The sequence below is a fragment of the Brevibacillus sp. AG genome (assembly GCF_028369215.1).
GTDB classification, from domain to species: domain Bacteria; phylum Bacillota; class Bacilli; order Brevibacillales; family Brevibacillaceae; genus Brevibacillus; species Brevibacillus porteri.
Map to the genome: position 1 here is coordinate 288,358 of NZ_JAQMYO010000001.1, position 230,686 is coordinate 519,043.

187 protein-coding genes, 3 pseudogenes, 1 riboswitch and 1 other annotated feature (2 of these 192 running past the window's edge) are annotated in these 230,686 nt (G+C 45.5%); of the genes and pseudogenes, 56 read left to right on the forward strand and 134 right to left on the reverse strand.

The genetic code is table 11. From position 1 onward, the window contains the following. The 11 genes from POF51_RS01225 to POF51_RS01275 all read left to right on the forward strand — a co-directional run. Window positions 1-272, forward strand: the 3' portion of a protein-coding gene (locus POF51_RS01225) for a TetR/AcrR family transcriptional regulator (RefSeq protein ID WP_069844903.1). It extends 304 nt beyond the left edge of the window; the window shows 272 of its 576 coding nt (coding positions 305-576); its start codon lies beyond the left edge, outside the window; the stop codon is at window positions 270-272. 77 nt (window positions 273-349) lie between these two features. Continuing rightward, entirely contained in the window at window positions 350-2,464 is a 2,115-nt protein-coding gene (locus POF51_RS01230; protein WP_069844904.1) for an RCC1 domain-containing protein, read from the forward strand. A gap of 166 nt (window positions 2,465-2,630) precedes the next feature. Continuing rightward, window positions 2,631-3,014: a BlaI/MecI/CopY family transcriptional regulator gene (locus tag POF51_RS01235; RefSeq protein ID WP_069844905.1), complete on the forward strand. Its 384-nt coding sequence runs from the start codon at window positions 2,631-2,633 to the stop codon at window positions 3,012-3,014. Window positions 3,015-3,028: 14 nt separating this feature from the next. Then, entirely contained in the window at window positions 3,029-4,123 is a 1,095-nt protein-coding gene (locus POF51_RS01240; RefSeq protein WP_271753377.1) for a M56 family metallopeptidase, read from the forward strand. Window positions 4,124-4,272: 149 nt separating this feature from the next. Then, a complete protein-coding gene (locus POF51_RS01245) occupies window positions 4,273-5,430 on the forward strand; it encodes a diguanylate cyclase domain-containing protein (RefSeq protein WP_139135901.1) in 1,158 nt (385 codons plus the stop codon). Between the two features lie 221 nt (window positions 5,431-5,651). Continuing rightward, window positions 5,652-6,110, forward strand: coding sequence for a GreA/GreB family elongation factor (locus POF51_RS01250; RefSeq protein WP_069844907.1), 459 nt, complete (start codon window positions 5,652-5,654; stop codon window positions 6,108-6,110). A 116-nt stretch (window positions 6,111-6,226) separates the two neighbouring features. Further along, entirely contained in the window at window positions 6,227-6,493 is a 267-nt protein-coding gene (locus POF51_RS01255; RefSeq protein WP_069844908.1) for a hypothetical protein, read from the forward strand. Between the two features lie 154 nt (window positions 6,494-6,647). Continuing rightward, window positions 6,648-7,118, forward strand: coding sequence for a hypothetical protein (locus POF51_RS01260; protein WP_017248905.1), 471 nt, complete (start codon window positions 6,648-6,650; stop codon window positions 7,116-7,118). 7 nt (window positions 7,119-7,125) lie between these two features. Next, window positions 7,126-8,520, forward strand: coding sequence for a DNA primase (locus tag POF51_RS01265; protein WP_271753383.1), 1,395 nt, complete (start codon window positions 7,126-7,128; stop codon window positions 8,518-8,520). Between the two features lie 64 nt (window positions 8,521-8,584). Beyond that, a complete protein-coding gene (locus POF51_RS01270) occupies window positions 8,585-8,773 on the forward strand; it encodes an alpha/beta-type small acid-soluble spore protein (protein WP_007729278.1) in 189 nt (62 codons plus the stop codon). A 15-nt stretch (window positions 8,774-8,788) separates the two neighbouring features. After that, window positions 8,789-8,962, forward strand: coding sequence for an NAD(P)H-dependent oxidoreductase (locus POF51_RS01275; RefSeq protein ID WP_106833149.1), 174 nt, complete (start codon window positions 8,789-8,791; stop codon window positions 8,960-8,962). A gap of 28 nt (window positions 8,963-8,990) precedes the next feature. Here POF51_RS01275 and POF51_RS01280 read toward each other — a convergent pair whose 3' ends face one another. Then, complete coding sequence (locus POF51_RS01280; protein ID WP_271753385.1) at window positions 8,991-9,713, reverse strand: EAL domain-containing protein; 723 nt, start codon at window positions 9,711-9,713, stop codon at window positions 8,991-8,993. Between the two features lie 224 nt (window positions 9,714-9,937). On the opposite strand from POF51_RS01280, the gene POF51_RS01285 reads away from it, so the two are divergent. From POF51_RS01285 to POF51_RS01325, 9 genes are all read left to right on the forward strand, one after another. Continuing rightward, window positions 9,938-10,552: a superoxide dismutase gene (locus POF51_RS01285; RefSeq protein WP_069844911.1), complete on the forward strand. Its 615-nt coding sequence runs from the start codon at window positions 9,938-9,940 to the stop codon at window positions 10,550-10,552. 13 nt (window positions 10,553-10,565) lie between these two features. Continuing rightward, window positions 10,566-11,225 (forward strand): helix-turn-helix transcriptional regulator, encoded by a 660-nt coding sequence (locus POF51_RS01290; RefSeq protein ID WP_069844912.1) that lies wholly within the window; start codon window positions 10,566-10,568, stop codon window positions 11,223-11,225. Beyond that, window positions 11,212-11,499 (forward strand): Ger(x)C family spore germination C-terminal domain-containing protein, encoded by a 288-nt coding sequence (locus tag POF51_RS01295; protein ID WP_069844913.1) that lies wholly within the window; start codon window positions 11,212-11,214, stop codon window positions 11,497-11,499. Before POF51_RS01290 ends, POF51_RS01295 begins: the two co-directional genes overlap by 14 nt. Before the next feature lie 135 nt (window positions 11,500-11,634). Then, the gene (locus POF51_RS01300; protein WP_069844914.1) at window positions 11,635-12,510 is read left to right on the forward strand and encodes a hypothetical protein; all 876 of its coding nucleotides are present in this window, start codon (window positions 11,635-11,637) and stop codon (window positions 12,508-12,510) included. A gap of 98 nt (window positions 12,511-12,608) precedes the next feature. After that, complete coding sequence (locus POF51_RS01305; RefSeq protein WP_069844915.1) at window positions 12,609-13,370, forward strand: CsxC family protein; 762 nt, start codon at window positions 12,609-12,611, stop codon at window positions 13,368-13,370. 559 nt (window positions 13,371-13,929) lie between these two features. After that, window positions 13,930-14,676, forward strand: a complete 747-nt coding sequence (locus POF51_RS01310; RefSeq protein WP_271753390.1) for a hypothetical protein — start codon at window positions 13,930-13,932, stop codon at window positions 14,674-14,676. Between the two features lie 404 nt (window positions 14,677-15,080). Further along, on the forward strand, window positions 15,081-16,334 hold the full coding sequence (locus tag POF51_RS01315) for a hypothetical protein (RefSeq protein WP_271753392.1): 1,254 nt from the start codon (window positions 15,081-15,083) through the stop codon (window positions 16,332-16,334). A gap of 254 nt (window positions 16,335-16,588) precedes the next feature. After that, window positions 16,589-17,788, forward strand: coding sequence for an MFS transporter (locus POF51_RS01320; RefSeq protein ID WP_069844918.1), 1,200 nt, complete (start codon window positions 16,589-16,591; stop codon window positions 17,786-17,788). A gap of 76 nt (window positions 17,789-17,864) precedes the next feature. Continuing rightward, complete coding sequence (locus tag POF51_RS01325; RefSeq protein WP_069844919.1) at window positions 17,865-18,230, forward strand: MerR family transcriptional regulator; 366 nt, start codon at window positions 17,865-17,867, stop codon at window positions 18,228-18,230. Window positions 18,231-18,277: 47 nt separating this feature from the next. Here the strand turns inward: POF51_RS01325 and POF51_RS01330 are convergent, their stop codons facing one another. Then, a complete protein-coding gene (locus POF51_RS01330; RefSeq protein WP_069844920.1) occupies window positions 18,278-19,036 on the reverse strand; it encodes an SDR family oxidoreductase in 759 nt (252 codons plus the stop codon). A 150-nt stretch (window positions 19,037-19,186) separates the two neighbouring features. On the opposite strand from POF51_RS01330, the gene POF51_RS01335 reads away from it, so the two are divergent. The 5 genes from POF51_RS01335 to POF51_RS01355 are packed head-to-tail and all read left to right on the forward strand — an operon-like array spanning window position 19,187 to window position 22,182. Continuing rightward, entirely contained in the window at window positions 19,187-19,618 is a 432-nt protein-coding gene (locus POF51_RS01335) for a hypothetical protein (protein ID WP_069844921.1), read from the forward strand. 16 nt (window positions 19,619-19,634) lie between these two features. Further along, complete coding sequence (locus POF51_RS01340; protein ID WP_069844922.1) at window positions 19,635-20,093, forward strand: DUF2628 domain-containing protein; 459 nt, start codon at window positions 19,635-19,637, stop codon at window positions 20,091-20,093. Between the two features lie 32 nt (window positions 20,094-20,125). Then, window positions 20,126-20,527, forward strand: a complete 402-nt coding sequence (locus POF51_RS01345) for a hypothetical protein (protein WP_069844923.1) — start codon at window positions 20,126-20,128, stop codon at window positions 20,525-20,527. 32 nt (window positions 20,528-20,559) lie between these two features. After that, window positions 20,560-21,201, forward strand: coding sequence for a hypothetical protein (locus tag POF51_RS01350; RefSeq protein ID WP_069844924.1), 642 nt, complete (start codon window positions 20,560-20,562; stop codon window positions 21,199-21,201). A gap of 45 nt (window positions 21,202-21,246) precedes the next feature. Then, on the forward strand, window positions 21,247-22,182 hold the full coding sequence (locus POF51_RS01355) for a DUF4261 domain-containing protein (protein WP_271753400.1): 936 nt from the start codon (window positions 21,247-21,249) through the stop codon (window positions 22,180-22,182). 100 nt (window positions 22,183-22,282) lie between these two features. Here POF51_RS01355 and POF51_RS01360 read toward each other — a convergent pair whose 3' ends face one another. After that, window positions 22,283-23,515, reverse strand: coding sequence for a hypothetical protein (locus tag POF51_RS01360; protein ID WP_271753403.1), 1,233 nt, complete (start codon window positions 23,513-23,515; stop codon window positions 22,283-22,285). A gap of 120 nt (window positions 23,516-23,635) precedes the next feature. On the opposite strand from POF51_RS01360, the gene POF51_RS01365 reads away from it, so the two are divergent. Further along, complete coding sequence (locus POF51_RS01365; RefSeq protein WP_069844926.1) at window positions 23,636-25,582, forward strand: hypothetical protein; 1,947 nt, start codon at window positions 23,636-23,638, stop codon at window positions 25,580-25,582. Window positions 25,583-25,760: 178 nt separating this feature from the next. Here POF51_RS01365 and POF51_RS01370 read toward each other — a convergent pair whose 3' ends face one another. Next, the gene (locus POF51_RS01370; RefSeq protein ID WP_069844927.1) at window positions 25,761-26,792 is read right to left on the reverse strand and encodes a YkvI family membrane protein; all 1,032 of its coding nucleotides are present in this window, start codon (window positions 26,790-26,792) and stop codon (window positions 25,761-25,763) included. Between the two features lie 155 nt (window positions 26,793-26,947). Then, on the reverse strand, window positions 26,948-28,342 hold the full coding sequence (locus POF51_RS01375; RefSeq protein ID WP_069844928.1) for a hypothetical protein: 1,395 nt from the start codon (window positions 28,340-28,342) through the stop codon (window positions 26,948-26,950). A 236-nt stretch (window positions 28,343-28,578) separates the two neighbouring features. On the opposite strand from POF51_RS01375, the gene POF51_RS01380 reads away from it, so the two are divergent. From POF51_RS01380 to POF51_RS01390, 3 genes are all read left to right on the forward strand, one after another. Next, on the forward strand, window positions 28,579-29,880 hold the full coding sequence (locus POF51_RS01380; protein ID WP_069845468.1) for an AAA family ATPase: 1,302 nt from the start codon (window positions 28,579-28,581) through the stop codon (window positions 29,878-29,880). A gap of 12 nt (window positions 29,881-29,892) precedes the next feature. Beyond that, window positions 29,893-31,611, forward strand: coding sequence for a hypothetical protein (locus POF51_RS01385; RefSeq protein ID WP_069844929.1), 1,719 nt, complete (start codon window positions 29,893-29,895; stop codon window positions 31,609-31,611). A 157-nt stretch (window positions 31,612-31,768) separates the two neighbouring features. Next, complete coding sequence (locus tag POF51_RS01390; protein ID WP_069844930.1) at window positions 31,769-32,068, forward strand: MarR family transcriptional regulator; 300 nt, start codon at window positions 31,769-31,771, stop codon at window positions 32,066-32,068. 61 nt (window positions 32,069-32,129) lie between these two features. Here POF51_RS01390 and POF51_RS01395 read toward each other — a convergent pair whose 3' ends face one another. Next, on the reverse strand, window positions 32,130-33,008 hold the full coding sequence (locus POF51_RS01395) for a 5'-3' exonuclease (RefSeq protein ID WP_069844931.1): 879 nt from the start codon (window positions 33,006-33,008) through the stop codon (window positions 32,130-32,132). A 248-nt stretch (window positions 33,009-33,256) separates the two neighbouring features. On the opposite strand from POF51_RS01395, the gene POF51_RS01400 reads away from it, so the two are divergent. The 9 genes from POF51_RS01400 (at window position 33,257) to POF51_RS01440 (ending at window position 40,446) form a co-directional block, all read left to right on the forward strand. Next, complete coding sequence (locus tag POF51_RS01400; RefSeq protein ID WP_007729231.1) at window positions 33,257-33,463, forward strand: alpha/beta-type small acid-soluble spore protein; 207 nt, start codon at window positions 33,257-33,259, stop codon at window positions 33,461-33,463. Window positions 33,464-33,649: 186 nt separating this feature from the next. After that, window positions 33,650-33,907 carry a hypothetical protein gene (locus POF51_RS01405; RefSeq protein ID WP_069844932.1) on the forward strand — a complete coding sequence of 86 codons (258 nt, stop codon included), beginning with the start codon at window positions 33,650-33,652 and terminating at the stop codon, window positions 33,905-33,907. A gap of 104 nt (window positions 33,908-34,011) precedes the next feature. Then, window positions 34,012-34,887, forward strand: coding sequence for a M23 family metallopeptidase (locus tag POF51_RS01410; RefSeq protein ID WP_069844933.1), 876 nt, complete (start codon window positions 34,012-34,014; stop codon window positions 34,885-34,887). A 14-nt stretch (window positions 34,888-34,901) separates the two neighbouring features. Then, on the forward strand, window positions 34,902-35,717 hold the full coding sequence (locus POF51_RS01415) for a GTP pyrophosphokinase (RefSeq protein ID WP_017248607.1): 816 nt from the start codon (window positions 34,902-34,904) through the stop codon (window positions 35,715-35,717). A gap of 71 nt (window positions 35,718-35,788) precedes the next feature. After that, on the forward strand, window positions 35,789-37,009 hold the full coding sequence (locus tag POF51_RS01420; RefSeq protein WP_069844934.1) for a D-alanyl-D-alanine carboxypeptidase family protein: 1,221 nt from the start codon (window positions 35,789-35,791) through the stop codon (window positions 37,007-37,009). A 187-nt stretch (window positions 37,010-37,196) separates the two neighbouring features. Beyond that, window positions 37,197-38,072: a glycosyltransferase gene (locus tag POF51_RS01425; RefSeq protein ID WP_069844935.1), complete on the forward strand. Its 876-nt coding sequence runs from the start codon at window positions 37,197-37,199 to the stop codon at window positions 38,070-38,072. Further along, entirely contained in the window at window positions 38,032-38,784 is a 753-nt protein-coding gene (locus tag POF51_RS01430) for a glycosyltransferase family A protein (protein ID WP_069844936.1), read from the forward strand. The genes POF51_RS01425 and POF51_RS01430 overlap by 41 nt, the downstream gene beginning before the upstream one ends. A 184-nt stretch (window positions 38,785-38,968) precedes the next feature. Then, window positions 38,969-39,676, forward strand: a complete 708-nt coding sequence (gene deoD, locus POF51_RS01435) for a purine-nucleoside phosphorylase (protein ID WP_069844937.1) — start codon at window positions 38,969-38,971, stop codon at window positions 39,674-39,676. 80 nt (window positions 39,677-39,756) lie between these two features. Then, window positions 39,757-40,446, forward strand: coding sequence for a DUF4241 domain-containing protein (locus POF51_RS01440; protein ID WP_173621894.1), 690 nt, complete (start codon window positions 39,757-39,759; stop codon window positions 40,444-40,446). Window positions 40,447-41,573: 1,127 nt separating this feature from the next. Here the strand turns inward: POF51_RS01440 and POF51_RS01445 are convergent. Continuing rightward, window positions 41,574-41,903: a hypothetical protein gene (locus tag POF51_RS01445; RefSeq protein WP_069844939.1), complete on the reverse strand. Its 330-nt coding sequence runs from the start codon at window positions 41,901-41,903 to the stop codon at window positions 41,574-41,576. A gap of 139 nt (window positions 41,904-42,042) precedes the next feature. Between POF51_RS01445 and POF51_RS01450 the strand changes: the two genes are divergently transcribed. Continuing rightward, entirely contained in the window at window positions 42,043-42,699 is a 657-nt protein-coding gene (locus POF51_RS01450) for a hypothetical protein (protein WP_106833094.1), read from the forward strand. A 26-nt stretch (window positions 42,700-42,725) separates the two neighbouring features. Continuing rightward, on the forward strand, window positions 42,726-43,832 hold the full coding sequence (locus POF51_RS01455; RefSeq protein ID WP_069844941.1) for a toxic anion resistance protein: 1,107 nt from the start codon (window positions 42,726-42,728) through the stop codon (window positions 43,830-43,832). A gap of 424 nt (window positions 43,833-44,256) precedes the next feature. Here the strand turns inward: POF51_RS01455 and POF51_RS01460 are convergent, their stop codons facing one another. The 3 genes from POF51_RS01460 to POF51_RS01470 all read right to left on the reverse strand — a co-directional run bounded on the left by POF51_RS01460 (window position 44,257) and on the right by POF51_RS01470 (window position 46,884). Beyond that, complete coding sequence (locus tag POF51_RS01460; RefSeq protein ID WP_069844942.1) at window positions 44,257-45,126, reverse strand: PhzF family phenazine biosynthesis protein; 870 nt, start codon at window positions 45,124-45,126, stop codon at window positions 44,257-44,259. A gap of 294 nt (window positions 45,127-45,420) precedes the next feature. Further along, window positions 45,421-46,287 carry a sigma-70 family RNA polymerase sigma factor gene (locus tag POF51_RS01465; RefSeq protein WP_069844943.1) on the reverse strand — a complete coding sequence of 289 codons (867 nt, stop codon included), beginning with the start codon at window positions 46,285-46,287 and terminating at the stop codon, window positions 45,421-45,423. Window positions 46,288-46,434: 147 nt separating this feature from the next. After that, complete coding sequence (locus tag POF51_RS01470; protein WP_069844944.1) at window positions 46,435-46,884, reverse strand: VOC family protein; 450 nt, start codon at window positions 46,882-46,884, stop codon at window positions 46,435-46,437. 108 nt (window positions 46,885-46,992) lie between these two features. On the opposite strand from POF51_RS01470, the gene POF51_RS01475 reads away from it, so the two are divergent. Further along, window positions 46,993-47,931, forward strand: coding sequence for a helix-turn-helix transcriptional regulator (locus POF51_RS01475; RefSeq protein ID WP_069844945.1), 939 nt, complete (start codon window positions 46,993-46,995; stop codon window positions 47,929-47,931). Between the two features lie 212 nt (window positions 47,932-48,143). On the opposite strand, the gene POF51_RS01480 is transcribed toward POF51_RS01475, so the two are convergent. From POF51_RS01480 to POF51_RS01550, 15 genes are all read right to left on the reverse strand, one after another. Continuing rightward, window positions 48,144-48,791: an NAD(P)H-dependent oxidoreductase gene (locus tag POF51_RS01480; RefSeq protein WP_069844946.1), complete on the reverse strand. Its 648-nt coding sequence runs from the start codon at window positions 48,789-48,791 to the stop codon at window positions 48,144-48,146. Window positions 48,792-48,833: 42 nt separating this feature from the next. Next, a complete protein-coding gene (locus POF51_RS01485; RefSeq protein WP_271753431.1) occupies window positions 48,834-49,307 on the reverse strand; it encodes a carboxymuconolactone decarboxylase family protein in 474 nt (157 codons plus the stop codon). A 559-nt stretch (window positions 49,308-49,866) separates the two neighbouring features. Continuing rightward, complete coding sequence (locus POF51_RS01490; RefSeq protein WP_170831549.1) at window positions 49,867-50,373, reverse strand: NUDIX hydrolase; 507 nt, start codon at window positions 50,371-50,373, stop codon at window positions 49,867-49,869. A gap of 62 nt (window positions 50,374-50,435) precedes the next feature. After that, window positions 50,436-51,104: a YqeB family protein gene (locus POF51_RS01495; RefSeq protein WP_069844947.1), complete on the reverse strand. Its 669-nt coding sequence runs from the start codon at window positions 51,102-51,104 to the stop codon at window positions 50,436-50,438. Next, entirely contained in the window at window positions 51,101-51,712 is a 612-nt protein-coding gene (locus POF51_RS01500) for a TetR/AcrR family transcriptional regulator (RefSeq protein ID WP_069844948.1), read from the reverse strand. The genes POF51_RS01495 and POF51_RS01500 overlap by 4 nt, the downstream gene beginning before the upstream one ends. 181 nt (window positions 51,713-51,893) lie before the next feature. Next, window positions 51,894-52,688, reverse strand: a complete 795-nt coding sequence (locus tag POF51_RS01505; RefSeq protein WP_069844949.1) for a 2-keto-4-pentenoate hydratase — start codon at window positions 52,686-52,688, stop codon at window positions 51,894-51,896. 12 nt (window positions 52,689-52,700) lie between these two features. Continuing rightward, a complete protein-coding gene (dmpG, locus tag POF51_RS01510) occupies window positions 52,701-53,723 on the reverse strand; it encodes a 4-hydroxy-2-oxovalerate aldolase (RefSeq protein ID WP_069844950.1) in 1,023 nt (340 codons plus the stop codon). Window positions 53,724-53,748: 25 nt separating this feature from the next. Then, on the reverse strand, window positions 53,749-54,636 hold the full coding sequence (locus POF51_RS01515) for an acetaldehyde dehydrogenase (acetylating) (protein WP_271753437.1): 888 nt from the start codon (window positions 54,634-54,636) through the stop codon (window positions 53,749-53,751). Window positions 54,637-54,657: 21 nt separating this feature from the next. Further along, a complete protein-coding gene (locus POF51_RS01520) occupies window positions 54,658-55,443 on the reverse strand; it encodes a 2-keto-4-pentenoate hydratase (RefSeq protein WP_069844952.1) in 786 nt (261 codons plus the stop codon). 38 nt (window positions 55,444-55,481) lie between these two features. After that, window positions 55,482-56,948 (reverse strand): aldehyde dehydrogenase, encoded by a 1,467-nt coding sequence (locus tag POF51_RS01525; RefSeq protein WP_106833086.1) that lies wholly within the window; start codon window positions 56,946-56,948, stop codon window positions 55,482-55,484. Window positions 56,949-56,958: 10 nt separating this feature from the next. Beyond that, on the reverse strand, window positions 56,959-57,420 hold the full coding sequence (locus tag POF51_RS01530) for a RidA family protein (protein ID WP_271753440.1): 462 nt from the start codon (window positions 57,418-57,420) through the stop codon (window positions 56,959-56,961). Then, entirely contained in the window at window positions 57,417-58,421 is a 1,005-nt protein-coding gene (locus tag POF51_RS01535; RefSeq protein WP_106833312.1) for an amidohydrolase family protein, read from the reverse strand. Before POF51_RS01535 ends, POF51_RS01530 begins: the two co-directional genes overlap by 4 nt. Continuing rightward, a complete protein-coding gene (locus POF51_RS01540; RefSeq protein ID WP_069844955.1) occupies window positions 58,412-58,948 on the reverse strand; it encodes a 3-hydroxyanthranilate 3,4-dioxygenase in 537 nt (178 codons plus the stop codon). The genes POF51_RS01535 and POF51_RS01540 overlap by 10 nt, the downstream gene beginning before the upstream one ends. A gap of 30 nt (window positions 58,949-58,978) precedes the next feature. Further along, window positions 58,979-59,542 carry an NADPH-dependent FMN reductase gene (locus tag POF51_RS01545; RefSeq protein ID WP_069844956.1) on the reverse strand — a complete coding sequence of 188 codons (564 nt, stop codon included), beginning with the start codon at window positions 59,540-59,542 and terminating at the stop codon, window positions 58,979-58,981. Window positions 59,543-59,572: 30 nt separating this feature from the next. Beyond that, window positions 59,573-61,060 (reverse strand): 4-hydroxyphenylacetate 3-hydroxylase family protein, encoded by a 1,488-nt coding sequence (locus POF51_RS01550; protein ID WP_069844957.1) that lies wholly within the window; start codon window positions 61,058-61,060, stop codon window positions 59,573-59,575. Window positions 61,061-61,395: 335 nt separating this feature from the next. Between POF51_RS01550 and POF51_RS01555 the strand changes: the two genes are divergently transcribed. Further along, entirely contained in the window at window positions 61,396-62,064 is a 669-nt protein-coding gene (locus tag POF51_RS01555) for a Crp/Fnr family transcriptional regulator (protein ID WP_069845470.1), read from the forward strand. 18 nt (window positions 62,065-62,082) lie between these two features. Next, window positions 62,083-62,715: a Crp/Fnr family transcriptional regulator gene (locus POF51_RS01560; protein ID WP_017248573.1), complete on the forward strand. Its 633-nt coding sequence runs from the start codon at window positions 62,083-62,085 to the stop codon at window positions 62,713-62,715. Between the two features lie 78 nt (window positions 62,716-62,793). Here POF51_RS01560 and POF51_RS01565 read toward each other — a convergent pair whose 3' ends face one another. From POF51_RS01565 to POF51_RS01665, 21 genes and pseudogenes are all read right to left on the reverse strand, one after another. Beyond that, entirely contained in the window at window positions 62,794-64,749 is a 1,956-nt protein-coding gene (locus POF51_RS01565) for a GTP-binding protein (RefSeq protein ID WP_271753446.1), read from the reverse strand. Between the two features lie 612 nt (window positions 64,750-65,361). Next, window positions 65,362-65,835 carry a DUF4358 domain-containing protein gene (locus POF51_RS01570; protein ID WP_069844959.1) on the reverse strand — a complete coding sequence of 158 codons (474 nt, stop codon included), beginning with the start codon at window positions 65,833-65,835 and terminating at the stop codon, window positions 65,362-65,364. 5 nt (window positions 65,836-65,840) lie between these two features. Continuing rightward, window positions 65,841-66,980: a DHHW family protein gene (locus tag POF51_RS01575; RefSeq protein WP_069844960.1), complete on the reverse strand. Its 1,140-nt coding sequence runs from the start codon at window positions 66,978-66,980 to the stop codon at window positions 65,841-65,843. 14 nt (window positions 66,981-66,994) lie between these two features. Next, window positions 66,995-68,401 (reverse strand): MBOAT family O-acyltransferase, encoded by a 1,407-nt coding sequence (locus tag POF51_RS01580; RefSeq protein ID WP_069844961.1) that lies wholly within the window; start codon window positions 68,399-68,401, stop codon window positions 66,995-66,997. A 21-nt stretch (window positions 68,402-68,422) separates the two neighbouring features. Next, on the reverse strand, window positions 68,423-69,109 hold the full coding sequence (locus POF51_RS01585) for a GDSL-type esterase/lipase family protein (protein ID WP_069844962.1): 687 nt from the start codon (window positions 69,107-69,109) through the stop codon (window positions 68,423-68,425). Between the two features lie 114 nt (window positions 69,110-69,223). Beyond that, the gene (locus POF51_RS01590) at window positions 69,224-71,044 is read right to left on the reverse strand and encodes a HAMP domain-containing sensor histidine kinase (RefSeq protein WP_271753452.1); all 1,821 of its coding nucleotides are present in this window, start codon (window positions 71,042-71,044) and stop codon (window positions 69,224-69,226) included. Continuing rightward, a complete protein-coding gene (locus POF51_RS01595; RefSeq protein WP_069844964.1) occupies window positions 71,041-71,715 on the reverse strand; it encodes a response regulator transcription factor in 675 nt (224 codons plus the stop codon). The genes POF51_RS01590 and POF51_RS01595 overlap by 4 nt, the downstream gene beginning before the upstream one ends. 451 nt (window positions 71,716-72,166) lie before the next feature. Continuing rightward, entirely contained in the window at window positions 72,167-72,808 is a 642-nt protein-coding gene (locus POF51_RS01600) for a hypothetical protein (protein ID WP_069844965.1), read from the reverse strand. A gap of 261 nt (window positions 72,809-73,069) precedes the next feature. Next, a complete protein-coding gene (locus tag POF51_RS01605) occupies window positions 73,070-73,294 on the reverse strand; it encodes a hypothetical protein (RefSeq protein WP_017248564.1) in 225 nt (74 codons plus the stop codon). A gap of 3 nt (window positions 73,295-73,297) precedes the next feature. Beyond that, a complete protein-coding gene (locus tag POF51_RS01610) occupies window positions 73,298-73,612 on the reverse strand; it encodes a heavy metal-binding domain-containing protein (protein WP_069844966.1) in 315 nt (104 codons plus the stop codon). Between the two features lie 519 nt (window positions 73,613-74,131). Next, complete coding sequence (locus POF51_RS01615; RefSeq protein ID WP_017248562.1) at window positions 74,132-74,602, reverse strand: hypothetical protein; 471 nt, start codon at window positions 74,600-74,602, stop codon at window positions 74,132-74,134. 264 nt (window positions 74,603-74,866) lie between these two features. Next, window positions 74,867-75,478, reverse strand: coding sequence for a DUF4304 domain-containing protein (locus POF51_RS01620; RefSeq protein WP_271753456.1), 612 nt, complete (start codon window positions 75,476-75,478; stop codon window positions 74,867-74,869). Between the two features lie 84 nt (window positions 75,479-75,562). Next, window positions 75,563-76,021, reverse strand: coding sequence for a ribosomal maturation YjgA family protein (locus POF51_RS01625; RefSeq protein ID WP_271753458.1), 459 nt, complete (start codon window positions 76,019-76,021; stop codon window positions 75,563-75,565). A gap of 237 nt (window positions 76,022-76,258) precedes the next feature. Next, window positions 76,259-76,468 (reverse strand): annotated as a pseudogene (locus tag POF51_RS01630) (DUF1801 domain-containing protein); the annotation flags it as partial. A 209-nt stretch (window positions 76,469-76,677) separates the two neighbouring features. After that, entirely contained in the window at window positions 76,678-78,111 is a 1,434-nt protein-coding gene (locus POF51_RS01635; protein ID WP_271753460.1) for a sensor histidine kinase, read from the reverse strand. Then, window positions 78,112-78,765, reverse strand: coding sequence for a response regulator transcription factor (locus POF51_RS01640; protein WP_271753462.1), 654 nt, complete (start codon window positions 78,763-78,765; stop codon window positions 78,112-78,114). Between the two features lie 88 nt (window positions 78,766-78,853). Beyond that, window positions 78,854-79,639 carry a hypothetical protein gene (locus POF51_RS01645; protein WP_069844971.1) on the reverse strand — a complete coding sequence of 262 codons (786 nt, stop codon included), beginning with the start codon at window positions 79,637-79,639 and terminating at the stop codon, window positions 78,854-78,856. A 92-nt stretch (window positions 79,640-79,731) separates the two neighbouring features. Beyond that, complete coding sequence (locus POF51_RS01650) at window positions 79,732-80,517, reverse strand: hypothetical protein (RefSeq protein WP_069844972.1); 786 nt, start codon at window positions 80,515-80,517, stop codon at window positions 79,732-79,734. A 329-nt stretch (window positions 80,518-80,846) separates the two neighbouring features. Next, on the reverse strand, window positions 80,847-83,036 hold the full coding sequence (gene katG, locus POF51_RS01655; protein ID WP_271753466.1) for a catalase/peroxidase HPI: 2,190 nt from the start codon (window positions 83,034-83,036) through the stop codon (window positions 80,847-80,849). Window positions 83,037-83,458: 422 nt separating this feature from the next. Beyond that, window positions 83,459-84,211: a GNAT family N-acetyltransferase gene (locus POF51_RS01660; RefSeq protein WP_069844974.1), complete on the reverse strand. Its 753-nt coding sequence runs from the start codon at window positions 84,209-84,211 to the stop codon at window positions 83,459-83,461. Between the two features lie 134 nt (window positions 84,212-84,345). After that, complete coding sequence (locus tag POF51_RS01665) at window positions 84,346-84,942, reverse strand: class I SAM-dependent methyltransferase (RefSeq protein WP_271753468.1); 597 nt, start codon at window positions 84,940-84,942, stop codon at window positions 84,346-84,348. A 198-nt stretch (window positions 84,943-85,140) separates the two neighbouring features. Here POF51_RS01665 and POF51_RS01670 point away from each other — a divergent pair, with 198 nt between their 5' ends. Continuing rightward, entirely contained in the window at window positions 85,141-85,932 is a 792-nt protein-coding gene (locus POF51_RS01670) for a MerR family transcriptional regulator (RefSeq protein WP_069844976.1), read from the forward strand. Continuing rightward, on the forward strand, window positions 85,929-86,549 hold the full coding sequence (locus POF51_RS01675) for a GNAT family N-acetyltransferase (protein ID WP_106834584.1): 621 nt from the start codon (window positions 85,929-85,931) through the stop codon (window positions 86,547-86,549). Before POF51_RS01670 ends, POF51_RS01675 begins: the two co-directional genes overlap by 4 nt. 65 nt (window positions 86,550-86,614) lie before the next feature. Here POF51_RS01675 and POF51_RS01680 read toward each other — a convergent pair whose 3' ends face one another. The 25 genes and pseudogenes from POF51_RS01680 to POF51_RS01800 all read right to left on the reverse strand — a co-directional run bounded on the left by POF51_RS01680 (window position 86,615) and on the right by POF51_RS01800 (window position 115,680). Further along, the gene (locus POF51_RS01680; protein WP_271753472.1) at window positions 86,615-87,673 is read right to left on the reverse strand and encodes an NAD(P)/FAD-dependent oxidoreductase; all 1,059 of its coding nucleotides are present in this window, start codon (window positions 87,671-87,673) and stop codon (window positions 86,615-86,617) included. Between the two features lie 101 nt (window positions 87,674-87,774). Then, window positions 87,775-89,007, reverse strand: coding sequence for a peptidase T (gene pepT, locus POF51_RS01685; RefSeq protein WP_271753474.1), 1,233 nt, complete (start codon window positions 89,005-89,007; stop codon window positions 87,775-87,777). A gap of 311 nt (window positions 89,008-89,318) precedes the next feature. Beyond that, window positions 89,319-89,873 (reverse strand): dihydrofolate reductase family protein, encoded by a 555-nt coding sequence (locus tag POF51_RS01690; protein WP_271753480.1) that lies wholly within the window; start codon window positions 89,871-89,873, stop codon window positions 89,319-89,321. A 104-nt stretch (window positions 89,874-89,977) separates the two neighbouring features. Continuing rightward, window positions 89,978-90,820 (reverse strand): diaminopimelate epimerase, encoded by an 843-nt coding sequence (gene dapF / locus POF51_RS01695; protein ID WP_271753482.1) that lies wholly within the window; start codon window positions 90,818-90,820, stop codon window positions 89,978-89,980. A 70-nt stretch (window positions 90,821-90,890) separates the two neighbouring features. Continuing rightward, on the reverse strand, window positions 90,891-91,874 hold the full coding sequence (locus POF51_RS01700) for an ABC transporter ATP-binding protein (protein ID WP_069844982.1): 984 nt from the start codon (window positions 91,872-91,874) through the stop codon (window positions 90,891-90,893). Next, complete coding sequence (locus POF51_RS01705; RefSeq protein WP_069844983.1) at window positions 91,871-92,866, reverse strand: ABC transporter ATP-binding protein; 996 nt, start codon at window positions 92,864-92,866, stop codon at window positions 91,871-91,873. Before POF51_RS01705 ends, POF51_RS01700 begins: the two co-directional genes overlap by 4 nt. Before the next feature lie 37 nt (window positions 92,867-92,903). Beyond that, window positions 92,904-93,797 carry an ABC transporter permease gene (locus POF51_RS01710; protein WP_106834591.1) on the reverse strand — a complete coding sequence of 298 codons (894 nt, stop codon included), beginning with the start codon at window positions 93,795-93,797 and terminating at the stop codon, window positions 92,904-92,906. Between the two features lies 1 nt (window position 93,798). Further along, window positions 93,799-94,737, reverse strand: coding sequence for a nickel ABC transporter permease (gene nikB / locus POF51_RS01715; protein ID WP_271753486.1), 939 nt, complete (start codon window positions 94,735-94,737; stop codon window positions 93,799-93,801). Window positions 94,738-94,784: 47 nt separating this feature from the next. Then, window positions 94,785-96,086: a serine hydrolase domain-containing protein gene (locus tag POF51_RS01720; protein ID WP_271753488.1), complete on the reverse strand. Its 1,302-nt coding sequence runs from the start codon at window positions 96,084-96,086 to the stop codon at window positions 94,785-94,787. 31 nt (window positions 96,087-96,117) lie between these two features. Next, entirely contained in the window at window positions 96,118-97,761 is a 1,644-nt protein-coding gene (locus POF51_RS01725) for an ABC transporter substrate-binding protein (protein ID WP_069844987.1), read from the reverse strand. Between the two features lie 42 nt (window positions 97,762-97,803). Next, window positions 97,804-98,883, reverse strand: a complete 1,080-nt coding sequence (locus POF51_RS01730) for a M42 family metallopeptidase (protein ID WP_069844988.1) — start codon at window positions 98,881-98,883, stop codon at window positions 97,804-97,806. A gap of 28 nt (window positions 98,884-98,911) precedes the next feature. Continuing rightward, window positions 98,912-100,483, reverse strand: a complete 1,572-nt coding sequence (locus tag POF51_RS01735; RefSeq protein ID WP_069844989.1) for an AMP-binding protein — start codon at window positions 100,481-100,483, stop codon at window positions 98,912-98,914. 20 nt (window positions 100,484-100,503) lie between these two features. Beyond that, window positions 100,504-101,274: an enoyl-CoA hydratase/isomerase family protein gene (locus POF51_RS01740; RefSeq protein ID WP_069844990.1), complete on the reverse strand. Its 771-nt coding sequence runs from the start codon at window positions 101,272-101,274 to the stop codon at window positions 100,504-100,506. After that, the gene (locus POF51_RS01745; protein ID WP_069844991.1) at window positions 101,261-102,145 is read right to left on the reverse strand and encodes an amidohydrolase family protein; all 885 of its coding nucleotides are present in this window, start codon (window positions 102,143-102,145) and stop codon (window positions 101,261-101,263) included. The genes POF51_RS01740 and POF51_RS01745 overlap by 14 nt, the downstream gene beginning before the upstream one ends. Next, window positions 102,132-102,794: a TetR/AcrR family transcriptional regulator gene (locus POF51_RS01750; RefSeq protein WP_069844992.1), complete on the reverse strand. Its 663-nt coding sequence runs from the start codon at window positions 102,792-102,794 to the stop codon at window positions 102,132-102,134. Before POF51_RS01750 ends, POF51_RS01745 begins: the two co-directional genes overlap by 14 nt. A 243-nt stretch (window positions 102,795-103,037) precedes the next feature. Next, window positions 103,038-105,290, reverse strand: a complete 2,253-nt coding sequence (locus tag POF51_RS01755; RefSeq protein WP_069844993.1) for an ATP-binding cassette domain-containing protein — start codon at window positions 105,288-105,290, stop codon at window positions 103,038-103,040. A gap of 165 nt (window positions 105,291-105,455) precedes the next feature. Continuing rightward, complete coding sequence (locus tag POF51_RS01760) at window positions 105,456-106,718, reverse strand: molybdopterin molybdotransferase MoeA (protein ID WP_334312657.1); 1,263 nt, start codon at window positions 106,716-106,718, stop codon at window positions 105,456-105,458. Between the two features lie 10 nt (window positions 106,719-106,728). Further along, window positions 106,729-107,736 carry a GTP 3',8-cyclase MoaA gene (moaA, locus tag POF51_RS01765; RefSeq protein ID WP_069844995.1) on the reverse strand — a complete coding sequence of 336 codons (1,008 nt, stop codon included), beginning with the start codon at window positions 107,734-107,736 and terminating at the stop codon, window positions 106,729-106,731. After that, window positions 107,723-107,875: pseudogene (locus POF51_RS01770) on the reverse strand (formate dehydrogenase accessory sulfurtransferase FdhD); the annotation flags it as partial. The pseudogene POF51_RS01770 and the gene moaA, both read right to left, overlap by 14 nt. A 124-nt stretch (window positions 107,876-107,999) precedes the next feature. After that, window positions 108,000-108,350, reverse strand: coding sequence for a DUF2294 domain-containing protein (locus tag POF51_RS01775; protein ID WP_069844996.1), 351 nt, complete (start codon window positions 108,348-108,350; stop codon window positions 108,000-108,002). Between the two features lie 14 nt (window positions 108,351-108,364). Then, window positions 108,365-108,760, reverse strand: coding sequence for a phosphate-starvation-inducible PsiE family protein (locus POF51_RS01780; protein WP_069844997.1), 396 nt, complete (start codon window positions 108,758-108,760; stop codon window positions 108,365-108,367). Beyond that, window positions 108,757-109,236, reverse strand: a complete 480-nt coding sequence (locus POF51_RS01785) for a DUF1641 domain-containing protein (RefSeq protein ID WP_069844998.1) — start codon at window positions 109,234-109,236, stop codon at window positions 108,757-108,759. Before POF51_RS01785 ends, POF51_RS01780 begins: the two co-directional genes overlap by 4 nt. Beyond that, the gene (gene fdhF, locus POF51_RS01790; protein WP_069844999.1) at window positions 109,236-112,187 is read right to left on the reverse strand and encodes a formate dehydrogenase subunit alpha; all 2,952 of its coding nucleotides are present in this window, start codon (window positions 112,185-112,187) and stop codon (window positions 109,236-109,238) included. The genes POF51_RS01785 and fdhF overlap by 1 nt, the downstream gene beginning before the upstream one ends. 333 nt (window positions 112,188-112,520) lie before the next feature. Beyond that, entirely contained in the window at window positions 112,521-115,184 is a 2,664-nt protein-coding gene (locus POF51_RS01795) for an IPT/TIG domain-containing protein (RefSeq protein WP_069845000.1), read from the reverse strand. Window positions 115,185-115,254: 70 nt separating this feature from the next. Beyond that, window positions 115,255-115,680: a VOC family protein gene (locus POF51_RS01800; protein WP_069845001.1), complete on the reverse strand. Its 426-nt coding sequence runs from the start codon at window positions 115,678-115,680 to the stop codon at window positions 115,255-115,257. Between the two features lie 188 nt (window positions 115,681-115,868). On the opposite strand from POF51_RS01800, the gene POF51_RS01805 reads away from it, so the two are divergent. Further along, window positions 115,869-117,926 (forward strand): LuxR C-terminal-related transcriptional regulator, encoded by a 2,058-nt coding sequence (locus tag POF51_RS01805; RefSeq protein ID WP_271753506.1) that lies wholly within the window; start codon window positions 115,869-115,871, stop codon window positions 117,924-117,926. 46 nt (window positions 117,927-117,972) lie between these two features. Here POF51_RS01805 and POF51_RS01810 read toward each other — a convergent pair whose 3' ends face one another. The 5 genes from POF51_RS01810 to POF51_RS01830 form a co-directional block, all read right to left on the reverse strand. Further along, window positions 117,973-119,058, reverse strand: a complete 1,086-nt coding sequence (locus POF51_RS01810) for a serine hydrolase domain-containing protein (protein ID WP_069845003.1) — start codon at window positions 119,056-119,058, stop codon at window positions 117,973-117,975. Further along, entirely contained in the window at window positions 119,055-120,491 is a 1,437-nt protein-coding gene (locus tag POF51_RS01815) for a serine hydrolase domain-containing protein (RefSeq protein ID WP_069845004.1), read from the reverse strand. The genes POF51_RS01810 and POF51_RS01815 overlap by 4 nt, the downstream gene beginning before the upstream one ends. Before the next feature lie 27 nt (window positions 120,492-120,518). After that, complete coding sequence (locus POF51_RS01820; RefSeq protein ID WP_069845005.1) at window positions 120,519-122,138, reverse strand: ABC transporter substrate-binding protein; 1,620 nt, start codon at window positions 122,136-122,138, stop codon at window positions 120,519-120,521. 97 nt (window positions 122,139-122,235) lie between these two features. Then, on the reverse strand, window positions 122,236-123,258 hold the full coding sequence (locus POF51_RS01825) for a MerR family transcriptional regulator (protein ID WP_069845006.1): 1,023 nt from the start codon (window positions 123,256-123,258) through the stop codon (window positions 122,236-122,238). 165 nt (window positions 123,259-123,423) lie between these two features. Next, on the reverse strand, window positions 123,424-124,380 hold the full coding sequence (locus tag POF51_RS01830; protein ID WP_069845007.1) for a PLP-dependent cysteine synthase family protein: 957 nt from the start codon (window positions 124,378-124,380) through the stop codon (window positions 123,424-123,426). 127 nt (window positions 124,381-124,507) lie between these two features. Here POF51_RS01830 and POF51_RS01835 point away from each other — a divergent pair, with 127 nt between their 5' ends. Continuing rightward, the gene (locus POF51_RS01835; RefSeq protein ID WP_271753512.1) at window positions 124,508-125,065 is read left to right on the forward strand and encodes a helix-turn-helix domain-containing protein; all 558 of its coding nucleotides are present in this window, start codon (window positions 124,508-124,510) and stop codon (window positions 125,063-125,065) included. A gap of 61 nt (window positions 125,066-125,126) precedes the next feature. On the opposite strand, the gene POF51_RS01840 is transcribed toward POF51_RS01835, so the two are convergent. From POF51_RS01840 to POF51_RS01915, 16 genes are all read right to left on the reverse strand, one after another. Continuing rightward, a complete protein-coding gene (locus POF51_RS01840; RefSeq protein ID WP_069845009.1) occupies window positions 125,127-126,059 on the reverse strand; it encodes a D-alanine--D-alanine ligase in 933 nt (310 codons plus the stop codon). A 44-nt stretch (window positions 126,060-126,103) separates the two neighbouring features. Then, window positions 126,104-127,594, reverse strand: a complete 1,491-nt coding sequence (locus tag POF51_RS01845) for an aminotransferase-like domain-containing protein (protein ID WP_069845010.1) — start codon at window positions 127,592-127,594, stop codon at window positions 126,104-126,106. Window positions 127,595-127,792: 198 nt separating this feature from the next. Then, complete coding sequence (locus POF51_RS01850) at window positions 127,793-128,071, reverse strand: aspartyl-phosphate phosphatase Spo0E family protein (RefSeq protein WP_035291073.1); 279 nt, start codon at window positions 128,069-128,071, stop codon at window positions 127,793-127,795. Between the two features lie 310 nt (window positions 128,072-128,381). Beyond that, the gene (locus POF51_RS01855) at window positions 128,382-129,770 is read right to left on the reverse strand and encodes a helix-turn-helix domain-containing protein (RefSeq protein WP_069845011.1); all 1,389 of its coding nucleotides are present in this window, start codon (window positions 129,768-129,770) and stop codon (window positions 128,382-128,384) included. Window positions 129,771-130,043: 273 nt separating this feature from the next. Then, the gene (locus POF51_RS01860) at window positions 130,044-131,306 is read right to left on the reverse strand and encodes an aminopeptidase P family protein (protein ID WP_271753518.1); all 1,263 of its coding nucleotides are present in this window, start codon (window positions 131,304-131,306) and stop codon (window positions 130,044-130,046) included. 212 nt (window positions 131,307-131,518) lie between these two features. Further along, window positions 131,519-133,150: a peptide ABC transporter substrate-binding protein gene (locus POF51_RS01865; RefSeq protein ID WP_069845012.1), complete on the reverse strand. Its 1,632-nt coding sequence runs from the start codon at window positions 133,148-133,150 to the stop codon at window positions 131,519-131,521. Window positions 133,151-133,177: 27 nt separating this feature from the next. Further along, a complete protein-coding gene (locus tag POF51_RS01870; RefSeq protein ID WP_069845013.1) occupies window positions 133,178-134,134 on the reverse strand; it encodes an ABC transporter ATP-binding protein in 957 nt (318 codons plus the stop codon). After that, complete coding sequence (locus tag POF51_RS01875) at window positions 134,127-135,149, reverse strand: ABC transporter ATP-binding protein (RefSeq protein WP_069845014.1); 1,023 nt, start codon at window positions 135,147-135,149, stop codon at window positions 134,127-134,129. Before POF51_RS01875 ends, POF51_RS01870 begins: the two co-directional genes overlap by 8 nt. Before the next feature lie 13 nt (window positions 135,150-135,162). After that, window positions 135,163-136,110, reverse strand: coding sequence for an ABC transporter permease (locus POF51_RS01880; RefSeq protein ID WP_069845015.1), 948 nt, complete (start codon window positions 136,108-136,110; stop codon window positions 135,163-135,165). A 4-nt stretch (window positions 136,111-136,114) separates the two neighbouring features. Continuing rightward, window positions 136,115-137,047: an ABC transporter permease gene (locus POF51_RS01885; protein ID WP_083261520.1), complete on the reverse strand. Its 933-nt coding sequence runs from the start codon at window positions 137,045-137,047 to the stop codon at window positions 136,115-136,117. 109 nt (window positions 137,048-137,156) lie between these two features. Further along, a riboswitch (SAM riboswitch) is annotated at window positions 137,157-137,261 on the reverse strand. Between the two features lie 120 nt (window positions 137,262-137,381). Then, entirely contained in the window at window positions 137,382-138,173 is a 792-nt protein-coding gene (locus POF51_RS01890; protein ID WP_069845016.1) for a sulfite exporter TauE/SafE family protein, read from the reverse strand. A gap of 31 nt (window positions 138,174-138,204) precedes the next feature. Further along, window positions 138,205-139,623 carry an MBL fold metallo-hydrolase gene (locus POF51_RS01895; RefSeq protein ID WP_069845017.1) on the reverse strand — a complete coding sequence of 473 codons (1,419 nt, stop codon included), beginning with the start codon at window positions 139,621-139,623 and terminating at the stop codon, window positions 138,205-138,207. A 26-nt stretch (window positions 139,624-139,649) separates the two neighbouring features. Continuing rightward, the gene (locus POF51_RS01900; protein ID WP_069845018.1) at window positions 139,650-140,225 is read right to left on the reverse strand and encodes a DUF1641 domain-containing protein; all 576 of its coding nucleotides are present in this window, start codon (window positions 140,223-140,225) and stop codon (window positions 139,650-139,652) included. 34 nt (window positions 140,226-140,259) lie between these two features. Further along, window positions 140,260-141,459, reverse strand: coding sequence for an FAD/NAD(P)-binding oxidoreductase (locus tag POF51_RS01905; protein WP_069845472.1), 1,200 nt, complete (start codon window positions 141,457-141,459; stop codon window positions 140,260-140,262). A gap of 132 nt (window positions 141,460-141,591) precedes the next feature. Continuing rightward, window positions 141,592-142,236: a response regulator gene (locus POF51_RS01910; protein WP_069845019.1), complete on the reverse strand. Its 645-nt coding sequence runs from the start codon at window positions 142,234-142,236 to the stop codon at window positions 141,592-141,594. Next, the gene (locus POF51_RS01915) at window positions 142,214-143,305 is read right to left on the reverse strand and encodes a PAS domain-containing sensor histidine kinase (protein WP_083261521.1); all 1,092 of its coding nucleotides are present in this window, start codon (window positions 143,303-143,305) and stop codon (window positions 142,214-142,216) included. The genes POF51_RS01910 and POF51_RS01915 overlap by 23 nt, the downstream gene beginning before the upstream one ends. Before the next feature lie 291 nt (window positions 143,306-143,596). On the opposite strand from POF51_RS01915, the gene POF51_RS01920 reads away from it, so the two are divergent. Further along, the gene (locus tag POF51_RS01920; protein WP_069845021.1) at window positions 143,597-144,814 is read left to right on the forward strand and encodes an MFS transporter; all 1,218 of its coding nucleotides are present in this window, start codon (window positions 143,597-143,599) and stop codon (window positions 144,812-144,814) included. Between the two features lie 24 nt (window positions 144,815-144,838). On the opposite strand, the gene POF51_RS01925 is transcribed toward POF51_RS01920, so the two are convergent. The 4 genes from POF51_RS01925 to POF51_RS01940 all read right to left on the reverse strand — a co-directional run bounded on the left by POF51_RS01925 (window position 144,839) and on the right by POF51_RS01940 (window position 148,643). Further along, complete coding sequence (locus POF51_RS01925) at window positions 144,839-145,471, reverse strand: YczE/YyaS/YitT family protein (protein WP_020477522.1); 633 nt, start codon at window positions 145,469-145,471, stop codon at window positions 144,839-144,841. 107 nt (window positions 145,472-145,578) lie between these two features. After that, window positions 145,579-147,399 (reverse strand): PAS domain S-box protein, encoded by a 1,821-nt coding sequence (locus POF51_RS01930; RefSeq protein ID WP_069845022.1) that lies wholly within the window; start codon window positions 147,397-147,399, stop codon window positions 145,579-145,581. 233 nt (window positions 147,400-147,632) lie between these two features. Beyond that, window positions 147,633-148,205 carry a cupin domain-containing protein gene (locus tag POF51_RS01935; RefSeq protein WP_069845023.1) on the reverse strand — a complete coding sequence of 191 codons (573 nt, stop codon included), beginning with the start codon at window positions 148,203-148,205 and terminating at the stop codon, window positions 147,633-147,635. Between the two features lie 126 nt (window positions 148,206-148,331). Then, window positions 148,332-148,643 (reverse strand): winged helix-turn-helix transcriptional regulator, encoded by a 312-nt coding sequence (locus POF51_RS01940; RefSeq protein ID WP_069845024.1) that lies wholly within the window; start codon window positions 148,641-148,643, stop codon window positions 148,332-148,334. Window positions 148,644-148,758: 115 nt separating this feature from the next. Between POF51_RS01940 and POF51_RS01945 the strand changes: the two genes are divergently transcribed. Then, entirely contained in the window at window positions 148,759-149,376 is a 618-nt protein-coding gene (locus POF51_RS01945; protein ID WP_244521673.1) for a flavin reductase family protein, read from the forward strand. On the opposite strand, the gene POF51_RS01950 is transcribed toward POF51_RS01945, so the two are convergent. From POF51_RS01950 to POF51_RS01960, 3 genes and pseudogenes are all read right to left on the reverse strand, one after another. Further along, window positions 149,373-149,792, reverse strand: coding sequence for a ribosomal maturation YjgA family protein (locus POF51_RS01950; RefSeq protein WP_069845474.1), 420 nt, complete (start codon window positions 149,790-149,792; stop codon window positions 149,373-149,375). The two genes, POF51_RS01945 and POF51_RS01950, sit on opposite strands and share 4 nt — an antisense overlap. A 139-nt stretch (window positions 149,793-149,931) precedes the next feature. After that, a pseudogene (locus tag POF51_RS01955) lies at window positions 149,932-150,111 on the reverse strand (molybdopterin cofactor-binding domain-containing protein); the annotation flags it as partial. Window positions 150,112-150,147: 36 nt separating this feature from the next. Next, window positions 150,148-150,831 carry an MOSC domain-containing protein gene (locus tag POF51_RS01960; protein ID WP_069845025.1) on the reverse strand — a complete coding sequence of 228 codons (684 nt, stop codon included), beginning with the start codon at window positions 150,829-150,831 and terminating at the stop codon, window positions 150,148-150,150. Window positions 150,832-150,934: 103 nt separating this feature from the next. On the opposite strand from POF51_RS01960, the gene POF51_RS01965 reads away from it, so the two are divergent. After that, window positions 150,935-151,831, forward strand: a complete 897-nt coding sequence (locus POF51_RS01965) for a LysR family transcriptional regulator (protein ID WP_069845026.1) — start codon at window positions 150,935-150,937, stop codon at window positions 151,829-151,831. Between the two features lie 89 nt (window positions 151,832-151,920). Here the strand turns inward: POF51_RS01965 and POF51_RS01970 are convergent, their stop codons facing one another. The 4 genes from POF51_RS01970 to POF51_RS01985 form a co-directional block, all read right to left on the reverse strand. Beyond that, on the reverse strand, window positions 151,921-152,535 hold the full coding sequence (locus POF51_RS01970; protein WP_069845027.1) for a MarR family winged helix-turn-helix transcriptional regulator: 615 nt from the start codon (window positions 152,533-152,535) through the stop codon (window positions 151,921-151,923). Window positions 152,536-152,644: 109 nt separating this feature from the next. Further along, on the reverse strand, window positions 152,645-152,884 hold the full coding sequence (locus POF51_RS01975) for a glutaredoxin family protein (protein WP_017248494.1): 240 nt from the start codon (window positions 152,882-152,884) through the stop codon (window positions 152,645-152,647). 199 nt (window positions 152,885-153,083) lie between these two features. After that, the gene (locus POF51_RS01980; RefSeq protein WP_271753534.1) at window positions 153,084-154,448 is read right to left on the reverse strand and encodes a sensor histidine kinase; all 1,365 of its coding nucleotides are present in this window, start codon (window positions 154,446-154,448) and stop codon (window positions 153,084-153,086) included. Between the two features lie 12 nt (window positions 154,449-154,460). Then, on the reverse strand, window positions 154,461-155,147 hold the full coding sequence (locus tag POF51_RS01985) for a response regulator transcription factor (protein ID WP_026043091.1): 687 nt from the start codon (window positions 155,145-155,147) through the stop codon (window positions 154,461-154,463). A gap of 147 nt (window positions 155,148-155,294) precedes the next feature. On the opposite strand from POF51_RS01985, the gene POF51_RS01990 reads away from it, so the two are divergent. Further along, window positions 155,295-155,969, forward strand: coding sequence for a C40 family peptidase (locus tag POF51_RS01990; protein WP_069845029.1), 675 nt, complete (start codon window positions 155,295-155,297; stop codon window positions 155,967-155,969). A gap of 81 nt (window positions 155,970-156,050) precedes the next feature. Here POF51_RS01990 and POF51_RS01995 read toward each other — a convergent pair whose 3' ends face one another. From POF51_RS01995 to POF51_RS02010, 4 genes are all read right to left on the reverse strand, one after another. Next, window positions 156,051-156,899 carry a M15 family metallopeptidase gene (locus tag POF51_RS01995; protein WP_069845030.1) on the reverse strand — a complete coding sequence of 283 codons (849 nt, stop codon included), beginning with the start codon at window positions 156,897-156,899 and terminating at the stop codon, window positions 156,051-156,053. A 188-nt stretch (window positions 156,900-157,087) separates the two neighbouring features. Continuing rightward, on the reverse strand, window positions 157,088-157,663 hold the full coding sequence (locus tag POF51_RS02000) for a nitroreductase family protein (protein WP_083261525.1): 576 nt from the start codon (window positions 157,661-157,663) through the stop codon (window positions 157,088-157,090). Between the two features lie 22 nt (window positions 157,664-157,685). Beyond that, the gene (locus POF51_RS02005) at window positions 157,686-158,672 is read right to left on the reverse strand and encodes an ABC transporter substrate-binding protein (protein ID WP_069845031.1); all 987 of its coding nucleotides are present in this window, start codon (window positions 158,670-158,672) and stop codon (window positions 157,686-157,688) included. Between the two features lie 94 nt (window positions 158,673-158,766). Then, on the reverse strand, window positions 158,767-160,482 hold the full coding sequence (locus tag POF51_RS02010; protein WP_069845032.1) for a helix-turn-helix domain-containing protein: 1,716 nt from the start codon (window positions 160,480-160,482) through the stop codon (window positions 158,767-158,769). A 148-nt stretch (window positions 160,483-160,630) separates the two neighbouring features. Between POF51_RS02010 and POF51_RS02015 the strand changes: the two genes are divergently transcribed. After that, window positions 160,631-161,293 (forward strand): S-layer homology domain-containing protein, encoded by a 663-nt coding sequence (locus POF51_RS02015; RefSeq protein ID WP_069845033.1) that lies wholly within the window; start codon window positions 160,631-160,633, stop codon window positions 161,291-161,293. Window positions 161,294-161,345: 52 nt separating this feature from the next. Here the strand turns inward: POF51_RS02015 and POF51_RS02020 are convergent, their stop codons facing one another. From POF51_RS02020 to POF51_RS02060, 9 genes are all read right to left on the reverse strand, one after another. Further along, the gene (locus tag POF51_RS02020; RefSeq protein ID WP_017248488.1) at window positions 161,346-162,182 is read right to left on the reverse strand and encodes a M55 family metallopeptidase; all 837 of its coding nucleotides are present in this window, start codon (window positions 162,180-162,182) and stop codon (window positions 161,346-161,348) included. A gap of 24 nt (window positions 162,183-162,206) precedes the next feature. Further along, window positions 162,207-163,628, reverse strand: a complete 1,422-nt coding sequence (locus tag POF51_RS02025) for a serine hydrolase domain-containing protein (RefSeq protein WP_271753544.1) — start codon at window positions 163,626-163,628, stop codon at window positions 162,207-162,209. A gap of 267 nt (window positions 163,629-163,895) precedes the next feature. Beyond that, a complete protein-coding gene (locus tag POF51_RS02030; protein WP_069845034.1) occupies window positions 163,896-165,044 on the reverse strand; it encodes an acyl-CoA dehydrogenase family protein in 1,149 nt (382 codons plus the stop codon). A 36-nt stretch (window positions 165,045-165,080) separates the two neighbouring features. Further along, the gene (locus POF51_RS02035; RefSeq protein WP_069845035.1) at window positions 165,081-165,872 is read right to left on the reverse strand and encodes a citryl-CoA lyase; all 792 of its coding nucleotides are present in this window, start codon (window positions 165,870-165,872) and stop codon (window positions 165,081-165,083) included. 139 nt (window positions 165,873-166,011) lie between these two features. Then, window positions 166,012-167,886, reverse strand: a complete 1,875-nt coding sequence (locus POF51_RS02040; protein ID WP_069845036.1) for an ABC transporter ATP-binding protein — start codon at window positions 167,884-167,886, stop codon at window positions 166,012-166,014. Then, a complete protein-coding gene (locus tag POF51_RS02045; protein WP_069845037.1) occupies window positions 167,883-169,622 on the reverse strand; it encodes an ABC transporter ATP-binding protein in 1,740 nt (579 codons plus the stop codon). The genes POF51_RS02040 and POF51_RS02045 overlap by 4 nt, the downstream gene beginning before the upstream one ends. Before the next feature lie 241 nt (window positions 169,623-169,863). After that, the gene (locus POF51_RS02050; protein ID WP_271753549.1) at window positions 169,864-170,685 is read right to left on the reverse strand and encodes a helix-turn-helix domain-containing protein; all 822 of its coding nucleotides are present in this window, start codon (window positions 170,683-170,685) and stop codon (window positions 169,864-169,866) included. A 191-nt stretch (window positions 170,686-170,876) separates the two neighbouring features. Next, window positions 170,877-171,245, reverse strand: coding sequence for a nuclear transport factor 2 family protein (locus POF51_RS02055; RefSeq protein WP_069845039.1), 369 nt, complete (start codon window positions 171,243-171,245; stop codon window positions 170,877-170,879). Window positions 171,246-171,468: 223 nt separating this feature from the next. Next, window positions 171,469-172,581 (reverse strand): NADH:flavin oxidoreductase, encoded by a 1,113-nt coding sequence (locus POF51_RS02060; RefSeq protein ID WP_017248480.1) that lies wholly within the window; start codon window positions 172,579-172,581, stop codon window positions 171,469-171,471. A 440-nt stretch (window positions 172,582-173,021) separates the two neighbouring features. On the opposite strand from POF51_RS02060, the gene POF51_RS02065 reads away from it, so the two are divergent. Continuing rightward, entirely contained in the window at window positions 173,022-173,699 is a 678-nt protein-coding gene (locus POF51_RS02065) for a GNAT family N-acetyltransferase (protein ID WP_069845040.1), read from the forward strand. A 214-nt stretch (window positions 173,700-173,913) separates the two neighbouring features. Here the strand turns inward: POF51_RS02065 and POF51_RS02070 are convergent, their stop codons facing one another. From POF51_RS02070 to POF51_RS02125, 12 genes are all read right to left on the reverse strand, one after another. Continuing rightward, window positions 173,914-174,342, reverse strand: a complete 429-nt coding sequence (locus POF51_RS02070; protein ID WP_271753553.1) for a MarR family winged helix-turn-helix transcriptional regulator — start codon at window positions 174,340-174,342, stop codon at window positions 173,914-173,916. Window positions 174,343-174,569: 227 nt separating this feature from the next. Continuing rightward, window positions 174,570-176,150 carry a proprotein convertase P-domain-containing protein gene (locus POF51_RS02075; protein WP_271753555.1) on the reverse strand — a complete coding sequence of 527 codons (1,581 nt, stop codon included), beginning with the start codon at window positions 176,148-176,150 and terminating at the stop codon, window positions 174,570-174,572. A 51-nt stretch (window positions 176,151-176,201) separates the two neighbouring features. Then, window positions 176,202-176,930, reverse strand: a complete 729-nt coding sequence (locus POF51_RS02080; protein WP_069845043.1) for a thioesterase II family protein — start codon at window positions 176,928-176,930, stop codon at window positions 176,202-176,204. 30 nt (window positions 176,931-176,960) lie between these two features. Next, window positions 176,961-177,668: a 4'-phosphopantetheinyl transferase family protein gene (locus POF51_RS02085; RefSeq protein ID WP_069845044.1), complete on the reverse strand. Its 708-nt coding sequence runs from the start codon at window positions 177,666-177,668 to the stop codon at window positions 176,961-176,963. Continuing rightward, entirely contained in the window at window positions 177,665-179,464 is a 1,800-nt protein-coding gene (locus POF51_RS02090) for an ABC transporter ATP-binding protein (protein WP_271753564.1), read from the reverse strand. The genes POF51_RS02085 and POF51_RS02090 overlap by 4 nt, the downstream gene beginning before the upstream one ends. Window positions 179,465-179,466: 2 nt before the next feature. Continuing rightward, window positions 179,467-181,248 carry an ABC transporter ATP-binding protein gene (locus POF51_RS02095; RefSeq protein ID WP_069845046.1) on the reverse strand — a complete coding sequence of 594 codons (1,782 nt, stop codon included), beginning with the start codon at window positions 181,246-181,248 and terminating at the stop codon, window positions 179,467-179,469. 83 nt (window positions 181,249-181,331) lie between these two features. Continuing rightward, window positions 181,332-200,795, reverse strand: a complete 19,464-nt coding sequence (tycC, locus tag POF51_RS02100) for a tyrocidine non-ribosomal peptide synthetase TycC (RefSeq protein WP_069845047.1) — start codon at window positions 200,793-200,795, stop codon at window positions 181,332-181,334. A 105-nt stretch (window positions 200,796-200,900) separates the two neighbouring features. Beyond that, complete coding sequence (gene tycB, locus POF51_RS02105; protein WP_271753571.1) at window positions 200,901-211,670, reverse strand: tyrocidine non-ribosomal peptide synthetase TycB; 10,770 nt, start codon at window positions 211,668-211,670, stop codon at window positions 200,901-200,903. A 94-nt stretch (window positions 211,671-211,764) separates the two neighbouring features. Further along, window positions 211,765-215,043, reverse strand: a complete 3,279-nt coding sequence (gene tycA / locus POF51_RS02110) for a tyrocidine non-ribosomal peptide synthetase TycA (RefSeq protein WP_069845049.1) — start codon at window positions 215,041-215,043, stop codon at window positions 211,765-211,767. Window positions 215,044-215,751: 708 nt separating this feature from the next. Then, window positions 215,752-216,900 carry an AI-2E family transporter gene (locus POF51_RS02115; protein ID WP_271753573.1) on the reverse strand — a complete coding sequence of 383 codons (1,149 nt, stop codon included), beginning with the start codon at window positions 216,898-216,900 and terminating at the stop codon, window positions 215,752-215,754. 259 nt (window positions 216,901-217,159) lie between these two features. Next, on the reverse strand, window positions 217,160-218,350 hold the full coding sequence (locus POF51_RS02120; protein ID WP_069845050.1) for an MFS transporter: 1,191 nt from the start codon (window positions 218,348-218,350) through the stop codon (window positions 217,160-217,162). A gap of 3 nt (window positions 218,351-218,353) precedes the next feature. Next, window positions 218,354-218,770 carry a MarR family winged helix-turn-helix transcriptional regulator gene (locus POF51_RS02125; protein ID WP_069845051.1) on the reverse strand — a complete coding sequence of 139 codons (417 nt, stop codon included), beginning with the start codon at window positions 218,768-218,770 and terminating at the stop codon, window positions 218,354-218,356. Window positions 218,771-218,844: 74 nt separating this feature from the next. Here POF51_RS02125 and POF51_RS02130 point away from each other — a divergent pair, with 74 nt between their 5' ends. From POF51_RS02130 to POF51_RS02140, 3 genes are all read left to right on the forward strand, one after another. Further along, window positions 218,845-220,587: a hypothetical protein gene (locus POF51_RS02130; protein WP_244521675.1), complete on the forward strand. Its 1,743-nt coding sequence runs from the start codon at window positions 218,845-218,847 to the stop codon at window positions 220,585-220,587. Between the two features lie 139 nt (window positions 220,588-220,726). Continuing rightward, window positions 220,727-221,542: a MerR family transcriptional regulator gene (locus POF51_RS02135; RefSeq protein WP_069845052.1), complete on the forward strand. Its 816-nt coding sequence runs from the start codon at window positions 220,727-220,729 to the stop codon at window positions 221,540-221,542. A gap of 31 nt (window positions 221,543-221,573) precedes the next feature. Continuing rightward, on the forward strand, window positions 221,574-222,794 hold the full coding sequence (locus tag POF51_RS02140) for an MFS transporter (RefSeq protein ID WP_069845053.1): 1,221 nt from the start codon (window positions 221,574-221,576) through the stop codon (window positions 222,792-222,794). A gap of 49 nt (window positions 222,795-222,843) precedes the next feature. Here POF51_RS02140 and tyrS read toward each other — a convergent pair whose 3' ends face one another. From tyrS to POF51_RS02170, 6 genes are all read right to left on the reverse strand, one after another. Then, on the reverse strand, window positions 222,844-224,112 hold the full coding sequence (gene tyrS / locus POF51_RS02145; RefSeq protein ID WP_442869499.1) for a tyrosine--tRNA ligase: 1,269 nt from the start codon (window positions 224,110-224,112) through the stop codon (window positions 222,844-222,846). 57 nt (window positions 224,113-224,169) lie between these two features. Continuing rightward, window positions 224,170-224,399: a binding site (T-box leader), on the reverse strand. Between the two features lie 75 nt (window positions 224,400-224,474). Beyond that, on the reverse strand, window positions 224,475-225,974 hold the full coding sequence (locus POF51_RS02150; RefSeq protein WP_069845054.1) for an ATP-binding cassette domain-containing protein: 1,500 nt from the start codon (window positions 225,972-225,974) through the stop codon (window positions 224,475-224,477). Window positions 225,975-226,288: 314 nt separating this feature from the next. After that, window positions 226,289-227,953 (reverse strand): DUF6138 family protein, encoded by a 1,665-nt coding sequence (locus POF51_RS02155; protein ID WP_069845055.1) that lies wholly within the window; start codon window positions 227,951-227,953, stop codon window positions 226,289-226,291. A gap of 37 nt (window positions 227,954-227,990) precedes the next feature. Continuing rightward, the gene (locus POF51_RS02160) at window positions 227,991-229,052 is read right to left on the reverse strand and encodes a suppressor of fused domain protein (protein ID WP_069845480.1); all 1,062 of its coding nucleotides are present in this window, start codon (window positions 229,050-229,052) and stop codon (window positions 227,991-227,993) included. A gap of 136 nt (window positions 229,053-229,188) precedes the next feature. Continuing rightward, window positions 229,189-229,827 (reverse strand): RNA ligase family protein, encoded by a 639-nt coding sequence (locus tag POF51_RS02165; RefSeq protein ID WP_069845056.1) that lies wholly within the window; start codon window positions 229,825-229,827, stop codon window positions 229,189-229,191. A gap of 14 nt (window positions 229,828-229,841) precedes the next feature. Beyond that, window positions 229,842-230,686: the 3' portion of an AAA family ATPase gene (locus POF51_RS02170; protein WP_017248460.1), read on the reverse strand. The gene runs 118 nt beyond the window's last position; the window shows 845 of its 963 coding nt (coding positions 119-963); its start codon lies off the right edge, out of view — the gene reads right to left on this strand; it ends in the stop codon at window positions 229,842-229,844.

The following is a 230,686-nucleotide window of genomic DNA, read 5'->3' on the forward strand; positions in this document are numbered from 1 at the left end:
TTTTACGTGTCTTCAATCAATTTCTGCTGTCTGTCAGTCAAAAAGAGAAGTACCGTGACAAGCTACGTATGATGCAAGAAGATTTTTTGCAGGGCTTTACCTCCTTATTAGAGCGAGGGATAGAGTTAGGTGTCGTCACGCCTGATCGTGTCGTAGCAAAAGCTCATATTCTAGCACTCGTCGTTGATAATATTAGTAATTACATGCTGATGGGAATTGAGCTAGATCAGAGGGATATCTGGACTGAAACAGTGAGAAGCGTGCTAAAGTAATCGAAAAAACAGTGACGCAATTCGAGTTGCCAGCGTCTTACAAATGTTTACATTAGACGATGGCGAGGAGATTCATAATGATACGAAGAGAGAAATGGGTAGCACTGTTGAGCTATACCGCGGTACTCTCCTTATTGACGACGGGTGGGGTCGTTGCTGCATCCCCTGCGAAGGCAGGTTCCACTAAAGTAGAAACATCGGCTGGCACGATAGGCAATACCGAGGTGAAGCTACAGGCTTGCAGTCAAGATGACACGAAAGCGGATGTTTCGGACATAACTGCGAAGTCTTGGAAATCATTGGAGAATAAGCCGGTGCTGGAAGGGATTACTGCCATTGCAACAGGCGTCATTTTTGATGAAGCAGGCTATGGGTGGAGGCCAGGTATTTCGTATGCCTTCACCGAGGATGGGCAAGTGTGGAAATGGGGCTATCAATCTGACAAGAAGTATGAACCGCACAAGCTAGCAGGGATCAAAGATGCCAAGCAAGTCACGACGGATTATGTCCTGACGGGTGCCGGTGATGTATGGCAGATCGATGAAAAGAAAGCACCAGAAAAACTGGCCGGTCTGGATAAAATCAAAAATATTCAGCAGCTCGATCTTCATGAAGGCGTACTCTTTTTACTGAAAGAAGACGGTACCGTACTGAAATGGGAAAAAGGAGCGAAAGCAGCAGAAAAGGTGACGAAGCTTTCGAATATCCGTGACATGTATAGCTCAGCCTTTTCCTTGTTTGCCATAGATGACCAAGGGAAGCTTCTTTATCTCGATGGCAAATCCGGAGAGCTGAACACAGAAAACCTGCAGGTAATGGATATCCCAGGGAAAGTCAAACAAATAGCCGTCGATTACACGGATCGCGCCTTAATCCAAACAGAAAAAGGCGAAATGTATAGCTATAATACAAAAGAAAATGAAAAAGTAGTGCGTGCCGCTCATGCAGATGGTGCCACACGGATGGCAGTTGGCGGAGAAGGATTGTACTTGATCGTAAAAGCGGACGGAACTGTCTGGGGCTGGGGAGATAATACACTTGGAATGCTCGGTGCGAATCTGGAAAATGAGCTCGAGGAGCCTGTCAAAATAGCGGGTCTTTCTGATATGACAGACGTACAAGCAGGAACCGACCATGTGATTGCTCTCGATAAAAAAGGAAACGTCTATTCATTTGGCAGCAATATGACAGGACAGCTGGGACGAATCCCTGTTACGTTTGACAAATGGACAGAATTGGGCGAATTACGTGATGTAAAACAAGTAGTAACTGAGCTGAATCGACCGTACTTCGTTCGTAAGGATGGTTCTGTATGGAGTTTTGGCGCGGATCGAGTACCATATGAAGTGAAAGGACCTAAGAAAGTAAAAACATTGGATAGCATCATGGATTCTCCGGTTACCTTAAATGAGAACGGACAAATCCAGTTGTGGAGCAGTGAATTTAGCAGCTGTGAAACATTGGCACTGCCTTCTCGGATCAAGGATTTCGTTGGTGGAGAGGAGCATCTCTTGTTGCGTACGGAAGATGACCAATTCCTGACGGTGGAATTCAGTTTTGATTCCGCTGAACGCGGAGGGGTATATGTCATCACGAACTTGCGCCCACAAAAAGTGGAAACCCTCAAGATCGATTCAAAATTGGCAGCGGATGTGACCAAGCTTTATACCAATCTTTATACGTTTTTTGCTGTGACGAAAAATGGTCAGGTATTGTACGCAGAACGGAAGAATGATGAACCGTTCACTTCATTTGCACAGATAGCTGGTTTGGAAGGAATTCGTGAGCTTGCACCTGAGTATTTTGTCCGTTATACAAAGGATATCGCATCAGTTTGGGCGATCAACGAAGCAGGTAAGGTTCAGGAATTGCAGGTTTACCCTGAGAGCGAAGGAAATGACGCAGGAGCTATCAAAGTGAAGTTGGAACCCAAAACGGAAGAAGACATTGCCATGATGAGCGGACGTTTGCGGATTACGAAGGATGGGCAAATCTTTGAACACGAATGGGAACCGCTTAAAAAACAAAAAGTGGCTGCGCCTGTTAGACTGATTTCCTCTTCGTACGACTATGCGATCGAAGGACCAGGCTCGCATTATCATGTGCTGGTCACAGAAGATGATAAGATCGTATTGATTGGCGACAATCCATACGGAAAAGGTGAGCTTCAACCAGATATGGTCAGACAATAACAGACGGGAAGAAGCGGCACAGTGGGAGTATTCATTTTCCACTGTGCTTTTTTATTTTGCCGTTTTTAGAATATATGGAAAAATATGGTTGGCAGTTTAAATTTACAGTTGTAATATTTTAACAGAAGTTAAATTTACGCTTGTAAATCTAAGAGGTGATGACGTGATGAGCAACATTCCGAAAATATCGGAGGCCGAGTGGGAAATCATGAAGGTGATCTGGAGAGATCATCCAGCAACAGCAGAGCAAATCATTGAGCGTTTACCAGCCGATATCGAATGGACAGAGCAGACGGTGCGCACGTTTTTGAACAGGTTGCTCAAAAAGAAAGCAATCAGCTATGAAAAATCTGGCCGCAGCTACCGATATTTCCCACTCGTCCAAGAAGCTGAATGCAAACGGGCTGAAAGCGAATCCTTTTTGAAACGTGTTTTTAATGGGGCTGTAGGCACGATGATGACCAATTTTCTCGAAGATGTGCAGTTATCCAACGAAGAAATCGACAAGCTGCAAAAAATATTGACGGAAAAACAAAAGAAAAAGCAATGATGAGGGACCTGTAAATGGATATTCTAGGGAGTATTTTTTTGTGGATGTGCTACGCCTCATTGGGGGCAAGCCTGGTAGCTATTTTGTTGGTAGCCATAAAAAAAGGAGTTAGCCAAGCGATTAGCTGGCGCATGCATCATTTGTTATGGTTCATCGTTTTGGCACGCCTAATGATCCCCGTGCTACCGGAGAGTTCATTCAGCCTCTTTACCTGGGTTTTCTGGGCAAGTAACAGCATGTCGGCTGCCCAGCCGCTTTCTTTCTCCGCAGAACCTCAACTAATGCCAAACACACAACTTCCTGTCGTCATCTCAGAAGTCTCCCACGGATTAAAAGACAACGAGAAAAATCAGATACAAACCGAAGCAGCTAAGGATGAAGGGATGAATGCAGTTTCCTCGCATCCAGTCTATATCCAAGTTCTCACAGCAGTGTGGCTTGTCGGAGTAGTCTTTTTGTTGGCGAGGCTCTTCGCCTATCTGTACAAGATGCACAACAAAGTACGCTTTTTAATGCGAGTGACGGATGAGAGAGTGTTTTCCATCATGGATGATTGCAGAAAGAAGTTTGGGGTAAAAAGGAAAATACACGTCTATACAGGGACACTGGCGAAGGGCCCGTTAATCTCTGGTCTGTTTTCACCTTGGGTTTATTGTCCGCGGGACGTATATCAATCGTTGTCAGACGCCGAGTTGTACCACGTCTTCTCGCATGAGCTCGCTCATCTGGATAAACACAAGCGCACCATTCATCTCACGTTTGAAAATCCTGAAAAACCAAAAACGATCGTGTTGTTTGCCCAAATCAAGGACAAATCCATTGTGGAAAACATGAGAAAAACAAAAAAGGTCCCTTTTGAGAGAATAGACGGTGCAAAATTTGAAGTTCCTGTCACTTCTTTGAACATCAGTGGCCAAGAAGTATTCCGCACAGCGCCGTATAAAGTCGATGATACACTTAGTAGCCCAAAGGATAAGGACAACCACACTTATTTTTGGTTAAAAGAAGATGTCTGCTTGAAAGTGACGTTCAAAGAAGTAGAAGCGGACGTGCAAAAGCAATTGGTAGCAGCTCTGGTAAAGGAAAAGGCGATTGATCTGAAAAAGTAGCGGGAACATGTAGAGTCTGTACATAAATCTTGCAGACTCTTTCCTTTTCCCCGATGAGAGGACAATGTAGAATTATGTCGAATGAATATTTATGAATAAGCATGAGCCTATAAGTACGTTGGTTCTATGGAAAGGGAGAATCTATGTAAATGCAGAAGTCATCAAATGCGTCCAAGGAAAACAGCGCTGCATGCTGCCAACCGTCGATTTCGCCGGCAGACGATTCTGCACGGATATTAATAGAAGGAAACACCGAAGTTATCGCACAAATGAACATGATTAACTTGACGGAAGAGGATTTGCAATTAATCGCAGCGTTTCGTCCTGTCATTGAGACTGAAATTGAGCAGATTACTTCTTCTTTTTATGAATCGATTCTCCATGTGGACTCTTTGAAACAAATCGTGATGGAGCACACAACCGCTGAACGTTTACGTCAAACCTTAATGAATCATTTAATCGAGATGTTTGACGGCCGGATCGATCCTGCCTTCATTGAAAAACGATTGAAGATTGCGATGGTTCATCAAAAAATCGGGCTTCCTCCCAAGTGGTACATGGGTTCTTTTCAAAACCTGTTAGGCACACTCATGCGAATGATAGATGATCGGAAAGACGATTATCCTGACTCGAAAAAACTGGCTCAAGCCATTACGAAGCTGCTCAGCTTTGAGCAGCAATTGGTCCTGGAGGCGTACGAAGACCAGATACGTATGCTGGAGCATCGCGCGAAATCGATGATGGAATATCAGGCGTTTCACGATGATTTAACCGGCTTGCCGAACAGAAGGAAGCTCCATCAAGCCTTGCAGGAGGCGATTGTTAACAATAGCGACCAGGATACGCGATTTGCTGTGCTGGTATTGGACATCGATTGTTTTAAAATGATCAATGATTCTCTGGGCCATATGTATGGGGATCATTTTTTGCAAGAAGTGAGTGATCGGATCAAAAAAAGCGCGGAAGGATTCGATGTGATGATTGCTCGTATGGGTGGTGATGAATTCGCACTGATCTGCCAAAATGTTGAAGATGATCACGAGTTTTCGACGTTGGCTGATCGAGTGGTCAAGGAAATCGAGATCCCCTATCGCTTGCAAGGAAAAGATTATTACGTCTCGGCGAGTATTGGAGTAGCCGTGTATCCCGATCACGGATGTAGTGAAGAGCAATTGCTCAAAAATGCTGATGCTGCCATGTACGGAGTGAAGAAAAACGGCAAAAACGGATTTCAGCTTTTTACCAATGAGCTCGATGACCAAGTGTTGATGCGTATCGAACTGGAGAGGGATTTGAGAAAGCGGTAAAGAATGACGAGCTGGTTTTGTACTACCAGCCACAGATTCAAACGCCCATTACCCGCATCGGAAGTAGAGATTTCTAAACAGTCGATGGAATCATTTTGAAATTATTGATACAATGATGAGAGTCCCTTCGGGGGCTATTTTTTTAAGGAGGGTTTTTCCGATGAAGAACATTACGTTCATCAAACATGTCTATGAAACGCAACTGGGGGGTGAAATCTACTATGAACCCTAGTATTTTGAATGGCACCAGAAATCATCTGATCAACCAGCTTGTCTTTTTTGACGAGCAGTATTCACTCTTTTACGATCAATATGTACGGAACTACGGAAAAGAAAAGCAATCCATCGATGAGATTGTCGAGCGTTACAAGCAAACACTCGAAAGCCTTTTGGCAAAAGAAGACAGTGCACTCTTTCAATCGCTTAAAGCAGTTACTTTATTAGGCAGCAGCGTAAAAGTGCTATTTGAAGAAGATCATTTTGAGGAGTCATTTACTGTGGTGTATCCCACAGACATTGACCCGGATAACAACAGAATTTCATTCTTATCGCCCATAGGCAGGCAGCTGCTGCTTGCGGCTCCACACGATTCTGTTGTGCTGGAAAGTCCGGTTGGCAGGCAACAGGTGCAGGTACGGGAGATAAGCTTTACATATATGGGGGGATTCTCGTCACCTTAGAAATCTACCCATCGCATCGATCATGTAAAAAGACACTAACACGATGTTAGTGTCTTTTCTTGTCAATTTTAGTAAAATGCAAGAAAAGCAAGCTGTGCGTACAGGAGGAAAAGACGATGAAAACAATTGCCTGTCCAACATGTGATCAGGACGTGCAATGGGATATGAATCACCTGCAGAAGCTGAAGGCGCGGTGGGTGATAGTTTGCGAAAAATGTGGTGACTCGTTATTCAGCGTGTCAGAAGAAGAAAAGGAAATGATTCTGGCAGGCATCCGCTTGACGGAAGAGTATGTACCGGATATCATCCATGCTTATCACAATGAGGATGTAAAGAATCTCCCTTCTAGGGTTTGGTTTGGAGAAATCATAAAAAGCAAGTGAGAGTAGGACTGATTGCAAGCTTTCATTATACTTCGAGAAACATGGAAAAATGGGTCCCTAGACGCTAGCAATTTGTTAGTGTCTTTTTATATTTATTCAGGTAAAATTTAGTCGAACGATATTTCGGAAAAATAGAGTGAAAAGAAGGGATTTCATGATTGTTCTTGGGATGATGATTTTCATTTGGTTGTTATCTCTCTGGCTACAGCCGATCCTACAACCTTATGTGGAAGCCTTTCTGCTCTCATTATATGGGGACAGATATGAAACGTACATTCCTTATAAAATGACAGCCTTACATTATGGGGTATATGCCATGGCACTTGGTTTCATCCTGGGACTGCCACTTGAAATTAAATACAAAAGGGCAAAGTCAAAATGTCTCAAGAAGCTCAAGTTTTTTGACAGCCTCGAGTCCGAGAATATCCTGTTTATTCTTTCTCTTGCGCGTGATCAGCAGGGCTATGTGACGCCAATGGATATCGCGTCCCAATCTACTCTTACGATAGAAAAAGCCCAAAATATTTTAAGTAAGCTTCAAAAAGACGGTTTCGCTGAGCTAAGTGTAACTGAAAAGGGTGACATTCTCTATTATTTCGCGGGCTTTACTGAAGGTGAGGAATGAGCGGCGAATGATTAAATTTTTTGGTAGGTTAGTGATTCTTTTTTATGTTGTTGGCTTTTTTCTCATCCTTGCTTTGCTTCCTGGTATTTTTGTCATTGATGGAATCTACCGAGTCTTAGACAACACAATCTTCTTAGCAATCTTTATGAGTCTCATTTCCATTGGTTACGCGTTGTTTTGCATGGAAGGAAAAAGGCTGGAAAAAAAGCAAATGCAACGAACACAGCAAGCCGTTGCAATGACTGTCGCCAATCGTAATCATGGAGTCGTCTCTGTTGCATCGTTTGCTCTGGAATCGGAGTTGCCGCTATCGCAGTGTGAGGAAATTCTAAAAGAGATGGAACACCGAAAGGTTCTGAGGACTTCCTCCTTACTTGGCAAGATGGCCGTCTATCAGTTGGATGATCACGTATATGGACAAATGCCTTATGAAAGTGACGACAACGAGGAGGCAGATGATGAGGACTCAGAGTATGATGATGAGGACTCAGAGTATGATGATGAGGACTCAGAATATGATGATGAGGACACAGAATATGATGATGAGGAAACACAAGAGCTGGAACAATCGCAGCGCATACGCAAAAAAAGAATCGTTCGTGCTGTATTAATTACAGTTATCGGCACATTGATTGTGATCTCCGAAGAACAGATCTTACTAAACGTGAGCGAGTATCTCTATGCTGCAATTACTGCACTTATCTTTCTCGTTTTTATCGGACGTTACCTATTGTCCTCCCATCGAAAAGCGGATCAACGCCATTCGGAACACGATGTTTTGAGGTATGTCATGGATAAGGAAGGGGAACTCAATCCGAAAGAGATTCCTTATTATACACATGAAAGCTATCAATCGATGGAGCCCATGATCGATAAATGGCACAAAAGAAACTACTGCTCGATTACGCATCAAGAAGACGGGGGAATCATTTATCTCTTTCCGAATTATACGGATGAGTCGGAAGTGTGCGAATATGACGAAGAGTATGATCCGATCCCTGAATGGATCGATAAAAGGTCGAGATTTCTACTATTTTGCTGTTTAGCATTTGTCTTCAGCTATGTAGGCGGCTATGTCCTTGTACATTGGAACAGCCTTATCTTCATTCTCGCTTGTACCATCATAGGAGGGATCTACGGTCATTTTGCCTTCACACAAAAACCGGAGCTAGAGAGAATGGAGCGAATCGCACTGCAAGTAGCTACGAAGAAGGGCGGTGCTTTAGCTGTTTACGAGTTGGCTTACAATGCCAGAATCACCATGGATGAAGCGGCGAAGGTATTAGAAAAATGGGAGCAAACGAACATTGCGAGAAAAGTGTATCCGGAGGAAGGCGTGCCAGTTTACATGGTGAGTGGCGTGGTTTCTAAAGAACAAAGACTAAGCTCGGAGCATGTTTGAATACACTCCCATAATCTGCACATACTACCATCACTCCATCAATCACAACCAGAGGTGAACAGCAATGGCACGTTCGAATTCCTTGGTGTATGGACAAGCCCGTGCAGCACTTGATCAATTAAAGTACGAGATCGCTGCTGAATTTGGAGTCGAATTGGGAGCAGACACGTCGGCACGCCAAAACGGCTCTGTCGGCGGAGAAATGACAAAGCGTTTAGTACAATACGCGGAACAGCAGATGTTTCGTCTGTAATCCCACTACTATTCCATCAGCGAGCTGATCAAACCTCTGCAAGCGGTGGCGAATATAACGGGAATGAAATACTTGAAACCATTCTTGTTCCAAGGGGTATTGGGGGCTTCGGATGAACAAATTCAGCACAGTGCAGAAGAATATGTGGCTCATGCACTAAACGCTACCATGGAGCCGATAGGAAAATAATCAGACACGAGAGACGATGAGAAAGTATTCATCGTCTTTTTTGTATGGCTTGAAGAGGTTCTGGGTGCCCCAGCAAAAACCCTTGACCAACAGGTACGCCAAGTGTCAAAGCGACAGATAAGTCTTCCGGCTCCTCGATTCCTTCCAGTACCAGCTGTATTTGATCTTGGCAGTAATGGACGAAAAGTGAGACGAGCTTTTGCTTATTCGGCACGGAGGACAATTGCTTGCCGAAGTACCTGTCGAGCTTAACGATATCTGGTTCATACTCCACAATCTTTTTTAATGACGCGGCACCCGAGCCGATATCATCTAATGCGATCAGGAATCCATGCTGACGCAGCTCACGTATTTTTTGTCCCAACAATCTTATCTCCCACATCTTGTCTTCTTCATTGGCCTCGTTAATCTCCAAGACAATTCGACTGTTCCACGACCCAAACAAGCCCTCGGTAATAAACGATAGGAAAGCAGGATTCAACAACGTAGAAGGAAACACATTGATGAACAAGAGCGGGACATGATCGTGAATAGTCACACTCGTAAAGTAGGATTCAATTGCTGTTTTCATCGACAACGTATCCAATTCATACAAGTGTCCTTCTGCACGAGCCTTTCGAAAAAGGAATGCTGGTGAGTGGCGTGTAGAGGATCGAAGAAGTGCTTCGTACCCGAAAAATTGTCCTGTCGTCAGATGCACCAGGGGCTGAAAAACAGGATATGGCGGTTCCTTTGCCAATACAACGTTCATGGAATCATATTCCTTCCTGCACCAAATATTTGACTTTAGGAAAAATTGTTTCCTTAAGGAAAGATAAGTTGTCGATATTTTACAACATAGCGGTGTTGTTTGCAATGAAAGCTTCATGCGCAATTAAGTTTTGCATCAAGGAAACAAAATTGCATGTGTACAAAATATTTTTCATCTTGTAAACTAGGCTTGTAACCGACAATCAAGATTGGAGGAAATAGGAAATGGAAGCCTTTATGTTACCGGAACTGCCATATCGCTATGATGAGCTGGAACCTTACCTCGATGCGAGAACGATGGAAATTCATCACGGAAAGCATCATGCAACGTATGTGGCCAACTTAAACAAGGCGCTAGAAAACTACTCGCAGTTCAGGAATGCTTCGGTTGAAGAACTAATCAGTAACTTGGAGGATATCCCGGAAGACATTCGCATGGCAGTTCGAAATCATGGGGGCGGGCATTATGGACACAGCTTGTATTGGTCGATCATGAGTCCGACTGGCGGAGGGAAACCAACAGGGGATATTGCGAAAGGAATCGACAAGTATTTCGGAAGTTTTGAGGAAATGAAGGATGAATTGACAAAAGCAGCTGTCAGTCGTTTCGGTTCAGGATGGGGATGGCTCGTTGTCAACGGAGACAAGTTGGAAGTGACGAGCACGCCCAATCAGGATACTCCTTTTATGGAGAAGAAAACGCCGATATTGGTCGTAGATGTGTGGGAGCATGCTTATTACTTGCAGTATCAAAATAAACGCCCTGATTTTGTCTCGTCGTGGTGGAATGTGGTCAACTGGGAGGAAGTCAATCGTTTGTATAACGAAGCAATCCGCTAAGGCAGGTCCAGCCATGAACAGACACGCGGTCTATTTTCAAGAACAGGAAAAACGTCGAGAAATTTTGGTGTTGCTTAAGAAGCGCCGTTCGGTTAGTGTACAGGAACTGTCAAAGCATCTCGGCATAACTAAAGTCGCGGTGCGTAAGCATTTAGATGTTTTGCATAGGGAACGGTATATCGAATCTCGAATCGTTCGCCAACGAACAGGCAGACCAGCCTATGTGTATCATCTAACGAATACTGCTGAACAATTATTTCCGCGTCACTACAGCGATTTAGCTACAGAGATGGTGGCGGGTATTCAGGATTTGTATGGGGAAACTTTCGTCGATCAATTATTTGAGAAGCGAAAGGCGCGTATGCTGCAAACCTATCGAGAGATAATGAGAGGTCAAGGGTTTGACCAGCGAGTGAAAACGTTGGCGAGCATACAAAAGGAAGAAGGATACATGCCTCACTTGGAAAAAATCAGAGATGGTTTGTATACGCTCGAAGAAGCAAATTGTCCTCTCCTACAAGTAGCCATTGTCTATCGCCAAGCATGTCAATGCGAGCTCTCCTTGTTTGAGTCGCTAGTAGACGCGCATGTAGAACGCACTTCGTGTATGGCGGAAGGACAAGTGAAATGTCGTTACCTGATAAAAGATAAGCTCAGCCATGAAGAATCGTAGTGAGCAAGACATCCGTTACATGGGCGGATGTCTTTTTGTTGTAAGCAAGGGGGGAGCGCGCGATAGCTGCGGTGATGAAACAAAAAATGGAAGGCGTCATTACCAAGCTCCAGAAAAACAAGTCGATCCGATTGGGTTGGGCAAATATGCTCGTGCCTATGCCTATGACGAATGGAAGAAAGTGGAGGATGAATGGGGAAGGGCATTTTCCAAAGCAAAGGTAACGATTCATCCTGAGGTCAAGATTATAAGTGTCGGCGCGTTAAAAAAGTAGAGAGCAACGTCTTTCTCGGGTTTTAGGAAGAGGGTTGTTCTTTTTTGTCATGGGAAGACGAATTGTTTACCGAAAGGGCAAGTGTCTATACAACCTGACGGGCGATCACGTATGGATAAAGGGAGGAGTATTTGGATGGAAAGGAGTGAGGACATGCCGATTGACAAGAAAAATCCTAAGAATAGAAAGCCAATTCTTAACCATCGAGGCACCTTGAAAAAGTCGAGTGCATCACTCCCGCTCCTCTTTGTCGCACCGAAGGAACAGATGCAGCGTCAGGTAGGTGCCATAGATAAGCAGAAATTGTATCGCTCCAAGAAACCTAAGGGAAAACGAAACCACGCGCCTCGGACTCCGGTCAATCAGACAGCTACTGAACAAGTCACACCACAGTCCACTTCTCCCACCTCCATGGATGCCAAGGATCTTACGCAAGAAAACAACAGACCTCAGCAAGAACTGATTCAAGCAAAGGTAGTCTACGTGGAAAAGGCGGGTCAATCGTTCATGCAGGTTGCTTTCCTAGAAGAAATTTGGGAAGTAGAGTGGGTCCATTCCTTACGCGTGCCCTGGAAGCTTGATTGGAAAGAGGTGGAATGTCAAAGTAAGATCGATGTTCAACACGTTCGCCACGATGATAGCAAAAAGATTGTCTGGCTGTCAGGTGAGGTGGAAATCAAGGGTTTGGGGTTCACTGTCCATTCGCAAAAAGTAGAGCATGAAACGATTCGCATTCCCTTTACCTCCACAGTATTACGACCTTCCTTGCCCAAAGCAAATGTAGGAACAAGTGCCATTCTCCTTACAGCACCAGTTTGTCCGACCAATAGGTGGGTAGAAACGGGGGACTGGCAAATCAACATCACGGCAGATCCGCTCACCCATTCGCAATCAGGATGGAAGGGGTTCAGCGGCTTGGCAACCATTAGCGGTCGTGTATGGTGGTATCGGAAGCAGCTGGTTCCCGTTCCGCCCCCATACATAACGAAGAAGGTAAACAGTCTGGTCTAGAAAAAAGGGCAGATAACGCTTGGCATTAGCCAAATCCATGTTGAATCTAGTCCATATAATATAAAGAGAGTAGGTGGCTGATAAAGGAGTGAGTAAAAATGGGTATACATGGTGATGGCTGCAAATGTGGCCAAACTGAAGTTACGCAAAATAGCTGTAGGGTGGAAAACGCCCGTATGTTTGGAATGGCTTCAACCGAAACCACTTTTCCTAAAACGATTAAAGTACCTGTAACGTTGGCAGAAACGGCTGCTGTCGTATGTGTGGAGGCTAATGTCCATTTGGAGAAGCCTGCACTGGAGATCGTTCGGGTATTAAAGAGTGTCATTCTAGAGCAATGTGAGCTAGTTCCCACATTCAGCCCGTTGTCTGCAAAGTTGTTTGTCAGTGGTTTTATTCGCAAACATATCGAGTACACCACAGTCGATCAAGCAACGGGAACTGCTGTATGCGGTGATGTACGGCATACAACGGCGCTGATACCATTCGATTTCTGTACGGATCTGACCTTTCCGGCTACAGGACCGACTTTGCAACTGGCACCAGATTTCGAGTCACACGGCGAATATTTGAATAAATCGGGTCATGCGGCAAAGATTAACGTAGGTTTGTTCGGCAATCGAAAAGTTTACAACGAGAGACCGTTTTGTGAGCTGTTATTCACGGAATTCACTGAATTAGACATCGGTTTGGAAAGTAAGCGTTGCAAAGACACAACCAGAACATTCTCGACCGTTCGTGAAAAAATCGTCCTGCGTATTGGTCTGAAGGTTTTGCAAGATCAACAAGTTCCTATTCCAACAACACCACCACCAAAACCGACATTTCCGCCACCTTGTCCTCCTAAGAAAAAATGGTAGTACAAACAACATAGAACCTATGAGACTATCCAGAAGCGATAATGGCACTGGGCAGTCTCTTTTTTTATGGAAAGGAAGGGCGACCCAATGAACAAAGCACTTCAGTACGTCAGAATGCAAGCGGAACAATGGTATTGGAAGGTACGCTTCTGATTCCGAATGCTTCAGGTAAACATCCTGCAATTGTGTTGGTACACGGGTCCGACTTTTCTGAACGGGAAAAGTATCGCCAAGAAGCCGAAACGGGGCATGGGTAGCCTCATTAGCGGCATCACAATCACAGAATGAAGTAGGCTACCTGATTATAGTTGGTGCAGTTGGTGTCAAGTCTGTCCAGCAGCAGTCATAGTTGCTTGAAAATAGGCTGAATGATCAAGGCGTAACATCGAAAGCAATGGTCCGCTCCAGCACGCAGCATGGGTTGAAGTTTGCCGTCTCAGCAGGGAAGTTTCTTTGTTTAAAGAGTGATTATTCTAAAAATTAACAATTTTATACCCCTCACCTTACACATTTAATTATATAATTACATGAAAACCAAATATTACCAGGTAGAGGCTTTATGAAAAAAATCTCATTTTTTCTTCTTATTATCTTATTTTTCACTTCTATCTTTATAACTCCAGATCGTACCTATGCCAAACAATTGCCTATATCTCAAAACAATATAACAAAATTGGTTATTCATTCTTCAATCAACAAACTTACGCTTCGAGGTACTCCTAATGCTAGTTCTATAGATGCTAATTTAACAACTATAAATAATCTTGATAATATTGACTTTAACTTAACGCAAGACAAGGAGATAGCATATTTATCGATAAATTCAAAGGTTGGAAAAAAAGAAATAATAGATTTATTAATTACTTTGCCACCCAACTTAAAAATCGAAATTATTGATAAAAAAAGCATCCTTGAATTATATGATCTTTCTGGAGAAATATCTATTATTGATAATGAAGAAGACATTTATATTGAAAATACAAGTAATTTATCAATAAAAGACAAATCAGGGAATATAAAAGTCAATAATAGTAACCTTTTGGATGCTCCAAGCTCAAATCAAACATTAGATATAGAGGATGGCTCTGGTAGTATTGACTTAAGAAATATGAATTGTTCCATAAAAATAGTAGATAGATCCGGTGATATAAATGTTGAAAGAGTTGGGGACTTAATTCTTAAAGAAACTGGCTCTGGAAACATAACCTATGATAAAGAACTCCCTATCCCTTCCCGCTCCCTTAAACTTAGTTCAATGAGTAATAGGTATGAGGGCATTTATATACAAAAAATGGTGGTGAAGTAACTCCATTTCATTCACCAACACCAATTGATATAGAACCAAATTCAAACATAGTCATTTCTATTTCAAACTATAAAAATTCAACATTTGATAATTTTCATTTTGATACAGACTCAAGTTCACTTATCCCTAGTTTAATTAGAAATATAGGGGAAGGCGCCTCAGTTACGATAAATATTGATAATAGCGCCAATGTAGAACTTTTCAATACTCTTATTGTAGGAGAAAAAAACTATGATGAAAATGATAATCTTCTTGAAGATACAGCTTCTATAGAGCCAGCATTCATTAAAGATTTAATAATTGGGACGATTGCATCTAAAAGTAGTGTAAACGTAAATATCAATAATTCAGCAAATGTTACTTTAGCTAATAATGACTCTACATTACATATTGGGGGTGGAAGTTTGATTGAAAGTGTTATAAACGTACTTTCTGATTCAGGTTCCACAACTATTAACTCTGAAGATATTAATGTGAATATTAACAATAGCGCTAACATTAAATCAAAACCAGGGGCAAATATGGGAATACTTAGAATATATAAAGGGCAATTAATTAATGAAATTGTAGATGGTAGAGTCATCTCGAATAGCAAAATAAATCTAAATATTGAAAATCCTAGCAACGTATCATCAAAATCAATTACCATTGTTGATGGTGAATTAATCGATGAATTAATTGACTCTGAAGACATTAATTCTAGTGAAATTGAAGTAAAATTTGTTGATACTGGAAACGTTAATGCACTGACCAAGGTAGAAGTAAAAGATGGTGAACTTATTGATGAAATGCTTGATATGGAAAATATTTATACTTCAACTGTACATGTAAATTTATTAAGGACTTCAAATGTTACTAGTCCCATATTATCTGTTTATGAAGGTGAGTTAATTGATGAAACCTTAGACGGTGAGGGATATTATACTTCGAATATTCACATAAATTTTAATGATTCTTCAAATTTTTATGGAAAACAGTTGTTTATTGAAGAAGGTGAATTAGTTGACGAGGTAATCGATAGTGAAATTTCTAATGCGTCTACCATAAAAATAAATCTGAACAATACTAGTAATATAGATTGTGAAGAAGTAAAAATTATCGAAGGTGAACTTATTGATGAAACTGTGGATATTGAGGATGATTTTACCAATACGGTTATGGATCTTACCATGACCTCATCGGCTAAAGTTTCTGGAAATAAACTTGAAATTATTGGTGGTGAATTAGTTGATGAGATAGTAGATGCAGCTAATGGTATACGAAGTAGCGTTAATGTTTCTATAAATGATACAGGAAATTTCGACAAAACGGGGTCTCAACTAAGCGAGGTTCTCATGACAGACGGTGAATTAATGGACGAAATTTTAGATGTAAGTGAATCTATTTCTATGTCAAGTGGAAATGTAAATATTGAATCAACAGGAAATGTCACTTCTGATAAAGTTATCCTTACAGACAGCCAATTAATGGATGAAATAGTTGATGGAACTTATGTCGGGGTAAGTGCACTTCATATAAATGCTACCAATTCAGCTAACGCAAAAACTCCTTCGTTAACCCTTCTAGGTGATAGTATTTTACTCCCGCCTATTGATATTGACTCTATAGAACGATCAAATATTATTTATCATGTAAAAAATTCTGGAGTTCACATATAAACTTTTTCTTCTAGCTTATGTTTTCTGGAGAAGAGCACCATTTATAAGATAGTCCTACACCTTGCAAAAGCAAGTTAGGTGAAGGCTATCTTTTTTTTCAGAACTTCGTGATGGATTTTTATTATTTCCCAAGACTAACCACAAACAAAATCCGTTTCGGGGCATAAACTCTCCGTTCTTAGGTAGTAGCGGTCACGCATTTCTTTTACGATTTTTATTAAAAAGCGTGCGCTTTGGAAGGAGAAGGATGTGCGATGTTTCGAATCCGTATTAGTATATTTTTGAGTGTATTTGTGGCGATGGTGGGGTTGATGATTATTGCCCCTGTAATGCCGCCGCTTATACGTGAATTAGGCCTCAGTGAAATTCACTCTGGCCTCATTATTTCACTCGGTTCTATTGCAATGGCGGTGATGGCACCTGTCTGGGGGCGGTTAAGCGATCTCAAAGGAAGGAAAGCGGTCATTGTCATTGGTTTCCTCGGAATGTTTGTGAGTTATGTCTTGTTCACAGCGACCATGTACGCAGGATTATCGCAGGTAATAAGTGGCGGGCTACTCGTTGTATTGCTCATTGTGGCACGCGGATTGATCGGTATGTTTATCCCAGCGGTTCCATCTGCAGCGCAGGCGTATATAGCGGATGTCACGAGCGAAAATGGTCGAGCGGCAGGAATGGCCTTAATCGGTGCAGCCAATGGGATGGGTCTCGTTCTTGGTCCAGCGATTGCTGCCGCCTTTGCGCTAATCGGTCTAATATGGCCGTTATACATTGGTGCAGTGTTGCCGATTGTCGCATTAGGCATCGTGTGCTTCTTGATTCCAGCTCAAAAACCCATTATTCACGAAAAACCTCCCAAGGTGAAACCTTTTCAGAAAGGTCTCCCCTTATATTTGTTTGCCGGTTTGGCAACGATGCTCAGCATTATCACCTTACAAGTCGTTGGAGGATTTTATTTTCAGGATCAGTTGTCTTTGACAACAAAGGAAACCGCCAGAATGTTATCAGTAGGCCTTATGATTTCTGGTATAGCGATGATTGTCACACAAGGACTGCAAATGAAAAATCCAAAATGGCAACCAAGATCGCTCATTCTTTTTGGGGCAGTGCTCTTACTAATCAGCTTGGCTCTCTTTCTTTTCTTTATCAATGTGATCGTCTATTACGTAGCATTTTTCTTGTTTGGTGTTGGAGCTGGGCTTATGATGCCAGGGTTTATGGCAGGGGCTTCCCTTGCCGTTGCTCGTGAACAGCAAGGAGGCGTAGCGGGACTTGTGGCATCGGTCCAAGGAATTTCCGCTGTCATCGCACCGATTCTCAGCACAAGCCTGTACCAGTTGAATAAGTACCTGCCTTTTGCCGTAGTAGCATTAGTTGTGATGCTGATGGGAGCGACATTGCTTTTCGTCAAAAGCAGGTCAAAAATCAACGAAAATACAATGATAGATTCGTAATCAAAAACGATATGGATACCTGACATTCTGGCATATAATGGGGATAGCATACTCATACGAGGAGGTCCTTTGCTCCGTGAAAATAAGCGAGTTATCCCAATTAACCAATGTCAGTACCCGGTCGATCCGTCATTATGAAGAAAAGGGCTTGCTACAGGCAGAACGACTGGAAAATGATTACCGCCATTTCAATGAATCGGCAGTCAAGCGTGTCAAGATGATTCAACTGTACTTGAAGCTGGGGTTAACGGCGGATGAAATCAGAACGTTGTTCAGAGGGGAAGCAGCATCTCCCGATGATTACGAATATTGCGAGGAAATGCTGGCGATTTACGAACAAAAGCTCAGCAAAGTGAACGAACAGATTGAGGCACTCCAGGAGTGGAAGAAAACGCTCGAGAGGCAAATATCCATTACCCGTGGAAAAAAGGTTACGAGCTAGTTCATAGTCACGGCCCCGAAGCGATCAGCTGCTTCGGGGCCGTCTTATTACAACGAATGTAAGTTTTGCCCGATACCACCATCCACAGTTAACCTCGCACCAGTCGTAAAGGTAGCGTCAAAGGCGAGGAAAAGCACGGCTTTCGCCACTTCTTCTGATGAACCATGACGTTTCATTGGTGTAACCTTATCGCCAAGCTCCTGGAAGGTAGCGCGTTCTGCATCCGTGAAACCAGCAACTCCCATGGAAGGCGTATCAATGAAACCGGGACTCACGACATTGACGCGAATACTTTTGTCTAGCAGCTCCACCGCAAACCCGGAGGCCAAGGAACGCAATGCCGCTTTGGATGCACTGTATACGCTCATGCCGGGGTAGCCGCCTTCATCTGCTACAGAAGATGTAAAAACGATCGAACCTCCTTCATGAATAAGCGGCGCCAAGCGTTGGACGGTAAAAAATGCCCCTTTCGTATTTACCTCAAAAATCCGATCGTAGGTCTCCTCAGTGACTTCCAAAAACGGTTCCAGAATGGAAGTGCCTGCATTCACATGGAGAAAATCGATCTTGCCAAAATGCTTTTCCACATCGTCTCCGAATGCTTGCACATCCTTCATGTTCGATACATCAGACACCACAACATGTGCCCGTTCGCCCAGCTCACGTTTTGCTTCTTCGGCATTTTTCGGATTGCGACCAGAGACGATGACCTCGGCGCCGCCTGCCAGCAATGCTTTTGCCACGGCCAATCCCATGCCATGTGTACCTCCAGTTACGACTGCTTTTTTCCCTGTATAGTTGTTCATTTTTGTTCCTCCTTGAGTGAATGAGTTATCTTTCTGCATGTAGTCTAAACGTTCACGCTAATGTGAAGGTCAAGTGAGATTTGGCATCAGTATTTAGAAGGTAGACATAAAAAGACACTAGGCTCGTCCAACGAGTGTCTATTTGCGTAGATGGAAAAGGCTTATCACGATCCCATCAACAATCGGGTTGCAGTCGAATGGCTTGGTTATTTTTGGTATAATGAGTGGGCGTTGCGGCTTGGATTCAAATTTGAAATGGAAGTGGCTGTCGTGTTCATGATCAACCTGGAGGATTTTCCTCACAACAAAGAGAGTCTTCTTCGACTACTTGAAAAATCAAGAACAAGTAAAGTAACCCATGAAGAAATGGCAAAATGGTGTTGGCTGTTTTGGTCTAGATGGCGCTCAGATGAAGAAGATTTATTTACGAAAACAGACGAGGAGACAATCGATACAGCAATTGAGATCGGAGAATGTTGGGTGGACAGACCTCCGAACGGAAGCCAAATCATCATTTTCGATGAGGAACAAATAGAAAAATGGATAAGTCAATTAAAAGAGGATCGAGATAAAAATAAATAGTTTTGGAGGAGAAAGCTTGGACACTCATCTTACCTTGAATTTCTTATCCGCCTATGTCCACCATCATAAATACTATCTGGAGGCTTGGCGGGCGAAAGGACTCTCATGGAATTGGGGAGCAGCACTTTTTGGCGTAGCATGGTTTGCCTATCGGAAAATGTATGGATGGGCGACCGTTATTTATTTGGTGAACCTCTTTGTGGGTTTTGCCTTGGGTGCAATGGCACTCGATGATGCTACCTTTAATGAAGTGTACATACTCTTTGCATTATTTCAACGAGCGCTATTTGGACTAACCGGCAATTTTTTATACTATGTGTCGGCTGTTCGGAAAATAAAAAAAGCGCACAGTAAAAACGCCATGCTTGATATAGAAGATACACGAAAGCTTGGTGGCGTTAGTGTTCGCGGTGTAGTTGTGGTTGTGTTGGTCAATATTGGCTTTAGTCTGCTAGATGTACTACTCACATCGTGAAGAGAATTTTCTCACATGGGGAGGGAGATAGCATGGGCGTAGCTTATAAGCTGCATTGTGAACGTTGCTCATACAACCAAAATGTGTACATGGGCGTTGGATTCAGATATGGTTATTTGAGCGAAATCGAAGAATGGTTCGAGGATCCAGCTGGCAAGGAGCGAATCCGAGAATTTATGAAGGACGATCGTACAAAGTATAATTGCTTCCATGGTCTATATGTTTGCGAAAAATGCAAATACCTGCTAAATGCCCACTATTTGCACTTGCAGTCGGACACTGATTCGTATTTACAAAGCTATGATTGTCCACGGTGTTCAGAGAAAATGCCATCTATACCGATTGACAAGGAGCTGGATCACGGGTATTCGCCGACTTGTCCCGAATGCGGGGAGGAAAAGTTGTCCGTGGAAGGTTTTTTGGATTGGGATTAGGGGGAGTATCTAAATCGTAAAGGTGGATGCAAATGAAAAGTTGGCCAAATACTTTCCTTCAACCTGAAGTATTAAAACAGCGCATGCTCGTCCTGAGTGCTCTGGATATTCTAATGTGTCAAGAGGAATGGCTACGCAGATATCAGTTCGATCCACAATGGGATGAAAACACAACATTCGCGAGCATTAACAACGGAGCAGGCGACGATCTTTACATCCTGTTCACCCCCGAGGGCGTTATTGTAAAAGGATTTGATCATGAATCGGAAATGAGTCCTCATGCCAGGGAAGAATACGAGGTTTGGCCTGGCATCTATGAGCAAGTCCCTCCCGCTTTGCTTCATCGACTCGATGACGAAGCGCTTACCAAAGAGGATGTTACGTTTTGCTTATGGCGAGAATCTACTGATCACGTGTGGAAAACGGGAGACGTACATAATCCGCAAGGGCTGGATGACGGATCAGATTTTTTACTTGGGATGATATATGATATTCCAGAAGACTATGTAGAGTGGGCAGAGGCTTACTACGAGGTGAAGGTTCCGTTTGATGTAGTTGGTTACACGTTTTCAAATACTGCCATTACCGAAGAAATGATTACGGAGCTGAATCCGGAAGTTGATCTGGAACTCGCGATCAAGGAACTTCAAGCGATTGGATTTACAGTTACGTAAAGTACGCCATGACTCATAAAAATACAATGGAAAGAAGATGACGATATGCCAAAAGGTATGTATTCTCAAGGGGTTGCCGTCCTGCTGTCAACGGCGGTTCCGATTCACAAAATAGCAGACATGCTCAAGGATCAATTCGAAATTGCCGACATCATGGAAACGTTCGATCAATGGGTGTTCAGCGGTCCTAGCTTGCTTATTCCGTATCATCCAGAAGTAAACGGATATATTCAGGTCGACGTCGTCGATAAGCCTTGGCCGGATAGTATGGGAGACCCGGCAGAAGATACGATGCTGTTTGGCGCTTGGTCAATGGGCTTTTTCGGACCGTTTACGTTCTCGAATAGCCTGGAGCGGGCAGCTCAGCAGTCGTGGGGATATCCTGAAGGGCGGCAAGCTGCATCCGAGCACAAAGCGTTTCTCCGTATTCGTTCTTCTTTTGTGTTGGGAGAGTCGAACGATCAGGCTCCTGTATTGCCTGAGGATTATGAAGCGCTCCCGGAGTTGATGACTGTCACTGCCATTGCTGAGTCGCTGTTGAAAATGCCAGAAGCCCTTTGCTTTTTTAATCCGAATGGGGAGTGCCTCGCGTCTGCCGAGCTGATGCAAGAGCTGAATCTACGCTATGAGCAAATACAGCTTCTTCCGCTGGAGTTGTGGTCCAATGTACGGTTGTTCAATCTTCCGGAAGGATGGCTCTTGATGGATACCGTCGGCATGCAGCAGTTGGATGTGATCGATCATGAGGCGGTATTTAATGGGGATGCCTACGAGCCGAATGAGGTCGCGAGTTTCCTGCGGAATATATCGAACTATGTATATGAGAATGGTCCTGTTATCAATGACGGAGATACAACCGATGGGCCAGGTGAAGAAATTTGGAAGTGTGTCTTGCTGGAGGAAGGGTTGGCAAGCCCACCGCGTGATGTGCTTCGCTGGTATCCGTTGGATGGAAGGGAAAAGCCTGCGGGATTGGAATAATTGCGTTATCGCTTGGGAGACCAAGGCAACTTGATAAAAAAAGCACGACCATTTCCCTTGTTTAGTAGGGCATTGTCGTGCTTTTATTTGTTTGACCTACTTATTTGATAATCTCCTCGTAGATCAGCATGCCGTCATGTGTATACACGCCTATCTTCTTGATCCCCGAGATGGTGTATTCGATGGCAACGGTCTCATTCGTAGGTGTGATCAGCAATTGATGTGGAAAGTTGAAGCTTTTATTGTTAGCTGTGTTCGCAATGATCTGGGAATCAGTATGAAACAATTGTCCCGTCTGCTTGAGCTCTTTCATTTGTTCTGGCTTATTTAGCACATATTGTTGAGGGGAGACGACTTTATCTGCTGCATTTATTTTGGCAAAGGTATATTGCTTGTTGGTTTTCGTCACAGCGAGAAAGTGACCATCGGATGTTGGGTGGATAAACGCATATTTTTTCGAAACAATGAGCCCTTTTTTGTTCATGAGCACATAAAATTCTTCGTTACCTAGCTTACCTGAGACAATAAATGCTCCACTGTGCATATTCGATTCGACTTTATAGTTACGGGAAGGCTTCAGCATAATTTTGCCTTCATTGCTGATAAAATGAGTCTGGCCATTTATTTTCACACGATGCCAGCCTTCACCATATCCGAAATATTCATCAAAAAATGGCTTACTCAGTATTTTTCCATGAATATTTCTCATGCCCATCTTGTAATATTCGTACCCTTTTGCGTCTTTTACCATTTCACCATAGGGCAAGTAATACGGATCAAACGTTTTCGTAGTCGGTTCGGCTAAGTAGAATGGATGATCCGCGTCCGGAAACTTCTTGGTAATTTTCCCTGTTTTGGCATTGTACAGATACGGCAGGTTTCCCGGATAGTCCGTGCCCGTAAACCATTCCCCATGTATCTGCCTGAAAGCAACATCGCAACAGGTACCCATCGGTGAAACTTTGCCCTGCTTATCGTAGACCAAATATTCCGTATGCTTAAAAAAGCTGCCATTATAAAAATAACCGTACCCATTTCGGAGCGGGTACACTTCACTTTTATAAGCGAGGTATTTGCTTTTTATTACTTTTCCAGACGGTGAAACCAATGACATGGTGTAAAGCTTTGGAGGTGAATCATGCTTATAAAGAGGTTGCTTCGTGAAAAGAAAGAATGGCTCTGTCAAATGAGACGGGATTTGCAGGTTTTGATACATAACTGGTAATTGCGGTGGATTTAATGGGTCTTCCTGCTCTTCAGCCTTGATTGGCGAAGTAGAGAAGAAGGTGAGGAACAGAACGAGCATGGTTTTTAATAGGGTAGAAAATTTCATGATAGGAATTCCTTTCTAGTAGGTTGATGAGTTGGGCCGTAATCTATGACGTTTCAACTGTGACAAATGTTACCATTCGTGTAAAAATGAAATCCAAAAGCTCGAAAGGAGGCTACGAATATGCTTGGCGGTGACAAATTGTCAGAAACAGCGAAGGCTTTTATTCGGCAATGTACAAGAAGGGAAACCATTACAGACAGAGAGCAAGTAAGAAAAATCCTACAACAGAAGGGTATTCCAGCTTTTGATGCTTTGTTGGATGTGCAGGAAACGTATGGTGGTTTGAGCTATTCATTTGGGGGAGAGACCGACAATCGTTTTTGTATCGATTTATGGGGGAGCCTTGCTCATCGAGATGGTGAGGAACGGAGAATACCCGAGGTTTTGAATTATGAAGAACAAACGCTGGTAGAGTGTTTTCATGTGATGGATGATGGGTTGAGTAAGGCTGGTTATATAGATGAGAACGGCAAGCTGTATACGCTACACTATACTACGTTTCAAGTATATGCTGAAAATATTGAAGAACTGCTAGAGAGTGAAAGTGTCAAATACAGCCTGCTACGAGAGAAAAAACAATGGATAGTAAAATGGATAGAACAGTCAGACGTTGCGCATTGGCTCTCAAGTATAGAACAGAAACCTATTCTTATTGAGCAGGCGAGTCAGGGATCTCAAACGTGGTGGAAGAGTCACGATGGCAGGTTATATGTTCATGTTCGAAATGGAAGTGGAATATATGGGGTGGCTTATGCGATGGAAGTCGCTGATCTTACGCAGCTCGGTCTTAGCAGTTATTCCATTCTGCGTGGGTTTCCGTTTGATTGCTCCTACCAATATGATCGTGAATGTGCCGAAGTCAAGAATACGATGGAAATGTTTCATTTTCAATCTCGTTTATACAGAACCTGTGATTATTCCAGGATCACCGTTCCCCAGGTAAAGGAAGCGAAGGACATCTATTTGTATGTCACGGGGCAGAAAACCTACGAAAGAGAGCGACCAATCGAAGACTTTTTATTGAAATTTCCTGGGCTTGTACTACCTATCGAAGATTTTGATCAAAGTCTGCTGGAGTTTGCTTTGTGCAATGGAGATGAACGGATTCTAAAGCTGATCACGTATATAGCCAGCTTGGCAAATCACCATAATCATAGAAGTACTTCAGCTGAGAACAATGTGGATCATTTACTGTTCCATGAATATTTGCGAAGGATCCACGTATTCATCGAAACTCATCCAATGACCGTGCATCCATTGTACTTTCATCCCTATCGTGCAGCAGGTGTACCGGCTGAGCTTGATATCGATGAGAAAAATACAGTCGTGACAAGAATGAGGGGTAACCATGCACAAACCGTTAGTAAGTTAACGCTGTACTATATGACTTGTGCCAAAGAAGGGAATGAGATCGCTGCTCACATCTATCGAATCTATGAACCTATGCTTTTACTATATGCACTCGAAGGAAGTATACGTGTAGATCATGGACTTATTGAGGTTGGTGGTAGCGCCTTTCATCCCTCAAGTTGGCAGGCGAGGGCTGGTAAAGATCCATTCGATGTGTATCACAGAACAGTTGAAGCCTGGAAAAATCGGAATGTAGAGTATGCCATTGATCAAATCAAACGCGTGAAATGGGATAAGAAAACCGGGAATACGGTGGAGCGAGGCTTTGGTATGGCAAAAAGAAATGACGAAACGTTGAAAGCTGCATTCACTCATTTAGAGAGCCGTCTAGGAAAAGATTTTTCTGAATCACCTTTGGCTTCTGATCATACAGAACTCATCCTGGCAAAGCTATCCCATGACTACCCGCTCCTACAGACTGATGAAGGCGCCATCGCATACTTGATTTGCCAGCGATATCTAGGGTGGGCTCATTTAGCGGACCGAAAACATCCTGTCGCAACCAAAAGCCCGTGTTTGTACGAACCATTCATTGAAATGCTTTATGAAGAGGAGCAAATCGAGAAATGGGAAAGGAAGACGATGAATTTGATTCGGCTCATGGAACAGGAATCCATCGAAAAGTATGCGGAAGTACTGCGAAAGGAAAAAGGTTGAGATAAGAAAATGCGAACTTTATATTGATTATATAAATTTTCGTTCGGTTTTTAATGAGGCTCTTTGTTTGTTGTTAAAAAAATTACGGGGGTAATACTTTTGTACATACCTTTCGATCACCTTAAATCCGAACGATATTGAAATGAATCCGGTATCGGGAATGTTCATCGTTTTCCAATCAAAACCGCTTTCTGAGTACATTCCCTGGAACCGAAATCCGACAAAGCGTAGACAACCCCAAATACCCAAACAACGGATACAAAAACATGAGCAACTGACTGTACCCAATTAGGCACAATACGAAAGAAGTAGAGAATAAATACAAGTAAAGCCGCGATTCCGGAACGTCCAATAATTCACGCAACTGCTGACCAATCCCGAACACGTTCGAAATCAGTGTGGTAAAAATCTCGGAATAGAGCACGAAAACAAAGAACAGCTGGAGCCACTCGTTCCATTGGTCCGTTACAAAAAGAATGGGGATATTCATGAGACGGACATCGTCCCAGTTGGCCAACATAGCCGTATGGACGACGAGGAGCATGAATCCAAGCACGACCCCGCCAATGACGGCTGCCCGAAACAAAACGACCCTGTCGCGGATCGCATAGCCGATCGGGATGAGAACGGATTGGGCCATGGCCAAATTAAAGGACACGTATAAGACTGTTTTCCATAAGAAGGAGTAATCGGATGGGGTTGAAAGAGGCATGGGAGATTCTGCGGTGCCATCCAGCAAAATGAGCAGAGCGAACAATAACATGGACGGAACAACAATCGCATTCACGACGAGTAGTTGCTCCAACCCTTTTCGCAGAAGCAACAAAGCGAACAAAACAGTGGCTGTGGTCCCGATCAAATACGGAATGTCAAACTGCTCCTCTAAGACCGATCCCGCTCCTGCCAACATGACAGTCGTTACGCCAAAAAGGGTGAGAAAGACCAAAATATTCATCGCACGACCGATCATCGGTCCAAACAGTTTTTGATTAAAGGATTCATAGGAGGGTGTGCGCAATTGATGAGCGATTAGCATCATCTTGTAGCCCAGCCAAACAAAAAGAGATGTGGCGAGCAGGATGCCGATTGTTCCGGCATGGCCGTAGGCGGTGAAAAACGCGAGAATTTCTTGACCGCTCGCAAACCCGGCGCCTACGACGGTTCCAATGTACGTTGCTGCGACCTGGATACTTTTTCCCCACAACTTCATACTGGTTTTTTCCTTTCCCATCCAAATAGATGCTAGTACAAGTGTATGAGTTTCGGAGAAAAACAGAATGAGAAAACTTGTCTATCTCACACCCAACCAAGGAAAAAAAGCGAATGGCACGTGACCATTCGCTTTTTCGTATAGAAACCGACATTTTACAGAAGAAACATGGCCACGATTGTCGTCACCAAAAGTCCAATCGCCACGGGATACAGATTTCGTCTCGCCAGCTCAAAAGGGTCTACGCCACAAATCGCCGCAGCCGGAATCAATGCCCACGGAATGATCGTTCCACCGCCGACCCAGATGGCGGCAATTTGTCCTAGCGCTGTTAACGTAGCCGCACCGGCACCCAAAGCAGTTGCGAACAGCTGAGCCAAAGAGCCAGCTAGTGTAATCCCGGAGAAGCCTGAGCCATCCAGCCCTGTAATGACACCTACTGCGGATACAGTAAGAGCAGCTACTTCCTTGTTAATCGGAATCGTATGTGCAAGCGCCACGCCAAGGTCATTCACGATTCCATGTGAACCCTGCGGCAGGACCTCCCCAAACACCTTGATAAACCCACTGTCGCCCATATAAAAGAAAGCAGCAATCGGGATGACCGGACCAAATACTTTAAAGCCGAACTGAAAGCCTTGAATGAGATGTGTGGTTACCTGCTCGAGACCACTTTGCTTGTGCGCGAGCATCGTTGCGATGATGAGAATGAGCAAGGCGGTTCCGCCTACAAGCGCCGTTGCATCGCCTCCGCGTAAATCAAAAGCAAACATGGCCACGACATCGAGGATAAATAATACCGGCACAAGTCCAGCCAACGTACGACGCACGCCATCTGACAAAGGGACTCGTACGGAAGTAAAAACATCATCGGATACGACTGTCTCTTTGGGAGACGCAAGCACGCCGAGCTTCATATCCTTTTTCAAATACCAGAATGCGATGGCAGTTGTCACAACACCCATAATGAAAACGAGAGGTACACTGGCCGTAATCACGTCCGAGACTGGAATTCCTGCGGCTTTGGACGTTAAAGTAGGAGCCCCTTGAATAATAAAATCGCCGGATAGTGCAATCCCGTGTCCAAACAAGTTCATCGAAACGGCGACACCCATCGCAGGCAAGCCAGCTCGCAATGCCACGGGCAACATGACAGCACCGATCAGTGCGACAGCTGGAGAAGGCCAGAAAAACCAGGAAATGACCATCATGACGATCCCGATCACCCAATAAGCCAATGTAGGATTTCGAACCAAATGGGTCATCGGTCGAATCATCGTTTCATTTACGCCCGTATCGGTCAAAACGTGACTCATGGCAACGATGATACAGATAACTAAAATCGTCGGCAATAACTCGGTAATCGCATAGATGAAGCTGCCGAATATTCCACCGACGGCTGTTGTCACAGACCCTGTCGCGACGAAACCGAGGATCGCTATGCCCACGATACTAATCAGACTCGTATCTTTTCGCAAAACCATGACGAGAATAATGCCGATCACAAACAAGACGTACACACCATGTATCCACAAAAGCTCGATTCCCATGTCGCACCCTCCTTTTTTCGTTACTCCGATGGAAAGTACCTTGATGTCACAATATATGCGAAAAATAGGCCATGGGTGAACGCACATCCTAGAGCGGACAAGTGTATCAACTGAGAAACTGGCATTTTTGTCCATGATATGCCACTATTAATGAATGACGAATATTTGGGTTCCAAGCAAGAGAGGGGGATCGGCACATCGACGTCCTTAACCAGTTCGTCGTGCAGCCAACTACGATGAATTCGACTACACCCATCCAACGTAAAATGGACCAAGCAATTGAGCTTTTGGAGCGCCGTTTCCTGGAAAGAAGTGAATTGATTCGCCTTTTAATGCTCGGCATCATGAGCGGGGAAAATGCTTTGTTAATCGGTCCGCCGGGAACTGCGAAGTCTCAACTAGCACGGTCTGTCTCTCAGCTTTTTGGATCGGAACATTGGTTTGAGTATTTGCTTACCCGTTTTACGACGCCCGATGAGATATTCGGTCCAGTCTCTCTTCAACAATTGAAACTGGATCAATACGTACGAAAAACAGCAGGCTATTTGCCTAACGCTCAGTTTGCGTTTTTGGACGAAATTTTCAAAGCGAACAGCGCGATTTTGAATGCGCTGCTTTCTATATTGAACGAACGAATTTATTTCAACGGCAGAGAAAAAGAGGAGGTTCCGTTGCAGTTCTTAATCGCTGCCTCGAATGAACTTCCCGATGACGATGATCAATTGACCGCTCTGTATGACCGCTTCCTGTTCCGCTATGAGGTTCACTATTTGAAGCATGCTGCAAGCTATGAGCGCATGTTTTCATTGCCAACGACGCCTCTTCCTGTTGTGTTCTCTCTGTATGACGTGAAGGATATTCAAGCGACAGCGAAGCAAGTGGTCATTCCAGAAACCATCATTTATTTCTTGTACCGTCTAAAACAAGACCTGGAAGCAAAAGAGTATGTGCTCTCCGACCGTCGCTGGAGCAAAATCGCGCATGTATGGCGTACTTCTGCCGCTTTGCATGGACGTGAGCAGGTGACAATCTGGGACACCGTTTTCACTCCGCACATGCTGTGGAATGTTCCTGAGGACTTGACGGTCATGCAAGAAGCGTTTGAACAACAATTTACGGAAATGCTGAAGAATGATATGGAGAACGAATTGCCACTCCAACGCTTCGGACAAATTGCAGATAAATGGAAGGAAAAAGAATCGGAGCTGCATGCGTTCCAGTTTAAAAAGGAAGTGGGCGCAAAGCTGGGCAAGGAAGCGATGGAGCACAATGTCCGGTTGTTGGAGGAGAGTCGCGATGAGGTGGAAGAGACGGCGCGAGATTTGCGCAATCGTCTCATTCAGTGGGAGAAGCGGGAACACGATTTGCATGCCTATGTTCTGGAAAAAAACCGCTTGATTCCGCATGTAGAAAAATACGCGGTCAAATATTCGTACCTGCGAATTGAAGGCGAACGGATTTTGCAGCAGCTACAGCGCACGTATCGGACGATTTTTGATAAGGAAATCCCCGGGGCGGATTATGATTTTACGTTGTAGGGGGTAGTTCGTATGATCATTCGCGCTAGTGGTGTTGATCGCTATGTATTTGAAACGTACCTCGCCTCTTCGCGCACGGCTCAGGAATGGGTTCATGAGGCGCGGGCACGAGCAGCATGGTTTGATTTGGAGCTCTTGGCCGATTTTTTCCTCGTCTTTTATTTGGAAAAGCCGGAAATCGATCTGACGCAAGAATCCACTCCTTTTCATCATTGGATGATTCGTACGCTCATGAAGCAGTATTTTACACGCATGATTCATCATCGTACAGTCGGGCAGGAAAGTGCGTCGTTCAAAACCGCAATCAAGGCCTTGTTGTGGCTGACAGAGACGTTTTCCGAGGAAGTGAAGCAGCGGGAGAAGGATCAGCGGCCCTCTCCGCTCTTGACTGGCTTAAAAGACCAGCAAGGTCAGGAAGGAAGTCAACAAGCACAGCTTTCCGAGCTACTGACAGAAAAACAAAAGACCAAGCTCGAGTTAGTTGGTTATACGCTTCAACAGGGGAAGCGGGTCGTGGAAGACAAGCAAGAGGCCATGGACACCAAGCCGTTAGTGCGGGCAGAGGTATTGTCCTTGCAAAATCGCATTACTGAGCTGCAAGAAGAAATGAAAGTCCAGTTCACGAAACGGACCAAGCTTCTGCAAAAGGTGAAAAAACTAGAAAGTGACCTCGCTCAGAGGGAAAAGCAGCTGGATCGACTCCAAAAGCAAGAGAAGGAAGCGATTGCCGCTTTTGAAAAAGAGCTGGGACAATGGCTGGAGCAATCGTTAAAGGCGACGCTATCCGCTGAAGAACTCGATACGCTTTTTGTTGAAGAGGTATTTACGGCCAGTCAGCGTTTTGCCAACCGAAGCTGGGGTTATGAGCTAGGCAAGCTGCGCAGGCAAAGCTTTGAGCAGTATTTGAAATGGATTGAGAAATTGAAGAGACATCCTGACCTGGTTGCTTTTCTGAACGAGGTAGGAAGGCAAGTTCATCGCTTTCGTGTGAAGCGCAAAGAAATTCGCTCCAGACATTTTCCTGAGGAATACTATGATTTGCGGCAATCGGGCGATATTGCACACATGCTGCCTGGTGAAGCAGTGCTTCTTGCTGATCCGGACTTCGAGAATTACTTCATGCTCAAATGGCTGGAGCAAAAGCTCATGACCTACGATACCTCGGGATGGGTGGAAGAACCGCCAAAAGGTCCGGTAATCTGTATGCTAGACACATCCCATTCGATGCGAGGAAGTAAGCTGCGGCTTGCGCAAATCTTCCTCATGACGTTTGCCGCCCTCGCGATGCTGGAAAAGCGTGATTTTATCCTCCTCTTGTTCGGGGCAAAAGGCGAGATCAAAGAGCAACCGCTTTATCACAAAAAACCTGATTGGCCTGCCTTCTACGGCTTGGCGCAAATGGCGTTTGGCGGTGGAACTCACTTTGACGCCCCGATGAAGCGAGCCATCGAGCTGGTTGAAAAGGAACAGGCGTGGCGTGGAGCAGATTTTGTCATGGTAACAGATGGAATTGGAGGCATTTCTCCTTATGTCCAAGAAAAGCTCATCTCTTTAGGCCAGCAGAAACAAGTTCGCTTGCACAGCTTGATTGTGGGTTCTGCGAGGCAGCATCTCGTACAAGCGTATGATTTGCTGGGCGTTTCTCACCGTGTCAAATTTGCGACGAGCTGGGAAGCGGATGGGGAAGAGAATACAGGACTGCTCCTGGATGTATTTCAAACAGCCAAATAAGTGATTCGACGTCACTTCCAAATCTCGTCTCCTCTCATGGGACGGGATTTTTTTAGGGAAGCTTAAGAAAAATTTTAACTCTTACCTCCTTTTTTCTTTAATAATTTCGCCTATGCTGAGCGTAGCTAACAATAGGAAAGGGTAAAAGGAGGGCACTATGAAGGAACTGATCAAGCTGGCCAAGCTTATACGGGGAGCCAATGTCTTGTTTTCAAATATTGCACAAAAAGAGCTAGAGACAAATGAAATCAACTGGCAACAAGTATTGATTCTCGAAATTCTTGGAAATGGGCCAAAAACGATGGGGGACATTAGCAAGGCTGTTGATTTGTCAAACAGCACAACTTCAGGCTTAATTAGTAGGCTGGAGGAGGAAAATTTGGTACGAAGATTCCGAGACCAAACGGATCGCCGAATCGTGTGGGTTTCACTGACGGAGCGATTATGCAGTGCATAAAGGAATCGGCTGAAAAAAAGTGGATAGACCGCTTCTTCTCAGCCGATGATCATGACCCCAATTAGCTGACTCTCGCTGCCATCGTACGTCCGAATTCAAGCTCGTCGAATTTGCTCTGAACGACTTGACGATCGTATTCCCACACGGCATCCTCCAGCGCATACTCCACCGGAACATCCCGAATAATCGTAGCCAGCTTTCTACTCAAGTACACCTGATCGCGATTCTCTTCCAGCTTGCTGCGCATTTTAGGCGTACAATTTGCCAGATTTACATATAGGTTGTCCAGATCACCATGCTCGGTAATCAACTTTGTCGCTGTTTTCTCGCCGATACCTGGGCAGCCTGGAATACAGTCAGATGCATCTCCCATTAAAGCTTTGACATCCACGACCTGTTCAGGTGAAATGCCACGCAATGCCAAGAGGCTCGCTGGATTATAATGCTCGTGTTTGCCACCATTTTTCAGGATTTTTACACTAACTCGCTCAGATATGAGCTGCAAGCTATCGTAATCACCCGTCGCAATGATGACCTCGTGTCCTTCTTCGGAAAGACGTGTGGAGAGCGTACCCAATACATCATCGCCTTCATAGCCTGGGCAACCCAAGTTCGGAACCGAGAACGCATCCGTTACTTCTTTTACCAAATCGAATTGAGGAATGAGCTCATCCGGTGCCGCTTGGCGATTTGATTTATAGCCGTCATACCATTGACTGCGCACCAATGACTCGCGCGAAGCGACATCCCAGCCCACTACAAGATGAGTAGGGCGCGTCAACTCTGCGTAATCGAGCATCATTTTTGTAAATCCATAAACCGCATTTGTGTACACACCTGTTGAAGTCTGGCGATAGGCTCCACCCCAAGCAGAACCATAAAAGGCGCGAAATAAAAAGCTCATGCCATCGATGAGCAGTACTTTTCCTGAATCACTCACAAAACCTTGCCCCTCTCACTACCAAACTATACGCACCATTATAGCATAAAGGAGCGGGACAACCTTGTCAGATTTTACAACTGAAATATCGTGAGAAAACGTGCATGTACTTTTATTACGGTGGGATGATAGTACCACAAGAGGTCAACACCACCTCTTGAAATTAACTTCCGGTCTCAAGGCGAGAAGCAAAACGCTGACGGTTCAACCCCGTCCCGGGAGAAAAAACGCGTCGGGAGGAATCAATCATGGCTAACAACCAAGGTGGAACCAACAATCTGGTAGTTCCTCAAGCGAACCAAGCTTTGGATCAACTGAAGTATGAGATTGCATCTGAATTCGGTGTAAATCTCGGACCAGACACTACTTCTCGTCAAAACGGTTCTGTTGGTGGCGAAATTACCAAGCGTCTGGTGAGCTTCGCTGAGCAACAAATGGCAGGTCGCCAAGTTTAACGTACTGACAAGTAAATAGCTGGATGAAGAGAGGTCCCTTTTTAGGGGCCTTTCTATGTTTACCATGAAAAGCCCTTTTCTTTCCTGGGTGGTGCAAACACACAAGCACAATCGCGGACTAGTCATATGGTGTAACGAACAGTTAACTATCCTCGTTTGTCCAGTGGAAAGGAGCGACTTCCGGCTATGAAGAAAAAAGAAGTAAAGCAGCTTTTAAAAAAGCATCCCGAATTTGAAGCGTGGGTTCTCGAAGATTCCATGCGGATTAGAGCGGTCAAAAGCAATCCCGATATGGCGGAAGAATTGTTTAAAAGATGGAACGACCGAAAAAAAGGGATACTTGATTTTGAAGGCATCTCGCAAAAAACCAAACGTGCAAGCGAAATGCTAACAGGCGTGCAATCCATCATGGAAATGATGTCGGATTATTCGAAGAAACAATAAGATTACATTTGGAATGATTGGAGAAGGCTAGCTCATTAGCCTTCTTTTTCTTTTTCCTTTCAGGGTGTGTTTTGTTATACTAGAAAATGGGAGGGAGCATGTCTATGTTCAAATCAATGGTTAGTCTTATGTTGGTCACAGCATTGACACTCGTCTCTGGGACAAGCATATTCAGCCAGACAGTAGAAGGGGTTTACGCCCAAACAACGAAACAACAACCAGCGATCAGCGTAACACCAGCCAAAACATATCCTGGAGACGTTATTTTTGTACGCAGTAAAGAGCCACAAACCGTAACGGTATTCTCTCAGAACTATCGTTTGCAAAAGACACAGGATGAGTATGCCCGGTTTATCCCGATTCCTTTTAACACGAAAGCAGGCACCTATAAAGTTACATCTGCTGACAAAAAGCTTTCCGTATCTGTGACAATCGCACCGAAAAAATTTGAAGTAGACAAGCTTACGGTAAGTAAACAGCTCAACAAAATGCGACAGGATACGAATCGAATCAATGCTGATCAAAAAAAGATCAATGCAGCCAGATCAAACTCGAGAGCGATTCCGTATTTCTCGGAGCCGTTTAAACAGCCAGCAGTCGGAAAATTAACGACTCCATTCGGCTACCAACGCGTAGTAAATGGTGTACCAGCCAATCGGCACTCGGCGATCGACATCGCGAACAAAACAGGAACGCCAATTTGGGCGAGCAACCATGGGAAAGTGGTTCTGGCCGACTCTTTATACTTAACAGGTAATACCATCATCATCGATCACGGGTTAAATATTTTTTCCATATATGCTCACTTGTCCAAGTTAGATGTCAAGACAGGGCAAGAAGTAAAACAGGGACAGGTGATTGGACAAATGGGTAGCACCGGTTTTTCTACAGGTCCTCACCTTCATTACGGCATGTTAGTGGGTAATACGTATGTAAATCCGCAGCCGTTTTTTGATGCATCACCTTTCCTCTGGAAGTAATTGGAGGTGTCTTCATGAGAGTCACAAATGTGCCAAGCAAGGTGCTCAACAACATGGTTCATTTCTTGGCGCCGTATGAACAGGCAGTTGAAGAGCTAAAGTTAAAACTAAAAGGAATAAAATACGGCTTTCTAAAAAGCGGCCGTTATTCTCCTATTGAATTTGTTGTCGGACGAGTAAAAAAAGTCGACAGTTTAGTAAAGAAGGCGAACGAAAAAGGAATCGACTTTTTGGGAGATCATTGGCAAAGTGACGTCGCCAAGGAAGTCCAGGATATCGCGGGCCTTCGAGTCGTATGTCGCTATGTAGACGACGTGCGCGAGGTGCTTCAGTTGTTGCAGGAGCGGGAGGATATCGTCATTCACGATGTCAAAGACTACATCGCAGCTCCAAAGGATTCCGGCTACAGAAGTATTCACATGATTGTTTCTTATACGGTCTACCACGGCAGCGAAAAGAAAACACTCTTTTGTGAGATCCAAATCCGTACATTGGGCATGAACTTCTGGGCGACGAATGAACACGAACTGCGCTACAAGTATGCGGGCAACATTCCGACAGATGTCTTGGAGCAGCTTCATGAAGCGTCCGTGATCACACATCAGCTCGACGTGTTGATGAACAATTTGCGTCAAGAAATTCTCACGCCGGCAGAAGTTGATACGACATTGGAAGAAAAATTGGAAGAAATATTTTCCTTGTATGTCAAGCAGGATTTGGATTCTGCCGCCGCTTTGTACAGAGAACATGTCAGTGGCTTCGAAGAGGCTTTTGCGGACAATCCTAAGTTTAAAATGATTCACGATTTGTTGGGGATCCGGTTGAAATAACGTCTTTTGTTGTCTACAGACCAAATGTAACCTGAAAAAACGCGACAAAGTAGGAAAGGATATAGACTAACATGCGCTTTTTGCTAACGAACCTACTCGTTGTGGTGATGGTTTTGTTCAACCTTGGCATGTCTTCCGCTTTTGCCGAGGAGTCATCAAGCCTGGAGCCTAACACTCTCACTGGACAATCAGCCATTCTGATTGATGCTACAACGGGACAAGTCTTGTTTGAAAAGAACCCTCATGAGAAGCTGTACCCTGCTAGTATTACAAAAATCGCAACAGGTATTTACGCGATAGAAAAAGGGAAACTGGATGACACTGTCACTGTCTCAAAAAAAGCACGCCGTGAAGAAGGTACACGCGTCTATTTGGAAGAGGGAGAACAGATTTCCCTACGCAATTTATTGTACGGACTGCTCATGAATTCAGGTAACGACGCTGGTACAGCGATTGCTGAGCATATGAGCCAGACCACAGAGCTTTTTGCAGTGGATTTGAACGCCTATTTGAAAGAAAAAGTAGGTGTCACCGAAACGAATTTTACCAATCCACACGGACTGCATGATCCGAATCATTACACGACTGTTGCTGACATGGCCAAAATTTCGCAGTACGCGATGAAAAACCCCGTTTTCAGGGAAATTGTCGGTACGAAGCGGCTGCCTTGGCATGGACAAACGTGGGAAACGGTATTGGTGAATCACAACAAGCTCCTGCGCGATTATGAAGGTGCAACGGGAATCAAGAACGGTTTTACTGATCAAGCGATGCATACCCTGGTAGGCTCCGCCAAGCGTGGAGAAATGGAGCTCATCGCTGTCACGATGAAGGCCTCTACAAGTGCAAATGCATACAAAGATGTGAAAAAACTACTGGACTTTGGTTTTCAAGGATTTGAGACCAAACCAATCGCCAAAAAAGGGGATTCTTTTTCAGAAGTAGCTGTTCCTGGCAACAACTCGGTCGTGACTTTTACAGCCAAGGAGGACTTGTATGCGACGGTTCCCAAAGGTGTGGAGCCATTGGTAGAGCTAAAAGCAGATGGGAACCTGTCTGTTAAGGCTGGCAAGCTAGCCGTCTCTTATCCGTTGCTTCGTCATGATCCGCCTGCTCCAGCTCCTACTACTGTGTTTGGGGATTTAGAAAGTAGCGACACACATCCACTGGCCCGCTATAGCGTATTGATCGTCTGGTTAGGAATGAACCTTTTCTTAATCGTGTTTACGTTTTCCCGTGCACAGAGGAATAAACGAATCCGCGAGCGCAGTCTTCAACGGCGGTTCTATTAATGCGAAAATGAGAATCAAAACAGGACGTAGCAATATGCACGTCCTGTTTTTTTGCGAAATGACGGTGAAACTGAGTGTTTTATGTAGGTCATCACTTGTTGAGTTGTGAGGGATAGATGCCGTGTCCAATCGTGGAAAACGAACGTACATTAGAGTAATAACTTTTCATCTGGTGAGGGGGAGTGAGATGGACAACCGAATCTATGATCACCCTGCCGTGTCCGTCATCATCCCAATAAGTGACAGCGCCAGGAGTGCGAAAAAGCTGCTCTCTGCTGTCAAAAGAATAGATCCACACACGGAAATAATCGTCGTATGCAACGGAGTGAGCTCCCATGAAGATACCCTATCCAATGCATGGGGAGCACAAGTCATTTCAACCGGTTTGGAAGTAGACAGCCATGAGGCAAGAGCGATTGGGTCTGCTCACGCGAGGGGAGATGTTGTCCTCTTTATCGACGAACGCCTCGCCATGCCTCTTTTATACTTGAAGAAATATGTCATGCTAGTCAAAAAGGGATCAGATGTCATTATCACGACATGCTCGGACCGCTCGGTATCAAGAAGAGGAAAACGTTCGCCAAGAAGTGCCTATTGCTTGTTGAACCATCTTCTTGGTCAAAAAAGAATGGGCTCCGCTTCCTTTGAAAACATTCCATTTGCCTTGAGCCGGAGTGCTCTAGAGGCGATTGGTTCCGAGAGTTTATGCAATCCGGCAGTTGCTTTGGTTCAAGCATCAGCCTTGGGGCTCAAAATGACGACAATCGCCCCGTTTTCTCCCGAAAAACAACCAACCGGCACTCGTGATATCGTACGAAAAGACATCCGTACGATTTACCGGGAGCATGCGAAGGCAATCCAGTTATTAACGGATGGAACGAAGCTCCGACACGCAGATCAGGATGGACAACGACACCGCGACTTGGTGCATTCAACAGACGTTCTGCATTTGCGCTCGGTCTTTCATCTGGAATCGCGCGTAAAGGAGGGCGGTGGATGGGGTGGCAAACGCAAAGCGAAATATGCGAGATCCCACAAAAAAACGCAGAGAAGAGCACATTAATGGCAAAGAAAAATGCCAGAATTTACATCGGTTAAGTGTCATCCTCTCTGTTCACCACGAGCGGACGATTAAAAAAGTACTCAACCAAATTGAGAAGCTCCGGCCCATGGAAATCGTACTTGTTGTGGATGGCTGCCTGGATCAATCGGTGAAAAAGATACTCACGTATTCTTCTTGTCCACTCACAGCGTTTGTGTACCCATTTCCATTAGGGGATGATGTATGGAGAGCAATTGGTGCCAAGGAGGCCACAGGAGATGTGTGGTTGTTTCTCGATGCGGATCACGTTGTAGCTGCAAATGACATGCAGTCCTTTGTCAGAACGTGTTACCGGGGAGCAGACATCGCTTTGAGAAAGCCCATAACACCACTTCGACAACCATCAATAGAACCGGATACCGTTTTGCTAGCGAAGACATTTCTCAATACCTTAGTTTCACGACATGAACTAGGAACTTCCTCGATGTACGATTTACCTTTTGCCATGACGCGACAAGCTGCCTCTATCATCGGCGTTCAACATTTGGTCGTACCTGCCGTTGCGCACGCCATTGCTCTGCACAATCAATTGCGAGTCGAGCCATCTCCTTACATTGCATCAGCAAAGCTTACGAGAAAAAGAGCGACACAAAGAAAGAATAAACCGAGCGTTAACCAGACGATCCTGGGAGATCACTTGGAAGCAATGGATTACGTGATGTCCCTTAAATGAAATGAAACCGTTGTCGAGGCGATGCCATCTGTCGGTATCGCTTATTCGTTATTTTCAAAAGTCTCGTGCAAACATGCAATCTTAAGTCACTGGAATCATTTGATCTCTTGACTTTGCATTGTTCGGTTTTTGTAGTACGATAGGCAAGTAGGTCATTTTTTCTTGATAAAGGAGCAAACAGATTATGAGTATCCATATTGGAGCACAGCAAGGTCAAATTGCTGAAACCATCCTGCTGCCGGGCGATCCGCTACGGGCCAAATACATTGCTGAAACTTTCCTCGAAGGAGCAGAGTGCTACAACAACGTGCGTGGCATGCTCGGCTTCACAGGTACATACAAAGGTAAGCGCGTTTCTGTACAAGGAACGGGCATGGGAGTTCCTTCTATCTCGATCTACGTCAATGAACTCATGCAATCTTATGGTGTTCAAAACTTGATCCGCGTAGGCACATGCGGCGCGATCCAGGAAGACATCAAAGTACGTGATGTGATTATTGGTATGGCTGCATCCTCCGATTCTCAAACGAATCGTCTCCTGCTCAATCAGGTTGATTTTGCTCCGACTGCTAACTTTGATTTGCTGTACAAAGCGTATCAAGCAGCGACAGAGCGCAATCTGTCTGTGAAAGTGGGCAATATCTTTACGAGCGACAGCTTCTATCGCGAGAACCTAGATTTGTACAAAAAATTGGCATCCTATCAAGTGCTTGCTGTTGAAATGGAATCTTCCGCGCTGTACACTTTGGCTGCAAAATACAAGCGCAACGCATTGTCTATTCTCACCGTAAGTGATCACATCCTGACGGGTGAAGAAACATCCGCTGACGAGCGCCAAACAACCTTCAATGAAATGATTGAAGTGGCGCTGGACGCAGCTCTGATCAAGTAAATTAGCATGCAGACGACATCCCACTGGCAAACTATCGTCAGTGGGATTTTATGTAGAGGATAGAAAAAGGGGATGGAATCATGAAACATAATTACCCTGCCTTTTTTGAAACGGCATTTGACGAAGGGTATACGATAGAGCAGGATGGCTATTTATATCGGTTGTTCCGCCAAGATATGGGCAAGCTTCAAGTGAAAACAGGAAAAATCGTGGCGAACGATCCGTTTGTCATGTTTGAGACTGAACCGTTTGAGGAGGTTTTCCCAAAGGGGAGCTTCTCCGTACAGCTCGCTATCGCGCAAGTTCAATCCCTGTCAAAGGAAGAGCAAACAGATGATTCTCTGGAGCCAGATGAACGGGTAGCATTGGCACGGATTGCCTTCTCAGACAAACCTGTCGTGTCTTGGAAAATGGCTGTTTGGGCGGAGTCAGATGTGTCACAGCTTGGCGAAGGAGAGTTTTTTGGCTACGGTGTGGATGCGGGTACAGGCTCGTTCATGGATGCAGAAGCTTGCGCGCTTTTGGAACGAGAAATGGAGAAGGACGAGATGTTTTATGAGACGTTGACGAAGAAAATGGACCAAACGTATAAACACACGCGTAGTTGGGGTCTGATCGATATAGGGGAAGGCTGTAATGTCGCTATGTTTTCAACAGGATGGGGAGACGGCAGCTACGCGAGCTATATCGGTTACGATGCCGAGGGACAAATCGCACGATTGGTAACAGATTTTTACTTGTTAAATTGGATGGGAACGGCTGAAGAATAGAAGTTGGGGTAAACGGGGAAGGAAGAGAGAAGAAAAGCATATAAACGCCAAAGTAGAGTGCCTCCAGTGGCACTCTTTTTATTGGTTATTTTTTCTTATTTCGTTCAAGGTACTGCGCCAGGTTATTCAAGGTATTTTCGTACGATCTTTTTTTCGGTGTAGAGGTGATCGTTTTGGATTTTGGGATTACTTTGGTCATTTGGGGACCTCCGGGCGTTTTTAGTTATAGTGATCTTAATTATAATATAAATGAATTTACAATAAATGTAAATGATGTTTTTTATTTAAAATGAATTTTTTTATTATAATGAAATTTAAGTGGTGTTATGCCGTTTATGTAGATGGATGATTAATGTCTTAGTGTTTTGTGAAGCTGATAAACATACTGAAAAAGCTCTTATTACTAATTAGGTTTATATGAGAGCAAGTTTCGGTAATGCATGTATGTCAGAGCACTGATAGATGGGAAAAGCTATTTATTTTGCGTTATCTTTCAATTAGATCCATCTAAGAATGAGTTTGTGACACCTAGCTTATAAAAACAGGTGAGTACCCCTTTCAGAAATTATGCATTTCATTTTGAGTCCGATAATATATATTATGTAAACTTATAAAAAGAGCAGAAATCGGCTAGGTGTAAATGTAATGGGATTTCTGTTTGTCTGGCGACACAAACATACTGCTATAACATGCGTGATAATTGCGTATAAATTTCATAGAAGGTTTTAAAGTCCACATAGATAAACAAATGTCAAGGCACATTAAAGTACTTAGCATTCTTTATAAGGTAATTATTCGAGAATAGACTCTCTATGTACTTGTTCCTCTACTAGTGAATGATCCGTTTTCATTTCAGTTCATGAAATGTCGATTTTATGAACTGAAAGTCATTATAACGAAATAAATAAATTTTACTGTGACTCAATTTTCAATTTGTGATGAAAAAATTGATTTTTTCATTCAACCTCTGTTTCCTTTTCTCATCAATCCTCCTCTCCATGACTACTTAATTGAACTAGTTATTCAGTCATGATCCTCCACCCTTTAGATGGTGCGGTCAGTAACCTTTTCAACAAGGCAACTATGCCTGTGTGGCCGCGTCCATTCCAACTTAGTGTCCTATTAGACTATCCGTGGCAGCTCATCAATAAAGAATATTTTTTAACGATACGTTTCATTACCCCCGCGTAATTTGTAAAACCCTCAAGTTGATATTTCCTGACAATGTGATTATTTACGTAGTTGAAGAAATCCCTTTCAGAGAGTTCTCCTCCTTCGTAATCATTTTTGCCAAACAGAAAGATGTCAATCGAGCGATTATCATCAAACTTCACACCAAGCGCAAACTGCTCGATAGAAAGCTGTGATTCGACCATACAAAGCGTGCCATAAAATGCTAAAATCAAGAATATATAGGGAACCCAACTAGGATGGGTCAAATCGCATACCCAACTCATTGTTCCTCCCTTATTGATGGCTCTCTTATTTGAGAATTTCTTGTCGAAAGACGAAATAGACATCTTTACATATTTTTTTGTCATGTTATATATGGTTTACAAGGTTTCCGATAAACAAGTAAGAAAGAGAGGATAAAAGATGAAAAAAAGAATTAGATACAGAAAAAGATATGCATTCCTTGGTGCTGTAGCGGGATATTTCATAGCTTTACTTGCATCCACGATACTTCCGACTTTTATTATGTTAGCCATACCTTTGCTAACAGCAGCCATAGGGTTTGTCTTTGCTGAAAAGAAAGAGCAGCAATTAAGTAGATTCACGGTACCAGAACCGGACCAGAGAATTACTTCTACTGAAGCGGAGAGTGAACAAACTAAAAGGGAACCGGAATCTACCTACTCATCAGAAATACGAGAGTATCTACAAATTATTAAGGAAATTGTGGTTAACGAAAATGACAAGCGCAACCTCGATGATGAAATTTCCGAAAAGACAACAAACCTTTGCTCTAAGATCGATACTCTCCTCCCCTACATAGAAACGCTCGGTAGTGCGCAAACGAAGCATGATATTAAAATGCTCGTTATGAAAGACTTGAATAGTGTCATCAACCCCTTCTTGAGGCTGAGTGTTGAAAACAAGTTGAATAATAGGCGTAAATTATTAGACGGTCTCCGTGACATCAACCTAAAGCTGAAAGTGATCTCTACATCCATTGAACAACACGACATCTATGAGTTGGAGAGAAAGCTTAATCTTATTACCGAAAAATATAATGCCAAAGAAATTTACTAATTACTGTTAAGGAGCGTGTTATAGCAATGACGACACAGGCTATCCAATTAGTTAAACAAGAAGACATCATCAAGATCCAATCTGAAGCAGAAAATGTGGTGCGCCAGCTGCAAACTGATAATCAAAGCCAGATGGATTCAATTTTTGAGCAGCTGGGTAATTTGGGTGAAAGCACCCAACGAAATGCCGCTGAATCTCTCGAAATTCTAAAACGACCTGTGAAAGATCTGATGGATGGGAAAAACAATGATATTCCCAATACACTCTTAAAGCTTCGTTCTTGCACAGAAGAATTGAATCCTAATAAAATCTTTCAAAGCGGTGGGATCAGCAATCTTTTCAACAGAATCTTAGGGAAAAACCCAATTTCCACATATATTCGAAAATATGAATCCGTTAGAACACAAATTGATAACATCATTTCCTCCTTGCTTAATGGCAGTGACAAGTTAAAAGAAGATGTAATTAACTTGAAATACATTAAGAAAAAATCCGGTGAAAATATTTATGAATTAGAGAAACGGATTTACTTCGGTAACAGGTTGCTTGAGATGCTTGAAGTTGAAAGCAATAAGCCTGAAAATCAACTTCGCAAACCCGAATTTGAAAAAGCAATGGTCAAAGTCGTAACAAGAGTAAAAAATATGAGTCAAATGATCAACATTTTACAACAATCCATCGCTTCTGTTGATGTTATTGCGGACAATAATGAAAAGTTGGATGAAGCTGTCTTTAACGCGATTACAATGACGCAAAACGTTGTCACAGTGTCCGCTGCGATTCAGTTGGCCTTGAATAATCAGAAGAAGGTAATCGAAGCCGTACAAAATACCAATCAAGCCATTGAGGATATGCTGGTAGCCAATGCTCAAAGCTTAAAACAGAATACACAAGAAATCACCTCGATGCTGGAGCAACCAAGTATCGCAATTAATAAACTACAGCAGGCATTTAATGATGTGTATAGTGCAATCCAAATTACCGAAGATTCAAATCGGAGAATTATCAATTCTAGTAAAAACTTCATCCAAGAGATGGATAAGCTCAATGCAGAAATGAGAGTAAAACTCGGTATGGCAGATCCAAATCAACTTTCTGCACCAGCCAATCAGCCAACCTCACTTCTGCAGTAAATAAATAAAAGAGGAAACCAAGTGATCTTTACGTGGTTTCCTCTTTTGTTTACCTCTTTTTGTTCGTTGAAATATTGTATCAGACAGAATGTAATTCTTGCATCTTTTGAGGTGCAGCAACATTGGGAAGGGATTTTGGATGATAGCCACACACAAACTTGCTATTACCCCGTTTACTTCTTCTTCCTTCTACGAATATTTGGCAGGTATTGATCGGTCTTTGAGATAGGTATCTTGTCATTTAAACCAAGCAATCCTCCTCCCAACCAGGGCCGTAATAGTATTATTACTAACGATATAAGTTTTTTTCTGACATTCTTCTAAAAGTCCTTCCTCTCCTCCTCAGTCACTGGGACTGTTTATCTGGCGTAATCTTGAAGGACAAGAATACATCAGCTACTTAGTAATATGTAAATCACTTTACTTAAATATCAATCCATTTTTCTTGGAATGTAGAAGCAGAACCTCCCACCTGAACATATATAATATCACCTAAGTGAACAGATACATTTACAGTAATTTCTGAGGAGCTGTTCATTGTATACCCTTGTTCAAAATCAAAGGTTCTTTCTATGCTTTTTTTCTTGTCATTATATTTTACTAAGTAACAAGCTAAAGCAGCATTTGATGTACCAGTAGCACTTTCTTCAGGAATGTCGTATAAAGGTGCAAAGTTCCTACAATGAGCTGTGGAATCATGTAGGGTTTCTAGTGTAAATAAATGATACCCGGTTACATCATACTTTTTACTTATTTTAGTGATGCCTTCCATATCAGGGTCTATTTCTAATAAGTCTTTTAGACTTTTTACAGGTACAATGATGTCACGTAAGCCTGTAGAAATAATTTGGATAGGCATATTAGGCATTAATTGGTCCTCATTTATACGTAATGATCCTATTATCTCTTTAGAAGGAAGTATTTCTAAAAAACTCGGGAGGTTTTGCTGTAAGAAAATCATCTGATTTTCATAAATTTGTACATGTAGTACCCCCGCTTTTGTTTCCGTGGTATAAATTCCTGGATGTACGATTCTGCTTTGAGCTAGTAAGGAAAAAGTTGCAACCGTGGCATGCCCACATACATCTACTTCTTCATTCGGTGTAAAATACCTAATTTTATAATCTGAATTTATAGAAGGGAATATAAAAGCAGTCTCTGAAAAACCTAATGTACTTGCGATAACTTGCATATCTTTCTCTGTGAGATCTTTTGTATCTAGAACTACTCCCGCAGGGTTTCCCCCTTCTCCGTTTTTAGTGAAAGCAGATAAAACGTATACTTTAGTTCTCAATGCATTTTCCTTCTTTCGTAATTTTTACATTGACAAGAACTTGATCCTATAAAGCACAAACGCCGCGATTTACGCGGCTATTAGTGAGATGATGTTCTGGTCACCCGACAATTCTTGATGCCTTATATTGATTATTTCCTATGTTACAAAGTTTGGATAGCATTTCGTCAGAAATATTATTAATAATATGAACACTTTACTTATTTAGCGTCTGAAAAAGGTTTACTAATTCATCAAGTAATCATATCTTTCTTTACCTCCAAAATGAGAATAACCCTCCAAGTTTTGTTTACTTCAATCACTCAACACTGACAGGTCAAGCTGGCTTATTCGCTCTGGATCGGAGATCAGGTCGACTTCGGTAATCTTTCCGTGACTCATCATAAATTTGAGTACATAGAGCAATCTTCCTTGAGGAGCCACAATGATTCCTACTGTTCCGTTCACCAAGGCCAGTTGGGCTGCTTTCTGTGCACGTCCAGATACTTGGTTTGCCAGTGCGACCGGTCCTTGCGTTACTCGAGAAGATCCCGTTTGACGATCGTCACGAAGGATAACGTCCGGATCGAGCGCTGATACAAGAGCATCGAAATCGCCTGCGTGAGCTGCAGCAAGAAAAGCTTGAACAACGTCGCGTTGATGGGTAATGTCGACTTCCGTTGCTTTTCCCCCACGAACCCGGTGACGTGCCCTGCTTGCAAGTTGCCTTGTCGCGGCTTCCGACTTTCCTACAATCGGAGCAATTTCATTAAAAGGCATGGCGAAAATATCGTGCAACACGAACGTGATGCGTTCCGCAGGTTTCAAATTACCGAGCACGACTAATAGTGCAACACCGATAGATTCAGCTAATAAGGCCTCTTGTTCGGGGTCGATTATATTCTCTTGGCTGTTGAAAGAATCTGGCAAGTGAGCTTCTATTGATTCTTCGCGCCTAGATTTACGCGATCGTAACATATCGAGACATATCCTTGAAACAACGGTGGTCAACCATCCCCCTATGTTCTCAATGCCTCTTGCATCCGCACGACAAAGACGGAACCAAGACTCCTGTACCGCGTCCTCCGCCTCGCTCAATGATCCTAGCATTCGATAAGCTACTGCCTGAAGGTTCGACCGTTGCGCTTCGAATCTATTTGCCAACCAATCCTGTTCGTTCATCATTCAAACTCCCTCGTACAAAAATAATAACCCCCTATAAGTACTGACGAAAGAAATTTGAACAATGTGACATGATATTCTTCAAGAAACAATGTCACACGCCTAAGACGGCAACTGCTTTTTATTGCGATCATCGTTCTTGTTTTCTCAGTGCAACCGATCATCATACATAAGCTGGATTTGAATACCGAACGGGTCTTCAATAATTCCATATGCTTTGCTAAACACATTGCTGGATAAAGGTACAATGACCCTTACTCTATCATCCGTAATCAAGCTCTTGTAAAAATGCTCGATTTCCTCTAAGTCCGCACTTTGAATACACAAGGAGAAGTTATTTCCAGCTGCATATTTTTCGTTGACATCCATTGTATTTTCCGCCAGCATTACTTTGGTTTTTCCGATGGATAAAACGGAGTGGGAAATATAATGCTTATTTTCGTCCGTAAGTTGCACAGAGCTGTCGCGCTTTGCCATGTCTTCGTAGGTAACAAGCAGCAATTCCTCTGCGTTAAAATGCTTTTTGTAAAAATCAACAGCCTCTTTCGCTCTTCCATTCATGGATAAGAAAATCGCTACTTCCAGTGTTGTACTCATGGGATTCGTCTCCTTTTAGGTCATTTTGTCAGGCAACTTGATATCTACCTTGAGTTTATTTTACTATATAAAGGTATCAATTAATGACACCTTTATGAGGACGTTACGATGAACAAATCAGAACGATTAAATGACATGATCCGGTACTTAAACGGTCGGGAATTTTTTAATTTGAATGACCTAATGGAGAAATATAAGATTTCAAAAAGTACTGCTCTGCGGGACATTGATTCATTAGAACAATTGGGTATGCCTATTTTTGCGGAACATGGCAGACATGGGCGGTACGGGATCTTAAAAAATCGGTTGTTATCCCCTATTACGTTTACGATGGATGAAGTGTACGCACTGTACTTTGCCATGTTGACGTTAGAATCGTATCAATCCACACCATTTCATTTAAGTGTGAATCGACTCAATGAAAAGTTTGAAAGCTGTCTTTCTCAAAAGCAAATCGAGCAAATTCGCAAAATGAAAAAAGTACTGCAATTTGAAATGTACACCCATCGTCATACCAGCCGATTTTTGGATCTAATCTTAAAAAGCATTCTGAACGAGAGCAGCTGCACGATTCAGTATTCCAAAAATAATGAGAAACAAAAACACCGTGTTCAATTTTTCAGAATTTCCGCCAAGTTTGGCCAATGGTATGCTGCCGGGATGGACCTCCATGCGAATCAATACAGAGTCTTCAGATGCGATCGAATAACCGCTATAGCTGAAGAAAACATGAAATCCCCATTTTCTGTCGATGAACTCATTAGCCGTGCATTAGAAATTTATCGTTCCAAGACTAGTATTGACTTTGAAGTAGAAATTTTAGAACAAGCGAAGGATATTTTTTATAAAGAAAACTATCCTTCGATGAAAATCGAAAATGGTAATCGAACCGTCATTTCAGGATTTTATAATCTCGGAGAAGAGGCGTTCATAGCTGACTATTTTATGAGGTATGGCAATCACGTTATATCAGTGAAGCCGGAATCGTTAAAACAACTGATCCAGGAAAGAGTAGAACAGCTCTTACATCACTATCGAACGTTATAAAACGAGGAGGTACGCATGAATAAACGCTTAGGAAAGATTGAGGTTTACCATCTACTCGAATGGAACTTAAAAATTTTAATAAAATTTTGATAGGCTGAGACGTTTATTCCTTCTTAGTCCCATGATCACTTGTCTCATTTTATGGCAGATGAAGGTACCCGAGCTAAGGGAAGCCGATCGAACAGCTTCCCTCGTCTCATGGATGTCTTCCATTAGAAAAATTCCGCTACTTGACGCGCTTCTCGGAGCGCCTTTTCCTTGAACTCCGCTGCTCGATTAAGGAATTCTTGCATCCCTTCAACAAAGATGCCTTGAAAACTCGTTATACCTACAAAGTCCATAATGGCTTTCATGTGACGGTGCCCCATTTCAAAATCTGCGTAGTTCCCCCCTGAGCCAGGCGACATTATACTTCCAGATGCTTGAATATGAACTGCTTTTTTATCGCCAAGCAAACCGGTTCTACTGCCGTCAGAATTATATCTAACCGTCTTACCTGGAAGGACGATCGCGTCAAGATAGTTCTTCATAACTGTCGGATAGGAAAAATTCCAGATCGGCGAGACAAAAATATATTTGTCTGCAGCTATGAATTGTTCAAGAACTTGGAAAATACGTCCGAGTTTACTTTGCTCCACAGGCGTTAATTGATCGAAAGACACTCCCTGTCTAAGCTTGTCCCGTGCATCCAATACATCACCATCGTGTTGAGGGAGATCCAGCTTAAACAAATCGAGATGCACGACTTCGTCTTGCGGATGGGTGGAACGGTAAACTTGTAAAAATTCTTTCCCTACTGTCATGGAATAGGAACGCACATCATCACGCGGGTTAGCTGTAATATAAAGTACGGTTGCCATAAAAAGAAAAACCTCCGTTTTCAATGGGCGGCGACTGCCGATTTATTTTTTGACCAAAACGTCTGCGACTTGACGAGTAGAGACGTTAATCCGGTTATAAAGGTTGGCTGTAGCGATTCCAGCAATAAGCGTAGCCATCGCCGCTTCATGATAGTGACGGGCTGCTTCTTCGTATACTTCGTCCGGCACAGGCTGGGATTGTTCGTTAAGTCGAGTCATCGACTCACTCAGTGCTAGCGCAGCACGTTCCGCATCGGTGAAATTCGACGTATCGCGCCATGCGGATACAGCTAGAATTCGCTCTATGGATTCGCCTGCATTTTTCGCGTTGTTGGAATGAAGAGCGACGCAGACGCTATCTCCGTTGATTTGGCTAATACGCAGGTAGGCAAGGAAGAGCGTGCGGGTCGGCACACCGTTTTTCTCGGCTGACGTAAATAAGGCTTTGCCCAACGCCTGCAAGGATTGGTCCACTTCGGGCAAAATGATAACAGGGTTTTTCATTCTGGATTGCATAGGAAACACTCCTTTGATTATATGAGAGAAGCCCTTCATTCGGCCTCTCATAATAATGACGTAACGAATGGAGAGAGTGTGACCGAATCGCATAGGGTCCCATAAGAAAGCCGCCGTGGACGCCAAAAACCAAGGAGCCAAGCGAGAATAGATCGCTTGGCTCCTGGCCTTACGGGTTTTGCAAGCATTCGGAGTTTCAAGCGCTTTTCCGGCAGGTCTTACAATCATTCGCTCCGTTTCCCGAATGATAGAAGCCGATGAAAGCAAAAGTTCGGCTTCATCTCTCGGGTTAATTTCCATCGCGACGAACGTAATGGCCGCATTTGGGCGGTCTGCTTGTTACTTATGCGGGGTGGCATTCCATCTTCTGGATCAACATACCGGTTGCTCTGTTTTCAGCGGCTCAGTGACGACTACAGGTTTGCACATCATAGCCATCGTGACGGCACTTATTAGCGTCGGGCTGCTGGTTGTCGGCAGTTCCCGGAAGCGTACAAACTTTATTACCCTAAATTGGAAAAAGGCAGCCTTTAAAGCTGCCTCAGATAAAAGTAAAAACTCACTTAATTATTGGTGGCTGTATTCCATGTAACCAGTCTAAAATAAATGGGGCTTGATGAGGGTTTAGGTTACTTGGCATATCCTTTTTATGTATGAATTGAAGTCGTGTACTTTCCTCATTTCCTTGAACTGTACCTTCGTATTTCGTCACGTGAAAAATGATCTGTACACTAAAAACTTTGTCTCCATTTGCATATTGAGCAAAGCCATTCTTTCCGGAATATATTCCAAACAACTTTATTTGACTGATTTGAAGATTCGTTTCCTCTAAAACTTCCCTTCTAACAGTCTCTTCGAATGTTTCCCCAATTTCCAGAAGGCCACCAGGAAGACCCCAAATATCTCTTTTTTGTTGTAGTAGAATTCGTCCAGAGTCGTCTTCGATTATTGCCCCACAGCCAACGGTTAAAAGAGTTTCATGACCAATGTATTTTCTCATTGTTCCTATATAGTCATTCAAAACAACTTTACCTCCCAAGTACTTTTTCCAAGATGAATTCGTCATACTAAGCTGAACTCCTTGTTAGAATAACCTTGATCATGTTACTCGTTAATACTTGTTGATTTTTATCGATAATATTGCCTTTTGTCCTTTTCTTTTACTGATACTCTTAGTTTCCAAAGTTCTTGAGCCAATTGAAAAGCTTCTTTATCATTTCCTTTTTCAATTGCTATTCCCCTTGCTTTTAATAGAGCATTCGCAGCAGGAGATAGGTCAGGAGAATCCACAACCCATATTTTAAAATCATGTTGAAATGGATCGGTATCGCTCCAAACATAATCATGTTTTCTAAATGCAGCACCTACTGTGCTTTTAGTAAGCTCTTGCTTAGAACGAAATAGTTCTTTTTCATCATTACCTAAAAACACCAATTGCTTTTTATCCATAAATACAAGGGAGATATCTTTCTTTTTGAAAAGAATTTCATCATCTCTAAGTTTACAGGTAACTTTATCATCGTATACAGACGTTTCTAAGCTTTCATGAAAAGAGAGTAGAGTCAAGGCAATGCCCGCAATCAAGCCAAGGATCATTGTAACAATGCCTACCCATGCTCCACTATAGGATGCAATGAGTTTTAAGGGCCCCTGGAAAGGTATCCAAGGCAAAGAACTGCCCCATTTAGCAATACTCGGAAGAAACCAGCCGAACACTAAGCCGATAAGAGGGAAACCAAGCCACAAGATAACCTTGTCCGTTTTTGAAAAATTTAATAATGTATGATTCTCACTCATTTAAAGTCTCCTTTTTTAGATAATACACTTGTAATGGTTTCTCTCCATACAGCTGAAACATCAAGTTGAATGCCAATCATCGGATAATTTGATAAGTTATCAAGTGTTAACGCTAATACACATGCTTTTTCACGTAAGCCTTTTGAATCAGTGTGACCAAATTCTTCACCTTTTTGTAGTAGTCTTAAAAAACCGTCAATAAAGCCTTCCTGTACGGCTTTAATTATTAATCTGTACTCTTTATTATGGGAAGATTCTCGGTTTCCATATAAAAGAAACTCATTTAATACCTGTACAACAAGCATTTGTGTATCTGTAGTCTCTTCACCCAACAATTGCAAGCCGTCACTAATCATCTTCTCTACAAAATTATTTTTCGTATACTCATTAATCTGAAAATATTTTTCAAAACTATATCCTTCTAAAATCCAAGCGAATACAGCATCTACTAGTTGTTCTTTCGAAGAGTAATAATAATAGATGGATGGCTTCTGTATGCCTACAGAATTAGCAATCATGGAAAGTGAAGCTTTTTCAATTCCATACTGTCCGATCAACCATGTGGTCGTTTCAAGAATTTTTTGTCGTGTTGCTTCGCTTTTATTCATTTCCTCACCATTTTCTACCTAACGTTAGTTAGATAATATCGTCTACTTTCGCTGATTGTCAAGATGATTCATTAGGGAATTGGCTTATCCCCTATGCGTGGGTTGTTTTATTCGCTTCCCAACATAAAAAGGAGCCGAGAGAATACGGGATAACTCCCTGCATTCTTCTCGGCTTTTCGCCTTACTGCCTATCCGTTTTCACCACAAACTCAATGCTTCCGAGGCCACCCCATTTGGCGCTTACGACATCTCCTTCCCGAAGTTGGTGGGAACCGGTAATGCCCCCGGACAAAATCAAATCTCCCTTGTGCAGCTTCCGTCCTTCGCGAGCAAGCATGTTCGCCAGCATCGCGACCGAGTGGGCTGGATGACCGAGAACTGCCGCACCAGCCCCCAAGTCTTTGAGCTCGCCATTGATCGAAAGAGTAACACCTACCAAATCGAGTTCAAGTTCTTCAGGCTTTCTCCACGTCGATCCGATAAACACGCGGGAAGACGAAGCATTGTCGGCAATGACATCAGGCAAGGTAAACTGGAACTGCGCATACCTGCTGTCGATAATCTCCAGTGCGGGAACCACATAGTCAGTGGATGTCAGGACATGAGCCTCATTGATGCCGGGACCTTCCAAATCCTCACTCAAAACAAAGGCGATTTCCGCTTCCACCTTGGGATGAATCAATTCATTGATCGGCAGAATGCCGTCCTCGATATTCATATAGTCAAAAATGTAGCCCCGAATCGGTTCGTGCACATTCATCTGCTTCATTTTTGCCTGACTGGTCAAACCCATTTTAGAGGCAAAGATTCGATGTCCCTGCTCAAGCTTGAGGGAGACCAGTTCATTTTGAATACGATATCCATCTTCCACTGTCAGCTCGGGGTATTCAGCCGTTAGTTTTACGACCTCCTCCCTATTCAACTCCGCATCCACCAGCTTCTGAGCCAACCTTTTGTACAATAGTTCCGATTGCACGCTGATCACCCCCTATCTGATTTTGGTAGAGCTATTCAATTGGGCGATTTCCGCTGCGACATCCACGATCATGTCTTCTTGTCCCCCCACGGCCTTTCGTCTTCCCAGCTCGATCAAAATGTCCCGGGAGTCGATGCCGAACTTCCTGGCTGCACGCTCGGCATGAAGCCGGAAGCTGGAATAGACACCCGCGTATCCGAGAACGAGAGCGTCTCTGGTAATTTCCTGTGGTACTTGAAGAATCGGCGATACGATTTCCTCTGCCAGGTCCATCATTTTGTACAGATCGACGCCCGTCTGAATGCCCATTCGATCCAGTACAGCAAGGAGAACCTCGGTTTGTGTATTGCCCGCACCTGCACCCAAGCACCGAACACTGCCGTCAATCCAGGTGGCACCCTCTTGAATGGCGACGAGTGTATTGGCCATGGCTAAAGACAAATTGTTGTGTGCATGGAAGCCGATGGGAATATTCAGACATTGCTTCAATGCCCGGACTCGTTCCCCTGCTTGATCAGGTAACAGAGCGCCAGCAGAATCGACGATGTACACGACATCGGCTCCATAGCTTTGCATGAGTCCTGCTTGCTCCGCCAGTTTTTCCGGAGCAGCCATATGCGACATCATCAAAAAGCCAACTGTTGTCAAGCCAAGCTCTTTCGACCGATAAATATGCTGAGCGGAGACGTCCGCTTCGGTCGCATGTGTGGCGATTCGTGCCATGCCTACGCCTAGCCCTGCTGCCGTATTCAAATCTTTGATCGTGCCGATTCCCGGCAGCAAGAGCACGCCCACTTTCGCTTGTTTACAAACGGAAACGGCAGCCTCAATCAGCTCCAGTTCATGGGTCCTGGACAGCCCATACTGCAGGGACGATCCGGCCAATCCATCTCCATGGGAGACTTCGATATGCGGTACGTTCGCTTCATCTAATCCTCGCGCCACCTCGACTACTTGCTCCACAGTAAACTGGTGATTGATCGCATGGCTCCCATCTCGAAGCGCTACCTCGGTGAGGACAATATCACGACTCATATGCGGTTCCTCCTTTCATTCCTGGCTATATACCCGTGCCGGTGCCGACAGCATGCTTGGCATATTCCTCTGCTACTTTCACCGCTGTCGCCGTCATGATATCCAGATTGCCTGAATACGTAGGGAGGTAGTCACCCGCGCCTTCCACTTCCAAAAAAACGGTGATTTTGTTTTCATCAAAGATCGGTTCTGAGCGCAGGCGGTAACCAGGAACGAAAGATTGAATATAGGCAACGGTCTGGTGAATAGCCTTCACGATCTCCTGGCGGTCCGCCTCTTCCTCCACTATTGCATAGATCGTATCTCTCATCAGGATCGGCGGCTCCGCCGGATTCAGGATGATGATCGCCTTGCCTTTCTTCGCTCCGCCGATCGCTTCGATACCATGTGCGGTCGTCTCCGTAAATTCGTCGATGTTGGAACGTGTGCCAGGACCCGCGCTTTTGCTGGAAATAGTGGCCACGATCTCTGCGTAGCTGACCGGACTCACACTCCCTATCGCATGAACGATCGGAATAGTAGCCTGGCCGCCGCATGTAATCAGGTTGATGTTCTTTTCATTCAAATGCGTACCGAGATTCACAGATGGTACTACATAGGGCCCTACAGCAGCAGGCGTCAGATCGATGGCGAGCTTTCCTGCCTCCCTGAGCGCCTTGGCATGCACAATATGTGCTTTGGCAGAAGTAGCGTCAAAGACGATATCCGCAAGATCCGCATCGCTTTCCAAAAACGGTTTCAATCCGTCGTCAAATACATAGTATCCAGCTGCCTTTGCTCTATGCAGACCATCCGAATCAGGATCGATTCCAATCATGGACGTCAGTTCAAGAACTGGCGACCTTCCTAGCTTGATCATCAGGTCTGTCCCGATGTTCCCCGAGCCCAGTATTGCTACTTTTACTTTCTTCATGCATGCACTCCTTTCCTATTTTTATCTGCCAAACCTGACTCCTACTGAACCAAGTCCAGCAATCCGTGTGTGAAATACATCGCCAGGCTTAGCTTCAACCGCTGCGGATAACGCACCAGACAAGATGATTTCTCCTGCTTTGAGTGTAATCCCTAATTCGTACAGCTTGTTCGCCAACCACGCCACACAAGATGCGGGATTGCCCAATGCGGCGGCACCCACACCGGTATTGACCAGCTCCTGATTTTTATAAAACGCCATTCCTACTAGGGGAAGATCCAGATCTTGCGGTTTCACGGGATGCCCACCTAGCACATAGAAGCCCGAGGAGGCATTGTCCGCAACTGTGTCTTCTAGTTTGATTTGCCAGTTGGCTATCCGGCTGTCCACGATTTCTAAAGCAGGCACTACATATTCCGTTGCCATCATGACGTCATAGATGGTTACATGTGGCCCTTCCAGATCGCGCTTCAGCAGGAAGGCAATTTCTGCTTCTACCTTTGGCGAAAGGACATACTCGAAAGGCAGTTCTCCGTTGTTTTCCACGACCATGTCGTCCAATAGATGTCCATAGTCTGGCTGATCCACGCCAAGTAGTGTCTGCATAGCACGAGAGGTCAGGCCGATTTTCTTTCCTGTAATCTTCGCGCCTTCTTTCACTTTTCGCTCAATCGTCTTCAATTGAACGTGATATGCCTCTATCTCGCTGAATTGCGGATCCAGTAAAGTGAGTGGCGCTACTCCCACCCCTTCACGACTCGCCGCCGCTAAATGATCGGCGAATCGCGTGATCTTTTCTTTGTCCACACGGTTCCCTCCCTGATTTGCTGTCCTTGTCCTTCTCGCTATAATTTCATGGTGACTGTCTTGACCTCGGAGTAGAATTCGAAGCTGTGACGCCCGCCTTCGCGGCCAATCCCGCTGTCCTTGGCACCGCCAAACGGAGTTCGCAAGTCACGGACATACCAGCAATTGATCCATAAAAGACCTGACTTCACTCGATCAGCCACGCGATGCGCGCGCCGCAGGTCGTTGGTCCAAACCACTCCTGCCAAGCCGTAAGCCGAATCATTGGCGATCCGAATAGCGTCTTCTTCTGTACGGAATGGAATGATCACGATGACAGGACCGAAAATTTCTTCCTGGGCCACCCTCATTTTGTTGTCTACATCATAGAGCACGGTTGGCTCTAGGAAATTGCCGTCACCCAGCCCGCTGATCCGTTTTCCGCCGTAACCGAGCTTGGCTCCTTCTTCCAGTCCGAGCTGAATGTAGTGCTCCACCGACTCCATGTGACTGCGGGACACCAATGCTCCCATATCCGTGTCTGGTTCCAGAGGATTTCCCACCTTGATCTTTTGAACAGCCGCCACAAATTTGTCCAGAAACTGATCATATACGCTTTCTTGTACCAATAAACGCGATCCCGCCAGACAAATCTCACCCTGGTTGCGGAATATTGCCTCGATCGACCCTATTACCGCTTCATCAAGATCGGCATCTTCAAATACGATATTGGCTGATTTTCCTCCCAATTCGAGCGATACCGGAATCAATTGCGAAGCGGCATTTTGCATGACAGTCTTGCCGGTGTTAGATTCTCCCACAAAAGATATCCGGCGCACATGGGGATGCGTCGTCATCGCAGCCCCGACAGTCCCGCCCGGACCAGTGATGATGTTGAGCACGCCAGGAGGAAGACCTGCTTCATTGGCAATCTCTCCGAGCATCACCGCAGAGAGAGGCGTGTACGAGGCTGGCTTTACAACGACGGTATTTCCTGCCGCTAAAGCCGCCGATGCTTTCCAGGTCATCTGCATGAAGGGCAGATTCCATGGAATGATCAGACTTGTCACACCTGCCGGAGCATATTTGGCGTAGGACATAAAATGACGCATTTCATAATGCTCATGAACCATGTACTTGGCCATTTCGGCAAAGAATCGCAAATTGGCCGCCGCTCTCGGAATATCAAAGCCCCGGCTTTCTTTGATCGGCTTGCCGACATCGAGCGTCTCCACCAAAGCCAGTTCGTCCACACGTTCCATCACCAGGTCAGCCATTTTGCAGAGAATCTTGGCGCGCTCATCTACAGACATCGCACTCCAAACGCCTGACTCAAACGTACGCTGCGCCACGTCGATCGCCCTTTTTACATCCTGTTCATTTGCATTAGCTACAGAAGCCAGCTTGAGATTTGTCGCTGGGTTGATCGTATCAAAGGTTTCACCGGAAACAGCGTCCACGTAATCTCCGTCTATGAATAGCTTGGCGTCTTTTCGTACCCGGTTTTCCTTGGCAGTCTGACTCATGGGAATCCTCCTAATTCTCGATTTCCAAGATCATCTCTACTTCTACGGCGTTATTTAGCGGGAGCTGGGCCATCCCTACAGCGGACCGCCCATGCCTACCCTTCTCGCCGAATAGTTCCACCAACAAATCGGATGCCCCATTCATGACTGTAGGCTGATCTATGAAAGCTGGATCGCTGTTAACGAATCCGAGTATTTTGACTACTCGTTTGACTCTCCCCAGTTCCCCTAGCTCATGTTTGGCAACAGCTAGCAGATTGAGCATGCACTGCCTGGCAGCTATGTAGCCTTCCTCTATCGTGACATCCTGTCCCAGCTTCCCGCGATATTCGTTTGTCCCTTGGCCTGCCAGAAAGAGGAGATTGCCCGCTTGGACACAACCGACATAATTACCGGCCGGCTGTCTCGGTTTTGGCAGGTCAAGGCCCATTGCCTGTAGACGTTGTTCCGGCGTTTCAGTCTGATGCTTCACTGTCCGTTCATCTCCTTTATGTTCAGGAAGCGTAGCGCGTTTTCACCCAGCAACGCCCGCTTCTGTCCGTCCGTCAGCTCCAAAGTATGATCGATGACATCCCCGGGAGGTGTTTCACGAAGCAGGAAGGGATAATCCGAGCCCATCATGATTCTATCTTCGCCAAAGCGCTTCATCATGTATGGGATGTTCAATGGGTCGTACGTCAAGGAATCAAAGTAGAATTGTTTCGCGTACACACTAGGTGGTTGATCGGTCAGACGCAGATGCGGCCATACCTTCCAGCCTTGGTCCAGTCTGGGAAGGATATAAGGAAAAGAGCCGCCGCCATGGGCAAAGCAGATTTTCAGGCGCGGAAACTTCTCGATCACGCCTCCCAAGATAAGACTTGCTGCGGCAAGCGCTGTCTCGCTTGGCATCCCGACGGTGTACATCAGGTTGTGCCGCGGCATCCGTTCTCTGCCCAGCGTCTCCCATGGATGTACGAAGAGTGGCACATCCCATGTCTGACACATTTCAAAAAAAGGAATCAGTCCCGGATCGTCCAGATTGTTGCCATTTACGTTGGTACCGATTTCGATTCCTCTCAGGCCGAGCTCGTGCATGCAGCGATCCATTTCCCGAATGGCTACCTCCGTGTCTTGCAATGGAACGGTACCCAATCCGATGAAATGATTCGGATGTTGGTTAACCGTCTCTGCGATAAAATCATTTTGAATCCGCGCCATCACTTCCGCTTCGGCTGCCGGGGCCCAGTAGGAAAACGTAACCGGAATGGGTGACAGCACCTGCATATCTACGCCTTCTCGCTGCATGTCATGAATCCGTTTTTGGGGATCCCACACCTGATCCGTTACTTCGCGAAATACTTTTCCCCCGACCATGATATTTGCCCCGCATGTGCAAGTGCGGTGCAGAACTGGCCAGCGCTCCCCATGAAATCGCTCAGCCAGGTTGGGAACATCCTCTGGAATAATGTGGGTATGGAAGTCTACTCGCATTTCCACTCACTCGCTTCCGGAGACATGACGTGCCCGCATTTTTGGCATGTCCGCAGCTCCAGATTGCTGTTGAATCCTTCGATCGCCTCTTTTACCTGCACCTCTATGTTGGTCAGTTGAATCCGTACACGATGCATTTCTTGGTCGCAGTTTTCGCAGAACCAAGCAAAGTCCTCCAGTTCTCCCTCAGATCTGTTGCGCTCAATCACGAGTCCGATCGTATCCGCGATCCGGTGTGGGGAATGCGGAACATTCGCAGGAAGAAGAAACATTTCGCCTTCTCTGACCGTAATGATCTCACGCTTCCCATCCTGGTTCATGATCTCAACAAAGCAATCACCCTTGAGCTGGTAAAAGACTTCCTCGGATGGATCAATGTGAAAATCCCGCCGTTTATTCGGCCCTCCCACTACCATGACCATTAGTTCTGCATCTTTCCAAATCACCTTGTTATTCACCGGTGGCTTGAGCTGATCGATGTGATCCTCGATAAACTTCCACAAATGGATAGGTGGCAATGTATGCATGTTGTATTCCCTCCTTTGTTTTTTTAACTCCTAGCGATTATGTGAGATCGTTTCTCCTGCTGGTTTCAATGCCTTTTGCATATGAACCAGCTCTCGTGCCAATTCGTTGATTCTGCGCAAAACATCTTCGTCTGAAATTTCGTTTTGTGAGTTGAAATGATCGGCGTGTACATACACTGATCCTGGTGCTACGTAAGCGCGAAAGAAGCCCGCAATTGGTTTCAGCTGGTTTTCGATCACGAGGTAATGCTGATACGTCCCACCATTTGCCACGAAGCCCATTACTTTATGTCGAAGAACCTGAGGCTGAATATGATCAAACAAATTTTTCAGCGCCCCTGTCATCGAGCCTTGGAAAATAGGCGTACCAATCAGATAAAAGTCAGCGGAGGATACCTTGTCGATCACCTTTTTCGTATCATCCGTGTATGTCGCCGGATCTCGTCCATCACACAGAGACATCCGGTGCTCGCGCAGGTCGAGTAGCTCCACTTCGATTTCCGGTGCCGTTTTTTTCACTTCATCCAGTACGCTTTGCACGACGATGCTTGTTTTCGCCCCAATTACTGTGCCTGCTATGCCCAGTAGTTTCATGGTTTTCCCTTCCTCTTCGTCTGGACTTGTTTAAAGAACCTGTTCCCTCTGTGATGCCGATTTGGCAGCAAAAACACTGAGCGCGTCATCCACCATCGTACATGCATGAGACTTCTTATAATTGTTGTAAAAAATCGCTAATTTGCGCACCGGATCACCGGTATAGTATCGCTCGTATTGCAGCAAACGTTGTCCGAAGGCTTCCCCGCACAGGTCCCAAGCGAGCTTAAACAGGCGAACCCGATCTGTACCGGAAATACCGTCACGTCCCGCATAATACTTTTCCATGTCCGCTGCAAGCTCGGAATGCTCCATGTCACTGTCTGTCGGGGACATGAGCAAACCGCCTGCTCCAATAATTTGGATGACTTCAATCGCCCGTGGGTACAGCTTCGGAAGCAGTCCGCGAATGGTTTCGAGCTGTACGTAACCCGGCATGAGCTCGCCCGACGGCAAGGTCTCGTATTCCAGTTCAGCTGTCCTCAGGAGCGCTCTGACCGATTCCAGCGATTGCGCTAGCTCCCCGAGAATGTTTTGGACATTCGGATAGACGTCTACCCCGATGGAATCTGCCAGCCGCATGGCAACTTCCGTGGCAAATTGGAGCTTCAACAGTCCTCTCACCCCTGTCTGGTGCGCCGGCTGCTGTCCGATGCCTGTCTTTGGATAGAGCAGGTTGGCTGCTTCTACATTGTTGTACAGGAATAATCGCTCCCAAGGCACGAGTACATCATTGAAGACGAGAACAGCATCCATTTCCTCGAAGCGCGATGCCAAAGGATGGTCATAGACCGAACGATTTCCATCTTGCATGGGCTCCCTGCAAATGATGCGCAAGCCAGGCGTGTCAATTGGAATGGCAAATGCCAGGGCATAACGCTCATCGCCAGGCTTGAAACCCGGGAACGAATAAATGATGACTTCGTCCGTGATCGGTGCCAGTGTCGCGAGCATTTTCGCTCCTCTGACAATCAGTCCTTCCGGCGTCTCCTCTACTGCCCCCAAATGGGTGTACACATCGTTTTGTTCGTGCGAGGACTTGCTGCGGTCATTTTGCGGATTGATAATCGCATGCGTTAAAAATAGGTCTTGGTCGCGAACATACTTGTAATAATTCTTCACGTTTTCCGCCCAATGCGGATTGTACTTCTCCAAGAAAGACGCATTGCTGTATAGCGACGTCAAGACGATATTGAGAAAATCCGGCGTTCTTCCCATCAAACCAAAAGTGGCTTCCGCATAAGCTTCGTATATGGCTCGTTTCGCCTGCAATTCCTCAGGGGTCTTTGCAACGAGAAAGGCGTTGTTCACACGCTCACCAGTCTCCTGACAAATATGGGTAATCTTCGCTTGATACTTCTCGTCATGCTGCATGTCATACAGTTTCGCTATTTCATGAATCGGCTGTCGAAAAACAGCTTCCTCACATACCTTTATCACCTTTCTTCCTTGCAGCCAAATCTCCGGTTGCCGTGATTTCAAGCCCCGAATGTATTGGTCACCTGTACGGATCCCCACCGCAATTCCTCCCTGTTGGTTTTGGTTGGTTGAGTCGATTTTGTTCTTAAACCGCATTATAGTGTCTGGCTTTTCTGAAAAATGTAACCCACTTAACATCACGGCTGAAAAATATAAAAGGCCGCTCACCTGATTCGTGGGCAACGGAGGATATGTAAACGAATTAACATCAATTCTGTTTTTCTTTCGAATGCTCGTCATTTTCACGTTGAAATATTGGTAAAGAGCTTTTTATTTTCATATAATCAAAAGTGATGAGTTCAGAAAATTAAGACTTAATCTTGGGTGGATGATTGGAAGAGGCAATATCATTGATGAGGAAAGGAGCGGTGATGATGGTATCTCCTTTTGAAACGGATTTGAAATGGGAAACCCTTTTAGCATACGGCACCCGTCAATTTGTGAAAGGAAAAACAGCTATTTATAAGCAAGAGACGATGGGAGAAGGTTTTTATTATCTACATAAGGGATTAGCCAAGATTGTGACCTCTACCTTCAAGGGGAACGATCGCCTGGTGAACATCGTAGTCCCTGGTCAAATCATGGGACTTCAAACCATGGATCAACAACCTCATTTCACCACGGCTATTGCTGTAAAGAATGCAGTCGTCTACCATTTCTCCTGTTCGCAATTCCTCGAAATGCTGAAGGTACGCCCTGAACTCTTGTCTCTTTTCACCCAAACCATCAATCAAAAAATGCGGATTCTTCTAACTGCCATCAACATGAAGGCACTGACTTCAGAAGAGCAAATCGCTCGTCTCCTGCTCAACATTTGCGAAGACTTTAAAAACCACGAGGTTCCCCTCACTCAACAAGAGCTAGCTGAATGTGCTGGCCTCACCCGTATCACTGTCTACAAGATCCTGAAGGCATGGAAGGAACAAGGCATCATTGAAATCAATAACCGATCCTTTGTCGTCAAACGCCCAGATATGCTGAAGCCTCCACAACTCACAGCAACTCCCTTCCCTTCTATCGAGAAGCGCCGTAACATCCATTAAGTGTGAAAGGTGGTCACAATGGCCTGTCTCCGCTATCAGTGGACCCCGTACCTCATGTATGGCAAGAAGATCGAAATGGGAAAACATACAACGATCTACCATCAAGGCGATGTGGGAACTGGATTTTATTATCTAGACAAAGGGAGCGTAAAGATCACTCTCTTATCTGAGAACGGGCATGAGCGGACTATCGATTACATTCCCACAGGTGGGTTGTTCGGGGAGCACGGCGCCTATAACGGCTCATACCTGACATCAGCCATAACTACTTCTCCTTCCGTCATTTACTTTTTCTCCGACGAGGTCTTATCTCGCATATGCCAAGACTACCCACAGTCGGCAGTGATCTTCACCAATTCACAAATCTATAAGCTCCGTCTCCTAGCTGAAATCATCGCATTCACTGACAGTCCAATTGAGCTACAGATGGCTAATTATCTGCTCAAACTGATAGCTGTGCACGGAACTAATCATATCCCTATTGATCAGACGTCTTTTGCACGCTATATTGATACGTCTCGTATTACGGTGAACAAGACTTTGCAGAAATGGCGACAGCAAGGCTTGATTGAGCTATCTGAGCGGAGTGCCATTCGAGTTGTGGATGTAGAGGGATTGCGTGGGATTTATTCTCGCATCCAATGTAAATAGGGCGAAGCCTAATCAGGCTCGCCCCTCCGTATTGAAAATAACCGTTGAAAATCTTGATACAGCCCTGTTCAGTTCTGCTTAGAGCAGATGCATCTTGGCTTCTGCCTCGTCCCACGGTACCGAGTAGCCTGCCCCCTTGGCACAAAAGATCGAGGAGGATGTATAAACCGGATCTGCATCCTTTTCATAGCTTTTCCTTTCCATCACTTCCTCAGCGTTATGGCAGTGATCGTATCCGCCAAATACACAGCGGATGCTGCCTCGTCCATGGGTGAAAGAAGCGAATTCGGTACTGTAATTCATGAATGTTGCTACGGGCACCCTTCCCGTAATCACCGCATGCGTATCCGACATCTGCGGTGGCTCGAACGAACCTGAGGCACGCTGAATATCCGAAAGTACCCTCCCCATCTCGTTCATTCCCACCTTTATTTTGAAGTCATAATAGGGTTCTAACAGCATATTCTCCGCTTTCTCCAAGCCCTGCCGCAGCGCGCGGAAGGTGGCCTCACGAAAATCGCCCCCATGCGTATGTTCGTTATGCGCACGGCCTCTTAGGAGCGTAATTTTCATGTCGGTGACTGGCATGCCTGTCAATAGCCCATGATGCTCCCGTTCGTAGAGATGAGACCGAACCAGATTCTGGTAGTTAATACTCAGTTCATCAGGATGACATACACTAGTGACGTGGATTCCGCTGCCTCGCTCTCCCGGTTCAAGCAGGATGTGCACCTCCGCGTAATGCCTGAGCGGCTCGAAGTGTCCATATCCCGTCACAGCAGACTGTATCGTTTCTTTATACAAGATTTCTGGTTGTCCGAAAGAGACCACGAAACCGAAGCGTTCCTTCACAACCTGCTCCAGCACTTCTAATTGGATCAAACCCATGACGCGAATGTGAATCTCTTGCAAACTCTCTTCCCAAACCACATTCAGAGACGGGTCCTCCGCATTCAGAATGCGAAACGCACCGAGCACTTGCTGCACGTGAAGCGAACCGTCAAACTGTACTTTCGACTGTAGTGTCGGCTCAGTCTCATAAGCAAACTTGTCTGAGTAGAGCCCCACCCCTTGTCCAGCTTCGGCCTCGGACAAGCCGACGACCGCAAACAAATCGCCGGCAGCTACTTGTTCAACCGAGTGTGATTTCCTACCATTAAACATGAAGATTTGTGTGATCTTCTCTTCGTATCGCAGTCCACCGCTCTCATAGCTAAGCAGCTCCCGTACCTTCAGCTTGCCGCTCAGCGCTTTGACGAACGTTAACCTCAACCCGTTTGCAACGTGTTGAATTTTATAAATGCGCCCCCCGAACGGAGCCGTCTCGTTATAAGACGCAGTCGTCAACAAGGACAGTTGATTCAGGAACTCTACAACGCCATCATCCTGCAGTGCCGAGCCGCAGGTGCAGGGGAAAAGACTCCCATCTTGTATCATCTCCTGCAAGGCACCCAGCCAAAAAGCTTGATCGTCCCTTTCCTCTATGAACGCTTCTAGCAATGACTCGTTCCGCTCCGTCATCATCTCCCGTAGCCCCTCACCGACGAAACCGTTGGCGAAGTTGTCCTTGACGGAACAGACATCCCTTGTCAACTGACTGCGTATCTCCTCTTCCGTCCTGCTGGCATCCGCGCCTATGCGATCTGTTTTATTGATGAAGAAAAATGTCGGTATCCGATGTTTGCGCAACAACTGCCAGACTGTCTCGGTATGACCCTGGACACCTTCTACCGCACTGACAATCACGATAGCGTAATCCATTACCCCAATCGCCCGCTCCATCTCGGAAGAAAAATCGACGTGTCCTGGCGTGTCGATCAAATAATAAACGTCGCCCTTATGGTGCATAACCGCCTGATCGGCGAACACGGTAATGCCTCTTTTCCTCTCGATATCGTGGCTGTCCAAAAAGGCATCTTGATGATCCACCCGGCCCCGTGACCGGATGCTGTTCGTATGATATAGCAACTGTTCGGCGAAAGTAGTCTTGCCCGCATCCACATGGGCAAACAAGCCGATCGTTAGACGCTTCATGTTATCCCTCTTCCATAGCTACTCGACTGCCATTTCTTTTCTCATTAAAACATAAGAATGGAGAAGAAGAATAGTTGACTAACACTTTCTTGTAAATTGCCGTATCGATTCGCACATTTTCATTTAGTATAGGCTCGTATCAGTTGCCAAGCTTCCCCCATTTGCATGCTCTATATCATGCAGAGAGAAGCGAGGTGATTAATATGACTGACGTGGTAGTGATACTATTTAGACGTATCAGAGTGAATGGCGTACGAAGGCGAATTATTCGCGACGTTAGCATCATTGGAAGTGCCGCACCATGTAACCGATTTTTAATGATTGGTAGACGTGTGGGTCCTGCTTCACGTTGTCTTTTGAATAACGGGTTCCAACGTGTGTTATCAAGAGATAATGTTTTGGTGTTTATCCGAGTAAGATAAATGGGTCTGTATGAAAACGGTAGCTAATAGGGTTACCGTTTTCTTTTGTTACAAAATACTACGCATGAGGGCGGTTTGTCAGAAAAAGGACCCACCCTGTCAGAATCAGGAGAGGTCCCTTTATAGTTAAGAGTCTCTGTGTAGCTACACTCATTTACATCCTATGCCAAAAGGATTTGTCATCGTGACTTTACCTCAGAGCTTCGTCAAACACAGATTCTATTTGATCAACCTCTTTCGACACCGCGAATAAAACAAACGGCCCTTTCGTCTTCAAAACATGTTTTTCGATGAGAAAATACTCCTCTGGGCGATAGTCTTTCCATTTGATTGTTTGTGCCTCGATCCGTTGTTGTATTTTTTCTTTTATATACTCGGTGTCGCTCGCATCGTTGACTTTGATCACAGCCAGTTCATCCGCTTTCACATTGGATGAAGCCGTGTACAGGATGAAATCCTCTACTTTTCCTGTCTCGATCTGATACAACTTTTGCAGTTTCTCCAGATCCCCTTGCTTCATATCCTGAAAACTTACTGTTTGTTGAATTCTTTCTCCCACTTCTGAGGCCGAAAGTTCTTCGGCAGTCCCCCCGCCACTGGAGCATCCGGCCAATATGCCCATTCCGATAGCAAACATAAGCAGTACAGACAAAAATCGCTTCATTCCATTCACTCCATAATGTTCAGAATAGAGGTGTCTTCAAAAAACGTTTTGACGTTGTAAAGGAATAGCATGTCATGAAACTGCCGATCTTGTATGAGCTTTGTTACGGATTCCTCATAATAGCGAAGGTCAACGACATCGATCTCTGTGAAGTGTTCGGCCAAAAAGGGAATCAGACTATTGGCGTACGAATCTTTCACGATCAGCAGCTTCTTCCCGTCCGGATGATCCGTTGTGATTCGGACCAGTGCATGGTTGCCGTTCAGGAATAGCGCATACTTATCCTTTTTGGACAGATTGTCCATTTGGTACAAGGAATCCGCGGTAAGGCCTTCGTCCACGTACTCCACCTTCTTTTTGCTTTCCTCTTTCGGCAGATAAAGATCAATTCGATCAGGCTGTAGATGACGGAATCCGCTCTTTGAATAGAGCGATCCGTAGAACGCATCCGTCACCTGTCGGATGTTGAACGCAGCTTCGTCTTTTGGAACAATCCCCATCTGCTTGCACAACACCCGATAAGCATAATAAGCGCCTTTGCTTGTCCAATGATGATCCGTTTTATAAAAAATGGCTTCTTCGCGTCCGGCATACAGCGCGGGATAGACATCAACGAAGCGAATATCAGGTTGAAGCGATTGCCGAACTCGATTCAGAGCAGCATGTTCGTCACCAATTGGTGCGTAGGCGGGCAGTTCATCCCGAAGCAACGCGGCGGCGGTCGGTACCAGCATGATGTACTTGCGAAGGTCGGGCGCTGTCTGGTGAATAGAATGAATGGCTTTCATTCTGTCATTCACCTCGGCGTCCAGCGGCGATGAGAAATGTTGAATCAGGTACCCATCCTTACCCAGATAAACACCGTTGCTATCCTTTTTGCCCATAACACGATCCGCATCCGTTTTTAGCCCGATCCAAACGTCTCGGAAAGCAAATTGATCGGTGATATAGGTCTCGTAATCTGATGTGAACTTCCCCGCCAGTAGTGATCGCAGTGAAAAAGGCGGCCTGCTCTCGAGCACCCTGTTTTCCGATTCCGAAAATGCCTGATCAGGGGTCAGTATGTTCAAAACAGCCACCATGAGGATAAGCAGCAAGAACAACAAGCCCGTCACGGCTCGCGTGCGTTTGTCATATCTGGTCAAACTGCTCCCTCCCCTCAAAACCGAAAATATAAGAATGGATTGTAATCCTCAAAGACCAAATAAGCTGACGACAAAACCAAACTGATGATAGAAAGTGCCAAAGCAGCGATCATGCCTACCGAATTCCATCGGGCTTTCATCTGCTCCAATCCTTTCCGGGGCAGCGGTGTCGCGCACAAGGCCAACATAACGAGCAATCCGCCATACGTCGTCAGGTCGTAGAGCGCCTGGCGATCCACCCATTCGTGACCCCCGAAACCAAACATCGCACGGATGAACATCCACGCGGAAGGCAAAAGTTCGAATTCAAAAAGGACCCACCCAACAACGACAATCATCAGCGTGTAGAGATGTCCTGCCCAGTTCGGCCAACGCTTCAGCCACTTCAGCAAAAACAGCTTCTCAAACGCAACAAAACAGCCAAAATACAAGCCCCATACGATAAAGTTCCAGCTCGCTCCATGCCACAGACCGGTTAAGAACCATACGATCAAGAGGTTACGGAACTGCTTTCCCAAGCCCATCCGGTTGCCGCCGAGCGGAATATAGACATACTCCCGGAACCAGGAACCGAGGGAAATATGCCATCTGCGCCAAAATTCTGTAACGCTTCGTGAAATATACGGATGCTTGAAGTTTTCTGGGAATTCGAAACCGAACATTTTGCCGAGCCCGCGCGCCATATCTGAATACCCGCTGAAATCGAAATAAATTTGAAACGTAAACGCCAGGATGCCGAGCCACGCGGAGAGGACAGTCAAGTCCTCCATCGGCGTCGACTTCACGTTGGTCCATAGCAGTCCGATATTGTTGGCTAGCAGCACTTTTTTGGCCAATCCCCGGATGAACCATTCCGCCCCTTCTCCGAACTGTTCCAGCGTCACTTTACGAAAGACCAGTTGCTCCGCGATATCCCCATATTTGACGATCGGACCTGCGACCAGTTGGGGAAACATCGTGACGTAAGTGCCGAAAGCAACGATATTTCGTTGTGCCGGCACTTTACCGTGGTATACATCGACTACATAGGACATCGTTTGGAACGTATAGAAGGAAATACCGACGGGCAGTGGCAGATCAGCCACTTGTATATGCAGACCGAATAGATCATTCACATTCGAAACGACAAACCCGGCATATTTGAAGAAACTGAGAATCGCCAGACTTCCGCAAATAGAGCCGAGCAACACTGCTCTGGCAATCGGCTTGCGGTGACTGTACTTGTTGATCACGAGCCCGTTGATATAATCAAATACGGTTGTAAAAATCATGATGATGATATAAACTGGTTCGCCCCATGCATAAAAGATGAGGCTCGCTGCGAACAGAACAACATTTCTCAGCTTCTTGGGCGACACATAATAAACGAGCAGCACGGCGGGCAGAAATTGAAATAGGAATATCAGACTGCTGAATACCAACGTTCGCTTCCTCCCGCGCCGCTATTTTGCGCTCTTCTGACGACCCAGCTCATCTTTTACGTAATCGAGCAGGATCGGGTAAAACTCGGCTTGGAAATGAATGCCGTCCGCATCGTACATGTCAGGATGAGCGGACACGATTGACGACACATCGATGAATCCGACTTGTACCTTGCTTGCCAGCTCCTTCAGTCCCTTATTGTAGTCGCCGATATTTCGATAACGGGGCTCCGCTTTTTCTGCCTCTGCCGTAACCGGGGTAACGGATAATATCGTGATGGACGCCTCTGGAAGCTTTACTTTGATGAGATCGATCAATTGGCCGTAATACGACAACGAATATTCCTTGGGATTGTCGGTCGGCCATAAAATGTCATCCGAACCTAGCTGGATAAAAATATGATCGGGCTTTCGCTTGACCAATTCGTCTATATCTTGTAGCGCGAATTCAGCCGTTTTCCCTGCACCTGCCAGCACGTTCTCGTCTTTCAGCACATCATGGTACGACAATCCCTCCGTAATCGAATCTCCGAGAAAAACGCTTGTTTGATACTGTGATGCATATGAGGTTTGCTCCGGAGTGGAGATGTCTACGGCCTGCCTAGTCATCTCGGAAGCAGGTGGTTGTCCATTGGTGCCGCATGCCGCAACCGATAAGGCTACCATTGCGATCAGTGTAATACCCATCATTTTCTTTTGCACTTTCATCTTTCCCCTTTCTTCTTGAACAAGGTAAAGAGTAATCGTCGGAGATCAAGATCAGATGCAGATCGTATGCAGATTGGGTAGAAATGCAATAAAAGAAAGTGCAGAACCAAGGTTCTACACTTTCTTTTTCTTTAATTCAAAATAGAACAAGACGCCTTCCTCCGTATTCGTTGCCCCATAGAACGACCCATGCAGTTCTAATATCTGCTTGGAGATCGCCAGGCCCAATCCGGTTCCTCCGGTCGCACGGTTGCGGGAGTGCTCGCCGCGGTAGAAACGATCCCATATCTTCTCCAATTGCTCGGCCGGAATATGGACGCCTTTATTTTCGATGCAAATCTTGACGGTATCCTCCCCTTCAACTGCCGAAATGACAATGTCCTCTTGCTCCGGCGTGTAGCGTATGGCGTTTGTCAGGAAATTCACGATCACCTGCTCGATTCGATGCTGATTGGCGATGACTTCGACTGGGGCGAAACGGTTGTGCAACTGCAACTGCTTGCCGGAGAGGTCCGGTGCCAACTTTACGCAGATTTGCTCCAGTACCACATCAATTCGGAACGAATCCATCTGCATTCTATACGTACCGGATTCATATTTTGCCAATTCCAGCATATCCGCAACTAGAAGGTTCATCTTCTTCACTTCATCTTCCATCGCAGCAAAATAGTAGTCCCGCTTTGGGCTTTCCGCCTTATCTTTCAAAATGTAAAGGCAGCTTTCCATGACGCTGAGCGGAGTTTTCAGCTCATGCGACACATCAGATATAAATTCTTTACGCGTTTGCTCCAGCCGCTTTTCTTTCTCGATATCCTGCTCCAACCGAACAATATGGGCATGCAGCATATCCGAAAGCCGATTAATATTCCGTGACAGGCTGCCGATCTCATCCTCTGTCTTGATCGGAATTTTTTCAGAGAAGTCCAGTTTGGCCATTTTTTGGGTCATGTCGTCCATGCGGAGCAAAGGAGCTGCTATTCTGCGGGAATAATAGAAGGAGGCGAGCAGAACGAGCAGCAAGGTACCTGCAAGGATGTAGCCGTAATAATTTCTCATGACCTCTGTAGCTTCGTTTACAGGCTGCAATGATGTCATGGCGAATAGATAGGCGGGATTCCCTGTTGGATCGGTCACGCGCTCTACGAATATTTTGTAGTCCATATCGTTCTCATTGTAGTTCGTTATGGTGCTTGTTTGCTCCACATAATCCCCGTATAGCAGATCTGCTTGAAAAGCTTTCACCCGTTCAAGAAATAAGCGGTTCGTATAACGGGATACATCCGCGCCTTGCGGTGTCCGGACCTGTGTGATGGTTCCGTGCACCAGTACGCTGGGATAACGCTCATGGTATTCGGTAGGACTCTTGAATCTCGGGACGACCTCATACTCTTTTTTGACGAGTTGCTGATTCTCTAGTCGATTTTCCTCTCTGAGATTGGAGACACTCCTCCCGATCCGCTGCGGAAACCATTGATTATCGATCATGATCCCTTCCATGGCAATCTGTTGACCCACTTTCACAAAGGTATCGATGAAGGGGTTATCAGCGCTTACATCCTCCACATCCATGACCGTGTACAGCGGAACGACAATCGACTTGCCAGAAAGAGCAGGGGTGGCGTCCGAGTGCTCTAGCCGGACCTCCATCTCGAAATCGTCGGTGTATTTCAAATGACCTCTATCATCCAATCGAGCAAACCAGGCATTCGTCTTTTGATAAAACTCCTGTTCCTTCCTGACTTCATCCTGGGAATCCCCGGCATGAGTCAACTCGTTTTGCCGATAGAATTGAAGGGCTTCCTTCACCTTCTCTACCTTTTGATGCACATAAAACTGCTCGAAAAATACGGTTTGTCCGATAAAAATACTCGCGATCACAAACAGGCATAATCCCGTTGTGAGGAGAAACAGCTTGAGTACAATGCTTGTTCTCATGGCCGATCCTCGAATTTATAACCGGAACGAACAACAGTGACGATATGCTTCGCATGCTCTCCCAGCTTGGAACGCAAATTGCGAATATGGCTGCTGAGCGTACGATCCTCGCCGTCAAAGTCGTAACCCCAGATTTTTGTAAGGAGCTGTTCTCTGGTGAGGATGATGCCTTTGTTTTTCATCAAGTAGGCCAAAATTTCGAATTCCGTGTGCGTCAGGCTATAGTTCTTTCCCTCAATCGAAACGGTTCGGGACGGCAATTGAATCGTAATCCCGCCGCCGGACAACATATCCCCCGGTTCGTGCATTTGCCGATTTTCCAGCAACCGTTTGGCGCGTGCCAGCAGGATGGGAGGACTGCACGGTTTCACCACATAATCGTCCGCTCCGAGCTCGAATCCAAGCAACGTGTCATCCTCATCCGCACGAGCTGTTAACATCAGAATGGGGACGTTGGAAACTTTGCGAATGCGTCTGCATACTGACCACCCGTCCAATTCCGGCAGCATAATGTCCAGAATGATCAAATGTACTTCATGCTCTTGAAATAACGTCAGCGCCTGACTCCCGTCCCCCGCTTCCAGCACTTCGTATCCTTCGTCCATCAAGTATTCCTTCATAATCTCTCGCAAAACCTGCTGGTCTTCCACTATCAGTATCGTTTTCGTCATGCTAATGACCTCTCGTCCTCTATCTCTCCAAAAGATATTTTTTAGAATGTTATCATGAGTTTGGGGTCGTCACAATATGGCAGTACTGTAAAAGGTCGTTATGGACGCTTGGCAAATGGTCTAGCGAATGGGACTTTTCATTATTCATAAAAATTTTCCTCGATCAGCTCCTCGAATGAATCCGCTACTAACTTGATCTCACCGGTATCGTGATATCAGATGAAAACCTTTCCTGCCGGATTGATGATAATCGGATTTTGATAACCTAGATAGGATACTCGAACAACAAAACCTAAAGGGTGTAACACAAAAAGTGACCAAATGAATGGTCACTTTTTCCTATTGGATGGTTCTATTTATTATCTCGTAGGCTAACGATGGATGTACCTGTTGTTTTATTAGTTGACAATGAAGAAAAATGGAGTGCAAAGACATGAAGAACTTTCATTTATTAGCGCTTTGTGATTAATATGCTTGATGTAATGTCGTTAAATCCGTGGGGAACCAAATCAGGAATCGTGGTGCCCTCTAGATAAGCATTACCACTAAAACTCAAACTTCTTCCAGTAAAGTTTGCATGTTCGAATATCGTTATATCATATGGTCCGACGATACGAATGGACGAAATCTTGTCATTAAGTGGGATAGTGCTCGCGCTTGAGGTAACCTTGATCCAATCGCCGCTCATTCCGTAGTTATCGTACAAGTAAACTCCATTTAGCTCTTCTTGATGTCCAGAAACATAAAGAGAAGAAGCTTCATCGTTCCCAATCTTTTCGTCACTCATGTCACGATCACTGAACAAATAAGTAGTGCTACGTCCAGTCCAATTTAAGTGTTCGAAAACAGTTACGTTGTATCGATTATCTAAAATCTTGATCGAGGAAGCTTTGTCATTGAAGAATTTTTCATCAAGTGTATTAATTCTAGTGCCCGCGTATAGACCTAAGCAGTAACCTTGATAGTCTGCATCTTCGCACAAATATGCTACTGGTGAACCTGTCCCATTCGCTGATACTGGACCTGACCCTAATGCAATGAATGCCAACACGAACGTTGTTAAAGCACTTATTAACTTGATTACACCTTTCATTTTAAATCCCTCCTATTAGGTAATGTTTCATACAGCTATATGCTATTATATTTTCCAAAATATGGCAATTAAATAATTTGTAAATATTTTGTCAATGGTTCAACAAACCCCGTTCGGGACTTACACCCTAGAGCTATCGTCCTTGCTGGGCGCACAATAAAAGCCAAATCTTGTCAGCTAACAAGATTTGGCTCATTTCTACTTAATTCTACTATCTCCATATTTTCCTGCCCCCATGAGCTGGACAGTCATCCTCATCGCTTATTTTTCAATTTTGTAATAGCGATCCCCGGTCTTCGGATTGAAGTATACACGACGCTTTTCCTGCGTTACCGGATCGATCGTCACTTCATTCGTGGGCTCAAATCCGGGCGGGACGACTTCTCCGTGGTCTTGGTGCAGTCGCTTGTCCTTTATTTTGGAAATGATTAGCAAGGTGATGAAAAGCAAGATCTGAAACACAATGTAATAAACAACATAAATCATTCATTACACCTTTTCAACGACAACTGCTGTACCGTACGCGACAACTTCCCCCATATTTCCCATATTTCCAGAGTCGTAACGACACATTACCACAGCGTTAGCTCCCATGGCAGTTGCGTTTTTAATCATGCGGTCAAGCGCTTGTTTGCGCGCGTCCTCCAGGAGCAACGTGTATTCCTTGATTTCTCCACCAACTAATGAACGAAGACCTGCCATGATGTCTCCGCCAATTCCGCGTGCTCGAACGATTAAACCGAATGTGGTTCCTTTTACTTCAACGACACGATATCCTGGAATGTTTTCTGTAGTTACAACTATGACTTGCTTCTCCTACTTTCTATGTTTTATTTTTCAAGATCACATGTAGCACGATGTCAGCGCTAATATGACTAATGATCGCAGCTTCTACACCATATCGCCAATATAGGAAGCCAAACAAGATGCCCAAAACAGTCATAACCCAGACGCATGAGCACTTCTTAGCAAACCCCTCCGTAAAAAGACGACAGAAAGCCATAGAACACCCAGTGATCTTTGGCTCGACTGATGGGCTTGACGATAAGGAAGACAGCCATATGTTGTTTCAACGCCCAAGATAACGCTGATGAAAGTTGATGGAAACCACACGTAACGCATTTTGGCATGTAATTCGTCAAGAAATCGAACATAAATAAGCACTTGAGTTCCCATAACGTTTCTGTACTTTCTTATTTGGTTTGTCTAAATATTTTATTACATAGCACTTTCCGAAGTATGTATCATGTCGAGTGACATAAGCATTTTCTGGCAACACACAGTCAGTATTCTTGGTTACATCACTCGACAACAACTTGTCAATTACGATTCGAAACGTGAATATCTAAATGTATGCCAAATTTCATTATCATCCTTAATGGTTAGATAGATTTGCCCCGCACCATAATCCGCCATGGCTGCGTATACTTTTCCAGGGGTATATTCGCCTACATATTTACCATAATAATCGCTATCAAATGTTAATCTTCTTTCCGATATCTCAAAGGTTACCGATGTCCCTGTCGCTGCTATACATTTGACATTTACTTTATCGACTGCTGGCTGTTGATAGGTTTGATCATTTTGAGTTTGCACTGGGCTTTGCAGTCTAACAACTTCTAAATCCTTTTTTAATCCGTCATTCTTTTTCATACATGCTGACAAGGCTTCTTGTACTTCTGCCAAACGTCGCTCTAATCTGGCGATGTGTCTCAGTAATTCGTAATCGTTGTAGCGTCTGCCTTCTCCCGCCGAAATTGGATAATAACCCTCTTGTGGATACCACCCGTACATAATTTCCCTCCTCCATTGGCTTTGATACACTTTACGTTATGGTTTTTCCGCCTATTCGTTCGCCTATTTTACCAGAAACTGGTTTTAGACTAACTCCACAAAATGAAACAGCGGCCAGCTAAGACCTGAAAATAAAGTCTTATACTGGCCGCTGTTCTTATTGAACGAACGTTTACATTAGGTTCATGTCATAACGGGGTAAGGCATCATCAAGATTTTTCCACCGCCACCAAATCGTTTCTCACTTGCGATCACAATGCTGACTTATCGCTTATCAAATTCCACACCGTATTTATGGAAGATGGCCGTGTATTTATTCTCGAATATGGTCCATCGCTTTTCTGTTCCGTACTTTTCCTGCAACGTCTTCCAATAATGTTTAGCCGCTACTACATCATTAGATTGTAAGAGCAAATGAAAGCTTTCTTCGCTCAGATGTAAAAATGGACCTGAAGTGTAATAATCAACAATGGATCTGGCACTGGTCATCGTATCATAGAAATGAATAACCTTTTCTAATCCACTTAGCAGCGTTTTTCTTACATCATCCATATTCGTATCAGGAGTGATTGAAAATCGATCCGGAGCAGACTCAACCATTTCTCCAATTCTTGCTCTGAAATGACACTCCGCTTCTTGAGGTGCTGTTAGAATCTCTCGCGACTGTATTTGTGCCAACTCCGCTGCATAAATGCCGCAGTTCACATAAAACATGACATTGTCCGCTGCATTGCCAGCAGATTTTTGGAAGTTGAACATGTAGATGAGGTTTTCTGTACTCTTATGGAAATTCAAACTCTTCTTTGCGAAGCCATGCTTGGAAAGGAAGGGCTTTACGTCCTGTTTAATCATATCGTTAAAGAGCTGCTGCAACATGATCCCTCCTAGGAGTTTATTATAGATTTTTTGTTTCAAATATGTATTTGTAAAAGCATTCTGCTGGCGTTGTTCCGCCAAAAATCACGAGTGCTTACGCCGAGGCCAAGCAAGGTCGAGCAGAGAAGCGACGGCAACTCCCGCAGTGTACCGCACAAGGTCCGCCGTCAAAAAGCCTTTTCCTAATACCAACGCCCCCATAGTTGTCTCTCGGAGGTAATTGATCCAATCGGCCTGATACAATTGGCTGCCCTCGATCGCAAAGCAAAACGCGAGGCTCCACCACAGCGCGAAAGAAATCTTTTTATGAGCATAAAATGTGCGAAAGCCGAAGTAGATCATGCACGCCCATAATGCATCGCCAAAATGCTCAGCTACAAAGACAGGCAACACATCAGCGAATGCTCTGGACCCTAAGCCCAAAGCCATGACAACAAAAACGGCCACGATATAGGCGACCCTCTCTCTCCATCGACACGCGGAGCGCTCGTTACTTATGTTCATAGGTATCGTCCGGTAGTACTTCCATTCGGCTTTGTGCATACACCATCAATCTTCCTCTTTTATGTATCTATTTTTTTCACAGTCTAACATTTTATTTTTAAGTCTAAAACATTATTTTCAGTGAACAACAAGATTAAGCTACGTTATCGCCACCACGTATTTTCGTTTACTTACTACTTTGCAAATTTTTCACTTTGCATTGCGATCTTTTTGGTATAAAAACAGATCACTTACTGGTATCTATACCCATCAAGTGATCTGTTTTATGATGTTGAGCTATTTCCGCCAAAAAGTTGAACAGTCTGCCTTATCCAAGATATTAAATTCGATCATTTTCTCAAGTAATGAGAAATCAACCGGACGATCCCACCGGATACGTACCAACTCTTTGGTGTGATCATAACCAGCCTGCACAATTTCATCAGAAAAATGAATAATCCCTGCCCTTTCTGGAGAAACAGCCAAATGATGTTTGGCAACGCTAAAGCTACTTCAGCGCTGGATTCAGGGAATCAGGTTTTTTTAGGATCATCCAACGTTTCATTAATCATGAATCTCTTCATCCTGAAACCAGACTTTAACATTTTCAGATTGTACTCCCTGTCTAGCAAGTTAACAAAGAAGGTGCTCGTGAGTGTACCTACACAATCCGTGATCAGCGATTGGCTCAAGTACGGTAAAGCTTTCTTCATCTACTAGTTAAAAACCAATTGGATAAGTGTACCTTCTCCGAGCTTACTTTCTATTCTTATTTCAGCGTCATGAATGTTAGCGATCTCCTTACATAATGAAAGCCCGAGCCCGAGGCCTCCTCCATTTGCTCTCGATCTCGATTTGTCGGACATAAAGAAGGGCTCAAAAACTTTTGTTATGTCGTCATCAGGAATACCGATCCCTGTATCTTTCACTTCCAGAATAATTTTCGACTCAGTATCTCTGTAAGAACGCAGAAGTATTTTATCGTTGTTCTTCGATGCTTTAATCGCATTGTCTACCAAGTTTGCAAGTAAAATTTTCATCAAATCCTTATCCATTAAAACACTCAGATGCTCCGTCGATATTTCCAGATCCATATTCTTTATGCTCAGCTTTGGAATAAAGGAATGTTTGATTTCCACAAAAAGTTCGTCAAGTTTTCCCTTTTTTAACTCAAAATCTTCTTTTCGCAAAACAATGAGCTCCATAAGCTTAAATGTCAGTTTCTCTAGCCGCTTTCCTTCTTCATAGATAAAGCTTAATGAGTTGATATAAGTCTCTTCATCATATTTATTCGTTCGTAAATAATCCGCATAGCCTATGATCGAAGTTAAAGGAGTCCGAAGTTCATGTACCAGGTTATCGATAAACCTTTGTTTGTCTTCTGAAGATCTTTTAAGCTGGTTTACTTTATCTTCTACATCAACGGCCATCAAATTGAAATTTTCCGCTAACAACCCGATTTCATCTTTCGATTTGACCATGACTCTTTCGCTGAAATTCCCGCCTGCAATTATTCTTGTTGACTTGATAAGTTTATTAATCGGTTTTACTATAAACTTGCTCATTGTTATGGTAACGATGACCAAAATTGCTGAGATAAGAGCATTTAACTTGATTAAAAGGCTTAATAAGTCTTTTCTATTTTCATAAACACTCGAAATATCTTTCACGTAAGAAAGCTTATAGTGATTATTTTCCAAATAAATATTCTTAGCTATAAATAAGTACGTCTTTTCCCCTAGATCCCGTATGATGTAATTTACTTTATCGGTTGGGATGTTTAATTCTTCACGATGAGTAAGAGTTATCTTGTTATTTTTAAAATGACTAAAAATAACTTTGTTTTTTTCATCTATTACATCCAGATATACATCCTGTTCTCCAAGGTTGTCCAAGTAGGTACGAATCATTGAATCGATGCTTGGTTTGCCAACTCCTTCAGCATCCGGGTTTGAAGATTTTTGAACTTTAAGCAGATATAGATTTGATTCTAAAGAGTTAGCAAATCGATCCTGTTCACTTATCCCGGAACGGATCTCCATATTGAGATTGAGTTCAAAGCTGCTATTAATCAGGTATATGGATGCTGGTACAAAAAAGATTTCAAATATGATTAATGTACATAAAAATATCCTCTGCCAAAATTTCATTTATTCCTCCAGCCTATATCCCAACTTAAATACTGTTTTAATTTCATCTTTCCATTCCAGCTTTTTTCTTAGCTTTTGTATATGGTTGTCTATCGTCCGAGTCTCGCCAACGTAGTCATATCCCCAAATTTTTTCTATGATTTTCTCCCTCGTTAATACGATGTTTTTATTTTGTACTAAAAACACCAATAACTCGAACTCTTTCAAGGTAAGCTCAATCATTTCACCGTTCTTTTTCACCTTCATTTCTTGCAAGTATACTTCTGTGTCTTTAAAATTTATGATGTTGCTTTTTTTATTGTAATGTCTTAATACATTTTCAATCCTGGCCAGCAATTCAATTCCTTCAAAGGGTTTCGTCATATAGTCATCTACTCCCGCTTTTAATCCATACACCTTATCTGTGACCGAACTTTTCGCAGTTAAAAAAATGACAGGTATCCCTAAAGGTTTAATTTTTTCGAATAAAGTAAATCCATCAACTTTCGGAAGCATCACATCCAAAAGTATGAGATCAAAACGATCTCTTTCAATAATATTTAGGGCTTCCTCTCCATCAAAAACGATTGTACTTTCATAATTTGCCGTATTTAAATTCAATTTTATTAAATTTGCTACTGCGATATCATCTTCAACCACTAAAATTTTTATCATTCAGTTTTTACCTCGTTCCTTTTGTAACGGTTAGATGGAGTAAGTACCAATTTGGGCACTTACTCCATCTAATCAGTCCTACAATTTTTTAATTCACTTTCAGTCCTCTGAAATTCTCACGGTAGTCTTTTGCTACGGAAGGTAGAGTGATTAGTCTATCATAATTAATCTCATAACTGGATACTGAATAATTCTTCAGACTAATTGTCATTTTTACATCCCTTCCATCTCCCAGAGCGCAAAGAACACGTATGGTTCCGGAACTAGCACTCTTACTTACCTTCATCGTATTTTCCTTAACCTTTTTCTGTTGTTTACCAAAAAAGTTGATAACCGCAGATTTAACTTTCGCATCATTGATTGTTGTCTCTGAGCTTCGATCTTCATCAGTGAAAGCAGTTAAAGAAACAATTTCACCTGTTTTTTCATTTATGACAATGTTATTAGAAGCGCCCATTGGCTGGTTTAAGTCTTCAGCACGAACAAACTGTACCACGATAACATTTGCCGTATCTTTTTTGGCGTTTTCTTTTAATACAGCTGCATCTTCTTTTGAAACTAAACCCATAAAGAACTTAAAGTCTTCTTGCGCGTTCGTTCGCTTTACATGCGCCTCACCAAAAGATTTCGCGTCAAGACCCCTATAGTCTTTTAGAGCTTTGGTTGCCATTTTTATCGCTTCTTCATCACTAATCTTTCCATTTGCTACTTTGGCTACAGTGGTTTGATTTGTGCTATTTCCTGCTTTACTTGTCATTGTTACGACGTTGTTTTTAGTAGAATGAACCGCGTTTTCGCTTGCAAATACAGCTGCTGTAGAACCGCCTACAATTGTTAGTGCCATTGACAAAACGAGAATATTTTTTTTGTTCATGGTAATGCCTCCTGGGATATTTGGGTTAGATAGAGTAAGTATCATTTCGGGCACTTACTCTATCTTATCCGTCCTACAATATCTTCATTTACTTACATTTCTCTGAAATTCTCACGGTAATCTTTTTCTTCGGAAGGTAGAGGAATTAGTCTGTCATAATTAATCTCATAACTAGATACTGAATAATTCTTCAGACTAATTGTCATCTCTACATCTCTTCCATCTTCCAGAGCGCAAAGAACACGTACGGTTCCGGAACTAGCACTCTTACTAACCTTCATCGTATTTTCCTTAACCTTTTTCTGTTGTTGATCAAAAAAGCTGATAACCGCAGATTTAACTTTCGCATCATTGATTGTTGTCTCTGAGCTTCGATTTTCATCAGTGAAAGCAGTTAGAGAAACAATTTCCCCTGTTTTTTCATTCATGACAATGCGATTAGAAGCGGTCATTGGCTGGTTTAAGTCTTCAGCCCGAACAAACTGTACAACGATAACATCTGCCGTATCTTTTTTGGCGTTTTCTTTTAATACAGCTGCATCTTCTTTTGAATATAGATCCATAAAGAACTTAAAGTCTTCTTGGTTGTTCGTTCGATTTACATGCGCCTCACCAAAAGATTTCGCGTCAAGCCCCATATAGTCTTTTAGAGCTTTTGTTGCCATTTTTACCGCTTCTTCATCACTAATCTTGCCATTTGCTACTTTGACTACATCATTCGTAGTGGTTTGATTTGTGTCATTTCCTTCTTTGCTTGCCAACGTTACGACTTTGTTTTTAGTAGAATTAATCGCGTTATCGCTTGCAAATACGGCTGCTGTAGCACCGCCTACAATTGTTAGTGCCATTGACAAAACGAGAATATTTTTTTTATTCATGGTAATGCCTCCTGAAATTTTTTGTTTTTGGTTTGGGCACGAAACCCTTGTTACAGTTAATAGAATATAGCGTTCATATGTTAAAAGTATCTTTCAGTTGTCTCCAAGTTGTAAATTCTATAAAAACTATTTCGTTCGTTGTTACAGAGAAGATTGAAAACCACCTGGAGGCTTACTTCAGATGGTTTTCAAGAGCAGTTTTCACATTCCTACCAATGAATGAGAGTAGAACATCGTAACCGAATCAATTTCTACTATTACTTATAGAAAATATAAAGCAAAGAACAGTATCCAACAACAAATACTGTTCTTTGCTTTATATTTTCAAATTATGCTTCTTTAAGATCAAAACGATCTGCATTCATTACCTTCACCCATGCCGCTATAAAGTCACGCACAAACTTTTCTTTGTTATCGTCTTGCGCATAAACTTCTGCAATGGCACGCAGAACAGAGTTTGAACCGAATACGAGGTCAACTGCAGTCGCTGTACGCACGACTTCACCTGTTTGGCCATCACGTCCTTCAAATACGCCTCCGTCTACAGGTTTCCACTGTACGCCCATGTCTAGCAAGTGAACAAAGAAGTCGTTTGTGAGTGTACCTACACGATCCGTGAATACACCGTGTTGTGTGCCATCGTGGTTTGTACCAATAACACGCATACCTCCAACGAGTGCAGTCATTTCTGGTGCCGAAAGATTTAGTAGCTGTGCCTTGTCTACCAGGAGCTCTGCAGGGCTTACACGGTACTGCTTCTTCTGATAGTTTCGGAAACCATCAGCGATTGGCTCGAGCACGGCAAAGCTTTCTGCATCTGTCTGCTCTTGGGTTGCATCGCCACGTCCAGGAGCAAAAGGAACCGTTACATCAAAGCCAGCATCTTGTGCAGCTTTTTCGACTGCGGCGCTACCGCCGAGTACAATCAAATCGGCCAAGCTGACTTTCTTGCCGAAGTCCTCTTGAATGACTCCCAGGATCGTAAGTACTTTTTCAAGTTTTTTAGGCTCATTTACTTCCCACTCCTTCTGTGGAGCAAGACGGATGCGAGCACCATTTGCGCCGCCACGCATATCCGAGCCGCGGAAGGTACAAGCGGAAGCCCAAGCCGTTGTTACCAGCTCGCTGACGGTAAGGCCCGAGTCTAATATCTGTGTCTTCAGCTCAGCTACATCTGCATCGGTTAACTCATACTCAGCAGCAGGTACAGGATCTTGCCAAATAAAATCTTCTGCTGGAACTTCTGGACCTAAATATCTTGTACGAGGCCCCATGTCACGGTGTGTGAGTTTGAACCATGCACTTGCAAATGCATCTGCAAACTCCTCTGGATTCTCATAGTAACGACGAGAAATCTTTTCGTATGCTGGATCCATACGCAAGGCCATATCCGCAGTGGTCATCATGGTAGGAACACGAACGGATGCGTCTTCTGCATCTGGTGCAAGATGCTCAGCAGCAGGATTTACTGCAACCCACTGGTGTGCACCTGCAGGGCTCTTGGTCAGCTCCCATTCATAGCCGAACAGTAGTTCAAAGAAACCATTATCCCATTGAGTTGGATTCGCAGTCCAGGCACCTTCAATACCGCTACTGATGGTGTCGCGACCTTTACCGGAACCGTGTGTGCTCTGCCATCCTAAGCCCATTGCTTCCACAGGAGCAGCTTCCGGTTCTGGTCCAACAAGAGCAGCATCTCCTGCGCCGTGAGCCTTACCGAACGTATGGCCACCTGCCACGAGTGCAACGGTTTCTTCATCGTTCATTCCCATGCGTTTGAAGGTTTCGCGAATGTCGCGAGCGCTTGCAAGCGGATCTGGATTCCCATTCGGACCTTCCGGGTTCACATAAATAAGACCCATCTGAACAGCAGCAAGCGGATTCTCGAGATCACGATCGCCGGAGTAACGCTTATCGCCTAGCCATTCCTTTTCAGCGCCCCAGTAAATATTTTCTTCTGGATGCCAAACGTCCGCGCGTCCGCCTCCAAAACCGCTTGTCTTCCCACCCATGGATTCAATAGCAGCATTACCTGCTAGAATGTACAAGTCGGCCCAAGAGATCTTGTTGCCATATTTTTGCTTGATCGGCCATAGCAGTCGACGAGCTTTATCAAGGTTGGCATTGTCTGGCCAGCTGTTAAGTGGAGCAAAACGCTGTGTGCCAGTTCCAGCACCTCCACGTCCGTCACCTGTACGATATGTACCAGCGGAGTGCCAAGCCATACGGATAAATAATGGCCCGTAATGTCCGTAGTCGGCAGGCCACCACTCTTGGCTGTTTGTCATTAGATCATAAAGATCCTGCTTTAGAGCCTGGTAGTCCAACTTTTTGAACTCTTCTGCATAATTGAAGTCTTCGCCCATAGGGTTAGATTTTCTGTCATGCTGATGCAAGATGTTCAAGTTCAACTGGTTGGGCCACCAGTGTTTATTCGACGTAGCACTTGGGTTGTGATTCGTAGTGCTACCGTGCGAAAACGGGCACTTTCCAGTGTTAGCAGTTGCCATAGAGTCCATTTGTCCCTCTCCCGTCATTTAAATTAAGTATTAAATAATAATACTTCTAATTAATTTATATAGCAGTTAACAATAGAAATCAACATCTTTTTGCTTTTTTCTTCTTAAGGATTTATGGACAGTAGTAATTGGCATCGTATTGCAGGCAGAGAGGGAATCGTAAGAACACGATAAAATATATGAACTCTTTCATTTCCGAATGGCTGATTCTAACGTATGCAGGGACCGGCTAGATTATGATCTTGTCACCAGCTCGATAGCCTCTCTTCCATCACAAAAAGCCCACTATTCTCCTCTTCACAGAATGTGTGGGCTTTTTGTGCGTAATCGTTTCAACTTCGCATCCTTGTTTATGTTGATCATGTCTTCCTACCATGTGATCAAAAAGAATGGTTCGAGCACTATGACATGACATGGGATTCTCAGTCAGTAGAATCCGGAGAAATCACTTCCCATTTTCCAAACAGTGTGAAACCCGCTGCCTTCGCCAAGGCAGTAGACGCATGGTTATCGAGTTGGCATCGGTACTGTGGTTCGTATCCCTGACCATAGGCGTATTTACAGATGGAACGCACCACTTGGCGGGCGTGGCCTTTTCCTCTAAAGGACGTCAGCGTCAGTACGCCGAGATCCGCAATTTGCAGATCCACTTCCCATGGATACATACTGGCAGCGCTAGCCAGGCAATTTTGCTCAAAAGAGCCGAACACCGCCCAGTGATCCAATTCTACATAAGCGTCGTCCAAGTCTTGTTCCGATGCGGAAGATGTGAACTCGGAGAAAACAGCCTCATCTTGCTCGGTAAGCCGGCGCAAGTTACCTTCCAGATTTTCATGCAGCAATACGTTCTTATCCGCTTTTGAAAAATAAAAAAGATAATCTGCGCCATGCAGTGTGATGCCCGCTTCATTCAATTTCTGGCGAAAGGTCGACTCAGACAAGGATTGTTGTTGAAAGAGACCTATCTTATCAGCCAGCGCAGGTGTCAAGACCGCCATAACACGCCCGTCGGAGGTTTCCAGCATCATGACCCGACTTACTTCGTCAAGTGTAGGATTTATGGCAACAGTAAAGGATTCATCGCTATAGAGGACGTCACCGTTCAAAAATTGCTCCCGCCAAAAGTCAGTGATCGTTTGTGAAAATACAGGTACACTACTTACTTGACCTGTCATTATGTACACTTCCTTTCATAAGGTCGATGGGATTTATTGCGTATTATAGTAAAGGTTATTTACATCTCTGATTCTTTTGAAAATATGGTGATCATGAAATTGATCGCGATTCGGAAGCCCCAGTAGCTTCCTCATCATTTTCGTAATACAAGCTGAATAACATGGGCTAATCCATTGTGGGCCTTACCTGCCACACGCTCTTGTTCACCATAGAAGAAATGGATCACTTCATGACCTTCACACCAAGCAAGGATATCTTTGGGATCATATAGCATTTCAAGTTCTGGAGGGCCGCCCGTACCATACTTTACTTGTTCCTTGGAGAAGACCTCAAGCATGAGAATTCCTTTGGGCTTTATCGCCTTTTTCATTTTATTAAGAACGGAGATCTGCGCATCTTTATGAAAATGGCCATATACCATAATCGCGACATCATATTCTTCGCTCGGCACATCCTCTTCCAAAAGGTCAATTTTTTGGGTACGTACGTCAACCGAATGCTTCTGAGCCAGTATTTTCGTTTTTTGCAATCCGCTCTCCGCATAGTCAATGGCTGTCACTTCAAGATTTCTTTTTGCTAAAAAAACTGCATTCCGGCCTTCACCCTCTGCAAACGCGATCACTTTTTGTCCTTGTTCTATCCGATAAGCCTGTTGTTGAATAAAAACGTTAGGTTCTTCCCCATAATAATATTCTTCCGAATGAAAGCGCTCATTCCAAATATTCGCCATACTCACCGGCCTCCTGTCATGAAAATCCATTATAGATTTATTATATCTACAATATCTCCAAATGCATGGATGTGTCAATATCGCGTGGTATCGAGAGCATCTACAAAAGAGCCTTTCTTTGAACGTACATCTTGACCTTAGGTCTGACCTAAGGTGTATGGTTGAGATATTCCACAACATCCATAGGGAGTAACGGTTATGAAGAGTGAAATTACCATTAGCGAATTAGCTAGGCTTATGAATGTGTCTGTTCATCAGATTCGTTATTTTGAAGAGAAAGGGGTTCTTCTACCTGCTTACCTAGATAACAATCAGTACAGGATGTACAGCATGGATCAAGTTTACCAGCTATCCCATATTCTGTTGCTGCGCAAATTGGGGGTGCCTGTCCAGTCGATTAAAGAATGCATGACATCCTATTCTACTGATCAATACGGGCAGCTACTCAATCATTCTTTGAAAGAAATAAATGCAGAGATACTTCGCCTTCAAGAACTTCAGCATTTCATAAACAGGGTATTGCATGAACAAAAGAATTTTATTTCGCACTCCAATGACTACCAAATAAAGTGGCGTGAAACCACCTATTTGGCACGTTGGATAGAAATGGATTCACAAATAACGCTAAACGCCAAACTGTTGACTGAACAGGCCAAGTCTGTCCCGAACTTGTTCGAATCGGACCTTCATTTTATCGAGGATAATTCCAGAACCATTACGTTATACACGGAAACAGAAGCGCCTGGCGATTTTTCATTGCCCAGCGGCAACTATCTGTCTACCCAGAGGCTGATCCATGAAGAGGATGAGCTTGAACAAGTGATTGAACAGTTTTACTCCTATGCCGCAGCACAGTCTCATGTTATACAGGGACCCTTGATCCTCATTGAAAGATCTTACTTATCCCTATTTAGTCAAAAACAACTGCACTATGAACTACAAGCTTTGATCGAACCGACTACCCATTCCGAAAGGGGAAACCGATCATGACTGGATCACCAATTACAATAGAACCGATGCATTCCACGTACAATCAACAGATTGGTCAACTTCTTGTTCACGGGTTTCGTGGGAAATTCCAAACTCTTACGAAGCTCAATGATGGCGAGCTCGCCCTCTTTTTCGAAAAATTATTTGATCATGTTCCTACAGATCGTGCGAGTCAACGAATGGTCGCGCTACAAGAGGGAGAAGTTATCGGGACGATATCCATCAAGTGGAAAACTGAATTTGATAGTAGGCAAATATTTCCTGCATGGAAGAACTTCTACCGTTTTGGCAGATGGAATCTCCTGAAAATGTTCATCGGGTTATCTTTCCTAGACCATAAACCACAGGCTGGAGAATGTTATATTACAGATGTTGTTGTCCATCCGAATCATCAAGGCAAAGGAGTTGGAAACCTGCTATTGCATTGGGCGCACAATTTCGCACAAGCGCAGCCAAGCCTAGACAAGTTAAGCTTGTACGTCGCAGGTAAAAACCCCCGGGCTGAGCAGCTTTACCAGCGATTATCGTTCCATACGCATTTGCGAGAAAGCAGCTTCCTATCACATCTTTTATTTAAAGAGAAAAAATGGAGTTACATGGTGAAGAGATTGAAATGAATCATGACAAAGGGCGAATCGTCTCTACTAGACATCCGCCCTTTCGAAAGTATCGCCTTTTCCCCCTAATCTACTTCACATAAAAATCTGATTAGTCGGCAGCTCTCTAATTCTTTCATTTGTACGTTGTTTATTATCTCATTCGCAGCTAAACGGCTGATAATAGGAGCTAGTGTAACAGCTGAATGCATAACGGTCAGATAAAGACCCTTTATTTCGTCATGAAATCCAACAATAGGGTAACCGTCTTCAGGCATGGGTCTCAAGCCTACCTGGATGCTTTCCAGCTCCAATTTCTCTCCGCCTTTTAGATTGTGCCGTAGAATTTCAAACGCCCGCTTTCCAACTGCCTCGGGTCCATTTTGTTCAGACTCATCGATATAATCTTCCGCTGCTAGTAACAGATCATCGGTTAGTTGTCTCACTTCAAACTTAGAATTTGAAACTAAGGTGCGGATCAACTTTTCTTTGGATTTCATTCGGATCAGTATAGAAGGTGAAGAAGAGACAGGAACATCAAAGCCTAATGGCTTACAGAGTTCGGGTATAGCTGCGCCAGTGGCTACTACAATAACATCTGCTTCTAGAAAACCATTGGAGGTGTTTACCCCAACAACCTTAAAACCCTCTGTGATTATTTGCATCGCCTTTGTATCAAACAGTACGCTCGCTCCATTTTCTTCTGCTCTTTTCACCAAAAGTTTTGCAGTCAAAATTGGATCTAGTGCGCCTTCTTCGTACGCATAATAAGCTTCCTCGGGGTATTCCTTTAGATTCGGTTCTAATTCTATGATTTGCTGCCGATTTAATGGTTGTTTACGAGACTCCTCATAATCTATAGGGACTTCCCAAGTCAGTGCTCCATCCCATTTTATTTCTAGATCAGGTATCTCTTTTTTTAATTCATGATATTCGCCTATCGATGCATCATACAAATGTCGAAAATTTTCTGATACCTGATACGATGAATGAATCCAACCGAAAGACTTATTAGTGGCTTCACATGCAGCAGTTGAATTCGTCTCTATTAAAGTGACATTCTGATTCTGCTTTGATAAGTAGTAGGCCATGGATGTACCAACAATACCTGCACCAACCACTACAATTTTTTGATTCTTCTTCATGAGCGCTCCCTCCTGACAACATCCCCTAAGCAAATTCTACCCCTAGGAATATCTCAAGTCTTTTTGATAGGAAGATGAGTTTTATTAAGGATACCCCGTGATCAGGTTCTTTGCTCATACAGCTTAACGATTTCGATGATGGTGTTTACAGCGTGCATCATGTTGTCAACGGAAACATACTCGAACCGCCCGTGGTAGTTTTCCCCGCCTGTAAAAATATTCGGTGTTGGCAAACCCATGTAGGATAGCTGGGAGCCATCTGTACCACCGCGTATCGGCTGAATAATCGGCACGATTCCGAGGTTTTCTAGTGCTTGTGTAGCGATGTCCACTACTTCCATTACAGGCTCAATCTTTTCCCGCATATTGAAGTATTCGTCTTTGATTTCGAGCTCAATTCGCTTCTCTCCGTATTTTTTTTGTAGTTCTTCTACGATACGAGCTAGTTGGGACTTTCTCGCCTGAAACCGATTACGATCGTGGTCCCGGATCAAATACCGCAGCTGAGTTTGCTCGACGTCACCTTGTATGGAAGACAGATGATAGAAGCCTTCGTAGCCTTCCGTCTCCTCAGGAGTTTCATTAATCGGCAGTCTTCCATGCAGCTCCATGGCTATTTTAGCAGCGTTAACCATTTTACCTTTGGCCGAGCCAGGGTGAACGTTCTTTCCTTTGCAAGTAATGATAGCTGATGCAGCGTTAAAGCTCTCGTACTCGATCCCGCCAAGAGGACCGCCATCCATCGTATAGGCATATACTGCGTCGAAGGCGGACACATCAAACTTGTCTGGGCCTCTGCCGATTTCCTCGTCCGGAGTGAAAGCTACTCTCACTTTCCCGTGTTTTAGTTCTGGATGTCGAATCAGATAAGCCATAGCGGTCATGATTTCGGCAATACCGGCTTTATCGTCAGCGCCAAGTAATGTGGTACCGTCTGTCGTTATTAACGTGTGCCCTTTGTAGCCAGTCAGCTCTGAAAAATCGCGCGGCGAAAGGACAATAGTAAGTGCTTCATTCAAGACTATGTCTTGTCCATTATAATTTTCGATGACTTGCGGCTTCACGCCAGCGCCGGTAAAATCGGTGGCTGTATCCATATGAGCAAGAAAACCGATTGTTGGAATCTCTTTGTCTGTATTGGATGGTAGGGTTGCCATTACATAGCCGTTCGAATCCATCGTCACTTCCTGCATACCTATGGCTTGCAGCTCGTCCACGAGCATTTGGGCCAACACTAGCTGCCCTGGTGTTGAGGGGCAAGTTTCGCTGTTCTCATCGGATTGTGTATCAACTTGTGCGTAAGAGATGAATCTATTTATGATCTCCGTTTTCATGGTTTATCTCAGCTCCAATACAATTCGTCAAACCTATTCAAGAAAGAGGCCATCTCGTTACAAATTCTACCACGATCCTCATCGATTCTTCAATCCGTACGCCATATTGACGTGCTGCCACCTGGTTATATAACTGTAAAGTGATGAAACCAACGAAGTAATCTCCATTTTCATAAAAATTGATTTTGGACTGACTTTGAATAATAAAACAGCGGCGACCCATGACCTGAAAATACAGTCTTTGGCTCACCGCTGTGATGATTGAAATAGCTAACCTCGTTCGTTGAAGAAGTGACATACGATCCTGAATATTACTTCCCATTCAAATGATAGATGAGTTGCACAACGCCAGAGGAGAAAGTTTTTGTATTCACCAAACTCAAATTCACCCTCTGCTTTATATCCATAAACAGCGGTTTTCCTTCTCCCAAAATAACAGGGTGAACAGATAATCGAAATTCATCTACAAGCTCTAAATGGATAAAAGTTGTAATAAGACTAGCTCCACCATATAGCCAGATGTCTTTACCAGGCTTATTCTTTAATTGATTGACTACTTCAAGAATATGATCGTTGATGAATATTGCTTTATGATCAGTCCCTTTTTGTGTCTTGGAAAACACATATTTTTCTTTACTATGAACCAATCCCCAAATCTCTTTTTCCGTATCCGTATGTTCCATTTCTGGCGAAAATTGTCCCCATAAATCATAACTTTTTCTTCCATATAGAATCGTGTCAATTTGATGTAAGAAATGAACAAACCCCATTTCAGCGTCCATTATGCACCAATCAACTTCCCCATTTTTCCCTTCAATAAAACCATCTAAGGTAACGGCTAGATCTAAAATGATTCTTCGTTTCATAAATAGTTACTCCTTTCGTTGATCATCTACTTCCATTTTAGACCTTTAAATATGTCACCTTGTGTCTTATTTGTAACAGAAGGGTTTATCACTATGGGGCGTTCTCATGTCCATGCATCGGGCAACAAATGTCCTTCTGCTACCAGCTTTGAGTTGCCTTCCAAGTAAACGGATTCGGCAGCATAATCTGTGAGATGGTAAGAAATTTTAAGTGGTCCCCCTCGAGTAAGCACGTTCACAGAGGTGTCTACATGTCCTAAAATACCGGCAATGATTGCTGCAGCAGTCGATCCGGAACCGCACGCGTAGGTCTCTGCCTCTACTCCGCGCTCATAGGTTCTGATGCTAAGCGTTTGCCTATCAATCAGTTCCACAAAATTTACATTAGTACCATTGGGAAACTGCTGCTGATCATTTCTGACCATTCGTCCCCATTCTCTGAGCTGGTCGTCCGCTATCGCGATAACATTTTCGACAAACCATACCGTGTGGGGAACTCCGACAACACCGTAGTGGTAGACGCCGCTCGGTCCGTCCCACTTATATGGTTGATTCAGCTTCAGCGCTTGCAATTGAACGTCGGGGAACTTGACATTTACGCCGTTCTGATTGAGATCTGCCTGATAGATGCCGGCCATCGTTTCGAAACTCATCTTCGTCTTGGCTGCCCCGATGTGGTACGCAAAGCGCGACATGCACCTTGCACCGTTACCGCACATTTCTCCTTCACTGCCATCAGCGTTAAAATACCTCATCTTAAAATCGGCGATGTTGGAGTTCTCCAGCAGCATGAACCCATCCGCACCGATTGAAGTGCCTCGCCTGCATACATTTTGGACAAAGGCTGAAAGCGCAACCTCGTTCAACAGGCCATCGCGATTGTCTACTACAATAAAGTCGTTGCCACAGCCATTCATTTTTTTAAACGGGATCCCAAGATCAAACATTTCTCTCCTCCTTTTATCCGATGTACCGTGCAAACTAAAGGTTCCAGAATTATGGAGCAGTCACCTTGCTTTAAGAAGGATCGATTGCGGGAAATGATTGATAGAGATGACAAGCGACCGATTGCCCTTCTATTTCACTCAGCTTTGGCAACTCGACTTTGCATATTTCCATGCTGGACCGGCAGCGCGGATGGAATTTACATCCCTTCGGCGGATTAGACGGAGACGGGAGATCTCCGGACAACACAATTTGCTCTCGCGTATCATCAGGATCGGTAATGGGTTTGGCTGAAAGCAATGCTTGTGTATAGGGATGCAGCGGTCGTCCAAACAGCTTCTCTTTCTCAGCATACTCGATGATTTCACCTAAATACATGACCGCCACTTTATCGGCAATGTGCTCAACTACGCTCAAATCATGTGAAATGAAGACATAGGTCAAAGAAAATTGTTCTTGCAAATCCTGCAGCAAATTAAGAATTTGCGATTGAATCGACACATCAAGTGCGGAGACAGGCTCATCTGCGATAATCAGCTTTGGCCGAAGAATCAGGGCGCGGGCGATGCCAATTCGTTGTCTTTGCCCTCCGGAAAATTCGTGAGGATAGCGAGATAGATGCTGCTTGCTCATGCCGACAATCTCAATCGTTTCTTCCAGTAGCGCTTGTCTCTGCTCTCGAGGAATACCGTGCGAAATCAGCGGCTCTGTCAAGATGTGCCCGATCGTTAGTTTCGGGTTCAATGTTTCAAATGGATTTTGAAAAACCATTTGCATATTTCGCCTTACTGCACGCATTTCGTTTTTGTTCATTTTTCCTATTTCTTTACCTTGGAAACGAATTTCGCCTTGGACCGGCTCCAGCAAACGCAGAATACATTTTCCCAATGTAGACTTTCCGCAGCCTGACTCCCCGACAATCCCCAGCGTTTCTCCTTCATAGACGCTCACATCAATCCCGTTTAAAGCATGAACATCATGCGGTTGTTGAAACCACCCTTTTTTCATGCGAAACAGCTTGCGCAGCCCTTTCACTTCCAGGATTGGAGTCGTCATCCACCTACCACCGAGCTTTCCTGTTCATGATCCTTGTCTTGGGTAAATAACCAGCATCGACAAGAAGAATGCTGATCCACTGGAAGGAGCACAGGATTTCGCTCCCAACATATCGCCATCGCTCTATCGCATCGCGGGGCAAACCGGCACCCATTTGGTTTGTTTTCCGGTGACGGCACACTGCCTTTTATGCTGTGAAGCCTCTTTGTGCGTTGCCTTGGTGTCGATTGGAGCAAACCTACGGTGTATGGGTGCTTCGGATTGCGCAGCAACGACCGTACGTCGGCTGTTTCAATCGCTTGTCCCGCATACATCACTATGACGCGGTCGCACACTTCAGCTACCACCCCTAAATCATGCGTAATCATGATCACTGACATGCCGATGTCCCTTCTGATTTTTTTGATCAGATTCAAGATTTGCGCTTGAATTGTCACATCCAATGCGGTCGTCGGTTCATCAGCGATCAGTAATGACGGATTACATGCGATCGCCATGGCAATCATCACCCGCTGCCTCATTCCTCCTGACAAACGGTGCGGGTAATCCCTGTAAATCTCTTCCGCTCGGGAGATGCCCACCACGGTAAGCAAATCCAGTACCCGTTGCTTTACCGCCGCTTTGCTTTCATCCTCATGCTCGTGCAGTACTTCACTGATTTGTCGGCCGATCGTCAACACCGGATTTAACGAATGCATCGGTTCCTGAAAAATCATCGCCATTTCCTTGCCTCTGAGACTTCGCATCTCCGCTTCACTCAGCGCAAGCACTTCTTTCCCGTTGAATCGGATGCTACCAGTCAAAGTGGCATTATCGTCCAACAGTCGCATGAGCGAGAGCGAAGTGACGCTCTTGCCGCACCCCGACTCTCCGACAATTCCCAGCGTCTCCCCTTTTTTCACATATAAATCAAGCTGATCAACAACCGTAACCGTACCCGACTCTTTCGAGAACCGGGTTGTCAGCCCTGTCACTTCCAATACATTGTCCATAAATGGAGTCCCCCTCTCCAATCCGCTTATTGCCCATTTACTTTTGCGTACGAGGATCAAAAATATCACGCAAGGCATCTCCCAGCCGGTTTACTGCCAACACGACAATGGTGATGGCCAATCCTGGGTATGTCGCAAGCCACCAGGCATCGGACAAATAATCTTTTCCTTCATTCAACATGGTCCCCCATTCGGGAGTCGGCGGCTGCGCGCCCAAGCCGATAAAGCCCAATGCAGCCGTATCGAGAATCGCTCCCCCGACGAACAGTGTCATGTAAACGAACAATACATTCGTAATATTGGGGAGAACCTGGAAAAGAATGATCCACCAGCTCGGCGTCCCGATCGATCTGCTGGCTTCCACATATCCAGACGACATGATGACGAGCGTCGCTGCCCTGATCAGACGCGCAAAGCTGGGAATCGAAGAAATGCCGATTGCGATCATCGCATTGGTTTGACTCGGTCCAAGCGCCGCGACAATGGCCAAGGCCAAAATGATCCCCGGCAAGGCGAGCAAAATATCCATAATCCGCATGAGCAGGTGATCAATAAATCCTCCCATATACGCACTGATGACACCAATCATCGTTCCTGCCGATACGGTGATGCCGACCGCCATGACAGCAACCACAAGCGTTACGCGCGTTCCGTATAAAATACGGGAAAACAAATCGCGGCCGATCGCATCCGTTCCGAGAACATGCTTGGCAGACGGGCCTTGCAAAAAGGCTTCGTAATTACTTTCAGTAGGGTCATAAGGAGCGATCCAAGGCCCGACGATGCCGATCGCAGAAATGAGTAAAAGCACCACCAAGCTTAGTTTTGCTGCTCGCTGTTTCTTGATTTTTTCCCAAAAGGCAAGCTTGGGGAAAATCGGGGAATTGGCATGCGTCGCCCCATGTGCGACAGTTTTGCTCACCTCATTCAAGTTACCGCCCCTCCTTTTCCGTAATGAGGTCGACACGCGGATCAATCAAACCATAGAGGAGGTCGACCATCATATTTACCACGACATAGACGAAGCCCATAAGCAGCACAATGCCCTGAATCATCGGAAAATCACGGGCTGAAATCGCACGGATAGCCAATGTGCCGATACCAGGCCAGTTGAACACTTGTTCGATGATAACCGCCCCACCCAGCAGAGTCGCGATTTGCAAGCCTACCACCGTAACAACAGGAATCATGACATTGCACAAGGCGTGTCGAAATAGGATTATCGACTCCCTCAATCCCTTGGCCCGTGCCGTTCGAATGTAATCATGGGAAAGCACTTCGACCATACCTGAACGCGTCAGTCGGCTGATCATCGCGGAAGACAAAACGCCCAAGGTACAAGCAGGCAAAACAAGATCCTTCCATCCCGTACCGCCCGCGATGGGAAACCAGCCTAATTGAACGGAAAATAACATGATTACGATTAACCCCAGCCAGAAGCTCGGCAGCGATAATCCGATCGAAGCTGCTGCCATCAGCATAAAGTCCAAGAGCGTATTTTTGTATTTCGCAGCGATTATTCCCATCGTTAAGCCAATCACGACCGCGATGCCAATCCCAGCGAAGGCTAGCTTGGCCGTTGCCGGAAACCGTTCCATTATTTCCACGATGACAGGTCTTTCTGTTTGTAAGGAAGTCCCGAAATCCCCTTGGATGACTTTTTCCATGTAGGTCAGGTACTGATGAGGAAGGGGCTGATTTAGCCCCATTTGCTCACGTAACTGTTCCACTTGTGCTTTTGTAGCCTTTTCCCCTAACATGATCCGTACCGGATCTCCAGGAATAAAATGAACGAGCGCAAACGAAAAGATGGAAATGCCGAGGAGGACAATCACTCCTGATAGCATCCGATTCAACAAATACTGTTTCATGATTCGTTCACTCCTCTCTTCCAAGAATGCGTATTCATTGCTTACGGCTAAACTCGCTTGGGAATTTGGCGATAGGAGCCCATCATGCGAATTACCGTTTGACTTCCGTCTCGTATAAAGCGTACGGTTTGATCCGAACCTTCAACGTTCGCGAGAAAAACGTCTTCGTCGATAGCTTTTAAAGAGAATGAATCCGAATGATCGACCGTTACGATCAGAGTACCTGCATCCACGCTTACCTGAAGATGAATTCCTTCCATAGATCCGTACTCGCCCGCATATTCAAGCAGACGATCTGTCGGGAGGTCATATTCCTTATACGTGACATGCGTTGATTTCGCAGGACGATTCTCGATGCAGTGATACGTGCCATGTGCCAATGCGGCAGCCGGCGAACCGCTGAGATTGGTGAGCGCCACGGCAGCCAACCCGTTCTCGGGGATGATGCTCATGTAGGCTTGGATCCCTTTCTCTCTGCCGCTATGACCCAGCATCACAGCTCCGTAGAAATTGGGTGTAATCGCTACACCATACCCGTAATATTGGTGTTGTTCGCATCGGAAATAAGGGGTGGTCATCTGCTGCACACTTTCCGTGCGAAGAATTCGTTCCTTGCCAATCAAACCTTTCGTGCGAAACAGCTCGGTGTATCTCATCATGTCGGTGAGCGTTGATTTTAATCCGCCGGATGATTGAAACGGCGGTGTCTCAAATAGCGGTGTCCTATCCTCGTACCCGTGCAACTCTTCCAAAGAAAAGCAACTATGCTGCATTCCCGCTGGTTGGAGAATATGCTCCTTCACATACGTCGAATATGGCTTGCCGCTTGCCCGCTCAACAATTGCTCCCAGTAGCGTATAGCAATCATTGGAATAACTGAACTCCGTTCCTGGTGCGCCCAATAAAGTAAATTCCAATTGTGCCATATAGGTCATTAATTCCTCATAGGTGTTCATCCCACGTTTGAGTGCTTCATCGACGCAAGATAATGGCGGCAAACCGGAGGAATGGGTTAGAAAGTTGTGAATGGTGATTGCTTCCGTTCCACTTCCCGTTTTTACATGAAACTCTGGCAAAAAACGGGAAACAGGATCGGCAACCGTTAGTTTTCCGGCTTCCTGTAGCTGCATGATCGCAATAGCGGTGAACGATTTCGTAATCGAAGCGATTCCGAACAAAGTATCAACTGTCGCTACCTGGTCTTGCTCGGTATCACGATAGCCGAAGCCTTTGGCATAAACGAGCTGTCCGTTTTTGGCCACTCCAATTGCAGCTCCAGGCACCTTGCTTCCCATCATTGTTTCCCGGACAAACTCCTCATAACTCACGATCCATTCCTGATTGTTCATGACCTGTTCTCCTTGTTTTTTGTTTCCTCGTTTACTTAACCCACACGTCCTGATACAATTTCAGTCCGGATGGATCAAGCTTCAGTCCCTGAACACGGTTGTTTACTACGACAAACCGTTTTTCCGTGTAAATGGGAATCCAAAACGCCTCCTCCACAGCGCGCTTCTGAAGATCTTCATAAATTTTCGCTCTATCGTCGCTCTTCATCGTCACCTGTCCCTTTTCCAGCAAGGAATCGATCGTTTTGTCATGGATGGCTGAACGATTCATCCCACCGATCTGAGTTGAATGCATGAACGGAAACAAGATATCAGGGTCATCAGCGACGTATCCATCCAGCGCCAAGTCAAATGTGCCGGCAGCAGTTAACTGGTCGACTGCGCTGCCTTCCAGAGTAATGATTTTCACGTCTACCCCAATCGCTTTGAACATTCCTTGCATCAACTGGGCAGGTTGAGACCATACTTCCATACTCAACAATTCGAGATGAAGCGGTTTTCCTGCTTTCTCCCTTATCCCTTGTGCATTCAGTTTCCATCCGGCTTCTTCCAGGAGCTTCACCGCTTCCTCGGGGTTGTATTTGTATGCATATTGGCCAATGGATTGATCGTATCCGAACAAATTTGCTGGTAGCGGACCATCTGCAACAATTCCTTCGCCTTGCAGATGCGACTGCACGATAGCCTCTTTCTTTACTGCCATTTGCAACGCTTTGCGTACATTTTTATCTTGTAAAATCTCGTTATTCAAGTTCAGCTCGACAAACAGCCCCAAGCCGCGCTTTGTCTGCTCAAGTACCGTAAAACGATTGTTGTTCTTGAATTTCTTCGCGTCTTTCGCAGGCAGATCAGCGATATCGATGGTTCCACTCTCCAAAGCAGCGACAGCCGTTTGCGGATTTCGAATCAATTTCAGAACTAATTTGTCTGGCCTTGGTGGTCCTTGATTTTTAAAGAAGGGCGTTGCCCAGCGATACGCATCATTTTGAATCAGCGTGATAGAGTCTCCTGATTTCCAGCTATCTATCTTCCATGGACCGACACCGACCGGATTCCTTCCGTATTGATCCCCAAACTTTTGCACCGCGTCCACCGAGAGCGGCTGCATCCAGCTCGCGGAAGTGAAATAGGTGAGGAGCGTGGCAGATGGTTCATTCAACTCCAAAATAAGGGTCTGATCATCTGGTGTTTTGATCGATTTGATGATGCCAAGAACCATCCCTACGCCTTTCGGAGCGATTTCCGGAGACATGGCCCGCTCAAACGTTCGCTTGTACGCCTGTGCAGTAAGCAGTGTCCCATCATGAAAGGTCACGCCTTGGCGAATGCGAAATGTCCATGTCTTCCCATCTTCCGAAATGGAGTACGATTCGGCCAGATGGGGCTTGACCTCATTTGTTTGGGGATCTCTGTAAAGGAGAGCCCCCCCTAGATTGAGCGCGACCCCCTCCGTGCTTAACGCTGTCGATTTGTGGACATCCAGTGTATCTGGTTCACTGCCGATCGCAACGGTGATCGTACCGCCCTTTTTCTCGGATATATTGGCATCTTTTTTTCCTTCATCCGTATCTGGTTTCGTGGCAAGCGTCCCGCAGCCGACCACGCTTGCCAACAATACGAAACAGGAAAGGACAATGCTCACAAACGTGGTGGTTTCCCGCTTTCTTATCCCCATGAATGACACCACTCTCCCTTGTTTGGGACATATCCTTGCCTCCTACGATCTGAGCCAATCAACCGTTTTTTGATCCAGCTTTTTGACGAGAGCGGTCAGCAATTTCACCGTATTTTCCACATCATCATGATGAAGAATGGAAGCGTGACTGTGAATGTAGCGCGCAGGGATTGCAATAACAACTGATGGTGCCCCTTTGCCAACCATATGTGCAGCTCCTGCGTCCGTACCCGCACCTGCAATAGCACCATATTGATACGGGATGCCTTCCTCTTCAGCCGTATCAAATAACAGTTCCCGCAATTTCCGATTGGGCACGAGCGAGCCGTCGAATAGACCAATTGTAGGCCCGCCACCGCACTTGATATCAGGCAAATTAGGAGAGTCGGCGCTTCCTGGCGTGTCAAACGTTATCCCCGTCTCCAATGCAATGAATATATCTGGCTGCACCATATACGTGCTCGTGAATGCACCACGGCATCCCACTTCTTCTTGTGCAGTAGCGCCGCTAAATACGATGTTGAGGTGATCCGTTTCTTGTAACTGTTTCATTACTTCAATGGCTGTCAGGCAACCGCCGCGATTATCGAGCGCTTTTGCCATATACATCTTGTCATTCGCCATCACCGTGAAAGGGCAGATCGGCACAATCGGATCACCTGGGCGAATTCCCAGCTCCTTTGCCTGTTCTGCACTGGATGCTCCGATATCGATGAACATCCGCTCGATTTCAACCACTTTCTTTCGTTCTTCCGAAGACAGCAGATGCGGCGGTTTTGACCCGATTACGCCGACAATATCCCCTTTGCATGTTTTAATGTTCACGCGCTGTGCTAGCATCACCTGCGACCACCAGCCACCAAGCGGCTGGAAGGCAATGAATCCATCCTTCATGACACGCGTTACCATGAACCCCACTTCATCCATATGTCCCATCATCATGATTTTGGGTCCATTGGCCAGGCCTGTTTTCCGCCCGATTATGCTTCCCAGATTATCTGTGAACACTTCTTCTGTAAGCGGTTCCAAGTACGTGTGCATTAATTCTCGCACTTCCTGTTCTTGTCCGGGAACTCCGGAAGCCTCTGTCAGCTGTTTCAGTACCTTTACCCAACTATTCATCCCTATTATCTTCCTCTCCATTTGCATGTTATCTCCAGCTATCATCCATGCGATCATAGGAACCGATGCGAAGATCTGCTTTTTCGTTCGCCAGTACATGCTTGGCTATACGCTCAGATGGGGTACGAGGCAATTCACTTCGGTATTCCCAATATCGTGGAACCTTGTAGTAAGCAAGATGCTCGGCGCAATAAGAGATCAACTCATGAGGAGGCACTGTTTGGCCCGCTTTCACTACCACGTATGCCTTGATTTCTTCCCCACGTATTTCATCTTTCACTGGAAGACAGGCAGCATATTGCACGGCCGGATGCATTTTCATGACTTCCTCAACCTCAGCAGCCGAAATATTTTCCCCGCTCCGGCGAATCATCTCCTTTTTTCTACCGACATAATAGATGTATCCGCCTTCGTCCATTCGGACCAAATCTCCGGTGTGGAACCAGCCGCCCTGAAAGGCAGCGCAAGTCGCATCAGGATCTTTATAGTAGCCATCCATCATCCCCAAGCCCCGTAGGAGGAGCTCGCCAACCTCGCCTCTCGAAACGGGTCGGTTGTGAATATCAACGATGCGGACGGTCCGGTCTTTATCCGGTTTTCCGATGCAGCCTGTTCCGAGCAATCGGTCATGATCGTGTGGTTTTACCGAAATATCTCCACCTGTCTCTGTCATGCCAAAAACCTCATACCATGGCGCGCCCCATCGCTCTTCCAATTCGCGGTGCAGATGCGGGGGAATGGCCGAGCAAAAGATGGTGCGAACGTTATTTTCCCTGTCTAAGGGCGAGCGTGGTGTTTTGACCATTAGCGTGGGCATGATCCCCAGGCAGTAGAAAAAGGTAACGCCATATTGCCGTACTTTCTTCCAAAATGTAGAAGGATGAAATCGATCGAGAACCACAAGCTTTGCCCCCACAGCGATCGCACCCAGCAAATTCCATTGCGGGTCCATATAGTAAAAGGGCTGCGCCGTTAACAGTACATCTGAAGTGGTCAAATTGGGATGCTGCTCGATCATCTTTTTTGCTATGGTGAGCCAATATTCATGGGAAAGCATACACCCCTTGGGGAAGCCTGTCGTGCCGGATGTATATTGGATGTTGACTAAAGTTTCAGGAAAAACGGTAAGCGCTGTTGGTGTCGTGGGCGCTGTTTCACACATCGTTCTGAAATCGACAGCGTTGGGATCGTCTGATTGGTCTACTGAGAGGATTGTTTTGAGGGTTTCTAAGGAAGGTCTGATCTTCTGTAGCAGGGATAAAAACTCCCGTGAAGTTACGATAACGATTGCTTCGGAGTGGTGGAGGATATACTGTGCATCGTACTCTTTGTAATTTACATTTATCGGCACGATAGTCGCGCCCAGTTTTGCCAACGCCAGCCAAGTAAGCGGGAATTCCGGCTGGTTCCTCAGCATGACGGCTACCCGATCCCCATAGCCTACGCCCAGCACTTGGAGCATGTTGGCGATCTGGTTGGAACGGTCTTCTATCTCCTTAAATGATAGTTGTTCATTCCATTCATCAAAGACAAGCCCGATTTTTTCTCCCCATCGTTTGGCCGCCCGCGCCGTCAAAGACTTGATTTCTTGCAAGTCCAAAAGGTTTCAGCCCTCCTTCTTTATACCGATCCTTTTTTTCGGAACCCTTCAGCCGCCTGCTTGGATTCGATCGTTTGCACGGTTGCCAGCGCATGCTCGATCTCCAATTCAAAAGCTGCCTCCAGATCGCATTGTGCCCCGCGATTTAGCGCAAATTTGGCTTTTGCAAGCGCTACTTGCGGGAGCTCAGCTAATCGTTTCGCCCACTTGTCAGCTTCTTCAGCTAACACTTTATGATCCACTACCTTGTTGATGAGTCCTAGATGCAGTGCTTGCGATGCACCAAACCTTTCGCCCGAAAACAGCAATTCTTTCGCCCGGACCAGTCCGATCGCGATGGGAAGGATATGCGAGATTCCTCCAGTAACACTAAGTCCGACACTCACTTCCGGAAAGCCGAATTCGGCATCTTGAGCGGCGATGATCAAATCGCATCCGAGTGCAAACTCACACCCTGCTCCTAATGCATAACCATGGACCGCAGCGATCACCGGAAAAGGAACGCGCTGAATCTTTCGTGTTATATCCTGAATTTTCTGTAGATTAAGGCGTATCTCAGCCTCATTTGCAGGCTTTTCTTCATGACGCAAATCATGTCCTGCACAAAAAGCATTCCCGCGGCCAGCCAGTATTGCTGCCCTTACTCCTTCCCGTTCCAACTTATCGAGCGATCCATACAGCTCCTCTACCAATTGTGGAATCACCGCATTTAACCGCTCGGGGCGATTCAGGTGAATCCAGCCTATCTCTTGATGGATCTCACACTCTACCACCGCCTTACGTGTTGTCATTCTTTTTTACCTCCGCCTTTATTTTGGAAAACAATGCTCTTGCATTCGAACCGAGTACCTTCTCTAGCACCTCGGGCTTTATGCTTAATTCCTTCCATTCTGCAATCGCGCGTTTCAGAGGAAATACAGGCCAGTCTGTTGCAAAGAGGATTTGATCTTGCAAGAGGTTGTTTACTAACCTGTACATCATCTCCCACCCTGCTCCTTGCACCCCCAAATACCTTGGAGAAAGCCCGCCCAAATCCATCAGAACATTGGGGTGCTTGCGCGCTACGGCAACCATTTCAGGCACCCAGGGCCACCCCCCATGACACGCGATCAATGTTAATTCTGGGAAATCACAGGCGACTTGATCTAGCAACAGCGGGTGTTCATTCCGGATTGGATGAATCATCGAATAATTAATTCCCGTATGAATGGCAACTGCCAAGCCTAACTCGGCAGCCTTTGCGTATACGGGATATAATTTGCGATCATCGATCGGCATCTCAAAAAATGCAGGCTGGATGTTTACTCCCAGAAAGCCCAGCTCTCTGATGCGGCTCACTTGTTGGACAGCGCGCATCGGTCTCAAATGCTCCATTGAAATCGTACCGAATCCTGAGAAGAGTTCAGGGTGAGCGGATATGACTTTTGCCAATGCTTCATTCAGCGCATCCCCATCCTCGCCGAATTCGTATTCTGCATGCATAATGGCATGATGTACTCCTGATTCTTTCATTTCTTGAATCAAATCGTCGAGCGTTTTCGCGATAGTCGATCTTACTTGTAACACCGCATCATATTGAGCGACGTACTCATTTCGCATTTCACCGATGCGTGCCTCACGGAACTGCTGTGGCAAGCGGACACGGGCATCAAGAATGTTCATGCGCAGCAGCCCCCAGCCATGGTTTCATAAAAAAACGAGCAGGTTCAGGCAGATCCAAATCAGAGACAGTCAGTTGCTGACCGTTTCGCTTTGCCTGAACGAGTGCAAGCGCCATATCGGAAAAATTCAAGCTGATTTCTTCCAATGAATTTGGGCCATTGGGTGAGTACCAATGGGCGACACCCGTGCACATTTGAAGCAAAGCCAGGACGGCAAGCTTTGTATTTTCTATCGTAAATACGCCCCCCTCTAATCCGCCCGTTAAAATACGCTGCCATAGCAGCTCATATTCACTGCGCAACCTGACAATTTCTACGCGCGTATTTCCTGTCAGCGCACGGAACTCGGTATCTACTACTAACGCTGTTAGCTTGTCAATGGCATGGCTGGTAACATGAAGCTGTACAAACGCTGCCAATTGTTGTTCAGGCGCTTCAAGCTCAGCGAGCACTTCCTTTGCATTTCCAAGTAGGGTCTGTAACCCTTCTTGCATGATGGCAACGAGCAGATCCTCTTTTGTTTTCATGTAATGATAGAGGGTGGAAGAGGTTACCTCTGCTTCTAGAGCGATATCACGTATGCTGGTTGCTTCAAATCCTTTTCTTGCGAATAGTCGTAATGCTGCTTGAAATATTTTTTCTTTCGTCAAAAAAGCGCGCTCCTTTCTACTGATGATTGCAGAAAACTCGAGTCGATCGATCGATCGATAGGTTGCTTGTAATCACCACTTTACTAACCACCTGGTTTAATGTCAAGATTATTTGTTATTTTCTGATATTTTCTTTGACATAACAAAAATCTCCTCCGGTTTCCCATGAGGAGATCTGAATTCGTTATGCCATAGCAGCTTTTTCATTGGGCTCCCATACATTACGAAAGTAGATTAGATGCATTACTTTAAATATCTTCCCGTGATCGACTGTTCCGCATGGATGATCTGCGGAGGCGTGCCCTCGAAGACCACCTGACCGCCGTTGCTGCCTCCGTCCGGTCCCATATCGATAATCCAATCCGCTTGGCTGATCACATCGAGGTTGTGCTCGATGACGATTACCGTATTGCCTGTATCCACGAGGCGGTTCATGATCTCCAGAAGGTGACCGATATCTGACATATGTAGGCCAGTTGTCGGCTCGTCCATCACGTAGATGCTGCCCTTCTTGTGCAGCTCGCTTGCTAGTTTGATGCGCTGGCATTCCCCGCCGGAGAGCGTGCTAAGTGGCTGGCCGAGTGTAATATAGTTTAGCCCCACATCACTCATCGCCTGGAGCTTGCGCACAACTTCTTTTAGCTCAAAAAATTCCAATGCCTGCTCCACCGTCATCTCCAGCACTTCTGCAATTGACTTGCCGTTCAGCTTGTATGCGAGCACCTCTTCCTTGAACCGTCTTCCTCCGCAGACTTCGCACGGCAGCTTGACGCTTTCGAGGAATGCAAGGTCTGTATACACAACACCTAGACCTTGGCAGTTCTCGCAAGCCCCCTTGGAGTTGAAGCTGAACAAGCCTTGGTTGACCTTGTTCGCGGAAGCAAAGGCCTTGCGCACATCATCCATGATCCCTGTGTAGGTCGCGGGATTCGAGCGTGTTGACACGCCTACCGCCGATTGGTCGATGACGATCGCATCCGAATGGTTGCTGAGGAATACTTCGTTTATCAGCGTACTCTTACCTGAGCCGGCGACACCCGTAACTACGGTCAGCACTCCGGTTGGAATATCAACACTCACGTTCCGCAGGTTGTGCAGTGTAGCATCCACAATGGATAACTTGCCGGACGGCTTCCTGGAATCTTGCTTCAGTTGGATCGGCCGCTTCATATGGGTACCTGTCAGTGTCCCTGACTCCAGCAGTCCTCCAAAGCTGCCTTCATACACGATGGTACCGCCGTGACTACCGGCGTGAGGCCCGACGTCGACGATATGATCTGCCACCTTGATCACATCAGGATCATGCTCGACGACAATGACGGTATTGCCCTTGTCGCGCAGCTTCTGAAGCAATTCATTTAACCGGTGTACATCACGGGGATGTAAACCAACGCTGGGCTCATCAAAAATGTAAGTAACATCCACCAGACTGCCGCTCAGATGCTTCACCATCTTGACACGCTGCGACTCGCCGCCGGACAAGGTATCCGTCTCACGATCCAGCGTCAAGTAGTCTAGTCCGATATCCACTAGATGCTGCAACCGTTCCGTCAACGACTTGACCATCGGTGCGGCGACCGAATCGTCAATCTCCTGAATGACGCGGATGAGCCGACCGACCTCCATGGAAGACATCTCTGCAATGTTGAGGCCATTGATTTTGCAGTTAAGTGCGGCCTGATTGAGTCTCGCACCATGACAGCTGGAGCAAGAACCTTCGGAGATGAACGGCGCAACCGCTTTTTGTGTACGCTCAGATTTCGTCTTTAGATCCTGCTTGATGTATTTGTTGGTGAACTTCTCCATGACGCCTTCTACTGTAATATTCACGGCTTTCCCGGCGAATTGCATCTCCACTTTCCTCGCCTTGGCGTACAACAGCTGCTCTAGCTCCTCATCCGAATAATCGCTCAGCTTCTTGTCAGGATCGAAGCCCGTCTGCACGAGCATATTCCATTCCATGCCGTCTACCTTATAGTCCGGCAGCATGATTGCCCCTTCATTCAACGACTTTGACATGTCCAGCGCCTTGCTCATGTCAACGCTCAGACTGCGACCGATCCCGTTGCATTCGGGACACATGCCTTGGGGGTCATTAAAGGAGAACATATGCGCTTGTCCAACATTGGGCTGACCTATTCGGGAGAAGAGCAGGCGAAGAATGGGAGAAATATCGGTAATTGTGCCCATCGTGGAATGGGAGCCGCCCCCCAGTCGCTTCTGGTCCACGATAACCGCCATACTCAGGTTCTCGATCGCGTCCGTATCCGGCTGCGGATAGCGGGGCAAGAAATTGCGCACGAACATGCTGAAGTTCTCATTCAGCAATCGCGTGGATTCTGCGGCGATCGTATCGAAGACGATCGATGACTTGCCGGAGCCAGATACACCGGTGAAGATCGTAATCTTCCGCTTGGGAATGCGTAAGGATACGTTCTTGAGATTGTTTTCCCTCGCACCGGAGATTACGATATACTCCTGATTAGATTCGCTCATGCCAAACATCCTTCCGATAGTATTCATTTCTACTTATATTTACATTGTACCATTCAGAAGGATATCTTCGCTTCTGGCAGTTCTCGCTTACAACCAAGCACTCCGCCTACCTATTATTTCCAATGGACAGCCGTTACTTTCACCAAAGCGCCCGCAAGGTAAGTATTATCCTCTAAGCATCAAGGCACAGACAAGTTCACCTTGTAGCATTCCCTTTCCTCCAGGTGGAATCTTGATCAAGCAATCGGAATCTTTAATGGATACCGTAACGCTTGATTGATCCATCCCAACAGGTTTTACGAACACCTTGCCATCGATTACATAAGACTTTCCGCGAACATACCGAGGATACGCATTTACCTTTGTAAAGTCTTCGCCTAGAAAAGCAGTAAAGTCTCTCATGTATCTATTTTGAATACCCTGCATACCCAAAATCACAGGACGAACGAAGAGCTCAAAACCAACAAAGCATGCTCCCGGATTGCCTGACAAAGCAAACAAAAATTGATCATTCCAAACCCCTGCGGATGTAGGACTTCCAGGTCGCATCGCTACTTTGTTAAACAGGACCTTCCCTTTCCATTTTTCAAAAATATCTACGAGAATGTCGTAGTCGCCTACCGATACTCCACCTGTTGTGATCACGAAATCTGCAACGGAAAATGCTTCAAGAATACGAGTTTGTGCCTGATCCGCTTCGTCTGGGATGGAACCCATCAGTAATGGAATCCCTCCTGCCCCCCGAATAAGTGCCGCCAGCATGTAAGAGTTACTGTTTCGAATTTTACCTGCGCAAAGTGGCGCATCTACAGGTAAAAGCTCTGAACCTGTTGCAAAAATTGCGATGGTTGGGCGCTTATATACTTTGACGCGGGAGAAACCGAATGTAGCCAACAATGCGGTCTCACCAGCGAGGATTTCTGTACCTTTTTGCAGAACACAATGGCCCATTGTGATTTCGTGGCCAATCGGAGTCAGGTTCTGCCCAGGATGGACTTCTTTTTTAATGGAAATGTATGTTTTGCCCTGCTCCTCAAGGTCGTCTGTCATTTCCAGCATGATGACTGCGTCTGCATTTTCAGGTACCATGGCTCCCGTCATGACTCGGGAGGCCGTTCTTTGCGATAATTCTTTTGTAGGTAGAGCTCCACACGGAATATTGTCGATCACTTCCAAAAGGACAGGAGATTCAGATGATGTCCCTCGAGTAGAACTGGACATGATCGCAAAACCATCCATCCCGGAACGCCGGAAATGAGGCATATTGTCTGGCGCAATGATATCCTCCGCCAACGTACGACTGTAGGCATTTTCCAATGAGACTTCTTCCACATCCAGACGGTTCAGATGTTGCTCAATTCTGCGCTGTGCTTCCACAACTTGAACCGCATTTCGATGAAATCGATTCACGCAATCTACTCTATCCATGTCGTTTACACTACCCTCCAATTTGAGACATGCGCCTACCTGTTGGTACATGCGACTGACTCTCATCAACTAAAGCTTTGGCCATTTCGTGATTCAGTGGTTTGATATGCAATGCTCGAAAAAAGAGGTCGCGTACCGCTTCATCATCTCCAATGCACTTACGAACATTAAACTCATCCGACCAATATAGGCATGGCTTTATATTTCCATCCGCTGTCAAACGAAGCCGATTACAAGTTTCGCAGAAATGATCGCTCACGGGATGAATAAGCCCAAAACTCCCCTTGGCGCCTTCTATCCGAAACGTTTGTGCAGGTCCGTTGCCTCGCACTTCATGACTCTCAGCCACTTTCCAGCCCAAATGATGACAGCGTTCCAATACGGTGGACAATGGCAGATAGGATTGCTTCCATCTCATGTCGTTGTGGCCGATGGGCATGTACTCTATAAATCGAACTTGTAAATGACTATCGATCGTAAGCTGAAGAAAATCTTCTATTTCATCATCGTTGATCCCCTTCATAAGGACGACGTTCAACTTAATTGGATCTATCCCTACTTGTTGGCATGCAGCTATGCTATCCAGAACTCGATGGACATCTCCACCGCGGGTAATCAACGAGAAACGATCCGCTTTCAATGTATCCAGACTGATATTCACACGGTTCAAGCCGGCTTCTTTTAATTGTTGGGCCTTTCTCGCCAAGAAAATCCCATTGGTAGTCAAAGCGATATCTTCGATTCCTGGAATTCCCGCTATCGCGGATACCAAATGTTCAATGCCTTTGCGGACCAATGGTTCTCCACCTGTCAGCCTTACTTTTTTGACCCCCATTTCGGCCAAAACCCTCACAACCTCGGTTATTTCGTTCAAAGACAAGATATTTTCATCAGGTTCAAATTCCATCCCATCAGCAGGCATGCAGTAAACACACCGCAAGTTGCAACGATCCGTTACCGATATGCGTAGATAGTCATGGACACGACCAAAAGCGTCCACCAATTCACTTGGAATCACTGGACTTCCCCCTTTCAACCTCTGCAATTCGTTCGGGCCACGTGTACACATTAAACTTCTGATTTCGAATAAAACCAACCGTGGAAATGCCAAGATCCTGCTCCAGACGAAGAGCCAATTCAGTAGGAGCTGACTTCGAGCGGTGATTCTGTCACGATGGAATCTTCCACTTCCTTCAAAGTACCATATTCATCATGCAGGACATGTGATAAAACGCACACCGGTTGAATCACGAGAGTTTTTCTCCTTCCCTCCCATCCTGATCAAGAAATTGATCTATCTAAAACATAGACGGTCATGGCAATATCCTCTTCAATGCTAATATCTGAAAAAATCCGCAAGACCTTTGCGTGGATGATATCTTCGAGTTTTGATACTACCTCAGGGTCGTTATAAATGTTCTTCACGAGCTTCGTGCGTGCATCGTGTACCATTCGTTTGCCTTCATCAGACAGAATCATAAATTTTTCAACATTTGTCAGGTTCCCTTTCATCTCACAGATCACCCATGGACCACAAAAACGTGTAACGATTTCTTTCGGACCGTTACCGACGTATTCTTTTCGTATCTCACGAACTAGCATGCTGAATTGATGTTCGAGGTTTTTCGTCATTCGATGCTCTCCTTTCATTCCCCTTGTTTGTTCTTACGAGGAGCCAACAATAGGTAACAAATGACCAGGATAAGTATCACTAGCGATAGGATCAGATTATTCATAGCGTCATCACGATTGACGATGATAAAACGTATCGTGCCGGTAATGCCGATATAGATGAGGTAACGCAGCGGAAAGTGATACTCTTCCTTGAAATATTTGACGATCATAGAAACAAAAACAAAGTACAGGAAAAAGGCTAAGACTTCCTCCAAAATATCATGAACGTTAGTATTTCCAAGAATTGCAGCTGTCACAATGAAATACAGTTCGCGTACAAGATAAAAGCTCAAGACAAGTCCCAGAATGATGAGTGAAGTATTTAACATCCGTTGATAGAAGTGCACGATTGATGTCTCTTTCATCATTCTTTTAAGCCCTCTCCTAATCCTTTCAGCAGGTTTATACCAAAACCCATCGCCCGATTGATGTCTGGATCACGCAGAGCTTTCATCAAATCGAAGACACCAACCTTTTTTCCAGAGCGAAGAGCATCATCGGCCCTTTGTAGACCCTTTGTAACACCGCCCATCAGCTTTTTTGTCATATCAGGATCTAGCTCTGTTAACCCACCTGCGGCAACCATCGCATTGTTGATCAGTGTAGTGACAGGAGGACGTACCATTTGCCCTACGACAATTTTGGCAATATCCTCCTTCGCCTCTACGGCGGCGTTGAGTGCTCCAAGAATTCCACTTTCATGGAGTTCCTGGAGCAGCTTGATCGTTGCCTGGATCCCTTCCGGATTTTTGGCGAGCGCTTGTATGACACTTTCTACCGATTGATCTTGTTTTTCTCTTTCAGTAAGAACAGGTTCTGCCACTTTTGAAATCGGTCTTGCCATTATTTTTTACCTCCCACCATGTTTACATCTGCAATCGGTTCGTAATCGTCTCTCGCCCATTTGCGCTCTACCTGGACACCCATCTGAGGGTTTCGCTTCGCATAGCGGGGATTGTACATGGGCAGTGGAGTCATTCCTTTTTCTTTGAGAAACTCCATACGTACCTTTGCTTGCTTGTAGGCAGGGGTTTGCGTGCGAACGTCCCCGACGCTGCCGGTTAAAAGGTTAATGGCATTTTCATGGCTAACAGAGTGCATAGGTACATACAATTCTTTACCGCTGACTCGATCTGTCACGAGAACACGAAGCTTAATGGCTCCGTATGGAGAGACGAGCCGAACCAACGAACCGTCTTTTAGCCCCCGCTCGCGGGCAAGCTCAGGGGAAACCTCCACAAATACTTCCGGTAGCTTATATTGGATGCCTTTTGATTTATTCGTCATATTTCCTTCATGGAAATGCTCCAGTAGTCGTCCATTATTTAAAGTAAGATCAAATTCCGATGGATACTCCATAGGCGGAACATATTCAACGAGCGAAAGTCTTGCTTTTCCGTCTGGGAAGTTGAATTGATCTTTGTACAGAAGCGGCTCGTGGGTACCATCTTGTTGCACTGGCCAAAGCAAGCTGCTCCATCCTTCCAAACGATCGTAAGAGACTCCAGCATAAATCGGTGCCAGGCTCGCAATTTCGTCCATGATCTCTCCTGGGTGTTGGTAACTCCAGTTTGCGCCCATTCGTTGTGCGATTAGTTGGATGATCGACCAGTCAGGTTTTGATTCTCCCAGTGGTTCCATTACTTGATACAACCGTTGGATACGTCTTTCCGTATTCACAAAGGTACCCTCTTTTTCCAGGGATGGAGACGCAGGTAAAACGACATCGGCAAATTGAGCCGTCTTGGTCAGGAATATGTCTTGTACGACAAAGAAATCAAGCTTGCTGAGCGTATCATGCACATGGTTGGCGTTGGAATCGACCCAAGCCATGTCTTCCCCCATCAGGTACATGGCTTTCAGTTCGCCTTTCTCCACCGCTTCCAGCATTTCAATATTGGTTAAGCCTGATTTGTTCGAGATCGTTACGCCATACGCCTTTTCAAATTTGGCCCTCGCCTGATCATCCGTAATTGGCTGATACCCTGGCAGCCAGGTAGGGAGTGTCCCCATGTCGCAAGCGCCTTGTACGTTGTTGTGTCCACGCAATGGATAGGCTCCTGCACCTGGTCGACCGTAGTTTCCTGTTACCAGCAAGAGATTAGAGATAGCGGCTGACGTATGCGAACCCGCGATATTCTGCGTCACACCCATTCCCCACAAAATGCAAGTACCATCTGCTTCGCGAATCATTGTGGCTGTTTCAATCAACTGTTCTTTTGTCAGCCCGGCTACTTCCACAGCATACTCCAGCGTGTATTTTTCAAGCATTTTCCGATAAGAATCAAAATCGTTTACCCGGTTTTGGAGAAAGGCTTCGTCATGCCAGCCTTGATCGATGATGTACTTCGCAACTGCCGTCAGCCAGACAAAATCGGTCCCTTGTTTTGGATGCAGGTACAGATCGGAACGTTCGGCCATTTCATGCTTGCGCAGATCTGAGACAATCAGTTTTTGACCGTATAATTTCTGTGCCCGTTTCACGCGGGTTGCCAAGACGGGATGACCCTCTGTTGGATTCGCACCGACGATGATGACTAATCCGGCACTTGCGATATCTTGAATGGTACCCGAGTCACCACCGTATCCTACCGTTGCAAGCAACCCATCGGTGGCAGGTGACTGGCAGTACCTGGAGCAGTTGTCAATATTGTTTGATTCAAATACCTGCCGCGCCAGTTTTTGCATGAGGTAGGCATCTTCATTGGTCGTTTTGGATGAGCTTACAAATCCAAGCGCGTTGCCTCCGTAGTTTTGCTTGATGGAACCCATTCGCTCGGCGATCAGTGCAAGCGCCTCATCCCACGTAGCTGGCACAAATGCGTCTCCCTTTCGAATCAAAGGTGTAGTCAAACGTTGATCACTGTTAACAAAATCCCAACCGAACTTCCCTTTTACACAAGTAGAGACACTGTTGACCGGAGAATCTTCCGTTGGTTCTACTTTTAGAATGTGGCGGCCTTTAGTCCATACCTCAAATGAACAACCTACCCCACAGAACGTACATACGGTTTTCGTTTTCTTGGTCCTTGTTTCCCGCATCGCCGCCTCTACTTCAGAGATAGCAAAAATGCTGCTGTAGCCAGGCTCGACTTCTTTAATGAGATCGACCATCGGATTCAACAGGTCTTTTTTCATCCCTGATAGAAAGCCAGCTTCGCCGAGCATGGATTTCTCCATCAGTGCATTGCACGGACAAACTGTCACACACTGACCACATGACACACAAGATGATTCATTAATCGATTTATTATCATCCCAGATCACTCTAGGAATCTCTCGTTCCCAATCGATGGTGAGCGTTTCATTTACCTGTAAATCCTGACAAACCTCCGTGCAACGGCCACAGAGAATGCATTGATCGGGATCATAGCGATAAAAGGGATGCGACATATCCACTTCTTCCTTTTTTTCTCGGAACGGGCGTGTTTGGTGCTCAATTTCGAGCAGCTCTGCCGTATTGTGAACCCGACAATTTCCGTTGTTGTTGTCGCAGACGGTACAATACAGCATGTGGTTTTCCAATATCCGGTCCATTGCTTCTGTCTGTGCACCTTTTGCCCGTTCGGAGGATGTAAGGATATGCATCCCTTCCTCGATAGGAGTCGAGCATGCCCGCATCATTTTCCCGTCAATTTCACACATGCATGTATCACAAGTTTGAATGGGCCCTAATATGGGTGAGTAGCAAATGTGAGGATGCTCTATTTCCTTTTGCAGTAAATAATCTAGGATACGGGTTCCTTCCTCCGCTTCATGCTTCACTCCATTTAGTTCAAAGCTAATTTTTTGCATCTTCTCTAAAACCTCCAAGAAAATAATAAAAGCCCACCATCAAACAACCTGAGCATGAACACATGGCCATGCGCAAATCGTTTGATGGTGGGCTAATTCCGAAGCATCCAATGATACTCGTTATCCGTCCCAACATATCTATGGGTGAGATCAGGATGATTGAGCAATTCGTCATTACTCACCATCTATGATCAGCTACGGCAACATTATATCACCGGATCTACATGGAAATCCAACTTTTTTTATGGAAGGATTGAGCACATGAAAAAGCTGTCAGGGAACATCAGTTCCTCCGACAGCGTATCTGTGTCAATCATCTTATGATTCTACTGCTTACAGAAGAGGCAAGATTGCGTTTGCGTACGCTTGGGCTCCCTTTTGATTGGGATGACCGATCGAGGCACGCTTGCAAATCTCGAAATCCAAGCCTGTGCACCCTGCTTCTGTGCAGGAGACGAGGCGCTCGGCTGCGATCAGGTCTTGAGGAGTCAGGTCCAAATTGATGCCGAATACATAGGGATCATCCGTCAGCGCCGCATGCTCCGGACCAAAATTCGGATCGGCGAAAAAGATACGCGGTTTATCGAGCTCCGCATTTCTCTCATCGATGGCTTTCCGCAAGTAGACCTTTGATTCTGCTTCAAGCTGGGCACAGCGTTTGTATACCTTTTCCAACTCAGCTGCACCCAGAATTCCTCCGGCTGCACCGCCGCCGACACCTCCGACAATGGCCCCTACGCCAATCAATAGTGCTTCTACCACAGCCATATCGCTCTTTTCAGACACAGGTGGATAATAACCGGTAACGATGACCTTGGCTTGTGTAAATTTATTCGTCACCTCGACCAGCAATTTCTTCATGCTCACAAAGAAATAGTCATAATGTAATTTCCCCAAATCGGCTGGATGGAAAGGATTCAGAACTGTCCGAACATCGACATCGTTCATACCTCCATCCAAAAGAATCAAATCCACCAAGTCAGCCTCGCCTTTGAAGAACGCACATTGCTGTAGGATCGTTGGGAACGATTTAGGTACCTCGCCGTCTACGGGGGCCACTACATCATCCTTACCCTCTCCAATAATGGCTCCGGAATGAGCGAGTACTTGTGTATATTGCTTGATATTTCCTTCTCTGGCCTGAACGGCTGCACCCACGATGGAATAAAACTTCTCATGCTCCTGCAAGCCTTGCCCCCAGCTCACGGAATCGCCCATCACGAGCATATGGAAAGTTTCTAGGGTCAGTGGAATTTCATTCGAAGGTGTGCCATCGGAAAGCCGCACTTTCAGGGTCACCTGTTCACCCGCTGGATTGCTCTCAACATCGGCCGGTCGAATCAAGGTAAATTCCATTTGCGTCGAGCTTAACATCCGTACATCGGGCATTTCTTGGTTGTTTACCAAGACAAGTGTCCCTTCGGAAAAGCCGCTTCCGTTCACGATCACTTTTTGTCCGGGCCTCACCCGTGTTTTCACTTGATTTTCCTGTTGGGCGGAAATGACTCGTGGATTCACGAAGACGGATGCCTTGTTGGAAAGAGTCATATCTGATTGTCGTACTTGAAGCGTGCGGGAACCCCCTGTCACGAAAGGCAAGACAAAATGGAGCATGGTATCACTTACTACCTGGGTTTTCGTTTCCGTGCCATCGATCAGCACGACATCGGTTTTGGTATAACGACTTCCTTCCAGCGTCACTGTATCACCTGCGAATGCATAGAGCGGAGATACATGGCTAATCGATGGCTCCAAGAGCTTACGTCTGAATTCATCTGCGTCGATGGCTCGAAAGCTGACAGGTTCAGACAATCGGCCTCCCGCATATCCGACACGACCAGCATCGGCAAATGAACCCTGTTCTCCCGGTTGACCTGCTGTTCTTGGCCCTGGACCGCATGCCGTACCGAATTTTCCATTCTTTGTGTCACCCACCGCACCACCCGGTCCGCCTGCTCCAGGATTACCAGGAATTCCTCCTGCCCCCGGGCTGCCTCCCTCAATCGTAATCGCAAAGCCTTGCGAATAATTTTGGATGATCGTTTGTGGCGCGTACAGGGTCAACCGACCACCAGCGCCTCCATTGCCTCCCGGACCTCCGTATCCTGCTGCACCGCCGCGCCCTCCATTTCCACCGGCTCCCGCTCCGGCTTTGCAGAAACCTGCCCAATCCAATTCAGCTGGCTTGCCTTTTCCTCCTCTGCCACCATCTCCACCGTCTTGCCCAGGCCCACCTTGTGTGCCATCTTGCCCTTTCAAGTCAAAATGTGGACGTCCCGCCAGATTGAGGACCCATAATTCGAGTTCAGGAGCAGCAGCGCCGTCGAATCCACGGTCTCCGGGCAATCCATGTGTTCCAGGTGTCCCCGGAATGCCGGAGAGCGTCGAGGACATCGGTGCATCAGGTGGTGTTATTGGTTTTTGGCGTTTGGCCGGAACATAGCGGTAAGGGCGCTCCCATGTAAACGTAACATTTTGTCCGACTGTCAACTTTTCGGCGATGATGATCAAGTAGCGCTGCGGATATTTCAAAATAACATTGGTTCCATCCTCGATATAAATTTCCGATGCGGCCCAATAGGCAGTGTCCACCGATATATTCAAGGCCGAAACAGGAGATGGTACAGCTAATGTAGCCGTCATTTTTTTAGGAAACGGAATGGTTTGCAACAGTTCTGCTTTTCCACTCAACATTTGCAACGTTGGTGAAGATTTAGCTGAGTCGATTCGGTACGCAGACTGAATCATGGTATTCCCACTGACGAGAGTTGGGCTTGGTTTCGTTAATCCCGACTGAGGTACTACCGTCCCACGGATCTTAAGCGACCCCAGACTAGACAGGGATGTAATTCCGAATGACTCCAGCACCGCTTTGTGATACGTCATTCGATCCTGAACCATTTGGGGGGCTGCTTGGAAGGTTGTCGGATTCACAGCCATGGTCGTAATCCCGAGCGTATTTCCCCCTGCATTGAAAGTGTTTGTAGAAGTTGACATTCTTTTTTCCTCTCCCTTATCACAATGAATGAAATAGTTTGTGCGAGCCAGTCTCCATTGCACGGACGAATCATTCTTGGCTTACGCCGAATTCCTCTAACTCCCGAAAGCTGATTTTTCTTCTTTGTGGATGTGGTGTTTCTCCTCGATGCGCCCATATGATCTCCACATGATTGCCTTCCGGATCAAGAAAAGAAAAACGTGCATATTCGCTCTCCACATATGGACCATGTGCCAAAATTCCGTGATCCGTCAGCCTCCTCCACACTTCCTTGAAGTGATCCAACGTATCTACCCAAAATGCCAGATGCACATGATGCGGATTGTTCAGGATGAGCAAATCGTGCCTGCCCGATTGCGGATCAATCGCCAAGCATGCCGTTTCGTCGCTATGGTTCACCACTGCAAGATCAAGTGCGGTTTCATAAAAAGAGGCCAATCTGCGAACATCATGCGCGTATAAGGAAATGTGACCCATGCGGCTTAGCATTGACATGTTCCCTCCATCCTTTCGTATTGACTCGCCTGTTTCATCCTAACACCGACTATACGGGGCTCGATATTACTCGAAAGGATACATCCAAAAGGATACCCGTGCGATAAATATGAGTACCCAGTATAAAAGAAGCGTAGTAAAATCGTAGGAAGAAAAAGGAAAAACCTTGTGATGGAGCAGGTGATGCTATGAATTATCAGGATAGCCTTGAAGAGCTGGAAAGTCGTCTGTTGGTAGGAAGAACCGAGGAAGTCCTTCATTTTTTGAAGTTGCTTGCGGATGAGCGGCGCTCCAAAAAAATCATGAATCTCTTCGGAACCGCAGGCGTAGGAAAAAGCTATTTGCTCGACGAGCTCAGGCGGCAAGCTCATCTGCGGCAAGCAGCTACTCTCTCTTTGGACAGCGAGCAATTTTGGCACACGCCCTCTGATTTTTGCCTGCATATTTTGCAGGCATTGCATGTCTATCATAAGGGAGAAGAGCAGCATCCATCCCAATTGTTGGAGGAATGCGTTTCGAAGCTGAATGAAAAAGCGGCCGATCAAAGACTCGTCCTCTTTCTCGACATTTACGAGAACTTGGACGGCTTGGACCATTGGTTGCGCGAATATTTTTTCAAACGATTAAGCGCGAATATCCTGATCGTGATCGCAGGGAGGCATCCGCTGTCTGAAGCTTGGCTTCTTTCGCCCGGTTGGCGGCACTTCATCAGTAGGGTCCCTTTATCCCATCTTCCTTACGATGCTGTCGAGCGGTATGCGCATTACTGTCACATTTTTGAACCGACTATCATCCAAGAAATGTGGCGGCGCTCCAAAGGGCATCCCCTTACCCTGTCATTGCTGTCCTTTACCTTGCAGCCGAAAGATCAGGAAGGAAACGGGGCTTTTCATGAGGAAATGGACACGCTGCCGTTTGTCGTAAGCCAATGGCTGCGCGAAGTTCCTGGCGAGCATTTGCGTCCTCTCGTGGAAGCAGCAGCCGTATTGCGACACTTTAATCAGGATAATCTGTCTTTTTTATTAAAAAGGGAAATCACCGCGTCCGAGTTTTTCCAATTGATCCGATTTTCGTTTGTACGGAAAGTGGACAGCGGCTGGACGATTCATTCCTTGATGAGAGAATCTATTGCCCAGGATATGCGGGCACGGACTCCGCTTCATTTTGCAGATTTGCAAAAGCGGGCCGTTCACTACTATTATGAGAAGTTCACCAAGTCAGCTCATTCGGTCCGTACACCAGAAGCTTTAGAGCTTACCTTCTTTTTAGGTGACGCACTCATCCGAGCCTTTTTAAATTGGTTCGACCCATTACCCAAACCGTTCGAATCAATCCACACTGGTCATCTGGAAGAACTACTGGAGTATATCCGCAATCAGCGGCACTGTCCCTCCCCTAAAACGATCAAGCTATTTGATCCGCACACGAACCTACATTTTGATTTTCACCTGACAGCGGAGCAAACCTTGTACCCATTGAATTGGCTTGATCATGACCGTCTATTCTCGCTGGGATACGACGTGCTTCGCGTTTTGCGCAATGATAACGGAGCGATCTCGGCACTTGCTGCAGTTGTTCCCATCAACGAAAAAACCCTTCCTTACTTGATGGAACATTCCGGTTCTCGTTCCTATTTCACTGCTCTATCCAAACAAGAGCTAGAACGGTTTCGCGTGCCGGAACACACACGGGCTGGCTGGTTCATCCACACCATTCATCAAGATGATTACGAGGATGTTTCCCAACATACAGCTATTGGCCATATGTTGCACGGTTTGATGTTCTCCGGAGAGTTTTTGTTGTGTTCACCTTCACCATTTCCTTTTTTCAAAGCTGCCCACGAAAGTTTGGGGTTTGATATAGCCGATTTCGCCACCCACACCAACTATGACGGAGTAACACCCACCCTCGTATTTTTCCGTGATACGCAAGGCGAGCATCTTCCCGCTTATTTGCAAAAACTGCTTAAACGATCCGGATTGGATGCGGATTTTCGCTTGGAAGAAGAAGCGACTCCAGCTGCTGCTCCACCGACATCACCTGGCATAGTCACAACGATAGAAATGAGTACGCTGACGGCACGAGAACAGGAAGTAGCCAGCCTTGTGCTGGAGGGATTGACGAATGCGGAAATCGCTGCCCGCTTGTATTTGAGCGAAGTCACAGTGAAAAAACATTTGAAATCGATCTTTGACAAGATGGATGTCAGCAACCGGACACAGTTGGTGAAAAAAATGCTTGTGTAGGACGAAAAAAGAGGAACCGTCGATGGCGGCTCCTCTTATTAAATGGCTACGGAATGTCATATGGTCGTTCAAATAAAATATTCTCGATTGCCTCTACAGCCTTTTCTGTCAAATCACGTTCCTGATCCACGTTTGTAAGATAAATAATCGTTTTATCTGTTTGAATATATCGTATCAAGTAGCTTCGATACCCCGGCCAGCCTCCACTGTGATGCACGACTTTTCCTGTCACCTGATTATCACGCAGCCGCCAGCCATAACCATAATTTGATAAATTGTTGTCAGTAAGCTGAACGGGGGAAAACGCTCTCTCTAGCGTTTCTTTTTTTACCAGCTTTTCTGTGTAAAGAGCTCTGTCCCACTTACGCAAGTCATCCAGTGTTGAACTGACCGCGCCGTCTCCCTGAATGCCATCCAGATAAATGACAAAATCGTGCTCACTTGAATCATCCGGTAACACAAATGCTTCAGATTGAGCAGAATACACGTATCCATACGCGTAATGCTGGATCAACTCAGGCGAATATCTTCGGTTGTACACTTTCGTATGCTGCATACCTAGTGGTTGAAATATCTGTTGCTGCAAGAAATCGGCAAATTGTGTATCAGCTACGTGTTCTACGATAGATGCTAATAAAGCATAGCCGGTATTACTGTACGCATACTTTTCATTGGGTTGAAACAAGACGTTGGGTCGATGCTTGATTAGCTGATCGAGTATGTCTTGATTCGTAGCCACTTGCGTTTTATCCCAATATTGCGAAAACAACTCCATGTAATCAGGCAACCCGGATGTGTGTACGAGTAGATTCTCTACAGTCATATCGGCATAAGGAAAATCTGGAAGAAGGTCGTCAACTTTATCTGAATAGTCGAGCTTCCCTTGCTCTTGCAAGATCATGATTGCCATTGCTGTAAACGCCTTGGAAACCGATGCGAGTTCAAATACCGAATCTGGTGACAATCTTTCAGCCGTTTCCAGATTGGCCAATCCTATGGAATTTTGATAATAAGGTTTCCCTTCTTCCAAAATCAAGATGTTACCGCTCCAATTGTTTTGTTCGGCAAGCGTAGAAAAAAGCTCATCAAGCTGGCGGCATCTCGCATCGCTTACATTGGCTTGTTGGGTCATTTTTCGTTTCCCCCACTCGTTTTATAAAATTGTCTTCCCGCAAAAGACACTCGAACAATCTCATGATTTCTCAATCTGATAAACCGTGCCGAGAAATCTGTTCCAAACGCCTGTACTACAAAGAGATCTTCAGCAAATGGTCTCATTACGTAATTTTCTCCCAAAAAGGAGAGCATCAGTTGACCATTTTCTAATCTGATCGGCAATGTCCCCAACTCACTCGATTGATAATCCCCCACGAATTGATTCATAGCTTCCTCGGTTAGAAAATCAATCTTGCTAACCAGATGAGAGGTTTCAGGAGGGCGGTTTTCCAGACTATTTAGCGCACCCAACATTACCGCCAAAACCGGCGACAATTCTAGATTGGACAGTGCCACTCCGGCCAGTCCTGTTTCGGGAAAGAAGCACATTTGAGCCGTAACCCCTTTAATACCACCACTATGTTCAACTAACTTTTTCCCGTAGTAGTCAGAAGTTATGAGCAAGCCGTACCCGTAAAATTGACCAGGTACCAAGTCAGTCGGAAAGTAAGGGGTAATCATGAGTTGTACACTCTCAGGTGTCAGGATACGATTTTCTCCTGCTGTAAGCCCACCTTTGCAGAACATGTCCGTATATCGCAACATATCCCGCACCGTTGATTTTATAAATCCTGCCGCCCGAGAAGTGGGAGTATCCCACCAATTCGGAGATGGGACCACTTCCTTGTGATCGCCTCTGTCTCGCATGATATAAAGATTAGTAATATTCTCATAGCCATTCAGCTCTTCCAGAAAAAAGCTCGTGTGCTCCATCCCGATTGGATCTATGATATGCTCCTTGACATAAGTCTCATACGACTTCCCGCTGACGCGTTCAATGATCGCTCCCAGCAAGGCAAAACAATCATTGGAATAACTGAACTCTGTACCCGGTGGCCCTAAAAGCTCTAAATCTAATGTAGCGATAACACTCATCAGGTCTTCGTACGTATCGATTGGTACCGTAACATCTGTCTCGTTTTGCAGAAATGGATAGTCTTCTGCCTCATTCTCTTCCAAACTTCGCATCACACTTGCAAAAAACGTTGGCAAGGGAGGAATCCCACTCGTATTCGTCATAAAATGATGAATCGTAATTTGTCCCACATCATTATTTTTCAGTCGAAACTCCGGCAAGTATTTGACAACAGGGTCATGTACGGATAACTTACCAGCTTCTTGTAATTGCATGACCGCCACACAAGTAAAGGATTTTGTGATGGATCCAATTCCAAATACCGTATCGACTGTAACTCCTAACTGCCGTTCCACATCACGGAAGCCAAATCCGTTACTATAGAAGATTTGACCATCTTTTGCTATTCCCATAGAAACACCAGGAACCTGACCTTTTGTTATCCATTTTTGAGCGTATTTTTCAAAAGACTCAATCCATCCGTTATTTGGCATGCGCTTCTCTCCTTTGTTGACATGTAGTTAGTTCTCGATCCAGCTGTCATTATATGTTGGCATGACAGATGTCCACTTGACTCCTTTTACTCGAGAATTGATGACAGTAAAGGCCTTATCGTAATAGATAGGGACAACATACGCTTGCTCAATCAGATGCTTCTGTACATCCATATACACTTGCTTTCTGGCATCAGTCTGCATGGTAGTACGCCCTTTCAAAAGGAGGGCATCCAGCTTGTCATCTTGTACACCAGACAGGTTGTAGGCACCGCTGGAATGAAAATAAAAGTATAAAATATCAGGGTCATCATAGGCGCCCGATATCAACGTTACATCAAAATTTCCTTTGACGACTTCCTGCATGTACCCTGCTATTTCTAGATTCTGAATCTTCATGTTGATACCCGCTTCTCCCAGCATGGCTTGAAGCAATTGGGCTTCTTTGTCTAGATCTGCGGTACTCAGAAAATTCAGACTAAATGTTTTTCCGTCCTTTTCTCTCACACCACTTCCGTTTACTTTCCAACCAGCCTCGTCCAACAGCTTCTTTGCTTCGTTCACATTATACTGGTACCCGTACTTCTCTAAGGATTTGTCATACCCTAGCGTAGATGGAGATAACGGCGTATGGGCTACTTCGCCTTCTCCCTGCGTAACAGCTTGGACAATGGCTTCTTTATTGACGAGCATATTAATTGCTTTACGTACCTGAATATCCTGGAACTCCGGTCTTGTCAGATTCATTTCCAACATTAAACCCACTCCAGGACGTAAGTATTCCAACACTTGATATTTCGGATTATTCCGATAACGATTCGCGTCTTTCACAGGTACTTCCGTTGCTACATCGATAGCACCACTCTCTAGCGCTGACATTCTGAGCTGGCTGTCAGCAATTGCTTTTATGATAAGTTTGTTGGCTCTAGGAGGACCTAGGTTTTCATAATATGGCTCTCCCCACTGAAAGGCTTCATTTCTAACATAGGTGACACCTTCGCCTGTTTTCCAGCTCTCAAGCTTCCAAGGCCCTACTCCCACAGGATTCCGGCCATAGCTCTCTCCAGCCTTTTCAATCGCTTTCAACGATAACGGCTGCGTTAAATAATTCCCTAGCGCATCGCGAAAGGCAGCATAGGGTTCTTGTAGTTCCAAAACGAGAGTCTGATCGTCTGGCGCTTTCACACTTTTTATTGGAGCCATTAATTCAGCAGCTGTTTTTGCTTTTGTCTGCGGATTGAGAGCACGATCGAAGGTTTCCTTAAAACTTTTTGCAGTAAGAGGTGTCCCATCGTGAAAGGTAATCCCGGAACGAATCGTGAAGGTCCACGTTTTGCCATCCTCAGAAATTTTATAGTCACTAGCAAGAGAGGGCTTGTATTCGTTTGTGGCAGGATCCTTATATAGCAGTGATCCACCGAACAACCAGGTATAGACCCCAGCAGATGCAACAGACATGTGAGCATCTAACGTATCCGGTTCAAAGGGGTACGCTACAGTAATCGTTCCGCCTGTTTTGGGTTCAGCACCCTCCTGCTGCTCGGCTGGCACAGTTGTTTGCGTGCTGCAACCAACCACCAAGAACATACATAGAATGACAAATCCCCGCCAAAAGACACTGTACGTTTTTCGCTTGTTTTTCTTCATATGTCAGCATGCCACCTCCTTCCTTTTTCTTTTTGAAAGAGCTTCCGATGATGACAGATGATTTCACCTCCTTCGCAAGCTGTAACAAAGAGTACCTTTACTCTTTATCCATTTGTTGAAGTTTCCACTGTAATGCTTGGTAGAATAATTCATTTGTTTTCATATACGATTGCAGACTAGGATACAGGATTGAGCAAATTCTTCTGAAACGTTCGAGATTTTCTGATTGGCTTGAAAGCATCTTTTCAGCAAACCGACGGAAAAATGACTGCGAGACAGGGAGTTCGTCAACATCGGCAAACATCAAGACATACTCTTGAACATTCGCCTGTACGACAGGACTGTCTGGAGTTGCATGTTGCTCAGCTGCTTTTAACAACTGTTTAAGGTTTTTAAGCATTCTGGCGCTCCACATCTCCACACTGATCTTAGGCAGGTGAACTATTTCTAGGAAGGACATGACATCTTGCTTCATCTCCCGGACAATCTCTGGATCATTAAACATTTCCTCCACCTCATCTAATGCAGCCGTTTGTGCTGCCGAAAGCTTTCCTTCCAGCAACGAGGAGACGTTAACCCCTAATAAAAATATCTCTCGCCATTCAACCGGGAATTGTTCAGGAAAAACGGACGAAATCATTTTTTCCAAAACAAACTTTTCTCGTTCCAATGCATCTGTAGAAATTGATTCAATTAAATCGTGCATATAGCTCAAAGAATCACTGTTACCCTTACTCTGCTTTGTTTGTTCCAAAATGGATTTCATGCTGGCAAGAGTACGCATTTGGATGTCCAAAGCTTCGATTTGCCATTCTATCGCCATATCAACAGGTATATCCCCAGCTAACATTCTCTTAATCTCATCAATACCAAAGTTTAAATAGCGAAGGGTTAGGATCAGTTTTAACCGCCAGATTTCCTCTGCCGTATACATGCGATGACCTCCAGAAGTTATCTCAGCAGGTGAAAGCAGGCCGATCTCGTCATAATAACGAACAGTGGGTACAGAAGAACCTGTCATTTTCGCCACTTGTCCGATGAAGAACTTCACGTCCTTCATTGTTCGATCAGTTTGTTGATTTTGTGTGGTGTCTAATCTGTTCCTCGCCTTTCCGTGCACGTGACAACACCCCCTAGCCAATTATAAAACCTCTAGTAACTTGAGATTCAAGAGGCAATATGCCAACTGATGATCATGCGTTCACCGTCGTGTAATTTGAACATGAAAAAGCCAGGTGGTTGTTGACACTTGGCTTCATAAACTCGCATGATTGGACGGTTGAAGTTATTCATAGAGATCTGTGCTTAAATATTTGAGACCTGAATCATTAATCGTTAGCACAATATTGGCCCCTTTTTCTTTCCCTTTCAAAAGCTGTAAGGCAGCCGCAACATTTGCTCCCGAAGAAAATCCTGCGAATATTCCTTCTTTTCTTGCCAGTTCTCTAGCAACTTGTGTCGCTTCTTCATCTGTAACATGGATGTAGTCTGTAACGAAGTTCTTATCCAGAAGAGGTAAATCCATGGAATATCCCCCACCTTGGATCTTGTGATTGAGGTTAGTAGCAGCTTTACCAGAGTAGAACGGTGCGGTGTAAGGTTCAACTAAATAACAACGAATGTTGGGATTATACTTTTTTAACGTTTTTGCACAACCAGTAAAAGTGCCACCAGAACCAGCAAAATCAAGGAAAACGTCTACTTTTCCATTCGTTTGTTTCCAAATTTCTTCCCCCGTGTGAAATTCATGAGCATGAAGATTGCCAATGTGATGAAATTGGTCAGCACGAAACGCATTTCTTTCTTTTGTGATTTGCTGAGCTACTTCTTCCACTTTAGCAAGGTCTTCACCAGAAACTTGCCCTACAGGGGAACCAGGCGCTTGGTCTACTAAAACAACTTCTGCTCCGAGCGCTTGCATCATCCTCGCTCTTTCCTTTGAATTTCCTTTTGACATAACAGCAACGAATTTATACCCTTTGACTCCGCAAACAATCGCAAGCCCAGTCCCTGTATTGCCACTCGTTAATTCCACAACGGTGTCATTCGGTTCTAGTATTCCAGCCTCCTCAGCCTCTTCAATAATCTGCAAAGCGATTCTATCCTTCTTGCTAAAGCCTGGATTTACATATTCCAATTTGGCGAAAATATTTCCAGTGAGATTTTCCGTTAGCCTAGAAAGATGAACCATGGGAGTGTTACCAATCGCTTGATGAACGCCTGATAAAATCGTGTTCTCCATAGACATAGCGCCTCTTTTCGTATATTTTGGACTATATAGTGTCTGCTTCAAACTATATATAGCTCGATTGTAAAGTATAACGTACATACGTGCAATATAACGTCCAAACTCTATGGAGGGCATTTTGATGGAAGAATTTAACGCGAATATCGGAGAGAACATAAAGCGTATTCGGAAGGAAAGAAACTTGAGCTTGGATAAAACTTCTGAATTAACAGGAGTTAGCAAAACGATGTTAGGACAAATTGAAAGAGGCAAGTCTGCTCCAACAATCACAACCCTTTGGAAAATAGCTAGTGGGTTGCGCTTATCCTTTTCTTCACTCGTTAGTCAATACAAGCCGAATGTTACGATCGTAAAAAAGAAGGAAGTAAATCCGATTATTGAAAATAACGGACAGTATCGTGTATATCCGCTGGTACCGTACAATCCAGAACAACAGTTTGAGATCTTCTCGGTAACCCTTGAACCAGGATGCGAGCATATAGCAGAACCACATTCAACAGGGGTTGAGGAATTCATTCTCGTAAATGAAGGCACGCTAGAGGTTGTTGTCAATGAACAAGTTTATATAGTTGAGCCTGAGGATACTCTTATTTTTAAAGCAGACAGGCCTCACATTTATCGAAACAACGGAGATCGGATCGTAAAGTGTTCCGTAGTCATTCACTACTCCAGTCAATGAAAACAAAGAGAAACCCCACTACATGTAGGGTTTCTCTTCCGTTAGATCACTAGCATATTTGCTATCCGTTAGCATTGTTCCCCCATTCCTGTTTCCTCTCATGGAGCGAGCTCGCAATAATACGGTCAAGCAGTTGTGTAAAAGTCATACCTGCTGCAGCTGCACTCTTTGGAAACAGGCTGTTGGCAGTCATCCCCGGTAAGGTGTTCACTTCTAGCACGTAAGGCATATCCTCACACAAAATCATATCGACCCTTGCATAGACCTTGCACTGCAGTAGTCGGTAGCTCGCGAGCGCCGCCTCGCGCACACGCTGCTGAGTAACAGGAGGAAGCTCGATTATCTTTTCCTCCGCACCGCCGTCTTCATATTTCGCTCGGTAGTCGAACCACTCTGAATGCGCGGAGCGAATGCCGATAATCGGTAGTACCTCGCCATCCAGAATCGCGCAGGTAAGCTCCGTCCCTTTCAAATAGGTCTCAATTAAGATTCCCTGATCCAAATGGCTGGCTTCCTGAACTGCTGACAGCAGCTCCTTCTCATTATGCACGAGCTGGACACCAATACTGGATCCTCCCATGTTCGGCTTCACAATCACCGGGTAACTCAATTGCTCTACCGCCTGAGGATCATAAACATCCTTCCAGTAAAGTCCTGCAGGCGTTTGAATGCCTGCCTCTTTCAGCAGCATTTTGGACAGTTGCTTATTCATACATAGGCTGCTTGCCAGGACACCGCTTCCTGTATATGGAATACCCAGTGTCTCCAACGCTCCCTGTACCGTGCCATCCTCGCCATATTGGCCATGTAGCGCCAATAGCGCGAAATCGATGCCTGCCTGCTGAACCTGTGTGATTAAATCCGCTCTCTGCGTAACGACAATGGGAACTGCCTCATAGCGACTGCGATCCAAATGATTGATCATCTCTTGGCCAGTCTTCAGAGAAACCTCACGCTCAGAAGAAATACCACCCATAATAACGCCTATCTTCATGATGACACCTCATTTTTTTCAAATGGTTGTGCGGTTTGTAATCGTTATGTCTCAAGAAAGTGACGCGCCTGTTTGCCGATGATCTGAATCCCCCGCTCGATATTTTCATCCGTTACTCGTGAAAAACCAAGTCGCAACGTATTCGTCCCTGTTCCTTCTTGAATAAAAAATTTGTCCCCCGGTGTAAAAATGACACCGTGCTCTGTACAAGCTTCTAGCAGTTGGCGTGTATTTACCGCTATCGGAAAGGTAAGAAACAAATGCAAGCCCCCGTCGCCAGACAGTTGCGCCTCGGGGAGATGTGCTTCACAGCATGCCTTCGTCAGCTCATATTTGCGCTTATATTCCATGCGGGCTTTTTTTACATATTTATCAAAGTTTCCGTTCAGCAAATATTGATATAAGATCGATTGATCGATGGTAGATGTATGAATGGTGCGTGCACGCTTAATGCTTTCGAGGTTGTCGATCAGCGCCCTGTCTCCAAGCACCCAGCCCACTCGTAATCCAGGGAACAGTACCTTGGAGAAGCTACCAATATAGATGACTCCGTTCCCTTTTCCTGCTGTGGCGATTAATGGCGCAACATGCGCTCCCGAGTAGCGCAGCTCTTCATTGAATCCATCCTCGATCACCGGAATCTGATAGCGCATCAGTAATTTCATTACGGCACTGCGCTTCGCTGGCGACATGACAATGCCTGTCGGATTGTGATAGGAAGGAGTCAAATAGGCCAGATCGAAGCTGTTTGTCTGTTTCCGCAATACAGCCTCGAGCTGCTCCACATCTATACCATCACTCTCCATCGGAATGCCAGTAATCTCAAATCCTTGCAGCTTCAAATTCTTGATCGCAGTATGATGGGTCGGATTTTCACAGATGGCTGCCCCACGGCGAACAGAAGGGCGCAGTGCCGACAACACTATGTCAAAACCTTCTGTAAACCCGCTTGTAATCAGCATATCCTTGCCGCTTACATCGACGCCCTTATTCTCCATATAACGCATCAAGTAATCAATTAATGGCTTGTAACCCTTGGCATAGCCGTAGTTGAGCAGCACCTGTCCTTCGATTGCCATTCGATCCATAAAGGCTCTCTTTACATCCCCCAGATCAAACAACTGTTCATCCGGCGCGATGCTTGTAAAAGAAATGATTCCTTTTTTGGCGCGAATGCCCTGCTTCATCATGTCCAGCTCTGCAGCGGATACAGCATATTCGTTCATTCGTGCCTTCCAGTCAATCTGCCAAGAGGCGGAACTGTCAGCTCCTCCTTTATCCACAGCCAAAAGGCCCTCCATAGCGGTAACATAGCTGCCTTTGCCGGGAATCGCATACGCAAATCCGTCATCCTCTAGGCCTTCATAGGCTGCAATCACCGAATTGCGACTCACCTTTAGCAGACTGCTCATTTCCCGTGTGGAGGGCAGCTTTTGATCCGCCTGAAGCGCGCCTTTGATTATTAAACGTTTGACGTATTCTTTCACTTGTATCGCGACTGGACGGTCACCAACAAGCTTGAAATCCTGGAACATCCTTCATCGCCCCCGTCTATAATGATGGCATGGGAGACGAGAGAAAAAAAGAACCACCGCACTGGATTTTTCATCCTTCGGTGGTTCTTCGGTAGCAATCAGCATCCACCCAGCGGTAAAAATGAATGTAAAAAAGAACCCATTTATCTTAAGGGTTCCTCTTTTGTAGTCATTTTTAGTAGGCCGATAGTGAATCCTTCACCAGATGCTATCCGCTTTATGGTTGTTTTGCGCCATTACAATATATTTGTCCAATTGCTGGCTTACACCCAAAACTACGTCACTTGAAAGTCCATGTTTTCCTGCCAATTCAATCATTTGCTGTCGTAGTTGTTCGATGCTTGTTTCTAGATCTAAGTGGTGGCGACTTGCTTCTATTCCCGCGCCCCAGATCTTACTCTTGCTTTTCGGGGATGTTCCTGGGTGCACAAGAACGTCCCTTTCTAATGAACTTGCGGTAGCCTTTATGTTAAGCACCTCCTATGATTTACAAAATATGACAATAATAACTATAAATGAATATGCAAGAATTCACCGACTAAGAAAAAATTGAATAGAAAAAAACATCCTATCGAAAGGATGTTTTTTGTTTGTCTTATCAACTCTTTCTAAAAATCTGCACCATGCTGATAATTAACAACGTGTGGTGTGCCAGACTTTTGGGGTTCGTAAACGATGCCACTGCTAAGCCCAAACGTTAGAAGAACTGCTAGGAATACATATTTCATTCTTTTTCATCCTCTCTACTTATCATCTTTTTAGTGATTGTTGATACATCATCCTACAACTAGTTTATAAATGTAGCTTCGGCCTTCTTCTCTCCAATTACAATGGCTTGATATTGGAGAATGTGTGATGGCGAGGCAAGATGGCGATATTTTTCAAATAACTGCACACATTGCAGAGCATCATAATGGCGATTCATCAAATCCGATTGAACTAAACAGTGTAGGGTTTCATTGAGTCCACTTTCAATGCGTCCCTTTGTAAAATCATATTTTGCTTTTTGATATCGATATTGGAGGTGCTGAACCATATTAACCAACAATGTTCGTTCATGAAATCTAGCAATATCTTTAGAGAGACGTAATAAAACTTCATCCACGCAAAAATGATATTTATTAGCAGCTTCCATAATCGTAACGAGGCCCGGAAGTATTTCAGCAGGCTGTTCCGCTAGATAGTCGGTATATTCCTTAATGATTTCTTCATTCCCCATTAATACTTCCAGTGTGTAACAATTCGCCTTCGCAAAGACTGCAAACCGCTCAACGATTCTTCTCCCTTCCTCGTCAAGAAGTTCAAACCAATGTAAATCGGCGTATGTTTGTACATATTCTTTGGATTGGGAATAACCGCCTTGCATCTGTAGGACCAAGCCTTTATATAAATAACCCATTCCATAGTAGTAGACGAGCGGACGTTCTGTTTTTATCAACTCTGCCTCTCGATTTTTTCTACGTTTTTGCAGCTCCTCTTGATAGATAATTTTGGAAAGCACTCTTAGCTCATCTGCGTAAGTTTCCGCTTCACTCCATTTTTGCAAAGTGAAACAAACCTTAGCCAAATTAAGTAAAGCGTCTAATTGATCCGTTTCTGGTAATCGCTTTCGATATGGGGAAAAGCGAATAACAGCCTTCTCATTTTCATCAGCATTTGTCCCGAGTATTGCCTGAAATAACCGGTAGTGACTTATCACAAACTGGGTAGAGTAGCTATCTTTCTCGTTCTCAATTACGTACTCATAGAATGGCACCGCCTTTCCCAGTTTCCCATCCTCGTATAATTGCTCTGCCACAGTAAAAAGGATGGAGATATTTTTGGGATTCTCCAGCAATTGGGAGGCAACTGCTTCAATGCAATCCTTTCGTCCATTCTCGGCGCTTCGAATTAAGTAAGGTATCAATCGGGGGCGCGAGATTTTCCCTTCATATAAACATTCATCGGGGTATAATTCATACAACCAGCCAGGCTCGTAGTCAAACACGGCAGCGAGTGCGTCTAATTGACCAATGGTGATAGCCCGAGGCGGGTTTCCATTTAGAATCTCGCTCAATGTTCCCGGATTAATTCCAGTTAGATCCCCTAGTTTGCTCAAAGTATAACCGCGCGCTCGCCGATGTTGTTCGATTTCTGACCGCAGCGACTGGTGCATTGTCCCTAGCAGTCCCCCCATAATGGATCACCCTCTTATTTTTCCTTTATTTTACAATCAAATCATTTATTATGGAAGGTGCACGAAATATTTCTTTATCATTTTAATCGTTTTTGTAAGAGGATGTTCACATGCAAATAACCATAATAGAGATTGCTATGGTTATTTGCATGTGAGCGTGTGCGGCTGCACAGATTCTTGGGATTGTGGGGAGTACCTTAAATTGGAAACTATGAGAGTTTGGAATTGAAGCTAGTGACCGTAATGGATGAACTCATTTGCTCCAAGCGTTCCCTATTCCTTTTTCCCGATCAACAATTCCACTTCTTCGATTTCCTTCGGGATCTGCGATGAGAGCACCTCGCAGCCGTCTTCTGTTACTAACACATTATCTTCAATCCGAATGCCAATCGCTTCTTCCTCTATGTACAGACCTGGTTCAATCGTGATCACCATACCAGGTTGCAAAGCAACATTGTAATCCGGGATATCGTGCGTATCCAGGCCAAGGTGATGAGACACGGGATGATAATAGTATTTGGACAGCTCACTGCTCTCTTGGATGAGACCGAGACGTAGCAGGCCATCTGTCAAGACATGTTTCGTGACATCATTTAGTTGTGGAAGTGTGACACCAGGCTTCACTGCTTCGATGGTCTTGATTTCTGCTTCGAGCACGAGTTGATAGATCGCTTTCTGACGCTCTGTAAAGCGACCGTTCACGGGAAACGTTCGCGAAATATCAGCCGCATAGTAGTTCGATGTTGCACCGAGGTCGAGGAGGACCAAGTCACCATCTTCCGAACGCTGATTATTTGCTTCATAGTGCAAGATAGTAGCATTGATCCCACTAGCAATAATGGGTAAATAAGGAAGCTCGCGAACACCATGCGATTTCAACGCGAAATCATAGTGCGCCTCTAGCTCATATTCCATGATTCCAGGACGTGCATGCAACCACATGCGTCGGATTGCTTCATCTGTGATCGCAATCGCCCGTCTAATTTCTTCGATCTCAGCCGGGCTCTTCACCTTGCGCAGTTCTTTCAGCCATGGGCCCGCATCGTGAATCTGCAGGTTCCGGTATTTCTTCTGCGCGTCTTCGGCAAAAGTCTCTGCAGGGGTCACCTCATCGCTCCACAGATAGCGATACAAGTCAAGATAGAGGGAGTACTTGCCTTCGCAGCGCCTCATAAAGGTTCCAAATGACTCTAGCCACTCATCGAGATAGTCGAAGTGTTCGATACCAGACTGCTCCTTCGCCTCTTGATCCGATAAAACTGCCCCTGTCCATTTCGCTTCCAGTTCATTTGGGCGCTGAAGAAATAACGTTTCGGTCACGATGCCAGCGCGTTTCGTGATCATGAGAATGAGGTTACTGCGCGCAATGCCAGTTAGATAATAGAAGTTGCGGTTCGGGGTAAACGGATATTTATCGTCATGGCTGCGTGTCTTGACAACCCCTGAAAATAGTACAAGCGCGCTGTGATCAGGCATGTTTTCTGCGAGTTTTTGACGGCGATTGATGAACTCTTTTGAATCCATGGTTATTGTCATTTGTTTTATACCCCTTCGCCTTAGAGTTCAGTATAGTCTGATAATTATCTGCCGATTTCACTTTTGATAGCTCGTCATATCTCCTCCGTTCTTCTATATTTTAGGATACTTTCATCATTTGGGAAACGACTTTCGTAATAAAGCTATTATTGAGTCCATAAAACAAGGAGCAGTTGCATTAGGCAAGCTGCTCCTTGTTTTAGTAGATTACGTTACTCTGCGACTCTTTTCGCCCAGCGCAGGTCCGGTGTCCCGGTTACACTAAAGCGGATGCCTTCGATCTTTTTGCTGTTGAGGTAGTTTTCGTTATTGAAATAAACCGGGATGACGGGCATGTCCTGCATCAAAATGGTTTCAGCGTCGTGCAAAAGCTTCATGCGTACTTCCTCGTTTTGTTCGACCTTCGCTTTTTCGATCAGCTCGTCAAACTTCGGATTGGCCCAGTTGGTGAAGTTGCGGGAGCTTTTTCCTGTGTACAGCTCCAGCATCGCGAGCGGATCTAGGTAATCGCCGCCCCAACCCATACGGGCCATCTGGAAGTTTTTCTGCTTGAACGTATCGATGTACGTCTTCCACTCCTGATTTTCCAGCTTCACTTGGACGCCCATGTTTTGTTTGAACATTTCTTGCAGCGCTTCGGCGATCTTCTTGTGGTTTTCCGCGGTGCTGTATCTCAGTGTAATTGGAGGAAGCTCTGTCCAGCCTTCTTCCTTCAAGCCTTCAGCTAGAAGTTGCTTCGCCTTGGCTGGATCAAACTGATAGTAAGGTGCCACTTCTTCTCGGAAGTCCTTGCCCGAAGGAGTTTTCACCCCGAATGGCGTATAACCGTACGCCGGGAGCTGGCCTCCCTTGGTCACGTTTTTCGTCAGGATATCCCGGTCGATCGCGTAGGAAAAGGCCTGACGAATTTTTGCATTAGTAAACGGCTTTTCCTCTACGTTGAACGTGTACGTATAAATGCTGTAGTCCGGGAATGATTTGTACTCTTCTTTTTCTTTTTCCTGCTCAATCACGTCGATCGGCAGCGAGTCAATCAGATCAAGCGCTCCTGTTTTGAACATCTGGTAGTAGGTGGTTGCTTCGTTTACCATCTTGAAGTGGACGGTGTCCATCGTTACTTTTTCTTTCTCCCAATAGCTCTGGCTTTTGGCGATTGTCAGCTGACTGTTGTGGTCCCAGCTCTCTACGGTGTACGGGCCATTGGTCACGATGCCTTTCGCTTCGGCCGCCCAGTTTTTGTCTGGATCCACGACTTTCTTGTTCACCGGCAGATAGGCGCGACTCATCATGATTTTCGGGAAATAGGTGATCGGGTCTTTCAGTCCGACGATGAGTGTTCGGTCATCCTTTGCCTTGATCTGAACGTCATCCACGCTGCCTTTGCCTGTGTTGTATGCCTCCGCGCCTTGTATGTAGTAGAGTGCGGATGGTTCATAGGCGGCGGTCTGTGGATTCAGCACGCGCTTCCAGGAGTATTCGTAGTCATGTGCCGTTAACGGATCGCCGTTCGACCATTTCATTTCGGGGCGCAGGGTAAACGTGTAGGTTTTTCCGTCCGGGGAGACGTCCACCTTTTCTGCTGCGCCTTCGCTGATGTCTCCATTTTCGCTGTAACGGTACAATCCTTCATACAGATGGTCTATCACCCAGTACGAAGTGGTATCGGAAGCGAATGCCGGGTCTAATGTGTACGGTTCGCCCCGCAGGTTAGTGGTAATGACTTGTTTGACGGCTGCTCCCGTCTGTTGTTCGGAAGACGCAACCTGTTTATTGCTGCCGCACGCAGAAAGCGCAGGCACAGCGAGCACCAGCAATGCGGCAATAGCGAGTAATCCCTTTTTCATTATGATTTCCTCCTTGTTCTCCTCTATCTACTGTACAAGATGGCAAGCGATCCAGTGTCCGTGCCTCACCTCCTTCCAGACCGGCGCTGTTTCGGCACAAACACCTTGTGCAACCGGACATCTGGTGCGAAACGGGCAACCACTTGGCGGATGAATGGGGCTGGGCGGTTCTCCCGTCAGTACTATCTGCTCCCGCTCGGCGCGCTGGGCTGGATGGGAAACCGGCATAGCCGAGATCAAGGCCTGCGTGTACGGATGTAGCGGTATGGCAAACAACTGCTCGCTCGGTGCAAGCTCCATCATCTGTCCCAAGTACATCACGCCGATCCGGTCGCTGATGTGCTTCACCATCGACAGGTCATGGGCGATAAACAGATAGGTGATAGACCGCTCTGCCTGAAGATCGGCTAAAAGATTGACGATTTGCGCTTGGATGGACACATCCAGTGCAGAAATGGACTCATCTGCCACGATAAAACTCGGCTCCACCGCAAGCGCGCGGGCGATGCCGATACGCTGCCGCTGTCCGCCGCTGAATTCATGCGGAAAGCGTTTTGCGTGGCTTGGGTGCAATCCTACTAGCTCCAGCAGCCGATAGACGCGTTCTTCTCGCTCTTTTCCTTTTGCCAATCCATAGGAGTCGATTCCTTCTGCGATAATGTCGCCCACTCGTAAACGCGGATTGAGTGAGGCTTGCGGATCTTGGAAGATCAGCTGCATGTGGCGGTTTGCTTCCCGTCGCTCACGTCTATCCATCCTGGCGATGTCTTTGCCTTGAAACAGGATGCGCCCCGCACTAGCTGGGTACAGGCCCACGATAGTCCTGCCCAGCGTAGACTTGCCGCAGCCGCTTTCCCCAACGATTCCGAGCGTCTCCCCTCGTCTGATTTCAAAAGAGACTCGATCAACAGCTCTTACCTGTTGTCCCCCGCCAATCTCAAACGATTTAGCGAGATTCTCCACCCCAACAATGTTGTCAATCATGTGTCTCCCTCCCTGCCATCATCCACGCTTCTGTTCTCATGGCACGCGGGTCGTTCAGCCAGCAGCTTGCCTCATGCTGATTGAAAAACGAATTCGCTTGCGGCATATGCTCCAGGCAAATTTCCATGGCAGACCGGCAACGGGCAGCGAACGGGCAACCGGCAGGCGGACGAAACAGATCCGGCGGTGTCCCTTCGATGGGGATCAGCCGCTCTTTTTTACCTGCATCGAGACGTGGCACAGACTGCAATAGCCCTTGTGTGTAGGGATGGCGTGGATTGTCAAAGATCTCTCCCACCGGGCCGCTTTCCACCACTACGCCTGCGTACATTACCGCTACATGGTCGGCCACCTCTGCGACGACGCCCAGATCATGGGTGATCAAAATGATCGACGTGTTCAATTGTTCCTGCAACTCTTTCATCAGACGAAGGATCTGTGCCTGAATGGTCACGTCGAGCGCCGTCGTCGGTTCGTCGGCGATAACCAACTGCGGTTGGCAGGCCAGCGCCATGGCGATTCCGACACGCTGCCGCATGCCTCCGCTTAGCTCGTGAGGATACTGCTCAAATCGCCTCGCCGCCTCCGGAATGCCTACCCTTGCAAGCAGTTTCAGCGTCTCTTCCTTTGCTTCTGTCTTCGTCTGCTTTCGATGTTTGATCAGGCCTTCCGCAATCTGCTGGCCGATTTTCATCGTTGGATTCAGCGAGGTCATCGGGTCCTGAAAGATCATACCGATCTGCGACCCGCGAACCTGCTGCCATTCCAGCTTCGTCAGCCCAGTCAGTTCACGCCCGCGAAACCGAATGCTACCGCCTTTTACCTGACCGGATCGCGGAGGTATCATTCCCAGCAATGCCCGGGCGGTCACACTTTTTCCGCAGCCGCTTTCTCCGACAATTGCCAATGTCTCCCCCTCCTTCACAGAAAAGGAAACCCCTCTTACCGCCTGCACCTCTCCACCGTACGTGCGAAAGGAGACGCGCAACTGATCTACTTCCAACAATGGCTTCACGATGTACTCCTCCTCATTTCCTGATCCGCGGGTCCAGTGCGTCCTGCAAACCGTCCCCGAGCGCGTTGCACGCGAACATGGTAAGGGAAATCATAAATCCCGGAAAAAACAGCCGCCACCACTGTCCGCTCAGCATAACCGCCAGCGCGTCGTTGGCCATGGTTCCCCAGCTGGCGGTTGGTGCCTGCACTCCCAGCCCAAGAAAACTGAGAAACGATTCTGCGAAAATCGCATGTGGTATCGTAAAGGTCAAGTTCACGATGATGACTCCGATCGTATTCGGCAACAGATGTTTAATGATGATTTTGGCATGAGAGGTACCCAGCTTTTCTGCAGCCAGCACAAACTCCTGACGCTTGATCTGCATGATTTGTCCCCTGACCAGACGGGCCATGCCGACCCAGCCGGTTAGTGAAAGGGCAATAATGATCGTTGCGAGTCCAGGCTCCAGAACCACCATCAGCAGGATTACCACCAGGAGATACGGAATGCTGTACAGAATTTCAGCCAATCGCATCAGGATGTTGTCCACACGGTCGCCCAGCTTGTTCCTCCCTGCCATATAACCGGATATCCCGCCGATGCATACACCGATCACTAGGTCGATAGCAGCTGCCGCCACACCAATAAATAAAGAGATTTGACCGCCTACCCAGGTACGTGCCCACATGTCCCGACCCAAGTCATCCGTTCCAAACCAGTGCTCGCCCGACAGTGGCAGATTTCCCTTCGTTAATGACTGTTCATGCGAGCTGTGGGGAACGAGCATCGGACCGATAATCGAGAGGGTCACCACTGCCAAGAGAAGGAAGAACCCGAGCATTGCCAGCTTGTTACGGAATACTCGCTGCAATACCTCCTGCCAATACCCAAGACTGGGACGTTCCCGAACTTCCTCGGATAGCCGGGTTCGGTCTACTGGTCGAAACAGCGAATCCAGTTGAGTTGCCTGATTGGCCATAACGCTACTTCCCTCCACTCGTCAATCTGATGCGCGGGTCAATCACCCGATACAGCAGGTCGATGATGTACAAAGTAAAAATGAGGACAAAGCTGTAAAATACTGTGGTGCCCAAAATAACAGGGTAATCGCGGTTAAAAATACTTTCCACGAAGTATTTGCCGAGCCCGGGAATGGCAAAAATCTTTTCCACCACAAAGGTTCCGGTCATCAGGTTGGCAAACAGCGGACCGATAAAGGTAAGAACCGGCAATATGGCATTGCGCATCCCGTGTCTAACGACAATGGAAAAGGTGCCAAGCCCTTTCGCCTCCGCTGTGCTTATGTATTCCTGTTGCCAAACCTCAAGCATGCTGGCTCGTACGAAACGAGCGATAATGGCGAGCGGACCGATAGCGAGCGCAAGCGTTGGAAGAATTGAGTGTTCCCAGCTCCCCCACGCAGCAACGGGAAACAGCTCCCATTTGACCGCCAAGTACTTGATCAACAGTGGCGCCAGAATAAAACTGGGGACGGAGATCCCGATGATGGCTGCAAACATAGACAAGAAATCCAGCGTTCGATTGTGATAGAGTGCCGCTACGATTCCCAGTGTGATTCCACCTGCTAGCGCGACAATAAACGACTGGAGTCCCAGAACAGCCGATGCGGGAAATCCTTCTGCAATCAGCGTGTTCACATCCCTCGTCTTGGACTGGATAGAGGGCCCCAAGTCAAATTGCAGCAATCCTTTTAGATAGAGCAGGTACTGTACCGTGATTGGCTGATCCAGGTTGTACTCCGCCCGCATGTTCTTTACCACTTCTTCTGGAAGCATTTTGGCGTCAGACGCGAACGGGTCACCCGGAATCAGGTGCATGGTCACAAACGTCACCGTGACAATGATCCACAGCGTAACGATCATGAGAAGGCCACGCTTGACCGCATAATGAAGCACGTTGTTTCCTCCTTCACACAACACATAGTAAAAAGATATGAATACTAAGGATTATAAATATAGAAAACCCCTCTCCGAAAAGAAGAGGGGCGATTGCACGGTTCCCACCTTCTCATCTCGCAGAATAACTCCGCAGGAATTAGCACCGTAAGGTCAATAAGACCAAGGTTGCCGGGTTTCATCGGGCCAGCCCCTCCACCACTCTCGATAAGAATGTTCTATGAAATTTAATTTCATCGTAAAATTCTTTTTTATCTTATCACTTTACTCGGATATGTCAATGCTGTTCAATGACAATTGATTTTTCTTTATAATTTATGGAAAAAGTAAATCTTCACACACGTGTGGATATAAGGATGTCAGCCCAAATCTTAATTGTGGTAGCTAGGATCAACAAGGCAAGAATGGTCTGGAGAATCCGGGTGCCCAAACGTTTGCTGACCTTCGTACCGAGTGGCGCTGCCATGATGCTGGCGATTACCATGATCACGGATGGCCACAGCAATATGTCCCCCGCCATCCATTTCCCTATCGTCGAACCGATGGAAGAAAGAAAAGTGATGGCAAGAGATGAAGCAATCGTAACTCTTGTCGGAATCTTGAGGATGGTCAACATGATGGGAACCAAAATAAAAGCGCCAGCTGCCCCGACAATTCCGGAGGCGCCTCCGACAATCAAAGAGGATAATACGGCTGTTGGTTTATGAAAGATAACCTCGGTCTGTTCACGTCCGTCCATCCGCTTTTTTGGCAGAAACATCAAGATTACAGCAATGGTGGCCAAGATGGCGTAAACGATATTGATAGCATCTGCCGAAAGAAATTTTCCTCCATACCCTCCAAGCAAACTCCCTACAATAATGGCACTTCCCATATACACAACGAGCTGGTAATGAATAAGCTTATCTTTGCGCAGAGTCCAAACAGCAGCTAGGGTGGCAAAAAATACTTGGACTGCACTTATTCCGGATACTTCGTGAGCCGTGTAAGCAACGAATCCAAGGGCGGGCGGAATGTACAGAAGCATCGGATACTTGATGATGGAGCCCCCGATTCCGACGAGACCAGAGATAAATGATCCCGCGAAACCGATAACAAACAGTGTGATCACAAGGTCGATAGTCATACGCTCACCCTTTGCAATACCTCGCTTCGTTTTATCCTCGTTCTACGATTGCCAAGCCGTCTATTTGCCATTTCAAGATTCCGCCGCTCAAATTCATGACATCCTTGAATCCGTTTGCTTTTAGAATGCTTGCGCCAATAGCGGATCGGGCACCGGAACGGCACTGTACGAGAAGCGGCTTATCGAGAGGAATCTCATCCAGCCGCTTGGCGAGCGTACCGAGCATGATGTGCTGTGCATCCGGAATGTGCCCTTCCTTCCACTCAGCCAGATTCCGTACATCTACTACGTGTACTTCTCCCTTTTCCACCCGTTCTGCAATCTCCAACGGTGTTACCTCTTCGATTGTCTCGAGTGAAGACATTTCCCTTTCCATTAACTTGCCACTGTCGATAAAGCCTGTGACATAATCAATCCCTACGGAATGCAAGGCTTGCAAAATCCCGTCCCTATCATCTGGGGTGGCCAGGATGTGAACCGGGCGATCGTAATCGACAATCCAGCCCGCCCAGTTGGCAAATGACTTGTTAAAAGGAATGTGAAGTGTTCCCGCCAGATGCCCCTTCGCAAATTTCTGAAAAGGACGCGTATCAATAATCTGTCCGTTTTCCAGCGATTCCTTTACCTGTTCAAACGAGTTGAACTCTTGAACAACAGGGAGTTCCTTAAGCAAGGCAGGGCCTTCCTTATTCACGCGTTTCATCACTGCAAAATACGTTGGTGGCTCTGGTTGTCCATCCAGGAGTACCTTGACGAATTCCTCTTCACTGGCGTGTGACAGCGCCCAGTTGAACAGCTTTTCATAACCAACGGTAGAAGACGGCACGGCCCCCAGTGCTTTGCCGCAAGCACTTCCTGCGCCATGAGCTGGCCATACCTGCATATAATCCGGCAGTTGCTTGAATTTTTGGAGGGACTGGAACATGGCTCTTGCACCTGACTCGGACGTACCCTCCATTCCCGCTGCTTTTTCGAGCAAGTCCGGTCTTCCGATATCGCCGACAAAGACGAAATCTCCCGTGAAGATTCCGATTGGGCGATCTGCATTCCCCCCGAGGTCTGTCAAAAGGAAGGAGATACTTTCGGGTGTATGACCAGGGGTATGCATGACTTCAAATAGCAAGTTCCCGATAAAAAAGCGATCTCCATCGTGTACAAGTTGATGATTCAAACCATCCAAGTATTGATACTTCCAATCTTCATCGCCCTCATTGGATAAAAACAGCTTCGCCTGATAAGCTGCGCCCAGTTCCCTGGCACCAGAAACAAAATCAGCGTGAATGTGGGTTTCGGTGGCGGCTACAATGGAAACCCCCTCTGCTTTTGCGACTTGAAAATAAGGAGCCAGATTGCGGGCGGGATCGATCACAATCGCCTCTCCAGTTTTTTGGCAGCCGATCAGATAAGATGCATGGGACAGTTTTTCATCATAAAAGTAACGTAACAACATCGTGCATTCCTCCTTTTACACCTCTATTATTTGTTTGATTTTTCCGCGAGTACTTCGAGCAGCGATTGGGTAAAGCGAAGTGTCTTTTGGACGGTGGGATCCTTCATGAGCTTGTAAAGCGTGAACACGGAAACGGGTTCGCTATTATGTTCGGCTCTTCCTTTTGCTTCTTGGAAGACAGCTATTCCATGCTCCACTTTCGCGGACACAGGAGCCATGTACGTTTTCATACCGTTGAGCAAATATTGCTGCGATTGCTTATCCTTTCCGAGACTTTCCAAAAAATCAGCAGCTTGTTCGAGAACGCTGACATACTTAACGAGCTTTGGCATCTTATCAAGCAAAGTAAACAGGGCGTCTATCGATTCTTTTTCCACAAAGAAACGGGACAGTTGACCATCTACTCGCTCGAACAAATACCGTAGTGATTCCTGATCGCGCAAGATCGATGTGGCTACTTCAAGTCCCTTTTCGGCTGCCAGGATCGTATCTTTTATCTTCGGGAGCTTTCGGATCAATATAGTGATCGCTTCCTGAACTTCTGGATCAGATAAATCCTCTAAAAACATGTCAGAGCTTCTCTGTTCCTTCCTGTCATTCAAAATGTTGCTCTCCCCCTCTCTTTCAAAGACTGCCTTACATCAATCCTTTTAGCATGCCATTCCAATAAAGGATGGGAAGCAGCTCTCTTTTCATCAGGTACATACTGAATCTCTCTTCAGATTGGTCAAAAGGAAAGGTTTCACACGGCATTAGGTTGTAATCAAATTCAGCCAGCACCAGTTTGTTGTACCCCGTTACGAGTGGGCAGGATGTATAACCGTCGTACTTGGCAGTCAATGGATTACCATTGATCAGTGCGAGCAGGTTTTTCTCGACGACTGGCGCCTGTTTGCGAATAGCAGCTCCGGTTTTAGACGTGGGAAGATTCGCGCAATCGCCTATGCCGAAAATAGTAGGGAATCTTTTGTGCGCAAGCGTAAATGGATCGACATCGACCCAGCCTCCTGCGTCTGCCAATGCGCTGTTTGCAATGAAATCAGGTGCTTTCATGGGAGGGGTCACATGAAGCATGTCATACTTCCATACGTGCTGCTCTTTGGTGTCCAGATTCTCGAATACGGCTTCTTTGGTATCCGCCCGCACTTCCATTAGGTTATGCTTGTATCTGGTTTCGATGTTCTTGCTACGAATGACGTCATTGAGGGTATTTGCATACGTGGGAACGTCAAAAATACTTCCCTTCGCCGATGCAAAAATGATCTCTGAGTGGTTGCGAACATGTAACTTGCGAAAGTAATCATCGGCCAGATACATGATTTTCTGAGGGGCTCCGCCGCACTTTACGGGTGAGTTCGGGTGCGTAAAAATGGCAGTGCCGCCTTTAAAACTCCGGATAGCTTCCCATGTACTTTCTACTGTTTGGTAAGCGTAGTTGCTGCAAACACCATTCTTGCCTACGGCATCTTTCAGGCCCTTTACCCCCTCCCAATCTATTTGCAGACCAGCAGCTACAACGAGATAGTCATAGGAGAGGATGGTTCCCTGTTTCGTATGAAGCGTGTGTTGTTCCGGTTGAAACATGGTGACCGCATCGCAAATCCAGTCGACGCCTGCGGGAATCAGAGAGGAAAGTTCACGCTCGGATTCCTCCTTTTTCGCGGCACCCCCTCCGACTAATGTCCACAATGGCTGATAATAATGCTTGGACGCGGGGTCGATGATAGCGACTTGTCCCTTGAGCCTTTTGGAAGCCCGGACAATACGAGCAGCAACAGAGATACCGGCTGAGCCTGCTCCCACGATGACAACCGCATAATGAACTTGTTTTGCCATAGTTCCTCCTTCGACGACGATATCGTTTTCAATCGTACGATGATGGTTCATGAGGTGTAGTCTCTCTATTCAGTTTATTCCTCTGCCATTTTTTCCATATAGGGGAAGTCCCCTACTTTTTGATCTATGCGATCAAAATGCCAGATCGAGATATTTATTTTTTATGGCGTATTGGATCAATTGATGCTTGGAATCCAGTCCTAGTTTCTGCATGATATTCGTTTTGTGGTTCTCCACGGTTTTGACACTGATTAACAGCTTGTCTGCCATTTCCTTATTGGTATAGCCAAGCACAATGAGTCTGACAAGCTCCTTTTCACGTAGCGTTAAAACAGAAGGCATCGTCTTAGCATCCGATTTCAGCCATAGATGGATGATCTCTTGCGATACGGAAGTCTTGTAAAAGCGCTTTCCTTTGTAGACCTCCACAATGGCTTGAAACAGCAGCTCACCATGGCTGTTTTTTAAAATGTACCCATGGGCTCCGACGGTAATAGCCTTCTGGACAAAAATCTCCTCGTCATGCATGGTCAATATGACGATTTTCACGAAAGGATTCGACTTGCGAATCTCATTGCTTGCTGAAAACCCATCCAGCCCATTCGGCAATGACAAATCCATCAGCACCACATCGGGTTCTAGCTGATTGGCTTTAAGGATGGCATCGTTCCCTGTATGACTCTCTCCGACAATTTTAATTTGAGAGTAACTTTCGAGAAGCACACGCAATCCCTTCCGAATCATCGTGTGATCATCAACCAAAAGCACTCGTATCACTCTGCTCTCCCTCCTTACCCACTACCGTTACCTTGATCGATGTACCTTCGTGGAGCACGGAGTGAATCTGAAGAGTCCCCTCCATGTGATCCACTCGTTCTTCCATATGTTTGAGACCCAGACCAACCTGAACCTGATCGCGAACAAATCCGATTCCGTTGTCCTGAATGAGTAAAGTCAGTAGGTCGTCTTCCTTGTACAAGATGACTTCAATGAGTGTCGCCTTCGCGTATTTCAGTGCATTATGTAAGGCTTCTTGGATCACACGGTACAAATTGATTTCCAAGATTGGCTGAAAATGATCGCTAACATTGCTGTAGGAAAAGGTAATGGAAACATCCTGATGTGTTTTGTTCAAGCTAGAAACAAGATGCCGTACTGTAGGAATCAGCCCCAATTGATCGAGACTATGCGGACGCAGCTGTAGAGAATAGAGCTTGACGTCTTGTATCGCTTTTTCCAGCTCATTCACGATCTCTTGCATGAATTCCCGGAAATGCCCTTCCTTGTTGAGGCGCGCTTGAATCGCCTGAATGCCTACCGAAACGGAATACAAGGATTGTCCCACACCGTCGTGCAGCTCCTGGGCCAAGCGCTTATGTTCGTTTTCCTGGGCTTCTAGCGTTTTTTGCAGCACCTGCTTGGAGATTCTGACCTCCTCTTCTTTTTTCTTGACCGTCATATCTTTCAAGACTAAAAGGACATCCTGCATGTTATGTTCACCATTTTCATAGATGACCGCCGTGCTCATCTCCATGTCGACGTACCGCCCTTCATACGTGGGCATCGCAGAAAGAAAATAGGGAACCTCCCGTTTGGCGAGCAAATAACATCGTTCTTCTCCCGGTTCCAGCTCTCTGTTTTGGCAGTAGGAGCAGAACGGCACCTTTTCTCCTCGTTTCCAACCGGTCATTTTCTCTGCGGATGGATTCATAACCATAATTTTTCGTTCTTGATCCATGAGAATAATCCCGTCCTGCAAGTGGTCGAAGATTTGCTTCAGATAACCGTTATCCATCGCCTTCCCTTCATCGCCAGAGCGTTCAGAATAAGTCGGACTTTGATCCATTATTGGTCCTCCAAGCTACAAGTTTTGTTTTTATCCAATCGTAAGAGACAGAGGGAGTGTTTCAAATAGGTACCTTCCCCTATCTTATTGGGTTTCTGACATAATGCGAATGCCGGATGGATGATCAAAGGTTCTCCTGATAACGAATAAAGCGGTAATTCCTTCATGCAGGAATTGCCGCTTTTTAAATATATGCGTAAAAAGAATACCTTGACTTAACTATATGGAACAGGTAATCTTTACCCGCACCACAAACGGGATTTTATAATGCAGAAAGGTTGTATTGACTTCATGGAGTTATCTCACACTACTACCAAGAAACAGACCAAAAAGGAAAAGTCTTCTATCTCTTTGCTCTCTCTTACAGTGGGCTCTTTTTGCATTGGGATGACGGAATTTGTCATTATGGGTCTGCTGCCGAATGTTGCAGCGGATTTGGATGTTAGTATCTCATCTGCGGGTCAACTCATTACCATGTATGCGCTAGGGGTAGCCATCGGTGCACCGATACTGACAGTCCTCACCCACCGAATTCCCCAAAAGAAGTTACTCTGTCTACTAATGGTTCTGTTTATTCTCGGGAACGGAATCTCTGTTTTTGCTCCCAACTACGCCATATTGATGGGAGCACGCCTGATCACCGCTTTGACACATGGGACATTCTTTGGAGTTGGGGCTGTTGTAGCCTCCAGTCTTGTAAGTCCTGACAAACGTGCCGCAGCCGTTTCCATTATGATGGCAGGTCTGACGATCGCCAATATTATTGGTGTGCCTCTGGGGACTTTTATCGGTCAACATATGGGGTGGCGAGCTTCATTTGGCTCTATTGCGATCATGGGAATCATAGCACTGATCGGAATACTCGTTTTCGTCCCAAAAATGCGGCAAGAAAACACCGGGAGTATCACTGGGCAAATTACCGCTCTTCTCAAGCCCAAGCTCCTTCTGTACCTCCTTATTGGAGCACTAGGCAACGCAGGTCTATTCACCGTGTTTACGTATATTACGCCACTGCTTACGCAAATCACCGGTTTTGCTGAGTATCATGTAACGTGGATTCTTGTCCTCTTCGGCTGTGGAGTGACCATCGGTAATATCGTGGGCGGAAAGCTTGCGGATTGGAAGCTGATGCCTTCCATACTCGGTCTTTACTTTACGATATGCATCATTCTCACGCTGTTTACGTTTACCGTATATAGTCCAATTGCTGCCGTATTGACCATTTTTCTATGGGGAGCTGCTTCTTTCGCTGTATTTCCAGGGCTGCAAGTACGTGTGATGAACCTCGCTCAGAATGCACCGGCGCTTGCTTCTACCTCCAGTCATTCTGCCGGAAATCTAGGAAATGCAGCTGGTGCTTTCATTGGCGGATGGGTTATTACTCATCTGGATATAACCGCCCTCCCGTGGGTCGGTGCTGTGCTCGTATCACTGGGTCTGATTTTAGGAATCGCTTCTTATATAGCTGAACGCAAGCAGCAACAAAGTGAAAAAGGGTACTCCATTTGAGCACCCTTTTTCTTTTTCTCTGGACTAAGCCGTTCCGTACGGTTTTGCCAGGATTCGCTCCCACATCGGAATAAACTGCTTGATCAGTGGTCCGATCGCAAGGGCCGTCACAAAGGTTCCCACCGAAACGGGCCCACCAAGCAACAAGCCCAACACCATGACCGTGCACTCTATACCGATCCTGACTTTACCGACGCCCCATCCCATTCGCTCATGTAGAGCTAACATAAAACTGTCACGTGGACCGGCTCCCAATCGCGGTGAAATATACATGCCCGTGCCGATCGTATAGATGAGCAGACCGACAGCAAACAAAATGGCTCGTTCTATAACGGTCTCTCCTGTAGGAATCCAGTTCAGCCACATGAATAAGTCAATAAACAGCCCGAAGAAAAACATGTTTAAAAACATACCCACGTTAGGCCGGATCTTGCCAATGATGTAGGAAGCGAGAATGATCATGGCTCCCACGATTTGCGACCATATGCCGATGGTCAGTCCAAATGTCTTCTGTAATCCGATATGCAGTGTATCCCACGGTGCAACACCTAAATGAGCCTCAATCATCATGCCAATACCAAACGCCATGACCGCAAGTCCGATCATAAACACACTGTATCGAACGGCAAGCGGATGAAGTAGTAGCTTCCTCCACATCATTTTCTCCCCCTCTAAAAATTCTGGATTTTTCAGCACACGTAGGTGGGGATTTGGTGAATGTTACCTTATTGGCAACGATTAGATTATTCACTAGGATCACCTTCCTATTTCGAAATGGGCAACATGATTTCCACGATGGTACCCTTGTTGATCTCACTTGAGATGGTGATGGTGCCTTTATGATCTTTCATTATTTTATTACTGACAAGTAAACCTAAGCCTGTTCCTTTCTCTTTCGTGGTATAAAAAGGTTCACCGAGTCTAGGTAGCAGCTCTTGGGAAATGCCACATCCATTGTCGGTAAAACGAATCAGCACGTGGGTTTCATGTATGCATGTGGTTTCTATGCTGATTTCGCCATTCGCCGTGATCGCATCCAGAGAATTCTTCAAAATATTGATAAAGACTTGTTTTACTAGATTTTCTTCTCCATTAATCGCTATCGGAATATGGCTGAATATGCTGTTGATCGTAATGTTGGTTAGATTCGCTTCTGATTCGAGAAACTTTACCACACTTTCAATGAGAGGATGTAAAAGAATCCGCTTCACATTCAGAGTTTGCGGTTTAGCCAATACAAGCAGCTCACTCACGATAAAGTTGATGCGATCTAGCTCGGCCAACATAATGTCTGTATAAATGACGCCATCTGATAGTGTTGGCCGCAAGTACTGAATAAAGCCTTTTAATGACGTAAGCGGATTTCTTATTTCGTGCGCGATACTTGCAGCCAATTCACCAATTACGGACAGCTTTTCTGTTCTCCTGAGAAGTTCTTCATTTTGCTTCCTCTCCGTAATATTACGTGTAACGTTGATGAAGTATTGTCTTTCACTATCCGAACTGAAAAAAGGCATTCCTTTTGATTCGAGGTAGATCCATTTCTCGTTTTCCAGTTTGTATCGATACTCACATGTAATAGGTATATGGAATTGAAGCATAGTGGAAAATCGCTCACAAACGAGTGATGCATCTTCTGGATGTATGTTTCCAATAATAATTTGGCTCGTCCCTAATTTCTTCAGATGTGAAGGTGAACTATACAATACGTGACCGTTCTTATCAATCACGGAGATGAAGTCTGCTGTGTGCTCGGCAATGAATCGATACTGTTCCTCGCTCTTGCGCAAAGCTTCTTCAGTCTGTTTTCGCTCCGTGATATTGCGTGAAACGAATAAAAAGCTATCGTCCTCTTTGTTCTCAGACATGATCGGAACACAACGCGACTCCCAGTACACCCACGATCCATTTTTATGGCGTATTCTGATCTCCATTTGTACATTTTGGGGATTCGTGGAGAGTAAGTAACGCAGGTCTTTCACGATTTTCACATCATCGGGGTGAATGAGATCAAAACTATTCGTTTGCAGAAATTCATCCGGTGTGTATCCCAAATGGTGCTCGATAGAAGGAGATACAAAAAGATTATTCATGTGTACATCATGTTGACAAATAACATCGCTTGTATTTTCTACGAGGATACGGTACTTTGCCTCGCTTGTCACGAGAGCCTCTTCCGCCATTTTGCGGTCCGTAATATCCCTTGCGATGACAGAAGTGCCTACGATCGTTCCTTCTCGATCTCTTATAGGGGAAGCTGTTAGACCAACCTGCACGATCTGGCCATTTTTTCGTTGACGCACGGTCTCATAGCCCGTAATATTTTTTCCTTCATATTTAACCTCGTGGAAAATTGCCTTTGTTTCGTTAATGAGATCTTCAGGCACAAGACAGTACGGGTCATTCAGGAGGTCTTGATATGTCCAACCATAGATTTTTTCAAAAGCACTATTCACAAAAAGTATACTACCCTGCATGTCCCTAATTGAAATCGCGTCCGTAGTCGTTTCAACAAGTGACTGAAGCAGCTCTTTCATGTTGAACTGTTCTTGTCTAAGGTCGATTCGCTGAGTTTCTTTATCCATATGTTTATACCTTCCTTAAACGAAGATTGTGAATAATGATAATATTCTATGCTTGTTGAAAATATCCTTGAGAAAATATCTATGCCACTAAAAAAAATACCGCCCCTTAAATAGGAACGGCATCGATCCTGATACCCGGTTAACCTTTCTTAGGTATCAAACAGAAAAACCACCTGACCAATCCTAGAGGTGGTTTCTGTGATGTCTGGTACCATTTCCTATCGACTCGATTCTTATTCAGGGCTTTGCTCAGAAGCCATGGCACTGGCTTTCGTCTCATGAACGGTGCCAAATGGATGATGAGGTGGCGCGTAGATGGAGTATACTTTAAGCGGCGTATTACCCGTATTGATAACATTGTGCCATGTACCCGCAGGGATCATGATGGCATCGTTATCGTTGACTCTTTGTTCAAAATCTAAATGATCTTTGCGATCCCCCATCCGAACAAGTCCCTGACCTTCTTCCACTCGGATGAATTGATCCGTATCCGGATGATTTTCTAAACCAATGTCGTCTCCAACATTTATACTCATCAGCGTCACCTGCAAGTGCTTCCCTGTCCATAATGCCGTACGGAATGCGTTGTTTTGCTTTGTGGCTTGCTCAATATTCACGACAAACGGCTTTGGTCCATAATCTCTCAATTCAATGGTACGCTGATAAGGATTCCCGTTTCTATCCCCATTCACATGGCTCCAGCTGTAATAATAAGGACTCCACCCATAGGGAAAATGGTTGTTATTCCATCCGGCAAGCATGGGATAATGCCATTGATTATTGTAATAGTAATAGTTGTTGTACATCTCAATCTCCTCTCCAGTAAAAGGATTTACCCTTTAGCCTATGTGGTTACCTAATGACAGGTAACTCCCTGAAGAGCCAATTCTTTGAACTGAGTTGAGTTGCGTTGTGCAATTAGGGTTGATTTTTTACCCCCACAAGCACATTGCCTCCAAAATCGGCAGTAAAGACTGACCTTGAGCTGTTAACGAATACTCTACTTTTGGCGGGATTTGAGGATATTCCACTCTCTGGACGATGCCGTCTTGTTCGAGGTCGCTTAAATGCAAGCTAAGCATCTTATGCGTAATTCCTGGGATATTCCTTTTCAAATCACCATACCGTAAAACTTCGTTGCTTTTTAATTGATACATGATTTTCATTTTCCATTTCCCACCAATGATTGATAGCGTATAGTCAAAAGGCGTTAGCTTCTTGGTTGCTGAAATTTCAGAAGTCATTGATGTCACTCTCCCATTTGTTAGTCGCTCACAAAATTGTGCGTACTAGCTTTCTATCTCTTTCTCTTTATACTGAAGAGGATTGCTGCGTAAATCAATCAGTCGGGAGAGATAAATGATGTCAGATCGCGATACCATCACTTTTCATACCAACGAAATCAGTGAATTCCATATGTATAAACTCATGATCGGATCGGTAGTACCAAGACCGATCGCATGGGTCTCTACGATAAGCAAGGGTGGAGTTTTGAATTTGGCTCCGTTCAGTTTTTTTACGATCGCTTCTCGACAGCCTCCCACCCTCATGATTTCAATCGGCCCCGGGGTAGAAGAGCGTAAAGGAACTGAAAAAGATACCCTTACAAATATCCGGGAGACAAAGGAATTTGTCATCAATATGGTTTCTCGTCCATTAGGCGAAGCGATGATTCGCTCAGCTGCCAACGTAGATGCAGGTATAAATGAATTTGAGCTTGCCGGCGTTACACCGCGTCCTGGTACTCGTGTACAGGTTCCAGCAGTGAGACAAGCCCCGATCGCCTTTGAATTAAGCCTGAATCAAATCATCCCTCTTGGAAGCGATCATGTGGTATTGGGTACAGTGGAATGCGTCCATATCGATCCGGCTGCTTACGCAGGAGATTTCAAGCTCGCCATTGAATCGTGGGAGCCACTTGCCAGTTTAGCCGGTGATTTTGCTACGATTAGTCGACCTTTTACCTTTGAACGCTAGGAAGAGCGCTTGCGCCATAGACAAGCCAGATCAAACAGTGAAGAGACGGCAATCCAAGCACTATACCTCACGAGATCTTCCACCAAAAAGCCTTTTCCCAATACCAACGCTCCAAGAGTTGTCCCCCGGATCTGATTGATCCAAACCGCCTGGTACAACTGGCTGAACTCGATTGCAAAGCAAAACGCGATGCTGCACCACAGCTCGAAAAAAATCTTCTTATGCGTAAAGCAAGCACGAAAACCGAAGTAGATCATGGAGGCCCATAAGACATCGCCAAAATGCTCAGCTACAAAGATTGGCAGATGGTCGGTGAACGCTCTTGACCCCAAGCCCAACTCTATAGCAGCGAAAACGGCTACGACATAGGCAAATCGAGCGTTCGTGTATGGTGCGAACCATAAACTTGTCCAAATCTCTAGGCCCTTTTGATATTTCTTCAAAATAAAACCACCAAACCCACATCGGTCGTAGCCTGATAGTGAAAGAGCAGTTCATTGATCATCGCTGTTGTAATCAATGGTTGATCCGCTAACAAAATCATAAGGGCTGCCGCGTGCAATCGGAGGCTCCGGCTCGGCTCATGACCGCACCCCGATCGGAATACGCACCGCCGTCATACAAATGCGATATTTCGGCGGCCATTAGTTTTCCATCTCGGGTACAGCCTAGCTTAATTTTGGCATCCAGTCCGATATGTATTGGGGAAGAGATCATATCCACTTCCCGGGAGTTACAACACTTGTTGTCCGTATTAATGAAATGCTGTAGCTATGATTGGTTGCCTGTCAGCCTTTCGCGCGTATCAATTTCTATGCCGGATAATCGTTTGGTAAAGGTCGCTCGCCAATTTGAGGACAGCTCCTCTACTTCCAACAGCTTTTTCATGCCGTCAATATTCTCTTTTTCTTGATGCATGATTCGGTTTGCATAGGAGACCGTGATCGCTTTTGGATGACAAGAGAGTCTTATCAATACATCCGTATGAGATACAAGCCCTTCTTTTAGCACGCGAAAATAAAAGCCAGTATAGCCGGTCTCTTGGACCTTAACCAACATTTCAGGCACACCGTAACGCACGGATAATTTATAACAAGGCTGTCTCGGTTGACTAACCTGTACGATCGCTTCCCCTAGCTGAAAGGTATCACCGATGCATACGTCCGTCTCAACTAATCCCCGAATCGTCAGATTTTCTCCGAAGGCACCGATTGCCAGCTCTCTCTGTAATTCAGCTTCCCAGAATGGGTAGTGTTCATACGGATAGACGCATACGGCCTTCTCCTTGCCCCCATGGTGGACCAGATCTGCCTGTCCATCTCCCTCGAAATTCAAAAAGGATAGATAAAGAGCTTTTGTTGCAGGGCTTTTGAAAATGCCGGTAGAAACCTCTTTGTTTTGATACTGTACTTGTTTGGGTTTACCTACATTCAGTGAAATGATTTCGATATCCACAAGCGATCACCTCATTCTTTTATTCATACAAATCCATAATGGTTTGTTCTATAATGATAGGAAAAACCTATTATTCGATCATAAGTCGCCGGAGGGATGGTCGTTGGAGCTCAAGCAATTAGAGTACTTTATGGCACTGTGCCAGGAGTTGAATTTTACTCGCGCGGCCGAGAAATTGGGCATTGCGCAGCCTTCGCTCAGTCAGCAAATCCGTTTGCTTGAGTATGAAATCGGCATGCCCTTATTTGATCGTGTAGGCAAACGAACGGTTATGACGGAAGCAGGCAAAACATTGCTTCACCATAGCTATAACGTGTTTCATGAGTTGTCACAGGCACGTGCAGCAATTAGTGAGCTGCAAGGCTTAAGCAGAGGCGCTTTAAAAATTGGCGTACTGCTGACAGTTGTCAATTACTTGCTCCCGCCTACTGTTATCGAGTTTCACCAGCGTTATCCGAAGGTTGAATTGTCTATTTTTGGGTTGAGAACCGGTGATATTTATGAAGGACTTCTGAAAAACGAACTCGATCTCGGCATTGTTTTTTTGCCTATGAAGCATGACGATCTAGAAACCATTCCGCTCTATACAGAAAATCTGGCCCTAGGCGTACCTGTGGATCATCCGATCGCAAAGGAACCGTTTGTTTCGCTTGCGATTTTGAAAGAAACCCCCTCCATTTTATTGCCCAACCCGTACTTTTTGCGTCAGTTGATTGATGAAAAGTGCCAGGAGCTGGGCTTCTCGCCACAGCCTGTTTTAGAGATGACCACAATGGAATCGATTACGAATATGGTCGGGCAAGGTGTCGGTGTCACAGTACTTTCGAAAGGCTACCTCGACTATCTCGATGATAAACGGGTTCGCACAATTCCGATCCAACAGCCCACTATCACGGCACAAATCGGTATCGTTTACCGGAAAAACAAATATTTGTGTGCAGCAAGCCGCGTTTTTATGGAGCACTTGATTGCCACAGTAAAGCGTGATGATGTTCGCTGATGCGAAAGGTCAAGATCAGTTTATGACGGGGCAAATCATTGTTCAATAGCATAGTTGTTATCATTTCAATAGGTATTGCCTATCATTATTTAGTTGTTCCCAGAGGAAATATGCTCGGGGCATTCTTTCAAGGATGCTTCATGCGTGAGGTACTTTTCAATGAACGCGCAATAATGAGGTGTATGGGAATCACCTGTATTCGACCGAAAATGAATGCAGCCTAGACAGGGCTCCGCTACAACGAGATGACCACGTCTTTGCATCGCTGTTATCACGGAGCTGAGCCCGATCTCGAAATCTTCCAGTATGTCATCCGGAATATAATGAAGGGCTTCCTCCAGTGTGTACCCCCATTTTTCAAGACTCGATGCGGCTTCTTTTCCCTTTGCAGTCAATTGAAGCAGCGTCACTCGTCGATCTTCTTTTTTAGGTACTTTCGTCATGTGTCCTTTTGTTACGAGTCCATTGATGATCTTAACAGCTGTCACATGCGTCGTTCCGATTGCCTTGGCAAAGTTACCAATGGAAGCCACGTCGCTTCTCGTATACAAAGCGAACAGTAACGCCTGAATTTGTACGGGTGACAGTCCCTGTTCATCACTCTCCGCCTGGGTCACCTTTTTAATCGCTTGGGACATTCGAAATAGAGCCATCATGATACGAGCTGAGCGATTTTCCTTACGTTGTTGGGGATCAAACATCATGAGCGTATCTTACCTTCCCTGTTCCATTCTTCCATCCATTGTAAATGGAAACATGGTCGTGTAAAGCATAGGAAAAAGGAGGCGCCTCAAAAGCACCTCCTTTTCTCATTTAGCCGTTTTTCACATCTTCCAAGCTTGCCCCAAAGTTAATGTGGTAGACGTTCCCGCCAATCACGAGAGCAGGTACTGATTGAATACCAGCCTTCTCTGCTTCTTCAAGGCGATTCCGCTCTGTACCAAGGTGGACAATTTCGAGATCGATCTTTGATTGATCCAGGTAATCAAGGACGACTTGCTCTGCATCTACACATACTGGGCAACCTGCATGATAAAAAATGGCTTTTAACATTTGGAATCAGCTCCTATTGATTTTATGTAGCATTGCTACGTAATTGATTATAGGAGCGACCATCTTTCGGAACAATTACAAATTCCCTATGATTATCATAGGGAATCATGATGAGAAACGAAGGGTCTGGAATGCACGCCCGATCTGACCTGTTTCTAGGAAAATGCGAACAGAGCCCCATCGTAATTCATTCCTGTCGTTAGTCCATTCCTGCTTTTTTCAACAAAACATGAACAATCAAGCCTCTTTCCGTGGAAGGAGCAATAGAGATGCTTCCCTCGTGATCCGCGACAATCGCTTGGGCGATGGCCAGGCCGATCCCGCTACCTCCCCTTTTTCGTGTACGGGATTTGTCCACACGATAAAATCGCTTAAAAAGGTGGGGAATCTCTTTTGCTTGAATACCGATCCCTGTATCCTCTACCACAATGTGCACGGCCTCTTCGTCCCCATATGCTCGTACCTTCACTTGACCTTCATCTGTGTATTTCCGTGCATTGTCCAAAAGGATGTCCAATAACTGTCGAATCCGCTCTCGATCCATCAAAAGGACAAGAGCTTCTTCCCATTCAAAAAGCAGCTTAATTTGTGGAGGGAAAATGGGTACCCACGCTTGCTTTACCTCAAGGAGCAGAGGGGTCAATGGCTGCACGACTTTCGATGATCCTGGTTGTGAGGTATGCTGCAATTTGGCTAGTGCTAACAGGTCATCAATGAGTTTGAAAAGTCGTTTACACTCTTGTTGAACAGCAGCGAGTGCTTCGTCCCTTACTTCTGGCTTGTGCTGCCCCCATCTTTGCAGAAGACTTACATACCCTTCAATAATGGAGAGCGGTGTACGCAACTCGTGAGATGCATCTGTGACGAATCGCTGCTGATAGACCATTGCTTCTTCCATACGATCTAACAACAGATTAAAGGCATGAATTAGCTCGTAGATTTCAGTCTCTACGTGATGATGGTGAATTCGTTGGGAGAGACGTTGAGGGAAAATGGAATGGATTTGCTGGATCAGATGATCGAGAGGCTTAAGTCCCCAGTTACTCAACCAATAGCCTCCAATCCCCGAAAGTAGCAAGGTAAAAAAGGAAGAGAGAAAAAGAATCGTGAGCAAGATGGAAAAATACCATTCCAGCGCTTCTGTCGTAGTAGAAATTTGCACATACAAAAGCTCCGATGTAAACGGCAGCTGCACAGGTTCTTTTGCGACCAATGTCCTTTCATAATAGTCTTCCGGCTCTTTTGTCCAATTAGCTCCCTGTATCGAAGCGATTTCCTTGCCGTTTTGGTCGCTGATGTTTATGAATTGATTGACGTCAGCGTAATTGGTTAACAAACGAGTCAAATAGGTAATCGTCAGCGATGCTTCTTCGGTGATTTCCGTTTTCAAATCTGCTGCAATGGCCGTTGCTTTCTGATTGAGCAATTTTTGCTCATGTTGATGGACGAGATTAGAGGTGCTGAAAAAAATAAATATAGACAAAAAGAGAAGCAAGACCAGCATGCCGGAGCTAAAAAACAGCGTGAGTCTCCATTTGAGTGAGTATCTGCGATGTGTAAGCACTGCGTTCTCCTTTTAATCTCGTAGTGTATATCCAATTCCTCGCACGGTATGAATCAGTTTGACGGATGGATCACTTTCAATCTTGTTCCGTAAATACCGGATATACACATCCACGATGTTGGTATTCCCCATAAAGTCAAATCCCCAAACGGCTGTGAGAATTTGCTCTCGCGAGACCGCTTGCTCTTTGTTTTGAACCAGATAATGAAGCAAATCATATTCGCGCGGTGTCAACATGATTTCCTCTTCATCGAGGAACACTCGCCGCGCGTTGGGCTGGATACGCAATCGGCCAACCACTATCTCCTGGTTCGCTTTTGATTCCCGCTGACGCAATAAGACCCGAATCCGGGCGAACAACTCCTCGATTGCAAACGGCTTCGCCAGGTAGTCGTTTGCTCCACTGTCTAATCCCGTCACGATATCCGGAACCTCTCCACGAGCCGTGATCATGATAATGGGGACATCTTTGGTTTCCCGAATTCGTCGGCATAATTCTATCCCCGATAATTCGGGCAGCATGACATCCAGGAGGATGAGGTCGTACTCAATCGTTAGTGCCTTTTCTAATCCGGAAAGCCCATCGTATTCAATATCCGTCGAAAATCCTTCATTCTCTAACTCCAACTGTAAGTATCTTGCCAAGTTATGCTCATCTTCCACGAGCAGCAAATAGCCTTTTCCATCTGGTGTAGGCATGTATATCATCTCCGTTTGAATATCTTACCAACAGTTTTCTCAGGAAACTCTCATGAAATTCTACCGGGAATCTTAGTTTTGTTCTGTACGATAAGAGCGTGGATGAGAAACACACATCAAGATCAACCATTCAGAAGGAGGAACATCATGACAAAGCGAAACTGGAAAGGTACAACTACTACGGTCGTAGCTATTCTAATGGGGACTTCTCTTCTCATGAACGGACAAGCCTATGCGGCTTCTGAGACAAGTCTCACCTCCACAACTACACAAAATCTGGATCAACAGTCAGTTGACGATCAGAACAATCAACAGGCTGAAAATGAGCAATTGGATCAAATGGTGCAAGATGGTACGAATATCGACCTGACAGCCAATGAGGAAAGTACTACTGTTAGTAATCAGAATAAACAGTCAGATAGTAACACTGCTCCCTCTTCCGACATTGCCGATCAGGTCATTTCAGAAGGATTGAAGTATAAAGGCGTACCTTATAAATTTGGTTCGAGCAAAAAAACAACACGTACATTTGATTGCTCTTCCTTTACACAGCGAGTGTTTAAAGAGGTCGGAGTAAGTCTGCCGCGAGACTCACGTCAACAGTCCAAAGTCGGTCAAAAAGTCTCGAAGAATCAGCTGCAAAAAGGAGACCTCGTTTTCTTCCGCAGCTACGGCAGCTCTTCTTCTCGCATTACCCATGTTGCTATCTACGCTGGAGACAATAAGCTGCTGCATACGTATGGTAAGCCGGGAGTTACGACAACAAAATTCAAAGGGACTTCCTGGGAAAAACGCTTTGAGCTTGGAAGACGTGTGATTTAATCATCTTCTGGGGCGCAACAAAAAAAGGCTGCTGAGCGCTTCAGCAGTCTTTTTCGCACGCTATGCAAAAGAATGACCAAACTACAAAAACTCTGTCACAATGACACCTCCCTGATTGTCGCCAGAAAGCACATACTTCCCATTGGTAGGCACTTGAATCATGATACTAGTCGCCACTGGATAATAATAAATTTTGTAGTCGCCACCATTTATCGTCCCTGACACTTCCTTGGCCTCCCGCAAGGTATTCACGTACTCCTCCAAAGATAATTGACGCTCTTGCATAATGGCGCTGTGCGGCAAACCTACAAATCGGTAATGCATAGGATTGTAAGGAACGCCAGTAATTGTGACCTTTTCCTTCGGATAGCGCATAATGAACCCGTATTTCCATGCGTTTTCTTGTAGCCACTTCCCTTCTGGGGATTGGTCGATTTTCATTTGTGTGGATGTAACGTCCAAGGCTGTACCCAGATGATGTTCGTGAAAACAATCTGGCAATGCATCGTGGGCATGTCCCTTCTCTTCAGCCAGTTTTCCCGGTTTTCCCAAGCTTCGATAGCCGCTTTTGATCATAAAATGCTTTACATTGTCAATGCTTGCTGCATGGACCATCTCGTTGAACGCCTCCGCTGCGTTCTCAGACAATTCAATGGAATTGTCTTGCAAGCGATAGCCCTCCACTAAATATTTGTGCGAAGACAGATGGATCACATCGGATAGCACTGCCTCTGAATGGATCGGATCGTTCTTGTTGACCAGTAACAGATCGCCCTGATAAATCTGGTCTTGTTCAACGCGAATCTCTTTGTATTTCGGGAAAGCTGTAGCATCCGGCTGTTTTTGCCATACGTTCTCTACGATCGGTCGCAAGAATGGATAACCCAGTAGCAATAAAAGAATACCTAGTAAGAGAAATCTCTTTTCCATTTCCATTTCCTCCATGGTTCAAACACACGTTATTCTTTTTCAATATGATGATAATAGGCAATGATAAATGAAATCGTGGGCAAAAAATAAAATTTTCCTTAAATCATTTTGTTGTAAACAAACAGAAAAAACAATCGGTCACACGTGGATGACCGATTGTTTTATAAGTAAAGTATGGAAATGTGTAACTATTCGTGATGGACAGTAAGCAGTTCGCGAATCGGTGTACGCATCTTCGGTCGCGGAACTTTGTTGTCGTTGAAATAACCGAGATGCAACGTGCCCACTATTCTCTCTCCCTGCTTAACACCAACGGCTTGCAGAAACTTCGGATGCCAATTGTAATCGTTCGTCTTCCAGACTACTCCGACCTTTCTCTCCCAAGCTAGCAGCTGCAAATTTTGTATGAACGCTGCTGCCGCCGAGAAAGCATCTTCGAACTGTTTTTGGCGCGGATCTGCTTCGATGACAATCAAAAGATGCGCTTGCATGAGCTCGCAATATTGATGCATCATCTTTTCGCCCCACTTTTCAACCTCTTCCTTAGAGTAAGCCAGCATGACCGCCTCAGCAAACGTTCGGCGCCCTTCTTCCATAAACAAGATAAACCGCCAAGGCTCTTTTGCGGAGTGAAACGGTGCCCAAGCCGCGTCTTGCAATAGTTCGACGACCGTTTCTTCCGCCATAGGCTCCCCGTTAAAATCCCGGATTGTCCTGCGATTCCGGATCGTTGCTGTCATATCCGATACGATTCCTTGACTCATGAATCCAACACTCCTCTGCTACTTATTTCACCAGTGCATTTAACACATCTTCAACTTTGCGATTGTAAGCGATAGGTCCAAAGGTCATCCAATGATCTGGCGCCACTTTGTAAACGTGACCAGAACGTACGGCTGGCAGCGACTTCCATATATTGGTCGAGAATAACTCCTCAGCAAGCTCTTTCCCACCGTCATCAACTACGACAAACAAATGATCGACATCAAGCTTTGTCAGCACCTCAGCGGAAATGGTTGCATGCCCAGCATTATCGCCCCAGGCAAGCTCTTTCACCAAAGCTGGAGGCTCGAGCCCCAGATCTTGATAGAGTACCGACCCAGCGTAGCCTTGTGGGCCACCGTATAATCGAATTTCTTTATTGCTGCGTACGCGGACTAACGCTACGGTTTGTTTCCCGACCGCTTTTTCAAGCTTTTGCTTTCCTTCATTGATTTTTTGTTCATAGTCCGTCAGTACTTTCTCCGCAGTTTCACGCTTGCCGACCAAGTCCCCGACCTTGCGCAACGTATTTCGCCAATCATTGGCTGCCTCGGCCTCGAATACATAGGTAGGAGCGATCTTGGCGTATTTTGCATAATTGTCATTTTGCGCATAATTGGGAAGACCAAGTAATATCAGGTCCGGCTCCATCTCCAAGATCGCTTCGAAATTCATCGCACTCGTATCAAGCTTCGGAAGATCTCCGATGTTCTCATGCAAATATTTCAAGGTGAAAGCGCCAATTGTAGTCTGCGCTGCAGGTTTAATCCCCAAGGAGACAAGAAAATCCTCCATATATAACCCGATAATTTGCTTCGGCTCTGCAGGCACTTCGATCTCACCCATCATGTGTGTGAACTTGCGTACCGTTGTAGCGGATTGGGCGCTTGCGTCCGATGAGAGAGTCGGCTCCGTGGTGGCTATGTTGCCGGAACCACCTCCGCAACCAGCAAGTAAAACGGACAGAACGAAACCAAAGCTGAACAACCATCTTTTCGATTGGCTCTGCATATAAATCCCCCTGTTATTGATAGTGATTCTCATTAACATAGAGAATTTTAGCATGCCATCAATAGAAGTGACATGCTGAAATGTTCGATGTTTTTTACACTTTTGTACGGTATGTTCCCTCACTTGTCAATGCTGCCAGTACGTTATCAATTTTTGCGCAATGCGCATGCAAGCCGTACGTCATCCATATGTCCGATCTCACTTCATACACGTTTCCTTCGCGTACGGCAGGAACACTTTTCCACTGTTCAGTGCTCGTCATTTTCCCTGCCTGCTGCCTCCCAGCCTCGTCTACAACAATTAGCAAACGTTGTGCATCCAATTCGCTTAGCATGTCAAACGTAATTTTCTTCATCCATTCGGAAGAACCCCAGATGAGGTCATGTACAAGCTTCGGTGGGCGTAAACCGAGATCGCCATAGAGTACAGACCCGGTATAGCCGTTTGGTCCTCCATACAGACGAATGTCACCATCTGCGTAGACGCGAACCAATGCGACCGACCGATCTCCAATCGAATGTTTGAGGATACTTCTCGCTACTTCAGCCTTCTGATTATATTCATGGATGGCTCGTTCAGCCTCGGATGCTTTGCCTAGTAATTTGCCGACAGTGCGCAGCGTTTGTCGCCAATCATCAACGGGGTTTTCAAACAGGTATGTGGGAGCAATGTTTGCCAACCGATCGAACCGTCCCTCCTCAGCAAATTGTGGAATCCCCAGCAAAATGATATCCGGTTTCTCCTGTTGAATGGCTTGAAAATCAGATTCATAGGGATCAAAATGTCGTACCTCACGCAAAAATGATCCCAGATAGCGTTGTTGAAATCCTCCAGAAGCGAATTGGACCAAAGGCTTGATCCCAAACACTTTCAAGTGATCCTCCACAAAAAGTCCAATCACACGACTCGGCACTGTTTGCATCATGCTAAATGCCTCAGGGTGCGACACTAGCAGCTTTTTCCCGAGGTTTTGGCTGATAAATTCTCTGGGGGAAATGCCTGTCATCTTCTTGAACTTGTTACTAAAATAAAACTCGCTGGCATATCCAACCCCCAGAGCGATATCGCGAATCCGCGCGTTTGATGTCAACAGCTTGTCCTTTGCTTTCTCGATACGAATCTCAGCCAAATATTCCATCGGGCTTTTACCCGTCACTTTGCGAAATACAGTCGAATAATGACTTGGGCTCATTCCGGCCTCTTTTGACAGCATTTCACGACTGAGAGGCTTGAAATAGTCTTGTTCCATTAGGCGGATCGTATGCTCTACCGCTTTCAGATTTTCGTTGCCCCGCCATCTTTCATTTGCTTCCCAGATTCGTTCCACCAAGGATAGTAACTGACAATGGGACGAAAATCGCTCTCGATCTATTTGATTTTCATGCCGTTCACATAAGTTGCGGATCGCTTGTCCTAGTTCGCTCTCGTTTAACTCTCCCGAAACGGGCAAGCAAAAAGGCTCTTGTACCACATGAACATTTTCAACCTCACGAACGGATGTTACTTTGTATCCGCTGAACTCAAGTTCAGAAACGGTCACTACTTCGCCTTCATCTGCCACTGTTTGTATGGTCATACCCGGCGGCTTAAGGAAGCATCGACCAGGGAATAATCGGTATTCTTGTTCTCCTATGCAGATAGAACCTTTCCCAGATTCGACAAACAAGAGAAGATGTGTATTCGATGTTTTGGTACCAAAATGAGAAGGCAATGGTCCTTTGTAAGCTGATAGAAGTACGAAAGAAATCGTCACTGATTGATCTGTTCTCTCTTTGCTAGTACGACATATGCTGTCAGATGCATTGAACATAAGTAACCCCTTTTTGATAACGATTATCATTATCTAAATATTATCATAGGATATGATTGCTCAAAAGCAGGTAAAAGGAAAGATGAAACATTGCTAATTGTTCTTCGTCAAATGGAGTGAAACTTCAAAAATTGACGAGGTGGCTACCATGAATGTCAGACAAAATATGATGTCTCTTTCTATCATTGCTTTGTTAACTGTGTCTTTCGCCCAACCAAGCTTAGCTGCAACGACTCCTTTTACGGATCTTGCCCACTCGGGAGCGAAAGATAAAATTCTTGCCTTACAGCAACAAGGTGTGATAAAAGGCGTAGATGATAGCAAATTTGCCCCTAACGAAACGATAACGGCTGCTCAAGGTGTTCAACTGATTGTAAATGCCTTTGATTTGAGTCTGGCAGCGATCCGTTTTGTAAAGGCGCCACAAGCCACTGACTTTTTTTCCAAAGCAGATAACGATGCTTGGTATGCAGAGAGTCTGATCATAGCGGCTGTGAACGGATTGGAGTTACCAGCTGATCTCGATCCGAATGCAGAATGGACGAAAGAGCAGTTCATTCACCAGCTAATGAGAGTCATGGAGACCAAGGGTAATCTGCCCATGATCAAACTAGTACCGGTAGAAATCCAAGATAGTCATGAACTCACCGTGGATTATCAAGGCTCCATTCAACGAGCTTTGGCAAGAGATATTATCGAATTGGATAAGGAAAACAAGCTTCATCCGCAAAAGCACATCACGCGTGAAGAGGCAGCCGAAATGATATATAATGCCCTTGCGTATTTGAAAAGCCATAAGTCTCTGAACTAAAACGAAAAAAATGCAGCGATCCTCGTGATGAGGAGCTGCATTTTTGGTTTACTTAACCAGTAATCATCCGATTCACTTGCCCAGTTACCAACAGCATCGCTTGCAAAACGGGCATCATGCTAACAAGATCAGGCGAATGGAAGCGTACCGTTCGTCCTTCGATGAGTTCAATTCCAGGCATCCAGCTGACTGCTGTGGCAAATTGTGATTTCGTAAACTCTACTTCTATCGTATTCTCTACTCTTTGCTCGAGCGGTTTCACTGTACTGCGATGGAGCAATGCTTCTTTTGCTTGCTGACGGATCAACTCTCTCGCACGAACGGGATGCATCGCTTGCGACGAGAGCCCCGTTATTCCTGTCTTCACAGCGACTGTAAAGACTCCAGGGATGTCTTCTTCGACCTCTTTGGATGTTTGGGAATCTCCGGTAACGAGTACGACAGGAACACCAAAGGCTCCCGCGATTGCTGCATTTAAACCTGCTTCGCCCACTTCTTTGCCATTTAAGATAAGCCGATGGATAGCGAGGCCAGACAACGTATGATTGAGTACCGCATCTCCTGTTCCCGCTTTTCCATGATAACCGATGAAAAATGCCGCATCGCAGCTACTGTCGATCCCCTGCATCATACAGAGAGGCTTGAAAAAACCACGGATGACATCTGCCTGTGGGTGCAATTCTTCCAGAATGATATTGTTCATCGGTCCATGAGATTCATTGACGATAATTTGGGTAGCTCCTGCTTCCAGTGCACCCTCAATCGCCGCATTAACATCTTGGGTCAGAAGTCTTCTCCCCGCTTCGTAATGTCTGCGTCCGGGGATAACATCCTCCCATTCGCTTAGTCCAGAGATCCCTTCCATGTCCAAAGAAATAAACACCTTCATGAGAAACTGCCTCCCTATCTTTGATTAGGTTTCTTTCGGTATTTGGCGCGATCCCAACGCCAAGCGCTTGATCTCACCGTCTGGTTGGCGAACAAAGCGGATGAGTGATTCGACGTTGTGACGCGTGAACAGAAACGTATCTTCGCCAACAGAACGCAGCGGGAACACATCACTGCCTAGAACGAGTACGAGCTGTCTCTGTGCTTCATCGAATCTGATCTCTACTACGTCTCCTTCTCCAGATTTATATGTACCGGGACATTGCTGCAAGTAAGCAAGCGGCACTTCACAATCGGAAAACGTGGCGAACTGCGTCTCGAGCGGGCGACCGAACATGCTGTTCAACAAACCTAATGTCAGATTGGAAATGGGGGCATCATCCATGTTGGTCAAAAGAATACCGGTTACTCCCGCCTCTGGAACGATGAACATTTGCGCGGTTATCCCTTTTAAGCCGCCGGTATGGGTAAGTAAGGTGTAATCTTCGGAAAATGGAAACACGCCGAGTCCGTAACCATAGCTGCGGCTCAAGTCAATACGGACATGAGGCGTAGTCATTTGGGAGGCGCTATCTCCCGAGATGATTCTCGCTCCATTTGAAAGCCCGCCTGTCCGATAAACATCCGCATACCGAAGCATGTCACGTGCGGACGATTTGAGGAAGCCTGCTGCACGCATGGAGGGTGCATCCCACCAACCAGGGGCACGTACTACTTCACGAACTCCATCAATCATGCGCCGTGTGTAAAGCATGGTAGTATTGTCGTCCTCGCCTAATTCCTCCACATGAAAAACCGTGCGTTCCATTCCAAGTGGCTGTAAAATATGCTCTTGGACAAAGGCTTCGTATGTTTTGCCGCTGACACGCTCAATAATCGCCCCAAGCAAGCCAAAAGCTTCGTTCGAATAGCTGAATTCTGTCCCAGCAGGTCCCAACAATTCAAAGGGCAGCTTCTCTATATATGCCATGAGGTCTTCGAAGGTATCGATTGGGTGTTTACATTGCGCTTCAAACTGGTGAAGTAATTTTTCTGCTGTCGGATCGGCTTGTAAGCTGGGTAGCATTGCGGGAATGAGAGATGGAAGTAGTGGAAATCCGAGGGTATGTGTCATGAAATGATGAATGGTGATCCTTTTCGTTTGGGCTTCATCCGGTGTGCGAAACTCAGGCAAATAGGTGATAACCGGATCATGCACGGAAAGCTTTCCTTCTTCCTGAAGCTGCATGATCGCCATGCATGTAAACGACTTCGTAATTGACCCGATGCCAAATACCGTATCTAGATCGATGAGAGCTTGCTTTTCGCGGTCCCGATAACCAAACGCTTTTTCATAAGTGAGTTCTCCGTCTTTGGCTACGGCAATAATTGCACCGGGAACTTGAAAATCATCCATCAGCCTTTGGACGTATGCTTCAAACGACGCTTCCCACTCATTCATCTTCATGTCATGCCTCCTTAGGTTCATTTCTTACAAACAGGAAAGCAATTTCAGTGTTTCATTTCGAAGTATACACTTCAAAAAAAATAAGGATATGAAGTTCGTGCGCTAGTAGAATTATAAGCGGCAGATGAAAAAACAACAATATATAATTCTGAAAATAAAAAATATTGATAACAAATCGCAGTCAAATAAAAAATGGCCCTTCGTCTTGTATGACGCCGGGCTCTGAAATGTCGCTGGTCAAATCCAGCATTCCCTCTTTTCACTTGATTACGAGTATTCCTTACGTAAACGACCTGCGATGATGTTCTTTTGGATTTCCGAGGTGCCTTCATAAATCTTGGTAATTCTGGCGTCCCGGTAATAACGCTCGATCGGGTATTCTTTGATGTATCCGATCCCCCCATGTATTTGGACCGCTTTATCTGCCACACGGTTATAGACTTCGGAGGCAAACAGTTTCACCATCGCGGCTTCTTTGATTACATTTTTGCCTTGATCAACGAGCGATGCGACATGATACGTAAACGCCCGCAGTGTTTCGCAGTCCAGTGCTATTTCTGCCAAGTAGTGCTGGATAATTTGTTGTTCAAAAATCGGCTTGTCAAATTGGATGCGCTCCATCGCATATTTCATGGACATATCCAGTAGTTTTTGGCAAGAACCGAGATTTCTGGCTGCCAATCCCGCCCGTCCATTCGCCAGGATTTTAAGAGCATTGGTATAGCCCATTCCCTCATGGCCAAGGACGTTTTCTACAGGCACTTCACAATCTTCAAAGAATATCTCAGCCGAATGGGAGCCTCTTAAGCCCATCTTTTCTTCTATTTTTCCGATCTGGAAGCCTGGGAAATCTTTCTCGACTAAAAAGGAGGTGATCCCTTTTGCTCCCTTGGAAGGATCGGTGACAGCCATGACCGTGAAAATGCCAGCGATTGGAGCATTCGTGATGTAATGTTTGGAGCCATTCAAGATGAACTTGTCTGTTTTTCGTACAGCCCTTGTCTTTAAATTAGTCGCATTTGAACCTGCACTTGGTTCTGTTAAAGCAAAAGCGCCAATCATTTCACCGGTAGCCATGCGCGGCAAATATTTTCGTTTTTGCTCCTCCGTGCCCATCTCGACAATCCCTACAGAACCGATGCCATTATGGCAACCAATGACGGTCGTAAATCCATTGCTTGTTTTCCCTACTTCTTCAAAAATGGCGCATTTTCCAAACATATCAATACCGAGTCCGCCGTATTGTTCGGGGATGCTCAGGCCAAACAATCCCACTTCTTTGCACATATCCAAGATTTGATCTGGTATATGATCTTCGCGTTCAATTTGATCAGCAACTGGGTCAACCTTCTCGCTGATAAAACTCCTCACAGCTTTGCGCAGCTCTTCTATTTCACTGCTGAATGTAAAGCTCATGTCATCCGCTCCCCTTCTTACCGTGACGTCGGTTTACTACTTCAGTTCGTCTGGTATGCGATTGGTGTAGAGGGTATTTTCCTCCACAAAGTCGTATAGCTTCTGTGCCATGCAATCTTTCCTGCCGGATTCGATTTCTTCCACAATGTGGGCAATTAGTCCGACGGCCCTCGCCGCGACTGCAAATGATTTCACGACACTGTAGTGCAACCCCATATCCGACAGCACAGCTCCAATCGCGCCTGCCGCATTTAGTGTGATTCGTTTGCCTTTTTTCGTGCTGAATTGCTCGTGAATTTCTTTCATGATAGCCGTATGGTTTCCGGCAAACCCTAGCTCCTCTGCCAATGCAAACAATTTTTCAGTGCGTGGATCAACAGGTCTATGAATCGGATGTCCGAACCCTGGCATTTGCAATCCTTTTTCTTCACGTTCCTCCAGGATTCGTTTGGCGACCTCTTTTCTGTCGCAATCAGCACCGTACTTTTGCAACGCTTCTTGAAGCATTTGAGCCACGTATTCCATGGCTCCTAGATAGACTGAACCCGCCCCCAACAATCCGGCTGCGACTGCAGCTTGCACAGCTTCCGGTGCTCCCAGATAGGTCAAACGTGCGGAAATCGAGCTGGGCGTAAATCCATGTTCACATATGGCAACCATGCACGCATTCAACATCTTTGATTCATTCTGGGTAGGCTTCCGGTGTGCTGCTCCCAAAAATGCCATATCCGCCAACGTGATCTGTCCCATTAAATCTTCTGTCAAATCATAGCCATGAACATAAATCTTGTCTGATTTTGATACACCGATGATTGTCTGAAATTCCATTCTCTTTCCTCGCCTTCGTATGCATTGAGCTGGTTTACCTGCTTGACATATTAACAAGCAATTACCATGCCACCCTGTAAACTTTCTCTCCCAACAATAAAACCGCCCTTACTTGGCGGTTTCGTGTAAAGCATCGATTTTAGCCTGCTGATGTGGACTCTGCAAACTGACTGTTGTATAAATCAGCATAAAAGCCCTCTTGCTCCATCAACTCGTCATGTGTTCCTTGTTCAATGATCGTTCCCTTGTTCATGACGAGGATCAAGTCTGCATTTCTGATCGTAGACAATCGATGGGCGATCACGAAGCTGGTACGTCCCTTCATCAGTTCATTCATCGCTTCCTGGATATGCACCTCGGTCCGTGTATCAACGCTGCTTGTTGCTTCATCCAAAATCAGAATTGTAGGATCTGCCAAAATAGCACGAGCGATGGTCAACAGCTGTTTTTGCCCTTGGGAGATATTGGAGGCCTCTTCATTTAACACCGTCTTGTATCCCTCTGGTAGCGTGCGAATAAAGTGATCGGCACGAGCCGCCTTCGATGCGCGAATGATATCTGTATCAGTGGCCTCAGGTTGTGCATAGGCCAAATTATCATGGATCGTTCCGTTAAACAGCCACGTATCTTGCAGGACCATGCCGAACAGGGAGCGAAGATCGCTTCGTTTCATGCGTGTAATATCGACGTCATCAATTAGAATCGCTCCGCCATTGAGCTCATAAAAGCGCATCAGCAAATTAATCATGGTCGTCTTACCCGCACCTGTTGGGCCTACGATCGCAATCTTTTGTCCAGGTTCTACTACGAGATTGATGTCTTGCATCAGTAAATGCCCTTCTTTATAACCAAACTTGACATGCTGAAATTCCACTTTGCCTTTAGGCGCTGCGATCGTGACTGGTTGCGTGCTTTCAGGCACTTCCTCTTCTTCATCCAAAACCTCAAAGACCCGCTCCGCTGAGGCGATCGTCGACTGGATCAGGTTGGCGATGTTCGCGGTTTGCGCAATTGGCATCGTGAACTGACGAGTATATTGGATAAAGGCTTGGATATCCCCGATTTCAATGGAACCGTTCGTAGCGAGAATCCCGCCGACAATGCAGACGAGCACGTAGCCAATATTTCCGATGAAGCTCATTACCGGCATGATAATCCCTGATATAAATTGCGCCCTCCATCCGGCTTCGTACAGCTTGGCATTGATTTGATCAAATGTCTGCTGTGACTTCTTCTCATATCCAAACGCCTTTACAACCTGATGCCCCGTAAACATTTCTTCCACATGCCCATTCAATTCACCAAGGGAGCTCTGCTGTCCGATGAAATGCTTTTGTGATTTCGAGGCGATCTGTTTCGTAGCAATGGCACTGAGCGGCAACGTCAAAATTAGAATGAGAGTCAATAATGGGCTAATCGTCAGCATCATAATGATGACACCGATGATCGTTACGATGGAAGTGATGAGCTGTGTCAGGCTTTGCTGGAGCGTGTTGCTGATATTATCAATGTCGTTTGTGACACGGCTCAAAATATCCCCATGCATTTTCGAATCAAAGTATTTCAGCGGCAGGCGGGACAATTTCTCATTTACCTGCTCACGCATGTCATAGACGATCTTCTGCGATACCCCTGCCATCACGTATTGCTGCAAATAGCTGAACAGCGCACTAATGACATACAAGACGATTAATAGGAGCAGGATATTTGCAATATACCCAAAGTCAAATACGATTTCCTTAGGCTGTCCCTGCATGAGACCGATCATGCCGGAGAAAAGACTCGTTGTCGCCTTCCCCATCAGTTTGGGACTAACAATGGCGAAGATCGTACTCAAAACGGCAGCCAGAAATACGATGATCAGCTGTATACGGTGTGGCCGAAAGTAGCCGATCAAACGCTTGAGTGTACCTTTAAAGTCCTTTGCTTTTGCTCCTGGTATCACCATTCCCATCGGTCCACCCATGTGGCCGCCACCCTTTGGAGCTTGCTTACCTCCTCGCGGTTCACTCATGCGATCTCCTCCTCTGTCAGTTGGGATCGTACGATTTCTTGATAGACTGCACAGTTTTGCATGAGCTCTTGATGTGTACCCAGACCCGCAATCGAGCCTTCATCCAGCACAATAATCTGGTCTGCGTCCATCACAGTACTAACCCGCTGAGCCACGATGATTAACGTGGAATGGTTCTTCTCGATCTCTTCTTTTAAAGCTGCTCGCAATAACGCATCTGTTTTGAAATCCAACGCAGAAAAGCTGTCATCAAACATATAGATGGCCGGTTGTCGGACAATTGCCCGCGCAATCGATAACCGTTGTTTTTGTCCACCGGACACGTTCGTACCGCCTTGGGAAATGTGTGCCTCGTATCCGCCCTTCATACTCGCAATAAAATCGCCTGCCTGCGCAATTATCGCGGCATGCTCGATTTCGGCGTCTGTCGCGTCCTCTTTACCGAAGCGAATATTGTCAGCGATCGAGCCTGAAAAGAGCAGCACTTTTTGTGGGACATAACCAATTTTTGCTCGCAATTGCTCTAGAGGCAGGTCACGTATATCAAGGCCGTCTACCCGTATGGCTCCGGAAGTCACATCGTAGAATCGCTCAACCAGATTGAGTATCGTCGATTTACCGGAGCCTGTCCCTCCGATAATCGCAGTGGTCTGCCCCGGACGAGCTGTAAAGGTGATCCAGGTCAATGCGGGATGTTCCGCACCCGGGTAAGAAAATGTGACATCCTGAAACTCCACCGTGCCTGGAGTTGTCGTTTTCGTTTGCATCACAGGCTCAGGGCGATCATAAATGGTCGAATGTAAATCCAATACTTCGTTAATTCGGATAGCGGATGCAGAAGCACGCGGAACCATGACGAAGATCATGGACAGCATAACCAATGAGAACATAATCTGCGTCGCATATTGGATGAACGCCATGAGATCACCAACTTGCAGATCCATATTACTGACACGAATGCCACCAAACCAAAGAATGGCAACGGCAGACAAGTTAAAAGTCAGCATCATAATCGGCATCAAGGCTGCCATGATTCGATTCACGTTAATCGCTGTCTGTGTCAAATCAGTATTCGCCTCGTTAAAACGCCTTTTCTCCAAATCTATACGGTTAAACGAGCGAATCACACGAATTCCCGTCAAGCCTTCCCTCACGACCAAATTCAGCTTATCCAGCTTCTTTTGCATGGCTTTAAAAAGAGGCATCCCCTTGCGTGCGATCAGGAAAATAGCTAAAGCTAGAATGGGAACAACTACTGCAAGAACAAGCGTCAGCTTGGCATCCTTGGATGAAGCCATAATAATTCCACCGATACACATCATGGGAGCAGCCACCATGATACGCAAAATCATGATCAAAACCTGCTGGACTTGATTGATATCGTTCGTTGTCCTCGTAATGAGCGAGGCTGTACCAATTTGGTCGATCTCCTGCAGGGAATAGTGTTCTACTTGGTTAAACACCTTGGCACGCAGCTCACGACCAAAGCTCATGGCAACCTTGGATGAGAAGTAACTGGCTCCGATCGCACATAAGCCCCCACCAGCAGCGACGAGCAGCATAAAACCGCCAACCTTCCAAATAAAGAAGGTGTCGCCATGCACAATCCCGACATCAACGATATCCGCCATTAATGTTGGTAAGTACAGATCGGATAACGATTGGACGAATACAAGCACCAATATCGCTGTGATCGGCCATTTGTAGGACGTCAAGTATCGAAACAGCCTCATCATACGGATACACGCTCCCTTTCCTGCCTCTTCGATACTACAATTCCAATCGCCTTACGGTTGTATGCATGTATTTGCGAAGTACGCTTGATTGCTGCCTGCACTTACCATAGGGACTACCGAAGGAGCGCTCACATCTGGATTTGCCCATGCGCTTTTCCACTGGTTCTTTTTTTGTATCCCACTCAACGAAAAAAACGACCCTTTATCAGAATCGTTTCGTAGTTTGTTCTTATGAATGGTACTACATCGTTCTTTTTAGCCCACTTCCTTTTTTGAGTTCGGAAGGGGGAAAACCAAATCTGTCCTTGAACACTTTTGAAAAATGTGCAGCGTTTTCGAATCCAGTGGAGAAACAAACATCTGTAACGGATAATGACGTATTTGTAAGAAGTTCTTTGGCTTTGTCTAGCCTGCGGTTACGAATCCATTTTATTGGGGATATATTGTACATAACTTGAAAATCCCGTTTGAACGTCGACAAGCTTCGTCCAGATAAATAGGCCAAATCGTGAAGAGAAACGGGATTCATCAGGTTTTCCTCTACTACCTTGTCAATGTTATTCCATTCTTTTCTCTTAGGTTGCAAGAGCTGGGATGAGATCTGTTCATTTGCATCAATCACATGAAACAACAGTTCCATTACTTTCACCTTAACAAGACCCTCTACGATTTCATCTGGATTATCAAAATAGGGCTCTAATGATTCGACGTATTCCAAAATACACGTATTAACCGGATTCACCGATACTGGTACTGGTGACTCAGGGTAAGTGGGCTTTATATCGCCTAATTTGATGAAATCATCCAGTATCTCTTCTTTTAGGAAAAACATCAAACCATTCAATCCGTCCCCTGAATCCAGCTCGTCCGATTTTTCAAATTCGATTGCAATTGATTTCTGCAGGAACATCATTTCATTACTGCGGACCTTGTGTACTTGATCACCGTACCGAATCGTGTACACTCCCTGAAGAACGATTAACAAAAGATGATCCTTTAGAAACATCGTCCCTTTTGTGGCTTCTGCGTCAAAGCAGAAGTCGATCACAGATATCCCTTTCATTTTTAGACTTCCAATTTTAAATTCTGTTTTCGTTAACCCTTGCGGCGCCTTGATTATCCTAGTGGTTCCTGCAGACAAATATAGTCGCCTCCTTCCCCTTCCGATCAGAACGACAAACCCGCTGCCTTGCACGGAAGCAAGATTAGACGGGTTTGTCTTTTTCTGACGTGATCGGCTTTTAAGTACTGGGTTTACGTATGACGGTGGAACAGTTTCGCAATCACTTTCCATTCGCCGTTTATTTTCAGCAATTGCAGAAAGTCAGAGTATACCGCGCCATCTGAACTTTCTAAAACGACACGAACGCAAGCGGCCGTGCCTTCAATATCAAGGATATCCACTCTTGCTTGAAGATTTTGTGCAGGACCCGCTTGATCCACATAATCATATAAATATTGAATAGATCCTTCCACCAAACCAATAGTTTCGTATCCATACATAATCGCATCTTTATGGAAGCTTGGTTTCATGACTTCGCTTTTCCCAGTGGCGATTCCTTCCACATACTTATTCATCACTTCCAGAATTTCCTCGTAATCTTTGATGGGTGCTCTGCTCATCTAATAATCCTCCTTGATTGATTTTCCAGTATGAAGGGAACGTTTTATCGACATTCCCTTCATGCATCAAGAATATCAGGGGATTACGATCAATACTTTGCTAATAAGCTCAATGAATTTGTTTATTTAGCTCAAAAATGGAGTGGTGAATGGTAACTGGTCTTGGAGCACGAACACAACAGGCAGCTTCTATTTACAGAAGCTGCCTGTTATAAAATAGCGATCAGCTCAATGTTGTTAATGCTTCTCGCGTAAATGGTTGAAGTTCTTCGGTATTCCCGTTACGAATTTTTGATACCCAAGCCGGATCACTCAGTAGCGCACGTCCAACTGCCACAAGATCAAACTCTTCTTGCTCAATACGCTCAATCAGATTATCGATGTTAGCGGGCTGACTACCCTTGCCTTCGGTGAATAGACTCAGGAACTCAGAGTCCAATCCAACAGATCCAACGGTGATCGTTGGTTTTCCCGTCAGTTTACGAGTCCAGCCTGCCAGGTTTAGTTCAGAGCCTTCAAACTCCGGCTCCCAGAAGCGTCGGGTGGAAGCATGGAAAATATCCACACCGGCTTCGGACAGAGGTGTAAGGAAAAGCTTCAATTCCTCAGGCGACTTTGCCAGTTTGGATTGATAATCGCTCGGTTTCCATTGGGAGAATCGAAAAATAATCGGGAAGTCTGGACCGACTGCGTCCCGCACAGCCTTAATCACCTCTACAGCAAATTTGGTGCGGCCTACGAGATCACCGCCATATTCATCTGTACGCTTGTTGGTGACTTCCCAGAAGAACTGGTCAATCAGGTAGCCATGTGCCCCGTGAATTTCCACTGCGTCAAAACCAATTTTCTTAGCTTGAGAAGCGGCTTGTGCGTAAGCCCGAATGAGATCGTTGATTTCTTCGATGCTGAGTGGTTCTGATACCTTTTCACCAGTAAGACTTAGACCAGAAGGACCGATTGGTTCGGCATCTGATTCTGGGAATTTCTCTTTTTGGCGAGCCATGCCGGTATGCCAAATCTGCGGAGCAATTTTTCCGCCCGCCTCATGTACTTCTCGAACAACGCGTGCCCATCCGTCGAGTGCTTCCTCTCCATAGAAATGGGGGACATTCTGGTCTGCACCCGCAGCTGGATGCTCGATTAGCGTTCCTTCGGTGATGATTAAACCCACCTCGTTCTCTGCGCGTCGACGGTAATAGTCAGCTACATTGGGCCCTGGAATCCCTTTCGGTGAAAAACTGCGGGTCATGGGTGCCATAACAAACCGATTTTCAAGTTTCAGTCCTTTGTATTCAAACGGGGTGAATAACGCTGTTACCGATTTTGATGAATTCATGTGATTCCCTCTTTCTTTTCACTATTTTTTCATACTAATTTTTCCTTATCACTCTTGAGCAATAGATGTAACATCACATTATATTAGGATTTGTTAACTCTAAACCTTTGAAACCCCCACTCCTTTACTGATTTTTGTGAGTAGAGCTTTCTATTGTTTTAAATGCATGCGCACGCATCTAATTTACCATCATCCTTTTTCACCTGTCAACCGATAAGTGTAACGGCGATCCCTATAACTAATGGGAGAGTAGTTTAAGATCAAACGGAGAACCGTATCTCAAATGAGGGCAAGTTTATTTGTTGAAACGTAAAGAAGACAATTCAAACTGCTTCTGAAAGATGATATCTTGAATACAGATTATGCCGAGAGCGAGTGATCTTTGATGATAATTAAATTGTACAGGGAAAGGGTGAGTGATCAATAGAGGAGGTAAGCATTTGTACAACCATTTAGAACTAATGAGCATTCAAGCAAGAGTACTCTATATTCATGATCATGCTGGACGTATCACAACGATTAATGAGCCAACGAACCAGCCTGCTCCTCGATTTTTTTGGGGACAGACCGTTGCTGGCAGTATTGTAAGATTTCACAGCGACGTACCAAATCGCATAATCCATGACATCATACAATTCCTGAATCAGGGTGATTCAACCGAGCAACTGCCTAATGTTATTCACGCGTTGGAGAAAGACAGAGAAATTAGAGGCTTATGGATGGGGCCGGCTTTTACATTTCATGAAACCGTAAAGGATTACACAGACGCCACCTTGGTCACTGAAGAGAATAAATACTGCTTGGAACCAGGGTTTCCTACCCTTTTATCGGAACTGAAGTTTCGAGGACCTTGTTTTATGGTGACGGAAAACAACATGGCCGTATCTGTCTGTTTTAGCGCAAGAAGTAACGATAAGGCTGCAGAGGCCGGAGTCGAGACATTGAAAGATTATAGAGGAAAAGGATATGCGATGCACGTAACGTCCTCATGGGCCCAAGCGATAAGACGGTCTCAAAGGATTCCTTTATATAGTACATCATGGGATAATTATTCTTCGCTGTCTATTGCAAAACGCCTGCGTCTTCACTTTTATGGAACGGATATTTCAATCTACTAAGGTTTACATCAAAATGAAAGGCCATTCCGGAAAGGATGGCCTTAAAACTTACCGTTTCAGACAGCGTGGTGAAACGTATCACATGTTAAAGCAACGAGTACCTTAGTTGAATAACAGGCTGAAACAGCCGCGGCAGTCTAAGACTTTACTTTCATCAGACATATACAAAAAAAGCCGCTATTCCCGTTAGTTAGGAAATGGTGGCTTTTTGCAATTACTTCTTTTGCACTAGCAATTGTAATGCTTCATCAAATTTTCCATCTGAAAAAGCAGATTGGAGAATTTCATTCATCGTCACGAGGTATCTCTGGAGTTTTTCTTCACCTATTTCGGTCAACTGAGTATAAACGCCTCTACGGTCGTCTTCACATACATTCCTCTGTAAAGCTCTACAGTTTTTTGCCTCAAGTCTTCCAACCAGCCTTGATATCGCACTTTGACTTAATCCAACCCGTTCCTGTAATTGTTGTAACCTCAGTGTTTTATTACTTTCTCTCGATAAAAAGTAAAGGACGTAAAACTCTTTTAAAGAAAGATTGTAATTTTCTCGTAAATCTTTTTCAAGCATATTGGAAATACTTTCAGTAATGTGAGTAAGAGCCAACCAATCGTTTATAAGTTCATGATTAGGGTCGGTTTTCATAGTAAATTCCACCTGTTCTCGACTATATATCATGTTAATCCGTTTCATTATAATACAGAAAGGTATCACGCTCCAAACTCTCGTCACGAATACTTCTTTTGTTCGATTCAATCGGACTGGAAGCCAAAACAAAAAAGCCCTCACTTTCCGTGAGGGCTGTGAAAAATGAAAGCGAAATCTAGACTTGGTTAACTCGTTCAAGTATCGCCAATAGCTGAAGATGCTTCTTATTGGTCTTCGATTTCTCCATCACGATCTGTTACCGCAAAGTTGTAATTAATAGAGCGTGTAAATGGTTCGCCGTCCTCATTGATGCCAGTTACGTCAAAGGAGAGATTATAAACACCTGGTTTAGTCGGCACATTAAAATTGCCAGTAAGCTCATCTTCTTTTATGGCAAACTTCACTTCATCAAGGACGCTTGCTTTTTCGCCGTTCAGTGAACGTGTCAGGTTTGCTTTTTCCAGTAGCGATTGATCAATTTCGTTTTTACCCAAGTCGACGGAAATCTTCGCCTTGTCATCTTTCTTGAATACCTTTTTGCTCGCTTTTACTTTCGCTTCTTCTCCGCCATTCACGGAACCCACCATGAAAAAGGCATCGTCAGAGCCCTCCACTTCAAGTGTCCATTCGCCTGCTTCAGGCTCCTCTACTTCAATGAAGTGATGAACAGCATCTTGGAATATCTCGGATTCATCCTCCGATTCGCTTTTTTCAGTGTTGTCCGCTTCATACTTTTTGCCAGACGGACTGATCAGGGTCACAACAGTGTCTTCCGACGAAGTCATCGTATCTACTTTGAACTGATCGATTCCGCTCTCCAGGAAAAATGTTTCCGAGACGTTGTCTTCCACTTCGCCACCACGGAGAATGACGGAGCTCTCTTCCAAAGTGCTTGATTTTGACTTGTCTTCGCTTACTTTATTTGCACGTATAGAAGCCTTTTGCAATTTCGGTTCGACCAGATCCCATGTTTGCGAGGCTTTCGCGATTTGACCGTGGGAAATATCTTTTGTAAAGCTCTTGATCCCATAAGTCAAACCGAAGGCAGAATCAACGGAAACAGCGCCATCATCTTCACCGGGAAGAACCGCATGACCAAACCAGGTAGGACTAAACATGCCATCATCCCCTGTTCCGGCAGCCATGTATGTCTTGGTTGAACGAATTTCGGTACGGTTGTCAGTCTGGGAACGGAAGTTTGCCATGTATGACGTTTGCAGAGAATACACCGCATCGTCTTTTTTGCCAAGAATATCAGCAAGCCATCCTGCCCAATTGCTGTAAGCTAAGTCAGCCAATTCTGAACCTTTGTTTGGCGTGGAAAGCTGGTGAACAACATTGACATACGGATGCGCGCCATAGTGGACGAGCGCTGCCTGTGTATCTATGCCACCTTTGGAATGTGCAATGATATTGATTTTGGAGACACCATAATAATCTGCGACCTTTTTAATAACTTCGGCGAGCTTGGCTCCGTTTGTCCACATGTTGCCACCAGTACCATCCGCGTCCTTCAACTGCACAAATGCGGTACGATACCCGGCGTTATAGGCTGCATCATAATATCCGTCTGTTGTATACCAGGTTTTGTAGGTGGAGTGCAGACCTTGGACAAACAAGATCACGGGCTTGTCTTTGGATGCATTGGGAGGAACCGCACCAGTGTACCAGTCACCAAAATGACCACTTGGGTTGTCGTCATGCAGAGCCGGAGGTGGAGCCGCTGCGCTTGCCGCTTGCGGGTAGACCAGCGCCGTTGATAATGTAACGGCCGCCAGCAAACGAGATAGTGCTTTCTGATTCATAAAAAGAACACCAACCTTCACCTTAGGATTTATTGTTGCCGTGCACAATCGTTAGAATTGTGCACGGATTGCAACTGCCCGGTCTACATTCAATGTGTCTTGAATGATCGCTAGGATCGGATTCATTTGGTGATGAATAAAGAAATGCCCACCAGGCATTGGAAAGAATTTGCATTCTCGCCCGCAATAGTCTCGCCACGCCACAATATCTTGGATTTCAATAGAATCTTCTTTCCCAAACAAAACCGTCATGTTGACAGGGATTTGCTGAGGAAGCTCGTTATTCATTTCGTAAGTTTGCACGGCTTGGAAATCAGCGCGAATCGTTGGCAAAAATAGCTCCAAGAGCTCGTGATTATCCAAAACTTCATCGGGTGTGCCACCAAGTGTTCGTAGTGATCCGATGAACTCGTTATGCGGCAGGTGGTATGTTTTCGCCAGTTTGTGATACGCATGTGGCACGCGGGATGCAGACAAGAACAAGTGCTGGGGCAGTGGCTTTCCATTCTGCAACAGCTTTCGTGTCAGTTCAAATGCGATTAATCCACCCATGCTGTGACCAAAAAAGGCAAAAGGTTCTTCCCCCAGCTCTGGTGTGATCCGTTTGTATACATCCTCCAAGACCTCATAAAACGAGGTGAAAAGAACCATGCTATCACTCTGAAATGAAGGCCGTACTTCGAATGGATCAATTTCCAATAACGCTGGCGACAATACCCGTCTCCAACTGTAATAAATGCTGGGAAGTCCACCTGCGTACGGAAAGCAGAACAATTTCATCTCTTTCCCCGCCCTTTCTTCATTACGTAATTACCTCGATATCTTTCTATGAAAAATGGACTGATACAAATCTTGTAAATCCTTCATGACGACTTTAGCAGCAAACTGATTGGTAGTCGCGCATACTGACAATTTATAGCCTGGATCGATCTCATACTGATGAAATGCCCAAGCATCGCGCGAATCATTTTGCGATATCGTAATCGATTGGTCTAGTTTTTTTCTAATGGCGAATGATTGTAGTGGAATAGACAGTCCCATGCCTCTTGCTTTGATATAGCTCTCCTTCAAGGTCCAAAGGTCGAAGAAATACGGAAGCTGTTCATCCGGATGTTTTGCCAAGAGATCTTCTACTTCGGCTGGTGCAAAATAATGAGTGGCAATATCCAAGTCAATCGGACATATTTGCTCCACATCAATCCCCACTTGCGAATCATGCGTGGCACAGACCACCCATTCTCCGGAATGTGAGACGTTAAAGCAGAAGTTGGGAAATGATTTCAAAAAAGGTTTTCCGTATGCATTGTAGTCATACTCGATTTCATCATTGGAAATCGAGTATGCTTCACAAATGAGAGAGCGTACGAGCATGTCCGCGAGCAACGCCCGATAGGAATCAGCCGGATTTCTGAAACGGTTGATCCGTTCCCTCTTCTCTTCGGGTAGTGCTTGCAAAAATCGGTTGAATAACTCTTTCTCCATGACAGCTGGACATTTCAAAGTGTAAATGGCAATCACGTAGCACTCACTCTTCTTTCTGTCAGTTCAAGGCCACTAACTTGTTCTGCTCGATCCTTTCTTTGCTGCACTTCATACAATTTGGCATACGTGCCGTTTTGCTCCATTAACTCTACATGGCGCCCTTGCTCGATGACTTTTCCTTGATCCATCACGTAAATCACATCGGCATCCTCTACAGTCGACAGGCGATGAGCGATGACAAGTACCGTTTTATCTTTCATAAGTGCGGTTAATGCTTGCTGCACCCAATATTCCGATTCTGCATCCAAAGCGGAGGTTGCTTCATCCAGTAGAAGAATCGGCGCATTTTTTAGGATGGCCCTGGCAATGGCAATTCGCTGACGCTGTCCGCCAGATAGCTTGGCACCGCGTTCTCCTGTTTTTGTCTGGTAACCATCTGACAGTTCCATAATAAAATCATGCGCATACGCTGCTTTGCTTGCTTTGATGACATCCTCTTCCGAAGCATCCAGGCAGCCGTAACGGATATTGTCTTCGATGGTTCCTTCGAACAAAAAGGCATCCTGAGGCACGTACGAGATCAAGCTTCTAATTTCTGCAAGAGAATAGGCTCCCATGGGCTTACCCAGTAAATAAAGAGAGCCGCTCGCAGGTGGGTAATACCCCAACAGAAGTTTCATGACGGTGCTTTTTCCACTTCCACTCGTTCCGACTAGCCCAGCCATTTGTCCTTGCTCGACTCGCAACGAAACACCATCCAGCACGTTTGTAGCTTCGTTGTATCCGAAAACGACCTGCTCCAACTTCAGCATACTTTCGCATGGCTGGTATTTGTCGGAGCTCTTCTGATACTCTTCTGGTTCGAGAGGTTCATTCAGAAAATCGACGACCCGAGAAGCGCCTGCTAGCGAGCTCTGTAACGCTGTGATGACTTGGCCAAGCTGGAGAAATGCCAGTGTCACAAGCATCTGTTGCTGAACCAAAGCGACCAGCACACCCAACCCAATCATTTGTTTGGATACCATCATGATGCCAAAAACAAGCATTCCCCCGAAGCTTAAGAATTGGATGAAAAAATTGGTCCCTTCCAATAATCCGTGTTTATGCCCTTGCTTGATCGCAGACGAAGCTACTTCTTCGTTTGCTTCCATGTAACGTGCGGTGACAACGTTATGTAAATGGAACATTTTAATGATGGGCAACCCTGACAAAAAATCGTTTAATCTTTCTGTCCCCATTCCCATCTGCTTCTGCATTCGGTCTCCAATTCGCCGGACTGACTTGGCAAACAGCGTATTCACATAAAGAGTCAATGCGCTTACAAGCAACAGGACGACGGCAATTTTCCAATCCATCGCAAACATCCCGATGATCGAGCCGATCAGTGACAGCAGGATGATGCTTAACGTTTTCAATTGCTCAGCATACGCGTTTTCCATGAGGACAACATCGTTGCCCAGCCTCGACATCGTATCTCCCGAATGGTGCTGCTCATAATAATCGAAAGGCAGCTTGCTCAAACGTTGATAGACATGAAGCCGAATGTTGGCAATGAGCTCGCGGACGCATCGTCGATAGATGTAGCTAAAAAATGGAGACAAGATGCTCAGCAAGAGGAACATCACAGCCATGGTGGCAATCGCTCTCGTTAATAAAGCAGGGTCTTTTGTGTTCGCAAAATCCGTCAGATCCTTGAACACGAAAGGTAAAGATACCAATACAGCTGCTTGACCGATTCCGTCACCCACGAGTCCCAAAATATACGCTCGCTTTTTCGATTTCATAAACGACAGCAGTTGAAGTAGTTCCCGCATCAAATTCTGGATGAACATGCCTATACCCCCCCTGCAGCCAGCGTGCTGTGCATCTCTGTGGCAAACTGTTTTTGATACAATCTGGTGTAAACGCCGCCTTGTGCAAGCAAATCGTAGTGTGTACCTCGTTCTACAATTTGTCCTTGCTCCAAAACAAGCACTTCATCCGCGTCTTTTATCGTAGACAGTCGATGAGCAATGACGAGAACACTCCGATTTTTCATCACATTTTCCAACGCTTCCTGGACCAAAGCTTCCGATTCTGTATCTAAGGCAGACGTTGGTTCATCCAGCAGAAGAATCGGGGCGTCCTTCAAAATCGCTCGGGCAATCGCGATACGCTGTTTCTGTCCTCCGGATAAACGAGAGCCTCGTTCTCCCACTTTTGTTTGATATCCTTGCGGCAGCTCCATGATGAAGTCATGCGCATTGGCCGCTTTTGCCGCTGCAATGATCTCGTCTTGTGTCGCCTGAATGCGTCCATACGAGATATTTTCTGCAACAGACACGGGGAATAGCGTCGTATCCTGAGAAACCATGGAAAGATAGCTCCGCATGTCCGTCATATTCCAATCAGTCATGGAATGCCCGAAAACATTCAGTCTTCCGTTGCCCGGCTCCATTGGATAAAACCCGCACAGCAATTTCATGATGGTACTCTTTCCACTCCCGCTGGCACCTACTAACGCAACGATCTTGCTCGGATGTAACGTAAAGCTAACGTTATCAAGAATCCTTGCCTGATCGTAGGCAAACGTAACGTTTTCAAACTGTACAGGAATCGCCTCTGGATCAACAGGAATTGCAGGCTGATCATTTTGTTCGACTGGCTGTGTAAAAATTTCTTGCAGTCGCTTTGCCGCACCTGATGTTTCTTGTACTTGGGCAAACAAAACGGGTGCGAGTGAAAGTGGTTCGATAATAAAGTGAAGCAAATAGCTGAAGATGACCAAGCTGCCCAGATCCAATTCTCCCGCCTGAATCAAGTACCCACCATAAGCGACAAAAAACAGGATTGGGGAAGAAAACAATAAAATCCCTGGTGCTGTCATCCACGCGCGTTTTTTCTCTGCCTGGAACGCATTTTTCAATACCTGCTTCATACCCGCATGGTATTTACGATACAGAACGCCTTCCAATTGAAAAGCTTTGACCATGTGAATCCCGGAAAGCGTATCCTGAGCGATGGCGTTCGTTTGACCCAGATGGTCCTGCATTTGCTCCGAATATTTTTGAAGCGGTCTGCTCATCCACCCTGTGATAGCGATGGCGACGGGAAGGATTGCGACGCTGAAGATGATTAACTTCCAATTGATCGCCAACAACAATCCAAGAGCTCCCACAAAAACAACTGGCAAATAAAAAAGCTGGAAAAAATGCTTTTGCAAAAAGCTTTGCAAGATTTGGGCGTCTGTTGTTAAGCGAGAAACGAGATCGCCGGAATGATATTTATCCATAGTGGACATGGGAACTTTTTCGAGATGAGAAGCCATGCTGTTTTTCAAATCTCTCATGGCTCTTGAACTGAATCTAGCTGCCGAATACGTGATGAAATATTTTGAGAGAAAACCGACGATGGTCAGACAAAAAATGATGAGAGCAATACTGACCAGCTTGTCGAAGTTGTTCGTATGTTCGACCATGGTTTTGATCAGGATTCCCATCCAAATGTTTGCCACAGCCACAAGAAGCGAGGCAATGATACAGATTATGACCCAACCTCGATAAGGCTTTACATATGAGAGTACCCAGCCAAACACGGGCGCTTTCTTTCTGTGCTGAGCTTGCTTGGTAAAAATCATTTGCTGCTCCTCTCCAAGGATGTAATGGATGAACTCCCCTTGGAAAACGTGTTCCCAAGGGGAATCATCACAAAGCCGCGACCTTATTTCAGAATGAACAGCTCTTGCAGGATGTCTCGGAGGATGGAGGCATTCATCGACACGTAATTTCCTCCCAGCATTCTGGAGTGGATTCCGTACCCTTCGTACGTCATCAGTCGTTTCGTAGCCTGTGCCCAAGCGGCTTCATTCCATTTGACTGCGACTAGATCTTCCTCGCCCGATTCCAGCTCTGATTGAATGAGATGGATCTCTGCGTTCGTTGCACCCGTATTGATCAGTTGATTGTGGTGCATGACGTAGCTGACTGTTTTTCGAATGAAGCTTTGCTTGACGAATTCATTTGCAGCGTACAAATTGAAGTCTTCTTGTGTCATGTTGAACATCTCGATGTTTTCTCCAATTTCGGCAAATAACTGGGCAATGTCACTCTCTGTTTCCGCCAGAGTCCTTTCCATCACCTTGTCTTTCCAGTATGAATCGAACAAGATGAGGTCGGTCACGACATATCCTTGGTTCTCCAGTTCTTTTGCAACATCAAACGCCAGATTGCCTCCTGATGAATATCCCATGAGCGTATACGGACCTTTTGGATCAATCGCCACGATGGCTTCGATGTACTGCTCAAGTCGATTGTCTTCTTCGATAAAATCAAAGCTATGCAGGGAAACGCCCTTGATTTCATCAGCAAGCTTCTGGTAATAGACGCTCTGGGCACCAATTGGCGTAAAGCAGAATACCTTTCTAGCCGTCTCTTCATTTAAGAGAATGGCTCTTCCGGAGTTGCCCTCAAAGTTCTTGTTCGTGATGAAATCCGCTACCTTCTCAATGGTTGGATGCTGGAAAATGAGGTTCAACGGCAATTCAATCTGCATGTACTCATACACCTTTGCAACCAGCAGCGTAGCTTTCAAGGAATGTCCACCCAGTTCAAAGAAATGGTCAGTGATGCCGATCGGTTCGATTCCCAAAACTTCCTGCCAAATGGATGCCAATTGATGCTCAGTCGCAGTTCTTGGTGCCACGAACTCACGTGTGGTCGCATCTGATGACTGTGGCTTCGGTAACGCTTTGCGATCCACTTTTCCATTGGCCGAAAGCGGCAGTTGATCCAACTGGACAAAATAGCTTGGAACCATGTACGCAGGCAGTTCCTTCGCCAGATGCCTTCTCAGCTCAGAAACGGATACCTCTGCTGCTGGAACAAGATACGCGCAAAGATACTGTCCGGCCGTTACGTCATCCTCATGCACAACCACCACTGCTTGATCGATGCCATCGTAAGCAAGTATGGTGCTCTCGATTTCCCCTATCTCGATGCGGTACCCTCTCACCTTCACCTGTTCGTCAGCCCTACCGATATAATCGATCGTGCCATCTGTCCGCCATTTCACCAAGTCACCTGTTTTGTACATGAACTCTCCTGGCACAAACGGATTCGGAACGAACTTCTCTTGTGTGAGCTCTGATTTATTCAAATAACCTCTTGCAAGTCCGGGTCCTCCGATGCATAGCTCTCCCACTACGCCGATCGGTTGCAAGTGATGTTGTGTATCTACGATGTAAACCTGTACATTGGCTAGCGGTCGCCCAATCGTGATGTCTTGCCCTGCTTCGATCGAACGAGAGATGGTAGTGACGACGCTGTTTTCGGTCGGACCGTATTCATTGTTGATCTCGATTGCTGGATGTTTTTCTTTCGTTTTTTGCACAAGCTGCGCAGGTAGTTTCTCGCCTCCCAATGTTACGCAACGCAGAGGAGTGAAATCTGCAGCGGTTGAGCAATCCAGAATCGCTTGGAACAGACTCGGTACACCGTAATAATGTGTGACTCCCGTTGAGGCAATCAGCTTTTTCAGCGCTACTGGATCTTTGGCTTCTTCCTCTCTCGGCAAGACGCAACTAGCACCACCGAGAAGCGGAGCGAACAAGCTGGCTACAAACCCATCGAAGGCAAAAGAGAATACCTGCAACGCCTTGTCACCCGGTCCGAATCCATACTCATCTCTTCTCCACTGCAAGCAATTGACGATTCCCTGATGTGGAATCATGACGCCCTTCGGCTTACCGGTCGTCCCCGATGTATAGATCACATAGGCGAGATCAGTCGGTTGATTGAGTGATGAGAGATTGGCGCCATCCATCTCGACGTCATGCTCTGCGTTCAGATCGAGCCAATCAAGCCCGCTCGACACGCGAGACAATAGTTCTGACAGATGAGACTGGCAGAGAAGCAGTGCTGCGTCGCTGTCCTCCAGCAAGTACTGAATGCGTTCTTGCGGATACGCCGGGTCGATCGGAACATACGCACCGCCTGCCTTTAAAATACCAAGGATGCCAATGATCATCTCTGGTGAACGCTCCGCCATGACTGCTACAAGACGATCAGGTCCAATTCCTTTGGTGCGCAGAACTCTTGCCAGTCTGTTGGCTCGTTCATTGAGCTCGCTGTACGTCAGTGACAGACCGTTAAAGAGAATAGCTTCCTGATCTGGCGTCTTCGCAACTTGCTCTTCGAATAATTGATGCAGCGTTTTGTCTTGTACATAGCTGACAGCTGTATCATTGAAATGCTCGAAAATTTGCTGCTTCTCCTCCGCCCTGAGCATGTCGATTTCACTCAAGCGGATATGTGGATTTTGCACAACGATTTGGGCAATAGCCATGAAGTGGTTGCTTAACCGTTCAATCGTCTCTCTCGTAAACAAGCTCGTGCTGTACTCCACGCCAATGCTAATCTCTTCACGCTCTTCTGTGGCAATCAGCGTCAAATCGAATTTGGAATGGTTGCCAGCCTGATCAGTCATGAAAGGAGCAAGTGTCAATCCGAGCAGATCGATGGAATCATCCGTGTTGTTCTGCACAGTAAACATAGTGTCAAAGAGCGGGTTTCTGCTTAAGTCTCGCGGAATGTCGAGTTTTTCCACCAGCTCCTCAAACGGATAATCCTGATGAGCGTAAGCGTCTAATGCATTCTGCTTGACTTCCAGCAACAACTCGGTGAATGTTTTCCCAGCATGCGGCTTGTTTCTCATCGCCAATGTGTTTACAAACATACCGACGATTGGTTCCAATTCAGCATGGGATCTGCCTGTAATCGGCGTACCGACGATGATGTCCTCCTGCCCGGAATACTTGGAAAGCAGTACGTTGTACGTCGCAAGGAGCACCATGTACAGCGTCGTTCCCGTTTCTCGAGCCAGCTGGTTCAAGCCTTCCATGAGTTGTTTACCCGTTCCGATGGTAAACTGATCCCCTGCGAAATTTTGAATGCTTGGTCGGGTGAAATCCGTTTGCAGGTTTAGTACTGGAATTTCGTCTGCAAACACTTGTGCCCAGTGCTCTTCTTGCTTGTTGAAAGCATCGGATTGGAAAAGCTCCTGTTGCCATACGGAGAAGTCCTTGTACTGGATTCGCAGTTCTGGCAAAACGTCCCCTTGGTACAGCTGCACTAAATCTGTCAGGAGAATACCAGAAGATACACCGTCGGAGATGCTATGATGCATGTCGGTAAAGAGCACATGACGATCTTCTCCGATTTGCAGCAGACGGACGCGAAGCAACGGCGCTACTCCCAGATCGAATGGCTGAACGAGGGTTGAAAGGACCTCTTGTGCCTGGTCTTCTGTGATCGTTGTATACGAAAGTTCAAAAGAAACTTCCTCGTGAACCTTCTGAACAGGTTCTCCATTTACAACGGCAAAAGACGTACGAAGACTCTCATGTCGCTCTATCAGCTGCTTGAACGCTGTCTCTAATCGTTCCGGTTCCAGCTTCCCTTCGATCAGCATGGTCGAAGGCATATTGTAGCTAATACCGACCCCTTCAAATTGATGGAGGATATACATGCGCTTTTGAGCCGATGAAACAGGATAATACTCTTGCGCAGGTGCTGGTTGAATCGAAATGACATATCCTCTTGCTGTCTCTTCGATGTGTGCAGCCAACTGTTGAATCGTCGGTTTTTCGAACAAAACACGAAGCGGAATATCGACTTGATATTCGTTATGCATGCTCGAAATCACACTCATCGCACGCAGGGAGTGACCGCCAATTGCAAAGAAATCATCCAGAATCCCTACTTGCTCCATATTCAGCACTTGCTCCCATACGCGGGCCAATTGCGCTTCCAACTCCGTACGAGGTGCTACGTAATCCGTCGTTCTAAGCATGGATACATCTGGCGCCGGCAAGGAACGTCTGTCGATCTTCCCATTTGCGGTTAGCGGCAGCGCTTCAAGCGTTACAAAATACGATGGAATCATCGCTTGAGGCAAATCTTTTAGCAATTCCTGGCGTACTTGTGCTGTGTCGATCTCGTGCTCTGCCACCATGTACGCGCATAAATACTTTTCTTGTCTGTGATCCTCTCTTGCGATGACAACTGCTTCCAAGATTCCGTCCAGCTTGCGTAGCTGTGTCTCGATTTCGCCCAGCTCGATACGGACACCCCTGATTTTCACTTGATGATCGTTACGACCCAAGAATTCCACATTGCCATCCGCGCGCCACTTCGCCAAATCACCTGAACGATACAGCAGTTCACCTGGCGCGAAAGGATTCGGTACGAACTTCTCCAGTGTTAGATCAGGTCTGTTCAAATAACCGCGTGCGACCCCTGCTCCACCGATGCACAACTCACCCACGACTCCAACAGGCTGAAGATTCAATTGTTGATCCATCACATACATTTGCATATTCGGCAGCGGTTTTCCGATCGGTACCGTTCCCGAGCGAATGGATGAGACATCGGTTTCTTCGTAATAGCTGGAATCGATGCACGCCTCTGTTACCCCATAACTGTTAACAATGCGTAACGAATGGCTGAATCTCGTGAGCAAGGTCTTGAAGTCTTCTGCTGGACAACTGTCTGCTCCGAGAATCAGGAGCTGCATCTGACTGATGTCTAGCTTGTTTTCGTAAATGTAATGCATCAATGGCATGATCAAAGCTGGTGTCGCTTCGAAAATAGTGATTTCATACCGCTTGATGATTTCGTACAAGGAAGCAGGGTCCATTTTAACCTCATTCGGGCAAATGACCAGCTGCCCTCCTGTGAGCAATGCTCTAGCAAAATCGCCAGTCGATACATCGAAGGCGAAGCTCGCCATTTGCAGCAAGCGAACCGGGAAGGTGTCCAAGTGATACTCATCCTGCCAGGCAAACGCGACATTCGCATAGCTCCGGTGTTCGATCACGACCCCTTTTGGCTTGCCAGTCGTACCAGAAGTATAAATGATGTAAGCCGCGTGTTCCGGAAGTGCCACAGGCTCCAGATTGCTCGCTTCTCCCTGGTACAACCCCTCTGCATCCAGATAGAGAGTCTCGTGAGGGAATGCAAGCTGCGTATTCAACTTTTGCAAGGTAAGGAACAGCTTCGCATCGCTATCTTCCAAAATGAATGCTTGACGCTCCAATGGATAGTCTGGATCAATCGGAACGTAGGCGCCGCCGGCTTTCAAAATACCGAGCGTCCCTACTACCATGTGCAACGAGCGGTCTACCATGATGCCGACCGTGCTCTCTGGCTTGACTCCCTTTTGGCGCAAAACACGTGCGAGCTGGTTTGCTTTTTCATTTAATTCCCGATACGTTAGCTGTTCATCCTCGAAGATGACAGCTACCTGGTTCGGTGATTTTTCGACCTGCTCTTCGAATAGCTCCTGGAACGTTTTATTCGTTGGATAAGCGGCTTTTGTTGCATTGAAATCATGCAGCATTTGCTCCATCTCATCTTTTGACAAAACACTGAACTCTGCCAGCTTGCTATCTGGATTCGCGATGATCGTCTTAAGGAGGTTGACGTAATGAGTTGCCATGCGATCGATCGATTCTTTTGCAAACAACTTCGTGCAATAGCTGAACTGCACGAGAAGCTCATCCTGTTGTTCCATCGCATCCAGAGCGATATCGAATTTCGCGATATTGCCATCTACCGGGTAAGGAGACATGTTGAGTCCTGCAATTTCTAATGCAGATGAGTCCGCAAGCCCCAGACTGAACATCGTATCGAACAGTGGATTTCGACTTAGATCGCGCCGCACTTGCAGCTTATCTACGAGATGTTCAAACGGATAATCCTGATGTTCAAACGCATGTAGCGCATTTTGTCTCACGTCACCCAAAAACTCGCGGAAGGTCAGGTCGCCTCCTGCCACATTTTTCAAAGCAAGCGTGTTGACGAACATGCCGACGATTCGTTCCACATCTGCGTGGGATCGACCTGCAATCGGTGTGCCGACTACAATTTCTTCCTGTCCTGCGTATTTGGACAGCAGCACATTGTAGGCTGCCAAAAGCACCATGAACAGTGTTGAGCCTGTATTTGCAGCGAGTTGTCTTAATTCCACAAGCAATTCATTTCCTGTAACGATCGCTACTGTGTCGCCTTCGAAGCTTTGAACAGTAGGTCTTGGGAAGTCATTTGGCAGGTTGAGTAACGGGATCTCCCCTGCAAAGACATTCGTCCAATAATCCTCCTGTTTTTGGAAACGCTCAGACTGGGACAGCTTCGTTTGCCAAGCAGCAAAATCTTTATACTGGATGCGCATGTCAGGGAGCTGCTTTTCTTCGTACAAGCTCGCAAACTCCTTGGCGATGACTGCAAGCGAAACGCCATCCGAGATAATGTGGTGCATATCCATGAAGAACAAATGTCGTTCTGCTCCCAGTTTGATCAAGTCAACCCGGAACAACGGAGCCACTTCCAGATCAAACGGCTGGACCAACTCCTGAATGCGTTGCTCTACTTGGTCTTCTGTCGCCTCGGAAATACCGATGAGAAGTGCGACATCCTCATGTACTCGTTGTACGGGTTCCCCGTTTATCGAATGGAAGGATGTTCGCAAGGATTCGTGTCGTTTTACCAGTGTTCGGATCGCATGTTCAAAGCGTTCGTAATCCAAATGGCCATCAATTATCAGCACATTTGGCACGTTGTAGCTAATCCCGCTTCCTTCAAACTCATGCAGGATGTACATTCTTTTTTGTGCAAACGAGACTGGATAATAATCTGCTTGCTCTACTGGTTCAATGGTCTCGAACTGTTCAATCTCACTCGCGGTGATATACCCAACGAGTTCATGGATCGTAGGAGATTCAAACAGTGCTTTTAACGGAAGCTCAACCTGAAATGCTTTGTGCACCTGCGTGATCACATTCATGGCTTTCAGGGAATGTCCGCCCAGTTCAAAGAAGTTGTCGTGAATGCCTATCGCATGAATACCCAGTACCTCTTGCCAAATTTCAGCCAGCTTCGTCTCAGTCGCATTTTGTGGAGCGACATATGTGGAGCTTTGAACCCGATCACCAGTTGGTTCAGGCAATGCTCTTCGATCGAGCTTTCCGTTTGCAGTCAAAGGCAGTTTATCCATTTGGACATAGAAGGCTGGCACCATGTAGCTAGGCAATTCTTTGGAAATCGCTTCTCTCAACTCTGCTGCGTCGAGTTCCGTTTCTGGAACAAAGTAAGCGCAAAGAGCTTTTTGGCCGTTCGTATCATCCATCACCGTAACGACAGCTTCTTTTACCTTTGCCAGATTGGTGAGAACGGTCTCGATTTCCCCAAGCTCGATCCGATAGCCTCTGATCTTTACCTGTTGGTCGATACGTCCCAAATACTCAATTGTTCCATCCGCCTTCCATCTCGCCAAATCCCCTGTGCGGTACATGTTTTCACCAGAAACAAACGGATTCGGAACAAACTTCTCGGCAGTCAATTCTGGCTTGTTCAAATAACCTCTGGCTACCCCGTCTCCACCTACGCACAATTCACCCGGCACCCCAATTGGCTGCGGCTGATTGTAGCGATCCACGATATACGTAGTGGAGTTCGTGATCGGCTTCCCAATCGGAATATTGTCTTCGAATTCCTTCTCAATCAAATAGCATGTAGAGAAAGTAGTGTTCTCTGTCGGGCCGTATCCGTTCCAAATTTCCAGAGCGGGATGGGCGCTGTTAACTTTGTTGATGTGTCTCGGAGACAGTGCTTCGCCACCGACGATTAACGCACGCAAGCCATCAAACATCGCCGGGTTATCTTGCGAAAGCTGGTTAAACAGTGGTGAAGTTAACCACATCGTTGTAATCCGATTCTCTCGCAGGAAGCTGCCCAGCTTCTCCGCATCCAACAGAACATCCTTGGTAACCAGGAACAAGCTAGCACCATGCAACAGAGCTCCGAAAATCTCAAACGTCATGGCGTCGAAGCCAATAGCGCCCGTTTGAATCATGCGATCTTCTTCGCGTACTTGAACGTAATTCGTATTTTTCACCAATCGGGTGACATTGCGATGCTCGACCATGACTCCTTTTGGTTTGCCCGTTGAACCCGACGTGTACATCACATAGGCCAAGTCTTTGGCATCATTGAAATTAGCTAGGTTGCTGGCATCTTCTTTCTCCAGGCTCTCGTCTTCCAAAATGATTGGAATGAGACCTTCTTCGACGAGATGCAACAGATGTCTTTGAACAAGGACAACCTTCACGCCGCCATCTTCAAGCATGTAAGAAATGCGCTCGGATGGATGCTCTGGATCAATCCCCAAATAGGCGCCTCCCGCTTTGATGATCCCCATTATGCCTGTGATCATCTCGAGAGAACGATCTGCGATCAGTCCGACCACGGAATCCTTCCCGATTTCCTCACGGCGAAGAGCACTTGCGATCTGATTCGCTTTTTGGTTCAGCTCCCGATACGTCAGCATCTGTTCGTTCATCACAACTGCCGTATGCTCGGGCGTTCTTTCCACTTGCTCCTCGAACAGCTCTTGAATCGTGCCTTCGCGTGGATACGCGGCAAACGTATTGTTGAATGCAACAGTTACAAGGTGTTTTTCTTCCTCACCGAGCAAGTTGATTTGACGCAACGCCGATGTTTGGTCTGCAATGACTCCTCGCAGCACCTGGAGGAAATGACCTGCCATTCTTTCAATCGTGTCTCTTTGGAACAATTTCGTGGAGTACACGAGACCAAAATGAATTCCTGTCTCATCTTCATGCGCTTCCAGTGTGAGATCGAATTTGGCGTTGCCTTGCTGTCCATCTCCGGAGTAGGCTTCAAATTTCAGCCCATCCAGCTCATAAGCTTTTTTGTCCAGGTTTTGCAAAATAAACATGGTGTCAAACAGCGGGTTTCTGCTGAGATCCCTCTGGATTTCCAGTTTTTCGACCAGTGCTTCAAACGGATAATCCTGGTGGGCATATGCTTGCAGCGTATTCTGTTTGACATCTTCCAAAAATGCCTGGAACGATTTCGTTCCGTCAGGGTAGTTACGCAAAGCCAATGTATTGACAAACATTCCCAAGACTTTTTCTACATCCGCATGAGATCTGCCAGCGATCGGTGTTCCCACTACGATGTCTTCTTGGCCGCTGTATTTGGAAAGGAGCACATTGTAAGCCGCTAGCAAGACCATAAACAGCGTGGTTTGGTTCTCATGAGCGAGCTTGTATAAATCGTCCATCAGCGTTTTGTCTGTTTGGAACGAAATGCAATCTCCCTCAAAGCTTTGAACCATCGGACGAGAATAATCGGCAGGCAGATTCAGTACCGGAATGTCACCCGCGAAGGACTTCAACCAGTAGTTCTCGTGCTTTGTATAGATGTCTGTTTGGAACAGATCAGTCTGCCAGACAGCAAAATCTTTGTATTGAACAGCAAGCTCTGGCAAATTCTCGTTCCGATACAGTTTCGAGAATTCTTCCATGATGATTCCGACAGAGACTCCATCCGAAATGATGTGATGCATATCCATCAGGAAGAGATGTCGCTTCTCTCCCAAGCTGAAGAGTCCGACCCTCAACAACGGAGCCTTCTGTAGATCAAATGCTTGCACAAATGATTCGATGGTTTGCTCGACTTGGTCTTCCGTCAAATCCTCATAGCGCACATCCAGTTCGACTGCCTCATGTACACGCTGAACAGGCTCGCCATTCACTGTGTGGAAGGATGTTCGCAACGATTCGTGTCGATTAACTAGCCCATGTATCGCGGTTTCAAAGCGTGCACGATCCAGATCGCCTTCGATATACATCACGCTTGGCATGTTATAGACTGTGCCGGTGCCTTCAAACTGGCGCAGGACAAACATCCTTTTTTGTGCAGAGGAAACAGGATAGTACGCTTGCCACGGTACAGGCTGAATCGGTACATGTGTGTCTTTTCCACTTGTCTCGATATACTGGGCCAATGCCTGGATGGTAGGTGTCGCAAAGAGTACTCTGAGTGGAAGCTCGACTTGATACTCTCGATGGATCTGTGCGGCGAGCGACATGGCTTTCAAGGAATGCCCACCTAGCTGGAAGAAGTTGTCGAGAATACCGATGTCGTTTACCCCAAGCACACGTTCCCAAATCTCTACCAGACTGCTTTCCACAGGACTTGCTGGCGCCACATATTCTGCTCCCGTTACAGGTCTGCCTTCTGGTTCTGGCAAGGCTTTCCTGTCGATCTTTCCATTAGGTGTAAGCGGGAGAAGATCGAGCTGGACCAAGTGCGCAGGAATCATGTAAGACGGCAAGCTTTGAGACAGATACGACCACAGACTCGAGACTTCAAGCTTTTCTTCTGCCGTGTAATAAGCAGCAAGCGACGATTGGCCCTGTTGGTCCTCATGGACAATCACAACTGCCGAAGTCAGCTTTTCAAAGGAGAGCATAACCGACTCAATCTCGCCGATTTCAATCCGATATCCCCTTACTTTTACCTGTTCATCCAAGCGACCGACAAATTCAATCGTTCCGTCAGGGAGCCACTTTCCAAGATCGCCAGTCTTGTACATGCGATCGCCTTCCAAATAAGGATGGGAAACGAACTTCTCTGCTGTGAGTTCCGGCTTGTTCCAATATCCACGTGCCAAACCGTGGCCACCGATGCAAATTTCCCCGACGACGCCGATTGGCTGTAGCTGATGGAATTTGTCCACGATAAAGATGCTGGTATTAGCAATAGGACGTCCGATCGTTATCGCAGAATCTAGTTGCGAAATTCGCTGCGAGGTGGCGACGACACTGCTTTCAGTCGGACCGTATTCATTGACGATGACCAATTGCGGATTGTGCTGATTGCTCTTCTCAACGAGCTGAGCAGATACTTTTTCGCCCCCAAGTGTGACCGTTTGCAGGGAACTGATATCCGCAGCAGAGCTGCATTCCAATATAGCTTGGAACAAACTTGGCACGCATGTCATTTGGGTGCATCTCGCAGCTGCAATAAGGTTTCTGAGAGATACAGGGTCTTTGGCTTCAGCATCCTCCGCCAAGACGACGGTTGAACCGGAAAGGATCGGTGTAAAGAAGGAAAGAACAAAGGCATCAAACGCAAAGGATAGGGGCACAAGACTTCTATCATCGACGCTAAACTGATACTCCTCTTTCTTCCACAACACGCTGTTGACAATGCCACGATGCTCGATCATTACTCCTTTTGGCTTGCCTGTTGTCCCTGATGTGTAGATGACATAAGCCAAATCGGAAGCGGTTTGAATCTGCTCGAGATTCGAACGGTTGGGAGAATAGTTCTTCTCCTCCTCCAGATACAAGCATTCCGCGCTCACACTAGAAGCTAGCTTAGCTCCAAGATGTGTTTGGGTAAGCACGAGACGTGCTTCGCAATCCTCCAGCATGTAGGCTACACGATCTTCCGGATATTCAGGATCGATCGGCACGTAGGCTCCACCTGCTTTCAAAATGGCCATGATTCCCACAACCATTTCCACAGAACGGTTTGCCATGATTCCTACGAATTGGTTAGCCTTTACTCCCCGTTCACGCAAGGTAACGGCAAGCTGATTTGCTCGCTCATTCAATTCGTGATAGGACATCTGCTTATCGCCGATTTCAACCGCAGCAACCTGTGGTGTTTTTTCCACTTGCTCCTCAAATAGCTCATGGAGTGTCTTGTTCTGCGGATATTCCTTATGCGTATGGTTGAATTCTACTAACAAGCGATGCTTTTCTTCATCGGAAAGCATCGTGATTTCAGACAAGGTAATGGCTTGTTGCTCAATAACGGCATGAAGGATTCGGATGAAATGTGCCGCTATTTTTTCAATCGTTTTTCGTGTAAACAATTTGGTGCAGTAATCAAGACTAAAGACAATCTCCTCATCTTCTTCATACGCCTCTAATGACAGATCAAACTTGGCCTGATTCACTTCTGCCATATAAGGTGTAAACGTCAGTTGCTCCATTTCGAACGGCTTTTGATCCATATTTTGCAAGATAAATACGGTGTCAAACAAAGGATTGCGGCTTAGATCCCGTTGAATGTTCAGCTTATCGATCAGCTCATCCAGTGGGTAATCCTGATTCTCAAAGGCTTTCAGCGTATTGTTTTTCACTTCTGCCAAAAAGCTAAGGAAGGTCTTATCCCCCACAGGCTCGTTTCGCAAAGCCAGTGTATTGACAAACATACCGATGATCGAATCCGTTTCTGCATGGGACCTGCCAGCAGTAGGCGCACCAACAATAATGTCCTCTTGTCCAGCGTATTTGGAGAGAAGTACATTGTAGGCAGCCAACAGAACCATGTAGAGCGTAGCTCCTGTACCATGGGCAAGTCGATTCAATTCTTTTTTCAAAAGGGCACCAGAGCTGAAAACAAATCGCTCACCCTCGAAGCTTTTCACAGAAGGTCTCGGATAATCCGTTGCAAGATTTAATACAGGAATTTCGCCCGTAAAAGTATCGATCCAATAGGCTTCCTGCGCAGCAAACTCTTCTCTCTCGAACCATTGATTCTGCCAATGGGCAAAGTCCTTGTACTGAATGCTCAGTTCTGGCAGCTCTTCCCCGTGGTAAAGCTGAGCAAGCTCTTGAACAAGGATGCCAATAGATACACCATCCACCACAATATGGTGCAAATCCAGCATGAAAAGATGGCGTTCCGGAGCCAGTTTGACCAGTCCAGCGCGAATCAGAGGAGCTTTTTCCAAATCAAACGGTTGAATAAATTGCTCGACGATTTGTTTAAGCTCTCCCTCTGTTGACTCCATCAACGAGATTTCCAGCTCGACATCTTCATGTACGCGCTGAACAGTCTCTCCTTTCATGGAGTGGAACGAGGTACGCAGAGATTCATGGCGTCTCACCAGACTCTTGAGCGCTTGCTGCAAACGCGCTGTATCCAGCTTGCCATCGATGTACAGGATGCCCGGCATGTTGTAGCTGATGCCTGCACCTTCCATTTGTCGGAGAATAAACATTCTCTTTTGTGCAGAAGACACCGAGTAATACTCCTGCTTTTGGACAGGTTCAATCGTCGTATACTTGCCTTTGCTAGCAGTCGCGATGTATAACGACAAGTCAGCGATGGTAGGCGATTCAAACAGTGTTTTCAACGGCACATCTACTTGAAGGGTGCGATGGATCAAAGAGATGACGTTCATCGCCTTCAAAGAGTGTCCGCCCAACTCGAAAAAATGATCGTGGACCCCGATTTGGTTCACGCCAAGTACACTTTGCCAAATATCTGCGAGCGTGGCTTCCACTTCATTGCGCGGCGCTACATACACGGTTTCAGATGAGGATGCTCCCTCAGGTTGAGGCAATGCTTTGCGATCTACCTTGCCATTTGCCGTGAGCGGCAGCTTCTCCAAATAAACAAAATAAGAAGGAACCATATAAGATGGCAAATGGGAAGCCATGTAAGCTCTCAGGTCGGCTGTCTTGATTTCCTGATCGGAAACGATATAGGCGTACAAGTTGTTTTGCCCTTTTTCATCTGGACGAGCAAGGACAATGGCCGTTTTTATCCATTCATGCTGCAAAAGCCTTGCTTCGATCTCACCCAGTTCGATCCGGTGGCCTCTGATTTTTACCTGATGGTCGATGCGTCCGAGATATTCCACGTTGCCGCAGGCTAGGTACCTGACCATGTCGCCAGTACGGTACATCCTGCTATCCGGTTCAAACGGATTGTCAATGAAGCTGGCTGTTGTCAGTTCTTCACGATTCCAGTAGCCGCGGGCCAAACCATCGCCAGCAATGCACAGTTCCCCTGCAACCCCTACAGGCTGGAGCTGGTTGCTCGCATTTACGACGTACAAACGGACGTTATCAATCGGTTTGCCAATGGGAATCGCGCCATACTCCGGCAAACGAGGGCAAATCCAGTATGTCGCATCAATCGTGGACTCGGTTGGGCCATAGAGGTTAACCAACTGTGCCGTTTGAGTCTCGTAAAAGCGCGAAACAAGTGCAGGTGTCAATGCTTCTCCACCGCAGAAAACGCGTTGCAAGCTCGTGCAAGAGCTCCATGCCGGTTCGGTCATGATCAGGTCCAGCAAGGAAGGAACCATCTGTAAAGTCGTGATCTTCTCCTCGCTGATCATACGAGTCATGTACTCGATGTCACGATGTCCGTCTGGCTTTGCAAGGACCAGGCGTCCCCCCGTGATCAGTGGCAAATAAAATTCCCATACGGAAGCATCGAAGGAAAACGGGGTTTTTTGCAAGACAGCATCCTCTGTAGTCAGTGGGAAGGCATTCTTCATCCAAAGCATGTGATTGCAAATCGCTTGATGCGCGATCATAACCCCTTTGGGATTTCCGGTCGATCCAGATGTATAGATGACATAGGCCAAGTCATCCCGGCCAGAGACATGGTCAAGATTGGTGTCGTCACCTGCATAAATCGCTTCATCATCTACGTCGATGATTTCTCCTGCATACTCTACTGTTTCTTTCAAATGACTTTGTGTCAGTAGAATCGGAGCTTTACTGTCGCTGAGCATGTATTGGATTCTTTCTGGCGGATAAGTAGGATCAATTGGCGTATACGCGCCACCTGCTTTTAACACGGCCAACATGCTCACGACCATCCCGATAGAACGGTCTACCATAATTCCGATCAGTGTATCTGGTTGCGTTCCTTTGCTCCGCAGCAAACGAGCTACTTGATTGGCTCGGGCGTTCAACTGTCGATAGGTTAAGGCGTATCCGTCATAGGCTACAGCTACTTGATCTGGCGTAAGCAATACTTGCTCTTCAAACAATTGGTGCAAAACCTGATCAGCGGAACGTTCGACAAAAGTATCGTTGACGTTCAGAATGAGGGCACGTTTTTCTGCTTCTGTCATCATGTCGATTTCTGCTAACTTGGCATTCGGTTGTGCAGGAATGGTACGCAAGATTTCCAGATAATGATGGGCCATTCTTTGGATGGTTTCTTTCTTGAATAGCTTCGTTCCAAATGCGAATTGGAATTGAATGTCAGATTGCGATTCACTCGCATTCAAAGCAAGATCGAACTTTGAAATTTTGTTAAATATCTCATACGGAGCTGCTGTCAGCTGCTCGATTTCCAGCGACTGCTGATTCGCATTTTCCAAAGAAAACATGGTGTCAAACAAAGGATTTCGGCTAATGTCACGTTGAATGGCCAGCTTTTCCACCAGCTCTTCAAATGGATAATCCTGATTGTCATAGGCCGCTAGCGCATTTTGTTTCACTTCTTGCAAGAAGCGGGTAAAGGTTTTGTCGCTCGCAGGATGATTTCTCATGGCCAACGTATTCACAAAGATCCCCATGATGTTTTCCACATCGGCATGAGAACGACCAGCGACAGGCGTACCCACAATGATATCCTCTTGGCCGGAATACTTGGACAGCAGTACATGGTAAGCCGCAAGCAAGACCATATACAGGGTTGTACCTGTATCTGCTGCTACCTTGCGCAAACGCTCTGTCAATTCTTTTCCTGCGTCAAAAAGAACAAGATCCCCTTCAAAGCTTTGAATGGTTGGACGTGGATAATCAGTCGGCAGATTGAGCAAAGGAATTTCATCAGCAAACGTATTCAACCAGTGGAGCTCCTGCTTCTTGTACACGTCCGTCTGGAACAGCTCATTTTGCCAGGCAGCGAAATCCTTGTATTGGAGAGAAAGAGGCTGCAAGGCTTCCCCTTGGTACAACTTGGCAAATTCACTCAGTAAAATTTGGGATGAAACACCGTCCGAGATGATATGGTGCATGTCGAGCAGGAACAAATGACGGTCTTTGCCCAACTTGACCAAGCCTGTTCGAATCAACGGAGCGGTTCCGAGATCAAATGGACGGACAAAATCGCGCATGATCTGCTCCGCCTTGTCTTCCGTTGACTTCAGCATCAGGGTTGGTACTTCTACCTCATTATGCACTTTCTGTACAGGCTCACCATCGATACGGTGGAAGGAGGTGCGCAAGGCTTCATGGCGCTCCGCCAGTCGTTGGACCGTGCTAGCAAAACGATTGTAATCCAGCTTTCCTTCCAGCAACATTGCTCCCGAAATGTTATAGCTGATGCCACTTCCTTCAAATTGCTGAAGGATGTACATTCTTTTTTGAGCAGAAGATACGGGATAAAATTCTTTTACCTCAACCGGTTGAATAGCTGTGTACTTGCTTTTCCCCGATCTCGAGATAAAAGCAGCGAGCTGAGATACGGTCGGATTCTCGAACAGTGCCTTTACTGGCAAATCCACTTCCAACGCTTTAGAGACTTGAAAGATGACTGTCATAGCCTTCAGTGAATGTCCGCCCAAATCAAAGAAATGATCGTGAACGCCTACTCGGCTAACCCCCAGGGCCTGCTGCCAAATTTCAGCCAATTTTGTTTCCGTTTCATTCTGAGGAGCAACGTACGCTGTTCCCGTTACAACTGCACCGTCAGGCTTCGGCAATTTCTTCCGCTCTACTTTTCCATTGGCTGTCAGCGGAATTTCCTCCAAACGGACAAAGAAGGACGGGATCATGTAGGAAGGAAGTGTACTTCCCAGATGCTCTCTCAACTCCGATACGGTCAACTCCTGCTCGGAAACAATGTAGGCATACAGCACATTTTGACCACTGTCATCCTTGTCAGCGATGACGACAGCTTCCTTGATCCATTCATGCTGCGTCAAACGCGTCTCAATTTCGCCCATCTCAATCCTATGCCCACGAATTTTGACTTGATGGTCGATTCTTCCCAAGTATTCCATATTGCCGTCGGGCAGCCATTTCGCCAGATCGCCTGTTCGATACATTTTGGTCCCCGGACGGAACGGATTATCGATGAACTTTTCCTGAGTCAGATCTGGTCTATTAAAATATCCTTTGGCTACGCCATCTCCAGATATATACATCTCGCCAATGGAGCCAACGGGTATTGGCTGCATAGAGGAATCGAGCAAATAAAGCTGTACGTTGTCTGCAGGGACTCCGATTGGTACCGATTCTTGGATGGGTTTTTTAGGGTCATACAAATAAATCATGCAGCCCACAACCGTTTCGGTAGGTCCATACTCATTGAAAATCTTGACATTCTGTCCAAAGTTCTCATAGATTCTCTTCGCCAATTGGGTTGGCAAGTTCTCACCACCGACGATAAACCGTCGGATGCTGCTGTTTGTTCCATCTATTTCTTCAATGAGCTTCAAATGTGTAGGCGTCAGCTTGATGATTCCCACTTGATTATCTTGGATGATGTCTAAAATGACCTGTACTTTATCTGTTCCTCTGTAGACATAGATCGTATTGCCTGACAGAAGCGGCGTGAAGATCGAGGTGACAGTCAAATCAAACGAAATGGAAGAGTATAGCGGAAAGTCTACAGCTTCCCCTTGGACATACTCCTTGTTAGCCCACCATATGTAATTGACTAGACCTCGGTGGGTAATCATCGCGCCTTTTGGATTCCCCGTGGACCCGGAAGTATAGATCATGTACGCCAAATCGTCCGGTGTGCATGCTGTGTCAAGATCTGTACTGTCTCCTTCAAACATGGAAGGATTGTCTAGGTAGAGGATGTCACCTTCAAACTCGACTTTTTCTTGAAGATGAGACTGTGTCAAGAGAATCGTCGTCTGACTGTCATCCAGTAAATACTGAATTCTCTCTATCGGATACTCGGGATCAATCGGCAAATAGGCGCCGCCTGATTTTAGAACTGCCATAATAGCCACGATTAGCTCGAGTGAATGCTCCGCCATAATGGAGACGATACTGCCTTGGGTAATTCCTTTCCCACGCAGAGCTCTGGCCAACTGGTTGGAACGCTCCTGAAGCTCCCGATAAGTAAAGCGATCTTCACCGCAAACAACCGCAACTTTCGAAGGCGTCTGTCTTGCTTGCTCCGCGATCAGCTCGAAAATCATTTTGTCGCGTGGATAATCGGCGGTCGTGTCGTTATAAGCTACCAGCAATTGCTGTTTTTCCTCATCCGTGATGATTCCGATATCTTCAAGCAGTACATTCGGATTGTGAATGACCTGCTCAATGATCGTTTTCAAGTGCGCTTCTACTCGGTTCATGAATGACTCCTCATAAACCGATGCATTATAGCTCAACTTCACATACATCTCATTCGAAGGTGCGACCGCTACTACAACGTTAAAATCATAGGAGGTCTGTTCTTCCCCATTTTCCACGTTGAATTGAAAGCCTAAGGAATCTTCCAGATCATTCAAACCACTATCCGGGTAATTTTCATACGTTACCAAATGATCGATTAACTCCTGTTTCAGTACCGTCTTGCTCTGAATTTCGTACAGCGGAGCGAAATCATAAGAAGCAGAAGCCAAGGCTTGCTTCTGAACTGTTTTTAGCAGCCCACTAAAGGTTAGTTTTTTATTCGTTTGCACGCGGGTTGGAATCGTGTTAATGAACAATCCAACCATGCTCTCAATCCCCTGGATCCCTGGCGGACGACCTGACACAACCGAACCGAATACCACATCGTCCGAATTTTTGTACTTGCTCGCCAAAATACCCCACAGAGATTGAAACACGCTGCTCATCGTAGCCTGATTCTGATTGGCAATCTGCATCAGCTGCTGAGTCTTCTCAGGTGCGACGGTGAAAAGATTCTCCACATGGACATAATGGCCATCTTCCGCTACATTCTTCTTTTTAGGGAAATCAGCCTGATGGTCATAGCCTTCCAGGTAGTTCTGCCAGTAAGTAAGTGCTTCTTCTTTGTTTTGCTTATCCAGCCATTTGATGTATTCGCTGTATGGTTTGGTCGCTTCTCGCGGAACAGCCTCGCCTTTACGAATTGCGGCATAGTACCCGAGTAGCTTATGGAGCAACACGCCCAAAGACCAACCGTCGACGATGATATGGTGGAATGCCCAAACGAACTGATATTGGTTCTCCCCCGTTTGGAAAATGGCTGCTTTCATCAAGACGTCTTTCGTCAGCTCAAATGTATGATGCTGGCTGGTATACGCTTTTATGTATTCGTTCTGATCATCTATTGGCAAATGCGCAATGTTTTCGAAATGAACGGTAACTTTTCTCTCTTTAAAAACAACCTGTCGAGGTCGCTGCAGATTTTGATAAACAAACACAGTTCGCAAAACCTCATTGTTCTCTACGAGCTTGTTCATGCTCTCTTCAAAAATGGGCAGGTGAAAATCACCTTGGAGCTTTGCGGACATCTGGAGGCAGTAGGCGCTGCTGTCCGTATCTTTGACAGCATGAAACAACATACCCTCTTGCAATGGGGTTAACGGGTAAATTTTTGCAATATTCTCTTGCTTATTCATTCTGCACCTCAACTCTGTGATTTATCGATTTATAGAGGGTTCCTCCAATAAAAGCGAAATGACACAGCTTTTATTGGAGGAATAGCAATTTCTTATGTCGCCCGATTAGATTAATTCCAGGATGTTCTCCAGTTCTTCCATAGAAAGGTCATCATCACCGAGATCACTCGGGGTCAATTCTCCATTTTCTTTTGACATGCAATGCCCAATAATGCTGAGCAAGTGATTCCGATAGCTGTCTGCCAATTTCACAATGGTTTCTTCCTTATACTGGAGACTGCTGTAACCAAAACTGATCTGGAGCTTTCCATCCTCGATCATGCCGGAAATATCCAACAAGAATGCTCTCTCCGATTCTGGACTGAAAAGCTGACCCGTACCAAGTGGCGAGAAAGTAAGTCCGCCTGATTTTACATCCGAATCAAATTGTCCGAGGTAGTTAAAGCTGATTTCCGGTTGCAGGCTAAATTGCAGGGATGGACGCAGCTTATCCGCCGTCATCATGCGTAAAATCTCGTAGCCAATTCCTTTTTTCGGAATATGGCGCAAGCCTTCTTTGATTTGCTTGATTTGGTATGACAAGTCCTTTGATTTTTCCATATCAAGCACGACAGGGAACTGGGATGTGAACCACCCAATCGTTCTAGTCACATTCATTTCATTCTGAATATCTTCGCGACCGTGACCTTCCAAGTTGATGACAGCGTAGTTGGTATTTGCCCACTCTTTCACGGTTAATCCCAACGCAGTCAGCAACAGGTCATTTATTTCGGTGTGATAGGCATGATGAACGTGACGTAAAAGGTTTTCTGTCTCTTGAGCTGTCAACTCGATCTTCGCTGTACGGGTGTGCTTTTGTTTACGATCTGCTGTAACAAAATCGGTTGGCAACTTTTCTGCCGTGGTCACGCTCTCGAGGTTGTGCCAATACGCAGCTTCACGTAAAAGCTCGTCACTCTCTGCATAATCTTGCAATTGAGCCGACCAATCCTTGAATGAATCTGTCTTTTTCGGCAAGACGATCTCCTGATTGTGGAGAGCCTGCGAATAGGCAGATGAAAAATCTTCAAACAAGATGCGCCATGAGACACCATCCACGACCAGATGATGAATGGCAATCAGTAAATGATCCCCTTCAGTTGTGGAGAAGAGTGCCAAGTGGACGAGTGGTCCCTGTTCCAAATCGATACTGCTTTGGATATGATCAGACAACTCCAAAATACGAGCTGCGCTATTTGCATGATCTTTCAAGTCATACGAATGGAAGCGGAATCGCTCACCTGTCAGCGCTCGATTGATTTGCGTGATTGTCTCATTCTCCAGTTTGTATATCATGCGCAACGCATCGTGGTGCTCGACGATTTTGTAGAACGCCTGCTGAACAAGTCCCGGATCAAAGCCATCCTCTCGGAACAGCATAACAGCCTGATTCCAGTGATGACGGTCAGTGAAATTGCATTCGAAGAACCACTTCTGGATGGGCGTCAAGCCAATCTCGCCTTCTACTACTCCCTGATCGCTCTCTCTGGTGTTCGGTATGACATGGGCAGCAACTTGTTCAATGGTCGGATATTGGAACAGTTCCTTCATCGCCAGCGTCCACCCTGATGCGTGCAAACGCGTGGATACCTGAATGGCTTTGATGGAATCTCCGCCCAATTCAAAGAAGTTGTCTTTCATTCCCACTTGCTGAATTCCCAATACCTCTGCCCAGGTCGTTGCAAGTAAATGTTCCAGTTCGTTTTGCGGTGCTTCATATTCTCTGCCCGATTTCTCTTCGTGGCTTGGCTTCGGCAATGCTTTGCGGTCAATTTTGTCATTTGGTGTCAACGGCATTTTATCCAACTGAACAAAGAAGGAGGGAACCATATAATTTGGCAATTCTTTTCCCATGAATTCTCGCAGTTGAGCCGGACTTGCTTCTCCATCAGCTACATAGTATGCGCACAAGTAAGGTTGCCCCTGGTCATCCAAATGTGTGATGGCCGCTGCCTCAATAATCGTCTCAAATTTCAACAGAACACTCTCGACTTCGCCCAGCTCTACCCGATGACCGCGCACCTTCACTTGATGATCGATTCTGCCGAGATACTCGATATTTCCGTCCGGAAGCCATTTGGCCAGATCCCCGGTGCGATACATCTTCTCTCCTGGCACAAACGGATTGTCGACGAATTTTTCAGCTGTCAATTCTGGTCGATTCCAATATCCTCTCGCGAGCGACACCCCGCTGATGCACAATTCACCTATTTGACCGACTGTCTTCAATTGCATTTGTTCATCCACGATGAACAGCTTCGTATTCTGAATAGGTTTTCCAATCGTAATGCTCTGACTAACTGGTTCATGCGGCAAAGCTTTCCAGAGTGTCGCGCAAACCGTACTCTCTGTCGGGCCGTAGCCATTGATATAGGTCACTTTCTCTTTCCATTGCTCTACCAATGCGGTAGATGCTGCTGATCCAGCAGTAATCAGGATACGCAATGACGGCATACGGTCAGGCTCAAGATAAATGGCATACGTCGGCGGCAACGTGAGAATAGTTATTCCGTTTTTGTGGACGTATTCCTCAAATTTGCGGAAATCATTGATCGTATCGCGGGAGATGATATACAAGCTCGCTCCTGTCAAAAGAGCTATAAACATATCCCAAACCGATGCGTCAAAAGAGATACTTGCAAAATGCCCTGGCCGATCTTGTGGCGTTACGCCAAGCTGATTCCTGAACACCGCTTGCAGATTGGCCGCTCCTTTGTGCTCCAGCATGACGCCCTTTGGATTGCCAGTGGTACCGGACGTGTAAATGATATAGGCAAGATCAGACGGCTTGTTGATGCAAAGCAGATTGTCTGTATGCGACGAATAGCTCCCTGCGTCGTCCAAATCGATAATTTCTGCCTGACTGGACACCTTGTGGGTCAGATGATTATGAGTTAGCACGTGCTTCGCTTGACTGTCCTCGATCATGTACCGGATTCTTTCCTCGGGATAATCCGGATCGACCGGCAAAAAGGCGCCGCCAGCTTTTAAAATGGCGAGTGTGGCAATGGCCATTTCCAAGGAACGTTCTACCATCATGACGACGATTTGCGATGGTCCTACTCCTCTTTCACGCAATACGGTGGCTAGCTGGTTCGCTCTTTCATTGAGCTCTTGATACGTCATCTGATTCTCTTCAAATACAACGGCCGTTTGATCAGGCGTATTTGCTGCCAGTTCCTCAAAGAGCTGTTGTATGGTCTGGTTTTCCGTGTACTCTCTGTCTGTATGATTGAACTCCACCAGCAACAACTGCTTTTCTTCTGCCGTTAGCATCTCAATCGCTTGAAGTTGCTTATCAGGTTCTGCCGTAACATTTCGTAGAATTTGCATGAAATGACGCGACATTCTGTCTACCGTGTCTCTTCTAAACAGCTTGGTGCTGTACTCCAGTCGCAGCAACAGGTCTGTTTCCCGTTCAGTCAGGTGAAAAGACAGGTCGAACTTTGAAATGGCAAGCGCGCTCGTCGATTCATAGGGATGATAGGTCAGTTGACCCAGTGTTTTTTGGTACAGTTCGTCGGTTTGCAGAATGAACATGGTATCAAAAAGTGGATTGCGTCCCGGATCACGTTGAATGCCAAGCTTTTCAACCAGACTTTCCAACGGATAATCCTGATGATCATAGGCATCCAGGGCATTCTGCTTGACTTCCATCAGAAACTCCTTGAAGGTCTTCTCTGCTGTCGGTTTGTTTCTGATTGCTAGCGTATTGACGAACATACCGACAATCGGTTCGAGCTCAGCGCGTGTCTTGCCGGAGATTGGCGTTCCGACAACGATATCATCCTGCGCCGTATACTTCGAAAGCAGCAAATTGTAGGCGGCTAGCAAAACCATAAACATTGTCGTTTTCGTTTCTGCAGCCAGCGCGTGTAAAGCTTCCAGCAGAGGTCTATCGGTAGCAAGTACGATTTGATCACCCTCAAAGCTTTTCACAGCTGGACGTGGAAAATCTGTCGGAATCTCCAAGACAGTGTTATGCCCCTCAAACGCATGGCGCCAATATTCTTCCTGCTTTTTGAAGTCATCTGACTCGTTAAAGCCTTTTTGCCAAACAGAAAAGTCTTTGTATTGGATACGCAGCTCCGGTAACTCTCTGCCTTGGTACAATTCTGCCAGTTCATTGAAGATAATCGTGATAGACGAGGCATCCGAAGCAATATGATGCATGTCATACAAGAGAAGATGACGTTCATCCGAGATTTGCACGAGCCCCATGCGCAGCAGTGGCGGAACAGCCAGATCAAATGGACGGACAAACGCATGGAAAATTTCATCGATCTGATATTCTTCTGCACGCTGATACTCCATTTCCACTTTCACGTGGTCATGAATTTTTTGGACCAGCTGATCTCCTACCATCTCAAAGGAGGTTCTCCAGATTTCGTGACGATCTACCAATGCTTGCAGCGCATGCACCAATTGATCGCGATCCAGTTGACCCTCTAGCATGATCATCCCAGGCGTATTGTAGCTGATACCCGCGCCTTCCAACTGATGGAGCACGTACATCCGCTGTTGGGCAGATGATACCGGGTAGTAATCTTGTGGTTCTGCTGGTTGAATCGATGCATCTGGCGCATTCTCACTGTTTGCTATCAGCCTGGACAAGGCTCGAACGGTGGGCTGTTCAAAGAAATGCTTCAAAGGAAGATCGGTTTGAAACTCCCGATGCACATGCGCCACTATCGTCATAGCTTTTAAAGAATGTCCACCCAGCTCAAAAAAGTTATCCATCACTCCGATACCGGAGATGCCAAGGACGTTTTCCCAAATCTTTGCCAGTGTTGCCTCTACTTCATTAGCAGGCGCGACATACTCCACACCTGTTGTAGGCTTTCCTTCAGGCTTCGGCAGTGCTTTGCGATCGATCTTGCCATTTGGCGTGAGCGGGAAAGCATCCAGTTGAACGAGATAGGTTGGTACCATATACGCTGGCAGTTCTTGAGATAGATGTGTTCGAAGCGCCGCTTCCGAGATGTTGTCTTTTCCGGTGAAATAGGCAGTCAGATACGCGTCTCCGCTTCCATCCTGATAAGCAACGACAATCGCTTCATTTGTCGTTTCATAGCTGAGAAGAACCGATTCTATCTCCCCGATCTCAATCCGGTATCCTCTCACTTTTACTTGTTCATCCAGACGTCCTGCGAATTCAATCGTGCCGTCAGGGAGCCATCTGCCAAGGTCGCCCGTCTTGTACATGCGTTCACCTGGCTCAAATGGATTGGAAACAAACTTCTCTTCGGTAAGTTCCGGTTTGTTCCAATATCCGCGTGCCAAACCGAGTCCGCCTATACATATCTCTCCCACTACACCGATTGGTAGCAGCTGGTGCGAATGGTCCACGATGTATATGCTTGTGTTTGCTATTGGCCGTCCAATGGTGATCGGAGCATCCGGGAGCGTATCGCACAGATAGGTGGCGATAACACTGCTTTCTGTCGGACCGTACGCATTGACAGCAATCATCTGCGGATTCATCTCTTTGCACATCTCAACTAACTTCGGTGATAGCTTTTCTCCCCCGAGCACGGCCATTTTCATCGGACTGATCTCATCGGTGGTGCTGCATTCCAAGATCGCTTGGAACAAACTTGGCACGCATAACGTGTAGCTGCAACTCCATGTTGAGATCAGGTTTTTGAGCGCTATCGGATCTTTGGCTTCTTCATCCTTCGTCAAGACAACGGTTGAACCGGATAGAATCAACGCAAAGAAGGTAAGGACAAAACCATCAAAGGCAAAGGATAGAGCCAACAAACCTCTGTCATGGACAGATAAGGCAAACTCTTCTTTGTTCCACGTCACACTGTTGACAATACCTCGGTGCTCCACCATAACGCCTTTTGGCCTACCTGTCGTACCCGATGTGTAAATGATATAAGCCAAATTGGTAGCCGTATGAATCGGGTCAAGATTTGTGGTGATCCGAGAATAGTTACTCGTATCCTCCAGATACAGGCATTCCACTCCAGCAACAACCTTTGTTCCAAGATGCTCTTGGGTAAGCACCAAACGAGCTTCGCAATCTTCGAGCATGTAAGCAATGCGATCATTCGGATATTCTGGATCGATAGGCACGTATGCTCCGCCAGCCTTGAGAATGGCGAGGATTCCGATCACCATCTCCAAGGAACGATTTGTCATAATCCCAACTCGTTCGTCAGCCTTTACTCCTTTTTTCCGTAATGTACGAGCAAGCTGATTGGCTTTCTTATTGAGCTCCAGATATGTCAACTGTTTGTCCCCGCAAACCAGCGCGATTTGATCAGGGGTTTTCAGTACTTGTTCTTCAAATAGCTGTGGAAGTGTGCTTTCCAACTCAACAGGCTTGAATGTGTCATTGAAATGGACCAGCAATTCCTGCTTTTCTTGCTCAGTGAGCATCTCCATCTGATAGAGAGCCAAGTCCGTGTTCGTGATGACTTGTTGCAAGATTTGGATGTAATGACGCGACATTCGTTCGATGGTCTCCTGCTTGAACAGCTTGGTGCAAAATTCGAAGCAGAACATGAGACCTGCATGGTTTTGTGTTGCTTCGAGCGACAAATCGAATTTCGCCATTTTTCCCTCTGGCACGAAAGGTGTCACTGTCATGCCTTCGATCTTGATCGGATCGGCATCCATGTTTTGCAAAATGAACAAGGTGTCAAACAATGGATTGCGGCTTCGATTTCGATTGACCGCCAGCTTTTCAACGAGTTCCTCAAACGGGTATTCCCCATGCTCAAATGCAGCGAGTGTATTGTCCTTCACTTCTCGTAAAAATTGCTTGAAGCTTTTGGTTGCCACAGGCTGATTTCTCATTGCTAGCGTGTTGACGAACATACCCGTGATGCTTTCGGTGTCAGGGTGCGTTCTTCCAGCTGTCACGGTTCCGACTACCATGTCTTCTTGCCCGGAGTATTTTGCGAGTAAAACATGATAGGCTGCCATGAGCACCATGTAGAGCGTAGTCCCCGTATCGGCCGCCACTCGTTGCAAGCCATCCAGCAGCTGTTTTTCTGTGCGGAATGAATAACGTATCCCCTCAAAACTTTGAACAGACGGTCGAGAGTAGTCCAAAGGCAGATTCAAAACAGGAATTTCACCAGCGAATCGCTCGGTCCAAAACGCTTCCTGTTTTCTGTATTCGTCTGTCTGTGCCAGACCCTTTTCCCAAACCGCGAAGTCTTTATATTGAATGCGTTGCTCTGGCAAGGATTTGTCTTGATAGAGCTGTGCAAGATCATTCAGGATGATTTGCGAAGACACTCCGTCTGAGATGATATGGTGCATATCGATGATCATGACATGGCGCCGCTCTCCCAGTTTGACCAGTCCAACCCGACTTAATGGAGCCTTTTCCAAATCAAACGGACGCATGAAATCCGTGATGACTTGATTCAAACGTTCTTCTGCCGCTTCCATGTAGGTGATTGGCAGTTTGCATTCCTGATGGATGCGTTGAACCAGCTCACCGTTGCTGGTATGGAAGGAGGTTCGCAGCGATTCATGACGACTCACCAGATTGGAAATGGCATACTCCAGCTGCTGCACATTCAATTCCCCATCGAGTACCGTCACAACGGGCAGATTGTACACCGTACTATCCGGATCGAGCTGGTTTAAAATCAGCATGCGTTTTTGCGCTGAGGATACAGGATAGTGCTCTTGCATGACGACCCGCGGAATAGCGAGATACGTTCCTTCCTCTTCACCTTCCACATACTTGGCGATTTCTTGAATGGTTGGTCTATCAAACAACACGCGAAGCGGAACATCTGCTTGGCAGTCTTTTTGCATCCGGGAAATGAGATGAATCGCCTTTAGCGAATGACCCCCCAGTGTGAAAAAATTGTCCTGAATGCCAATCGGGGACACGCCGAGTACGTTTTCCCATATGGCTGCCATTTTCTGTTCCAGTTCGGTTGTCGGAGCGAGGTAATCCGCTCCCGTAAAAGCATTCCCCTCAGGTACGGGCAAGGCTCTTCTGTCTGTTTTTCCATTAGGTGTGACCGGAATCCGCTCCAAGTTCATAAAGAAGGAAGGGATCATATACTCTGGCAGCGTTCGTGATAAGTAAGCACGCAGCTCCTCGTTACTGACTTCGTCTGTCAAAACGACATAGGCGCACAAATACTTTCCGCCTGTCTCATCCGTTCTATCGATGACCACGGCTTCCTTAATCAAAGCGTGGTTGAGCAAGTGCGATTCAATCTCTCCCAGCTCGATACGATGACCCCTGATTTTTACCTGATGGTCGATTCGCCCTAAAAACTCGATATTGCCATCTGGCAGCCAACGAGCGAGGTCACCCGTTCGATACATTCTTTCTCCTGATTGATACGGGTTCTCGAGAAACTTCTCCGCAGTTAGCTCTGGATTGTGCAAATAACCTCGCCCTACGTTCGCACCAGAGATATACAGTTCCCCAACAATGCCGTCTGGTTTCATCTGCAGCTTTTCATCCAGGATATAAATGCCTGTGTTACTGATCGGTTTTCCGATTGGTGGCAGCTCTGGAATATTCATGCTTGGGTCCATCGTGTAGGTGGTTACCACATGTGTCTCCGACGGCCCGTAATGATTGTGTAAAAATACGTGATGGTTCCGCAGATATTTCTGTAGCTCATGAGTGACGACGAGCTGTTCCCCGGCTGTGATAATGTGCTTGACGCAACGCGGGAAGCTTTGCGCATAATCTTTTTCGTTAAAGATAAATTTCAAGAAGGATACAGGAAGGGACAAAATGCTGATCTGTTTTTCCTGGATAAAGGCAAACAGTTTTTCTACATGACGTCTCATCTCATTCGTGATGAGATAGAGCTGTCCCCCGGAAAGCAGCGTGGAGAAAATCTCCTGGTAGCAAACATCAAAGCTGCATGTGGTATACTGCAATACTTTTTCATGAAAATCGATGTTGGTCTTGGTAAACGTAAAGTGCATCAGATTTGCCATGTTTTTATGCTCAAGCATGACGCCTTTTGGTTTCCCTGTCGTTCCTGAAGTGTAGATAATATAAAACAAGTCATCTGGATGATTGATCGTTTCGACAGATACACTGCTCTCTCCCCAGATGGCTGGAGCGCTGATATCTATTTTTTCAGTAGAAGTAGTGACTTTCTCTAGTAGATGATGCTGGGTCACTACCAATTGAATCCCGCTATGCTCGAGCATGTAGGCAATTCGTTCTTCTGGCAGTTCTGGATCAATCGGTACAAACGCACCACCGGCTTTCAAAACCCCAAGAATTCCTACAATCATCTCGATGGAGCGATCCATCATCGTACCAACCAGACTGTCTGCAGCAATCCCTTTTCCTCTCAAAAATCTGGCGAGCTGATTGGACTTTTCATCTAGCTCCCGATACGTCAACTGCTGTTCTCCGAATATGACAGCAACCTGATCGGGTGTCCTTTCCACCTGTTCCATAAAGAGCTCGTGCATGGTTTTTGTTGGATAAGCCGCTGAAGTATCGCAGTTTCTGTCCATTAGCTGTTGTTTTTCAGCTTCTGTCAGCAAGGTAACCTGTTGAAGCGTGACCTTCGGATTGTTTGCCACGCAAGCCGCAATCTGCTTGAGATGTCCAGCCATTTTTTGGATAAAGGCTTCATCGAAAACAGCAGCATTATAATCAAACCGCATCGCAATCTCTTCTTTGGGCATTACCATGACGGTCATGTCATAATTGGTAGGCTCAAACATCTCGACATCAGAAATAGTAAAGCCTACTTGCTGTGTCGAGGCCTTTTTCTGCAAGGCCTCAACTAACGGATAGTTTTCGATGACCATCAGGTGATCGATCAAATCTTGCTTCAATACGGAATCGTTTTGAATATCGTACAAAGGCACATGCTCATATGACTGGGATTGCAGTGTTCTTTGGTGCACAGCCTGTATCAAGTCGGCAAAGGTTTGATCGTTTTTCGCTTGAATGCGGAATGGAATGGTATTGATGAACAACCCAACCATTTTGTCGATTCCGACGATTTCAGTTGGTCGCCCGGATACAACAGAACCGAATAGCACATCATTCGTAGCGTTATAGGATTGGAGGAGAATCCCCCATAATGTTTGAATCACAGTCGGCAATGTCACTTGATTTTGACTTGCGATCGCAGAAAGCTGCTGCGTCAGCATGCTATCCAGCACAAAACGATATTGTGCAGGTAGAAAGGCATTGCTAGAAGACTTCCCAAATTTCGGCAAGGAAGTTTGCTGTTCAAATTGTCCCAGATATTCTCTCCAATATGCGAGAGCAGCCTCTTTATCTTGCTTTTCCAGCCAACGAATAAATTGGCTGTATGGCTGCACCGGATCAAGGGCAATCGGAGCCCCGTTCTTTAAAGATAAATAGGCGGAAAGTAAGTCATCAAAAATAATGCTAAAGCACCAACCATCCATGAGTATGTGATGAAAGCTCCAGATGATTTGGTATTCGCTCTCCGTCATTTGGAAAATAGCCACTCTCATCAACGAATCTTTCGCCAGATGAAAGGTTTTCTCTTGGTCATTCCTTTTGTATTGTGTGTAGCGATGCTGCTTTTCTTGCTCGTCGTATGCAGTTAAATCGCAAAATAGGATGGGAATGGGCCGTTCCTTCAAGACAACCTGCAAAGGCTGCTTTATTTTTTCATAGAGAAACAGCGTGCGAAACACATCATATCTCTCTACCAGCACATGCAAGCTATTGGTAAACAAACCAACATCAAGATCGCCCTGAATCGAAATGGACATCTGTACAAGATGAGAGTTATGTTCTTCATCTAGCAAGGCGTGAAATAACATTCCCTCTTGCATGGGCGTCAATAAATACATATCTTGTACTTGTTCTTTGCTAAAAACACTCATTCCGGCACCTCGATATCAACTGTATTTGTCATATTTTCATAATAATGTAAGTCAAGAACATGTTTTTGCCCACAAAATATTAGCAAGCGCTTATTTAGTTAAGTGTATTGGCAAGTAATTCAAAGATGTCGTCCATTTCTTCCATTTGAAGTCCTTTCATACTAAAGTCACTGGGAGTCCGTTCGACTTCTTTTTTCTGCGAGCAATGAGTGATGATCGCCCGGAGATGTTTTCGATAGTTCTCACTCAGTTGATGAATGGACTCTTCTCTAAACTGCTCCTCGCTGTAAGTAAACGTGATGAGAAGCTCTCCACCTTCCATTCTTCCTGTAATATTCAAGGCGGTATAAATCTCGGAATCGGGACTCAGATTGTTCTTTCCATCAGCACCGAGCGAGTTACCTGAACTATACGGAGAACGAGTAAACAATTCGTTGTTAAGGCCTGAGTCAAATTGACCCAAGTAGTTAAACGTCACTTCGGGATACAAGGAATAGGACAAGGAACGTCGTTTTTCCGGTTCTGTCATATATTTTAAAATTTCATAGCCAATGCCTTTATTGGGGATCTTCCTCAAGTTTTCTTTCGTGCATTTGATATGTTCAGGTAAGTGATTCATTTGACTCAAATCTAGTAAAACTGGATATTGGGACGTAAACCATCCGATTGTTCTTGTCACGTTAGCGTGTTCGATCACATCCTCGCGACCGTGCCCTTCCAGATTAATCACGATTTGGTCAAGCCTGCTCCACTCTGCAACAGCCAGCCCCAATGCTGCCAGTAACAAATCATTAATTTCTGTTTGATAAGCAGAATTGGCCTGCTTCAACAATTGTTCGGTTTCCTCTGCTAGCAATCCGACCTGTATGTTGCGGATACTCTTCTGTTTGCATCCCTTCGTTTCATAGTCTTTCGGAAGGGAAGCATGCCTAGCTTCTGATTCAAGATTCTCCCAATACGGGATTTCTCTCACCAACTCATCACTATTTGCATACTCGTTCAGCCATACTGCCCAATTTTTAAAAGAATCCGTTTTTTCTGGGAGAACGATTTCTTTTCCTGCTAGAACTTGACTGTAGGCAGTTGCTAGATCATCAAACAGAATACGCCAAGAGATTCCATCCACGACTAAATGATGGATGGCCAAAAACAAATGATCGCCTTGAAGCGTATGAAACAGCGCTGCCTTTACCAACTGTCCCTCTTCTAAATTCATGCTGCTATGCAAGCGTTTCGTCTCTTCTTCGATTGCTTGCTGGACATCCGAATGCGAGGTCAGATCATATTGAAGGAAATCGTATAATTTGCTACCCAATCCTCGATTCTGTTGAATGATTCTCCCATTCTCGTTCCGATAGACCATGCGTAGCGCGTCATGATGCGAAAGGATTTTATCTAAGGCCTTACGGATGGCTTCAGGCTCAAATCCTTGTTCACGATACAACACATACGATTGATTCCAATGAAACATATTTGTAAAGTTCTTTTCAAAGAACCATTGTTGAATGGGCGTTAAGGTAACAGGGCCTTCGATGATTCCCTGCTCGCTTCTCCTCGTCGTACTTTTGACATAGAGAGCAACCTGCGAAATTGTCGGGTAATTCAGCAAATCTTTCGTGTCTAGTTTTAGTTGATAGGCATGCAAACGAGCAGCGACCTGGATCGCTTGAATGGAATCCCCACCAAGTGAGTAAAAATTATCGCGAATTCCAATTTTCTCGATTCCCAATACCTCTTGCCAAACGGTTGCGAGAATCGATTCTGTCTGATTTCTGGGAGGTTCGTAAGCAGGATTTGTCTCAGCAGTAACATCAGGTTCTGGCAATGCTTTGCGATCAATTTTGTCATTCGGCGTGAGCGGCATTTTATCCAGCTTCACGAAATAAGAAGGAAGCATGTACGCAGGTAGCTTTTGAGCGGCAAATTCTCTGATCTGCGCAGGAGTTACTTCCAGTTGCGAAATATAGTAAGCGCACAAATAGGGTTGATCGTGTTGGTCTTCCCTAGCGATTACCACTGCCTCTTTTATTTGTTCATGTTTCAGCAAAACGGACTCGATTTCTCCCAACTCAATCCGATGACCCCTGATTTTCACCTGATGGTCGATTCTGCCGAGAAACTCGATTTCTCCATTCGGCAGCCATTTGGCCAGGTCACCTGTCCTATACATCTTCTCTCCTGGAACAAACGGATTATCTACAAATTTTTCGGCGGTCAAATCTGGACGATTCCAGTATCCTCTGGCTAAGCCTACTCCACCTATGCATAATTCGCCTTCACTGCCAATTGGCTGCAATTGTAGCTCTTCATTGACAATATAAGCGTACGTATTTTGAATCGGTTTACCGATTGGGATCGTTTGGTTGAGGAGCACATTGGAAGGTGCTTCCCATATGGTCGCGCAAATGCTTGTTTCCGTTGGTCCGTATGCATTCACGTACCTAACTTTATTTTTCCATCTATTTACTAAAGGGAAGTTAGCAGCTGAACCTGCCGTAATCATGATGCGAAGTGTTGTAAAATGATCTGGGTTGAGGTGAGTCAAATAAGTGGGTGGCAACGTGATGATGGTCAATTCATTTTTATTCAAATAGTTTTCAAAACTGATGAAATCATGAATCGTCTGTTTGGAAAGGATGTAGAGGCTGGCACCGGTTAGTAAAGCCATGAACATTTCCCATACCGATGCGTCAAAAGACATGCTGGCAAACTGTCCAATCCTGTCTGCAGGTGTTACACCAAACGTATTTTGAAAGAATGATTGCAAATTAGCGATCCCTTTATGCTCCAGCATGGTTCCTTTCGGCTTGCCAGTTGTGCCTGAAGTATAGATGACATACGCCATATCAGTAGGTTTGCTTGGCAAGTGAAGATTGGAATCCGAGCGAGAATCCAGCTGTTCTTCCTCGAGTACGACTACAGGACCACGGTATCCGACGTCATAAACAAGGTTACTGACGTTTTTCTGGGTGATGACGATTTTGGTTTGACTGTCTTGCAGGATATATTGAATCCGATCTCGGGGATATTCGATATCGATGGGAACATACGCTCCGCCAGCCTTGAGGATGGCCAGAATAGCTATCACATTTTCAATGGATTTCTCCATCATCACACCGACGATGCTATCTGTTTTTATCCCTTTTTCGATCAGTGCTCTTGCTAATTGGTTAGCCTTCCTGTTGAGCTCCTGGTAAGTTAATCGCTCATTTTCATAAACGATGGCAACTCGGTGTGGCACAGCTTCTGCCTGTTCCTCGAACAACTGATGAATCGACTTATCCTGTGGATATTCAGCCTTTGTATCATTAAACAAGGCTACCTGTTCTTTTTCCCGCTCCAAGTCGATCAGATTGGTATGATTTCCCAACATGTGTCCCCTCCGATAATTGGCAAACTTTTGTCTATCATGAAGTGTGACAATACAATGTGATGGCCAAACAGGTAAACGAAACTGCAAGGAAATGGTCCGCTAAATCTGACGATGAAGCCTCAGTGACGAATGGATCACATAGAAAACTCCCTCATCAACACCATTTAATATAATGGCCTAATGTAACAAAATATGTGGGTTTTTGTATCTTTTTTGTAAGTATTAACCATTTCTATATTACTATGGTCATGAACCAATTTTCACCTACAAATTCTCCTCGATTTTACATTTTTTCACAATGGGGATAATTCCCTGTTTGCTCAAAGCGGTTTTCAGGACAAAAGTCACTTTCCACTTTTTGGTCGAAACATGTGCGCTGGTACTCTAGCCTAATGGATTCAGGACATGAATCCTAACCATTTCGAATAGGAAAAATACATTACCTGAAAACTAATGTGCTGGCCTGCACACCTCCTTACAATCCAGCAGAATAACGTATTCATATGCACCTGTTTGAGAAACTGTTATTCATTATAACAGAGAGTGTTTTGGAAATCAGTTAAAAATTAGGTAATTTTTGTTATTCGTGATACTTTTTACCCAAACCACTCTTCAATCCCTGCAAAAAAGGCTCACACTTTCTGGTTTCATTCGAAAGTGTGAGCCTTTAGATTTACGATTTCATTGAGGAATTGAAACGGTGGACACCTATTCTTTCAGGATAATATTCTTGTCCTTCAGTCGCTTATTTGTCGTGCTTCTGACGAGGGTATATACGACGGCAAAGGCAGGGATTCCTAGCAGCATTCCCATCAACCCGAACAATGCTCCCCCAACCAATAAGGCTGCTATCACCCATAAGCCATCCAATCCGATTGAATTACCTACCACTCTTGGATAGATAAAATTACCTTCGATTTGCTGCAAGACAAGAATAAAGACAAGGAACCAAATAGCCTTCACTGGATCGATCATTAAAATAATAAAGGCACTCGGAATCGTCCCGATATAAGCACCAAAAATCGGAATGATGCTCGTTACACCAATGATCACACTCACAAGCAGTGCATACGGCATGTTAAACGCCCACATCCCCACAAAACAAAGCCCGCCAAGAATGAGAGCCTCTGTTAGCTGACCTGAGATAAAGCCACTAAATGCTCGATTGGTGATTTGTCCAATTTCTACAGCCCGATCCGCCTTTGCTTTTGACGAATAGGCATAAACGAGTTTTTTCGCAATGAGCGTCAACTTTTCCTTATAGAGGAGCAAATAGACGGACAACATCAGCCCCATGATGACATCGATAAAGCTAACAGTAAACATTTTCGTATACGTCAGTAATACAGGGATGGAAGTCAGGAAAAAATGACCGAACTTATTTACAATTTCATTCCACTTCTCCATAAGTGTATTCCATAAATCGCCGGACAAGTTAAATCTCTCTGCAAAACTATCGACGAAAGCCTTTAATGATTGCATGTCATTCGGAATACTTGCCGCGAGCATGGAAATACTCGTGAGAAGCTGAGGGACAATAAACCACATGAGAAATGTAAAAAATACAAGGACAGTCGCCAGCGTTAACAGGATTGAAAAAGGACGTCTTACTTTTAACCAGATTCGATTGTTACCGCGGTTAAGGGGTGAGAAAAGTCTTTCTTCATAAAATCTCATTAAAATGTTCAAGATGTAAGCAATGGCAATCCCATAAATCACAGGATCTAATAAGTCAAATATTTCATAGATAAATGACTTTACAGAAGGAAAATTCCAGACCACAGCAAACAGCAATACGGTGTAAGTCGCGATCATTATGTATTTCTTTATATCTCGCCAGTGTACTTTCTCCATCATTTTCTAGCTGACTCCTAACCTTTGTGAGTTCTAAGTTGATCTGTTTGTTCATAAACTTTTCCATTAATATGTCCACCCACAAGTATACTATGATTTTCAACCGTTCGTTATCATTTTTCTACTTTCACTAAAACTTCCCTCGAACTTTCCACAATCATGCGTATCAAAAAGACTGCGAAAAAGATAACAGGCTACCGACTAAGGGCAGCCTGCATATCTTCTATAGGGGGCCAAACTCCCCCTTTTTTACTTGGATGAGTTAGGTAGCACGCATCAATTCCCGATCTCGTTTTCCGTGTAGCCAGTAATAAAGCGGGATACTGAAAAGAATGAAGACAACCATCCCGACGAAAATCGTACGATATCCTGTATGCGGTACGATAAAACCGAGCAGATAGGGCCCGATTCCTAATCCTAGATCATACAAAATGTAGTAAGTAGAGGTTGCTAATCCAAAGCGATGCGGAGCTGTTACCTTCACAGCTACGGTTTGGGCAATGGAGTTAAAGTTACCGAAGCCTACTCCAATCAATGCAGCAGATAGCAGCAGCATCCAGGAAGTTGAGGTTTGACTGAAGAGAAGCATCCCGAGCGCAAATATCACCAGGCTTGGGTATGTCACGATGTTCGCCCCTCTTGCGTCCATTAGCTTTCCTGAGAATGGTCGCGAGAGGATAATGACAATGGCATACACCAAGAAGAAATAACTGGAAGCTGAGGACAGATTAATTTCTTCCGCATAAAACGATAGAAATGACAAGACACCCGAATAGCTGAAGCCGATTAATAAGGCGACGAATGAAATCGGCAAGGCTTTCGGCTCGATGAATTTCGAAAGCAGAGAACCTTTTGCTTCCTCTTTCACATTTGCGGAAGCAAGCGGAACATTGATTTTTGCCATGGCATAAAACATCAAACAAATCAGGGAAAACACAACATTCATCGTAAAGATCCAGGTGAAACCATTTTCAAGCCGCAATAAGATCATGCCGAGAAAAGGACCAATCGCAGTGGCTAAAATCGCACTTAAACTGTAATAGCCAATCCCCTCACCCTTGCGAGACGCTGGCAAGATTTGAGCAATAATGGTACCTGTTGCTGTACTGGCAATACCAACGGCAATCCCTTGCAGCAATCGATTTACCAGTAAAAAGCTGATATGGACAGCAAAAAAGTAAAGCAACGAGGTGACAGCAAAAAATCCTAACCCAATCCAAAGCGTTTTTTTCGTACCAATATGACTAATAGCTCTACCGGTGAGTAATCGGCCAATCAAAGCACCAATGATAAAGATACTGGAAACCAATCCTGCTGAACTAGTTGAGGCGTGAAATTCTGTTTTGGCATAAGAAGCAATCGTAACCATTAGTAAGAAAAACATAAGTGTCAAAAGAAAATTGATGAAAGAAACAATAACGAACTCTTTCGTCCAAAGCCTATCCTTTTTCACTGCTTACCCTCTTCTCTTTAGGTTCATGATTATTTTTTCGAGTACTGTGGCAGCTGCGTCTCTTTCTTCTGGTGAGATGCCCTCCAATATTTCTTCCAAGAACGGATCAGTCGCTTCCATAATCGTCTTATGTAGCGCTTCACCTTTCTCTGACAAATACATAATTTTTTGCCGTTTGTCTGATCCAGATGAAATCGAAATGATTTCACGAGCGGCTAATTTTTGCGCAATGGGTGTTATGGCCGGCTTCTCTACTTGCCAATAATCGGCTACGTCACTAAAAGTAGCAGAACCGTTATTTTTCAAATAACGAATTAACGCCCATTGCGTGACGGATATACCGAATGGAAGTAACTCCTCTTGCAATTGGTTATTGTATATACGATGTGTGAATGCGACTTTTGAAAAGAACGGGTACATGTTAGCTCCTTTTTATTAGTTAATTAATTTAATTAATTATATATCTATTCTTGCTGTTTGAGAAGGTCTAAATCATGATGGCTTACCTTGTGGCTTTTTCGGTGCACATTCGTCTAACGTATATCATCATACAAAAGGAGAAAATCATGCTGGCAAAAAGGTTTTTCGCCATTCCCTTCTTATTATTGCTATTCTTGGTACTTTCTTTTCCAATACCTACGCTTGCGAAGGAGTCCTCCTTTCAAAATCCGTATTATGTGTTTAGCTGGGATGAGGCAGGCAATGTCCGCATTACTGATCTGGCGAAAAATGAAATCCTCTCTTCCATTCAGTACCAAGCCGAATATGGCACGATTTACAATGCAATGACTCCTTCCCTTCCGAAAGGAGCCACTCAAATAACGTTGGATCAAAATCCAGCATTTCAACCAGGAGCAGCCATCGAAATTCGCTCCGAATCGTTTGGCGGCATTTTGTACCATGCTCCCAACGTGTCGTCACTTGAATTGAATGCAACGCAAAAACAGCTCATCGTCAATCTGGATCACATGAATGATCACAGATACGTACAGCAAGGCTCTACGAATCAAGTCGGAAAAGTCCGCCACGCTTCCGAATATCATGCTAACGATGAACGGACCAATTCATTCTCACTGGTAGTTGGGTATCAACCGAAGCTCATGCCGCGATTTATGAGTCAGCCTTCTGGTTTTTTGGCTACGCACGTATGGACAGAGCATGCTGACGAGCAGACGCTGCAAACGAATCGGGCTGTTTATTTCGGTTCCGAGAAGATTACATCGTCGGCACAAGCGACAGGCGGTTTTGTCAAACATCGAATACCGGTTACGAAAAGCGTCTTTTACTCGAATCCGTATTTTCAAGCGAAATCGCCTGTCAATGTCGCCATTGCGCAATGCCCTGAATTTTTGCAGTTTCTGGATGATCTGAATCGGAACGGTAATGATATGGGTCTACATACCCTCTATCCTTACGAAACCAGGCACTATCAAAAGACTACGGAAGATGCGTTGCAAGTAATGAAAGATCACTTCCAAAGCAGTACATGGATTGACCATGGGTATTTGAAGTCCAGCTTTGCGTTTAACGCGCTCGACAACCAAACTGCGAATTACTTGGCGCATCAATGGAAAAAATACGGCACATCGTATTTTTGGCACTACAGCTCAGAAGATATCGCCAATCCCAATCATGGTCTTGATCTGTACCAACCCCAAAGAGGCGACGCCCTGCGCACCCCTCTCTATTGGTCGCATCCGACAGTCACCGGCCCGTTTTATTCATGGTCGGCTGCCACCATTCCGGAAGATACGCTGTATCTGTATCGGGAACAAAATCTCCAGCAGCTCATTCAAAATCGTGGGGTTTTTATCAATCATACTTACTTGGCAAGAATTCCTTCCAAAAAGCAAGGCGGGAAATTTATCATTCGGGATATCAAAGGTAACTGGATCATACATCCTGATTTTGACCGCTTATTGAAACGAATGGACACCCTGCGCGATCAAGGCAAATTGCATTTGACAACCGTACGTGAAATCATGGATTATTGGCTCGCCCTCTCTCAAGTCAGAATGGAATATGCACCAAACGGCTCGATTGTTCTGCACAATGATGGCATGCGCAAGATTTCTGGTCTTTCTATGGCGACAAAAGCTTCGGAAGTCTATGTGAACGGGATGAAGCCGTCGCAGAAGAAAGCGGATGGCGATCTTATTTTTTGGTTCGATCTGGAGCCGAATACAGTCGCTGTTATTGCTGCGAGCAAAGTGGATAGTATTGCACTTCAGAAATAAAATAAAAATCGGTCACATCCGGTGGTATCGAAACCCACCGGTTTTTTATTGCCCATTCCCCTTCCCTTGCCGCTTGACTCTCCCCTTAACTGGAAAGTTATACTCGGTACAGAAAAAACGTAAGTATGGAGGTTGCCCCATGTTTAAAATCAGTGAATTTGCGAAGATTAGTCAAGTCTCCGTCAAAACACTTCGTTACTATGACCAAGTTCATTTGCTAAAGCCAACTCATACTGATAAATTCTCAGGCTATCGGTATTATTCGGCTGACCAAATGTTTCAGCTTAATCGGATTTTGGCTTATAAAGAATTGGGGTTTTCCTTGGATCAAATTCGTCAGATGATGAGCGAGCAAATCCCACTCGAACAAATCAGGGGGATGTTTCGAATCAAGCAAAGCGAGATTCAATCCATTCTGGATAAGGAGCAAGCACGACTGAATCTCATCAAGGATCGTCTGTATGCCATCGAAAATGAAGAGAAAAGCTTGTCTTCGCATGACGGTATTCTAAAAAAAGTAGAACCTCAACTTGTCCTATCCTATCGTCAAAGAACGCCGTTCAATAAAATTCCGGAGCTATTTCAAAAGCTGGACGATTATATGGGGCGTTCAGGTCAATCTTCTCTCTCCAGAATGGTTCTTTGGCATGGCTGTGAGGAATGCGATGACAACATGGATGTGGAAGTGGCGCGTTTGCTTACTCACGATTTGCAGACCCAACCACCTTTTACCGTTAAGCGATTGCCGGAAATTCCGTTGATGGCTACGCTCATCCATCATTGCCGGACGACATGCCGTTGCACTGCGAGTGTCGAATTGGCGATATGGATTGAACGAAATGGATATCGGATCAAAGAGAATGAGCCGCGTCGTGAAATTTGTGTTCATCGTGAAAATCCCAAAGACCCGGACTCTTATGTCGCCGAGCTCCAGATTGCCGTAGAAAAAGCTTAACAATCGAACATGTGGAGAGGAGATTCAGCTTTTGAACAGACAGCAAAAGTTCCTAACTTTTACCTTATTTATATTGACCTTCGTTCTGGGTACGAGTGAATTTGTCATCATCTCGCTGCTTAGTGATGTGGCATCCGAGTTGGGCATTTCGATTTCAACAGTAGGATCGCTCGTGTCAGCCTTTGCCATTTCATTTGCCATCGGTACACCGATCTTAACTGCGATATTCAGCCGATTTGCCAAGTATCCACTCATGCTTACGTTGATCGCCATCTTTGTTACAGGGAATATTCTAACTGCCCTATCCGAGACGTATGTATTGCTTCTTGTTTCCAGAATCTTGACTGCTGTTGTGACCGGGGTTTTGATTGCACTTGCCATGGCGGTTGCCAGTGAAACGATGCCTGCTGAAAAAAGGGGGACCGCTATTTCGATCATTTTTTCGGGCTTCACGATCGCCAGCGTTATTGGGGTGCCACTTGGTACTTTTATTGGGCAATGGGGAGGTTGGCAAATGGCCTTTTGGTTTGCGGCGCTACTAGGCGTCATTTCTCTCCTTGCCAGTGCAGTGACTATCCCAAAAGGATTGAAGGGATCGAGCAGTTCCTTGCAAAAACAAATCGGGTTACTGACCAATACACGTATCATCATCGCTTTTTTTATCCCGGCATTAAGTATCGCAGCTACTTATACGGTATATACGTATTTAACTCCTTTGCTGCAAGAAGTACTCTTCGTACCGAACCAATCTATTAGTCTCGTATTTTTACTGTACGGGATAATTTCGATCTTTAGCACGTTGATTGGTGGAAAACTGGCCGCTCACAACGGGATTGGAAAGCTTCGGTATGTATATCTGATGCAAGCCGCTATTCTCGCATCTCTTTATGTTTCGTCCCATACCCTTCTCGGTGGATTCATCAGCTTATCATTTATGGCCTTGGTCGTTTATATCATGAATTCCACGATGCAATTGTATTTTATTGATTTGGCCGATAAACATTTCCCGGCTGCCAGAGATTTGGCTTCCTCATTAACTCCTGTGTCAGTCAATGTTGGGATCGCCCTCGGATCAGCTTTGGGTGGATTTATTACGACAAACCGGGAACTCATTGATGTTTCCTGGGTTGGTGCGATTGTCGCGATCGCAGCATCGTTGCTGACTTTTATCAGCTATAGTTTAGATCGCAAAGCGATGTCCTTCCACAATCATACGTTGGAGGACTGTCAAACACGAAAATCATGCAATTAAAAGAAGAAGCTTCCCTTCATGTTTCCAGGGAAGCTTCTTATTCCTTCATCTATTGAGACAATTTTACCAAGCTGTAGTTTTTCTTGCCTTTGCGGATAATGATGAAGCGACCGCCGATAGCGAGACTTGGCATTACTTCCAGTTCCAGATCGGAAACCCGCTCGCCATTTATCGAAATAGCGCCTTTTGTAATATCCTCACGTGCTTGACGCTTGGATGGCTCAATGCCGATCTCAACAAGCCAGTCAACGATGTTCTTCGTTTCGAGGGTAGATTCGTACGTCGGCATTTCTTTGAAGCCTTGCTCGATCTCATCTGCCGATAGCGATTTAATATCACCAGTAAACAAAGCTGCTGTAATACGCTTCGCCTGCTCCAGCAATTCCTCACCGTGTACAAATCTCGTCATTTCCTCAGCCAGCGCTTTTTGCGCCTCGCGTTTGTGTGGCTCGGTCTGTACTTTTTCAGCCAACTCGTCAATTTCCTCTTTGGAAAGGAACGTGAAGTATTTCAAGTATTTCACAACATCGCGGTCATCGGTATTTGCCCAGAATTGGTAGAATTCGAATGGTGTTGTTTTGTTTGGATCAAGCCAGATGGCTCCCCCTGCTGTCTTCCCGAATTTCGTACCATCTGCCTTCAGCATCAAAGGAATGGTGAGACCGAATGCTTTTGCTTCTGATCCTTCTTTTTTGCGAATCAGATCGAGACCGCTAGTAATGTTGCCCCATTGGTCGGAACCGCCGATTTGCAGCTGAACATCTTCATGTTTGTACAGATGCAGGTAATCCAGCGATTGCAGAATTTGATAGGAAAACTCCGTAAACGAAATGCCGCTTTCCAGTCTGCTCGATACAACATCCTTGGCAAGCATCGTATTGATGCTGAAGTTTTTCCCGTAATCCCGCAAAAATTCAATGACATTGATCTTATGCGTCCAGTCGTAGTTGTTCACCAAACGGATTTGGTTGTCGCCTTCTGTAATGAACAGCTTTTTCATCTGTGCGGTGAGTTTGTCGACGTTTTCCTGAATTTGTTCCAGTGTTTGCAAAGAGCGCTCGGATTGACGGCCGCTCGGATCGCCAATCGTACCTGTTGCACCACCGATCAAAATGACCGGACGATGACCAGCCAGCTGGAAGCGTTTCAGTACCATGAAAGGAATCAAGTGACCGATATGCATACTGTCACCTGTTGGATCTACTCCACAATATAACGAGACTGCTTTTTCATTCGTTAATTCTCGCAGTCCTTCTGCATCTGTTTGCTGATTGATGGCATCGCGCCATTCGAGTTCGTCGATAATATTCACTGCCATACACTCCTTCAATCTCCTAGGGTAAAAAACAAAAAATCGCCCCTTGTCTATTGTAGACATAGGGACGATTGAATAACCGTGTTACCACCCAACTTGCACCAATGGACCCAAGCGTTAACGCAGGCCATTCATGCCACTCGTAGCGAGTTATCGTTCGCGATTCCGCTCGGCATTACCCGAGATACTCCAGAGTGTAATTCGCTCGCTTATTGTGTACCGGGTTCCATCAACCCCCGGCTTTCTAGAACAGGGAATAAGCTGCTACTGGGCTCTTTCAACGTATGTTTCATATGAAATTAAAGTCAGTATATTGAATTCAAATAGCAATGTCAACCATGTAGCAATGATTCCGCCACTATCCTTTATGTTATTTTCATGAGACCTTCGGAAGTTAGCTCATAAACAGTTGTTGCGACTTCATGTAAATACCGTCGATCATGCGAAATACTGATAATCACACCGTCAAAAGCCGTTAAGGAGCGACACAGAACAGGAGTCGTCAAAGGACTAAAGTTTCGGGTCGGTTCATCCAGTATCAATATTTCGCACTGATCTAAAATCATTTTTATTAGGAGCAATTTCGCTTTCTGTCCCCCAGATAAATTTTTAATGGGTTGATGCATCTCATCCTTTGTAAATTTCATACTGCCTAAATGCGTATACGCTTTGGTAATCGCATCTTTATTCCCGGTTCTTTCCAAGAATTCAATCGGTGTTTTCGTTGAATCCAGTCGGTCTTCATAGTTTTGGGGCATGTAACCGATCTTTAATGACGAGTGCTGGACTAGCTCATCCATGATCTTTTTCAACAACGTCGTTTTTCCGATTCCATTTTCCCCAATAATCGCGACTTTTTCTGGCCCCTTGATCGATAAATGAATCTGTTTCGATAGCTGTTTGTTCGCTATTTGCAGTACTTCCAATGAAAACTCGAGGATTTGTTTACTACCGGGCACATGTACCGCAGAATCAAATCGGAATTCGCTTGCTTCTTCTACACTTGGTACCTCTAGAAACGTTTCCGATGCTTTCTCCATACGCTCTCTTTGATTTTTCAGAGACTTGATTTTCTTTTGCAGTCGCGGGTCTGAGCGGGATACGTTCCGATGTTGATGTTCTGCCTTATTCCAAACGTCATGCCATTTCTCCATTTGCTTTCGATGATCAGAAGCTTGCTTTCTGGCTATCTGCTCTTGTTTGTTCAAGTGGCTCTCACGATTCGCGAGGTAATTCTCATATGGTTCTCTTGAAAACGTATATTTGGGTACTTGTTTGCGCTTCGTCAGTTCCATATGAAGGATACCGTTTGCTGTATTCGCAATAAATGTTTCGTCATGCGATACGTATATGACAGGAATAGCCGTCTGTTGGATAAATTCTTCCAGCCATTCCATCGTTTGAATATCCAAATCATTCGTGGGTTCGTCCAGTAATAGAACATCAGGCTTCTGTGCCAACAGACTTAAAAAGCGGTATTTGAAACGCTCACCACCGGACAGAACACCCATCCTTCTATCTGAATCCAATGCATGAATGCCGAGATCATCCATCGCTCTTACCAGTTCTTTGCTCCATTGATTTTCGGCAAAGAAGTCGGCAATGGTCATTTGTTTTTCTTCGTCCGATATCTCCTGTGAAAGAAAACCCATGGAACATTCGTTTCTCAACACTTTCCCTTCAAATGTGCAATACTCGGCAATCATTTGTTCCGCGTAAATCAATTTTAATAAGCTGCTTTTTCCATTTCCCTCTTCCCCGATGATGGCAATCTTGTCGCCGTTTTGCAGGGTCAGATGCAAATTTTGAATGAGAGGCCTGCCGTCTTTTTTGGTGGTAATCGTGATATTGTGCAGTTCAACCATTTGGATTCCCCATTTCGTTTTTACATTTCTCGTCCTTTACTCTTTGTTCATCTGTATCACCCCCCTTTTTTGACAACAAAAAAAGATGCTTCTGTCCAATAAACAGAAGCATCTTGCTCTCGTTCTAGAAAACGCTATATGGAAAATAGACCATACAGGAATTCAAGATTTAAATTTGCGGGTGAATTTGGCTTCTTGTTTATTTATTATAGGATTGGCTTTTCCAATAAATAAACAATTGCGCAAATGATTCACCCTCCGTTCCATGTAGTTGAATTCAATATAGCATGGCCTTCTAAATATTGTCAATGAAGCTATTCGACCAAGGCTAGCAGTTGTGCAAGCTTGTCTTTGATGGAGGAAGATTCCTTTTTTACCGCCTGAGCGAGCTTCTTGTTCCCGCCGAAAAGGCGATAAATAACGGTTTCCCGCAGGTAATCCTCCATCGCTGCAAGCTCCCCTATGAGTGCATCCATCAGTTCTGCACGATCGATGGTGATATTTTTCAAAGGCTTCGCAGAGTCGCTACTGCCAAGCACCAGAGAGACGAGTACTGGCATATTCTCTACGGTTACACCATGCGCCTCGATAAACGCAATAGCAAAATCGTCCTGAGCAGACTGATGCTCCGTGTCGACCAGCTCCATATAGCGACGAAAGAGTGGAAAATAATCGTTGCTAGACAAGCCGAGAGCCACTACCGCATAGGTGCCAGGCATGACGGATTTCTCACTAGGCTCTACATCCCCATACCACGCAAACTCCTCCATCGCAAGCTCGGCATATTCTGCAATTTTCGGGTATAAGACAGGAAAACGGGAGGCATTCGCAAAAAACTGGTGCAGACCTGACTTTGCCAGCTTTTTTACTGGCAGGTAGTGCTTTTCGCTGCTCTTCAGCTTGAGCTTGTACCCTTTGGGAAAACCTTCACGCAAAAGACCGTTGATAAAATCCAGTGCTTCTCCGTAGGCGGCTTCTTCCTCAGATACGATACGGATGTCGATCGCTTGCAAAACGTCATTGGCGCTTGCTTGAATCAGAGTGCCTTTATACTCGTTTTCAAAGCGACCGCTGCCCCGTTTTACATAGTCCGTAGCCTGCTTGGAACCGAGCTGAACAGCGAGGTCCAGAAACTTCTTGCGGGTGTCTGGTTCCTTGTTACCAATTGCGAGAGCGATGTACAGGAAAAAGTCCAGCTCCTCCATTTTTGGTTCTTGACGCTCCTGCTCAGGTTTCAAAGCCCAATCCAGTCCATAATGCCCAGTACGATCGAAAAATTTGACTAAAAAACGCTCATCCGCCCAGCCTTTTAAAGCCAAAGTAAAGTAGTATGTCCATGAATCACTGCGTTCTTTATTAGAGCGCAGCTTTTCGCTAAGACGCTGGATGAGCGGTTCGATAACTTCCTGCTTTTGCTCCATCAAATCGGGATTGACGAGACAATGAGCAAAGAAAAAATCATCTCTTTCACTCGGACGTACGGGAAGCTCCTGCTTAATTTTTGTCTCAATAAATTGATCCAATGCTTGTTTTAGACTCTCGCGTTTTTGTTCGTTTACGAAATGGTGAGTATGGCATTGCATCGATTGTTCCCACTCGAATTCGAAGACGAGCTCGAAGCGGTAATTAAAAAAGTGAGAAGCATAGTCGGTGGAATGAAAAAGGGATTCCATGCGTTCACACAGTGCGGGAAAAAATTCTTGCATGAGAATTTCCTCTGTAAGCTCCTCCATGTAAGGACCCGCGTCGTATTTGTACGAGTCGTCGCTCCAACTGTAAGGTTCATGGACATCCACGTGGATTTTGCCATTGGCCCAATCGAGTTTTCCTTTTCTCCATGCCACTCTCAGGTAGTCTTTGATCCCGACCTGCAGTCGACTCCAGTCTTTGATCTCGTTGATCCGCTGGTTCTCTTTTTTGTAAATTTCTTGGATGGAAGTCCATACTTCGTTTAGAAATGCTTCTGCTGCCTGATTCATTGACTACTCTCCTCCTCGCCAAAACAGCACTACCGTCTTAACCGATGACCTTGACGACATTGCCCTCGCTATCGGTAATATTGGTTTTCACAATGTTTATGGCAATTCCTTTCAGGGAAGGCATCTCAAAGCTGCTTTCCTTTGGAAGCAACTGCTTGGTAAGCGCAATCGTTGTCGCATCATCGAGGACAAATCGAATGACGTCCTCTTCTGGAATACATTCAGGCTTTTCTCCTGCCTCAAATACAACCCGGACATCAGGTCCCAGCAGGCTCAGGCTTTCCCCTTTTCGCATACGTCCGCGGAGAATCTTTCCGATGACTTCCGCTTGCTTCGCTCCCAGCTTTAAGGTCGAAGGTGTTTTTTTCAAAAAGCCTTTTTTACCTGACTCCCATCCTAGCTGGCTGACAAACAAATAGGCAGTGTTGGAGCCTTCTTGTTCCATTCCTTTTTGAACAGCATCCGAAACTGTAGAGTTGCGAAGGAGAGAATCCCGCTCGAGATCGGTTATGTAGGAAGGCATGAACGGCAAGCCAGATTGGAGTACGCCACGTGTATTCCAAGCCATCATCTCATCGAGTTCATCACCTGTGATTCCGACCATTTGCAAGAATTGCACCCGACCATGTGGTGTATCGATTTCGGGAAGCTGTGGGTCAGTGACAAAAGCGAGCGCAGTCAGTTGGGTATCGGCACCCAGGCATATCGGACCGTTTGCATCCAAATGATCACCAGCTTGAAATACATTGCCGGTGTTGAATACGTAACGCGCCATGTTTTGAAGCAGGTTCAGCGCCCAAGCAGGCGGCTCTTCCTCTTCGTCCCCTCGCGCTAGTCGAAACGTCAATTCAAAGCCAAAGCCGCTTTCCTCTTCATTCTCGGATTCCTTTTCATATAACTCAGTAAAACCATACGTGACAAAATGCCAATGCGGGTAAGGCTCGTCCGCTTTGTAGGCGCTTATTCCATCCAATGGATCCTGACCACCCAGCGCATACGAGATGAGCGTCCCGTAATGCTTAGGCTCCTGCTCTCCATAAATCTTTCTCATCTCCTGATCAATGGCATCCCAGCCCGCTGACATCATTTCTTCATTCACTTCTTCGTTCATCTCTCTCGCCTCCTATGTAATGACTGTCTTAACAATAGCCAAAATGAAATTTGGATACTCTATTAGACGGTCAATACCACTTAGCAAATTACATTGTTCTCAATCCCTTCTATATCAAAAGTCTTTAACTGGTTTGTGTTATTCCATTCGGAACAACTGGCTTCGATAACCAGTGCTGGTCGGTTTGCACATGATTTTTACGCACAAACTTGGCGGCAGATTGTTTAAAATCTTCGTACGGAAACCTCTCCGTTACTCGTACCACGTAGCCCTCTTGTTCCCCGCCGTAGACAGATTGTTTGGTATAGCAACTTTTTACGGTCTCTTCCTTCCAAATCCCTCTGTATAAGACAGGCGCTGTTTCTAAGCCAAGTAGTTCGGCCCATTCTACCGTTTCGTCCCAAGACAAGCATTCATTGTTTTCATTCCAGATAGAGAAAACGTAGAAATAGCTCGTTAGGTGTTGGTAATAGATGGAGTGCAGCGCAAATACATTTTCTCCGCAAATTCTCCAGCCTTCGGGGATATGAAACGAAATCGTCCCGTGCAGCATCTTTACCCAATGTCTAGATGCGTGGTCTTTGCTATCCAGTGACCTTGCGTGGATATGATTTCGGTAAAGAGTGGTATTTTCGCCATCCAACTTCTCTGTCACGACTACTTCTTTTCCCTCGAAATGATGAACCGTTCGCAAGATTTTATCATCGTCGGTTCTACTTCTTGACCAGGGTAAATGAAAGGTTCTCGGGTATTTTTTCAACATCGTTATTCACCTCCTTATTTCGCATAGGCATCACCTTCCTTAAAGAAGTACAGCTTCCATAGGTACTCATCGCCCAACAAATGATAAATCTCGGAAATATCTTGCTGCGTTCCGTAGTTAATCTTCATGTGCATTTGAATCAGGTTGACGACTTCGAAGATAAAATCATCTTCGAATCCTAATTCTTTTAAGAAATGGCAAGCAATTTGCGCAGAGACATGCTCATGTCCGTAGTAGGAGTAATGGCCTTTCATCGGCTTGTAGGTTTTGCAAAATGGTTTTCCTGTATCGTGAAACAAGGCGACCACTTGCATGAGAAATTTGTCTTCTTCCGTGTAAAAGGCGTTTACATAATCGAAAACATGATAGGTATGCTTGCACAAAGGGTACTGATGATAAGGGTTTTCCTGATTAAACTGATACATCTCTTGGAAGATCGGAATGGCATTCAACTTGGCAAACAGCTCTTCATAGGAAGGTTCATTTTGAAGCAATTGAACAAACTCTTCTTTTCCAATGGCATAAGGAGCTGGTTCGTGCAAGAGATGAATGTGATCCCAACCTTCATTCTTAATAGGAAAATGGAAGTTCTTCCGCATCTTCGCCAAGATGTATTCGTCTACGGTTCTCTTTCGGGATCGATTGCGCTCTAGGCAAACAGAATAGGGAACATCGAAGTAATAGCATACCTTTTGGACATCGGGAAATTTGGCAAGGACCTTCATTCTTTTCTCTCTGTCAATATTGGTTGCGTCTAAGATGACATTCTTTCCAGTCGCCAGCTCCGTTGCGATTTTCGAATAAACCTCAAAAAATACTTGCGCTGACCTTTTTTGCTTTCGCTCATCACCGAATAAGT

What these genes read in the sequence shown, in the direction of transcription:
- POF51_RS01230 (WP_069844904.1), top strand. Translation starts at nt 350, where the DNA reads ATGATACGAAGAGAGAAATGGGTAGCACTGTTGAGCTATACCGCGGTA.
- POF51_RS01235 (WP_069844905.1), top strand. Translation starts at nt 2,631, where the DNA reads ATGAGCAACATTCCGAAAATATCGGAGGCCGAGTGGGAAATCATGAAG.
- POF51_RS01240 (WP_271753377.1), top strand. Translation starts at nt 3,029, where the DNA reads ATGGATATTCTAGGGAGTATTTTTTTGTGGATGTGCTACGCCTCATTG.
- POF51_RS01245 (WP_139135901.1), top strand. Translation starts at nt 4,273, where the DNA reads ATGCAGAAGTCATCAAATGCGTCCAAGGAAAACAGCGCTGCATGCTGC.
- POF51_RS01250 (WP_069844907.1), top strand. Translation starts at nt 5,652, where the DNA reads ATGAACCCTAGTATTTTGAATGGCACCAGAAATCATCTGATCAACCAG.
- POF51_RS01255 (WP_069844908.1), top strand. Translation starts at nt 6,227, where the DNA reads ATGAAAACAATTGCCTGTCCAACATGTGATCAGGACGTGCAATGGGAT.
- POF51_RS01260 (WP_017248905.1), top strand. Translation starts at nt 6,648, where the DNA reads ATGATTGTTCTTGGGATGATGATTTTCATTTGGTTGTTATCTCTCTGG.
- POF51_RS01265 (WP_271753383.1), top strand. Translation starts at nt 7,126, where the DNA reads ATGATTAAATTTTTTGGTAGGTTAGTGATTCTTTTTTATGTTGTTGGC.
- POF51_RS01270 (WP_007729278.1), top strand. Translation starts at nt 8,585, where the DNA reads ATGGCACGTTCGAATTCCTTGGTGTATGGACAAGCCCGTGCAGCACTT.
- POF51_RS01280 (WP_271753385.1), bottom strand. Translation starts at nt 9,713, where the DNA reads ATGAACGTTGTATTGGCAAAGGAACCGCCATATCCTGTTTTTCAGCCC.
- POF51_RS01285 (WP_069844911.1), top strand. Translation starts at nt 9,938, where the DNA reads ATGGAAGCCTTTATGTTACCGGAACTGCCATATCGCTATGATGAGCTG.
- POF51_RS01290 (WP_069844912.1), top strand. Translation starts at nt 10,566, where the DNA reads ATGAACAGACACGCGGTCTATTTTCAAGAACAGGAAAAACGTCGAGAA.
- POF51_RS01295 (WP_069844913.1), top strand. Translation starts at nt 11,212, where the DNA reads ATGAAGAATCGTAGTGAGCAAGACATCCGTTACATGGGCGGATGTCTT.
- POF51_RS01300 (WP_069844914.1), top strand. Translation starts at nt 11,635, where the DNA reads ATGGAAAGGAGTGAGGACATGCCGATTGACAAGAAAAATCCTAAGAAT.
- POF51_RS01305 (WP_069844915.1), top strand. Translation starts at nt 12,609, where the DNA reads ATGGGTATACATGGTGATGGCTGCAAATGTGGCCAAACTGAAGTTACG.
- POF51_RS01310 (WP_271753390.1), top strand. Translation starts at nt 13,930, where the DNA reads ATGAAAAAAATCTCATTTTTTCTTCTTATTATCTTATTTTTCACTTCT.
- POF51_RS01320 (WP_069844918.1), top strand. Translation starts at nt 16,589, where the DNA reads ATGTTTCGAATCCGTATTAGTATATTTTTGAGTGTATTTGTGGCGATG.
- POF51_RS01330 (WP_069844920.1), bottom strand. Translation starts at nt 19,036, where the DNA reads ATGAACAACTATACAGGGAAAAAAGCAGTCGTAACTGGAGGTACACAT.
- POF51_RS01335 (WP_069844921.1), top strand. Translation starts at nt 19,187, where the DNA reads ATGGAAAAGGCTTATCACGATCCCATCAACAATCGGGTTGCAGTCGAA.
- POF51_RS01345 (WP_069844923.1), top strand. Translation starts at nt 20,126, where the DNA reads ATGGGCGTAGCTTATAAGCTGCATTGTGAACGTTGCTCATACAACCAA.
- POF51_RS01350 (WP_069844924.1), top strand. Translation starts at nt 20,560, where the DNA reads ATGAAAAGTTGGCCAAATACTTTCCTTCAACCTGAAGTATTAAAACAG.
- POF51_RS01355 (WP_271753400.1), top strand. Translation starts at nt 21,247, where the DNA reads ATGCCAAAAGGTATGTATTCTCAAGGGGTTGCCGTCCTGCTGTCAACG.
- POF51_RS01360 (WP_271753403.1), bottom strand. Translation starts at nt 23,515, where the DNA reads ATGAAATTTTCTACCCTATTAAAAACCATGCTCGTTCTGTTCCTCACC.
- POF51_RS01365 (WP_069844926.1), top strand. Translation starts at nt 23,636, where the DNA reads ATGCTTGGCGGTGACAAATTGTCAGAAACAGCGAAGGCTTTTATTCGG.
- POF51_RS01370 (WP_069844927.1), bottom strand. Translation starts at nt 26,792, where the DNA reads ATGAAGTTGTGGGGAAAAAGTATCCAGGTCGCAGCAACGTACATTGGA.
- POF51_RS01375 (WP_069844928.1), bottom strand. Translation starts at nt 28,342, where the DNA reads ATGGGAATCGAGCTTTTGTGGATACATGGTGTGTACGTCTTGTTTGTG.
- POF51_RS01380 (WP_069845468.1), top strand. Translation starts at nt 28,579, where the DNA reads ATGAATTCGACTACACCCATCCAACGTAAAATGGACCAAGCAATTGAG.
- POF51_RS01385 (WP_069844929.1), top strand. Translation starts at nt 29,893, where the DNA reads ATGATCATTCGCGCTAGTGGTGTTGATCGCTATGTATTTGAAACGTAC.
- POF51_RS01390 (WP_069844930.1), top strand. Translation starts at nt 31,769, where the DNA reads ATGAAGGAACTGATCAAGCTGGCCAAGCTTATACGGGGAGCCAATGTC.
- POF51_RS01400 (WP_007729231.1), top strand. Translation starts at nt 33,257, where the DNA reads ATGGCTAACAACCAAGGTGGAACCAACAATCTGGTAGTTCCTCAAGCG.
- POF51_RS01405 (WP_069844932.1), top strand. Translation starts at nt 33,650, where the DNA reads ATGAAGAAAAAAGAAGTAAAGCAGCTTTTAAAAAAGCATCCCGAATTT.
- POF51_RS01410 (WP_069844933.1), top strand. Translation starts at nt 34,012, where the DNA reads ATGTTCAAATCAATGGTTAGTCTTATGTTGGTCACAGCATTGACACTC.
- POF51_RS01415 (WP_017248607.1), top strand. Translation starts at nt 34,902, where the DNA reads ATGAGAGTCACAAATGTGCCAAGCAAGGTGCTCAACAACATGGTTCAT.
- POF51_RS01420 (WP_069844934.1), top strand. Translation starts at nt 35,789, where the DNA reads ATGCGCTTTTTGCTAACGAACCTACTCGTTGTGGTGATGGTTTTGTTC.
- POF51_RS01425 (WP_069844935.1), top strand. Translation starts at nt 37,197, where the DNA reads ATGGACAACCGAATCTATGATCACCCTGCCGTGTCCGTCATCATCCCA.
- POF51_RS01430 (WP_069844936.1), top strand. Translation starts at nt 38,032, where the DNA reads ATGCGAGATCCCACAAAAAAACGCAGAGAAGAGCACATTAATGGCAAA.
- deoD (WP_069844937.1), top strand. Translation starts at nt 38,969, where the DNA reads ATGAGTATCCATATTGGAGCACAGCAAGGTCAAATTGCTGAAACCATC.
- POF51_RS01440 (WP_173621894.1), top strand. Translation starts at nt 39,757, where the DNA reads ATGAAACATAATTACCCTGCCTTTTTTGAAACGGCATTTGACGAAGGG.
- POF51_RS01445 (WP_069844939.1), bottom strand. Translation starts at nt 41,903, where the DNA reads ATGAGTTGGGTATGCGATTTGACCCATCCTAGTTGGGTTCCCTATATA.
- POF51_RS01450 (WP_106833094.1), top strand. Translation starts at nt 42,043, where the DNA reads ATGAAAAAAAGAATTAGATACAGAAAAAGATATGCATTCCTTGGTGCT.
- POF51_RS01455 (WP_069844941.1), top strand. Translation starts at nt 42,726, where the DNA reads ATGACGACACAGGCTATCCAATTAGTTAAACAAGAAGACATCATCAAG.
- POF51_RS01465 (WP_069844943.1), bottom strand. Translation starts at nt 46,287, where the DNA reads ATGAACGAACAGGATTGGTTGGCAAATAGATTCGAAGCGCAACGGTCG.
- POF51_RS01470 (WP_069844944.1), bottom strand. Translation starts at nt 46,884, where the DNA reads ATGAGTACAACACTGGAAGTAGCGATTTTCTTATCCATGAATGGAAGA.
- POF51_RS01475 (WP_069844945.1), top strand. Translation starts at nt 46,993, where the DNA reads ATGAACAAATCAGAACGATTAAATGACATGATCCGGTACTTAAACGGT.
- POF51_RS01480 (WP_069844946.1), bottom strand. Translation starts at nt 48,791, where the DNA reads ATGGCAACCGTACTTTATATTACAGCTAACCCGCGTGATGATGTGCGT.
- POF51_RS01485 (WP_271753431.1), bottom strand. Translation starts at nt 49,307, where the DNA reads ATGCAATCCAGAATGAAAAACCCTGTTATCATTTTGCCCGAAGTGGAC.
- POF51_RS01490 (WP_170831549.1), bottom strand. Translation starts at nt 50,373, where the DNA reads ATGACGAATTCATCTTGGAAAAAGTACTTGGGAGGTAAAGTTGTTTTG.
- POF51_RS01495 (WP_069844947.1), bottom strand. Translation starts at nt 51,104, where the DNA reads ATGAGTGAGAATCATACATTATTAAATTTTTCAAAAACGGACAAGGTT.
- POF51_RS01500 (WP_069844948.1), bottom strand. Translation starts at nt 51,712, where the DNA reads ATGAATAAAAGCGAAGCAACACGACAAAAAATTCTTGAAACGACCACA.
- dmpG (WP_069844950.1), bottom strand. Translation starts at nt 53,723, where the DNA reads ATGAGTCGTGATATTGTCCTCACCGAGGTAGCGCTTCGAGATGGGAGC.
- POF51_RS01515 (WP_271753437.1), bottom strand. Translation starts at nt 54,636, where the DNA reads ATGAAGAAAGTAAAAGTAGCAATACTGGGCTCGGGGAACATCGGGACA.
- POF51_RS01525 (WP_106833086.1), bottom strand. Translation starts at nt 56,948, where the DNA reads ATGAGTCAGACTGCCAAGGAAAACCGGGTACGAAAAGACGCCAAGCTA.
- POF51_RS01535 (WP_106833312.1), bottom strand. Translation starts at nt 58,421, where the DNA reads ATGCGAGTAGACTTCCATACCCACATTATTCCAGAGGATGTTCCCAAC.
- POF51_RS01540 (WP_069844955.1), bottom strand. Translation starts at nt 58,948, where the DNA reads ATGCATACATTGCCACCTATCCATTTGTGGAAGTTTATCGAGGATCAC.
- POF51_RS01545 (WP_069844956.1), bottom strand. Translation starts at nt 59,542, where the DNA reads ATGAAACTACTGGGCATAGCAGGCACAGTAATTGGGGCGAAAACAAGC.
- POF51_RS01555 (WP_069845470.1), top strand. Translation starts at nt 61,396, where the DNA reads ATGGTATCTCCTTTTGAAACGGATTTGAAATGGGAAACCCTTTTAGCA.
- POF51_RS01560 (WP_017248573.1), top strand. Translation starts at nt 62,083, where the DNA reads ATGGCCTGTCTCCGCTATCAGTGGACCCCGTACCTCATGTATGGCAAG.
- POF51_RS01565 (WP_271753446.1), bottom strand. Translation starts at nt 64,749, where the DNA reads ATGAAGCGTCTAACGATCGGCTTGTTTGCCCATGTGGATGCGGGCAAG.
- POF51_RS01570 (WP_069844959.1), bottom strand. Translation starts at nt 65,835, where the DNA reads ATGAAGCGATTTTTGTCTGTACTGCTTATGTTTGCTATCGGAATGGGC.
- POF51_RS01585 (WP_069844962.1), bottom strand. Translation starts at nt 69,109, where the DNA reads ATGAAAGTGCAAAAGAAAATGATGGGTATTACACTGATCGCAATGGTA.
- POF51_RS01590 (WP_271753452.1), bottom strand. Translation starts at nt 71,044, where the DNA reads ATGAGAACAAGCATTGTACTCAAGCTGTTTCTCCTCACAACGGGATTA.
- POF51_RS01595 (WP_069844964.1), bottom strand. Translation starts at nt 71,715, where the DNA reads ATGACGAAAACGATACTGATAGTGGAAGACCAGCAGGTTTTGCGAGAG.
- POF51_RS01600 (WP_069844965.1), bottom strand. Translation starts at nt 72,808, where the DNA reads ATGAAAGGTGTAATCAAGTTAATAAGTGCTTTAACAACGTTCGTGTTG.
- POF51_RS01605 (WP_017248564.1), bottom strand. Translation starts at nt 73,294, where the DNA reads ATGATTTATGTTGTTTATTACATTGTGTTTCAGATCTTGCTTTTCATC.
- POF51_RS01615 (WP_017248562.1), bottom strand. Translation starts at nt 74,602, where the DNA reads ATGTACGGGTGGTATCCACAAGAGGGTTATTATCCAATTTCGGCGGGA.
- POF51_RS01620 (WP_271753456.1), bottom strand. Translation starts at nt 75,478, where the DNA reads ATGTTGCAGCAGCTCTTTAACGATATGATTAAACAGGACGTAAAGCCC.
- POF51_RS01625 (WP_271753458.1), bottom strand. Translation starts at nt 76,021, where the DNA reads ATGCACAAAGCCGAATGGAAGTACTACCGGACGATACCTATGAACATA.
- POF51_RS01635 (WP_271753460.1), bottom strand. Translation starts at nt 78,111, where the DNA reads ATGAAATTTTGGCAGAGGATATTTTTATGTACATTAATCATATTTGAA.
- POF51_RS01640 (WP_271753462.1), bottom strand. Translation starts at nt 78,765, where the DNA reads ATGATAAAAATTTTAGTGGTTGAAGATGATATCGCAGTAGCAAATTTA.
- POF51_RS01645 (WP_069844971.1), bottom strand. Translation starts at nt 79,639, where the DNA reads ATGAACAAAAAAAATATTCTCGTTTTGTCAATGGCACTAACAATTGTA.
- POF51_RS01650 (WP_069844972.1), bottom strand. Translation starts at nt 80,517, where the DNA reads ATGAATAAAAAAAATATTCTCGTTTTGTCAATGGCACTAACAATTGTA.
- katG (WP_271753466.1), bottom strand. Translation starts at nt 83,036, where the DNA reads ATGGACTCTATGGCAACTGCTAACACTGGAAAGTGCCCGTTTTCGCAC.
- POF51_RS01660 (WP_069844974.1), bottom strand. Translation starts at nt 84,211, where the DNA reads ATGACAGGTCAAGTAAGTAGTGTACCTGTATTTTCACAAACGATCACT.
- POF51_RS01665 (WP_271753468.1), bottom strand. Translation starts at nt 84,942, where the DNA reads ATGGCGAATATTTGGAATGAGCGCTTTCATTCGGAAGAATATTATTAT.
- POF51_RS01670 (WP_069844976.1), top strand. Translation starts at nt 85,141, where the DNA reads ATGAAGAGTGAAATTACCATTAGCGAATTAGCTAGGCTTATGAATGTG.
- POF51_RS01675 (WP_106834584.1), top strand. Translation starts at nt 85,929, where the DNA reads ATGACTGGATCACCAATTACAATAGAACCGATGCATTCCACGTACAAT.
- POF51_RS01680 (WP_271753472.1), bottom strand. Translation starts at nt 87,673, where the DNA reads ATGAAGAAGAATCAAAAAATTGTAGTGGTTGGTGCAGGTATTGTTGGT.
- pepT (WP_271753474.1), bottom strand. Translation starts at nt 89,007, where the DNA reads ATGAAAACGGAGATCATAAATAGATTCATCTCTTACGCACAAGTTGAT.
- POF51_RS01690 (WP_271753480.1), bottom strand. Translation starts at nt 89,873, where the DNA reads ATGAAACGAAGAATCATTTTAGATCTAGCCGTTACCTTAGATGGTTTT.
- dapF (WP_271753482.1), bottom strand. Translation starts at nt 90,820, where the DNA reads ATGTTTGATCTTGGGATCCCGTTTAAAAAAATGAATGGCTGTGGCAAC.
- POF51_RS01700 (WP_069844982.1), bottom strand. Translation starts at nt 91,874, where the DNA reads ATGACGACTCCAATCCTGGAAGTGAAAGGGCTGCGCAAGCTGTTTCGC.
- POF51_RS01705 (WP_069844983.1), bottom strand. Translation starts at nt 92,866, where the DNA reads ATGGACAATGTATTGGAAGTGACAGGGCTGACAACCCGGTTCTCGAAA.
- nikB (WP_271753486.1), bottom strand. Translation starts at nt 94,737, where the DNA reads ATGAAACAGTATTTGTTGAATCGGATGCTATCAGGAGTGATTGTCCTC.
- POF51_RS01720 (WP_271753488.1), bottom strand. Translation starts at nt 96,086, where the DNA reads ATGAACAATCAGGAATGGATCGTGAGTTATGAGGAGTTTGTCCGGGAA.
- POF51_RS01725 (WP_069844987.1), bottom strand. Translation starts at nt 97,761, where the DNA reads ATGGGGATAAGAAAGCGGGAAACCACCACGTTTGTGAGCATTGTCCTT.
- POF51_RS01730 (WP_069844988.1), bottom strand. Translation starts at nt 98,883, where the DNA reads ATGAATAGTTGGGTAAAGGTACTGAAACAGCTGACAGAGGCTTCCGGA.
- POF51_RS01740 (WP_069844990.1), bottom strand. Translation starts at nt 101,274, where the DNA reads ATGACAACACGTAAGGCGGTGGTAGAGTGTGAGATCCATCAAGAGATA.
- POF51_RS01745 (WP_069844991.1), bottom strand. Translation starts at nt 102,145, where the DNA reads ATGAACATTCTTGATGCCCGTGTCCGCTTGCCACAGCAGTTCCGTGAG.
- POF51_RS01755 (WP_069844993.1), bottom strand. Translation starts at nt 105,290, where the DNA reads ATGAGCGAATCTAATCAGGAGTATATCGTAATCTCCGGTGCGAGGGAA.
- POF51_RS01760 (WP_334312657.1), bottom strand. Translation starts at nt 106,718, where the DNA reads ATGGATAGAGTAGATTGCGTGAATCGATTTCATCGAAATGCGGTTCAA.
- POF51_RS01775 (WP_069844996.1), bottom strand. Translation starts at nt 108,350, where the DNA reads ATGACGAAAAACCTCGAACATCAATTCAGCATGCTAGTTCGTGAGATA.
- POF51_RS01780 (WP_069844997.1), bottom strand. Translation starts at nt 108,760, where the DNA reads ATGATGAAAGAGACATCAATCGTGCACTTCTATCAACGGATGTTAAAT.
- POF51_RS01785 (WP_069844998.1), bottom strand. Translation starts at nt 109,236, where the DNA reads ATGGCAAGACCGATTTCAAAAGTGGCAGAACCTGTTCTTACTGAAAGA.
- fdhF (WP_069844999.1), bottom strand. Translation starts at nt 112,187, where the DNA reads ATGCAAAAAATTAGCTTTGAACTAAATGGAGTGAAGCATGAAGCGGAG.
- POF51_RS01795 (WP_069845000.1), bottom strand. Translation starts at nt 115,184, where the DNA reads ATGTCAACTTCTACAAACACTTTCAATGCAGGGGGAAATACGCTCGGG.
- POF51_RS01800 (WP_069845001.1), bottom strand. Translation starts at nt 115,680, where the DNA reads ATGTCAATGCTAAGCCGCATGGGTCACATTTCCTTATACGCGCATGAT.
- POF51_RS01805 (WP_271753506.1), top strand. Translation starts at nt 115,869, where the DNA reads ATGAATTATCAGGATAGCCTTGAAGAGCTGGAAAGTCGTCTGTTGGTA.
- POF51_RS01810 (WP_069845003.1), bottom strand. Translation starts at nt 119,058, where the DNA reads ATGACCCAACAAGCCAATGTAAGCGATGCGAGATGCCGCCAGCTTGAT.
- POF51_RS01815 (WP_069845004.1), bottom strand. Translation starts at nt 120,491, where the DNA reads ATGCCAAATAACGGATGGATTGAGTCTTTTGAAAAATACGCTCAAAAA.
- POF51_RS01820 (WP_069845005.1), bottom strand. Translation starts at nt 122,138, where the DNA reads ATGAAGAAAAACAAGCGAAAAACGTACAGTGTCTTTTGGCGGGGATTT.
- POF51_RS01830 (WP_069845007.1), bottom strand. Translation starts at nt 124,380, where the DNA reads ATGGAGAACACGATTTTATCAGGCGTTCATCAAGCGATTGGTAACACT.
- POF51_RS01835 (WP_271753512.1), top strand. Translation starts at nt 124,508, where the DNA reads ATGGAAGAATTTAACGCGAATATCGGAGAGAACATAAAGCGTATTCGG.
- POF51_RS01840 (WP_069845009.1), bottom strand. Translation starts at nt 126,059, where the DNA reads ATGAAGATAGGCGTTATTATGGGTGGTATTTCTTCTGAGCGTGAGGTT.
- POF51_RS01845 (WP_069845010.1), bottom strand. Translation starts at nt 127,594, where the DNA reads ATGTTCCAGGATTTCAAGCTTGTTGGTGACCGTCCAGTCGCGATACAA.
- POF51_RS01855 (WP_069845011.1), bottom strand. Translation starts at nt 129,770, where the DNA reads ATGGGGGGACTGCTAGGGACAATGCACCAGTCGCTGCGGTCAGAAATC.
- POF51_RS01860 (WP_271753518.1), bottom strand. Translation starts at nt 131,306, where the DNA reads ATGACAATAACCATGGATTCAAAAGAGTTCATCAATCGCCGTCAAAAA.
- POF51_RS01865 (WP_069845012.1), bottom strand. Translation starts at nt 133,150, where the DNA reads ATGAAAAAGGGATTACTCGCTATTGCCGCATTGCTGGTGCTCGCTGTG.
- POF51_RS01870 (WP_069845013.1), bottom strand. Translation starts at nt 134,134, where the DNA reads ATGATTGACAACATTGTTGGGGTGGAGAATCTCGCTAAATCGTTTGAG.
- POF51_RS01880 (WP_069845015.1), bottom strand. Translation starts at nt 136,110, where the DNA reads ATGGCCAATCAGGCAACTCAACTGGATTCGCTGTTTCGACCAGTAGAC.
- POF51_RS01890 (WP_069845016.1), bottom strand. Translation starts at nt 138,173, where the DNA reads ATGACTATCGACCTTGTGATCACACTGTTTGTTATCGGTTTCGCGGGA.
- POF51_RS01895 (WP_069845017.1), bottom strand. Translation starts at nt 139,623, where the DNA reads ATGTTGTTACGTTACTTTTATGATGAAAAACTGTCCCATGCATCTTAT.
- POF51_RS01905 (WP_069845472.1), bottom strand. Translation starts at nt 141,459, where the DNA reads ATGGCAAAACAAGTTCATTATGCGGTTGTCATCGTGGGAGCAGGCTCA.
- POF51_RS01915 (WP_083261521.1), bottom strand. Translation starts at nt 143,305, where the DNA reads ATGGATCAAAGTCCGACTTATTCTGAACGCTCTGGCGATGAAGGGAAG.
- POF51_RS01920 (WP_069845021.1), top strand. Translation starts at nt 143,597, where the DNA reads ATGGAGTTATCTCACACTACTACCAAGAAACAGACCAAAAAGGAAAAG.
- POF51_RS01925 (WP_020477522.1), bottom strand. Translation starts at nt 145,471, where the DNA reads ATGTGGAGGAAGCTACTACTTCATCCGCTTGCCGTTCGATACAGTGTG.
- POF51_RS01930 (WP_069845022.1), bottom strand. Translation starts at nt 147,399, where the DNA reads ATGGATAAAGAAACTCAGCGAATCGACCTTAGACAAGAACAGTTCAAC.
- POF51_RS01935 (WP_069845023.1), bottom strand. Translation starts at nt 148,205, where the DNA reads ATGTACAACAACTATTACTATTACAATAATCAATGGCATTATCCCATG.
- POF51_RS01940 (WP_069845024.1), bottom strand. Translation starts at nt 148,643, where the DNA reads ATGACTTCTGAAATTTCAGCAACCAAGAAGCTAACGCCTTTTGACTAT.
- POF51_RS01945 (WP_244521673.1), top strand. Translation starts at nt 148,759, where the DNA reads ATGATGTCAGATCGCGATACCATCACTTTTCATACCAACGAAATCAGT.
- POF51_RS01970 (WP_069845027.1), bottom strand. Translation starts at nt 152,535, where the DNA reads ATGATGTTTGATCCCCAACAACGTAAGGAAAATCGCTCAGCTCGTATC.
- POF51_RS01975 (WP_017248494.1), bottom strand. Translation starts at nt 152,884, where the DNA reads ATGTTAAAAGCCATTTTTTATCATGCAGGTTGCCCAGTATGTGTAGAT.
- POF51_RS01985 (WP_026043091.1), bottom strand. Translation starts at nt 155,147, where the DNA reads ATGCCTACACCAGATGGAAAAGGCTATTTGCTGCTCGTGGAAGATGAG.
- POF51_RS01990 (WP_069845029.1), top strand. Translation starts at nt 155,295, where the DNA reads ATGACAAAGCGAAACTGGAAAGGTACAACTACTACGGTCGTAGCTATT.
- POF51_RS01995 (WP_069845030.1), bottom strand. Translation starts at nt 156,899, where the DNA reads ATGGAAAAGAGATTTCTCTTACTAGGTATTCTTTTATTGCTACTGGGT.
- POF51_RS02000 (WP_083261525.1), bottom strand. Translation starts at nt 157,663, where the DNA reads ATGAGTCAAGGAATCGTATCGGATATGACAGCAACGATCCGGAATCGC.
- POF51_RS02005 (WP_069845031.1), bottom strand. Translation starts at nt 158,672, where the DNA reads ATGCAGAGCCAATCGAAAAGATGGTTGTTCAGCTTTGGTTTCGTTCTG.
- POF51_RS02010 (WP_069845032.1), bottom strand. Translation starts at nt 160,482, where the DNA reads ATGTTCAATGCATCTGACAGCATATGTCGTACTAGCAAAGAGAGAACA.
- POF51_RS02015 (WP_069845033.1), top strand. Translation starts at nt 160,631, where the DNA reads ATGAATGTCAGACAAAATATGATGTCTCTTTCTATCATTGCTTTGTTA.
- POF51_RS02020 (WP_017248488.1), bottom strand. Translation starts at nt 162,182, where the DNA reads ATGAAGGTGTTTATTTCTTTGGACATGGAAGGGATCTCTGGACTAAGC.
- POF51_RS02025 (WP_271753544.1), bottom strand. Translation starts at nt 163,628, where the DNA reads ATGAAGATGAATGAGTGGGAAGCGTCGTTTGAAGCATACGTCCAAAGG.
- POF51_RS02030 (WP_069845034.1), bottom strand. Translation starts at nt 165,044, where the DNA reads ATGAGCTTTACATTCAGCAGTGAAATAGAAGAGCTGCGCAAAGCTGTG.
- POF51_RS02035 (WP_069845035.1), bottom strand. Translation starts at nt 165,872, where the DNA reads ATGGAATTTCAGACAATCATCGGTGTATCAAAATCAGACAAGATTTAT.
- POF51_RS02040 (WP_069845036.1), bottom strand. Translation starts at nt 167,886, where the DNA reads ATGAGTGAACCGCGAGGAGGTAAGCAAGCTCCAAAGGGTGGCGGCCAC.
- POF51_RS02045 (WP_069845037.1), bottom strand. Translation starts at nt 169,622, where the DNA reads ATGATGAGGCTGTTTCGATACTTGACGTCCTACAAATGGCCGATCACA.
- POF51_RS02050 (WP_271753549.1), bottom strand. Translation starts at nt 170,685, where the DNA reads ATGAAAGGGATATCTGTGATCGACTTCTGCTTTGACGCAGAAGCCACA.
- POF51_RS02055 (WP_069845039.1), bottom strand. Translation starts at nt 171,245, where the DNA reads ATGAGCAGAGCACCCATCAAAGATTACGAGGAAATTCTGGAAGTGATG.
- POF51_RS02060 (WP_017248480.1), bottom strand. Translation starts at nt 172,581, where the DNA reads ATGAATTCATCAAAATCGGTAACAGCGTTATTCACCCCGTTTGAATAC.
- POF51_RS02070 (WP_271753553.1), bottom strand. Translation starts at nt 174,342, where the DNA reads ATGAAAACCGACCCTAATCATGAACTTATAAACGATTGGTTGGCTCTT.
- POF51_RS02075 (WP_271753555.1), bottom strand. Translation starts at nt 176,150, where the DNA reads ATGAATCAGAAAGCACTATCTCGTTTGCTGGCGGCCGTTACATTATCA.
- POF51_RS02080 (WP_069845043.1), bottom strand. Translation starts at nt 176,930, where the DNA reads ATGAAATTGTTCTGCTTTCCGTACGCAGGTGGACTTCCCAGCATTTAT.
- POF51_RS02090 (WP_271753564.1), bottom strand. Translation starts at nt 179,464, where the DNA reads ATGTTCATCCAGAATTTGATGCGGGAACTACTTCAACTGCTGTCGTTT.
- POF51_RS02095 (WP_069845046.1), bottom strand. Translation starts at nt 181,248, where the DNA reads ATGATTTTTACCAAGCAAGCTCAGCACAGAAAGAAAGCGCCCGTGTTT.
- tycC (WP_069845047.1), bottom strand. Translation starts at nt 200,795, where the DNA reads ATGAATAAGCAAGAGAATATTGCAAAAATTTACCCGTTAACCCCATTG.
- tycB (WP_271753571.1), bottom strand. Translation starts at nt 211,670, where the DNA reads ATGAGTGTTTTTAGCAAAGAACAAGTACAAGATATGTATTTATTGACG.
- tycA (WP_069845049.1), bottom strand. Translation starts at nt 215,043, where the DNA reads ATGTTGGGAAATCATACCAATCTGATCGACTTGGAGCGGGAAAAAGAA.
- POF51_RS02115 (WP_271753573.1), bottom strand. Translation starts at nt 216,900, where the DNA reads ATGATGGAGAAAGTACACTGGCGAGATATAAAGAAATACATAATGATC.
- POF51_RS02125 (WP_069845051.1), bottom strand. Translation starts at nt 218,770, where the DNA reads ATGTACCCGTTCTTTTCAAAAGTCGCATTCACACATCGTATATACAAT.
- POF51_RS02130 (WP_244521675.1), top strand. Translation starts at nt 218,845, where the DNA reads ATGATGGCTTACCTTGTGGCTTTTTCGGTGCACATTCGTCTAACGTAT.
- POF51_RS02135 (WP_069845052.1), top strand. Translation starts at nt 220,727, where the DNA reads ATGTTTAAAATCAGTGAATTTGCGAAGATTAGTCAAGTCTCCGTCAAA.
- tyrS (WP_442869499.1), bottom strand. Translation starts at nt 224,112, where the DNA reads ATGGCAGTGAATATTATCGACGAACTCGAATGGCGCGATGCCATCAAT.
- POF51_RS02150 (WP_069845054.1), bottom strand. Translation starts at nt 225,974, where the DNA reads ATGGTTGAACTGCACAATATCACGATTACCACCAAAAAAGACGGCAGG.
- POF51_RS02155 (WP_069845055.1), bottom strand. Translation starts at nt 227,953, where the DNA reads ATGAATCAGGCAGCAGAAGCATTTCTAAACGAAGTATGGACTTCCATC.
- POF51_RS02165 (WP_069845056.1), bottom strand. Translation starts at nt 229,827, where the DNA reads ATGTTGAAAAAATACCCGAGAACCTTTCATTTACCCTGGTCAAGAAGT.